The organism is Streptomyces sp. P9-A2 (assembly GCF_036634175.1).
GTDB classification, from domain to species: Bacteria; Actinomycetota; Actinomycetes; order Streptomycetales; family Streptomycetaceae; genus Streptomyces; species Streptomyces pratens.
Map to the genome: position 1 here is coordinate 5896243 of NZ_JAZIFX010000001.1, position 230686 is coordinate 6126928.

A 230686-nucleotide genomic window follows, 5' to 3' on the forward strand; every position below is an offset into this window, starting at 1 on the left:
GGATCGAGGATCATCGTAGGCCGGGCACGCACGGGACGGGGGTGGGCCGTACGATGACGGGACGTTCGACGGAGGGGGTCCAGCGTATGTCCGACGACGCGCAGGCGCCGGAAGCGCGGGGGAACCCGGCGGGCGGAACTCCGCCCCGGGACCCGCATGTTCACGACGACGTCTGGGCGGAGCCGGCCGACAGCAGGGCCGCGCAGGCCCAGCCGCCCCAGAGCCCGCCACGCGACGTGGCGCCACCCGAGCCGACCCAGGTGGATCTCGGCAGCCGGGGCACGACCGGCCCGTCGGGCTCCGCCGAGGTCATCGATCCGTTCGCTCTCCCGGAATTCGACCCACCGGCGCCCTCCCCGAGTACGCCCGGCGCGGCCAGCACGCCCCCGGCCTCCGGCACTCCGTCCGTTCCCTCGGCGCCTTCCGCGCACGACCAGCGGACGGTCACGTCCTTCCCCGCGACGGGCGCCCCGGCCACCCACCCGGCCTCGCCGTCCGCTCCGTCCTGGGCCGACCCCTCCGCCCCGTCCGCCCCCGCGATGCCCGCCGGCTACGGCGCCGCGGTCCCCGACCCCTTCGCGCCCCCGGCCGCCGAGCCGGTCCCGCCGCCGCCCATCGCCCCCGGCCCGGCGCCATACGGCTACCCGGGCGGCCCCCAGGGCGGTTACGCCCACTCGGCCGTGCAGCCACAGCCGCCCGGTTACGCCGGTATGCCCGACCAGGGCTACTACGGCTGGACCGGCATGCCTCCGCAGCCCGCCAACGGCATGGGCGTCGCCGGACTCGTGCTCGGGATCATCTCGGCCGTCATCTTCTGCCTCTGGCCGCTGGCCATCGGGCTCGGCGTCCTCGCCGTGATCTTCAGTGTCCTGGGCCGGGGCAAGGCCGCCCGCGGCGAAGCCACGAACCCGGGCCACGCCCTGGCCGGTCTCATCTGCGGCTGGGCAGGCATCCTCCTGGGTGCCGGCTTCGGCGTCCTCGTCCTCACCACGCCCTACTGGTAGGACCTCTCGTCCGGACCGTGCGGGGCTCGCGAGCCCCGGTGCCCGATCCGGCCCGACCCCCACGGAAGCCCCAAGACTTCGGCTCGTGCCCCGGCTCTCGCCGAGGACCGGGCCCGGTTGGCACGCCCGACCCCCACGGAAGCCCCATTCGGCGCCGGGCCCGTCCCCAGGGCGCCCGCCCGGCCCCGAACGGTTATCGTCCGCCCGTCCGCCCGTCCGCCCGTCCGCCCGTCCGCCCGTCCGCCCGTCCGCCCGCCTGGTGGCCTGGTGGCCGGGGCCTCAGCGTGGCGGGCCGGGCCCGGACCGCTCACGCTTTTGCGTCGGTCCCGGCCTCGAGGAGGCGGAGGCGGGTGCGGGCCTGCATCAGGGCGAAGCCCAGAAGGTTCGCGCCGCGCCACTGGGCGGGGTTCGCCGCCCTCTCGTTCTTCGCCCCGAGCCCGATGCCCCAGACGCGGTCCCTGGGGCTCGCCTCGACCAGGACGCGGTCGCCCGTGTTCAGCAGGAAGGCACGCAGGTCCGCGTGGGCGGCGAACTTGTGCGTGCTGCCCTCGACGACGACACGGAACCGCTCGCGCCGCCAGACCGCATCGTCGAAGTGCCGCACGAGCCGGCCCTCCTTCTTCGCGTCGGCGGGGTGCTCCGCGGCCAGGATCTTCCGTTCCGCCTCCGGATCCGCGAATATCCGTGCCTTGGCCGCCATCATCCAGTGCTCGGCGGTCGTGTAGGTCACGCCGTCCACCGTGAACGGCGACGGCCACCACTGGCTCAGGCAGCCCGCCCCGATCCGGCCGTCGGGCAGGGGCTGGTGCCCCCAGAAGTGCAGGTACTTGATCCGCTCCCCGGTCGCCACTGCCTCGATCAGGGCCTCCCGGGAATCGATCGCCCCGGCTCCCACCGCAGTTGCAGTCTTCTCCATGCCCTTCTCCGCCTCCGTGTTCATCCCCATGTGCGCGAGTTTCGCAGGCAGCACTGACAATCGGCCTGTCCTTTTCGTGCCCGTACGACGCTCTGCCGACAGATTTCGTTGCTTAACCAAATGGAAACAACGGAATCACTTGTTGGCATCACATGTCTCTGCCAGGATCGGCGCTCAAGTCGAGCTGGCGTCACGCCGCCCCTCGGAAACGGAGGAGAGCGACATGCAGCACCCCGGCAACGCCACCCCGGAACGGTTTCCGGCCCAGGAACGATTCGCCGACGGGGCGCAGTTCGTCGCGGGCCGCCTGACGAAGGGCACCTCGGGCCGTACGCACACGGTCGTCGACCCGGCCACCGGCGAGGACGTGTACACCTACGAACTCGCCGGCACCGACGACGTGGACGCGGCCGTCGCCGCCGCGCGGAAGGCGTTCGGGGCGTGGGCCGGTGCCACCCCGGGCGATCGGTCCGACGCGATGCACCGGTTCGCCGCCGTGGTCGCCGAGCGTGCCGAGGACTTCGCCCGCGCCGAGTCCCTGCAGTGCGGCAAGCCCCTGAAGCTGAGCCGGGAGTTCGACGTCCCCGGAAGCATCGACAACATCGCCTTCTTCGCCGGTGCCGCCCGGCACCTGACGGGCCGGTCGGCCGGTGAGTACTCCGACGACCACACCTCCTACGTGCGCCGCGAACCCATCGGCGTCGTCGGCTCGATCGCCCCCTGGAACTACCCCCTCCAGATGGCCGCGTGGAAGATCCTCCCGGCGATCGCCGCGGGCAACACGATCGTCCTCAAGCCCGCCGAGACCACCCCGCTGACCTCACTGCTCTTCGCTCAGGCCGCCACCGACGCCGGCATCCCGGACGGCGTGATCAACATCGTCACCGGTACCGGCCGGGAGGCGGGCGAGCATCTCGTCGGCCATCCCGACGTGGCCATGACCTCCTTCACCGGTTCCACCGCCGTGGGCAGGCGGGTGGCCGCCGTCGCCACCGCCACCGTCAAGCGCGTCCACCTCGAACTCGGCGGCAAGGCACCCTTCGTCGTCTTCGACGACGCCGACCTCGACGCCGCCGTCAACGGAGCGGTCGCGGGCGCGCTCATCAACACCGGCCAGGACTGCACGGCCGCCACCCGCGCGTATGTGCAACGGCCCCTCTACGAGGCGTTCGTGGAGCGCACCGCCGCGCTCATGGAGACCGTGCGGCTCGGTGACCCCTTCGCCGCCGGGACCGACCTCGGCCCGCTGGTCTCGCACGCGCAGCGCGAGAGGGTGGCCGGCTTCGTCGAACGGGCGCGCTCCTACGCGCGCGTGGTGACCGGTGGCCGGGCTCCGGGCGGGGAACTCGCCGCCGGCGCGTACTACCTGCCCACCCTGATCGCCGGTGCCCCGCAGGACAGCGAGGCCGTGCAGACCGAGATCTTCGGACCGGTGCTGGTCGTTCTGCCCTTCGACACCGACGACGAGGGCATCGCGCTCGCCAACGACACGCCGTACGGACTCGCCGCCTCCGCCTGGAGCCGGGACGTGTACCGGGCCGGCCGCGCCACGCGCGAGATCAGGGCCGGGTGCGTGTGGATCAACGACCACATCCCGATCGTCAGCGAGATGCCGCACGGCGGCTACAAGGCGTCCGGCTCCGGCAAGGACATGTCCGCGTACTCGTTCGAGGAGTACACCCAGCTCAAGCACGTCATGTTCGACAATACGGCGGCGGTTCGCAAGGACTGGCACCGCACGATCTTCGGGGACCGATAGAAACCGGGCCGACCGACCGACGGCCTCACTCCGAAAGGCACCACGCGTATGGAGCAGTACGATTCCGACCGCCTTTCCCCGGCCCAGGTGGCCGCCGTGCGGCGCAGCTTCCGCAACGGCAGGGCGGCCCTGTCGCGCCGGTCCCTGCTGCGCGCCTCCGCGGGCGGTGCGCTCGCGTTCGGCGGCATCGGGGCGCTGAGCGCCTGCGGCATCCCCCCGGCGGGCAGCACCCAGGGCGGCGTATCGGCCGAGGACCACTCGGAGAAGGAGAAGAGCGTCGCCTTCTCCAACTGGACCGAGTACATGGACGTCGACGACAGCGGGCGCGAACACCCCACGCTGGACGCGTTCACCGAGCGGACCGGCATCAAGGTCACGTACACCGAGGACATCAACGACAACACCGAGTTCTTCGGCAAGATCAAGCCGCAGCTCGCCGCCGGCCAGGACACCGGCCGCGACCTCGTCGTCCTCACCGACTGGCTGGCCGCCCGCCTGATCCGGCTCGGCTGGGTGCAGAAGCTGGATCCGTCCCACCTGCCGCACGCCTACGCCAACCTGTCGTCGCAGTTCCGCAGCCCCGACTGGGACCCGGGCCGTGCCTACTCCTACCCCTGGCAGGGCATCGCCGCCGTCATCGCCTACAACCGGAAGGCGCTCGACGGCGTCGAGGTGAAGACCCTCTCCGACCTCCTGGACAACCCGAAGCTCAAGGGGCGCGTCGGCCTCCTCACCGAGATGCGCGACACCATGGGTCTGGCCCTGCTCGACATGGACAAGGACCCGGAGAAGTTCACCGCCGACGACTACGACGCGGGGATAGCCCGCCTCCAGAAGGCCGTCGACCAGGGGCAGGTCCGCCGCTTCACCGGCAACGACTACACCTTGGACCTCAGCAAGGGCGACTTCGCCGCGTGCGTCGCCTGGGCCGGCGACATTGTCCAGCTGAAGGCGGACAACCCGGACATCGACTTCCTGATCCCGGACAGCGGCTACATGACGTCCAGCGACAACCTGATGATCCCGAACAAGGCCCGGCACAAGACCAACGCCGAGCGGCTCATCGACTACTACTTCGAGCCGCGGCCGGCCGCCGAGCTCGCCGCCCACATCAACTTCGTCTGTCCGGTCGACGGAGTGAAGGACGAGCTCGCGAAGATCGACGAGGACGCGGCGAACAACCCGCTGATCCTTCCCGACCAGGCCATGCAGGCCAAGTCCCGTTCCTTCCGCTCCCTGAGCTCCGAGGAAGAGACGGCATTCGAAGCGAAGTTCGCGAAGCTCACGGGGGCGTGACGAGATGAAGACGACGCACGACACGGCCGCCCACGGCGGGGACGTCCGCCTCACCGGCCTCGGCAAGACCTACGGCTCGTTCACCGCCGTCCACCCCCTCGATCTGACCGTGCCCGAGGGTTCCTTCTTCGCCCTGCTCGGCGCGTCCGGCTGCGGCAAGACCACCACCCTCAGGATGATCGCCGGCCTGGAGGAACCCACCGTCGGCACCGTCCATCTCGGCGACCAGGACGTCACCGCGCTCCCGCCGTACAAGCGGCCGGTGAACACCGTCTTCCAGTCCTACGCCCTCTTCCCGCACCTCGACATCTTCGAGAACGTCGCCTTCGGTCTGCGCCGACGCGGCATCAGGAGCGTGAAGAAGCAGGTGGGCGAGATGCTGGAACTCGTCCAGCTCGGCGAGCAGGCCCGCAAGAAGCCGCACCAGCTCTCCGGCGGCCAGCAGCAACGGGTCGCCGTGGCCCGCGCCCTGATCAACCACCCGAAGGTGCTGCTGCTCGACGAGCCGCTCGGCGCCCTCGACCTGAAACTGCGCCGTCAGATGCAGCTGGAGCTCAAACGCATCCAGACCGAGGTCGGCATCACCTTCGTGCACGTCACGCACGACCAGGAGGAGGCCATGACCATGGCCGACACGGTCGCCGTGATGAACGCCGGCCGCGTCGAGCAGCTCGGCCCGCCCAGCGAGCTGTACGAGAATCCGCGCACCACGTTCGTCGCCAACTTCCTCGGCACGTCCAACTTCATCGAGGCCGACGTCGACACCAGGTCGGGCGACGACATCGTGCTGAAGGCGGGCGGCGGCAAGCTCGTCCTGCCCTCGGCACGCAACAGCGGCCCCACGGTGGCCGGCGGCAAGGTGCTGCTCGGGGTGCGCCCGGAGAAGGTCTCCCTCGTCCCCGCCGACGACGCCGGACGCATACCAGAGGGCCGCAACCGGATCACCGGCCGCATCCGCGACTCCGGCTACCTCGGTGTCTCCACCCAGTTCGTCGTCGACAGCCCGGTCTGCACCGCGTTCGAGGTCTACGTCCAGAACATCGACCGCGACGACCGGCTGGCGCCCGGCGCCGAGGTCGTCCTGCACTGGAACCCGGCGCACACCTTCGGCCTCGACGCCGCCCAGGATGCGGACGCCGGTGTGGAGACCGTCGGGGAGGAGGCCGCCTGATGGCCACCGTCACCCAGTCGCCGCCACCCCAGCCGCCGCCCCTGATGCTGGCCCGGCGGGCGAAGCCGCCGCGGAGACTGGGCCGCTGGACGCCGTACCTGCTCCTGCTGCCCGGTCTGCTGTGGCTGTTCGTCTTCTTCGCGCTGCCGGTGATCTACCAGGCCTCCACCTCCGTCCAGACGGGCTCCCTGGAGGACGGCTACGAGGTCACCTGGCACTTCGCCACCTACTGGGACGCGCTGTCCGCGTACTGGCCGCAGTTCGTCCGCTCGGTGCTCTACGCGGCCTCCGCGACCGTGCTGTGCCTCGCGCTCGGCTACCCGCTGGCGTATCTGATCGCCTTCCGCGCGGGACGTTGGCGGAACCTGATCATGATTCTGGTGATCGCGCCGTTCTTCGCCAGTTTTCTGATCCGTACCCTCGCCTGGAAGACGATCCTGGCCGACAGCGGCCCCGTGGTCGAGATCCTCAACACGCTGCACGTACTGGACGTCACCTCCTGGCTCGGCTGGACCGCCGGCGACCGGGTGCTGGCCACACCGCTCGCCGTCGTCTGCGGTCTGACGTACAACTTCCTGCCGTTCATGATCCTTCCGCTCTACACCTCCCTGGAGCGCATCGACCCCCGGCTGCACGAGGCGGCGAACGACCTGTACGCCAGGCCCTCGACCACCTTCCGCAGGGTCACCCTCCCGCTGTCGATGCCGGGCGTCGTCTCCGGCACGCTGCTGACCTTCATCCCGGCCACCGGCGACTACATCAACGCGGACCTGCTCGGCTCCACCGACACCCGCATGATCGGCAACGTGATCCAGACGCAGTTCCTGCGCGTCCTGGACTATCCGACGGCCGCGGCACTCTCGTTCATCCTGATGGCCGCGATCCTGTTCGCGGTCACGTTCTACATCCGCAAGTCCGGCACGGAGGATCTGCTGTGACGACCTTCGTCAACCGGCTCAAGCGCCGTCTCGTCGTCATCGCGGGACTGCTGACGCTCGCGTATCTGCTGCTGCCGGTCGTGGTGGTGGCCGTGTTCTCGTTCAACAAGCCCAAGGGGCGCTTCAACTACGAGTGGCAGGAGTTCTCCACGGACGCCTGGAAGGACCCGTGCGGGGTCTCCGGCCTGTGCGGCTCGCTGTCGCTCAGCCTTCAGATCGCGCTGTGGGCGACCCTCGGCGCAACGGTGCTCGGCACCATGATCGCCTTCGCGCTGGTCCGCTACCGCTTCCGCGCCCGCGGCGTCGTGAACTCGCTGGTCTTCCTGCCGATGGCGATGCCCGAGGTGGTCATGGCGGCATCGCTGCTGACCCTGTTCCTCAACATGGGCGTCCGGCTCGGCTTCTGGACGATCCTCATCGCGCACGTCATGTTCTGCCTCAGCTTCGTCGTGGTCGCCGTCAAGGCGCGCGTGATGTCGATGGACCCGCGCCTGGAGCAGGCCGCCCAGGACCTGTACGCCGGTCCGGTCCAGACGTTTCTGAGGGTCACCCTGCCGATCGCCGCCCCCGGCATCGCGGCGGGCGCGCTCCTCGCCTTCGCCCTGTCCTTCGACGACTTCATCATCACCAACTTCACCTCGGGGTCCACCGTCACCTTCCCGATGTTCGTCTGGGGCTCCGCGCAACGCGGAACCCCGGTGCAGATCAACGTCGTCGGTACGGCCATGTTCGTCGTCGCCGTCCTGCTGGTGCTGGTCTCCATGGCCGTCGGCAACCGCCGCAAGCGGCAGAAGGGGTAGCAGACCATGAGCCGTTGGACGGCATCCCTCGCCGACGCCCGGCCGGCCGCGTACTGGCTGGACGATCCCGGCCGGCCGGACCCCGAGCCCGCTCTCACCGGCGCCGAGACCTGCGACCTGCTGGTGGTGGGCGGCGGATACAGCGGGCTGTGGACGGCACTGATCGCCAAGGAACGCGACCCGGACCGGGACGTCGTCCTGGTGGAGGGGCGCGAGGTGGGCTGGGCCGCCTCGGGCCGCAACGGCGGATTCTGCGCCGCCTCCCTCACCCACGGCCTGGCCAACGGCCTGGCCCGCTGGCCGGACGAGATCCACGAGCTGGAGCGACTGGGCGCCCGCAACCTCGACGCCATCGAGGAAGCGGTCGCCCGCCACGCCATCGACTGCGCATTCGAACGCACCGGCGAGCTGGACGTCGCCACCGAGCCCTACCAGGCACGCGAACTGCGCGCCTGGTACCAGGAGATCGACCGCAGAGGCCTCGCCGACGGCGTCGACCTCCTCGACACCGACGAGGTCCGCGCCCAGGTCGACTCGCCCACCTTCCTGGCCGGTCTCTGGGACCGCCGGGGCGTGGCCATGCTCCACCCGGCGAAACTCGCCTGGGGACTCAAGCGGGCCTGCCTCGGCCTCGGCGTCCGCGTGTACGAGCACACCCCCGCCCTCACCCTGCGCCCGTACGGCGCCGGGATGTCCGTCCGCACCCCCTACGGGCAGATCCGCGCCCGCACGGCAGCCCTCGGCACCAACGTCTTCCCCAGCCTGGTCAGACGGGCCCGCGCCTACACCGTCCCGGTCTACGACTACGCCCTGATGACCGAGCCGCTCACCGACGGACAACTGGCGTCCGTCGGCTGGAGGAACCGGCAGGGGCTCGGCGACAGTGCCAACCGGTTCCACTACTTCCGGCTGACCGCCGACCACCGCATTCTGTGGGGCGGCTACGACGCGGTCTACCCGTACGGCGGGCGGGTGCGGGCCGAGTACGACGACCGGCCCCGGACGTACGCGAAGCTCGCCGACCACTTCTTCACCTGCTTCCCCCAGCTGGAGGGGGTCCGCTTCACCCACGCCTGGGGCGGCGCGATCGACACCTGCTCCCGCTTCTCGGCGTTCTACGGCACCGCCCACCGGGGCAGGGTCGCCTACGCGGCCGGCTTCACCGGACTCGGCGTCGGCGCCACCCGTTTCGGTGCCGAGGTGATGCTGGACCTGCTGGCGGGGGAGCGCACCGAGCGCACGGAGCTGGAGATGGTGCGCAGGAAGCCGCTGCCGTTCCCGCCCGAGCCCTTCGCCTGGACCGGCATCGCGCTCACCAAGTGGTCGCTGGCGCACGCCGACACCCACGACGGCCACCGGAACCTGTGGCTGCGGATGATGGACAAGCTGGGACTGGGCTTCGGCAGCTGAGAGTGCTTCTCGGCGGCGTGGCCGGTTTTCCGCGGTAGTGACCGGATCTCGACGGTGGTGATCCGGTTCACTCCAATGGGACGCCAGAACCCGCGTAATGCCCGGCGGAAAGCTTCCTCTCCTCCTCGTGACGCGACATTCCCGCGTCCACGGCAGAGAGGCAGGCGTTTGTGATGACAGGGACGAAGCCGGCGGTCGAGTGGCTCTCCTCGGTCGCACCCGACCCCGAAGCGTGCCGCTGGGAGTGGGAGCACAATCCGCACGGGGTGGCGCTGCTGCCGGCGGGCAAGGCCTGGGACGTGCTGATCCTGCCGGGAGAACTCGGCTACCCCACGCTCGACGTGCTCACCCGTGTCCTCGACCGGCCCGGTCCGGTGCTGGTCGACTTCGGTGACGCGCGGATGGGCTTCCTCGTGCCACCGGGCACCGCGGCCCGCTGGATCGGCACCGGCATCCGCACGGCGGGCGACGGCACCTGGATCGTGGTGCCGTACCCGGGCCGCTCGTCGGCCGGCGGGACGCGCTGGCTGTTCCCGCCGGACGGCTCGGGCACGCTCACCGATCCGGTCCTGCTCGAACTGGCCATGCACGAGGCGGTGGCGGGGCTCGCCGGGCGGGAGGAGGCGTAGGAATTGCCAGACAGGTCCTGGCCGGCAGAGCGACGGATCAGTGGCTGAGGCGTTGACGGGCCGATGGGTCCGGATCGACTCGAAGGCGCTCCGCCCCCCCACCTTCCTCCTCCCATTCCCCCCTGCCCGGAGGCAGGTGCGGATCGCCGCAGACCGTTTCGGCCGTTCGGTCCTTCCGCCGTGTCCGTCACCGCGGCTCCCGCCGCGTCCGGTATCTCGTCGGCCGCCCGTGCGGCCGACGCGGACCTCATATACAGGAACGGCGGCTTCGCGTCCGGTCCCGTCAGCCGGCCCCTCACGGCCGGCGCCCATGTGAACCCACCGGCCCGCAGCGGTGGTTCGGCGCGCGGGGCGACCCCGGCAGGTGCCGGCGACGCCCGGTGCGCGCAGACCGTGACCGTGCGGCCGGACTCCCCGCCCGCGCTCCCCGCCCGCGCCCGCGGCTACTTCGCCCGAGAGGCCGGCTGCCGATCCGCGGTCGGCGGACGGCTGCTCCGGCCGGCCGACAGCCACAGACAGATCAGCACCACCGCTCCCAGGCACCAGCCGGCCGCCACGTCCAGCGGCCAGTGGTAGCCCCGGCGCACCAGGCCGTAGGAGGCGCCGGCGACCAGGGCGGCGCAGAGCAGCAGGAGCGCGCGGCGGACCGCCGGTGAGCGCAGCAGCGGGACGAGGAGCAGGACCGCCGCACCGTAGGCGACGACGGCGGTGGCGGTGTGGCCGGACGGGTAGTAGCCGACCGCCGGGGGCACGGCAGGGGTGCCGGGGCGGTCGGTCCAGGCCTTCAGGGGCAGGACGAGCACCGGCACCAGGACCATCGCCACGGCTCCGGCCGCGGGCGGCAGCCACCAGCGGTCCCGGCCCACGGCACGCCCCCGCCACGCGGCACACGCCAGGGCGGCCACCAGGACGGGCACGGCCACCTCGATGTTGCCGAGGTCGGCGAGCAGCTCGGAGGCCCGGTCCGGTCGGACGAGTGCCCTGCTCAGCCGTTCGTCCAGACGCACCAGGGGGCCGTCGGTGACGACCTGCCAGGTGATCAGCGCGAAGACGAGAACGGGAGGTCCGAGCAGCAGCATGGTGCACAGCTTCGCATTCGCTCACGCGCGGCCGTTCGCCGTGGCAGGTCCCGGGGAACGCCGAAGGGCCAGTGCAAGGGGGGGTGAGCACTGGCCCTTCGGGGAACGGCCTGCCGCGCATGACGCGTGGGCTGCCGTCCGGATCGGAACGCCGCGCGCCCCGGGGGGTTTGGGGCGGGCGGCCGTCCGATCGTGAGGAGACCCGAAACCCGGGGGCTCCGGTTGTGTGCGCGAAGGCACGACCAGGGCGAAGCTGGGGAGGCCTCGGCCCGTACCGCTCACAGTTCCCCGTGAGCGGGTGTATCTCTTGTCCCGGTAGAACCTACGGCAGGGGGTGGGCCCGCGACAGGCCCAACAGGCTCCCGCCATCCACCCCGCACACGTTCTTCACACGCTTCGCCACTCGCGTCCCGGCGCTGCCGTCGGGACGGCCCACCCGCCCCGACGGCGGCTCGGATGTGCGCGAACGCCTGTTCAGAGGCGTGTGAACGCCTGCTCGAGGATGTCCAGTCCCTCGTTCAGCAGGTCCTCGCCGATGACCAGCGGTGGCAGGAAGCGCAGGACGTTGCCGTAGGTGCCACAGGTCAGGACCAGCAGACCCTCCCGCTGGCAGGCCTTGGCCAGCGCGGCCGTCGCCTCCGCGTCCGGCTCCTTGGTGGTGCGGTCCTTGACCAGCTCGATGGCGATCATGGCGCCCCGGCCGCGGATGTCGCCGATGAGGTCGAACTTCTCGGCCATCGCGGTCAGGCGGGTCTTCATGACCGTCTCGATCGCCTTCGCCCTGGCGTTGAGGTCCAGCTCCTTCATCGTCTCGATGGAGCCGAGCGCGCCCGCGCAGGCCACCGGGTTGCCGCCGTAGGTGCCGCCGAGGCCGCCGGAGTGGGCCGCGTCCATGATCTCGGCGCGTCCGGTCACGGCGGAGAGCGGAAGCCCGCCGGCGATTCCCTTCGCGGTCGTGATCAGGTCCGGGACGATGCCCTCGTCCTCGCAGGCGAACCACTGACCGGTGCGGCAGAAGCCGGACTGGATCTCGTCGGCGACGAACACGATGCCGTTGTCCGCGGCGAACTCGCTGATCGCGGGCAGGAAGCCCTTGGCCGGCTCGATGAAGCCGCCCTCGCCGAGGACCGGCTCGATGACGATCGCGGCCACGTTCTGAGCGCCGACCTGCTTGGAGATCTGGTCGATGGCCTGGGCGGCGGCCTCCGGGCCCGCCTGCTCGGCGCCGGTCGGCCAGCGGTAGCCGTAGGCGACCGGAACGCGGTACACCTCGGGCGCGAACGGGCCGAAGCCCTGCTTGTAGGGCATGTTCTTCGAGGTCAGCGCCATGGTGAGGTTGGTGCGGCCGTGGTAGCCGTGGTCGAACACCACGACCGCCTGCCGCTTGGTGTAGGCCCGCGCGATCTTGACGGCGTTCTCGACGGCCTCGGCGCCGCTGTTGAACAGGGCCGACTTCTTGGCGTGGTCGCCCGGGGTCAGCTCGGCGAGCGCCTCGGCCACGGCCACGTACCCCTCGTACGGCGTGACCATGAAACAGGTGTGCGTGAAGTCGGCGAGCTGGGCGGTGGCACGGCGCACGACGGCCTCGGCGGAGGCGCCGACCGAGGTCACCGCGATGCCCGAGCCGAAGTCGATCAGCCGGTTGCCGTCGACGTCCTCGATGATCCCGCCGCCCGCGCGCGCGGCGAACACGGGCAGTACGGAGCCCACGCCCTGGGCGACCGCGGCGGTACGGCGGGCCTGCAGTTCCTGCGACTTCGGGCCCGGGATGGCGGTGACGACGCGGCGCTCCTGCGGAAGTGCGGTCATGGGGGGCTCCTGGGGGGTGTAACGGACACGTGCCTTCTTTTCTCGCAGGCTAGGACGGGGAAGGGAGACTGGGCATGCTCCATGTGGGCGTTGTCCGGGGGACCGGGTTGTCCGGTGTGGACATAGCGGGGGGCCGGGGCGGGGGAGGGGCGGCGGATGCGAGGGGTGGCCCGGGGCGAGGCGGGTAGGCGGCGGTCGTGTCCCTTTTCGTGGTGCAGCCGATCAGGCACTGCCTCCTCCGCCCCGAGAGCGACGGGCACGACCCCGCTGCCGGCGGCGCGACGGTCTTCGCCGGTCGTGACTCCAGAGCCCCTGACCAGGGCGCTGACAACGGCGATCAGCTCCGCGACCCGGGCGTTCCGCTTACGACCTCACCGCGATGGGGAGCCCGCTCACTGTCGCGGGTGAGGTCGTTAGGGTCTGCCGGAGAACAACATGCGGGTGGGCGGCGCGCTGACCTGCGACATCAAGTCCAGAAACCCACAAGTTGTTTCTCTGCACGCCCTTACTCGATCGGCTGCACCACGTGGCGGGACGCCATCCAGGCGGCGCGCGGTGACGGCCGGAAACCGCGCGGGATCCGGCGCGGGATTCGACCCGGGCCCGGCACCGTGTGAAGTGCCGTCATGGCCCGACCCGGCCGGGTGAACGGTGAACTCGCCCTGCCGGGGCGTTAGATTGGCTCGCTGACGGTGAACGGCGCGGCTGCTCAGGGGGCAAGGGCGATGGACGGCGACGGGACGCAGGACGCGCGGGGTACGCATGCGAACCCGGTGCCGCGCCCTGCCGGGCCACCAAAGGTGCCCTCGGCGCCCCCGAGGCCGGCCGGGGCACCGGGCATGCCACCCCTGCCGGACGGGTCGGCGTTCCTGACCTGGCTGCGCACACCCCGCCCGGAGGCACTGCCCGGCGTATGGCGCTTCGGCCACCGGCCGCGCCCGGAGGAGGAACCGGAGCGCATTCCGGGGCGGCAGCTGTTCAGCGGGGCCCTGATCGCCTTCCTGGTGGGCTGGCTGATCTGGTCGCTGCTGTGGAACGGCTACCTGGGCACCTGGTGGCTGCTGCCTCTGTACGCGATGATCCCCGACTCGTGGGTCGAACCCCACAGCTTCGCCGCCGTCGTGGTGGTCTACGCCTACTACGTGCTGATCGCGGGCCTCATCATGGTCGGTGTGGGCCGGCTCGGCCGCTGGGGCGAGATCTGGCGGCGCTACGGGCCACCCGCCTGGCGTCGCACCCCCCGGGCCGCCGAGCGCCCGCCGGCCCCCGAGGACGACCCCGCCACCTGGCCCGCGCTGCGTGCCGTCGGTGCCGCCGACGCGGCGGACCGGCTCGCGGCCGACGCGCGCGCCGGGCTGATGCGGGACGTCGACCACGCCCGCATCACCCGCGCCTGGCAGGGCGTGCAAAGCGGCCGGCACCCTCTCGAGACCTTCACCGGCACGGTGCTCGGCCATGGCGCCGCCGCCTGCCCGCATCCGTCCGGCGCTCGCGACCTGCCCGCCCGGCAGGCCCGGCACGACCTGGTCACCGGGCAGGTGCGGCTCGGCACCGCCGCCGACGATGTCCGCAACCCGTACGCCTACCGGGGCGCCGGTCTCGCCCTGAGCCCCGAACTGCTGGGCACCTCCCTGGTCGCGGTCGGACCGGCCGGCTCCGGCAAGACCGGCGCCGTCGTCCGGCCGCTCGCCGAGTCGCTGTGCCTGCACGCGCTCGCCGGACGCGCCGCCGTGGTCGTCGTCGGCGCCGCCGGCGTGGGAGCGGGCCTGGCCGACGCGTACGACGTCGTGGTACGGATCGGCAACCCCGACTCCCTGTACGACCTCGACCTGTACGGCGGGACCACCGACCCCGACGAGGCCGCCGCCGTCCTCGCCGAGGCGCTGGTCGGCGACCTGGCCGACCCGCATCCCGGCAACGACAGCCGGCGCGCCACCACCGTCCTCGCCCAGTTGCTCGGCCCCTTCCGCGCGGTGCACGGCCGTTTCCCCTCCGTCCCCGAGCTGCGCGGTCTGCTCGACGGCTCACCCGGCCCGCTCGCCGAGCTGCGCCGGGGCCTGACGGAGACGGGACAGGAGTCACTGCTGCGCGAACTCGACGTCCGGGAACGGCAGATGGCGCATCCCGGTGACGTCGGCGGGGTCCTCGCCGACCGGGTGGCGCTGCTCGACCGGCCGGCTTTCGCGACGTTCTTCAAGGGCGGGGGCCTCGACGCCTCCGGGCAGTCCCGGCCCTTCACCCTCAAGGCACTGGACCACCCCGTACGGGTCCGGATCGACCTGCCCGCGCGGGGCCACGCCGACGCGTCGCGGGTGCTGGCGCGGCTCGTCCTCGCCCAGTTCACGGCGAGTGTGACGGAGCGCGAGGACCGGTCCCTGTTCGCCTGCCTGGTACTGGACGACGCGACCGGCGTCATCACCCCCGAGGCCGTACGCGGCATCCAGCGGCTGCGGTCGGCCAACGCCGGGGCCGTGCTCACCCTGCGCACCCTGGACGACGTGGCGAGGCCACTGCGCGGACCCCTGCTCGGGACCGTCGGGTGCAGGATGGCGCTGGCCGGGCTCACCCCGTGGGACGGGCAGGACTTCGCCGAGGTCTGGGGCAAGGAGTGGACCGAGGCACGGGACGTCACCGACCGGCAGATCATCGCGGAGAGCCCGGCGGGCAAGGCCTGGCACGCGGTGCGGCGGGCCATCACCGGCAAGGCGCCGACCGCGCGGGCGGTCACCGTACGGCAGGTCGAGCGGGAGCGGTGGTCCGCGTCCGAACTCGCGCACGCGATGCCGGCCGGGCACGCGGTGTTGTCCCTGACCGATGTCCGGGGCGAGCACGCGCCGCCGCTGCTGGTCGACCTGCGGGGCTGAGGGGCGTGCCGTCCGTACCGGGCGGCACGGCTCGGGGCGGTCGGTTCGCGGCGGGTGGGCGAACGCCGGGAGCGGAGCACACGCGGCGGCGCGGTGTGCATACGGTGAGGCAGAATCGATAGGGGTCGTTCATACGTGACGGCCAAAACGTCATATCACTCACCGACTCACTCACCGCCCCGGCCGCCGACTCGGCCACCCGACCGGCCGTTCCCGCCGTCGACCTGAAGGCGCCATGCCCCTGACGCTCGCTTCGCTCGCACACCACTCCGCGCTCAAGCTGACCGTGCGCGCGGGTGAGGACGGCCTCGACGTGCCGGTCCGCTGGGCGCATGCCAGCGAGCTGGCCGACCCGGTGCCCTACATGGAGGGCGGCGAGCTGCTGCTCATCACCGCGCTCAAGCTGGACGCGGAGGACGCGGCGGCGATGCGCCGCTATGTGAAGCGGCTGGTGGAGGCGGGGGTGGTCGGCCTCGGCTTCGCCGTCGGTGTCCACTACGAGGACATCCCCGGGGCACTGGTCGAGGCCGCGCGCGAGGAGGGGCTGCCGCTCCTGGAGGTGCCGCGCCGCACGCCCTTCCTGGCGATCAGCAAGGCCGTCTCCGCAGCCGTCGCGGCCGACCAGTACCGCGCGGTGACCGCGGGCTTCGCGGCCCAGCGGGAGCTGACCCGGCAGGCGCTGGCCGGCGGGCCCGAGGGTCTGCTGGCCGCGCTCGCCGCCCAGGTCGACGGATGGGCCGCGCTGTACGACGCCTCGGGCGCCGTCGTCGCCACGGCACCGGAGTGGGCCGTGCGGCGCGCCGCACGGCTCACGGCCGACGTGCGGCGGCTGCGGGAACGGGCCGCGCCCGCCTCGTCGGTCGTCGCCGGGCCACAGGACGACGACCGGGTCGAACTGCACTCCCTCGGCACCGGCCGGCGCCCCCGGGCCGCGCTCGCCGTCGGCACCGCGGCGGCGCTCGGCACCGCCGCGCGGTACGCCGTCCACTCCGCCGTCGCACTGCTCACCCTGACCACGGAACGCTCCCGTTCTCTGCACGCCGCCGAACAGCGGATCGGGGCCGCCGTCCTGCGCATGCTGCTCGCCGGTGAGCCGGACCACGCCCGCGCGGTGGCCGGACACCTGTACGGAGGCCTCCTGGACGCGCCCTTCCGGATCGTCGTGGCCGAGACGGGCACGGCGCCCGCCGCACGCGCCCAGGGCGAACCGAACGGCGACGCCCTCGGTGCGCTCGAGGAGGCCGTGGAGTCCGCCGCCGCCCGCTCCGGCGAGGCGGTCCTGGTGGTGCCGGACGGCGAGCGGCTGGTGGTGCTGGCCGCCGACGGCGGCGCGGCCGTGGCCGCGTGCCGCGACCACGCGGCGGCCCTGGAGGCCGTACGGGGCGCCGGGGGAGTCCACGAACCCCTGGTGGGCGCCGACGAGGACGAACTGGTCGTGGGACTCTCCGCACCGGTCGGCCCCATAGCCGCCTCCGCCGCATACAAGCAGGCCGGACAGGCGCTGTCGGTGGCCAGGAGACGGGGGCGGGTACTGGTGGAACACGAGCAGATGGCCGCCGGGTCCGTGGTGCCGCTGCTCGCGGACGACGCCGTCCGCGCCTTCGCCGACGGACTGCTGCGGCCGTTGAACGAACACGACGCGACCGGGCGCGGCGACCTCGTCGCCTCGCTGCGCGCGTGGCTCTCCCGGCACGGGCAGTGGGACGCCGCGGCGGCCGACCTCGGCGTGCACCGCCACACCCTGCGCTACCGCATGCGCCGGGTCGAGGAGATCCTCGGCCGCTCCCTGGACGACCCGGACGTCCGCATGGAGCTGTGGCTGGCGCTGAAGGCGACGTCGTCCGACTGACGGGGTGTCCGACCGGCGGCCGCCGATCCGCCAAAGCGGCGCGCTCGGGGAACCGACTGCTACGGCTCGGACAAACGCCCCGTCGTCGGCACGCCCCTACGGTGGACGTGACAGGCCAAGCACCCACCCCCAACGCGGAAGGGCCGGGATTCCCATGCCCCAGAAAGACACGGCGGCCACCCACGCCTTCTGGCTCGCCGGCCGCCAGGCCACCGGCGAGGCCTCCTTCGACGTCACCTCCCCGTGGGACGGCCGGGTCGTCGGCACGGTGAGCGTGCCCACCGACGCCCAGGTCGAAGAGGCCGTGGCCGCCGCGTACGCCGCACGGGACGCGTTCGCGGCCACTCCCGCCCATGTCCGCGCCGCCGCCCTCGACCACGTCGGCCGGCAGCTCGTCGAGCGCACCGAGGACATCGCCCGGCTGATCTCCGCCGAGAACGGCAAGCCGATCAAGTGGGCACGCGGCGAGGTCGGCCGGGCCGTGTCGGTGTTCCGGTTCGCCGCGGAGGAGGCCCGCCGGTTCAACGGCGGAGAGAGCCAGCGGCTCGACACCGACGCCGGCGGCCAGGGGCGGCTCGCCCTCACCCGGCGGTTCCCCAAGGGCGTCGTCCTGGGTATCGCGCCGTTCAACTTCCCGCTGAACCTGTGCGCCCACAAGATCGCCCCGGCCATCGCCGCCGGTGTCCCCATCGTCCTCAAGCCCGCCCCGGCGACCCCGCTGTCCGGGCTGCTCATCGGCGAGCTGCTCGCCGGGACCGAACTGCCGGCCGGTTCCTGGAGCATCCTCCCGGTTCCGAACGACCGCATGCCCGCCCTGGTGCGGGACGAGCGGCTGCCGGTGATCTCCTTCACCGGTTCCGAGAAGGTCGGCTACGCGATCATGGACTCGGTGCCGCGCAAGCACTGCACCCTGGAGCTCGGCGGCAACGGCGCGGCCGTCGTCCTCGCCGACTGGGCGAGCGACGAGGACCTGGACCGGGCCGCGCAGCGCATCGCCGCCTTCTCCAACTACCAGGGCGGCCAGTCCTGCATCTCCGTGCAGCGGGTCATCGCCGACACCACCGTGTACGACAGGCTGCTGCCGCGCATCGTCGCCGCCGTGGAGGCCCAGGTCACCGGTGACCCGGCCGATGACGCGACCGACGTCGGCCCGCTGGTCAGCCAGGACGCCGCCGAACGCGTCGAGGCATGGGTGCAGGAGGCCGTCGAGGCCGGTGCCACCGTCCTCACCGGCGGCAAGCGCGACGGCGCCTCCTACGCGCCGACCGTGCTCGCCGACGTACCGGCCGGGGTGACGATCGCCCGCGAGGAGGTCTTCGGCCCTGTCCTGACGGTGACGAAGACGGACGGCGAGGCAGCCGCCTTCGCCGCGGTCAACGACTCCAAGTACGGCCTCCAGGCGGGAGTGTTCACCCACGATCTCCAGGCTGCCTTCCGGGCCCACCGCGCCCTGGAGGTCGGTGGCGTCGTCATCGGCGACGTACCCTCCTACCGCGCCGACCAGATGCCGTACGGCGGTGTTAAGCAGTCCGGTGTGGGCCGTGAGGGCGTGAAGTTCGCGATGGACGACTACACCTATGAGCGGGTGATGGTCCTGACCGGCCTCGCTCTCTGAGGCAGGCGGCCTGCTCCCGGCTCTCGGGAACCGTTCCGGGGTGACCTGGCGGGTGACGCGGGAGCGTCGCCCGCGAGAGGCCCGGCACCGATGCCTTCCGGTGCCGGGCCTTTCCGGTTTCCGTGTCCGTGTTTACCTCTTCGTGTTTCTCAGCCGGAGAACCCGACCCGCGCGAGCCGCAGTGCGCCGCGCAGCCGCAGGCGCACCTCGTGCACCCCGGCGGTGGCCACCGGGTCCGGGGTCCCGGTGGAAGCGAGGGACGCGCCGAGCGTGACGTAGTCGTACGGGCCCGGCGTAGGGGCCGAAGGGGACAGTGTGGCGAGCACCGGGCCGTCGTCGAGGGAGAGTTCGACGGTGCCCATACCGGACACCTCGACGGTCGCCTCCTTCGCCCCGCTTCCGAAGTCGCAGTGCCGGAAGAACAGTTCGCCTTCCTGCCCGGCCACCGGCGTCACCGCGTCGCCCGACTCCTTGGTCCGGTCGACGATCTCGGTGCCGTTCTGCTCGTCGAAGCCGGCCGCGTCCAGGCCGTGTGCGAGTACCGCGCGGGGGACGGCGGGCTCACCGTCGAGCGTGAGGGTGGTCCGCTGCCGGACGTCCGCGCTGGACGCGCCGGCCAGCAGCTCGTACCGGCCCGGCTCCACCCGCCACCGGTCCACCGCCACGTCCCAGAACGCGAAGGCGGACAGGGGGAGTCCGAAGGCGACCGCGGCCGTCTCGCCGGGTGCGAGGGTCAGCCGCCGGTGGGCCACCAGCTCGCGCAGCGGACGCGGCACCGACGGGTCCACGGCCCGCGTGTAGAGCTGGACGACCTCGTCGGCCGTGACGGCACCGGTGTTGGTGACCGTGAACGAGACGTGTACCCCTTCCTCCTCGGCCCGCGCCGTCAGGTCGCCGTAGGCGAAGGCCGCGTACGACAGACCGTGGCCGAAGGGGAACAGCGGGGTGCCCCCGAAGTACAGGTAGGTCTGGCGGGAGCCGATCACGTCGTAGTCGAGCAGGCCGGGCAGATCGGCGTCGTCGGCGTACCAGGTCTGCGGAAGCCGGCCGGCGGGGGAGACGTCACCGGCGAGCACCCGGGCCAGCGCGGTGCCCGCGGCCTGTCCGCCGTGCGCGGTCCAGAGCATCGCCGGCAGGTCCGTCGGATCGACCGCGTACGGGTAGGCGGAGACCAGGGCCAGCACGGTGCTGGGGTTGGCGGCGCGGGCCGCGCGCAGCAGCAGCTCCTGCTGGGCGGGCAGCCGGAGCGTCGTCCGGTCCTCGGTCTCCCGGCCGTTGATGTGCGGATCGTTGCCGGCGACCACCACGACCACGTCGGCCCGTGCCGCGGCCCGCGCCACCGTCTCCTCACCGTGCTCGGTGACGATCAGCTCGAACACCTCGGGGGCCGCCCCGGCAGCCGCGTCCACCCCGGCGGCCGCGCTCTCCCCGGCAGGGGGGTTCTCCGGGGCAACCTTCACGCCGTCGGCGGCGACCTGCACGGGGAGTCCTGTTCCCACGTGCAGGAGGAGGTGACCGCCGCCGTGCGGTTCCAGCCGGAACGTCTCCCGCACGACCCAGCCGCCCGGCTGGTCGGCGGAGGCGCGGAGGTAGCCGTCCTCGGCGACCGACAGATATCGGCCGTCCGGGGCACGCAGGGTCAGCACGCCCTCGCCCCAGTCGACCAGGGCGAGTTCGGTGCCCTCCGGCCCGGCGGTGAGCGGATCCAGGTCGGTACGGCCGGCGAGCAGCGCCGGATCCAGCGCGCCCTCCGCGCCGCGCGCCGCGTCGGGGGCGTCGGGCGCCGGCGGGACGTGCAGGAAGGCGCCGGCGGAGGTCTTCAGCAGGACGCGGTCCACGCCCTCCGTGAACTCCACCCGCTCGGCGCCGAACCGCTCGTAGAGCCCTTCCAGGGGAGTGGAGCGGTGGATCAGGGTGCCGCTGTACCAGTCGAGCTTGCATTCGTCGGCCAGCAGGCCGACCACGGCGACACGGGTGTGCGCCGGGGCCAGGGGCAGCAGACCGTCGTTCTTCAGCAGGACGACGGCCTGCTCGGCGGCCTCCTGCGCCAGCGCCCGGTGCTCCGGGGTGTCGAAGGCGTGCTCGTCGGCGCCCCCCTCCGCCTGCGGGGCACCGGAACCCCCGCCGTTCCCGCCGCCCCCGTACGGGTCCGCGCCCGGGTCGAACTCACCGAGCCTGAAGCGCACCGAGAGCTGCCGGCGGACCGCGTCGTCGATCTCGGCCTCCGTCAGCAGTCCCTGCCGCAGCGCCGCTTCGAGGCGTCCCACGATGACCGAGCTGTCCGTGCCGTGGTCCGTGAAGCTGTCGACCCCGGCCCGCAGCGAGGCCGCGACGGCCTCCTCGTGGGTGTCGAAGTAGTGCTCGGAATCGACCAGGTTGGACGGTGCGCCGGCGTCCGAGCAGACCAGCAGCTCCTCCTCGGTCCAGGTGCGCAAGTGCTCGCGCAGATATGGCGAGACATGGTTCGGGCGGCCGTTGACCAGGTTGTACGCGGGCATCACACCGGCCACCGCACCCGCCTCGACGGTGTCCCGGAAGGCGCGCAGATCGTACTCGTGCAGCACCCGCGGGCGGACCGAGCTGGAAACGGTGTCCCGGGCCGTCTCGTTGTTGTGCGCGAGCCAGTGCTTGAGCACCGGCGCCGTCCGCCAGTACACCGGATGGTCACCGCGCAGGCCGCGGGTGTAGGCGGTGGCGATCGCCGAGGTGAGCCGGGGGTCCTCCGAGTAGCCCTCCTCGTTGCGGCCCCACAGGGGGTGGCGCAGCAGATTGACGGTCGGCGCCCAGACGTTGAGGCCGACCCGCTCGTCCCGGGCACGCATCGCGCGGGCCTCCCTGGACACCGCCTCGCCGACCCGGCGCACCAGCTCCGGGTTCCAGGTCGTCCCCAGCCCGACGGCCTGCGGGAACACCGTCGCCGGCCCCATCCAGGCCACGCCGTGCAGTGCCTCCTGACCGGTGCGGAAGGCGGCGATGCCCAGCCGCTCGACGGCGGGCGCGAACTGGTGCAGGGCTCCGATCCTCTCCTTGAGGGTCAGCCGCGACAGAAGGTCGTCGATGCGCTTCGCGAACGGCAGGCGCGGATCGCGGAAAGGCGGCGTGGTCGGCGTTGGTGCGGTCACGTGGACATCCCCTTGCGGTGGAACGACGAGGCGCTTTCGAAGCGCTTCGATGCTGATTCCGAGAAGGGGTGAGTGTCAAGGACAGGGGTGCGAGCGATCGGACGACCGACGGGATCTCGCGGACATTTCCGTGGAGAGTACGCGTGCATTGCGCGTGCATGGTGATCGCGCGGTTCCCCGGTACGCCTCCGAGGAATCTTGTAAGCAACTCTTGTGCGGCCCTGGGTGTTCACTTAACCTCGCAGCAACATCGAAGCGCTTCGACTATGGGGCCGCCTCCCCGGCACGTTCCCTCCGAACGACCGCTTCGGCTCAGCCAGTTCCAGTGAAGACACCGCAGCCGACGGCCGCCGCCGGGTGTCCTGGTGTGCCATGAAGGGTTGACGCAATGACGCCGAACGCCTCCACCTCCTCCGGGCCCAGCCGGAGAAGCTTCCTCGCCTCCACGGCGGTCGCCACCGCGGCGGTGGCGGGGGGAGTGCCGTTGCTCGCCGCGTGCGGAGGGTCCGACGGAGGTTCGCGGGACGGCACCACATCGGGCAAGGACGCCAAGAAGCTGCTGCCGGCGTACGTGGCGGGCAACGTGGTCACTCCCGACATCCCCAGCAAGAACGGTTCGGCGGTCGGATTCACCGGCAAGCTCGATCTCGCGGGCCTGAAGACGTCGGTGCCCAAGAAGCTCGGCAAGGGCAACGAGGTCAGCGTCATGTCGCCGTTCTGGGGCTCTCCGCCCAAGGGCGGCAACGCCTACTACAAGGCGATGAACGACCTCATCGGCGTCGACGTCGTCTGGCAGAACCAGGACGGCAACACCTACGACCAGAAGCTCGGCGCCGTCCTCGCGTCCAGCGACGTGCCCGACGTGGTCGTCGTGCCCGGCTGGAACATGACGGGCAAGATCCCCAGCGCCATCATCGGCAAGTTCGCCGACCTCGGCCCGTACCTCTCCGGCGACGCGGTGAAGGACTACCCGAACCTCGCGGCGATCCCCACCGACGCCTGGCGGCGGTCCATCTTCGGCGGCAAGCTGCGCGGCCTGCCCATGCCCTCCTCGTACGTCACCGGCATCGTGCCCCTCTACCGCCAGGACATCTTCGAGAAGGAGGGCTACGAGGTCCCCCGTTCCTGCGACGAGTTCATGGCGCTGGCCAAGGACGCCACCAACGCCAAGGCCAAGCGCTGGGCCTGCCTGGACATGAAGTGGACCGCCTTCAACGCCTTCGGTGTGCTCTCCGGCGAGGAGAAGTCGCTCGGCTGGAACCAGGCCGACGGCAAGCTGCTCTACCGCATCGAGACCGACGAATACCTCGAGGCCCTGGAGTGGACGCGCAAGCTGTTCGCCGCCGGAGTCGTGCACCCCGACGCCGAGCTGGGCAAGAGCAACGCCACCGATCCCGGGCCCAAGTTCGCCGCCGGCGAATTCCTGATCTACAACCAGGACTCCTCGCAGTGGTGGAGCCGCACCGCCGAACAGGCGACCCAGAACCCGGAGTTCAAGATCTGGGGCATGGACGTCTTCGGCCACGACGGCGGCGACCCCACCCTGTGGGCCAAGAACCCGGCCGGCATCTTCGCCTTCGTCAACAAGAAGGCCTCGGAGGCCGTGATCCGCGACGTGCTGGCCGTCGCCAACGTCACCGCCGCGCCGTACGGCACCAAGGAGTACATGCTCACCAACTACGGCGTGGAGGGCACCCACTACACCGTCAAGGACGGTGTGCCCACCAAGAACGACCAGGGCAACATCGATGTGATGAACGCCTACGTGATGGTCGCCAGCCCCGCCGCGACCATCGCCCACCCCGACTTCCCCGAGGTCGCCAAGGGCCAGGTCGAGTGGCAGCAGCGGATGGGCGCGTTCACCAGGAAGTCGGCCTTCTACGGCATGCAGATCACCGAGCCCACCCGCTACACCAACCTCTCCAACGACTTCGAGCAGCTGGAGGACGACGTCATCCGGGGCCGCAAGAAGATCGGTGACGTGCAGCAGGCCGTCTCCGACTGGAAGAGCAAGGGCGGGGACGAACTGCGCGACTGGTACCGGAAGATCCTCGACGAGAACGGTCCGGCGGCCGGCTGACCCGGGAACGAGGCAAGGAGAACCGCCGTGTCGCACAGCACGGTGCCTCGGAGCGAGACCGAGGCCGCGAAGCCGGCCGAGAAGCCGGCGGCGTCTCCCGACGCCGCCGGCCCCCCGGACACACCACGCCGGGGAAAGCGCGGCACACTGAGCCTGCGGCTCAGATACCGGCGCGACCGCGTCCTGCTGCTGATGACCCTGCCCGCCGTGGCACTGGTCCTGGTCTTCAACTACCTGCCGATCCTCGGCAACGTCGTCGCCTTCCAGGACTACGACCCCTACATCAGCGACAACGGCGTCGTCTCGATGCTGAACAGTCCGATGGTGGGTCTGGAGAACTTCCGGCGGATCCTCGAGGACTCGGCGTTCTGGAACGCCCTGAAGAACACCCTGGTGCTCTTCTTCCTCCAGCTCGTGCTGTTCTTCCCGATCCCGATCCTGCTCGCGCTGCTCATCAACAGCGTGATCAGGCCCCGGGTGCGGGCGGTCGCGCAGGCCATCCTGTACCTGCCGCACTTCTTCTCCTGGGTGCTGGTCATCGCCGTCTTCCAGCAGATGTTCGGCGGCGCGGGAATCTTCTCGCAGCTCCTGCGTGAGAACGGTCATGACGGCCTGGAGGTCATGACCAACCCCGACACCTTCGTGTTCCTGCTCACCGCGCAGAGCGTGTGGAAGGACGCCGGGTGGGGGATCATCGTCTTCCTCGCCGCGCTGGCCTCGGTCAGCCCCGATCTGTACGAGGCCGCCGCCATGGACGGCGCCGGCCGCTGGCGCCGGATGTGGCACGTCACCCTGCCCGCGCTGCGGCCCGTGATCGCGCTGCTGCTCGTCCTGCGGGTGGGCGACGCGCTCACCGTCGGCTTCGAACAGATCCTGCTGCAACGCGACGCCGTCGGACCGGGGGCGTCGGAGGTCCTCGACACCTTCGTCTGGTGGAACGGCGTGCGCAACCAGGACTTCGGCTACGCGGCCGCCGCCGGCCTCATCAAGGGCGTGGTCAGCCTCGGGCTGGTCCTCGCCGCGAACAAGGTGGCCCATCTCATGGGCGAGCAGGGGGTGTACAAGAAGTGACCGCCGTGATCGACGAACCCACGACGCGCAAGGCCCGGGGCTGGTCCGCCCCGCCCCGCCCGGTGTGGGAGGAAGCGCCCACCGGGGCCGGGCTCGCGGGCAAGGGCATCATCCTGGTCCTCGCCTGCCTGGCGGTCGTCTTCCCGCTGTGGATCGTGGTCGTCACCAGCCTGTCCACGCGCAGGACCATCGACGAGGCCGGCGGCCTGGTGATGGTGCCCCAGGACATCACCTTCATCGCCTACCAGGAACTGCTCAGCGGCGGCCAGGTCACCCGGGCCACCCTGGTCAGCATCGGCGTCACCCTGGTCGGCACCGCGTTCTCGATGACCGTGTCCGTGCTCTGCGCCTACGGACTGTCGCGCACCGACTCCCTCGGGCACCGCTGGATCCTGATGACCCTGCTGGCGACCATGTTCTTCAGCGCCGGCCTCATCCCGACGTACCTGCTGGTGCAGACCCTCGGCCTGACCGACAGCTATCTGGCGCTGATCCTGCCCAGTGCCATCAGCGTCTTCAACATCCTGGTCCTGCGCGGCTTCTTCATGAACATCTCGCAGGAACTCGTCGACAGCGCCCGCATCGACGGCGCGGGCGAATTCCGCATCCTGTGGCAGATCGTCATGCCGCTGTCCCGCGCGGTGATCGCCGTCATCACGCTCTTCTACGCCGTCGGCTACTGGAGCGCGTGGTTCAACGCCTCCCTGTACCTCAACGACCAGAACATGCTGCCCCTGCAGAACGTCATGATCCAGCTCGTCCAGAAGCAGGAGGCTCCCGTCGGCCTCGGCCAGGCCATCAAGACAGGTGAACTGTCGGGGCTGGCCGTCCAGATGGCCGTCATGGTCATGGCTCTGCTCCCGGTCGCCGTATTGTCCCCCTTCGTCCAGAAGCACTTCAAGAAGGGCATGCTCACCGGCGCCGTGAAGGGCTGACGGGCGGGGAGCCCCGGCCGCCGCGGCTCCCCGTCCGTCAGCCCCACTTCCCGACACCCGCAGAACGAGGTAGGCCATGCACGCGTCCCGCACATCCCGCACATCCCGTACGTTCCCCGCCCGCCGGGAGCGTGTCTGATGCCCGGACTGAGCGACGCCACCCGCGGGCGCATCCTCTACGGCGGCGACTACAACCCCGAGCAGTGGCCCGAGGAGACCTGGCGCGAGGACGTCCGCCTGATGCGGCAGGCCGGCGTCAACACCGTGACGCTGGGCGTGTTCTCCTGGGCGAAGATCGAACCACGCCCGGGGGAGCGGGACTTCGGCTGGCTGGACCGCGTCATGGACCTCATGCACGAGGCCGGTATCGGCGTCGTCCTCGCCACCCCGACGGCCTCGCCACCGCCCTGGATGGGGCACCTCCACCCGGACACCCTGCCCCGTGACGAGGAAGGCCGTACCGAGTGGTGGGGCGGCAGACAGCACTTCTCGCACTCCAGCGCCACCTACCGCCGCCACGCCGCCGCCATCACCGAGGACCTGGCCGCCCGCTACGCCGGCCACCCGGCCCTCACCATGTGGCACATCAACAACGAGTACTGCACCTACGACTGGGGCGACGAGGCCGCCGCCCGCTTCCGCGACTGGCTCCGCGACCGCCACGGCACCCTCGACGCCCTCAACACCGCCTGGGGCACCGCCTTCTGGAGCCAGGGCTACGGCGACTGGGCCGAGGTTCTGCCGCCCCGCCACCCGCACTACCTGAAGAACCCCACCCAGGTGCTGGACTTCAAGCGGTTCACGTCCGACATGCTCCTGGAGTGTTACGCCGCCGAACGCGACATCGTCCGCCGGCACAGCCCGCACCTCCCGGTCACCACCAACTTCATGCCGCTGTGGGCGGGGCAGGACGCCTGGCGCTGGGCCGAGGAGGAGGACGTCGTCTCCGTCGACCTCTACCCCGACCCGCGCGACCCCTTCGGCGCCCAGGAGGGCGCCCTGGTCCAGGACATGACGCGTTCCCAGGCCCGGGGCCCCTGGATACTCATGGAACAGGCGGCCGGAGCGGTCAACTGGCGCGGGGTGAACCACCCCAAGCCCCGCGGCCTCAACCGCCTGTGGTCCCTGCAGGCCGTGGCACGCGGCGCGGACGCCGTCTGCTACTTCCAGTGGCGCCAGTCCCGGCAGGGCGCCGAGAAGTTCCACTCCGGGATGGTGAGCCACGCGGGCGAGCAGGGCCGTACGTACCAGGAGGTCGCACGGCTCGGCGCCGACCTGGCACGGATCGCCCCGCACGTCACCGGCACGCACGGCACCGCCGGCGTCGCCGTACTGCACGACTGGCACTCCTGGTGGGCCGGCGACCAGGAGGCCCGGCCGTCCCACGAGGTCGACCACCCCGGCATGCTGCGCGCCTGGCACCGAGCCCTGTGGCAGGCCCACCTCACCACCGACTTCGCCCACCCCGAACACGACCTGTCCGCCTACCCGCTGGTCGTCGTCCCGCAGCTCTACCTGCTCACGGACACCGCCGTCGACAACCTCCTCGCCTACGTGCACGGCGGCGGCACCCTCGTCTGCGGCTTCCTGACCGGTGTCGCCGACGAGGACGACCGGGTACGGCCCGGCGGCATGGACGCCCGGCTGCGGGACCTCTTCGGCATCCGCACCCTGCACGAGTGGTGGCCGCTGGACGCGGGGGAGACCGTCGCCTGCGAGGGTTTCCGCGGCACCCTGTGGTCCGAGGAACTGGAGGCCGACGGCACCGCGGACGCCACGACGCCCTACAAGGGCGGCGAACTCGACGGACTGCCCGCCGTCCTGCGCAAGGGCCGCGCCTGGTACGTCTCGACGCTCCCGGAGCCCGAGGCGCTGCGCGACCTGCTCACCCGGATCGCCGCCGGCGCGGGCGTGCGGCCGGTGCTCGACGGGCTCCCCGACCAGGTCGAGGCGGTACGCCGGGGCGACCTGCTGTTCCTGCTCAACCACGGCCGCGAACCGGTCGCCGTCGACCTGCCCGGCACCCACCACGATCTGCTCACCGGCACCGACGTCACCGGCCGGGTCACCCTCGACCGCCACGGCGCGGCGGTGCTGCGCCCATGAACGCACCCATGAACACGTCCTTGAGCGCATCCCTGAGCGCATCCTCGAACGCGCCCGTGGACGGGACCGCACCCGTCCACGGGACCTGGGAGCCGCGGCCCGCCGCCCGCTGGGAGGACGCCTTCCTGAGCGGGAACGGCCACCACGGCGCCCTTGTGTCCGGTGACCCGGACGACGAACGGGTTGTCGTCACCCACCACACCCTGGTCCGTCCGGTCGGCGCCGACGAGGACCGGCTGCCGCCCCGGCTGGCCGATGAACTCCCCGCCCTCCAGGACCGCTTGCTCGCCGGGGACACGAGTGCCGCCGAGACCTTCACCGACGGCCGCCCGCTCCAGCGGGTACGGCCCTTCCACCCGGCCTTCCAGGTACACCTGCGCCGGCCCGACGGCACCCAGGACGGCACCGGGGCCCCGTCGTTCCACCGCCGCTCCGTGGACTTCCGCACCGGAGTGGCGGAGGCCACCCGCGCCGGCCGGACCGGCCGCGTCTTCGTCTCCCGCGCCGACGACGTGATCGTCCAGTACGTCACCGGGCCGGACCTCACCCTCGACATCCGCCTGGACCCCCGCCTCGCCGGTGCCCCCGGCGCGCTCGGCATCGGACACGGCGCCGTCCTCACCGCCGAGGGCGCCCTGCTGAGCCTGCGCGCCCGTTACCCGGACAGCGACCTCGCGTACACCGGCGTCACCCTGGTCGCCGTCACCGGCGGCACGACGACCCTCGCCCCGCCGGGCGTGCGGGTCGAGGGCGCGCGCTCCGTACTCCTGCTCACCCGGGTACGCCGGCACACCGGGGAGACGGACGTGGCCGCCGAGGGACGCGCCCTGCGGGACCTGCTCACCGAAGCCGAAGCCGAAGCCGAAGGAGGTCACGGGACCGAAGAGGGGCCGGCGGCGCCCCGGTCCTCCGCCGAGGCGTACGACGCCCTCCTCACCCGCCACCTGTCCCTCCACCGCACCGCCTACGAGCGCGTCACCCTCGACCTGGCCGGAGACCCGGCCGAACGCGCCCGGCCGGGATCGGAGCTGCTGGCCCGGCCGCGCAGCGCCGCCCTGCTCGAACGCCTCTTCGCGGCCGGCCGCTACCACCTGCTGTCCTCCGGCGGCCTGTTCCCGCCCCGGCTCACCGGTCTGTGGACCGGCGACTGGGACACCGCCTGGTCCGGCGCCTTCACCAACGACGCCAACCTCAACCTCCAGACCTCCTCCGCCGCCGCGGCCGCCCTCCCCGAGGTCACCGAGGCACTGGCGACACTCGTCCAACGCCAGCTGCCCCACTGGCGGGACAACGCCCGTGAGGTCTTCGGCGCCCGGGGCGTGGTCGCACCCGCGCACTCCGACGGCGAGTCGGGGCACTCCTACCACTTCAACCGCGAGTACCCGCTGCACCTGTGGACAGCGGGCGCCGACTGGCTCCTCGGGCCGCTCGTCGACCACGACGACATCCGCGGCGAACACGATCCCCGCACCACCGCCGTTCTCGCCGAAGTCGCCCTGTTCTACGAGGACTTCCTCACCCGCACCGACGACGAGGGGCACCTGGTCGTCGTCCCCTCCTACTCGCCCGAGAACCGTCCCGCGAACGCCGGCTGGGGCACGGTCAACGCGGCCATGGACCTCTCCGCCGCCCGGCACGCGCTGCGTACCGCCGCCGACCGCCACCCCGGGCACGCCGACCGCTGGCGGGCCCTCGCCGACCGGCTGCCGCCGCACCGGATCAACGCGGACGGGGCACTGGCCGAATGGGCCCGGCCGGACCTCACCGACACCTACGACCACCGCCACCTCAGCCACCTCTACGCCGTCTGGCCGCTGCACGAGATCACTCCCTACGACACCCCGGACCTGGCCGCCGCCGCCCACCGCGCCCTCGAACTGCGCGGCCCCGAGAACGACTCCGCGCACGGCCACCTGCACCACGCCCTGATCGCCGCCCGTCTCCGCGACGCCGCACGGGTCGCGAGCGCCCTCGGCAGGGTCCTCGACGGCGACTTCTTCCACGCCTCCCTGATGAGCGCGCACTACCCCCACCGCGACGTCTACAACGCCGACGCCGCCCACACCCTCCCGGCCGTGCTGATCGAGGCGCTCGTGCAGTCCACCCCGGGCCGGCTGGTCCTGCTGCCCGCTCCGCCCGCCCCGTACCCGCGCGGAGCGCTGCACGGCGTACGGACCCGCTTCGGCGCCGTCCTCGACCTCACCTGGACCGAGGGCGACGTCACCGCCGTCCTGCGCCCCACCCGCACCGTCCGCATCGAACTGAGGACTTCCGACGGCGCCGAGCCGCTCGACCTCGTCGCCCACGAAGACCGCGTCCTCACCCTGAAGGCGCGGTGACATCGGCGCTCTCCCCCCACCCATGGAAGGAACCCCATGGCACCAAGCATCACGAGCAGGATCGGCAAGGTCCTGGCCGTGCCCGCCCTCGCCCTCGGCATCACCGTGGGCATGGCCTCCGCCCCCGCCCAGGCCGCGGTCTGGAGCTCCTGCGACCAGTGGGGCAACACCACGCTGAACGGCTACATCCTCTACAACAACATCTGGGGCTCCGGCGCCGGCAGCCAGTGCGTCTGGGCCAACTCCGGCACCAACTGGGGCGCCTGGGCGAACCACCCCAATACCGGGGGCATCAAGTCGTACCCGAACGCCAAGAAGGTGGTCAACAAGCCCATCGACTCGCTCCGTTCGCTGACCAGCAGCTACAACGTCGCCGTGCCGTCCGCGGGCGCGTACAACACGTCGTACGACATCTGGGACACGGACTACGACTACGAGATCATGCTCTGGGTCAACAAGTACGGCCCCGTCGGCCCGCTCGGCAGCCCGCAGGGCACGGTCGCCCTCGGCGGCCACACCTGGAACGTCTACAAGGGCGACAACGGCGCCAACGAGGTCTTCTCGTTCCTGCGTACGTCCAACTCCACGTCCGGGACCGTCAACATCCTGCCGATCCTCGACTGGATCAAGGACACCAAGGGCTGGATGGGCAACGAGACCATCGGCGACGTGCAGTTCGGCTACGAGATCACCTCGTCGTCCGGCGGCCTGGACTTCCGGACCGACAACCTGACCGTCAGCAGCAGCTGACCACGGCCTCGGCACGGCGGGCGACCGGCCGCCCCCGTGCCGGGGAGCGGCGGCGAGGCAGGGCGGGACCGGGCGAGGCAGGGCGGGTCACGCGCGGGCGGGGGCCGGGCCCGAACTCGCCCGGACCGTCAGCTCGGGCGCGATCAGTACGACCTCGTCCCCGTCCCGCCCGTCGAGCTTGGCGACCAGGTGCTCCACGGCGTAGCGGCCCATCTCCTGTGCGGGAATGGCGACCGACGTCAGCCGCACCGAGGCCTGGACGGCGACCTGTTCGGGGCAGACGGCGACCACCGAGACGTCCTCCGGCACGGCCCGCCCCTGCTGCCGCAGCAGGGCCAGCAGCGGCTCGAGCGCCGACTCGTTCTGTACGACGAACCCGGTGGTGCCCGGACGCTCGTCGAGGATCCGGGCGAGTGTCAGGGCCATCGCGTCGTACCCGCCCTCGCACGGCCGGTGCAGCAGCCGCACCCCCGACTCCCGTGCCCCGGAGCGCAGTCCGTCCAGCGTGCGCTCGGCGAAGCCGGTGTGCCGTTCGTACACCGCGGGGGCCTCGCCGATGACGGCGATGTCACGGTGTCCCAGCTTCGCCAGATGCTCCACGCAGAGCGCGCCGGTGGCCCGGAAGTCGAGGTCGACGCAGGTCAGACCGGAGGTGTCGGCGGGCAGTCCGATCAGCACCGCCGGCTGGTCGGCCCGTACGCCCGGCCGCGCTTCACCGGGGGCGTCCCCGCCGCGCAGCAACGGCAGCCGCTGGTCCTCGAGTTCGACGTCCATCAGGATCATCCCGTCGGCGAGTCCGCTGCCCGCGACGCGGCGCACCGCGTCCGGGCCCTCCTCGCCGGTGAGCAGCAGGACGTCGTACCCGTGGGCGCGGGCGGTGGTGGCCACGGCGATGGCGATCTCCATCATCACGGGCACATACATGTCCGTCCGCAGCGGGACCATCAGAGCGATGATGTTCGACCTGCTGCTGGCCAGGGCGCGGGCCCCGGCGTTCGGGTGGTACCCGAGCCTGCGGATGCTCTCCTCGACCCGCTGCCGGGTGTTCGCGGAGATGGACCTCTTGCCGCTGAGGACGTAACTCACCGTGCTGGCCGAGACTCCGGCGTGCTGGGCGACCTCGGCGAGGGTGACCATCCAGCTCTCCAATTGTTGTGAAGCGCTTCGACAGTGCGCCGTGACGATGGGACGGTGAGGGGGGCTCAATCGGTGAATCGACCCTAATACCAGCATGGGCGCATGTCCATACAGCTGTCGAAGCGCTTCGACGAGAGGGGGTGTCGATGGTTCCGTCGATGGGTCCGTCGCTTCGCGGACGGGGCGCGAGCCGGACCCCGTGGCACCCAGGTTGCCACGAACGCGCCGCCGTCACTCCCGCGGGGCCCGGCCGGGCCGGGGGACGCGGAGGGTAGGCCGAACGGGTGCACGAAGGGTGGCGAGGTCGCCACGAATCGGGTACATACGTACGGGTAGCACCAGTCGGTAACGTAAACCCCCAAGATCGCCTGAAACGATCCCCGGGGCCGGTGCCGAGTCGAAACCCGTACATTCCGCATACCCCCGATACGCGGCGAGGTGAGCCTCATGTCCGCAACACCCGAGTCTCCGTCCCGACCCACCGTCACCGAACGTGAAGCCCGCCAGGTCGCGGAGGCCGCCCGGGAGCAGGACTGGCGCAAGCCCAGCTTCGCCAAGGAACTGTTCCTCGGCCGCTTCCGGCTCGACCTCATCCACCCCCACCCCCTCCCGGCCGGCGAGGACGCCGAACGCGGCGAGGCGTTCCTGACCAAACTCCGCGACTTCTGCGAGACGCGGATCGACGGAGCCCTGATCGACCGTGAGGCGCGCATCCCCGACGAGGTGGTCACCGGCCTCAAGGAACTCGGCGCCTTCGGCATGAAGATCGACACCAAGTACGGCGGCCTCGGCCTGACGCAGGTCTACTACAACAAGGCCCTCGCCCTGGTCGGCTCCGCCAGCCCCGCGATCGGCGCACTGCTCTCCGCCCACCAGTCGATCGGTGTCCCACAGCCGCTGAAGATGTTCGGCACCCAGGAGCAGAAGGACACCTTCCTGCCGCGCTGCGCCCGCACCGACATCTCGGCCTTCCTGCTCACCGAGCCCGACGTCGGCTCCGACCCGGCACGGCTCGCCACCACCGCCGTCCCGGAAGGCGACTCCTACGTCCTCGACGGCGTGAAGCTGTGGACGACCAACGGCGTGGTCGCCGACCTCCTCGTCGTCATGGCCCGGGTGCCGAAGTCCGAGGGCCACCGGGGCGGCATCACCGCGTTCGTCGTGGAAGCGGACTCCGAGGGCATCACCGTCGAGAACCGCAACGCCTTCATGGGCCTGCGCGGTCTGGAGAACGGCGTCACCCGCTTCCACCGCGTCCGGGTCCCCGCCGCCCACCGCGTCGGCGAGGAGGGGCAGGGCCTGAAGATCGCGCTCACCACGCTGAACACCGGACGGCTGTCCCTGCCCGCGATGTGCGTCGGCGCCGGAAAATGGTGCCTGAAGATCGCCCGCGAATGGTCGGCGGCCCGCGAACAGTGGGGTAAACCGGTGGCGCTGCACGAAGCGGTCGGCTCGAAGATCGCGTTCATCGCGGCGACCACCTTCGCCCTGGAGGCCGTACTCGACCTCTCCTCGCAGATGGCCGACGAGAACCGCAACGACATCCGCATCGAGGCCGCGCTCGCCAAGCTGTACGGCTCGGAGATGGCCTGGCTGATGGCCGACGAACTGGTCCAGATCCGCGGCGGACGCGGCTTCGAGACCGCCGACTCCCTCCGGGAACGCGGCGAGCGGGCGGTCCCCGCCGAGCAGATCCTGCGCGACCTGCGCATCAACCGCATCTTCGAGGGCTCCACCGAGATCATGCACCTGCTGATCGCGCGGGAGGCCGTCGACGCCCACCTGTCGGTCGCCGGCGACCTCATCGACCCCGAGAAGACCCTGGGCGACAAGGCGAGGGCAGGAGCGAACGCAGGCCTCTTCTACGCGAAGTGGCTGCCCAAGCTCGTCGCGGGTCCCGGACAACTCCCCCGCACCTACGGTGAGTTCAAGCACGGCATCGACCTGTCGCCGCATCTGCGGTACGTCGAGCGCGCGGCCCGCAGGCTCGCCCGGTCCACTTTCTACGCCATGTCCCGCTGGCAGGGGAGGATGGAGACCAAGCAGGGCTTCCTGGGCCGGATCGTCGACATCGGCGCCGAACTGTTCGCGATGAGCGCCGCCTGCGTCCGCGCCGAGCTCCTGCGCACCCGCGACGAGAACGGCCGCGAGGCCTACCAGCTCGCCGACGCCTTCTGCCGCCAGTCCCGGGTCCGCGTCGAGGAGCTCTTCGGCCGGCTGTGGACCAACACCGACGACGTCGACGGCAGGGTCGTCAAGGGTGTGCTCTCCGGCACGTACACCTGGCTGGAACAGGGTGTCGTCGATCCCTCGGGCGACGGCCCCTGGATCGCGGACGCCGCGCCCGGCCCGAGCGGCCGGAAGAACCGGCACCGGCCGATCCGCTGAGCCGGCCGGCGCCGGTGGCCCGCGGCCGGCCGGCGCCGGTGACGCCAGGAGAGACAGAAGGGAGCAGGGAGGGGGGAAAGAGGAGGAACAGGGCCGGAGCGGGGAGGAGGGGAAGGGAAGGGAAGGAACAGGGCCGGAGCGGGCGGACCCGGTGACGGAACCCCGGCGCGGACCACGACGCACGAGCTGCCGGGGCGGGGCCCCGGCAGTGCCCGCGACCGGACACAATGGGGTCCATGACCGACGCTCCAGCTCCGCTCGCCGACCCGCACCTGGTGTACGACCCCGTGGCGGGGGACGGCCCCAAGGACGTGGTGATCCTCGGCTCCACCGGGTCGATCGGCACCCAGGCCATCGATCTCGTACTGCGCAACCCCGACCGCTTCCGCGTCACCGGCCTGTCCGCCAACGGCGGCCGCGTCGCGCTCCTCGCCGAACAGGCCCACCGGCTGCGGGTGCGCACGGTCGCCGTCGCCCGCGAGGACGTCGTCGGCGCGCTGCGCGACGAGCTGGCCGCGCGGTACGGCGCGGGGGAGCCGCTGCCCGGGATACTGGCCGGAGCGGACGCGGCCACGCGGCTCGCCGCCTCCGACTGCCACACCGTCCTCAACGGCATCACCGGCTCCATCGGACTGGCCCCGACCCTCGCCGCCCTGGAGGCCGGCCGCACCCTCGCGCTCGCCAACAAGGAGTCGCTGATCGTCGGCGGCCCACTGGTCAAGGCGCTGGCGAAGCCGGGACAGATCATCCCCGTCGACTCCGAGCACGCCGCGCTGTTCCAGGCGCTGGCCGCCGGAACCCGCGCGGATGTCCGAAAGCTCGTCGTCACCGCGTCCGGCGGCCCCTTCCGCGGCCGTACCAGGGACGAACTGGCGAACGTCACCGTCGAGGAAGCCCTGGCCCACCCCACCTGGGCCATGGGCCCGGTGATCACGATCAACTCCGCGACCCTCGTCAACAAGGGCCTCGAAGTCATCGAGGCACACCTCCTGTACGACATTCCCTTCGATCGCATTGAGGTCGTCGTACATCCCCAGTCGTATGTCCACTCGATGGTTGAGTTCACGGACGGATCGACACTGGCCCAGGCGACGCCCCCCGACATGCGCGGGCCCATCGCCATCGGCCTCGGCTGGCCCGAAAGGGTCCCCGACGCCGCCCCGGTCTTCGACTGGAGCAAGGCGTCCACCTGGGAGTTCCATCCCCTCGACAACGAGGCCTTCCCCTCGGTGAACCTGGCCCGGCACGTGGGCGGGCTCGCGGGAACCGCCCCGGCGGTGTTCAATGCGGCGAACGAGGAGTGCGTGGAGGCGTTCCGCTCCGGCGCACTGCCGTTCAACGGGATCATCGATACGGTCATCCGGGTGGTCGAGGAGCACGGCACCCCCCGGCCGGGAACCTCTCTGACGGTCCCGGACGTCCTCGAAGCGGAGACCTGGGCGCGAGCGAGGACCCGGGAACTGACAGCCCGTACGGCGAGCGCGGAGGCGCGTGCATGACGACCCTGATGTTCATCCTCGGCATAGTCGTCTTCGCGGTCGGCCTGCTGGTCTCGATCGCCTGGCACGAGCTGGGCCACCTGTCCACCGCCAAGATGTTCGGCATCCGTGTGCCCCAGTACATGGTCGGCTTCGGCCCGACCATCTGGTCCCGGCACAAGGGCGAGACCGAGTACGGCATCAAGGCGATCCCGTTCGGCGGCTACATCCGGATGATCGGCATGTTCCCGCCCGGCGCGGACGGACGCCTGGAGGCCCGCTCCACCTCACCGTGGCGCGGCATGATCGAGGACGCCCGCTCCGCCGCCTTCGAGGAACTGCAGCCCGGCGACGAGAAGCGCCTGTTCTACACACGGAAACCCTGGAAACGGGTGATCGTGATGTTCGCGGGCCCGTTCATGAACCTGATCCTCGCGGTCGCGCTGTTCCTCACCGTGCTGATGGGCTTCGGCATCCAGCAGCAGACCACCACCGTCAGCTCGGTCTCCCCCTGCGTCATCTCACAGAGCGAGAACCGCGACGAGTGCAAGCAGTCCGACCCCCGGTCTCCGGCCGAGGCGGCCGGGATGAAGGCGGGCGACGAGATCGTCGCGTTCAACGGTGTCCGGACCGACGACTGGGGCACGCTCTCCGACCTCATCCGCGACAGCGCCGGCAAAGCCGTCCCGATCGTCGTCGACCGCGACGGCCGGGAAGTCACCCTCCAGGCGGAGATCGCCACCAACCTGGTCGCCAAGAAGGACTCCAACGGGCTCTACGTCGAGGGCGAGTACGTCAAGGCGGGCTTCCTCGGCTTCAGCGCGGCCACCGGCGTCGTGAAGCAGGACTTCGGCGACTCCGTGGTCTGGATGACCGACCGGGTCGGCGACGCGGTCGACTCCCTCGCCGCCCTGCCGTCCAAGGTGCCCGCCCTGTGGGACGCCGCCTTCGGTGACGGCCCGCGCGAACAGGACTCCCCGATGGGCGTCGTCGGAGCGGCCCGGGTCGGCGGCGAGATCGCCACGCTCGACATCCCGGCCTCGCAGCAGATGGCCATGTTCGTGATGCTGCTCGCGGGCTTCAACCTCTCCCTGTTCCTGTTCAACATGCTCCCGCTGCTGCCCCTCGACGGCGGGCACATCGCGGGCGCCCTGTGGGAGTCGCTGCGACGCAACCTCGCCAAGGTGCTCCGCCGCCCCGACCCGGGCCCGTTCGACGTGGCGAAACTGATGCCGGTGGCCTATGTGGTGGCCGGTGTCTTCGTCTGCTTCACCCTCCTCGTCCTCGTCGCGGACGTGGTGAACCCGATACGGATCTCGTAGGGCTGTCCGGCACGCATCCGCCGGACATCTGCCGTTCACGATGGCCTGGAACCCTTTCGTTCCGGGCCATCGCCCTTTGGGTGGGTTTACCGCCGGGATGTGCCGGGGCCGATGGCCGTGCCGTAATCTCGGAGCGCGGAGCCCGCTGCTCACCGGGAGCCGGACCTTGATCCACGACTTGGGGTTGCACAGCAGATGACTGCGATTTCTCTCGGCATGCCGTCCGTTCCGACCACACTCGCCCCGCGCCGCAAGAGCCGGCAGATCCAGGTCGGGTCGGTGGCGGTGGGCGGGAGTGCGCCGGTGTCGGTGCAGTCGATGACGACGACGCGTACGTCGGACATCGGGGCGACGTTGCAGCAGATCGCGGAGCTGACGGCGTCGGGGTGTCAGATCGTGCGGGTGGCGTGTCCCACGCAGGACGACGCGGACGCGCTGGCGACGATCGCGCGCAAGTCGCAGATCCCGGTGATCGCCGATATTCACTTCCAGCCGAAGTACGTGTTCGCGGCGATCGAGGCGGGCTGTGCGGCGGTGCGGGTCAACCCGGGCAACATCAAGCAGTTCGACGACAAGGTCAAGGAGATCGCGAAGGCGGCCGGGGAGCACGGCACGCCGATCCGGATCGGGGTGAACGCGGGCTCGCTGGACCGGCGGCTGCTGCAGAAGTACGGGAAGGCGACGCCGGAGGCGCTGGCGGAGTCGGCGCTGTGGGAGGCCTCGCTGTTCGAGGAGCACGGTTTCCGGGACATCAAGATCTCGGTCAAGCACAACGACCCGGTGGTGATGGTGGAGGCCTACCGGCAGCTGGCGGCGCAGTGCGACTATCCGCTGCACCTGGGGGTGACGGAGGCGGGTCCGGCGTTCCAGGGCACGATCAAGTCGGCGGTGGCCTTCGGTGCGCTGCTCTCGCAGGGGATCGGTGACACGATCCGGGTCTCGCTGTCGGCGCCGCCGGTGGAGGAGGTCAAGGTCGGTCTGCAGATCCTGGAGTCGCTGAATCTGAAGCAGCGGGGTCTGGAGATCGTGTCCTGTCCGTCCTGTGGGCGTGCGCAGGTGGATGTGTACAAGCTGGCGGACGAGGTGACGGCGGGTCTGGAGGGCATGGACGTTCCGTTGCGGGTGGCGGTGATGGGCTGTGTGGTGAACGGTCCGGGTGAGGCCCGTGAGGCCGATCTGGGGGTGGCCTCGGGCAACGGCAAGGGGCAGATCTTCGTGAAGGGCGAGGTCATCAAGACCGTCCCGGAGTCGAAGATCGTGGAGACCCTGATCGAGGAGGCCATGAAGATCGCCGAACAGATGGAGCGGGACGGCGTGGCTTCCGGCGAACCCCAGATCTCGGTCGCCGGCTGACGAAGCCCGTCAGGCCGGTCCGTCCGCTCAGGCCGGTCTGCCCACTCAGACCGGTCGCTCTGCCCTTCCTGCCCGGAAAACCTCCGGGCAGGACCGTTTCCCTCCCGTGGAGCGGCAGCACACAAATTCGACGGGTACAGTGCGGAAACCAGCAGACCCAAGTGTGTGAGGCCCCCCGCACGTGTTGACGCAGACCACCTCCCGGGTCCTCGAACCGAGCGACCTGGACGCCGCCCTCGCCATCCTCGACCGCGAGCCGGTGGCGAACGCCTTCGTGACATCCCGGGTGCAGGTCGCGGGCCTGGACCCGTGGCGGCTCGGCGGCGAGATGTGGGGCTGGTACGAGGGCGGCATGCTCACATCCCTGTGCTACGCGGGCGCCAACCTGGTCCCCATATGCGCCACCCCCCGGGCGGTCCGCGCCTTCGCCGACCGCGCCCGCCGGGCCGGCCGCCGCTGCTCCTCCGTCGTCGGTCCCGCGGCCCCCACCGCCGAACTGTGGCGGCTGCTCGAACCCCAGTGGGGCCCCGCCCGAGAGGTCCGCGCCCGCCAGCCCCTGATGGTCGCCGACCGCCTGCCCGGGAACATCGCCCCGGACCCCTACGTCCGCCGCGTCCGCAAGGACGAGATGGACAGGATCATGCCGGCCTGCGTGGCGATGTTCACCGAGGAGGTCGGGATCTCCCCACTGGCCGGCGACGGCGGCCTGCTCTACCAGGCCCGGGTCGCCGAACTCGTCGGCGCCGGACGAGCCTTCGCCCGCTTCGACGCCGAGGGCAAGGTCGTCTTCAAGGCCGAGATCGGCGCCGCCACCGACCGCACCTGCCAGATCCAGGGCGTATGGGTGGCCCCCGAACACCGGGGCAAGGGCGTCGCCGCCCCCGGCATGACGGCAGTGCTCCGCCACGCCCTCGCGGACATCGCCCCCGTGACGAGCCTCTACGTCAACGACTTCAACACCCCCGCACGCCGGACCTACCGGCGAGTGGGGTTCCGTGAGGTCGGCGAGTTCATGAGCATTCTGTTCTGACCCCGGCCCCTCCCGCCCCGGCCCCTCCCGCCCCGGCCCCTCCCGCCCCGGCCCCTCCCGCCCCGCCCGGTGCCGCTGCGCGGCCGCGCGGAGCCGTCCCGGCCCGTGCGGACGCCCTGTAGTCTCCCCGGCATGCTGCGCTTTCCCGGTCACGGGCACCCCCGTCCCGACGACATCGTGATCGGCCCCCTCGACCTCGCCGCCCACGTCGACGAGGCGCTGGCGGTCCAGGCGAAGGCGTTCGGCCTCGGCCCCGACGAGGTGGCCGTACGCCGGCAGATCGTGCTGCGCCACATGAGCCTGCCGGGAGCCAGAGCCTTCGGCGCCACCGTCACCGGCCGTCTCGTCGGCTTCGTCTACGGCATGCCCAACCACCGCGCCCACTGGTGGTCCACGGTCGTCGAACCCCCTCTGCGTGCCCGGGGCCACGACGACTGGCTCGACGGCTCCTTCGTCATCACCGAACTGCACGTCCACCCGCGCCACCAGAAGCACGGCATCGGCCGCTCCCTGATCACCACGATCACCGACGGCGCCGACGAACCCCGCTCGATCCTCTCCGCCATCGACATCGAGAGCCCCGCCCGCCACCTGTACCGCTCCCTCGGCTACGAGGACCTCGCCCGCCGTGTCCACTTCCCCAGCGCCCTCAAGCCGTACGCCGTGATGGGCGCACCCTTGCCACTGCGTCGCGTGGGGCCGGAAGGGCCGGAGGGGCCGTAACCGATTTCCACCGGCCCGTCCCGCCCGGCTAACCTCCAGTCATCACCCAGACGCAGCAGGAGTACGAGAACCATGGCGAACGCACCGGTCCAGCGCATGTCCCAGTTGATGGCGAAAACGCTGCGCGACGACCCGGCGGACGCCGAGGTCCTCAGCCACAAGCTGCTCGTCCGCGCCGGTTATGTGCGCCGCACCGCCGCCGGCATCTGGAGCTGGCTGCCCCTCGGCAAGAAGGTCCTCGCCAACGTCGAACGCGTCGTGCGCGAGGAGATGGACGCCATCGGCGCCCAGGAGGTACTGCTCCCCGCCATCCTGCCGCGTGAGCCCTACGAGGCGACCGGCCGCTGGGAGGAGTACGGCCCCGAGCTGTTCCGTCTCCAGGACCGCAAGGGCGGCGACTACCTCCTCGGTCCCACCCACGAGGAGATCTTCACCCTCCTGGTGAAGGACCAGGCGTCCTCCTACAAGGACCTGCCGGTGATCCTCTACCAGATCCAGAGCAAGTACCGCGACGAGGCCCGCCCCCGCGCGGGCATTCTGCGCGGCCGCGAGTTCCTGATGAAGGACTCGTACTCCTTCGACCTCGACGACGAGGGCCTGACCCGGTCCTACGGTCTGCACCGCCAGGCGTACCAGCGGATCTTCGAGCGCCTCGGCCTCGACCACCGCATCTGCGCCGCCACCGCCGGCGCGATGGGCGGCTCCAGGTCCGAGGAGTTCCTCGCCCCCGCCGAGGCCGGGGAGGACACCTTCGCGGACTGCCCGAACTGCGACTTCGCCGCGAACACCGAGGCGATCTCCTACGAGCTGAAGCCCGTCGACGGCTCCGCCGTCCCGGCCGCCGAGGACATCCCGACACCCGACACCCCCACCATCGAGACCCTCGCCGCCTCGCTCGGCGTCCCCGCCTCGGCCACGCTGAAGAACCTGCTGGTCAAGGTCGACGGCGAGATCGTCGCCGTGGGCGTCCCCGGCGACCGGGAGGTCGACCTGGGCAAGGTCGAGGCGCACTTCGCCCCGGCCGTCGTCGAGATGGTCACCGCCGAGGACTTCGTCGGCCGCCCCGACCTGGTCCGCGGCTACGTCGGCCCGCGGGGCCTGGAGAAGGTCCGCTACATCGCCGACCCGCGCGTGGCACCGGGCACCGCCTGGATCACCGGCGCCAACAAGGCCGACACCCACGCCAAGAACGTGGTCGCCGGGCGCGACTTCGAGGTCGACGCGTACGTGGACGTCGTGGTGGTCGACGAGGGCGACCCCTGCCCGAAGTGCGGCACCGGACTCCGGCTCGACCGCGCCATCGAGATCGGCCACATCTTCCAGCTGGGCCGCAAGTACGCCGACGCCCTCAAGCTCGACGTCCTCGGCCAGCAGGGCAAGCCCGTCCGCGTCACCATGGGCTCCTACGGCATCGGCGTCTCCCGCGCGGTGGCGGCCCTGGCCGAGCAGACCGCCGACGACAAGGGCCTGTGCTGGCCCAAGGAGATCGCCCCGGCCGACGTCCACGTGGTCGCCGCGGGCAAGGCCCTGCAGACCGAGCTCGCCCTCGACGTCTCCGCCAAGCTCGCCGCCGCCGGCGTCCGCGTCCTGGTCGACGACCGCGCGGGCGTCTCGCCGGGCGTGAAGTTCACCGACTCCGAACTGATCGGCGTCCCGCAGATCCTGGTCGCCGGCCGCCGCTCCGCGGAGGGCATCGTCGAACTGAAGGACCGCCGTACCGGCGAACGCGAGGAACTCACCGTGGCCGAGGCGATCACCCGCCTCACGGCCTGAGCACACTGTCACCGAGAGCCCGCGCGGGCCTTTCCCCGCGTGGGCTCCGGTGATTCCGGCCGAAGTCCACGGCCCGGTACATGTGTCCCCGGCGTCCCGGGCCGCCGGCGGTGCGGGCCCGTAGGCCGGATTCCGCAGCGCGGCCGCCGTACCGGCGAACGCGAGGAACTCACCGTGGCCGAGGCGATCACCCGCCTCACGGCCTGCTCCACGGCATGGACACGCCGTCACCGTGCCGGGACCGGGCCCCACGTCGTGATCGCCGCCGGAGGGCCGGACCGTACACCGCGGCTCAACGCGGCTCAACGCGTGGCCGCGTCACCGGCGGACGGGAGGACACGGCGGACGAGACGCGATCGCCCGGCTCACGCCATCACGACGGCGAGGCCGGAAGCCCGCGCGGAGTCGTTCCCCGTACGGGCCCCCGGCCTCGTCGCGCGGTGTCAGAGCCAGCCGGCGAACTCCAGGAGGAGCTCCGCGTCCCGGTCGCGGCCGACACGGAGGGCGCGCACGCCGGACTCCACCGCGCGGAACAGCGTCCAGCCGCGCAGCCGCTCCTGGTCGATCTCCAGGGACTCCGCCAGGCGCTTCACCCGGCGGCGGGTCGTCGTCGCGCCGGTCGGCTGGGCCACCAGGTCCTCCACCCGGTCGCGGACCAGCCGGGCCAGGTCGAAGGCACACTCCCCGACCACCGGGTCGGGCCCCACCGCCAACCACGGCATCCGCCCGGCGGAGAGCACCTTGCTCTGCCGGAACGTGCCGTGCAGCAGCCGGTGCTCGGGCGGCCCGGCCAGCAGCTCCTCACGCGCCGCCAGCGCCGCCGACACCAGCGGTGCGACCTCGGGGGAGTCCGCGGCACCCGCCCGCATCGCCTCGGCCTGCCGGCCGGTCCGCTCGGCCACCGTCTCGAAGGCGTGAGCGGTGTCCCCGGTGGGCGGCTCGACCCACAGCCGCCGCAGTGTCCCGGCAGCCTCCAGCAGCGCCTTCGCCTCCGGCAGCGATCGCACCGAGACGTCCGGATGCAGCCGCTCCAGCAGCAGCGCCCCGTCCGGGGAGGAGGGCTCCAGCAACCGGACCGTGCCCAGCCCGTTCCAGTGGGCCAGCGCGGCCCGCTCGCTCTCCGGCCGGGCCCGCGCGGGAGCCAGCTTCAGCACGGCGGCGGTGTCGTCGGCCGTCCGCACCAGCGTCACCAGGCTGCTGCGCCCCCCGGGCACCTGGACCCGTTCCACGGTCAGCCCGCGCAGTGCGACGGCCGCGCGCGCCGCCTCGGGCAGCTTCTCCAACCAGTCCACGCCGCCGTCGGGAGCCGTCTCGCCCAGCGCCCTCACCAGGCGCTGCGGCGGTTCGAAGACCATGCGCGAGCCGTTCCCTTCGTGCCCTTCGTGCTGTATGCGGCACCTGCCGCCGTTCCCTTGCGCCGCTCCGGCACGCCCTCGCGTGCGGTCTTTTCACACCGCCGGCACCGACGGTGCCTCCGAGGACGGCCCGGCCCGCTCGGCGAGCCCAGGGAAGGCTACGCTCCCCCCGCTCCAGCGCACCGACCGCACCGCGGCCTCCCGCAGTGCCTCGGCCGCCGCGCGGCGCCGCTCGCCCCCGCTCGCGCGCACCAGGTCCGAGTACACCCCGGCCACCCGGTTCTCCAGCTCCGCCGCGAGCCGCACGGCCGCGGCCTGGTCCGGCACCTGGAACGGCAGCGCGTACCCCGCGGCCGCGGCCACGGGATCGGCGCCCGTGTCCTTCACCTCGCGCACCAGCGCGTCCCGGCGCGCGCGGTGCGCGTCGTAGGCCGAGCGAGCGTCCGCGCGCCGGTCGTCGGAGATCCGCCCGCCGACGACCCCGTATCCGTACACCGCGGCGTGCTCCGCCGCCAGGGCCGCCTGGAGCGCCCGCAGCTCCCGGTCCTTCGCCTCGCTCATCCGTCAGCCCTTCGTCAGCAGAAACACATGGGCCGCGCCGGCCGCCGCCACCGACGCCAGCAGCCTGGCCAGCTCGGCCGGCGCGTCGAGCAGTGCCTCCAGGCGCCGATCGGCGATCTCCCGCTCGGCGGCGGCGAGCCCGGAGAGGGCGTCCTTCTCCTTCGCGGGCACCGGCACCGGCACCGGTGACGAGGCGGACGGCCCCGCCCCGGCGGGCGCCGCCGACTCCGGCGACGCCGACGCCGAACCCACCGCGGTTTCGAAACTCTCGAAGGCCTTCGCATGCCGCACGGCGTCCTCGCGCAACGGACCCAGCCGCTGCGCGAGCCCGGCGTGCGCCGCGATCACGGCGTCGTACCGCTCGGCCAGCTCCCTGCTGTCGCGCGCCGCACGCGCGCGTGCCCGTTCGGAGGCCGGGGGAGGAGAACTGCCGGCGGGGCCGGCGTCCCGGGACCCGGCGGAACAGCCCGCCGCGAGCAGGGCCGTCGGGGCGACGGCGAGCAGGCTCCTTCTGCGCGGCCCCGTACGGGCACGCGGAGCATGGGGGAACGGCACGGCAGACGTCCTCGGGGCTCGTACGGAACGTGGCGACGGAAGCAAGGGTCCCAGGCGCTCCCGTCGAACTCCCGTCCGCCGGGCGACGACAGGACCTGGACCCGTGATCACGGTACCCGTGGATCTCCCGGACGGCGCTCAGCGGCACCCTCCGTGACCGGGTGGACGGCATCACCCCTCACGACCGGATACCCTTTGACCCAGACACGCGCCCCATCCCACAACAGCACACGCGGCCGAGGAGTCACCCGGATGAGCAGCACCCAGAGCGAGAGGCTTCGAGAGCTTCTGGAACCGCTCGTCAGCTCGCAGGGTCTCGATCTCGAGGAGATCGCCGTGGACACGGTCGGCCGCAAGCGGGTGCTGCGCGTCGTGGTCGACTCGGACACCGGCGCGGATCTGGACCGCATCGCCGATGTGAGCCGCGCGCTCTCGGCGAAGCTCGACGAGACCGACGCGATGGGCAGCGGCGAGTACACCCTCGAGGTCGGAACCCCGGGCGCCGAGCGTCTCCTCACCGAGCACCGGCACTATGTGCGCGCCACGGGCCGCCTGGTGGGCTTCCGGCTGACGACGGGCGACGAACTGGTCGCCCGGATCCTGCGGACCGACGACGACGGCCTCGACCTCGAGGTGCCCGGTGTCAAGGGCCGCAAGCCCACCGCGCGCCGGCTCGCCCTCGACGAGATCGACAGGGCGCGCGTCCAGGTCGAGTTCAACCGCAAGGACGACAAGTCCGCCGCACAGGACGCGACCGGGACGAACGACACGAACGACACCAACGACGAGACGGAAGAGGAGGCGTAGCCGTGGACATCGACATGAGCGCCCTGCGGGGTTTGGTACGGGAGAAGGAGATCTCCTTCGACCTGCTGGTCGAGGCCATCGAGTCGGCCCTCCTCATCGCCTACCACCGCACCGAGGGAAGCCGCCGCCACGCGCGCGTGAAGCTCGACCGGGAGACCGGGCATGTGACGGTGTGGGCGAAGGAGGATCCCGAGGACCTCGACGAGGGCCAGGAGGCCCGTGAGTTCGACGACACCCCCTCCGACTTCGGCCGTATCGCCGCCAGCACGGCCAAGCAGGTCATCCTGCAGCGCCTGCGCGACGCCGAGGACGACGCGACGCTCGGCGAGTACGCCGGCCGTGAGGGCGACATCGTCACCGGCGTGGTCCAGCAGGGCCGCGACCCGAAGAACGTCCTGGTCGACATCGGCAAGCTGGAGGCCATCCTGCCGGTGCAGGAGCAGGTGCCCGGCGAGACCTACACGCACGGGCTGCGGCTGCGCAGTTACGTCGTCCGGGTGGCGAAGGGCGTGCGCGGCCCGTCCGTCACCCTGTCGCGCACACATCCCAATCTGGTGAAGAAACTCTTCGCCCTGGAGGTGCCGGAGATCGCCGACGGCTCGGTGGAGATCTCCGCCATCGCCCGCGAGGCCGGCCACCGTACGAAGATCGCCGTGCGCTCCACCCGGTCCGGGCTGAACGCCAAGGGCGCCTGCATCGGCCCCATGGGCGGCCGCGTACGCAACGTGATGGGCGAGCTGAGCGGCGAGAAGATCGACATCGTCGACTGGTCGGACGACCCGGCCGAGATGGTGGCCAACGCGCTGTCCCCGGCCCGCGTCACCAAGGTGGAGGTCGTGGACCTGGCGGCCCGGTCCGCCCGGGTGACCGTGCCGGACTACCAGCTCTCCCTGGCGATCGGCAAGGAGGGGCAGAACGCCCGCCTGGCCGCCCGTCTGACCGGCTGGCGGATCGACATCCGGCCGGACACGGAACAGTCCGGGGAATAGATCCGAGCCGCCGCTTGCTGAGACCACGACAGTCTCGCGCGCGGCATGCGTTCGATACTTGCCCCAAAGGGGTGAGGTCGGTCCGGGGAGGTAGACTTAGCTGTGTCTGGCCGGACACCTACCCGCGCACGTCCCGAGCGCACCTGCGTGGGCTGCCGGGAGCGAGCGGTCAAGAACGAGCTGCTGCGGATCGTGGTGATCGAGGATGCGTGCGTCCCCGATCGACGCGGTACGCTGCCCGGCCGGGGTGCGTATGTGCACCCCGCCCCGGTCTGTCTTGACCAGGCGGTGCGCCGAAGGGCGTTTCCGCGGGCGCTCCGCGTCCCGGGACCGCTCGACGTAAAGGCGTTGCGCCACTACGTCGAGCAGGCACAGGGTTGCGACAGCAATCCGTAAGAAGACATGCCGTGCGGATCCCCCCGTGCGGTCTGGTACCTCGCGAGTCGAAAGCAGGTCGAGATTGCGATGAGCACTCGATGAGTACGCGATGAGTACGCCCATGAACTAGCGACGGTCCGGACGCAACCCGGACCTCAGAGGAGCGAAGTGGCTAAGGTCCGGGTCTACGAACTCGCCAAGGAGTTCGGTGTCGAGAGCAAGGTCGTCATGGCCAAGCTCCAAGAGCTCGGTGAATTCGTCCGTTCGGCGTCTTCGACGATCGAAGCGCCCGTAGTACGCAAGCTGACCGACGCGTTCCAGCAGGGTGGAGGCAACGGCAAGTCCGGTGCCAAGCCCGGCGCACCCAAGAAGGCCGCGCCCAGGCCCGCGCCGTCCCCGGCGCAGGCACGTCCGGCAGCACCGCGGCCGCCGGCCGCACCCAAGCCCCCCGCGGCGCAGCAGCCCGCGGCCCCGTCGGAGCCCGCTCCGGCGACCTCCGGTCCGCGTCCGACGCCGGGGCCGCGCCCCGCGCCGCGTCCGGCACCGGCGGCCCCGGAGTTCCAGGCCCCGCCGGCCGCCGCTCAGGCTCCGCCGGCCGCCGCTCAGGCTCCGCCGGCCGCCGCTCAGGCTCCGTCCCCGGCTCCGGCCGGCCCGAAGCCCGGCGGCGCGCGTCCCGGCGCCCCCAAGCCCGGCGGTCGTCCCGCCGGCCAGGGTGGTCAGGGCGGCCAAGGCGGTCAGGGCGGCCAGGGTGGTCGTCCGGCCGGTCAGGGCCAGCGTCCCGGTGGCGGCGGTCAGCGTCCGGGTGGACGCCCGGCCGGTCCGCGTCCGGGTAACAACCCCTTCACCTCCGGTGGCTCCACCGGTATGGCCCGCCCGCAGGCACCCCGCCCGCAGGGCGCGCGTCCCGGCGGCCCCGGTGCCCCCGGCGCCGGTCCCCGTCCCCAGGCCCCCGGTGGCCAGGGCGGTGGCGGCCCCCGTCCGCAGACTCCGGGCGGGCAGCGTCCCTCCCCGGGCTCGATGCCGCGTCCGCAGGGCGGTCCCCGTCCCGGCGGCGCAGGCCCTGGTGGTCCGCGTCCCAACCCCGGCATGATGCCGCAGCGTCCGGCTGCCGGTCCCCGCCCCGGTGGCGGTCCCGGCGGTGGCCGTGGTCCGGCCGGTGCAGGTGCCGGCCGTCCCGGCGGCGCTCGTCCCGGCGGCGGCGGCGGCTTCGCCGGTCGCCCGGGTGGCGGCGGCGGTGGCGCTCGTCCCGGTGGCGGCGGCGGTTTCGCCGGTCGTCCCGGTGGTGGCGGCGGCTTCGCCGGCGGCGGTGGCCGTCCCGGCTTCGGTGGCCGTCCCGGCGGTCCCGGTGGTCGTGGTGGCACGCAGGGCGCCTTCGGCCGTCCCGGCGGTCCGGCCCGTCGTGGCCGCAAGTCGAAGCGGCAGAGGCGCCAGGAGTACGAGGCCATGCAGGCCCCGTCGGTCGGCGGCGTGATGCTGCCTCGCGGCAACGGCGAGAGCATTCGCCTGTCGCGCGGTGCCTCGCTCACCGACTTCGCGGAGAAGATCAACGCCAACCCGGCGTCGCTCGTCGCGGTCATGATGAACCTCGGCGAGATGGTCACCGCGACCCAGTCCGTCTCCGACGAGACGCTCCACATGCTCGCCGGCGAGATGAACTACACGGTTCAGATCGTCAGCCCGGAGGAGGAGGACCGCGAGCTGCTCGAGTCCTTCGACCTGGAGTTCGGCGAGGACGAGGGCTCCGACGAGGACCTGGTGGTCCGTCCGCCGGTGGTCACCGTCATGGGTCACGTCGACCACGGAAAGACCCGTCTGCTCGACGCGATCCGCAAGACGAACGTCGCCTCGGGCGAGGCCGGCGGCATCACCCAGCACATCGGTGCCTACCAGGTCGCGACCGAGGTCAACGACCAAGAGCGCAGGATCACCTTCATCGACACCCCGGGTCACGAGGCGTTCACCGCCATGCGTGCCCGTGGTGCGCGGTCGACGGACATCGCGATCCTGGTCGTCGCGGCCAACGACGGCGTCATGCCGCAGACGGTCGAGGCGCTCAACCACGCCAAGGCGGCCGAGGTCCCGATCGTCGTCGCGGTCAACAAGATCGACGTCGAGGGTGCCGACCCGACCAAGGTGCGCGGTCAGCTGACCGAGTACGGCCTCGTGGCCGAGGAGTACGGCGGCGACACCATGTTCGTCGACATCTCCGCCAAGCAGGGTCTGCACATCGACAGCCTCCTGGAGGCCGTCGTCCTCACCGCCGACGCCTCGCTCGACCTGCGGGCCAACCCGACGCAGGACGCGCAGGGCATCTCGATCGAGTCCCGGCTCGACCGCGGCCGCGGTGCCGTGGCGACCGTCCTCGTCCAGCGAGGCACCCTGCGGGTCGGCGACACGATGGTGGTGGGCGATGCCTACGGCCGCGTGCGCGCCATGCTCGACGACAACGGCAACAACGTCGCCGAGGCCGGCCCGTCGACGCCGGTCCAGGTCCTGGGCCTGACCAACGTCCCGGGTGCGGGCGACAACTTCATCGTCGTCGACGAGGACCGTACGGCCCGTCAGATCGCCGAGAAGCGCGCCGCCCGTGAGCGCAACGCCGCGTTCGCCAAGCGCACGCGCCGCGTGTCGCTGGAGGACCTGGACCAGGTGCTCAAGGCCGGCGAGATCCAGCAGCTGAACCTGATCATCAAGGGTGACGCGTCCGGATCGGTCGAGGCCCTCGAGTCCTCGCTGCTCCAGCTGGACGTCGGCGAAGAGGTCGACATCCGCGTCCTGCACCGTGGCGTCGGTGCGGTCACGGAGTCCGACATCGACCTGGCGATGGGCTCGGACGCCATCGTGATCGGCTTCAACGTGCGCGCCGCCGGGCGGGCACAGCAGATGGCCGAGCGCGAAGGGGTGGATGTCCGGTACTACTCGGTCATCTACCAGGCGATCGAGGAGATCGAGGCGGCCCTCAAGGGCATGCTCAAGCCGGAGTACGAAGAGGTCGAGCTCGGCACGGCGGAGATCCGCGAGGTCTTCCGCTCGTCCAAGCTGGGCAACATCGCGGGTGTTCTCATCCGCTCCGGCGAGGTCAAGCGCAACACCAAGGCGCGCCTCCTCCGCGACGGCAAGGTCATCGCGGAGAGCCTCAACATCGTCGGTCTGCGTCGCTTCAAGGACGACGTCACCGAGATCCGCGAAGGCTTCGAGGGCGGTATCAACCTCGGAAACTTCAACGACATCAAGGTCGACGACGTCATCGCGACCTACGAGATGCGCGAGAAGCCGCGGGGATAACACCCCACGGTGTGTGCCGGCCGGCGGGACAGCTGTCCCGCCGGCCGGCACACGTGTCCGGGGACGGGCACAGGTACGGGGCACGGAACCGGGGGCCGGGCCGGGTACGCTCACCGGCCGGGTCCACGGAGCGTAATATCCGTCGATCGGCCCGCCCCTTCGATGTACGGTTCTGATGTCCCTGCCCACCACGGACGGCGGGGACGCCGATCCCGTACCGGCGGGTGAACCGGTTGTACATGTATGTGGGGACGCTGTCCTTCGACCTCCTCCTCGGCGACGTCAGGTCGCTGAAGGAGAAGCGCTCCGTCGTCCGCCCGATCGTCGCCGAGCTCCAGCGGAAGTACGCGGTGAACGCGGCCGAGGTGGAGCACATGGATCTTCATCGCAGGGCCGTCATCGGCCTGGCGGTGGTGTCCGGCGACACGGCGCACCTGACCGACGTACTGGACCGGTGCGAGCGGCTGGTCGCCGGGCGCCCCGAGGTGGAGCTGCTGTCCGTCAGGCGGCGCTTCCACGGCGAGGACGACTGACGAATCCAGACTCCGGGAACCCGGAGTTCCGACCACTCAGATCAGGAAAGAACGGGAGACGGACCAGTGGCCGACAACGCGCGGGCGAAAAGGCTGGCGGACCTCATCCGAGAGGTGGTGGCCCAGAAGCTGCAGCGCGGGATCAAGGACCCGCGGCTCGGCACGCACGTCACCATCACGGACACCCGGGTCACGGGTGACCTGCGGGAGGCGACCGTCTTCTACACGGTGTACGGGGACGACGAGGAGCGGAAGGCCGCCGCGGCGGGCCTGGAGAGCGCCAAGGGCATCCTGCGCTCCGAAGTGGGCCGGGCGGCGGGCGTGAAGTTCACGCCGACCCTGGCGTTCGTCATGGACGCGCTCCCGGACACCGCGCGCAACATCGAGGACCTCCTCGACAGGGCGCGCCAGTCCGACGCCAAGGTGCGGGACGCGTCCGCGGGCGCCACGTACGCGGGCGGGGCCGACCCGTACCGCAAGCCCGAGGACGCAGAGGACCTCGAAGCCCTCGAAGACGCCGGGACGGACGACACCGCCGAATGACCCAGAAGCACACCACGCCCGACGGCCTTGTCATCGTCGACAAGCCGTCGGGCTTCACTTCGCACGACGTGGTCGCCAAGATGCGCGGCATCGCCCGGACCCGCCGCGTCGGCCACGCGGGCACTCTCGACCCGATGGCGACGGGCGTCCTCGTCCTCGGCATCGAGCGGGCCACCAAACTCCTCGGCCACCTCGCGCTGACCGAGAAGGAGTACCTGGGCACCATCCGGCTCGGGCAGGACACTCTCACGGACGACGCCGAGGGCGAGATCACCTCGTCGACGGACGCCTCCGGGGTCACCCGCGAGGCCGTCGACGCCGGGGTGGCCAAGCTGACCGGTGCCATCATGCAGGTGCCGTCCAAGGTCAGCGCCATCAAGATCGACGGAGTGCGCTCCTACAAGCGGGCCCGCGAGGGCGAGGAGTTCGAGATTCCGGCCCGGCCGGTCACCGTCTCCTCGTTCACCGTGTACGACGTCCGCCCGGCCGTCGCCGAGAACGGCACCCCGGTGCTCGACCTGGTCGTCTCCGTCGTCTGCTCCTCCGGTACGTACATCCGTGCCCTCGCCCGCGACCTGGGCGCCGACCTGGGCGTCGGCGGTCACCTCACGGTGCTGCGCAGGACCCGCGTCGGCCCGTACAAGCTGGACGCGGCCCGCACCCTCGACCGGCTCCAGCAGGAACTGACCGTGCTGCCGATCGCGGAGGCCGCCGCGGCGGCCTTCCCCCGCTGGGACGTCGACGCCCGGCGCGCCCGGCTGCTCACCAACGGCGTGCGCCTGGAGATGCCCGAGGAGTACGAGGGCACCGGTCCGGTGGCCGTCTTCGACCCCGAGGGCACCTGCCTCGCCCTCGTCGAGGCGCACCGGGGCAAGGCCAAGAGCCTGGCGGTCTTCGGCTGACGGCCGGGCGGGCCGACGGGCCGATCATCGGCAGACCCAGGGAGCGCGGCCGGTCCGGCGGGCCGGTGGACCTCACCGGCCCGCCACCCGGGCCGGCACACCGCTCAGTGGTACGCCCCGGTGAACGGCCTGATCGGTCCGCCGCGCGGTGAGCCGTGCCTGCTCACCGCGTGACCGGCGTTGTCGCCGGGTTTTGCCGACGTGACCGGCCGACCGGGTTCGTCGGCATGGCCGGTCCGGCCGTGCGATCGGCCGTATCGGTTTCGCCGGTTTCATCGGCCGGCCGGCTTGTCCGGCCGACCTGCGGTGCGACCGTCCCGTGGTTCCACCGGCGTGCTCCTTTGAAGGCCCGGCGGGCCCGAGGGGTCCGACCGAGCCGTGCGGGCCGTGCGGCCCACCGTTCCCACCAGCCGTCCGGCGCCGCAGGGTCCGCCGTGGAGCGGCGTCACGGGGACTGCATGCCACCGCTCCACGGTCCCCCTCGGTTCCCCCGCCTCCAAGGTGTATCCACTGGTGACCGTCCTTTCACCCGTAAGTGCAGGCGCTCGGAGTGAACGGGGGGAGCGGAAGGGGGCGCGTTTGCCGAGGGTGCCGTGCCGCCGATCACCCGGCCCTACTGTCGGGCCGAGGCAGTCGAAGGCACAGCACGAAGACACGGCATGAAGGTTCGACGATGACGTCGCGCGACCCGTCCCGTCATGAGCGGGACACGCTCCACGCCCCGGCCGGCCGGAGCCCGGGGGAGGCCCCTCGGGCCCGGCGGGAGCCGTTGCCCACCGATGTCCTCGTCCGTGTCCAGGACCTCGACGGCCGCCCGCGCGGTCTCGCCTTCCCCGCCGACCACCACGGCACGCTGATCACCAGCCACGAGGCCGTCGACGCTCTCCCCGGCCTGGTCCTGCACGCCCCCGGCGACCGCCACCGCGTCGTGGGAGCCGACGCCGTCACCCCGCTGCCCGAGCTGGGCCTCGCCCTCGTGCACGCCGAAGGGCTCGGCGCCGAGCCGCTGCCCGTCACCGCGCGGGACCGCTTCGACAGCGGCGCCTACGTGCGGATCGCCGCCGGGTGCTGGCGCGAGGCGCGCGTACTCGGCGCGACCACCGTGACGTACACCACCACCGAGCGCTGCCACACCCTCGACGACGCGCTGGAGCTCGCCATCGGCACCACCGGCCGTGACGCGCTGCGCACCGGCGGCGGAGCGGCCGGCGGCCCGGTGCTCGACGCCGCCACCGGCGCCGTCCTCGGCGTCCTCGGCACCGCGCTCCGCGCCGATGGCCGCGACGGTGGCTTCGCCGTGCCGCTCCGCTCCGCCCCGGGCCCCCTCGCCGCCCTCCTCGCCGAGAACGCGGCGACGGTCCCGGCGTACGGCACCGACCTCAATCTCGCCGGAGTGCTGGAACTCACCGCCACCTCGGTCGGGCAGGACGGCCCGTCGGGCGCCCTCGCCCCCGGCGACGTCGTTCCGGTGGAACGGGCCGCCGTCACCGCGGAGTTCACCGCGTTCGAGCGCGGCCCGGCCGCGGTCCTCGGCCTCGTCGGACCGCCCGGCAGCGGCCGTACGACGGAACTCGCGGCGCTCGCCGCCCGCCGCCACCGCGCCGGCAACCCCACGTTGTGGCTGCGCGGCGCCGATCTGCGGGAGGACGACCTCTCCGTCGCCGACGCGGCCCGGCGGGCGCTCGACCGGGCCGCCCGCATCATCGCCGCCTCCCGCACCCGGGCCCCGGCCGGACCCGAAGGCCTCGGCGACACCGGCCCGGCCCGCCTCGCCGACCTGGCCCGCAGCGCCGGCCGCCCGCTGCTGCTCCTCCTCGACGGTCCCGAGGAGATGCCGCCCGTCCTGGCCGGCCACCTCGCCCGGTGGAGCGACGGGACGGCACGGTGGCTGCGGCGGACCGGGGCGCGCCTGGTGGTGGGATGCCGCGCGGAGCACTGGGAGAGCGCGGGCGCGCTCCTCCCGGCGGAGCTGCTGCACCGGCACCGGGGCGGGCATCGAGGCGGGCCCCCGGGGGGATCCCCGGCCGAGGGCCTTCCCGCATGCGTGCGTCTCGGCGACCTGACCGCCGACGAGGCCATCGAGGCACGGGCCCGCTACGGCATCCCGGAGGGCTCCCCGGCCGACACCCGGCACCCGCTGACACTCCGGCTGCTCGCGGAGGTCAGGGCCGCTCTCGCCGATGCCCCCGACGCGCCGGACGCCCGCACGGACCGCCACGATGTCCTCTCCGCCCACCTGGACCTGATGTGCCTGCGCGTGGCCGTACGCCTCGCCGCCGAGAGCGGGCTGAGGGGTACCGCCGTACGCCGGCTGGCCGCCAGGGTCTCCGGGCAGGTGCACGAGGCCGCCCGGCGCAGCCTCGGCCCCGGGCAGGGGGAGCTGGACCGGGAGGCGTTCGAGGCGGTGTTCCCGTGGGGGCCCGCACCGGCCGGGCTCGGCGGCGGCACCGGCTGGGCCCACGCCGTACTCGCCGAGGGCCTCCTCGTCCCCGCCGGGACCGGCTACCGCTTCGCCCACGAGGAACTCGCCGACTGGCTCCAGGGCACCCATCTGGACCTGGACGGGGCCCTGCGTGCCCTGGTCCACGGCAACCCCGGCGCCCACCACGACCCCGACACCACCCCCGTGCCGCACCACCGCGTCGGGTCCGTCGTCCAGGCCATGCTCCTGCTCGCCCGGCAGCACGGCACAGGCCCGCTCGCCTCCCGGCTCGCCGACCTGGTGCACGCCCTCGACGCCGGGACCGGCTCCTGGTGGGCCGCCCGGCTGCTCACCGAGACCCTCGCGCGCGTGCCCGACGCGAGGCCCTACACCGGGGTGCTGCGGCTGCTGGCCGACCGGATCGTGGCCTGGCGGCAGCAGCGGCGGCCGGTGCCCGGTGAGCTGGGCCCCGCCTTCTGGACCGCTCTCCCCCTACCTCTGGAGACCGGCTTCGAGCTGCTGCGCGGACTCGTCCACGCCGACGGCCCTCCGTGCGAGGCCGGCCCCCGGTTCCTGGACGCCGCCTCCCGCCTGTTCAGTGCCGACCCCGTCGCCGTGCTTCCGCACCTCGTCCGGTGGTTCGAGGACGAACGACCGCTGCCCGCCACCCCGCACGCGACGGTCGCGACGGCGGCACAGGCACTGCTGCACACCCACCGGCACCGCGCCCCGGACACCCTGACCGAGGCACTCGCCGACAGCCCGCACCGGCGGGCCGGACAGCTGCTCGGCGTGCTGGCCGAGGAAGACCCTTCGGTGGTGTGCCGGGCCGTCGGCCGCTGGGCGCGCGACGAGCGCCCCGCCCGCCGCGCGGCAGCGGTGGCCTACGGGCTGCTGGCCGCACCGCACGCCCGTGACGAGACCGACCGCACCCTGCTGCGGTACGCGGCCCTCGCCCTGCTCGTACGTACCGGCGACCGCGCCCTGCACGGCGGCGCGCTCGCCCTGCTCGTCCAGGACCCGAGCAGCGGGGGCCGCCACCTCGCGCGGGCTCTGGAACACTTCGCGGCCGGCGGCCCGTACGTCCCGCCGAGCGGGCCGGCCTGCGCCCTCGCCCCCCGCCCGGAGGCAGTCCTCGACGCCTTCCGGGCGAGGCTCGCCCGGCCGGGCGCCGGCGGGACACCGGACGCCCCCGCCGAGGTGCCCGTTCCCACCAAGGCGGATGCCGACACCGACATGCCCAGCCTGCCCCCCCGCATCGCCGCGCTGGTGAGGGCGGCGGTGGAGTGGCGACCGGACCTCGCGGGACAGCCGGCCGCGTACGCGGACCGGAGCCCGGGCCAGGAACCGGCCGACCGCGACGTCCTCCTGCCCCTGCTCACCGGCCTGCTGGACGCCGGACCGCAGCCGCTGCGGGCCGCCCTCGCCGCTGCCCTCGCCGAGCCCGGCACCCCCGCCTCGCGCCCCCCGCGCCGCGAACCGCTGGATCCGCTCCTCCCCCGCGACCACGGCCCCGGCCTGCCGGCCGCGGTGCTCGGCGCCGCCGCCCGCCACGCCGGTGACCCCCGCCACACCGGCGACTCCGCGGGGACCGGCGACCCCGCGCGCGAACTCGTCCACCACACCGGGCTGCTCCTCGTCCACACCCCCGGGGGCGCCGCCCGCTTCGACCACGTCCTGACCGACCTGGGGCGGCACGTCCCGGGCTTCGCCGCCGCCCTGGCCCACTGGCTGGCGGACGCGCCCCAGGAGTGGGCGGACGTGGTCGGACCCGGCGCCCGGCGGATGATCGAGACCCGGGCGGGAGCGGGCGTCCCCGTCTGAGCCGCGACCGGGAGTGCACAGCGTCACAGCGCCGGAGCGCCGATGCCGATGCGAGCCGACGGCGGTCGGCATGGCACCCTTAGACCTGCGCAGGAGAAGTCCACGGACTCGGCCCGACAAGGTTTCGACAAGGAGCAGGCAGTGCAGCGCTGGCGTGGCATGGAGGACATCCCCCAGGACTGGGGGCGCAGCGTCGTCACCATCGGTTCCTACGACGGAGTCCACCGAGGGCACCAGCTGATCATCAGGCACACCGTGGACCGGGCCCGGGAACTGGGCGTCCCCGCGGTCGTCGTCACCTTCGACCCGCACCCCAGCGAGGTCGTCCGCCCCGGCAGCCACCCGCCGCTGATCTCCCCGCATCACCGCCGCGCGGAACTCATGACCGAGCTCGGTGTGGACGCGGTCCTGATCCTCCCCTTCACCACGGAGTTCTCGAAGCTGTCGCCGGCCGAGTTCGTGGGCAAGGTCCTGGTCGACAAACTGCACGCCAAGGCGGTCGTCGAGGGCCCCAACTTCCGCTTCGGCCACCGGGCCGCGGGCACCGTGGACTTCCTCGCGGAACAGGGCAAGATCTACGACTTCGAGGTCGAGGTCGTCGATCTGTACGTGAGCGGTGAGGCCGGCGGCGGCGAACCGTTCTCCTCCACACTCACCCGCCGCCTGATCGCCGAGGGCGAGGTCGAGGGCGCCGCCGAGATCCTGGGCCGCCCGCACCGGGTGGAGGGCGTGGTCGTCGGCGGCGCCCGGCGCGGGCGCGAACTGGGCTTCCCCACCGCCAACGTCGAGACGCTCCCGCACACCGCCATCCCCGCCGACGGCGTCTACGCGGGCTGGCTGCACGCCCAGGACGAGGCCATGCCGGCCGCGATCTCCATCGGTACCAACCCCCAGTTCGGCGGCACCGAACGCACGGTCGAGGCATACGCCATCGACCGCGTCGACCTGGACCTCTACGGCCTGCACGTCGCCGTCGACTTCCTCAGCTTCGTCCGCGGCCAGGCGAAGTTCGACTCGCTCGAGGCGCTGATGGAGCAGATGGCCGCGGACGTCAGACGCTGCAAGGAACTGGTGGCAGCGGCCGAACGGCCGTAGGCACGTACACCGGCCCTTCATGCGCGGGTCACGTACACCGGCCCTTCATGCGCGGGTCTCCATGCTCGGTCCTCACGCGCGCAGCGGCGGGGCGGAGGGCCCGGACGGGTCCCGGGCCTCACGCGCGTGGGCCCAGTGGCAGGCCACCCGGCCGGCCGCGCCCTCGCCTCCGCTCCCACCTCCGCCGTCGAGGATCTCCAGGTCCCGGGTCCGGCACGCGTCCGCGACGCCCGCCTGGTCCGCCTCCCCGTCGAGCAGGATCCGGCAGCGTGCGTGGAAGCGGCAGCCTCCTGGAACACGGGTCGGATCCGGGGGCTCACCGCTCAGGACCACCGGGTCGCCCGGCGCTTCCGGAAGCACCGACAACAGGGCCTGCGTGTACGGGTGCCGGGGTGTGGTCAGCACCTGTTCCACCGTCCCGGTCTCCACGATCCGGCCGAGGTACATCACCGCGACCCGGTCGGCGATGTTCCAGGCCAGCCCGAGGTCGTGCGTGACCACCAGCGCGGACAGGCCCAGCTCGGCACGGAGCCGGAGCAGCAGGGCCAGGATCTCGCCGCGTGCGGAGGCGTCCAGGGAGGCCACCGGCTCGTCCGCGACGAGGAGCTCGGGCTCCAGGACCAGCGCGCCCGCGATCACCACCCGCTGGCGCTGACCGCCGGACAGCTCGTGCGGACAGCGCAGGAAGAAGCGCTCCGGCGGCCGCAGCCCGGCCCGTGACAGGGCCTCCGCGACCGTCGCACGCTCGTCACCGCCGTACCCGTGGATGCGCAGCCCCTCGGCCACCGCGTCGTACACCGTGTGCCGGGGGTTGAGCGAGCCGCTCGGATCCTGGAGGACCAGCTGGACCCGTTTGCGGTACGCCTTGAGGGAACGGCCGGAGTAGTCGAGCGGCCGCCCGTCGAAGGAGATGTGCCCCGCGGTCGGCTCGACCAGGCCCAACAGGGCGCGGGCCAGGGTCGTCTTGCCGCAGCCCGACTCGCCCACCAGGGCGACGATCTCACCGGGCCGGATGCCGAGGTCGACACCGTCCACCGCGCGGGCGGGACCGGCACCGTGCCGGCCAGGGAAAATGACCCGTACTCCCCGGGCGCTCAGCAGCGGGGAGCCGGTGGGGGAGCGGGAGGGTTCCGAGGGGCCGGGGGCGGCAGCGGGGGAGACCGTCATGGGGTGATGCGCCTCACTTCCTCCAGGGGAGCCAGGCCTCCTGGCTCCTCGGCCGCGTCCTGCGCGACCCGTACGCACGCCGCCCGTCGTCTCGGCCCCGCCGCCCGCAGCGGCTGGTCGTCCACCGCGCAGGACTCCAGGGCCACCGGACAGCGCGGATGGAACGCGCACCCGGCCGGCAGCGCCGACGGGTCCGGCGGGTCGCCCGCCAGGCCGCGCGGCGCGAAGCGCGACGCCGGGTCGCCGATGCGGGGGAACGCCGCCGACAGAGCACGGGCGTACGGGTGCCGGGCGTCCCCGTACACCTGCCGGGCCGGGCCCTCCTCCACCACCCGGCCCGCGTACATCACCGCGAGCCGGTCACAGGTGTCGGCGAGGACCGCCAGATCGTGGCTGATCATGATCAGGCCCACGTCCCGGCCGGCCACCGACTGCTGGATGAGCCGCAGGATCTGCGCCTGGATCATCACATCGAGCGCGGTGGTCGGCTCGTCCGCGACGATCAGCATCGGATCGCAGGCCAGCGCCATCGCGATCATGACGCGCTGACGCTGACCGCCGGACAGCTCGTGCGGGTGGTCGGCCGCCCGAGCGGCCGGCAGGCCGACCTGCTCCAGCAGCTCGCCGGCCTTCTTCCGGGCCCCCGACGGGGTCGCCTTCCGGTGCAGCAGCAGCGGCTCGGCGATCTGGTCGCCGATGCGGTGCACGGGGTTGAGCGAGTGCATCGCACCCTGGAACACGATCGAGGCCCCGGCCCAGCGGACGGCCCGCAGCCGGCCCCACTTCATGGCCAGCACATCCTCGCCGTCCAGCAGGACCTCCCCGCCGGTCCGCGTTCCGGACGGCAGCAGCCGCAGCAGGGCCAGCGCGAGCGTCGACTTGCCGCAGCCCGACTCCCCGGCGATGCCCAGTTTCTGCCCGGCCTCCAGACTCAGGTCCACCCCGCGCACCGCGGCGGCCCCGCCCGCGTACGTCACCGTCAGGTCCCTGACGTCGAGCAGGCTCAACGGGACACCCCCAGCCTGGGGTTGAGGACGGACTCCACGGCACGCCCGCAGAGCGTGAACGCCAGTGCCACCACGGCGATCGCGATGCCCGGCGGTACCAGGTACCACCAGTGCCCGGCGCTGATCGCACCCGCTTCCCGCGCGTCCTGCAGCAGCCCGCCCCACGACACCACCGTCGGATCACCCAGCCCGAGGAACGCCAGGGTCGCCTCCGCCAGGATCGCCGCGGAGATGATCAGGGTCGTCTGCGCCAGCACCAGCGGCATCACATGGGGCAGCACATGGCGCGACATCACATGCCGGTGGCCGCCGCCCAGCGCCCGCGCGCGTTCGATGTACGGCCGGGTCTCCACCGCCAGGGTCTGCGCGCGCACCAGCCGGGCCGTCGTCGGCCAGGTCGTGACCCCGATCGCCACCACGATCGTGACGAGCGAACGGGACATCACGGTGGTCAGCGCGATCGCCAGGACCAGCGTGGGCATCACCAGGAACCAGTCGGTGACCCGCATCACCACCGTCGCGTACCAGCCCCGGAAATGTCCCGCCGTCACTCCGATCAGGGCACCGATCGCCACCGACAGCACGGCGGCGAGCAGCCCCACGAGCAGCGACACCCGCGTACCCCAGATCACCAGACCGAGCAGATCCCGTCCGAACCGGTCGGTGCCGAAGGGGAATTCGGTGCTCGGGTGCTCCAGCGGACTGCCCGGCGCATCCGTCACGTTGTCCACGTCGGAGCCGACCAGCAGCGGAGCGGTCACGGCCGCCAGCGCGAACAGCAGGAGCACGGCCAGGCCCACGACGCCGGACCGATGGGTGCGGTACTGCCGCCAGAACCGTGCCGTCGAGGCCCTGCGCCGCCGCCACGCGAGCGTGCGCGGACCTCCCGCGCCTCCCGCGCCTCCCGGGGCGGTCGGTGCGGTCGCCGGCGGAGCCGCCGGGGTCCCGGTCGTCGTGCCCTCGTCCGTCGTCATCGGCCCACCCGGGGATCGAGCAGCGGATAGATCAGATCGGCCAGCGTGTTCATCACGATCACCGCGGCGGCGAACACGAAGAAAAGCCCCTGGACCAGCGGCAGATCGGGCACGCTCAGCGCCTGGTAGAACAGCCCGCCGAGCCCCGGCCAGGAGAAGACCGTCTCCACCAGGATCACCCCCGCCACCGTCCGCCCGAGGTTGATGAAGATCAGCGTCACCGTCGGCAGCAGCGCGTTGGGCACCGCGTGCCGGCGCCGGACCAGGTCGTCACGGAGCCCCTTGGCGCGCGCGGTGGTCAGATAGTCGCTGCCCATCTCGTCCAGCAGCGCCGACCGCGTCACCAGCAGCGTCTGCCCGTACTCCACCGCCACCAGTGTCACCACCGGCAGGACCAAGTGGTGCGCCACGTCCAGGACCTGGGCGAAGCCCTCCTCGCCGCCCGACTCCATGCCGCCGGTGGGGAACAGCCCAGGAACGGGCCCGATGCCCACCGACAGCGTGGTGATCAGCAGCAGCCCGAGCCAGAAGGACGGGATGGAGTAAAGGATCAGCGCCAGCCCTGTGTTGACCCGGTCCCCGAGCCTCCCGTGCCGCCACGCCGACCGGGTGCCGAGCACGATGCCGAGCGCCGTGTAGAGGACGAAGGCCGTACCGGTGAGCAGCAGGGTGTTCGGCAGCGCCTCGGTGATCTTGTCGACCACCGGCGCGTTGAACTGGTACGACGTTCCCAGATCACCCGTCAGCGCCTTGCCGCAGTAGTCCGTGAACTGCTGCCACAACGGCAGGTCCAGCCCGAACTCCCGGCGATAGGAGGCGAGCTGTTCGGCCGACACCTGACGGCCGCCGGTCATGAACTTCACCGGGTCGCCCGGGATCAGCCGGAAGAGGAAGAAGCTGGTCACGAGGACGGCCAGGAGGGAAACGGCCGCGCCGGCCACCTTGCCCGCCATGTACCGCAGATACACGGTGGCGGCGCGGGCCCTCGGCCCGCGGGAGGCCGCCGGTCCGTCCTTCACCGGACCGGCGGCCTCCCGAGCGCCCTCGACGGAAGCGGATGTCGCGTCGGCGGTCATGAGTGTCCGTTCGCCCGTCTACTCGCGGTCCCCGGCCGTGGCCCGCCGCCGCATCGCCACGAACACCCCGAGGCCCGCGAGGACGACGACACCTGCGACGATCCCGACGACCACACCCGTCGACGACGAACCGCCGGAACCCTCACCGGAGTCCGCGGGTACCGCCGACCACCAGCTCCAGTAGCCGTCCTGGCCGTAGATGTTGCCCGCCTTCGAGGGCATCGTGGTGATCGACTCGATCTGGTCGGTGCGGTACGCCTCGACCGCGTTCGGATACGCCATGACGTTCATGTACCCGAGGTCGTACAGCCGTGACTCCATCTGCTGGACGATGTTCGCCCGTTCGGCGGGGTCGTACTCGGCCAACTGCCGTGCGTACAGCTCGTCGTACTTCTTGTCGCAGATGAAGTTGTCGGTCGCGCCGGTGTCCTCGGGTGTCGCCGGGAGCGCCCCACAGGTGTGGATCGACAGGACGAAGTCGGGGTCGGGGTTGACCGACCAGCCGTCGAAGGCGAGATCGTACTCACCGGCGAGCCAGGGATCGGTCACGTTGTCCAGGCAGTCGAGCGTGACCCCGATGCCGAGATCGCCCCACCACTCCTCGAGGTACTTGCCGATGGCCTTGTCGTTCGGGTCGGTGGCGTGACACAGGATGCGGTAGTTCAGCGGCTTGCCGTCCTCGCCGACACGCCTGCCGTCCCCGTTCCTCTCGAAGCCCGCCTCATCGAGCAGCCGGGCCGCCTTCTCGGGGTCGTGGGCAAGCTCCTGGCCGGCCGACGGCTCCCAGAAGTACTGCGCGTAACGCGGCGGGATGTAGCCCGCGCCGTTCACCGCGTGGCCCTGGAACACCTTGTCGACGACGGTCTTCCGGTCGACCGCCATGAACAGTGCGTTGCGCACCCGCTGGTCCAGCAGCGAGGGATGCCCGTCGCCCATCTTCTCGCCGTTCCTCGCCCGCGCCCCCGGGTTGGTGGCGAGGGCGTAGAAGCGGCGGCCGGGCGCGTCGTTGACCTTGATGTTCTTCTCGTTCCCGAGCGAGGCCGCCTGCGCCGGAGTCAGGGACGGCGACCCGGCGACGAACGACACCTCACCCTTGCGCAGCGCCGACACCGCCGCGTCCTGGTCCTTGTAGTACCGGAAGAGCAGCTCGTCGAACTTCGGTGCCCCGCGCCAGAAGTCCTTGTTGGCCTCCAGCCGGACATAGCTGTCGGCCTTGTAGTCGGTGAGGACGAACGGTCCGTTGCCGACGACGGGGAAGTCCTTGTCGTTGTTGAACTTCGAGAAGTCGTCGACCTTCTCCCACACATGCCTGGGCACGATCGGCACGTCCAGTGCCGTCATGGTGGCCTGCGGTTCCTTCAGCCGGATGACCAGCTCGGTCGGGCTCGGCGCCGTGACCTCCTCGAAGTTGGCGACGAAGCTGCCGTTCGCCGTGGCCGCGCCCTCGTCGGTCATCATCGTGTTGAACGTCCACGCCGCGTCCTCGGCGGTGGCCTGTTCCCCGTCCGACCACTTCGAGTCGGAGCGGATGGTGTACGTCCAGGTCAGCTTGTCCGGGGACGACTTCCACCGGGTGGCCAGGCCCGGGACGACATGGTTGTCCTCGGGGTCGTAGTTGGTCAGATACTCGTACGTGAGCCGGTGAATGCTCGTGCTGAGCAGCCGCACCGCGAGGAACGGGCTGAGCGAGTCGACGCTCTGCGCCACCGCGACGGTCAGCGTCCGCTTGCCGTCGTCGGCCGCCCGGGCCTGCCGCGGCGCCGGATCGAGCGGGGTCGCGAGCCCGGCGGTGAGGGCGAGCGCGGCCGCGCCGGCCGCCCTGGCGAGCCGTACGCGGCGAGGGGCCGCACCCCGCGTACGGCTCCGGTGCCGGGTGCGGGTGCGCCTGGTGTCGTGGTGACCGCCGTACTGATCGTTCGTGTCCATAGGGTCGCTGACCTCGCGTCATCACTCGCACGGGAAGGACGGGCTGATCAGGTGAGTGCTGAGTGTCTACCAGCGGTATCTGCGGCCGTCAACGGCGCACACACCCCACGTGGCCTGCGAAAAAAGCGAATTGACGAGCCCTTTGCACCCATTGGTCGAGACCACTGAAACGCTCCTGGCCAGCGCCTGACGCCGTGGTACGACCCGGAAACGGGAGCGGCCCGCACCGCGTACGAACGGTGCGGGCCGAAAACGGGACCGGCCCCTCGAAAGGGGCCGACCGGGTGATGCGCGCGGCAGCTACTGCTGCGGAGGCGGCCCTTGCGGAGGAGGCGTCTGTCCGCCGCCGGGCTGACCGTGCTGATCCGGTCCACCCGACTGCGGATAGCCGTAGCCGGGCGTCTGGGGGTACGGCCGGCCCGGGGCCGGTTGCGGGTAGGGCTGACCGGGCTGCGCCGGGGGCTGACCGTGACCCGGCTGCGGGTAGGGCTGACCGGGCTGCGCGGGGGGCGGAGCGTACGGCTGCCGGCCGGGCTGCGGCTGCGGCGGAGGCTGCTGGGGAGGCGGGGCCTGCTGAGGGTGCGGTGCCTGCCGGCCCGGGTAGGGCGAGCCCGGGGCGTACTGGCCCGGGGTGTGCTGACCGGGAGCGTACTGGCCCGGCAGCGGCGGGGCGGCGACCGGCGGCGGGTTGCCGTCGGAGGTCCACAGGCCGTGCGACTGCTGGTGCCGGACGAAGTCCTCGGCGACCAGTGACGCGAGGTTGAAATACGCTTCCCGCACCTTCGGCCGCATCATGTCGAGGTCGACCTCCGCCCCGGCGGCCAGATGCTCGTCGAACGGTACGACGATCACGCCACGGCACCGTGTCCGGAAGTGCGACACGATGTCGTCGACCTTGATCATCTTGCCGGTCTCGCGCACACCCGAGATGACCGTGAGCGACCGTGAGACGAGATCCGCGTACCCATGGGCCGACAGCCAGTCCAGCGTCGTACTGGCGCTGCTCGCACCGTCCACGGACGGCGTCGAGATGATGATGAGCTGATCGGCCAGGTCCAGCACGCCGCGCATGGCGCTGTAGAGCAGACCCGTACCGGAGTCGGTCAGGATGATCGGGTACTGCTTGCCCAGGACGTCGATCGCCCGCCGGTAGTCCTCGTCGTTGAACGTCGTCGAGACGGCGGGGTCGACGTCGTTGGCGATGATCTCCAGACCGGAGGGCGCCTGCGAGGTGAACCGCCGGATGTCCATGTACGAGTTGAGGTGCGGGATCGCCTGCACCAGGTCACGGATGGTGGCCCCGGTCTCCCGCCGCACCCGGCGGCCGAGCGTACCGGCGTCGGGGTTGGCGTCGATCGCGAGGATCTTGTCCTGCCGCTCGGTGGCGAGCGTGGAGCCGAGCGCGGTGGTCGTGGTCGTCTTGCCGACACCGCCCTTGAGGCTGATCACGGCGATCCGGTAGCAGGACAGCACCGGAGTGCGGATCAGCTCCAGCTTCCGCTGCCGCTCGGCCTCCTCCTTCTTGCCGCCCAGCTTGAAACGCGACCCCCCTGCCGTGGGACGGCTGCTCTTGGCCTTCTGCTTCCTGCTGTTGAGCAGCCGGTCCGACGACAATTCCACCGCCGCCGTGTAACCGAGCGGCGCGGCACCGGGGTTGGTCTGCTGCCGCTGGTCGTGCCGGATGGGCTGCGGCCAGGCGGCCCCGGTACGCGGATCGACGGGCGGCTGCGCCTGCGGGGGATGAGGCGCGGTGTGCTGAGGCGGTACGGCAGCCTGCGGGTTCTGCGGCGGCTGGGACTGCTGGAGCGGGAACCCCTGCTGCGGAGCCTGAGGTTGCTGCGGGTGCGGGTGTGGGGGCACTCCGGGCTGCTGTGGGTGCTCCTGCGGCGCCGGCGGCTGCTGGGGGAATCCGTAACCACTCGGCTGGGCCGGGGGAGTCGGGGTGGCCGGGGCGGGACCGGCGGGCGGGAAGCCGTAACCGGCCTGGGGGCCGGGGCCGGGGAGGGGCGCGCCCGGCTGGGGGAAGCCGTATCCGGTCTGCGGAGCCTGCGGTTGCTGCGGCTGCGGGGGCATTCCGAGCTGCTGTGGGTGCTCCTGCGGCGCCGGCGGCTGCTGCTGGGGGAATCCGTATCCGGCCTGCGGAGTGGGCGGTTGCGGCTGCTGCGTGGGCGGGGCGGGTGCCGGGTGCGGTGGCGTCGGTCCGTCCAGCGTGTTCCAGGCGGCGGGCGCGGGCTGCGGCGCCTGCGGCTGGAAGGGAGGCTGCGGCGGCTGCTGGGCAGACACGCCGGCGTCTTCCGGCCGCGCCGGTGCGGGAGCGACCGGTGCCGGGGGTGTTGCAGGAGGAGTCTGCGGCGCCTGCTGCGGCTGGGCCGGCCACTGGCTCGCAGGCGCCGGTGCGACGGGGTGCGACGGGGGCGGCACGACCGGCGGCGCCGGGGGAGTCCAGGCCACCGAGGCCGAGGTGCCGGACGAGGCAGGTACGGAGTCCTCAGGCGCGCGGGGCGCGCCGGTCGCGCTGGCCGCGGAGAGCACCGCGTCGGCCACAGGTTCGTCGCTCACCGGCTTCGCGTCCCCGGGCTCGGGCGCTTCCGCCTCGGCCCCGGGTTCCGTCCCCGGCTTGCCGAAGTCGTCGTTCGTGGCGTGCTCGTCGCCTTCGTCGGCCTTCGCAGACGATTCGGAGGCGTCGGCGATGTCGGTGTCCCCGTCCTCGGCGCCGTCAGCAGCGAAGGGGGCGGAGGCAACGGCGGGCTCGTCGTCCTGGACGTCGTCCCTGAGTTCGTCCGTGTCTCCGGCGGGCTCGTCGTCGCCGGTCAGGCCATGTTCACCGGCGGGCTCCGACCGCGTTTCCGGCCCCGCGTCCGCCTCGGGCGCGGCTTCGGCCTCGGCCTCACGGCTCTGGATCTCCTGCTTCAGCGCGGCGGCGGAGAGGCGGATGGTGGCACCGCTCTCGAGGTCACCGCTGCCGGAGTCCCGGCCGAACCCGCTGACCGGAAGATCCGGCACAGCCGCAGGAGGAACAACAGAGCCCGGCTCGGGCGTGGGAGCCGACTGCGGCTCCGGCTCGAACCCGCTGCCCATCGGGAGCCGTGGCACGGCTCCCGGCCCCCCGGACGGAGGAGCCGGCGGCGTGAACGGCGCGCCCGGCGCGGGCGCGGGCGGTGCAAAGGGCGCGCCCGGCGCGGGCGCGGGCGGAGCGAAAGGCGCCCCTGATGACGGCGCCGGAGGGGACGAAGGCCCCGGAGCACCGACCGCGTGCGGCGGCGGAGTCAACCCGGGCAACGGCGGAACAGGCCCTGGGGAAGCGGGAGGAGAGTACGAGGTGCCGGCCCTCGAATCCGCCCCCGCCTCCGTCCTCGCCCCTGACTCCGGCTTCGGCTCATAACTCCCCGAAGCGTTCTGCGTGTACCAGGCCGGCGGCGCGTAGTCGATGGTGAACTCGCCCGTCGTCTCGACGGCGGACTCCGCATCGGGCTGGCCATCGCCGGGTGTCGCCCAGCCCCCGTGCGTCCCGTCCCGATCGCTGCTCACAGTTCCTCCTGGTGTGGTCGAACATCCTCACGCCGTGCTGAGGCGACCTTTTCTTGTCGTCCAGACTTGTCCGAGGCCGTTTGAGGGCGCTGCGAGTTCGTCCGATTCACGGCCGTCCGACCCACCGGCTCCCCTGGGGACACCGACGCCCGGTCCCAGCCTAATCGTCGATGTCGGCACACCGGCAGGCCCGTCCGCCGCTCAGTACACGTCCGTTCCGTCACGGCCTGGCCGGCGGCATCACCATGTCCGCGGGCGCGCCGGACAACGCTTCGCATGCCAAGGCGAGTTCCGCGCCGAAGAAGGGACGCACCGAAACACTCCGCTCATGTGCCGTCGAGCGGCCGCGCCTTCAGTCCATTCGTCGCGGCGTACCCAGCAACCCGAGCTCGGTGTCCGTCGGCTGGGTCATCACGTACTGCCGATCGCGGTCGGCACACCAGAGAGTGACGCCGTCCGCGAGGGTCGGCAACGCGTCCACGTCACCCCTGGGCAAGGCCATCGAGCGGCCCAACTCCCCCGCCTCGTCCGGCGATATCCGCTGCACGCCCACAAGGCGCGCCTGCCGGATCAGCCGGGGCGCGACGGGGCTGAGATAGGGCAGAAGCGTCAGCACCGACTTCCAGGGCCCGGAGACCACGCGTCCCCGCGGCGGCCGCATGCCGCAGTCGCGCACCACCAGCACCGGCATGCCGGCCGAGGCACCCAGGGGCGGTACCCGCCCCACGTCGTAGACCGCGAGCCCGTTCTGACCGCCGCCCATGGCGTGGACCAGCTGCGCCCACGCCTGCGCCCGCCCGGTCTCCACGGCCACCCGCGCGCCGATCGCCGCGGCCCGCAGCGCGAACACCTGGGCCGTCCACAGACCGCCGATGAGCACGACCTCGTACGGCGTGGGCCGGTTCAGCCCCAACACCGCCGCCTGTCCCTCGGCGTCCACCCCGATGACGACCCCGTCGTCCCCGATGGGCAGTGACAGTGTGTCCACGCCCGCCGCGGACAGGATGTGGCGGCCGTGGCGTGGGCCGAGCAGACCGAAACCGGCGCGCAGCAGGCCGCGCGCCCGCCGGGCCACCGGCGGCTGCGCACCGGCCGATGAGTCCGCGGCCCCCGGCACGCCGTACCCGTCCGGCCCGTCAACGGTCCGTGTCGTCATGGCGGTCATCGAACACCTCCGAGGGGCAGAGTGGCGAGCACGCCCGGCAGTTGTTCCCGGTCGAGCCGCGTCAGCGCGGCGCCGGCCTCCCGCGCGGCACTCTCCAACGCATGCCGTGCTTCGGTCAGTTCCTCGGAGCTGCGCCCGGTGACCCGCAGATGGCCCCGCAGCGACATCTCCTGCCGGTCCGCCCGGTCCGCGCGCGCGAGGGTGAGGCTGACCGTGGTGGCGAGCGCGGGAACCGCCGTGACCCGCGCGACGAACTGGGCCAGGGAGATCCCGCGGTCGCCGCCCAGGTGAGGCCATCTGCGGATCCAGTACGTGGTGTGCCTGCGGTTGTCGCAGCGCCAGCTCCGGCCGGACTCCTCGGTGCGTCTCTCCTGCCGGTTCACCCGCCCCGCCTCGGCCGTCACCAGCGGGTTGGCACAGGCCGACGTGGCGATGGCCGACGTCAGCTCTTCCTCGTCGAGCACCGTGGCGCGGAACCCGGCGCCGGCCAGCCTGCTGACGAGGTGGTCGGCGACCCGCACGACGCACTTCTGCGCGCCGACCAAGCCGCCGCCCCGGGCCGCCACGGCCTCCGGACACAGCTCCGGGGCGACCTTCAGCGCGATCCAGGTGATCCGTACCGCGGGAGCGCCGGTCTGCTCCTGCAACGGCGCGTAGTTGCTGACGGCCACGGACTGACGCGGCAAGTGCAGCGCGGGCGCGGGCTGCGTGTGCAGCACGATCTGCGCCGACTCCAGGAGGATTCCGTCCACCTCGAGCGCGTCCCGCACCAGGGCCAGCGGCAGCGGCCGCCGGCTCCGCTCGGCGCGCAGGGCGGTGGCGTCCCCCTCCACCTGCACCACCGCGGTGACGAAGGTGCCGTCCCCGACGATGCCGACGGGCCGCCGCTCCCGGCCGCCGTACGCGTACGTGCGCAGGCTCGGATCGCACTCCAGGGCCGGGGCGAGTCCCGGCTCGGTGCCGGGCGCTGCCACCAGCTCCGGTGCGCGCTTCTGCCGGACGCGCAGGGCCCGTGCCGTGGCGACCCATTCGGGCAGGGAGCGGCCCCGGCGACGTACGAAGGCCGGCAGGACCAACGCGACGGCGACAACGGCGGCGGGCACCAGTGCCACGGTGCCGAGGGCCCACCCGGTGAGGAGGACGGCGGCCGCGAGCTCCAGCAGGACGATCCGTTGCAGCTGGAACGAACCCGGCCGCCCCGCACGCAGCCTGAGATGGAGACCGCCTTGCGCGGACGGCTGCCGCGTCGCCCGCGGCCCCGGCCCTCGCCCGGCGGAGCCGCGGGCCCCCGTTCGGTCACGGCTCGATGCCCGCGTTCCGGAAACCATCACTCCATCCCCCCCCGATTCGCCCACAACTCGCTGAAACTCCGGAATCGCACCAGGCCCCGAAGGGCCCAGGCACCCTACCCGGCCCTCAACTCCCCCCTCACACCAGGCATAGTAGGGGCCGCGTCCGACACCCGCGGGCAGGGGACGGTGATCCCCGGCGTTGCCCAGATGCACACGGGCGCACGCGGACGCACACGGGCGGGACGCGGACGCACACGGGCGGGACACGGGGAGAGACACTCACCAATGGCATCTCGGCGGGATCAACTCAACGCCTACACCTTCGCGAAGCGCCGCTTGCTCGCGGCCTTCGTCCAGTCGTTCCCGCACGGCTCCGAGGAAGGTGCGCCGCGCCCCCTGCGGGGCGTGGTGCCCGGACTCGTCATCGGCGTGATCGTCATGGCCGTGTTCGGCGCCTGGGGCATGTTCAAGCCCACCGCGCCCAAGGGCTGGGACACTCCGAACGAGAAGGTGATCATCGCCGGCAAGTCGACCACCCGGTACGTCGTCCTGAAGACCGGCGACGAGACCCAGCTGCACCCCGTGCTCAACATGGCGTCCGCCAAGCTCCTCCTCGCCCCCGGAAAGGGCGACGTCGTCACCGTGAGCGAGTCGCTCCTGGACAGCGGCAGGATCCCGCACGGCCTCACCATCGGCATCCCGTACGCCCCCGACCGCCTGCCCTCCGAGGAGGAGGCGGGCGCCGCCAAGCGGTGGGTGGTCTGTGAGCGTCCGAGCGCGGGCGGCCGGTCCATCCAGAAGGCCGCGCTGGTCCTCGCCGACCGCGAGAGGAAACTGACCGAGGGCAAGCAGAAGCTGACCGGCGGCGAACTGCTCTACGTGGTGGCACCCGACGGCAAGCGTTTCATCGTGGACTCGGGCGGTACGGCGTATCAGGTCGACGGGGTGGACACCGGTGCCGACCTGGAGTTGCTGCTGCGCACGGTCGTCGGCTCCGGGCGCGAGCCCCAGCGGGTGTCCCGGGAATGGCTGGCGGCCCTCCACCAGGGAGACCCGATCACCTTCCCGGACATCGGGAGCACGCCCGGCGCACCCGCGAACGCCCCCGGCCGGCTCGGCGAGTCGGCCGACAAGGTCGGCACGGTGCTCAAGGCGTTCGACAACAACAAGGAGCAGCACTACGTCGTGCTGCCCGGCCGGGTCGCCCCGGTGTCCGCCTTCGTCGCCCAGCTCCTGCTGTTCAGCAAGGACCTGGCTCAGGTCGGACAGGCCGGTCAGGCACTGGACATGAGCCCCGGGGCGATCGTCCCGGGCGAGCCCTTCGGCACCGAGCACGACTGGCCGACCGGCACCCCCGAGGCGGTCAACTCGGCGTCGGACACCAAGGGCAGCCGCAACACGGTCTGCACCGTCCTGCGCGGTGTCGACGGCAAGGGCGCCACCACCCTCAGCACCTGGGCGGGCACCGACTTCCCGGCCGACCTCCCCGCCGGTTCCTCCAGCGCCTACGTCACGCCCGGCTCCGGTCAGCTCTACCGCCAGTTCAAGGGCGCGGAGACGAAGGCGGGCCCCGTCTTCCTGGTCACCGACACCGGCCTGCGCTACGTCCTGCAGTCCAACGCGGACAGCGCCACCGACGACGTCGGGATCGGCATGTCGGCCGAGGAGAGGAAGCAGTTGGAGCAGGAGGCCCAGCAGGCCCAGACACGCCTGGGCTACGCCGACGTGGCCCCCGCGCCCATTCCCGCCGCCTGGTCCGCGTTCCTCCCCACGGGCCCCCGCCTATCCACGGCCGCGGCACGCCAGCCGCAGGGCTCGTAACGGAGGACACCACCCACCATGCGACGCAAGCGCCCCCGCCCCCTGCCTCTCCCTCTTCCGACGGCAGCCGCCGCGACCCTGATGACGGCGGCCTGCCTGGCCATCGCACCCCCGGCCGCCGCGGAGGACTCCTTCTCCGGCCAGTGCGAATACCCCAACGCCACCTACCCGGGCCGCCCTTGGTCCCTCCAACGCGTCCAACTCGACGAGTTGTGGAGCGAGTCCAGGGGCAAGGGCGTAAGGGTCGCCGTCATCGACACCGGCGTCGACGTGAAGAACCCGCAGCTGAAGAACGCGGTGGACGTGAAGAGCGGCCACAACTTCCTGCCCAAGGGCCTCAAGGACGAGAACGGCGACCCCATCGACCGGGGCAACGAGAACGGCACCACCGACACCGTCGGCCACGGCACCAAGGTCGCCGGCATCATCGCCGCCCGGCCCGCCGCCGGGACCGGCTTCGTGGGCCTGGCCCCCGAGGCGACCATCATCCCGATCCAGCAGAACGACGCGGAGGGCCACGGCGACACCGACACCCTCGCCGCCTCGATCAGCTACGCCGTCCAGGCCGGTGCGCACGTCATCAACATCTCCCAGGACACCGCGGGCGCAGTCGAACCGGACCCGAAGCTGGAAGCGGCGGTCAAGGAGGCCCTGGGCCAGGGGATCGTCATCGTCGCATCGGCGGGCAACGGCGGACTCGGCGGCAACACCAAGGAGACCTACCCCGCCTCCTACGAGGGCGTCCTCGCCGTCGCCGCCTCCGACCGCAACAACGAACGCGCGTCCTTCTCACAGTCCGGCGACTTCGTCGACGTGGCGGCCCCGGGCGTCGACATCATCTCCACCGTTCCCCGCGGCGGCCACTGCTCCGACAACGGCACCAGCTTCTCCGCGCCGTACGTCGCGGGCATCGCTGCGCTCATCAAGGCCGAGCACCCCACCTGGACCCCACGCCAGATCGTCGCCCAGATCGAACAGACCGCGGAACGCACCATCGCCGGCCACGACCGCCTGGTCGGCTGGGGAGTGGTGGACCCGGTCCGCGCGCTGACGGAGGACGACCGGCCGATCGAGTCTCCCAGTCCCGACGAAGGCTTGACCAAGGCCGAGGCGCCTGCCGCGGCGAAGCTCCCGCTCGGCGAAACCGCCGACGAACGCAACGCCCGCCTCGCGACCTACGTCGCCGTCGGCGCGGCGGTCCTGGTGGCAGGACTGGGCGGAACGGCGGTGGCGATCCGGGACGCACGCCGACGGCCCCGGCCGGCGGACGTTCGCAGGGACCACACTGCAATGTGAGAAAGACCGCTGGACCACGGTCGGGGTGCCCGTGACCGAAGTGGTAGCCGTATTGTCCGGTGAATGACGGATGAGGGTCTACTCAGTGTCAGCACCGCGACTGGATATGGCAGTTGGGACTGTCGGTGCGGATCACTAGAGTGGTTCCGTTGTGAATCCGTTGTGGTTGCGGTCGTGATCACCGCAAGCGCGTCAGCTGTCAGGTGACGTGCGCGGATCAGGCCACAGCACGGGGAGAACGGGGAGGAAAGCGGAGTGCTTCCTGCATACGGGGGCGGAGGCGCGGCGGATCTGCGCCGCGGTGTGATGGCGTTGTCGACGTTCAAGAAGCGGGTGGACGACCTGCTTTCCACCTTCGAGGAATCGCCGGGCGGCCCGTCGAAGATCCGGGCCCACAGCCTGCCGGAGACGGCCTTCGGCAGCGGCGCCTTCCCGGAGGGCAAGATGCTCCACCTGGAGTACGAGCGCGTCCACGAGCGCATCACCGCCCTCTCCAAGTCGCTGGGACTCCAACTGGAGGCCATGCAGATCGCCGTACACGGCGTGGACGTCACCTTCGACAACCTCGAAGAGGAACAACGTCAGCGGTTCCACGACATCCGGCTCGAGGTCAACCAGACGCGAGAAGAGATGCTCAACCAGCACAACAAGCGGGACAACCGCGCTGGCCAGACCGACACGGGGTACTCATGAGCGGCGAAGAGAACAAGCCGGACCTGCACCAGGAGGAGCGGCGGGAGGCGCTGGCACAGAACAAAATGCTCGACGCCGTCACGAACATGACCAGCCTCGTCGTCAGCCCATTGGGTTCGGTCCGGGGCATCCACTTCGGTTCCACGAGCTTCGAGAACTACGACCTCAACCAGATGATCGACATCGTCGAGTCCGCCAATCCGGAACTCCTGGAGTCCGCCGGCACCGCCCTCGTCGACGCCCGTGACGCCATCCAGAAGGCCGCCGACGAACTCAAGGACAATCTCCTTGGCGACATCGACTGGAAGGGCGAGTCCCAGACCGCCTTCACCAAATGGGCCACCAGCCTCGTCAGGACCGCCGAAGGCATCGCCGACTACGCCGAGGTCGTCGGCACCCAGGTCATGGCCGCCGGCTCCGGCCTCGCCTCCGTCCGCAAGTCCATGCCTCCGCGCGACAACCGCACCGACCCCAAACTGGTCAAGGAGATCCCCGAGGCCAAGCAGGTCGAGAGCAACGACGAGTACACGGCAGCGGTGAAGGCGGAGGACCACCGCCAGGAAGCCATCAACCAGATGTACCGGCTGGCGTCGTTCTACACGGTGTCAGCGGGAACGATGGCGAAGGAGGAGGAACCGGTCTTCCCGAAGATGCCGGATGCGGGGGTGCCGCCGCCGTCGGGCGGTGACCGAGTGGATCCTCCTCGGGAGCGGGAGGTCCCGGGACTCCCAGGGATCGGTGACTCGGCAACCGTGGACCGAGAGTCGGTTAATTCCCCTGCCGGGCGGTCCCAGTCAACAGGGGGTCTAGCACCCGCCGCCAAGGAGACCGTCGATCCCGTTGTACGTCCAGACCGGCGAGTCGGTACGGAGATCAACAGCGTTGGTGTATTGCCGCCGCAGGAAGCCTTGAAACCGGCCACGGCCACACCGCCGGCAACAGCTGGTCCCGTTGGTCAGCAGGGACCGATTCCTCCCATCGCCACCAGAGTGGTCCCACCAGCCTTTCGCGGGACCGCCGGACGAACCACGGGACCCAGCGGCGTGCCCGCGGTCAAGAGTCCCCCTCCGGCGCAGGGCCGAGCCGGAGGCGCGGCAGGCAATGGCCCGGCAGCTCGTACGGGACCTGGTCCCGTGGGCCAGAACCCACGTGCCGCCATGCCGGGGCCGGTGGGAAGCCGTGGGAATGGCCCGCTGGGGCAAGTGGGACGTACCGCCGTGCCGGGGCAGTCAGGGAGCCACGGAACTGGTCCCGTGGGACGTGGCGTCGTCGGTGGGGTACCGAAGCCCACTGGACCGGTGCCCGGACAGGTCGGCGGTTTCCCCCGCGGCCCTGTGAGCGCCATGGGAGCCTCACCGGCCAGCCGCAGTGGCCCCGGGCGCAGTAGCGACGGCATTGTCGGCGGACGGCCTGTCATGGGTGCTGCGCCTGGCGGAAACGGCTCCAAGCTGCCGCGCGGCACGGTCATCGGTGGTGAAGGCGCATCCGGCCCGCGCGTGACCGGACAAAGGACCGGTCAACACGGGGTGATCGGAACGCCTCCTACGACATCGAACACAGGGCGGGCGTCCCGTCGTTCCGTCGGCAGCTCTGACGGTGTCGTCGGAATGCCCAATGGAAGGGTTTCCGGCACAAGGAACAGCGGACGCCCCTCTGAGGGCTCCGGGGCTCAACGTGGTGCCACGGGCAACCGCAGCTCCGGTGCGGATCGTTCACGTCGCGATGAGCGACGTAGCGACACCTCGGCGACCGACTGACCGGACTGAAGAAGGACGACAGGGGAATGGTGTCAAGGTTCAGCCGACGCGTTAAACAGAGCGCGCCCGCCTGGAGGCGTCACAGAAGATGGGGTGCTGGCGCCTGCTCAGTACTTGGGGCTGTGGTCATCCTCTCGGCAGGTCTGACGTCCGGTGCAGCATCTGCAGACGCCCAGTCGCAGCAGTGGTACCTGTCGGCGATGAAAGTCGATGAGATGTGGAAGGTGAGCACCGGAAAGGGAGTCAAGGTTGCGGTCATCGACTCTGGTGTCAACCCTGAAACTCCGTCCCTGAAAGGGCAGGTGCTCGCGGACGAAGTGCCACAAGCTGTCGCTTATGGGGCCACTGATGATTACGATGGTCATGGCACAACCATGGCGGAACTGATCGCTGGTACCGGCGCGGACGGAGGCATAAAGGGGCTTGCTCCCGGAGCCAGAATCGTACCTTACCGGATTGTTTTCACCGATGTCCTGAAGGACAAGGCGGAGATAAGCAAGACTCCCAACCCGGCCGAGGCGATCAGAGCCGCTGCTGACAGCGATGCCGAAATCATCAGTATGTCGTTTGGTGGCGGTGGCGACTCTGAAACGGAGGCTGCCGTAAAGTATGCCCAATCCAAGGGTAAGCTGATGTTCGCCTCCGTGGGAAATGACGCGGAAAAGAAGAGCCTCATTGGTTACCCGGCCGCCTATCCCTATGTAGTCGGTGTTGCCGCATCGGATGAGTCCGGGAAAGTCGCGAAGTTCTCGGAGTACGGAAACTACGTCGACTTGGCAGCTCCTGGACTGGACATGCCTGGCTGGTGCGACGCGACCTTCCGCTCGTATTGCGATCAGGGAGGAACAAGTGCCGCCACCGCCCTCACCTCCGCCGCTGCTGCCTTGATCTGGTCCGCCCATCCCGACTGGACCGCCAACCAGGTCCTCGCCAGCCTCATCGAGACCGCCGGCCGCAGTTGGGCCAAGGACGATCCGAGTGTTTACCTCGGCTACGGCCTGATCCGTCCGCGCAGGGTCCTGATGGACGAGGACTTCAAGCCCGGCCCGCCCGACACCGACCCGCTCGCCAGGGAGAACGCCATAGGCCTCCTGGACGATTCGGGTAACCCCGTGGTCGCCTCCCCCTCACCGTCGCCCGAGCCCTCGAAGGAACCGGAAACGTCGGATGGCGGTGACCAGACATCAACAGCCGCCTCCGACAAGGGGACTTCCGACAACACCACCCTCTGGGTAACCCTCGGAGCCGCAGCGGCGGTCCTGGTGATCGGGGGCGGCGCCTTCGCCGTGATCCGCTCACGACGACGCGCATAGAAAAGGCGCACACAACAGTCGGCCCCCGGCGCAGCCGACCACCCACCACCACGCGGTGCCACACCGCACCGCACCACCGCTCTCACGAAAGGGACTGCCGACATGGCTGAAGGCCGCAAGCTTTACGAGGCCCAGGTAGAGAAGCTCCAGACGAACGTCGTCGACCGGTACGACTCGATCAGGCAGTCTCTCGCCCGCCTCCAGGGAACGATCGACATGATCGAGAAGAACTGGACGGGCCAGGGCGCCATCGCCTTCGACAAGAAGCAGACGGAGATCAACAGCCACATGGCCTCGATCGGCCGCATGCTCGACGACTTCCTCGAGGGCATCCAGCTGAACAAGGCCGACAAGCGCAAGCTCGAGGACCAGATCGAGGCCGACGTCGCCAAGATCTCGATGGACGACCTCGGCGGAAAGAGCTCGGCACTCAGCAGCTACTGACGCGAGACCCCGAGAACGACCCGCCGGCTCTCAAGGAAACGAGGAAGACATGTCCGGAGCCCATTACGACGAACTCGCCGTCACCTACGGCACCATGGACGCGCTCGCCACCGAACTCGGCAACCAGGCCAAGAAGCTCGAGGAGGACCTCGAGGCCCTCAAGAAGGCCGTGCTGGACGCGGCCGCGGGCTGGGGCGGCGAGGCGTACGAGGAGTTCACCAAGAAGACCAAGGAGTGGGACCGTCACGCTTCCGGCATCCACCAGGCACTGGTCAGCATCGGCCAGCGCGTAGGCACTGCCGGCGGTGACTACCGCGGCGGCGACCTGAAGGGCGCCAGCTACTTCATGTAGGGCAACCGCGCACAGCGCACGCAGAAAGCGAACAGGGTGGACACGCGCGGGAGGTGTCCACCCTGTCCTCTGTCCACAATCCCGTCTTCTCAGCTTTCCGTAAGCGTGACGTCAGGGCAGGAGTACAGGTCGGCCGCAGAGGTGACGAAGGTGTTGAACGTGTTTCTTTTGACCTTCGGGACCCCATCGTGCTTGTCCGAAAGGGCGCCGGTGTACTCGCTGTTCCAATGAGCAGCGAAGTACACGTCGCCTTCGGCGCAGTGCAGAACGGCTTGGTCGAAGGAGGCGACACCGTGCCCGTTGGGCAGCTCGTGGAAACCGTAAGTGTCCTGAAGGGCCGCGTCGACCATGTCCCGGTCCGAGGTCGCGGCGAAGGAGACGGCGGCCCCGGCACTGCCGGCCAGGGTCAGATCGCACGCCCACACGTCCTTCGCGTCCTTGCTGATCTGCTCCTGATCGGGTTCGGCGACACCGGTGAGCACGGCGTCGTCGGGCAAGGAGAAGCCCGGCAGTCCGCACACCTTCCCGACGTCCGTTGTGCGCACGGCGTCAGGTGCGGCGAGTTCCGGTGAATCCTTCAGCGCCGGGGTGGTGCATCCGGCGTCCGCGGTGACTTTCCGCGCTACGCGGGTCAGAAGTTGGGCCAGCCCTTCCGGGTCGGCCTGGCCCTTCGTCACGGTGGCTTCGACGACGGACACACTGTCGCCGTCGGGCGGGACGATGAGGGCTCCCCGTATGTTGCCCACCTTGCCCCAGCACGACTTCGGCAGGACGACGTAACCCCCGGTAGGGGCCACGGCTCCGCTCGTTTCGCCCTTGAAGTAGGAACGTGCGCCGGGGTTCTTCCACACATGAGTGGTGTACGGGAAGGGTCCGTCCTCGTTCGCGGTCGTCAAGGTGACTTGCTGGTCCGTGTCCCCGAGGAAGCGACTGGTGCGCTCGATCACGCACGTGAATTCTGGCTTGCCGGGGGAGCTTTGCACACGTCCTTCCGAGACCCGGCCCGAGGAATTCAGGGCACCCTGTGCGTCCGCAGACTCCACCCGCTGGTCGCAGAATGATGCCGACCCCAGCACATTCGTGTTCTGCCACATGTGCGCCGAGACAAGAGTACTGATGGCAACCAGCGTTCCCGCAGCGATGAGCAGTGACTTCTTCCTGTGTGGACTGGGAGACATGTGTGTATCGATTCCTTGTCTCGGGCTTGGGCTCAGCGGGACCGCAGAGCCTCGTACGCGGTCTGCCGTCCGGAAATATAACTCTGCTGGGCCTCGCCGGCGGCGTCCTCGGCGACCTCTGGGGCCAGGCTTCGTTCCTTGCCCCACCTGTCGAAGTAGCGGTCGATGTTGTCTTGCGCTACGTCGTTGCTCCGGTTCAATTCCTCCTTTGCCAAGGAACCCTCTTCTGCTTGTACTCCCGCCAGCCAGTTATTGAGAGAGATGTCCACCAGGCGTTGGGACATGTCTCCTACTATCGGAATATTGGTGATCATGCCGCCACCGATGTGGTAGCCGTAGAACCGTGTATCGGTTGCATCGGAAATCTTGTCGTCGTGTACGTCCATCTTTACGTCACCGCCGACGGCGTTAAGAGCACCGGTGACTTCGCCATACTTGCGGGCTTCGTTCAGGGCAGCGGTAGCGTTCGGGAAATCTTTGTCCATCAGTTGCTCGGACATGTAACCCTGTTGCGCGTGATAAATGCGCTCGAAGTTCTGGATGTCGTCTGCTTCCGATACGCCACGCATCATGCGTATCAAGCTGCTGCGGCTGTTCTGAATCTGGGAATCCTCGCCATTCTCGTAGATTTCCGCCTCGCCGGCGCGGCCGCCCGGAGCGTCGCCGTTGATGGTCTCCACAACATCCGGTGAGTAGTCGGCAAGTGCCTGAGAGAGAGGCCCGCGCAAGGCGGCGTAGTCATCACCGGCCAGCAGTTCGTCGGCCTTCCCGGTGCGCGGCTCCTTCTTGTCCTCACCGAACGTGCCGTCAGCATGTCCGTAGTCCAAGAGGTTGACCGTGGCGTGCATGACACGGGCTTGCGCGGCCGTGTGGCGACTGAATTCGGTTCCATCGGCTCCCGCCACATTGCCCGTGGCGCCTGCGGCCAGCGCGAGTCCCAGTCCTGCTCGTACATCCTGGTCGAAAGTGTCCTCACCCGTCACCTCGACCTTGCCCTGCCAACGAGTGGTGTCGACATGGTTCCAATCCCGCTCCGCGAGCAGGTACGTGAGGTTGCCGTTCTTTCCGTCGGGGCCTGGGTCGAGATAGCTGATGGTCGTGCTCGGGTCCTTGGCCATGATGCCCAGCACGCCGTCGAGCGGATCATTGGCGAACCAGCCGTCGTCCTTTCCACTGAAGCGGCCACTGAGGTCCCATACGTCCGGGTCCCCGCCCTGTTTCTTGTCTTCGACGGCTCGAATGTCGGTGGCCAGGTCCTTGAGGAACTGCCCGGAGTATCCGTCGCCCGTTTGCATCAGAGTGACCAGGCTCTGGTAGCCACGCACTTGCTGACCGTGTCCGAAACCGACTGAAATTTTCTGGTTGGCGACGTCGAGATCGAACTTCTGGACACCGACCTTCTGCATGTCGGTGCGGAATTTCTTGTAGAAAGTGGAGTCGGGGTTCTTCGTCGCTGTCGCCAGGGAGCTGGCCAAGCCCTCCTGAAGACCCGCAAACGTTCCCCTGTCCTTGCCGCCGTGGCTGAGCGTGCTGAGCCGGTTGGTGAGCTTCATGGTCCCCGAAGCACCCAGACCGCTGAGGAGGGTTTGTGTGAACTCTTTGCTCTTGGCGTTGTCTCGGAACGCGCGGTCCAATTCGGCGAGTTGCGCGGCGGGGACCTTCTCGCCTCCCGCGATCCTCGTGGCGATGTTCTCGGCGTTCTCGGCCTCGTACTTCTCGATGTCGCCCTTCGCCCGGCCGTTGAAGCCGTTGAACGTGCCGTCCTGGAGGTCGGTATCGACGACGACGGCGTTGAAGGCGATCTCGACGCCCTTGTCGGCGTCGGTGACGGCCTTGACGAGCTGGTCGATGCGGTCCTGCCAGGAGCGGACGCTCTTGCGGACGCTCTCCTGAAAATCGAGGTCGTGGCGGTAGGCGGTGCGTGTGCTCTCGCTGAGCCGTTGGGTGTCATAGGAGACGACGCCTTGCTCGGACACCTTCATGTCGTTGCCGATGGCATCTTGGCGGACCGCCCTGAGCTTGCCGCGGAGGTCGACGAACTGGGTGTGGGCGTCGCGCAGGAGGGAGGCGATGGCCTTCGCCTCGGTCTGGGCGTTTTGATACTCCGTCAGCGTGGTGTCGAAGCGCCAGTTGGCAGCGTCTGCGCTCAGCCCCAGCCAGGTCTGGCCCATGGATATGCCGTGCACGTCCCGCTTGTAGGCCTTCTCCTGCTTGCTGAACTCCTTGGCCATGTCGTCCCAGCCGTCGGCTGCGCTGGTGAGCGTGGCCAGGTCGGTCGTCATGATCTCGTGGTACGTCGGCATGGGTCCCCGTGGTGCGCGTCGGCGTGAACGGTCGGTGGCGGGAGTGGGCAGCTCAGTAGGCGTCCAGGTTGGACGACTGGCGCACGCCCTGTCCGACGCCGAAGTCGGTGTTCTGGAAAAGGATGTTGGTGCTGCGCAGGGCTTCCTTTTCAGAACTCAGACGGGACATCAGGTTCTGCACCTGCTCACCCCAGGTCTTGTGCGCCTTCTTCAGCGCCGTGGAGGTGACCCACCCGTGGCCGTCCTTCGCGGCGAAGGCCTTGACCGCGGCGTTGGTCTCCTCGTCCGCCCAGTCGCCGGCCTTGCGGGTGTCGGGCTCGATGTTCTCCTCGATGGCCTTGGCCGCGGCCTTCTTCTGAGCGGGGCTGGACGCCAGGTCCTTCCGGCCACCGCCCACAGGCCCCGGCGAGCTTCCTGGATCCGCCGGGTACTGATTCAGCCGCATACCGACCGGTTGCCCGGCCCCACCGACGTTCCCGTACTGCTCCGCCATGCCTTCATGTCCCCGTCCACTCGATTGGCGTGCGCCCGACAGGCTAACAACCAGGCCGACTTGTGGATCACAAGGGCGTTCGTCCGCCGCGACCGTTGCCTGCCATCACCGACCAGGGCAGCACCCGAGCACCCCGTCCGTCACGCACTTCGTACGTGACGGACCCACGAGTGACCGCCCGCACAGGGGCGGCATCAGCCCGCGTTGACCTCCTCACGGAACTCCTCCAGGGGCATGACCTGGCCGGCCTTCGGAAGGACGATGCTGGTCTCCTTGCCGAAGTCGGTGTACGTCGTGCGGCTTTTGCGCCCGTCGCGCGTCGACTCCATCTTCAGCAGACGAGCAGGGTCCTCCTCACTGATGTAGTAGACGTCCGAAGTGGACCCCGATGCCGCCGCAACGGCCTGCGCTGGCACTCCCTCGATCTCGGTGTCCTTGTCGGGGGCGAACGTGCCGGGCGGTACGGCGAAGTAGGCATCGCATCCCTGCCCGCTCTCAGTGGTCACATAGGTGTCGTCGAGCCGGTCGGGAACGGTGATCTGTACGCCCTTGGACTGCAGGTTCTTCGCCAGCAGATCCGCACTCATATAGGTCACGCCATCCTTGCAGTACATGTCACCCCCAGTTCCGACGAGCTTGATGTGCAGGCCCTGGGAGGGGTTCCACCGGATCTCCTGCTGCCCTTCGTCGAAGGCAGTGGTCGTGCCGATGGCGCTGAACGGCGTCTTCCGCATGGTCTCGTTCACCTGCTCGATGCGAGCGTCGGCGGAGGTCTCCCCGAGCGCCGTACTGCTGGTCGTTGCGGGGGAGGGGGACGTGCTGTGTCCAGCCTCGTCCTTGTCGGAAGCAGGGCTGCAGGCGAGCGCGGTTGTGGCGAGCAGCGCGGTGAGGGCAAGCGAACGCCGCACTGCACGGGCACGAGTCGACTCCGTGCCCATGTGTGACAGAGGGGTATTGCTCATCAGTTGAGACACTTCCTTGAATCATTGAGCTCGTTCACTGTTGCCTCTCCCATTACTCGATCGGCGACGACACCCTGTGGGGCGTCAACCGTCGCCGCAAAGGGGCGGCCAACACCCTGGCGGCACTGAAGTCGATCCGGGCTGCCCGCCCGGACGGCGCCCCGATCTACGTGATCCTGGATCATCTCTCCGCCCACAAGGGAGTGAAGATCCGCGCCTGGGCGAAGAAGAACAAGGTCGAGCTGTGCTTCACTCCGACCAACGCCTCCTGGGCGAACCCGATCGAGGCACACTTCGGGCCGCTGCGGCAGTTCACCATGGCCAACTCCCACCATGCGAACCACACCGTCCAGACCCGAGCCCTGCACGCCTATTTGCGCTGGCGCAACGTCAATGCCCGCCACCCCGACGTCCTGGCCGCTCAACGCCGCGAACGCGCCCGCATCCGCAGTGAGAAAGGCCTCCGCTGGGGCGGACGCCCACTCGCTGCCGCGGCGTGACCACCGTGCCGGACAGCCGGTCACAGCTCAGCGTTATGCCGTGAACCTTCCCATCAAGCGGGTGGAACCCGGCGGGCAGGAACCTCGAAGACGAGTTCGCGACCGTCCTCCTCATCCCACTGCTCTCCGACCTCAACGAAGCCAAAGCCCGAGATCGTGGCCAGGGATGCCACGTTGTCGGGGCTGATCGCCGCCCGCACAGTCGTCACTGCGGTTTCGGCCGTTGCCCGGCGGAGCAACTCGATCAGCGCGGATCGGGCATATCCCTGACGACGGAAGTCGGGAGCAACGGAGTAGCCGATCTCGACCATGCCGACCTCATCAGGCGGTCCGTGGAACCCGGCATGTCCGACGACAAGACCCTTGTCGCCGACGACCGCTTGTCGCACCATCCACCGCGCCTGGCCGGGATCGGCGGCCATCTGGGCGAGCCGGAACTGCCATAGCCACCGTGCTCTGTCGGTCACGAAGTACTCGGTCAGCGAAACCCCGGCCACCCTGCTGGCTGCGGACAGGTCACCATCGAGCAAAGCGGACATCGCCCCGCCGGACAGCTCGACAAAACGTACACACTTCGGGCTCCGCGTGAACGGTCCCCAGTAATCGGCTTCATCTGTCACCTGCGGATGCTCGCCGACTAACCCAAAGGGCGTCCAACGATTTCGAAGCAACCCAACAGCCACTCCGCGACGTCATCTACCACCACGACCCCACCCCGGTGAACCTTCCCGGCCACAGCACTAGGAAACGTGGTGCTCAACGGTCCGCGCGGTGGACGAAGTAGCTCACGACGATGAGTACGCCGAGCACCCCCACGCCGAAGACACCGAGGGTCTTCCAGATCCCTTCTCCGCCCACCGCGGAGCGCACCCCGCCAGCGAGCCCGCCAACGGCCATGCAGATGCCCAGTACGAGTGTCCGTGAACTCTGGAACACGATCAGCCCTTCGCTTTGCTTTTTAGCCAGTGCTGCTGCTCAAGGCTGGCATCCGAGCTTTTTCTTGTAGGCGTCGAAGTATGAAGGGACGAGCTTCTCCAACAGGGCTTGCGACTCGTCGTTCCACTTCATGTCCTTGACTTCCAAAGACAGAACGTCGCCCTCCTCACTGACTCCAGGGCATGGGATCACTGTCGCTACCCCGCGATGCCAGGAGGCGAACTTACCTGCCTCGAAGTAGCGCAGACCTTTTACTTCATAGTCCTGGAAGAGGTCGCGCAGCTCATATCCACTCTCGTGCCAGTTGCCATCGCTGACAACAGCCTCGTTCCCGTCCACATACATGTGGCAGAACTGTCCTTCTTCCCGCGTGAAGTGCCCGGTGTCCTGCTTTAGTTCATTGCCATCGTGGAGCAGCGATTCTAGAACGCTCTTGCCTGCGGGAATGCCACAGATATTGTCTGGCACGGGGTATGAGAACCCGTCGTCCGACGGGTTGCAGGCGGCGAGGGCGATGGTGAGGAGAGCGACAGTAAGTAGCCTTTTCGGTGGCAAGGATGGCCCCCCGTTTCTGTTTTCCGCTCTAGGTACAGGAAGTGGTCTATTGAAGGATGTGGCGAGTGCGGAAGGCGTCTCAACCGCCACTTCCAGAGGAGTTCCACTGAGCGCTGTCAGAATGGCTGACGCCCGCCTGGGTGCGAACTGCTCGTTCGATGGCTTCTCTGGTTTCTATGTCGCTGTCTTCAAGATGCGAGAAGTAAGTGGTGACAGCTACGGCAGCCGCCTCCGTAGCCGCCTTCCTGCCCTCTGAGTACTCCTTCCCTGCACTCAGTTCAGCCTCGTCTGTCGTGTCCTTGTCGACGCTCTTCAAGACGCTTTCGGTTACGTCCTCCGCCAGCCAGTTGACCGGTTCCGTCACGATGGAGAAGGGGGCGGGGATGGCTTCCGTGCTGAGGCCCAGGATGCGGTTGACCCACTTGGCGTTGTCTGCTGCCGCCTCGTTGTATTCCGCGTTCGAGGCCGTGTGGTAGTCGTAGATGGCGTCAGCCCGCGCGTTGCTCATGATTCCCGCGATGGCAGCCCCCGGCGCGACCAGGTCCCCGACGCGCCCGCCGTCCTCCGAGGTGAGGCTCTTGCCCTCCGCTTTCAGGAACTCCTGCACCACGTTCGCGGTGTATGCCTGCTGGGCGGAGGTGATGGCGCTGTACGCGTCGGGTTCCTGGCCCACCAGGCCCAGGAACCTTTGCGCGTTGCCGAAATCAAGGTTGGCGGGGGAGCCGTTGACCGGGAAGGTCTTGCTGTCGGAGCCCTCCAGGTACATCGTCCGCTGGAAGTCGCCGATGTAGTCCGCCGCGATGTTGCCCAGGCTGTCGCGCAGGGCGTGGAGGGGGCCGGTCTCCGCGTCCTCCAGGTCGCCGTTCATGTTGTGCGTCAGCAGGCCCGGGTTCGTGGCGAACTTCTCCACGATGTCGTGGACCAGCTTCGCCTGTGCCGTGCTGTGCCTGACCGACGGGTCGATCGTGTCGCTGTTGTACGGGTGCCCTGTCGCGGCGGCCTCGAGGGCGTGGCCCAGAGCGTCCGGGCCGAAGGCGAGGGCCTTGCTCGTCGCCTCCTCATCCGCCAGGACGTTGGCGGTGTTCCTGTCGATCGGCCACTCGAAGTTCTTGTCCGTGAAGAGAGCGAGGTAGGACTTGAAGTCCGTCTTGCCCCCGGACTTGACCGTGCCGTCCTCGTTGTACGCCGTGGGCTTCTCCGTGAAGAACCGCTCGGCTGCCTCGGGGCTGTGCCCAAGTGCCTCCAGAACGCTGTTCAGCGGATCGTTGCCGCTGCCGAGTTTCCCGGAGGGGTTGAACCCGTAGCGGTCGTCGCTGCCGGCGGGCTTGTTGGACAGGAAGCGGTGAGGGTCGTCCTGGTGGAGTTGGGTGACGTGCTCCGCGATGGGTGCCAGGAACGCCGGATCGTAGTTCCCGTAGCGGAGCAGGCCGCCCAGGACCTGGTATCCGTAGGGCTTTTTCCACATACCGCGTTCCCACTCGATCTGCTGAGTGCCCAGCTTGCGGAACTCCGCGCCCCACGACGAGGGCAGGTGCTGCCGGTCCCCTCGAACGCTCTGCGGGGTGTAGGGGTCGGTCGCGTTGGCCAGGGCGTGGCCCATGTACTTCTGCAGGTCCTGTACGCCGGCCAGGCGGGTCTTCGAGGCGTCCTCACCGGTGCCGTCGATCGACAGGGCGGCGTAGAACTCGAGCGTCTGCCTCGGTCCGCCCAGGCCCTCGAAGAACTCGGTCGAGAACTCTCCGTCCTTCTCGCGTCCGTTGTGGCGCAGCAGTCGGTTCAGCTCCGCCAGTTCCCGGTCGGTCATGTCCTCGCGCCTCTTGGCGAGTTCCAGAGCGCGTTCGACCTGTGCGTCGTTGAGGGACCCGTACTTCGCGTGGCCTGCGTTGTACGGGGCGTTCCCGTGCGCCCGTTTGAGGGCCAGCCTGGTGGAGAGGTCGATGTCGCCGGCACGGGCGATCTTCCGTGTGATGGAGTCGGCGTAGCGCTGCCGCTCCTCCTCGGTGGAGTCCTTGCCGTGCTTGCCGCCGTTGCCGCCCTTCGCGTCGGCGCCCGACTCGGGCCGGACTCCCACACTCACCGTTCCGTCACCGTTGTCCTGAACGGTGTAACCCTTTTCCCCGGCCTCGTCGGTGAGCGTCCGGACACTCTTCTGTAGCGTTTCGAGTTCGTGGTGAGCGTCGTCGAGGACCTGGAAGATGCTGTCGGCCTCCGTGCGGAGGTCAGCGAACTCCTTGGCGGTCTTGTTCACGAACTCCCGTGTGACACCGGCGTTCACGCCTTCCCAGCGTGCGCGGTCGGACTTCTTCTTGAGGCCGTCACGTGCATCGGTCTCGAGCTGTTTCAGGTGGGCGACCGCCTTCTTCCAGTCCGACACCGAGGTGCCTAACTTGCCGAGCTCCACCTGCATGAGGTCGTCGTAGGTGATGGGCATGCCTGAGCTTCCCCCGCGCTACTCGAAGTATTTGCCGAGCTCCGAAACGGGCATCCCGGAGCCGTCTCTCCGCATGATGACGGCGGCGATCCCGGCGTCGTCGTCGGCGTGCAGCTTCTTGCTGAAGTCCAGGTGGTTGGAGATGTGGGCACAGGCCTGACGGACCGCCTTCACCTGGCTCCCCCAGACGGTCAGCGTCGTCATGAGTTCGTCACCCATGGCGAAGCCGGCCCGGGACAGTGCGGACGCCGCCTGGTGGGTGGAGCCGGCGTTGTCGGAGTTCAGGCCGGCACCGGCGATGTCCACCTTCTTCACGAGGTCACCGTGCAGGACGAAGGCGTCGTGCCCCACGGCACCGAGGTCGTCCTGCCGTACGACCAGGTCCGGCTTGCCGCCGGGGCCCGGTCCTTGAGCGGGCACCTGGTTCAACCGCATCGGCGTCGACTGCCGGTCGGCGGCCTGAGCCTTCAACTGTTCCCACTCGTCCCATGGCATGGGTTCCGCTCCCTTGTCGCAGTCAGTCAGACGCGGCCGTACTGGCCGTACGGGCCGTACTGGCCGTGCCGGTCTTGCGGGTCGCGCCGGTCGTACAGGCCGTGCCGGTTGTACTGGCGCTGCCGGCCGTGCCGGTTCTCTGCCGCGCGGCGCCTCGGAGAAGAGCCGCGACGGACCCCGCGCCGTCCGTCCCTGACCCCACCGGTCCGGAAGAACTGATGCCGGTGAACCGTCAGAGCGCCTCCTCCGCAACGAGTCCCGTCTGTACCAACGGTCGCCCCCGCCGCCGGGACACGAACACGCCCCGCCCCGCGGGCATCGGCCGCGGCCGGACCCCGCCCAGGACGTCGCCCTCGGCCGGGTCGCCCGCCAGGACGACGCCCTGGGCGCCCAGCTCCTTGACGCGCTGCATGAAGGCCTCGTACGAGGCGCGGCTCGCGCCCGCCGTCGAGCGCGCGATGATGAAGCGAACGCCCACGTCCCGGGCGAACGGCAACAGTTCCGTCAGGCCGCTGAGCGGGTTGCCGCTCGACGTGGCGACGAGGTCGAAGTCGTCGATGACCACGTAGACCATCGGCCCCTGCCACCAGCTGCGCTCCCGGAGCTGCCGTGCGGTCACGTCGGCGGTGGGATTACGGCGCTTCATCAGATCGGCCAGGGCCGCCATGTGGTGTTCCATGGCGTTGGACATCGGAATGTACTCGGCGAGGTGGGAGGCCGGTGTGACGCCCAGCAGGGAGCGTCGGTTGTCCACGACGAACAGCTTGCACTCGTCACCGGGGTAACGCGTCGTCAGCTGCTTGATCAGCAGGCGGAGCAGGTTCGACTTGCCGGACTCGCTCTCGCCGAAGACGAGGAAGAACGGGTCCTGGTCGAAGTCGACGAAGACGGGTTCCAGGTTGTTCTCGTCGAGCGCGAAGGCGACGCCGCGCTCCGGAAAACGGTTGCCCGGGGGCAGCTGCTCCGCCGGGAACTCGCGCGGCAGGAGGCGGACCGCGGGCGCGCCCGGCGCCTGCCAGTGCCGGGAGACCTCGGCCGTCAGCGCGGCGGTGGCGTCCGCCAGGTCCGTGTCGGAGGTCAGGCCGTCGATGCGCGGCACCGCCGCCATGAAGTGCAGCTTCTGCGGTGCCTGACCGCGGCCGGGCACCCCGGTGGGGACGTTCGCGGCCACCTTGCGGTCCAGTTCGGAGTCCATCGTGTCGCCGAGCCGCAGCTCCAGCCGGTTCAGCAGGCTGTCCTTGAGCGCGGACCGCACCTCCATCGAGCGGGAGGCCGACAGGACCAGGTGGACACCGTGGCCGAGGCCCCGGGCGGCGATGTCGAGGATCACCTGGTCGAGTGCCTCGTAGTCGGCACGGAAGTTCCCCCAGCCGTCGATGACCAGGAAGACGTCGCCCCACGGCTGGTCGGTGACCGAGATGTCGCCACGGGCACGCCGGGTCCGGAACTCGGCGATGGACGAGATGCCCGAGGTGCGGAAATACTCCTCACGACGGGTCAGGATGCCGTAGACCTCCGCGACCGTACGCCGTACCTTCTCCGGGTCCAGTCGCGAGGCGATGCCGCCGACGTGCGGGAGTCCGGCCACCGCGGCCATGCCGCCACCGCCGAAGTCCAGTCCGTAGAACTGCACCTCGTGGGGCGTGTGGGTGAGTGCGAAGGAGCAGATCAGCGAGCGCAGCAGCGTCGACTTGCCGGACTGCGGACCGCCCAGGATCTGCATGTGGCCCGCGGCGCCCGAGAAGTCCACCCACAGCGGGTCGCGGCGCTGCTCGTACGGCTTGTCGACGATGCCGACGGGGACCACCAGCCGTCCGGCACCCTCGTAGCCGGGTTGGGTGAGACCCCGGCCCTCCACGGCGGTGAGGCCGGGCAGCAGCGCGTCCAGCGACGGCGGGCTGTCCAGCGGCGGCAGCCACACCTGGTGGGCCGCCGGACCCTGGGCCTCCAGCCGGCGGACGACGACGTCCAGCACGGTGTCCGCCAGCGCGTCGTCCACCTCGCCGGCGCCGTCCGCCGAGTCCGCGCCCTGCCGCGGCACCGGCGCGTACCGCACCGGGACCTCGGCCGCCGTGAACAGCACCGGCCGCCGGTCCACCGGCAGCGGGCCGTCCGCGGACCCGGTCCCCTGCGAGCCGGAACGGTGGACGCCGGAGACGTACGCCGCCTTGAAGCGGACCATCTCGTCGGTGCCGAACTTCAGGAAGCCGGAGCCGGGCACGTTCGGCAGTCCGTACGCGTCCGGCACGCCCAGTGCCGCGCGCGACTCGGCGGCGGAGAAGGTGCGCAGACCGATGCGGTACGAGAGGTACGTCTCCAGGCCGCGCAGCCGTCCCTCCTCCAGCCGCTGCGAGGCCAGCAGCAGGTGCACGCCCAGCGACCGGCCGATGCGGCCGATCTGCACGAACATGTCGATGAAGTCCGGCTTCGCCGTCAGCAGTTCGCTGAACTCGTCGATGACCAGCAGCAGCGAGGGGATGGGCTGGAGCGGTGCGCCCGCCGCGCGCGCCTTCTCGTAGTCGTGGATGTTGGCGTAGTTGCCCGCGTCGCGCAGCATCTCCTGGCGGCGGTTGAGTTCGCCGCGGATGGAGTCGCCCATGCGGTCGACGAGGGTGAGGTCGTCCGCCAGGTTGGTGATCACGGCCGCCACGTGCGGCATCTGCGCCATACCCGCGAAGGTCGCGCCGCCCTTGAAGTCCGCGAGGACGAAGTTCAGGTTCTCGGAGGAGTGGGTGACCGCGAGCCCCAGCACCAGCGTGCGCAGCAGTTCCGACTTGCCGGAACCCGTGGCGCCCACGCACAGACCGTGCGGGCCCATGCCCTCCTGGGCCGCCTCCTTGATGTCGAGCATCACCGGACGGCCGTCCTCGCCGACGCCGATCGGCACCCGCAGCCGTTCCGCCTGGGACCGCGGCCGCCAGGTGCGCCGGGTGTCGACGGAGGCGGCGTCGCCCAGGTTCAGCAGATCCGTGAACTCCAGGTTCGCCAGCAGCGGTTCGTCGTCGTCCCCGCCCGAGACCATGCGCAGCGGCGCCAACTGCCGGGCCAGCGCCTCCGCGGACTCGTACGACAGGTCGTCGGGCGTTCCCTCGTAGACGACACCGTGCGCCGACTCCAGGCGCAGCGAACGAGGCCGTACGAGGACGGAGAGGTCACCGTGGGCGACGGCCTGCTCGCCCCCGGCCAGCTCGACGACCGTCACGCCCTGCAGGCCCTCGGGGTTCGCCAGCATGGAGTCCGGCGGGAGGGACACGCCGTCGAGGACGACGACGATGTGCGGGGTGTCCGGCAGGGGCGCGGCGTTCGCGTGGAAGCGGGGCCGGCCGCTCAGCCGTGAAGCCAGGAGATCCTCGATCTCGTGGGGATCGCCGCTGATCAGACGGCGGGAGCCGGCGCCGTCCGCGACACCGGACAACTGCACGTGCGGCAGCCACTTGGCCCATTCCCAGTGCCGCGCCGCCTCCCGGCCCGTCGCGACCGCGACGATCAGATCCTCGGGGGAGTGCAACGAGGCCAGCGAACCGGTCAGAGCACGGGCCGAGGACCGTACGGAATCCGGTTCGCCACCGAGTACGACGTGGTGGAAGGCACGCAGGGAGACTGCCATCGGGAGGTCTTCCAAGGTGCTGTGGACCGCGACGAACCGCTGCATCGCGCCCGCCGTCAGCGGCTCCAGCTGATCGACCGGGCCCGTCTCGGGGGCGACCAGCGGGGTGGCCAGGGACTGCGGGCCGAGACCGATGCGGACCTGCGCGAAGTCCTCGTCACCCGGCCGCCGTTCCCACACCCGGCTGCCCTCGGCGACCAGCGCCCACAACTGCTCCGGGAAGGGGTGGAGGTAGTACTGGGCGTCACGCTGCGCCTGCGCCGTCTCCAGGGTGGTCCGGCGGGTCCGCGACAGGTAACTCAGGTAGTCGCGGCGCAGATCGGCGAGCTGGCCCTGGGAACCGCGACGGAAGCGGACCACCATCGCGATCGACATGGCGATCGTCGACGCGATCATCACCATGCCCATGATGCGCATGAACGGCTGCCCGCTGGTGAAGAAGAAGACGACCGAGCCACCCATGCCGAGCGTCGGCAGCAACTGCATCAGCACGCTTTCCTGATGCCCCCGAGGCAGTTCGGGCGGCGGCTGCACGACGACCTCGCCCGCGGGAACTTCCGGCGGCAGCGCCCTCGGCGGACGCTTGACGACGATCTGGCTCACTGCTCACCAATCCCCTTGCCGGCCCGCCGGATTGCCGTCCGCCACCCCGTGTCTGGCGGACGAGGGCCGCCGCGCGATCCTACTGATCCCCCTCGCCCACCGGCGAACGATAGGGTGCCGGATGTTTCCGTGAACACATGCGAACCCGCCGGATGCACGGGGCATCCCGTGAACTGTGCGCGGCACGGCGACTCCGGGCCCCGCTCGGCGGTTTCCCGCCCGTCCCGCACAGCCCGTCCTGCGGCGGACACCGGGAAAGAGACGCAGGATCATCACACCGCAGACACAGCAGCACTGAGGGGGAGCAGCACGTGAGCATGACGGCCTCCACGGCGGCCACCCGCACGGGCGGACCCGGCCGGACAGCCCCGTCCGGGGCGTTGCCGGGGCTCGGCTTCTGCCGGGTCACCATCGTCGCGCCCGACAGCCGGATCGACGTCGCACTGCCCGACGACGTACCGGTGGCCGACGTCTACCCCGAGATCCTCAGGCTCTCCCGGCAGACGGCCGCCGAGGGCGCCCCGGTCGGCTACCACCTGGTCCGGCGGGACGGCACCGTCCTCGACAGTTCCCGCTCCTTCGCGGCGCAACGCATCCTCGACGGCGAACTCCTCACCCTCCGTCCCTTCTCCGAGTCGCTCCCGCCGGCCGTCATCGACGACGTCTCCGAAGCGGTCGCCTCCGCGGTCACCCGGGACCGGTCCCTGTGGCACGGCGACCTCACCCGGGCCGCGGGCCTCGTCGGCGGTGGCGTGCTGCCCGCCCTGCTCGCGTTCGTCGTCTGGAACGCCGACCCGCGGCACGACATGCACGGCCTGCCCGGCATCCTCGCGGGCATCGCCGGCGTCCTCCTCGTCGTTCTCGGCTGTGTCCGCGCCCGCGTCTACGACGACCGGGCCGCCGCCATCGCGCTGGGTCTCGGCGCACTCCCCGCCATGGGGGTGGCCGGCTCGGGCCTGCTGTCGCTCTCCGAGGGGCAGGGCGTCGGAAAGCTCCAGTTCCTGCTCGCCTGCGCGGCCGTGCTGGTGGCCTCGGTGATACTCGCCCTGTGCTCCCCGCGTGGCGACGGCCCGTTCGTGGCCTTCGTGGCCGCCTCGGGCCTCGCCCTGGTCACCACCTTCGTGGCACTCCTGCGGGACTGGACGCCGGCCGAGATCGCCGCTCTGTGCGCTCCTGTCGCCATCGGCGCCCTGGCCTTCCTGCCGGGCATGTCCATGCGCTTCGCCCGTCTGCCCATCGGCTTCGAGGCACCGCACACCACCTCGCGCGCCTACGGCACCGACCCCGAGCCCCATGAGCCGGTGGACGCCGAACGCATCGAGACCCAGGCCCGCCGCGGCCACGAACTCCTTGTCGGCCTGGTCGGCGGCTGCTCGCTGCTCGCGGTCGGATCCGCCCTCGTGCTCGGCTTCTCCGACGACCTCTGGGCGCTACTGCTGGCCCTGGCCACCGGAATCGCGCTGCTCATGCGGGCGCAGTTGTTCCGCTATACCGCGCAGGTCGCCACTCTGCTGGCCGCGGGGCTCGGCTCCCTGGTCGCGCTCGGTATCGGCCTGGCGCTCAACCCGCCGGCCGCCCTGATCCGCGAGGCCCTGACGGGGGACCGGACCGACCTCGACATCCGTACGATCTGGCTGGTCGCGGCCATCGCGGCGACGTCGGCGCTGATCACCGCGATCGGGCTGGTGGCCTCACGCAGCGGGCTCACACCCTTCTGGGGCCGCTTCCTGGAGATCGCCGAGGGCTTCGTCCTGCTGACGCTGGTGCCGCTGACGCTCGCCGTCTTCGATGTGTACGTGACAGTGCGGTCGATGACCGGCTGACGCGCCACGTCCGGCTGACGCACGAGGTCCGGGAGGGCGTACGGCGTCCGGGAGGGCGCACAGGCGCGTGCACGCTCCCGGACGCGTACGGCGGTCATTCCGTCCCGGGACCCGCCGGCTCCAGGTCGAACTCGCCGTCCCGTGCGCCGAGCACGAACGCACGCCACTCCGCCTCCGTGTACCGCAGCACCGTGTCCGGGTCGAGGGAGGACCGCATGGCCACCGCACCGTCGGGCAGGTAGGCGATCTCGACCCGTTCCTCGTGCTCCTCGGTGCCCGGCGCGCTGTGCCACTCGACGCCGGAGATGTCGAGGGCGTAGAGCTCGTCCTTCTCCCGCTCCTTGCGTGCCTTGATCTCCTCAGCCGTCTCCGCCATGTCGCAGCGACCCCTTCCCGACTTATGACCCGACCTGTTGACTGGTCCGATGGACTGGTACGAGCGCTCACATTAGTGGCCCCCGCGTCCCACCTGGGCGGTTCCGCGGACCGTGGCAAGGGGGCCTGCCGTCGGCTGGTACTCTGAGTGACGGACGTATGTGTACGCACCCTCGGAGCACCGCTCCGGAGGCCGCGCCCTGCGGATCCCGCCTTCCGAGTCATGGAAGATCCCCCGAGGTGAAGACCGGGGGCGCTCGGTGGCCAGTCACAGACCATGAGGAGTACGCGTGTCGCTCGACGCCGCTACGAAGAACCAGATCATCGCCGACTTCCGCACCAAGGAAGGTGACACCGGCTCCCCCGAGGTCCAGGTCGCTCTTCTGTCCCGTCGGATCTCCGACCTGACGGAGCACCTCAAGGCCCACAAGCACGACCACCACTCCCGTCGTGGTCTGCTCATCCTGGTCGGTCAGCGCCGCCGACTGCTGCAGTACCTCGCCAAGAAGGACATCCAGCGCTTCCGTGCGCTGGTCGACCGCCTCGGCATCCGCCGCGGTGCGGCGGGCGCCAAGTAAGACGCCGTGACGGGAGCGGTTCCCCTGGGAAAAGGGGACCGCTCCCTTTGCTGTACGTGCGGAGTGTCACCACGTCTTTGTAGTGTGGTAGCACAACGCAAGAGCACCGACTCGTGTGACGACCGGTACCGCACCAGGTCGCGGCCGTCACCGGCACCATCCCGACGTCCCCCCGGACGTCCCGACGTACGAGGGGAAGCGCACCTCGCCGCCGCCGGTCCTCGGTAGTGGCCCCCGGGCGAATGAACCCGGGAGCTTCGATCGAAGACCGGCCCGCACCAGACGGCGCGCTTCTCCACCCCGTCCCCCCGCCACACGGGCGAGGCGGGACGAAAGACGACAAGTAACGGAGAACCCACTGGTGGAGAACGAGACCCACTACGCCGAGGCCGTCATCGACAACGGCTCCTTCGGTACCCGCACCATCCGCTTCGAGACGGGCCGCCTCGCCCGTCAGGCCGCCGGCTCCGCCGTGGCCTACCTGGACGACGACACCATGGTGCTGTCGGCCACCACGGCCTCGAAGAACCCCAAGGACCAGCTCGACTTCTTCCCCCTCACGGTGGACGTCGAGGAGCGGATGTACGCGGCCGGCAAGATCCCCGGCTCCTTCTTCCGCCGGGAGGGCCGCCCCTCCGAGGACGCGATCCTCACCTGCCGCCTCATCGACCGCCCGCTGCGCCCGTCCTTCAAGAAGGGCCTGCGCAACGAGATCCAGGTCGTCGCCACGATCATGGCGCTCAACCCCGACCACCTGTACGACGTCGTGGCGATCAACGCCGCCTCCGCGTCCACGCAGCTGGCCGGTCTGCCCTTCTCCGGCCCGATCGGCGGCGTCCGCGTCGCGCTGATCCGCGGCCAGTGGGTCGCCTTCCCGACGCACACCGAGCTCGAGGACGCCGTCTTCGACATGGTCGTCGCGGGCCGCGTCCTGGAGGACGGCGACGTCGCGATCATGATGGTCGAGGCCGAGGCCACCGACCAGACCGTCAAGCTGGTCGAGGGTGGTGCCGACGCCCCCACCGAGGAGGTCGTCGCCGCCGGCCTCGACGCCGCGAAGCCCTTCATCAAGGTGCTCTGCAAGGCCCAGGCCGACCTCGCCGCGAAGGCCGCCAAGCCGACCGGCGAGTTCCCGGTCTTCCTGGACCACCAGGACGACGTCCTGGAGGCGCTGGCCGCCGCCGTCCGCCCCGAGCTCGCCCAGGCGCTCACCATCGCCGGCAAGCAGGAGCGCGAGGCCGAGCTGGACCGCGTCAAGCAGCTCGCCGCCGAGAAGCTCCTGCCGGAGTTCGAGGGCCGCGAGAAGGAGATCTCCGCCGCGTATCGCGCGCTGACCAAGTCCCTGGTCCGCGAGCGCGTCATCAAGGAGAAGAAGCGCATCGACGGCCGCGGAGTCACCGACATCCGCACCCTGGCCGCCGAGGTCGAGGCCATCCCGCGGGTGCACGGTTCCGCGCTGTTCGAGCGTGGCGAGACCCAGATCCTGGGCGTCACCACCCTCAACATGCTCCGTATGGAGCAGCAGCTGGACACCCTTTCCCCGGTGACCCGCAAGCGCTACATGCACAACTACAACTTCCCGCCGTACTCCGTCGGCGAGACCGGCCGCGTGGGCTCCCCCAAGCGCCGCGAGATCGGCCACGGCGCCCTCGCCGAGCGCGCCATCCTGCCGGTGCTGCCCACCCGCGAGGAGTTCCCGTACGCGATCCGGCAGGTGTCCGAGGCCCTCGGCTCCAACGGCTCGACGTCCATGGGATCGGTCTGCGCCTCCACCATGTCGCTGCTGAACGCCGGTGTGCCGCTCAAGGCCCCCGTCGCCGGTATCGCCATGGGCCTGATCTCCCAGGAGATCAACGGCGAGACGCACTACGTCGCCCTCACCGACATCCTCGGTGCGGAGGACGCCTTCGGTGACATGGACTTCAAGGTCGCCGGCACCAAGGAGTTCGTGACCGCCCTCCAGCTCGACACCAAGCTGGACGGCATCCCCGCCTCCGTCCTGGCCGCCGCCCTCAAGCAGGCCCGTGACGCCCGCCTCCACATCCTCGACGTGATGATGGAAGCGATCGACACGCCGGACGAGATGTCCCCGAACGCCCCGCGGATCATCACCGTCAAGATCCCCGTGGACAAGATCGGTGAGGTCATCGGCCCCAAGGGCAAGATGATCAACCAGATCCAGGAGGACACCGGCGCCGACATCACGATCGAGGACGACGGCACCATCTACATCGGTGCCGCCCAGGGCTCGCAGGCCGAGGCCGCCCGCGCCACGATCAACAGCATCGCCAACCCGACGATGCCGGAGGTCGGCGAGCGCTACCTGGGTACCGTCGTGAAGACGACCACCTTCGGTGCGTTCGTCTCCCTGATGCCCGGCAAGGACGGACTGCTGCACATCTCGCAGATCCGCAAGCTCGCCGGTGGCAAGCGCGTGGAGAACGTCGAGGACGTGCTCGGCGTGGGCGCCAAGGTCCAGGTCGAGATCGCCGAGATCGACTCCCGCGGCAAGCTCTCCCTCATCCCCGTGATCGAGGGCGAGGACGACGACAAGAAGGCCGACACCGACCAGTGACGTCCCACGGCTCCAAGGCGACGGCCCGCACCTCCCCGGAGGCGCGGGCCGTCGCCCGTACCCAAACCCTCATCCAGGGCGAGAACGGCATCGGCACCGTCCGCAGAACCACCCTCCCCGGCGGGCTGCGCATCGTCACCGAGACCCTCCCCTCGGTCCGCTCCGCGACCTTCGGCATCTGGGCGCACGTCGGCTCCCGCGACGAGACCCCCGCGCTGAACGGCGCCACCCACTACCTGGAACACCTGCTCTTCAAGGGCACGCACCGCAGGTCCGCCCTGGACATCTCCGCCGCCATCGACGCCGTCGGCGGCGAGATGAACGCGTTCACGGCCAAGGAGTACACGTGCTACTACGCGCGTGTACTCGACACCGACCTGCCGCTCGCCATCGACGTGATCTGCGACATGCTGACCGGCTCCCGCATCCTCGAGGAGGACGTCGACATCGAACGCGGCGCGATCCTCGAAGAGATCGCGATGACCGAGGACGACCCCGGCGACGGCGTGCACGACCTGTTCGCGCACACCATGTTCGGCGACAACCCACTGGGCCGTCCCGTCCTCGGCACCGTCGACACGGTCAACGACCTCACCGCCGACCGCATCCGCCGCTTCTACAAGAAGCACTACGACCCGACCCACCTCGTGGTCGCCTGCGCGGGCAACATCGACCACGACCAGGTCGTACGCCAGGTCCGGGACGCCTTCGAGGCGGCCGGCGCGCTCAAGGACCCGGACGCCCGGCCGATCGCCCCGCGCGGTGGCCGGCGCACGCTGCGCACCGCCGGCCGCGTCGACGTGATCGACCGGAGGACCGAACAGGCGCACATCCTCCTCGGCATGCCGGGCCTGTCCCGCACCGACGAGCGCCGGTGGGCCCTCGGCGTGCTCAACACGGCCCTTGGCGGCGGCATGTCCTCCCGCCTGTTCCAGGAGGTCCGGGAGAAGCGGGGCCTGGCCTACAGCGTGTACTCGTACACCTCCGGCTTCGCCGACTGCGGCCTGTTCGGCGTGTACGCCGGGTGCAGGCCGTCCCAGGTGCACGACGTGCTGAAGATCTGCCGCGACGAACTCGACCAGGTCGCCGAGCACGGTCTGCCCGACGACGAGATACGACGTGCCATCGGCCAGCTCCAGGGCTCCACCGTCCTCGGACTGGAGGACACCGGCGCGCTGATGAACCGTATCGGCAAGAGCGAACTGTGCTGGGGCGACCAGATGTCGGTCGACGACATGCTGACCCGGATAGCCTCGGTCACCATGGACGATGTCCGAGCGGTCGCCCGCGACGTCCTGGGACAGCGGCCCTCGCTGTCGGTCATCGGCCCGCTCAAGGACAAGCAGGTGGCCAGGCTGCACGACACCGTCGCCTAGGGCCTGCCCGGCCCGACCTCACGGTTTCGACCTCTCCGGTAAGGAAACAAGGAAGATGAGCAAGCTGCGTGTGGCGGTCCTCGGAGCCAACGGCCGCATCGGGTCCGAGGCGGTACGGGCCGTCGAGGCCGCCGACGACATGGAACTGGTGGCCGCGCTCGGCCGGGGCGACCGGCTGGAGACCCTTGCCGAGAACGGTGCCCAGGTCGCCGTCGAACTGACCACCCCCGCCTCGGTCATGGGCAACCTCGACTTCTGCGTACGCCACGGCATCCACGCGGTCGTCGGCACCACCGGCTGGACCGAGGACCGTCTCGCGCATCTGACGGACCTGCTCGAGCAGTCCCCGGAGACGGGCGTGCTCATCGCACCGAACTTCTCCATCGGCGCCGTGCTGACCATGAAGTTCGCGCAGATCGCGGCCCCGTACTTCGAGTCCGTCGAGGTCGTCGAGCTGCACCACCCGAACAAGGTGGACGCCCCCAGCGGCACCGCCACCCGCACCGCCCAGCTCATCGCCGAGGCCCGCCGCAAGGCCGGCAGCGCCCCCGCCCCGGACGCCACGGTCACGGCCCTGGACGGCGCCCGCGGCGCCGACGTGGACGGCGTCCCGGTGCACGCCGTCCGGCTGCGCGGCCTGCTGGCCCACCAGGAGGTCCTGCTCGGCGGCGAGGGCGAGACCCTCACCGTCCGTCACGACTCCCTGCACCACAGCAGCTTCATGCCGGGCATCCTGCTCGGCACCCGCCGCGTGGTGACCACTCCCGGCCTGACCTTCGGCCTGGAACACTTCCTCGACCTGAACTGAGCCCGAGCCCACCCCATGCGCGCGAAGATCTCCTACGCCATCACGGCTGCCGTCCTGGTCGTCTACTTCGTCCTGGTCGGCAGCCGCGGTGTGCTCCTCATCCGGGCCGGGACGCCCCTCACCGTCACCTTCGGCGTGGCGGTGCTCATCCTGCCGGTCATCGGCGTGTGGTTCCTGTGGAAGAACACCGAGTTCGTCCGCAACGCCAACCGGCTCGCCGCCGAGCTAGACGCCCAGGGCGGACTGCCCGTGGACGAGCTCAAGCGCCTGCCCAGCGGCCGCGTCGACCGCGACTCGGCCGACGAGGTCTTCGCCCTGCGCAAGGCCGAGACGGAGGACGCCCCCGACGACTGGCGCAGCTGGTTCCGGCTCGCCGTCGCCTACCACGACGCCCGGGACACCCCGCGCGCCCGCAAGGCGATGCAACGCGCGATCGCCCTGCGCAAGACGGCCCCCTGACGTCCCGCCGAGCCGGTGTCCCCTTCCCGCACCCGAGCACAACAGGGCTGCCGCGGTAGGGCCACTGGGGCAGGGCCACCGCGACAGGACGACCGAAGCAGGGCGGAAAACGCCCCGGGGCCCGGTCCGCGTGTGCGGACCGGGCCCCGGGGCGTGCGGGGTGCGCGGCGATTCGGTCCGGCTCAGTCCCGCCGGTACTCGTCGGCCCAGACCTCCACGGAGTCGGCCGCCCGGTCGAAGGCCACGCTCCGCCCCAGGAAGTCCGTGTTGTGCGAGGTCAGCAGTGGCTGTCCGGGGGCCGTCGACCGTCCTCGCCGGACGAGGAGCAGCGCCTGCCCCTGCACCGTCCGCGGCATCCCCAGCCAGCGCACCGGCTGCTGCACCGTGCGTACCGCGACGATCTGGTCCCACGGCGTCGTACGGGTGGTGAACAGACTCACCTGCCGCAGTCCATGGGCGCTCACCCACGTGCCCATGCGCAGCAGTCGCAGGGCACCGACGAGGGCGACCAGGGCGACTCCGAAGACCACACCGGCCGACGACGGAGACGCCGTGGCCGCGATGATCACTGCCGAGAACAGCACGAACGAGGCGAGCAGCAGCAGTATCGCCGCCGCTCCCACCCGCCACGGGCCCGGCCGGTACGGGCGCCGCCAGCGGTCACGGTCGTGGTACGGCAGCGCGACATCATCAGCCGTCTCGAAGGCGCGGTCGGCCGTCAGGAAGGGCAGGGGCACGGCTGGGTCCTCACTTGATCCATGCGTGGGTAGTGCCCGGTGAGGCTACCGATCCGTGGTACCCCTCACCACTCTCGGGGTCCGGTTGGAGCCGGACCCCGCCCCTGAGTGCGGTTCGTGTGCGGCCGGATCCTCGGCCGATGTGCGGCCGCGGATCCGGTCCGGTGTCCGTCCGGCGTGCGTTCAGCGTTTGTCGGACGCCTCTGAGTGCTCGGTCCCCGTGGCCGACTGGTCCGTGGACAGCGCGGGCATCCCGATCACCAGGGATCCCACCAGCCCGGCCACGACGCAGACCCCCAGCAGCCAGCGCCCGGCCAGCTCGCCGGCGGAAGCCCGCTCGCGCGGCGGGGGCGTGACATTGCTGTGGAACCCATCGGAAAGGAAGGCGAACGGCACGGATTCCCGTCGACCGAACATCAGTGGTACTTCTCCCCTCGAAACATGAGAACCTCGAACGAATCGCTCTCACCGACACAAACGAACGACACCGGCAGAAGGTGCCCAGACGGTGAAAATCCCTCCCGGCACGGCCCATCTCCCGCCGTGACGGCCGCCCCGTAGAGTGGTCGCCGACCTGCAGCCGTGATGTGACGGGAAGGACCCTCTTGACCTCCGCCAACGATCCCCAGCCGTCAACACCCGACGACGTCACCTTGCGGAGTGACGTCACCGTCGAACTGGTGAAGTCCAGTGCCTCGGACTCGGATGTCCTGTTCGCCGCCCGCGTATCGACCCTCGGCGAGCAGTCGATCGGGGAACTGGACAAGGACCCGGAGCGTTCCAAGGGCCTGATCAACTACCTGATGCGGGACCGGCACGGCAGCCCGTTCGAGCACAACTCCCTGACGTTCCTCATCAGCGCACCCATCTTCGTGTTCCGCGAGTTCATGCGCCACCGGGTCGGCTGGTCCTACAACGAGGAATCCGGGCGCTACCGCGAGCTGCAGCCCGTCTTCTACGTGCCCGACGCGTCGCGCAAGCTCGTCCAGGAGGGACGTCCGGGCAAGTACGTCTTCGTCGAGGGCACCGAGGTCCAGCACGCGGCCGTCCAGGACGTGCTCGGCGGCACCTACCGCCAGGCCTACGACGCCTACCAGAAGCTGCTGGCCGAGGGCGTCGCCCGCGAGGTGGCCCGCGCGGTGCTCCCGGTGGGCCTGTACTCCTCGATGTACGCCACGTGCAACGCCCGCTCGTTGATGCACTTCCTAGGCCTGCGCACCCAGCACGAGCTGGCGAAGGTGCCGTCCTTCCCGCAGCGGGAGATCGAGATGGTCGGCGAGAAGATGGAGGCCGAATGGGCCCGGCTCATGCCGCTCACCCACGCCGCCTTCAACGCCAACGGACGCGTGGCCCCGTAGCCCGGGGACAGGCTCCGAGCCCTGGTCGGGCACACACGTACGATCAGCCTCCCGAGGTGTCCGGATTGCGGTATTTCCAGTAGTTCATCTAGCCTGATCAAACGGGCCCGGCACTGACTGAACCCCCGAGCAGGCAGTGCCGGGCTCTCCCTTCGCTCCCACTTGTCGCCTCCCCCGAGGGCAGACCCTGCCCCGAGCAACGAGTAGCGTGTAGCCCATGGCTCCGACCTCCACTCCGCAGACCCCCTTCGGGAGGGTCCTCACCGCCATGGTCACGCCTTTCACGGCGGACGGCGCACTCGATCTCGACGGCGCCCAGCGGCTCGCCACCCACCTGGTGGACGCAGGCAACGACGGCCTGATCATCAACGGCACCACCGGCGAGTCCCCCACCACCAGCAACGCGGAGAAAGCGGACCTCGTACGGGCGGTCCTGGAGGCGGTCGGAGACCGCGCTCACGTGGTGGCAGGGGTCGGCACCAACGACACCCGTCACAGCATCGAACTGGCCCGCACCGCGGCGCGCACCGGCGCGCACGGCCTGCTGGTCGTCACCCCGTACTACAACAAGCCCCCGCAGGAAGGCCTGTACCAGCACTTCACGGCCATCGCCGACACCACCGAGCTGCCGGTCATGCTCTATGACATCCCCGGCCGCAGCGGTGTCCCGATCAACACCGAGACGCTCGTTCGCCTGGCCGAGCACCCGCGGATCGTCGCCAACAAGGACGCCAAGGGCGACCTCGGCCGTGCCGGCTGGGCCATCGCCCGCTCGCGCCTCGCCTGGTACTCCGGCGACGACATGCTGAACCTGCCGTTGCTCTCCGTGGGCGCCGTCGGCTTCGTCTCGGTCGTCGGCCACCTCGTCACGCCCGAGCTGCGCGCCCTGATCGAGGCGTACACCTCGGGGGACGTTCAGAAGGCCACCGAGATCCACCAGAAGCTGCTCCCCGTCTACACGGGCATGTTCCGCACCCAGGGCGTCATGACCACCAAGGCGGCGCTCACCCTGCAGGGCCTGCCCGCCGGACCCCTGCGCGCCCCCATGACCGCGTGCACGCCGGAGGAGATCGAGCAGCTCAAGATCGATCTTGCCGCCGGCGGGGTACAGCTCTGACAACAGACTTCGCGCGACCGCTCGCGCAACCTGACTTCACAACTGAATAAGCGGCGGGACACCGGTACCCGCGCACCACAACGACAACTGCTTCTGCACGAACGTCATACGCGCCACGTGCCCCACCGGGACGTGGCGCGTGTGGTGAGGAGAGTCTTTTGAGTCATCCGCATCCTGAACTCGGCCGGCCATCGCCGCTCCCCGCGAACGGCCTACGCGTCACCCCACTCGGCGGTCTCGGCGAGATCGGCCGCAACATGACGGTCTTCGAGTACGGCGGCCGCCTGCTCATCGTCGACTGCGGCGTGCTCTTCCCCGAGGAGGAGCAGCCGGGAATCGACCTGATCCTGCCGGACTTCACGTCCATCCGGGACCGCCTCGACGACATCGAGGGCATCGTCCTCACGCATGGTCACGAGGACCATATCGGTGGTGTTCCCTTCCTGCTCCGCGAGAAGCCGGACATCCCACTGATCGGCTCCAAGCTGACCCTCGCCTTCATCGAGGCGAAGCTCCAGGAACACCGCATCCGTCCGTACACCCTGGAAGTGACGGAGGGGCACCGCGAGCGCATCGGCCCGTTCGACTGCGAGTTCATCGCGGTCAACCACTCGATCCCCGACGCGCTCGCCGTGGCCATCCGCACGCCCGCGGGCATGGTGGTCCACACCGGCGACTTCAAGATGGACCAGCTCCCGCTGGACAACCGCCTCACGGACCTCCACGCGTTCGCCCGGCTCAGCGAGGAAGGCATCGACCTCCTCCTGTCCGACTCGACGAACGCCGAGGTACCGGGCTTCGTCCCGCCCGAACGCGACATCTCCAACGTTCTGCGCCAGGTTTTCGCCGGCGCGCGCAAACGGATCATCGTGGCGAGCTTCGCCAGCCACATCCATCGCATCCAGCAGATCCTGGACGCGGCGCACGAGTACGGCCGCCGGGTCGCCTTCGTCGGCCGCTCCATGGTCCGCAACATGGGCATCGCCCGCGACCTCGGTTATCTCAGGGTTCCGCCGGGCCTGGTCGTCGACGTGAAGACGCTGGACGACCTGCCGGACAGCGAAGTGGTCCTGGTCTGTACAGGCTCGCAGGGCGAACCCATGGCCGCCCTGTCCCGGATGGCCAACCGCGATCACCAGATCCGCATCGTCCAGGGCGACACGGTGATCCTCGCGTCGTCCCTCATCCCCGGCAACGAGAACGCGGTCTACCGCGTCATCAACGGCCTGACCCGCTGGGGCGCCAACGTCGTCCACAAGGGCAACGCCAAGGTGCACGTCTCGGGCCACGCCTCCGCCGGTGAACTGCTGTACTTCTACAACATCTGCCGTCCGAAGAACCTGATGCCGGTACACGGCGAATGGCGTCACCTGCGAGCCAACGCCGAGCTGGGCGCCCTGACCGGTGTCCCGCACGACCGCATCGTCATCGCCGAGGACGGAGTCGTCGTCGACCTGATCGACGGCAGAGCGAAGATCTCCGGCAAGGTCCAGGCCGGATACGTCTACGTCGACGGCCTGTCCGTGGGCGATGTCGGCGAGCCGGCCCTGAAGGATCGCAAGATCCTCGGCGACGAGGGCATCATCTCGGTCTTCATGGTGCTCGACTCGTCCACCGGGAAGATCACCGGCGGCCCGCACATCCAGGCACGTGGCTCCGGTATCGAGGACGCCGCCTTCGCCGCCGTACTACCGAAGATCGTCGATGTCCTGGAACGGTCCGCCCAGGACGGCGTCGTCGAAGCGCACCAGATGCAGCAGCTGGTACGCAGGACGCTGGGCAAGTGGGTCTCCGACACCTACCGGCGCCGGCCGATGATCCTGCCTGTCGTCGTGGAGGTCTGACGGCCCGTAGGGCAGTCCGTACACGAGAACAGGCAGCGGGGCACCTCGATTTGCATCGGGGCGCCCCGCTCCAGTACGTTTACACCTCCCACCGACCGGGAACCCCGACTGCTTCACGCATCGGATCCAGTCCCCGGAAGGTCGGGAAATTCGACTCAGAACTTCTGATAAAGTCGGAGCCGCCGGAAAGGGAAACGCGAAAAGCGGAAACCCGGAAGGCGAAACCCCGAGGAAACCGGATCACAAAGATCTGATAGAGTCGGAAACGCAAGACCGAAGGGAAGCGCCCGGAGGAAAGCCCGAGAGGGTGAGTACAAAGGAAGCGTCCGTTCCTTGAGAACTCAACAGCGTGCCAAAAATCAACGCCAGATTATGTTGATACCCCGTTCCCGGCCCACGGCCGGGGCGAGGTTCCTTTGAAAAAAACACAGCGAGGACGCTGTGAACGGCCGGGCCTATTCCGCCCGACCGTTCCGCTCTCGTGCGTGTCCTTCCCGATCACGGGAAAGCATTCACGGAGAGTTTGATCCTGGCTCAGGACGAACGCTGGCGGCGTGCTTAACACATGCAAGTCGAACGATGAACCACTTCGGTGGGGATTAGTGGCGAACGGGTGAGTAACACGTGGGCAATCTGCCCCTCACTTCGGGACAAGCCCTGGAAACGGGGTCTAATACCGGATAATATCCGCGTCCGCATGGACGGGGGTTGAAAGCTCCGGCGGTGAGGGATGAGCCCGCGGCCTATCAGCTTGTTGGTGAGGTAACGGCTCACCAAGGCGACGACGGGTAGCCGGCCTGAGAGGGCGACCGGCCACACTGGGACTGAGACACGGCCCAGACTCCTACGGGAGGCAGCAGTGGGGAATATTGCACAATGGGCGAAAGCCTGATGCAGCGACGCCGCGTGAGGGATGACGGCCTTCGGGTTGTAAACCTCTTTCAGCAGGGAAGAAGCGAAAGTGACGGTACCTGCAGAAGAAGCGCCGGCTAACTACGTGCCAGCAGCCGCGGTAATACGTAGGGCGCGAGCGTTGTCCGGAATTATTGGGCGTAAAGAGCTCGTAGGCGGCTTGTCGCGTCGGTTGTGAAAGCCCGGGGCTTAACCCCGGGTCTGCAGTCGATACGGGCAGGCTAGAGTTCGGTAGGGGAGATCGGAATTCCTGGTGTAGCGGTGAAATGCGCAGATATCAGGAGGAACACCGGTGGCGAAGGCGGATCTCTGGGCCGATACTGACGCTGAGGAGCGAAAGCGTGGGGAGCGAACAGGATTAGATACCCTGGTAGTCCACGCCGTAAACGGTGGGAACTAGGTGTTGGCGACATTCCACGTCGTCGGTGCCGCAGCTAACGCATTAAGTTCCCCGCCTGGGGAGTACGGCCGCAAGGCTAAAACTCAAAGGAATTGACGGGGGCCCGCACAAGCAGCGGAGCATGTGGCTTAATTCGACGCAACGCGAAGAACCTTACCAAGGCTTGACATACACCGGAAACGTCTGGAGACAGGCGCCCCCTTGTGGTCGGTGTACAGGTGGTGCATGGCTGTCGTCAGCTCGTGTCGTGAGATGTTGGGTTAAGTCCCGCAACGAGCGCAACCCTTGTTCTGTGTTGCCAGCATGCCCCTTCGGGGGTGATGGGGACTCACAGAAGACCGCCGGGGTCAACTCGGAGGAAGGTGGGGACGACGTCAAGTCATCATGCCCCTTATGTCTTGGGCTGCACACGTGCTACAATGGCCGGTACAATGAGCTGCGATACCGCAAGGTGGAGCGAATCTCAAAAAGCCGGTCTCAGTTCGGATTGGGGTCTGCAACTCGACCCCATGAAGTCGGAGTTGCTAGTAATCGCAGATCAGCATTGCTGCGGTGAATACGTTCCCGGGCCTTGTACACACCGCCCGTCACGTCACGAAAGTCGGTAACACCCGAAGCCGGTGGCCCAACCCCCTTGCGGGGAGGGAGCCGTCGAAGGTGGGACTGGCGATTGGGACGAAGTCGTAACAAGGTAGCCGTACCGGAAGGTGCGGCTGGATCACCTCCTTTCTAAGGAGCACTTCTTACCGGGCCTGCCCGGTCAGAGGCCAGTACACCGGCGTACGTCCGGTGCTGGTTGCTCATGGGTGGAACGTTGATTATTCGGCCGGTTGCCCCGGGCCGAAGGCCTGCCAGTACTGCCCCCTCACCGGGGCGTGGAAAGCAGGATCTTCGGACGGGAACCGGCCGGGCACGCTGTTGGGTGTCTGAGGGCACGGCCGCAAGGCCCGCTCCTCGATGCCGACCCCGGTACAGCACCGCGCAAGCGGTGTGTGACGGGTGGTCGGTCGTTGTTTGAGAACTGCACAGTGGACGCGAGCATCTGTGGCCAAGTTTTTAAGGGCGCACGGTGGATGCCTTGGCACCAGGAACCGATGAAGGACGTGGGAGGCCACGATAGTCCCCGGGGAGTCGTCAACCAGACTTTGATCCGGGGGTGTCCGAATGGGGAAACCCGGCAGTCGTCATGGGCTGTCACCCATACCTGAACACATAGGGTATGCGGAGGGAACGCGGGGAAGTGAAACATCTCAGTACCCGCAGGAAGAGAAAACAACCGTGATTCCGGGAGTAGTGGCGAGCGAAACCGGATGAGGCCAAACCGTAGGCGTGCAAGACCCGGCAGGGGTTGCGCCTACGGGGTTGTGGGATCTCTCTTTCATGGTCTGCCGGCCATGAGACGAGTCAGAAACCGTTGATGTAGGCGAAGGACATGCGAAAGGTCCGGCGCAGAGGGTAAGACCCCCGTAGCCGAAACGTCAACGGCTCGTTTGAGAGACACCCAAGTAGCACGGGGCCCGAGAAATCCCGTGTGAATCCGGCGGGACCACCCGCCAAGCCTAAATATTCCCTGGTGACCGATAGCGGATAGTACCGTGAGGGAATGGTGAAAAGTACCGCGGGAGCGGAGTGAAATAGTACCTGAAACCGTGTGCCTACAAGCCGTGGGAGCGTCGGAATGAGGCTTGCCTCATTCTCGTGACTGCGTGCCTTTTGAAGAATGAGCCTGCGAGTTTGCGGTGTGTTGCGAGGTTAACCCGGGTGGGGAAGCCGTAGCGAAAGCGAGTCCGAACAGGGCGTCTCAGTAGCATGCTCAAGACCCGAAGCGGAGTGATCTAGCCATGGGCAGGTTGAAGCGGAGGTAAGACTTCGTGGAGGACCGAACCCACCAGGGTTGAAAACCTGGGGGATGACCTGTGGTTAGGGGTGAAAGGCCAATCAAACTCCGTGATAGCTGGTTCTCCCCGAAATGCATTTAGGTGCAGCGTCGCGTGTTTCTTGCCGGAGGTAGAGCACTGGATAGGCGATGGGCCCTACCGGGTTACTGACCTTAGCCAAACTCCGAATGCCGGTAAGTGAGAGCGCGGCAGTGAGACTGTGGGGGATAAGCTCCATGGTCGAGAGGGAAACAGCCCAGAGCATCGACTAAGGCCCCCAAGCGTACGCTAAGTGGAAAAGGATGTGGAGTCGCACAGACAACCAGGAGGTTGGCTTAGAAGCAGCCACCCTTGAAAGAGTGCGTAATAGCTCACTGGTCTAGTGATTCCGCGCCGACAATGTAGCGGGGCTCAAGCGTACCGCCGAAGTCGTGTCATTGCAGCTATAGGGCCAACGCCCGCTGTGATGGGTAGGGGAGCGTCGTCTGCCGGGTGAAGCCGCGCCGGAAGGCAGTGGTGGACGGTTGACGAGTGAGAATGCAGGCATGAGTAGCGATACACACGTGAGAAACGTGTGCGCCGATTGACTAAGGGTTCCTGGGTCAAGCTGATCTGCCCAGGGTAAGTCGGGACCTAAGGCGAGGCCGACAGGCGTAGTCGATGGATAACCGGTTGATATTCCGGTACCCGCTGTGAAGCGTCAAACATTGAATCAGGCGATGCTAAGCCCGTGAAGCCGTTCCGGACCCTTCGGGGAAAGGAAAGTGGTGGAGCCGGCGGACCAGACTTGTAGTAGGTGAGTGATGGGGTGACGCAGGAAGGTAGTCCAGCCCGGGCGGTGGTAGTCCCGGGGTAAGGGTGTAGCCCGTCATCCAGGTAAATCCGGATGACATGGGGGTGAGACCCGATGCCGAGCCGATTGTGGCGAAGTGGATGATCCTATGCTGTCGAGAAAAGCCTCTAGCGAGTTTCATGGCGGCCCGTACCCTAAACCGACTCAGGTAGTCAGGTAGAGAATACCGAGGCGTTCGGGTGAACTATGGTTAAGGAACTCGGCAAAATGCCCCCGTAACTTCGGGAGAAGGGGGGCCATGTCCGGTGATCCGATTTACTCGGTGAGCTGGGTGTGGCCGCAGAGACCAGCGAGAAGCGACTGTTTACTAAAAACACAGGTCCGTGCGAAGCCGTAAGGCGATGTATACGGACTGACGCCTGCCCGGTGCTGGAACGTTAAGGGGACCGGTTAGTCACTCTTCGGGGTGGCGAGGCTGAGAACTTAAGCGCCAGTAAACGGCGGTGGTAACTATAACCATCCTAAGGTAGCGAAATTCCTTGTCGGGTAAGTTCCGACCTGCACGAATGGCGTAACGACTTCTCGACTGTCTCAACCATAGGCCCGGTGAAATTGCACTACGAGTAAAGATGCTCGTTTCGCGCAGCAGGACGGAAAGACCCCGGGACCTTTACTACAGTTTGATATTGGTGTTCGGTTCGGCTTGTGTAGGATAGCTGGGAGACTGTGAACCCATCACGCCAGTGGTGGGGGAGTCGTCGTTGAAATACCAGTCTGGTCGTGCTGGATGTCTAACCTGGGTCCGTGATCCGGATCAGGGACAGTGTCTGATGGGTAGTTTAACTGGGGCGGTTGCCTCCTAAAGAGTAACGGAGGCGCCCAAAGGTTCCCTCAGCCTGGTTGGTAATCAGGTGTTGAGTGTAAGTGCACAAGGGAGCTTGACTGTGAGACCGACGGGTCGAGCAGGGACGAAAGTCGGGACTAGTGATCCGGCGGTGGCTTGTGGAAGCGCCGTCGCTCAACGGATAAAAGGTACCCCGGGGATAACAGGCTGATCTTCCCCAAGAGTCCATATCGACGGGATGGTTTGGCACCTCGATGTCGGCTCGTCGCATCCTGGGGCTGGAGTCGGTCCCAAGGGTTGGGCTGTTCGCCCATTAAAGCGGTACGCGAGCTGGGTTTAGAACGTCGTGAGACAGTTCGGTCCCTATCCGCTGCGCGCGCAGGAGTCTTGAGAAGGGCTGTCCCTAGTACGAGAGGACCGGGACGGACGAACCTCTGGTGTGCCAGTTGTCCTGCCAAGGGCATGGCTGGTTGGCTACGTTCGGGAGGGATAACCGCTGAAAGCATCTAAGCGGGAAGCCTGCTTCGAGATGAGGACTCCCACCCACTTGATGGGGTAAGGCTCCCAGTAGACGACTGGGTTGATAGGCCGGATATGGAAGCACGGTAACGTGTGGAGTTGACCGGTACTAATAGGCCGAGGGCTTGTCCTCAGTTGCTCGCGTCCACTGTGTTGGTTCTGAAACCACGAACGACCCCACGTACTTGGCGTGGTGCGGTTGTTGTCTGTTTCATAGTGTTTCGGTGGTCATAGCGTAGGGGAAACGCCCGGTTACATTCCGAACCCGGAAGCTAAGCCTTATTGCGCCGATGGTACTGCAGGGGGGACCCTGTGGGAGAGTAGGACGCCGCCGAACAATTCTTGAAAAGGGTTGGACCCCGAACTTCGGTTCGGGGTCCAACCCTTTTTTGTTCTGCTTCACTTGAAGTTCACATTGCACGACGAGCATCGTTCCCATGGGTACTGCTGCACTGCTCAGGGCCGCCGGTGTCGGAGTCGGTGACGAGGTGGTCGTGTCCGCCTTCGGAAACATGGAAGTTGCCGAAGCCGTCACTCTCGCAGGTGCGTTGCCGGTGTTCGCCGAGATAGACCCGGCGACCTACTGCCTCGCGCCGGCCGCTGTGGAAGCGGCCATCACCTCACGGACCGCGGCCGTCGTCGCCGTGCATCGCTTCGGCAGGAACGCCGACATCGCGCGGTTGCACGCTCTCGGACAGCGACACGGTCTGCTCGTGCTGGAGCGCGGGGAGTCCGAAGCCCCGTACGACGAGGTCGCCCGGCGCAGGGAGCGTGCCGCCTACCTCGATGCGAAGCTACGGGGTGTGCGGACACCCGACGGAGGCGACGGCCACACCTACCAGCAGTACGTCGTGCGAATCCCCGGAAACGGGCGACCCGACCGGGACGCCTTCGCACGAGCCGTGCGGGCCAAGGGAGTCGAGTGCAGGGTGCCGGTGAGGACGCCTGTGCACCGGCTGCCGGAGTTCCGGCGGTGCGTGTCCCTGCCCGAGACCGAACGGGCCGCCGACGAGACGCTCGCCCTGCCCGTGGACGCCTCGTTGACCAAGCGGGACATGCAGCGCGTCGCATCGGCGTGCAACGCGCTGGGCGGACTGCTGCAGCCGGCTGTGTGAACCGGGGGCGAGGGCCCGGGGCGAGAACCGGTCGAGGACCAGTGGTTGGGAGAACAGGGCTGCTCAGGGTATGATCTACTCCGTTGCCAGGCGGGAAACCGCAGACAGTGACAGGCCCCTATAGCTCAGTCGGTAGAGCGTCTCCATGGTAAGGAGAAGGTCAACGGTTCGATTCCGTTTGGGGGCTCCGGACAGAAAGGCCCCGCCCTCCTGGGCGGGGCCTTTCTCATGCCCGGATCTGCCCCGGCAGATCCGGCCCGGCTCAATCCTGGTGAAGTTCCGGGACGCGCATGGCGAGGATCGCCATGTCGTCCGAGGGGGCGTCGGAGGCGAAGCGTTCCACTGCGCGCATGATGCGGGCGGCGACCGCGCCGGCGGTCAGGCCCGTACAGGTCGTCAGGACGTCGGCGAGGCCGTCGTCGCCAAGCATGCGAGGGCCCTCACGGCGCTCGGTGACACCGTCGGTGACACACAGCAGGACGTCGCCCGGATCGAGCGTGACCGTCTGCTCGTACAGTTCCAGGTCCTCCAGGACGCCGAGGAGGGGCTGGGGATCGGCTGCCGGTTCGACGGTGCCGTCCTGGCGCAGACGCAGCGGCAGCGGGTGGCCGGCACACACCACCTTCAGGTCCGCGCTGCCGTCCTCCCGCGGGCGCAGCTCGCCGTAGAGCAGGGTGAGGAAGCGGCTGCGGGCGCCCTCGTCGAGGATGGCGGAGTTCAGGCGCTCGAGGACCGCAGGGCCGCTGAGGCCCTCGCGGGCCAGCAGTCTCAGTGCGTGCCGGGCCAGGCCGGTGACGGCCGCGGCGTTCGGGCCCGTACCGCAGACGTCGCCGATGGCGAAGCCGTAAGCGCCGTCGCTGATCGGGAACAGGTCGTAGAAGTCGCCGCCGACCTCGTTGCCCTCACCGGCCGCGCGGTAGATGACCTCGACCTCGACGCCGTCGATGTCGGGGAGCTCCGGCGGCAGGAGACTGCGCTGGAGGGCCTGGCTGATGGCCGTGCGCTCGGAGTAGAGGCGGGCGTTGTCCAGGGCCAGGGCGGCTCTGCGGGAGAGGTCCTCGGCGAGTTCCAGGATCTCCTGGCGGAAGTGTTCGTCGGTCGGCTTGCCGAGCGTCAGCATGCCGATGACGCGGTTACGGGCGACCAGCGGGAGGACCACCGTCTCGCCGCCGACCGCGGAGGCCGTGGTGAGGGTGGGACCGATGCCGGAGGTGACCTGGCCGCTCGGGCCGCTGGACAGGCCCAGGCTGCGCATGGACGAGCGCAGGGCCGCCTGATGGGCCACCTCGCCGGGCGCCGGCCAGACGCGGGCGCCGGGGGCGGGGACCGGGTCGGGCGGGGCGATCTTCGACAGCAGGGACTTGATGCCGTCGATGAGATCCTCGTCCTCGTGCAGCACGTAGGAGAGGTACGGCTCGGATGCCTGGTCGGCGATCGTGTAGACGGCGCACCAGGTAGCCAGGGTGGGGACGGTCATCTGGGCCATGAGAGCCAGGGTCTGGTCGCGGTCCAGGGTGCCGGCCAGCAGGTCGGACGCCTCGACGAGGAAACTCAGCGAGCCCCGGCGCAGTCGCTCCAGCTCGCCCAGTCGGGCCGACTCGACGGCCAGGGCGATGCGGTCGGCGGCGAACTGGAGGCGTAGCGCCTCCTCGTTGGAGTACCGGCCGGCTCCCTCCGCGGCGACGCCGAGGGAGCCGGTGAGGCGGCCCTCGACCTTGAGCGGGACCGTGACGACCGAGCGCATACCGGTGCCGTTGAGGAGCGGGACAGCGCCGGGCAGGGCGGAGAGGTCGTCGTGGACGGCCGGCATGCGGGCGGAGCCGTAGCGGCCGGAACCGGCCTCCACGGGGACGCGGGCGAAGCGCTGACGGGCGGAGGGCAGTCCGGTGGAGGCACGTACCTCGAGTTCCGTCTCGTCGTCGGTGGCGAGGAGCAGGAAGGCGGAGTCACCGTCGAGCATGTCGCGGGCGCGTTCCACCGTGCGCTGGAGGAGGCCGTCGAGGTCGTCCGGGGCGGGCGAGCCGATGAACACCTCGAAGGGGTCGGTGCTCTGGCTCTCGGAGGAGCCGGCCGAGTCGGCGGAGGGGCCTCGCAACGGGGTCTGCAGGACCGCCCGTTCGTGATCCCTGACGAGGAGGCACACGGTTGACGGATCGCCGTCCGTGTCGCGGACGCGGAGGTGTGAGGCATACACGGGGACCACCCGGCCGCTGGTGTCCCTTATGCCGTAGCTGCCTTCCCAGCGGGAGAGCCGGAGCGCCTCCGCGATGCCGGTACCGGTGCCGGGGGTGTGCGGCCAGGCGGCGAGATCGGTGAGCGGCTTGCCGATGACCTGGTCGTTCGTGTAGCCGAAGAGTTCCTCCGCGTCCTCGTTCCAGGAGGAGATCGCGCCGATCCGGTCGATCTGCACGACGGCGACGCGGACCCGGGCGTCGGCGATCGGGAGGAGTTCGGACGGCAGCGCCGGCCCGGCCGAGCGGGCCCCCACCGGGCGGTCGGGGACGTCGAGTTGGAACCAGACGGTTTTGTGGGCCGGGGTGTACTCGACGCCCCAGCGGCCGGCCAGGGCCGCGCAGAGCTGGAGGCCGCGCCCGCCTTCGCGGTCGGGGCTGCCCATGCCGGCGGCCGGTCCCTGGAGCGGGACCTCACGCTCCGGATACCGGTCGGTCACCTCGATCCGTACGCCCTCGTCGCAGCGCAGGCACAGCAGGTCGGCCCAGGTGCCGGCGTGGATCACGGCATTGGTCACGAGCTCACTGGTGAGGACCACGGCGTCGTCGATGATGTCGGCGAACCCCCATCCCTGGAGGGTGTCACGGACGAAGGAGCGGGCACTCGCGACCGAGCGCCCGACGGGCTCGAAGCTGGCGGCCGCGCGCGCGGTGATCACAGAACTCCTCGACCGGTTCTCGACGGGCATGCTCCCAGGGCCGACCGGCCCGTGCCGCTGGTGCGGCAGGCCGCTCGCCGGCCGAGGGTCCGGGGGTTGTTCCCCCGGGATCAGTCCGCTGGTCATGTGTGCGGCCGCCCTCCGATGCCCGCTCGTCTCCGTGCCACAGCCCGGACCGGACGGACCGGTGTGGCTGGACAGCCGGATGCAAGGTTACTTACCTTCGCGGTCGGAGCGGAGGCCGGTCCGCTGTGTTTCCGTCGGGAGGTGTCCGACGTCCGGAGGACGTGCGGACGGTGTGCGAAGCTGCCGAACTGTTATGGCCTGGTTCGGTGGGGGTGAAACACTGGGCAGGCCGGTTGTTGCGAAGGCCGGACAGGACGGGTGTCCTCACGGCCGGACGAGCGACGGTCCGGGCGGGCGGTGGCCCGGGGTAGAGCCCTGGCAGGCAGGGCAGGTATCGCAGTAGTAGACGCACCTGCACGAGTAAGCAGAGCGGGCAGAAGCAGACGGCAGTCACAGGTACACCGTGCGGTGGTACCCGAGTACAGCAGTAACGGTCGACCCCTGCGGGAGGGACACAGTGGAGTCTGGCGCAGCGACGCGGGGCACGAACACGCGCGCGAAAGGCGGACAGTCCCCTGGCAAGCAGGACAGGTCCCGGGGCGGGTCCACCATGGTGGACACCGCGGCCCTGAACCGGCTGATGGTCGCCCTGGTGGCGATGCGGGACGGGAATTTCCGCAAGCGGCTCACGGTGTCCGGCGACGGCGTGATGGCGGAGATCGCGGCGGTTTTCAACGAGGTGGCCGACCGCAATCTCCATCTGACGGGTGAGCTGGCGCGGGTGCGGCGCACGGTGGGGCGGGAGGGGAAACTCACCGAGCGCCTGGAGACGGGGGCCTGTGAGGGCTCCTGGTCCACCGCGATCGACAACTCGAACGCGCTGGTGGACGACCTGGTGCGGCCCGTCTCCGAGGTCAGCCGGGTGCTGTCGGCGGTGGCCGAGGGCGATCTGTCACCGCGGATGGAGCTGCGGGCGCAACTGGGCGACGGGCAGGGGCAGCCGCTGCGCGGCGAGTTCCTGAAGGTCGGGCGTACCGTCAACAATCTGGTCGACCAGTTGTCGACCTTCACCGACGAGGTCACACGGGTGGCCAGCGAGGTCGGTACCGAGGGCAAGCTGGGTGGTCAGGCCCGGGTGCGGGGCATGTCCGGTTCGTGGAAGGACCTCACGGACTCGGTCAACACCATGGCGGAGCGGCTGACGGCGCAGGTGCGCGATATCGCGCTGGTGACGACGGCGGTCGCCCGGGGAGATCTGTCGCGCAAGGTCACCGTGCATGTCGAAGGCGAGATGCTGGAGCTGAAGAACACCGTCAACACGATGGTGGACCAGCTCTTGGCGTTCTCCTCCGAGGTGACCCGTGTCGCGCGCGAGGTGGGCACCGAGGGCGCGCTGGGCGGGCAGGCGCAGGTGTCCGGAGTGGACGGCGTGTGGAAGGAGCTCACCGACTCCGTCAACACCATGGCCGGGAACCTGACGGCGCAGGTGCGCGGGATCGCGGAGGTGACGACCGCGGTCGCCAACGGTGATCTGTCGCGGAAGGTGACCGTTCCGGCGCGTGGCGAGGTCGCGCAGCTGGCCGAGACGATCAACCAGATGACCGAGACGCTGAAGATCTTCGCGGACGAGGTCACCCGGGTCGCCAACGAGGTCGGGGCCGAGGGCCAGTTGGGCGGCCAGGCGAACGTGCCCGGTGCCGCCGGTACCTGGAAGGACCTGACGGACTCCGTCAACACGGTGTTCCGGAACCTGACCACGCAGGTGCGGGACATCGCCGCGGTGACGACGGCGGTGGCCAACGGCGACCTGTCGCAGAAGGTCACCGTGGACGTGGCCGGCGAGATGCTGGAGCTGAAGAACACCGTCAACACGATGGTCGACCAGCTGTCCGCCTTCGGCGCCGAGGTCACCCGCGTGGCGCGCGAGATCGGTGTCGAGGGCGAACTGGGCGGCCAGGCGCAGGTGCCGGGGGCGGCGGGAACCTGGAAGGACCTCACCGACTCCGTCAACACCGCGTTCCGCAACCTCACCGGTCAGGTGAGGAACATCGCCCAGGTGACGACGGCGGTGGCCAACGGCGACCTGTCGCAGAAGGTCACCGTGGACGTGTCCGGCGAGATGCTCCAGCTGAAGAACACCGTGAACACGATGGTGGACCAGCTGTCGAGCTTCGCCGATCAGGTCACGCGTATGGCCCGGGACGTGGGTACGGAGGGCCGGCTGGGCGGTCAGGCCAGGGTGGACGGCGTATCGGGCACCTGGAAGGAACTCACCGACTCCGTCAACTCGATGGCGTCCAATCTGACCGGTCAGGTGCGCAACATCGCCCAGGTCACGACGGCGGTGGCCCGGGGCGACCTGTCGCAGAAGATCGACGTCGACGCGCGCGGGGAGATCCTCGAGCTCAAGAACACCATCAACACGATGGTGGACCAGCTGTCGTCGTTCGCCGACCAGGTCACGCGGGTGGCCCGCGAGGTGGGTACGGAGGGCCGGCTCGGCGGCCAGGCCCAGGTGCCCGGCGTCGCCGGCGTGTGGCGCGACCTCACCGACTCGGTGAACGGCATGGCCGGCAATCTCACCGCGCAGGTGCGCAACATCGCCCAGGTGGCGACCGCGGTGGCCCGGGGCGACCTGTCGCAGAAGATCACGGTGGACGCGCGCGGGGAGATCCTCGAGCTCAAGAACACGCTGAACACGATGGTGGACCAGCTGTCGTCGTTCGCCGAGGAGGTCACGCGGGTGGCCCGCGAGGTGGGTACGGAGGGGATTCTCGGCGGTCAGGCCGAGGTGCAGGGCGTCTCCGGCACCTGGAAGGACCTCACCCAGTCGGTGAACGGCATGGCGAACAATCTGACCCTCCAGGTCCGCAACATCGCCGAGGTCACCACCGCGGTCGCCAAGGGCGATCTGTCGAAGAAGATCACCGTCGACGCCAAGGGCGAGATCCTCGAACTCGTCACCACCGTCAACACGATGGTGGACCAGCTGTCGTCGTTCGCCGAGCAGGTGACCCGGGTGGCCCGCGAGGTGGGCACCGAGGGCATCCTGGGCGGGCAGGCGCACGTGCCCGGGGTCACGGGCATCTGGAAGGACCTGAGCGACAACGTCAACCTGATGGCCAAGAACCTGACCACGCAGGTGCGGAACATCTCCGAGGTCTCGGCCGCGGTCGCCAGCGGTGACCTGACGCGGCAGGTCACCATCGAGGCGCGCGGCGAGCTGGCGCAGCTCGCCGACACCATCAACATCATGGTGAGGACGCTGAGTTCGTTCGCCGAACAGGTCACCAAGGTGGCCCGCGAGGTGGGTACGGACGGCATCCTCGGCGGTCAGGCGCACGTACCGGGTGTGGCCGGTACGTGGAAGGACCTCACCGAGTCGGTGAACGGGATGGCGTCCAACCTGACCGGCCAGGTGCGCAACATCGCCATGGTGACCACGGCCATCGCCAAGGGTGACCTGACGAAGAAGATCGACATCGACGCGCGCGGGGAGATCCTCGAGCTGAAGACCACCATCAACACGATGGTGGACCAGCTGTCGTCGTTCGCCGAGGAGGTCACGCGCGTGGCCCGTGAGGTGGGCACGGAGGGGCAGCTCGGCGGGCAGGCCCGCGTGCGTGACGTCGACGGCACCTGGCGGGACCTGACCGAGTCCGTGAACGAGATGGCGGGGAACCTGACCCGCCAGGTGCGTGCCATCGCACGCGTGACGACCGCGGTGACCCGGGGAGACCTGAACCTGAAGATCGACGTGGACGCCTCCGGAGAGATCAAGGAACTCCAGGACTCCACCAACAAGATGATCACCAACCTGCGCGACACCACGATCGCCAACAAGGAGCAGGACTGGCTGAAGGGCAACCTGGCCCGTATCTCCGCGCTGATGCAGGGCCGCCGGGACCTGGAGGACGTGGCCTCGCTGATCATGAGCGAGCTGACACCGGTGGTCTCCGCACAGCACGGGGCGTTCTTCCTCTCGATGCCCCTGGTCGACGGGGAGGACGTGAGCGCCACCGACGACGACCAGTACGAGCTGCGCATGCTCGGGTCGTACGGCTACTCACTGGGCTCGATGCCGACGTCGTTCCGTCCCGGTGAAGGGCTCATCGGGACGGCCGCCCTGGAGAAGCGCACCATCCTGGTGGCGAACGCGCCCAGCGGCTACCTGAAGATCTCCTCGGGGCTGGGGGAGGCGCCGCCCGCCCAGGTGATCGTGCTTCCGGTGCTGTTCGAGGGGACCGTGCTGGGCGTCATCGAGCTGGCCTCGTTCACCCCGTTCACGCACATCCAGAAGGATTTCCTCAACCAGATCGCCGAGATGATCGCGACCAGCGTCAACACCATCTCGGTGAACACCAAGACGGAGTCGCTGCTGACGCAGTCGCAGGAGCTGACCGAGCAACTCCGGGAGCGCTCAGCCGAGTTGGAGCAGCGGCAGAAGGCACTTCAGGCATCCAATGCCGAACTGGAGGAGAAGGCGGAGCTGTTGGCCCGCCAGAACCGCGACATCGAGGTCAAGAACACCGAGATCGAGGAGGCGCGGCAGGTTCTGGAGGAGCGTGCCGAGCAACTCGCGGTCTCCATGCGCTACAAGAGCGAGTTCCTGGCCAACATGTCGCACGAGCTGCGCACCCCGCTCAACTCGCTGCTGATCCTGGCCAAGCTGCTCGCCGACAACCCCGAGGGGAATCTCTCCCCGAAGCAGGTCGAGTTCGCCGAGACCATCCACGGCGCCGGCTCCGACCTGCTGCAGCTGATCAACGACATCCTCGACCTGTCGAAGGTCGAGGCGGGCAAGATGGACGTCTCCCCGACGCGCATCGCGCTCGTCCAGCTCGTGGACTACGTGGAGGCCACCTTCCGTCCGCTGACCGCGGAGAAGGGCCTGGACCTGTCGGTGCGGGTCTCCCCGGAACTGCAGGCCACGCTGCACACCGACGAGCAGCGGCTGCTGCAGGTGCTGCGCAACCTGCTGTCCAACGCGGTGAAGTTCACCGACTCCGGGTCCGTCGAGCTGGTGATCCGGCCGGCCCGCGACGATGTTCCGCAGGCCATCAGGGAACAGCTGCTGGAGGCCGGTTCGCTGACCGACCTGGACGCCGGCCTGATCGCGTTCTCGGTGTCCGACACGGGCATCGGGATCGCCGCCAGCAAGATGCGGGTGATCTTCGAGGCGTTCAAGCAGGCGGACGGCACGACCAGTCGCAAGTACGGCGGCACGGGGCTCGGGCTGTCCATCTCCAGGGAGATCGCCCAACTGCTCGGCGGTGAGATCCACGCGCAGAGCGAGCCGGGCCGCGGTTCGACGTTCACGCTGTATCTCCCGTTGCATCCGAGTGAGTTGCCGCCGCACGGCTACCCGCAGTCCATGCCGGCCCTGGAGAGCGGCGGCACTGCCACGTCGGCCGATTCCTCCGGTGCGACGGTGGGGGCGCCGGCCGAGGTGACGTCGTACGGGGAGGACCGGAACGGCCCGGCCTCCCTGTTCCGGCGGCGCCGCAGGTCCCTGCCCGAGCTGGAGCAGCGGCCCGCGCCGCAGCAGCCGGAGCGGTGGCTGGGCACGCCGGCCGCGGAGCAGGATCCGGCGCCCCGGTCGCAGCGCGGTATCCGGTTCGGCGGGCAGAAGGTGCTGATCGTCGACGACGACATCCGCAATGTGTTCGCGCTGACCAGCGTCCTCGAACAGCACGGTCTGTCCGTGCTGTACGCGGAGAACGGCCGCGAGGGCATCGAGGTGCTGGAGCAGCACGACGATGTGGCGGTCGTCCTGATGGACATCATGATGCCCGAGATGGACGGATACGCGACGACGACGGCGATCCGTCGGATGCCGCAGTTCGCGGGGCTCCCGATCATCGCGCTCACCGCGAAGGCGATGAAGGGCGACCGGGAGAAGGCGATCGAGTCGGGAGCCTCCGACTACGTGACGAAGCCGGTCGACCCCGATCACCTGCTGTCGGTGATGCAGCAGTGGATGCGGGGGGTGTGACCGGGGCGCCCCGGGAGAGGGGGCGTGAGGGTGGTGACCCGGGGCGTGCGATGGTGGATGAGGGCTTCACCGTTCGCGTGGAGCTGCTGACGCGGTGTGCGTGAAGCCGTGTAGAGGTACGGGATTCGGGGAACCTTCTGGTCCCGCTCCGCGTTTCTGCTATGTGCACGGTGACATCACGGTGACAGGGTGTGGCGGTGAGCGGGGTGCGGCTACGATGACCGGCACAAGGACGGGCGGCGCAAGGGTGCCGTCCCCTGGGACGGCACCCGCCGGTGTCCACCCAGGACCTGCGGACAGGGGAGGCCCCAAGCCGGGGCGAGGAGGGCGGGCCATGGTCCAGAAGGCCAAGATCCTCCTGGTCGACGACCGGCCGGAGAATCTGCTGGCGCTGGAGGCGATCCTCTCGGCGCTCGATCAGACGCTGGTACGGGCATCGTCCGGGGAAGAAGCACTCAAGGCGCTGCTCACGGATGACTTCGCGGTCATCCTGCTGGACGTCCAGATGCCGGGCATGGACGGCTTCGAGACCGCGGCGCACATCAAGCGGCGGGAGCGGACGCGGGACATCCCGATCATCTTTCTCACCGCCATCAACCACGGCCCGCACCACACGTTCCGTGGGTACGCCGCGGGTGCGGTCGACTACATCTCCAAGCCGTTCGACCCGTGGGTGCTGCGCGCGAAGGTCTCGGTGTTCGTCGATCTGTACATGAAGAACTGCCAGCTGAGGGAGCAGGCGGCGCTGCTTCGGCTCCAGTTGGAGGGCGACGAGAAGGACGCCGGGGAGCAGAAGGAATCCGCCGGACTGCTCGCCGAACTCTCCGCGCGGCTCGCGGCCGTCGAGGAACAGGCCGAGGCCCTGTCCAAGCAGCTCAACGACGAATCGACCGACGCGGCCGCGGTGGCCACGGCGGCCCATCTGGAGCGCAAGCTCACGGGGTTGCGGCGGGCGCTGGACGCACTGGAACCGGGCACGGGCGGCCCGTCACCGGTGCCGTCGCAGAACTGACCGACGACGTACGGGCCTTGCGGCTCGTCCGGCACGGGTGCGGGCCGAACCCGCGTCAGTTCGACGCCTCCGCGGCAGCGACACGAACGGGTGAAGCGGCTGGCACGCGTGTCCATTGGCGTCTCCACCGGTAACCTCACCCCCATGGCCTCACGTCCCTCCGCAGCCAAGAAGCCACCCGCGAAGAAGGCGGCTGCTTCCGCGAAGGCTCCGGCGAAGAAGGCCGTTGCCAGGAAGCCGCCCGCGAAGAAGGCTCCGGCCAGGAAGGCCGCGGCGAAGAAGCCCGCGCCCCCACCGGCTCCCAGCCCGACCAGCGGCGTCTACCGGCTCGTACGCGCCCTGTGGCTGGGGCTGGCGCACGCCGTCGGAGCGGTCTTCCGGGGCATAGGGCAGGGCGCCAGGAACCTCGACCCCGCCCACCGCAAGGACGGCCTCGCGCTGCTCCTGCTCGGTATCGGACTCATCGTCGCCGCGGGTACCTGGGCCGACCTCAAGGGGCCCGTCGGTGACCTCGTGGAGATCCTGGTCGCCGGCGCGTTCGGCCGGCTCGACCTGCTGGTGCCGATCCTGGTCGCGGTCGTCGCGGTGCGCTTCATCCGGCACCCGGAGAAGCCGGAGGCCAACGGCCGCATCGTGATCGGCCTGTCCGCGCTCCTCATCGGTGTGCTCGGCCAGATCCACATCGCCTGCGGTTCGCCCGCCCGCAGCGACGGCATGCACGCGATAAGGGACGCCGGAGGCCTCATCGGCTGGGGCGCGGCCACGCCGCTGTCGTACACCATGACCGATGTGCTCGCCGTGCCCCTGCTGGTACTGCTCACCGTCTTCGGACTGCTGGTCGTGACGGCCACCCCGGTCAACGCCGTTCCGCAGCGGCTGCGGCTGCTCGGCATCAAGCTGGGACTCGTCCACGACCGTGAGCCGGAGGAGTTCGGCGAGGACGACGAGCGTTACGACGAGCAGTGGCGCGAGGCGTTGCCCGCGAGCCGCCGGGGACGTGGACGGGCGCCCCAGGAGCACGACCCCGACCTCGCGGAGCAGCAGGCGCTCTCCCGGCGCCGTGGCCGGCCGCGCAGGTCCGCGGTGCCCCAGCCCGACGCGAACCGGCCGATGGACGCCGTGGACGTGGCCGCCGCGGCGGCCGCCGCCCTCGACGGCGCCGTCCTGCACGGAATGCCTCCCTCACCGATCGTCGCCGACCTGACCCAGGGCGTACGCGCGGGCGACCGCGAGCCGACCACCCCGACACCGGTGCCGGCCGCCCGCCCCCAGCAGGACAAGCCGAGGCCGGGCGTCAGGCAGCACGCGCCGAAGCGGGGCGGGCAGGACCGGGAGCGGGCGGACTCCGGCGTCCTGGACCTCACCAAGACCCCGTCCGAGCCCCGCGACCTCCCCCCACGCGCGGAACAGCTCCAGTTGTCCGGCGACATCACCTACTCCCTGCCGGCCCTCGACCTCCTCACGCGCGGCGGCCCCGGCAAGTCGCGCAGCGCCGCCAACGACGCCGTCGTCGACTCGCTCACCACCGTCTTCACCGAGTTCAAGGTCGACGCCCGCGTCACCGGCTTCACACGCGGGCCCACGGTCACCCGCTACGAGGTGGAACTCGGCCCGGCCGTGAAGGTCGAGCGGATCACCGCGCTGACGAAGAACATCGCGTACGCCGTCGCCAGCGCCGACGTACGCATCATCAGCCCCATCCCCGGCAAGTCCGCGGTCGGCATCGAGATCCCCAACACCGACCGGGAGATGGTCAACCTCGGTGACGTACTGCGGCTCGCGGAGTCCGCCGAGGACGACGATCCGATGCTGGTCGCCTTCGGAAAGGACGTCGAGGGCGGCTACGTCATGCACTCGCTGGCGAAGATGCCGCACATGCTGGTCGCCGGCGCCACCGGCTCCGGCAAGTCGTCCTGCATCAACTGCCTGATCACGTCGATCATGATGCGGGCGACTCCGGAGGACGTCCGGATGATCCTGGTCGACCCCAAGCGTGTGGAGCTCACCGCCTACGAGGGCATCCCGCACCTGATCACGCCGATCATCACCAACCCCAAGCGGGCCGCGGAGGCCCTCCAGTGGGTCGTCCGGGAGATGGACCTCCGCTACGACGACCTGGCCGCCTACGGGTACCGGCACATCGACGACTTCAACCGCGCGGTGCGCGAGGGCAAGGCCAAGACGCCCGAGGGCAGCGAGCGGGAACTCCAGCCGTACCCGTACCTGCTGGTGATCGTCGACGAGCTGGCCGACCTGATGATGGTCGCCCCGCGGGACGTCGAGGACTCCATCGTGCGGATCACGCAGCTCGCGCGGGCGGCCGGCATCCACCTGGTGCTCGCCACGCAGCGGCCCTCGGTCGACGTCGTCACCGGTCTGATCAAGGCGAACGTGCCCTCCCGGCTCGCGTTCGCCACCTCCTCCCTCGCGGACTCGCGGGTCATCCTCGACCAGCCCGGTGCCGAGAAGCTGATCGGCAAGGGAGACGGCCTCTTCCTGCCGATGGGGGCGAACAAACCGACCCGTATGCAGGGCGCGTTCGTGACCGAGGAGGAGGTCGCCGTCGTCGTCCAGCACTGCAAGGACCAGATGACGCCCGTCTTCCGGGACGACGTCGTCGTCGGGACCAGGCAGAAGAAGGAGATCGACGAGGACATCGGCGACGACCTCGACCTGCTGTGCCAGGCGGCCGAACTGGTCGTCTCCACCCAGTTCGGTTCGACGTCCATGCTCCAGCGCAAGCTGCGCGTGGGCTTCGCGAAGGCGGGCCGGCTCATGGATCTCATGGAGTCCCGGAACATCGTCGGACCGAGCGAGGGGTCGAAGGCTCGTGACGTTCTGGTGAAGGCCGACGAACTGGATGGCGTGCTCGCCGTGATCCGGGGGGAGTCTGAAGGGTAGGCAGTGGAGACACGGTCGTCGCTCCGGCGCACCCAGGTGGCCGATCGTGACCCACCCGTAAGGGATCAGCGCGCAACCGTTTCCCCCGGTCGCACGTCAAGGTGAGGGAAACGGCAAGCAGCAGTGTCATCATCGGCATGTAGGGCCATTCCGATGGCGTACAAAGTCCGACCGCCCGGTTGCCCCACCCTTTTGTCACCCCCCTAGACTGAACCTCCAGCACAGGTGGCTAAACGCTCGAAAGGCGCCCCCGTGTCCATCGGCAACTCTCCTGAAGACGAGCGTCCGTTCGACGACGTATCCGACGTACCCGACGTGTCCGACGACGTCTCCGAGGGAGACCGCCCCTCCGTCGGGCATGCGCTGAAGCAGGCGCGCATCGCCGCCGGCCTCACCGTCGACGACGTCACCACCGCCACCCGGGTCCGTATCGCCATCGTGCACGCCATCGAGGCGGACAACTTCGAGCCCTGCGGCGGCGACGTCTACGCGCGCGGGCACATCCGAACCCTGGCCCGGGCCGTGCACCTCGACCCCGCCCCGCTGATCACCCGGTACGACACCGAGCACGGAGGCCGTCCGGCCCCCACCCCGGCCGCCCCCCTGTTCGAGGCGGAGCGCATCCGTCCCGAGCGGCGCGGGCCCAACTGGACCGCCGCCATGGTGGCCGCGATCGTCGCCGTCATCGGCTTCGTCGGGTTCACGATGGTCAACGGCGGCGACGGCGACAAGGCGAACGTCGCCGACGGCGACGCCACTGCGAGCGCGTCCGAATCGCCCACACCCAAGTCGCAGAAGACCACCGCCCCCGAGCCGGGGGCCTCCGACAGCGCCATCGCGGCCGCGCCGCAGGACAAGGTGATCGTCAAGGTGAGCGCCCCCGACGGGCGCAGCTGGATCTCCGCCAAGGACCACAGCGGCCGGCTGCTCTTCGACGGGCTGCTCGCGCAGGGCGACTCCAAGACCTTCGAGGACAGCTCGAAGATCAACCTCGTGCTCGGTGACGCCGGCGCGATCGACCTCTTCGTCAACGGCAAGAAGATCGAGGACGACTGGCAGCCGGGCGCCGTGGAGCGCCTGACCTACACCAAGGGCGATCCGCAGGCCGGATAGCGGGACGGCTTCCGGAAGAACACCGCGTCGACGGGGCCGGCCGGCCTCGGCCAACCCCGTCGACGGGGGGTGTCGGCGGGACGAAGTAGTCTTGAGCCCATGCCTGATCGCCGCACCGTCGCACTCGTCACCCTTGGCTGCGCCCGTAACGAGGTGGACTCGGAGGAGCTCGCAGGCCGTTTGGAGGCGGACGGCTGGCAGCTCGTGGAGGACGCCGAGGACGCGGACGTCGCCGTCGTGAACACCTGCGGTTTCGTCGAAGCCGCCAAGAAGGACTCCGTCGACGCCCTCCTGGAAGCCAACGACCTCAAGGGCCACGGAAGAACGCAGGCCGTGGTGGCGGTGGGCTGCATGGCCGAGCGGTACGGCAAGGAACTCGCCGAAGCGCTCCCCGAGGCCGACGGCGTGCTCGGCTTCGACGACTACACCGACATCTCGGACCGCCTCCAGACCATCCTGAACGGCGGCATCCACGCCTCCCACACTCCGCGTGACCGGCGCAAGCTGCTGCCGATCAGCCCCGCCGAGCGGCAGGAGTCCGCCGCGTCCGTCGCACTCCCGGGGCACGCTCCGGTGGACCTGCCCGAGGGCCTCGCCCCGGCCTCCGGCCCCCGCGCGCCCCTGCGGCGCCGGCTGGAGGGCACCCCGGTCGCCTCCGTGAAGCTCGCCTCCGGCTGCGACCGGCGCTGCTCCTTCTGCGCCATCCCGTCCTTCCGCGGCTCCTTCATCTCGCGCCGCCCGAGCGACGTGCTGGGCGAGACGCGATGGCTGGCCGAGCAGGGCGTGAAGGAGGTCATGCTGGTCTCCGAGAACAACACCTCCTACGGCAAGGACCTCGGCGACATCCGCCTCCTGGAGTCCCTGCTGCCCGAGCTCGCCGAGGTCGACGGCATCGAGCGGGTCCGCGTCAGCTACCTCCAGCCCGCCGAGATGCGCCCCGGCCTGATCGACGTGCTGACCTCCACACCCGGGGTCGTCCCGTACTTCGACCTGTCCTTCCAGCACTCCGCGCCCGACGTGCTGCGCGCGATGCGCCGCTTCGGCGACACGGACCGCTTCCTGGAGCTCCTCGACACCATCCGGAGCAAGGCGCCCGAGGCCGGTGTGCGCTCCAACTTCATCGTCGGCTTCCCCGGCGAGTCCGAGTCCGACCTCGCCGAGCTCGAGCGGTTCCTGACCCACGCGCGGCTGGACGCCATCGGTGTCTTCGGCTACTCCGACGAGGAGGGCACCGAAGCGGCGACGTACGAGCACAAGCTGGACGAGGACGTCGTGGCGGAGCGGCTGGCGCGGGTCTCCCGGATGGCCGAGGAACTCGTCTCGCAGCGCGCCGAGGAGCGGGTCGGCGAGACCGTGCACGTGCTGGTGGAATCCGTCGACGAGGAGGAGGGCGTGTACGGCCGTGCGGCGCACCAGGCTCCCGAGACCGACGGTCAGGTGCTGCTCACGAGCGGCACGGGTCTGCGTCCGGGCCGTATGGTCGAGGCGAAGGTCGTCGGCACGGAAGGTGTCGACCTGGTGGCCGAGCCGCTGTTCCAGGGTTCGCCCGCGCTGAGCGAGGAGGCGGGCAGATGACGGGTGTCCCGGCATCCGCGGCGGGAGGCCCCTCCGGCGCGAGGAGGGCGGCGGCGAGTCCGGCCGGCCGTTCACGGCCCGGCGGGACTCCGGACGGTGAAACACCCCGGACCCGGACCCCGGCTTCCGCAGGCGCGACCGGCGGGGCCGTGAGCGGCGTTCCGAGTGCTGTTCCCGGCAGCACGCCGCACAGTGTGTCCCACGACGTTTCGAACGGCGGCGGCCGTGACGGCGACGGGCATCCGGCACGGGGCAAGAAGATCGCGGCGGCGGCTGTCAACCAGGCCAGCGTATGGAACATCGCCAACCTGCTCACCATGCTCCGGCTGCTCCTCGTTCCGGCCTTCGTCGCCCTGATGCTGGCCGACGGGGGATACGACCCGGTCTGGCGCTCGTTCGCCTGGGCCGCTTTCGCCGTCGCCATGATCACCGACCTGTTCGACGGTCATCTGGCGCGCACCTACGACCTGGTCACCGATTTCGGAAAGATCGCCGATCCCATCGCCGACAAGGCGATCATGGGAGCGGCGCTGATCTGTCTGTCCGTGCTGGAAGATCTCCCCTGGTGGGTCACCGGAGTCATCCTCGGCAGGGAACTCGGCATCACGCTCCTGCGTTTTCTGGTCATTCGCTACGGCGTGATTCCGGCGAGCCGCGGGGGCAAGCTCAAGACCCTCACCCAGGGCATCGCCGTCGGCATGTACGTGCTGGCACTGACGGGGTGGCTGGCGACTCTGCGGTTCTGGGTGATGGCGGCGGCCGTGGTATTCACGGTCGTGACCGGACTCGACTATGTGAGACAGGCCATCGTGCTGCGCCGACAGGGAATCGCGGAGCGGAAGGCCGCGTTGGAAGAGACGCAAGCGTGAGCTCTCCGGCTGCCGAAGCGGTGCGACTACTCACCGTGAAGGGTGTGACGCTGGCCGTCGCGGAATCGCTGACCGGTGGTCTGGTGGCCGCGGAGATCACCTCCGTTCCCGGGTCGTCCAAGGTGTTCCGGGGTTCGGTCACGGCGTACGCCACCGAACTCAAGCATGAACTGCTGGGCGTCGACGCCACTCTGCTGGCGCGGAGCGGAGCGGTGGATCCGCAGGTGGCGGCGGAAATGGCGGCTGGTGTCCGCAAGGCACTGGGCGCGGACTGGGGGATCGCGACCACGGGCGTCGCCGGTCCGGATCCCCAGGACGGACAACCCGTCGGGACCGTTTACGTGGCCGTGCACGGGCCGGCGGCGGCGGTTTCGGGTTCTGCCGGTGGCGGAAAAGTGGAGCACCTGCGGTTGAACGGCGACCGGGCGGAAATTCGTATGGAGAGTGTACGCAGCGTACTCGCACTGCTTCTCGGGGAGCTTGCGGGCGAACAGACCGGGAATGAGCGGGCACAGAATACGGAACGGAACGGGGGGTTTTGATGCTTACAGCCCAGAGTGAACACGACATCGCTCCCCGCACGGCCGCAGCGCGAGGCGGTACGGTGGGGCGAGAAGGATCCCGATACACGGCCCGAGGAGGGAGCCACCGATGATTCTGCTCCGTCGCCTGCTGGGTGACGTGCTGCGTCGGCAGCGCCAGCGCCAGGGCCGTACTCTGCGCGAAGTCTCCTCGTCCGCCCGAGTCTCACTCGGCTATCTCTCCGAGGTGGAGCGGGGGCAGAAGGAGGCTTCCTCCGAGCTGCTCTCCGCGATCTGCGACGCGCTGGACGTACGGATGTCCGAGCTCATGCGGGAAGTGAGCGACGAGCTCGCCCTCGCCGAGCTGGCCCGGTCGGCTGCAGCAACCCCCAGCGAACCCGTACCCGCGCCGGTTCGCCCGATGCTGGGTTCCGTCTCGGTGACCGGTGTGCCACCGGAACGGGTGACCATCAAGGCGCCCGCCGAAGCGGTGGACGTCGTCGCCGCCTGACGCGGTGTGACAGGCCCCGGCCGGGGTTCTTCCGGGAGATCCGGAGGGGCGTCGCCGGGGTTTTCGCTTGCCCGCGTTCCGAGGGCGCGCCTTCCCGGCCCCGCGTGTGTGCGTTTGCCGGTCCGAAGCATGACCGCCATGGTTGAGGGAACGAGGGACGATGCGGGGGATCAGCCACGGAGGTGCGGATGTACGTCGTGAAGAGCCCATTGTCCGACGAGAACCTGAAGACTGTGTCCGAGGCGCTCCAGGGAGCCCTTGTCGACCTGGTGGACCTCAGCCTGGTGGCGAAGCAGATCCACTGGAACGTGGTCGGGCAGCGCTTCCGTTCCGTTCACCTGCAGCTCGACGAGGTGGTGGCCCTCGCGCGAACGCACACCGACACCGTGGCGGAGCGCGCCGCGGCGCTGGGTGTTTCCCCCGACGGGCGCGCCGCGACGGTGGCCGTCGGCAGCGGCATCGGGGTGACCCCTGAGGGCTGGGTCGACGACACGGCCGCGGTGAGTGCCATGGTGGACGCACTGGGCGCGGTGATCGCGCGGATGCGCGAGAGGGTCGACACGACAGGTGAGGCGGATCCGGTGAGCCAGGACCTCCTCATCGCGGTGACGGGGGATCTCGAGAAGCAGCATTGGATGTTCCAGGCCGAGAACGGGTGACGTGGACCCGGGCGCTGCCCTGAGCGGCAGCGAGCCGGGCCGGACCCGGGTGCGCGTGCGCTACGCGGGCGCCGTGGGAGCACAGGCGCGGCGAGCGGCGCGGGGCATGGTGCGCCCGTGTGCCGTCGGTGCGCCCTGGTCGCCCGGATGAGTGGCCTCATGGCGTCCGGCCGGAGGGGGAGGCCATGAGTGCGCGGGCGGTTCGCCGGGGTGCTCGGGGCGCTGTGCTGGGACTCGGGATCCTGTGGTGGTGGGCCGTGGCGAGGCTGCTGCTCGTCCCCGACGCCGGAGTGCTGGAGGCAGCGGTCGCGGCCGGCGGCTGGGGGCTGAGCCTGCTGCCGGTGCACTGCATGCCGAAGGGCCGCGCGGAGGGTGCCCTTGCGGACGGACGGTGGCGGTGGGCCCGGGAAGCGGGCGCCGGCACCTCGGAGGCGGTCACTTCTCGGGGGGCCGTCACCACGGCATCGCCAGGTCCCCGTTCGGGCGGAGAATCCGGCCCGTGATGAAGGCCTCCGCGTCCACGTCCCGGTGCAGGACGGTCCGTGCGATGTTCTCCGGCCCGCCGATCAGCCCGGGGGAGGACAGCCGGGACGCCGGGTCGGCACGGCCTCGGTGCGGGGCTGCCCCTCGCCGCCGTGGGCCCCCGGGCCATGGGTGTGCGGGCCCGGGCCGGAGCCGCCGGTCTCCACGGTGCCCGGGGCCATGGTGACAGATACTGCCGCCGGAGATCATCAGGCGGGCCGTCGGCCGGCAGACGCAGCACTCCCTCGAAGTTCACGTCCGGCACGCGGCCGAGGCCCTCGTCAGGGTCTCGAGGACGAGGATGCCGCGCATGAACCGTTCCTCCGGGCTGAGCAGGGGTGGGTCTGCTCGGCCGCACGCCCCGAACGGTCCTGGACTTCCCCGCTGCCTCAAGGGCGTGGGAGGTGCTCCCAGGTCTCCGGCGTGCTCGGTCCCGGGGCGGTGACACGCATCCGGTGCGTGGTCCGGGCCCGGGAGGCCTCCGCGGCCGGAGGTCGCTGAATGACACTGCCCCGCGCGATCCGGCCACATGGGTACGGCCAAGGCGACGGGGAGGCCCCGAACCATCACTCCGGTGGAGCAGGGGCCCCGTTCACCGGCGCCGTACCCGGCGTCCGGATCGCACGATCACGCTGACCCGGACGGCCCACGACACCGCAAGCCCGGAAGCCGACCCTCACACGAACGAGTCACACCGCCCTTGTACAGGTTCGACGGCAAGCGGCTGACAACCCCTGAACCCTTGAACCTTTGATTCCCGCGATCGCGGTCGGCACGTCCGTGCGATCGCAGACGGCGACCGCACGGACCACCCGGACACGGCCGGTGCCGTTCGCCGCCGAGATACGGGCCGCCGTCTCGTGCGGGTTCTCGTGTCGTGGTCCGCGCAGCGCACTGTGGGCTCCGCCCCTCCCCGCTTGGGTCGGCAGCAGCGCGCAGGCACGGCCGGTGGCCACTGGTGGCACCGGTGGCGAAGGGGGTGCGGCCGGTGAGACCGGACGGCGCGAGGGGATGGTGGACGTAGGAGGAGACCTGACGGGCCACCACTTGACGGGTCGCCGGTTCAGGAGCCGGGGACCGGGGCCGGGCCATGCTGGCAGGCGGGGCACCAGTAGGTGGGGCGGTCGCGGGAGCCGTCGCCCTGGTCGGCCCGGCGGACCGCGGTGCGGCAGCGCAGGCAGGGGCGGGCCGCGCGGCCGTAGACGAACAGGTTCTGGTCACGGCGTCCCGTGGTGCTGCGGATGGGGCGGTCGCGGTTGTGCTCCAGCAGTTTCTTCGCGAATCCGGGCAGCCGAGCGGCGTGTTCGGCGGGCAGTTCGCCGATGGGGAGCCAGGGCGTGACACCGAGCAGGAAGCAGAGCTCGCTCTTGTACACGTTGCCGATGCCGGCGAGATTGCGCTGGTCGAGGAGCGCCTCGCCGAGCGGGAGGGCCGGGTCGCTGAGCAGGTTGGCCATCGCCAGAGAGGGATCCCAGTCCGGGCCGAGGAGGTCGGGGCCGAGGTGGCCGACCACACGGTCCTCGTCGGTGGTGCGCAGGAGCTCGAGGACGGGCAGGCGGTAGCCGACGGCGGTGCGGTCGGCGTTGCCCAGGATCGCGCGGATCTGGTGGGCGGGGCCGCCGTTCCAGCGCTGCCCGTTCGCGTACACACGCCAGGAGCCGTCCATGCGCAGGTGCGAGTGCAGGGTCAGGCCGCCCTCGACACGGGTGAGGAGATGCTTGCCGCGCGGGGTGACGTCCAGGACGGTGCGGCCGGTGAGGTCGGCCGTGGCGAACCGGGGCACCCGCAGGTCGCTACGGGTCAGCACCGTGCTCGCGAGGGCGCTGTGCAGCCGCTTCGCGGCCTGCCGGACGGTGTCTCCTTCGGGCATGGGTCAAGGGTTGCATGCCCTTGTTCGGGGCCGGGGGAATGCGGTCGGACACTGTGGCCGGGACCGGCACCGGGACCGGGCCGGGGCGGGAAGGCCGTGCGTCAGGCGCGGAGACGCAGGCCTCTGGGGGTGGCGACGAAGCCCGCGGCCTCCAGGAGCGACCCGAGCGCGGAGGTCAGGGCCGAGGCACCGTTGACCCGCTCCACGGTGACCGTCCCGAGGGAACCCGCGCGGGCAGCGGCGGCGAGGGCCTCCGCCGCGGCGGGAAGGCAGGGGTCGTCGGCGGGCTCGCCGTCCGGGTCCGCGGGCCAGGCCAGCACCGTCTTGCCACCGCGCTCCACGTAGAGCGTCAGCTCACCGTCGACGAGAACCACCAGCGAGCCCGCTTTGCGCCCCGGTTTGTGCCCGGCACCCGAGGGGGGCTCGGACCAGCCCAGAGCCGCACCGTACGCGTTCGCGGGGTCGGCGGCGGCCAGGACGACGGCCCGCGGGGCGCGGTCCGGACCGGTGCGCCGGCCAGTGAAGGGGTCGTACGACGGGTGCGCTCCCTGCCGCCGGGGGCCGGGCGTCTGCGCGGCGAGGTCGCGCGGGGAGACGTAGTCGCCCGGCGACGGCCGCGGGTACGGTGCCCGGTCGGCGCCGTCCGGGAGGCGGGGGAATCCGTCGTGGCCGGGGGCGGGTTCGTGGGAGCCGTCGGAGGGCGGGGCGAAGCCGTGAAGGGCGAGGGGATCAGGACCGCCGGGGACGTCAGGGCCGACGCCGAAGGGCGCGCCCTCGAACGGGTCGTCCGGGCCGGCCCCGGGGAGGACGTCACCCCGTTCGCGGGCGCTGGCCGCCGCGCGGAGGCGGTCCACGGCGCCGTCCATGGCGAACTGGGCGGCCCCCAGGCCTTCCACCACATAGCCGCGACGGGCCTGTCCGGTCTCCTCGAAGGCCGACAGAACACGGTAGACCGCGGAGAATCCGCCCTCGACGCCCTCGGCGGCGACCGCGCCCCGGGTGACCACGCCGTGCCGGTCGAGCAGGGTCCGGGCCAGCGCGTGGGCGCGAACCGTGGGGTCGGTCTCCCGGTCCGGCAGCAGCGACCAGCGACCGGCGACCGTCGGAGGGCCGGTACGGGAAGTGCCGCGGGCGGCTGCCGTGAGTGAGCCGTAGCGTCCGCGCGGGGCCTGGCGCTTCGCGCGGTGGGCGGTGGAGCCCGCGGTGCGGCCCGAGCCCAGCAGCGAGCGCAGGGGAGCGAGCGTGTCGTTGGTCAGCCTGCCGGACCAGGCCAGGTCCCAGACGGCATCCGCCAGTTGAGGATCGGTGACCCCGGGGTGGGTGGTGGCGCGGACCTGGTCGGCGATCTGACGGAAGAACAGCCCGTAGCCGCCGGAGAGGGCGTCGAGGACCGACCGGTGCAGGGCGGTCGTCTCCAGGGGGTGTGGTGGCGGCAGCAGCAGCGGGGCCGTGTCCGCGAGGTGGAGGGAGACCCAGCCGTCCTTGCCCGGGAGGGAACCGGCGCCGGCCCACACCACCTCGCCGGTGGCCGTGAGCTCGTCCAGCATCGCGGGGGCGTAGTGCGTGACCCGGGAGGGCAGGACCAGCTTCTCCAGGGCGGACGCGGGCACGGACGCACCCTGCAACTGCTCGATCGCGCGCACCAGACCATCGACGCCGCGCAGCGTATGACCCTTGCCGATGTGCTGCCACTGGGGGAGGAACTGGGCGAGCGCGGCCGGCGGCACCGGTTCCAGCTCGTGCCGCAGGGCGGCCAGGGAACGGCGGCGCAGTCTGCGCAGCACGGCCGCGTCGCACCATTCCTGGCCGATCCCGGCCGGGTGGAACTCGCCCTGGACGACCCTGCCCGCCGCCGAGAGCCGCTGCAGGGCGCCCTCGGTGACCGCCACGCCCAGCCCGAAGCGGGCCGCGGCCGTGGCCGACGTGAACGGTCCGTGTGTGCGCGCGTACCGCGCGAGCAGATCGCCGAGCGGGTCCTTGACCGGTTCGGTGAACGCCTCCGGTACGCCGACCGGCAGCGCCGTGCCCAGCGCGTCGCGCAGCCGCCCGGCGTCCTCGATCGCCGCCCAATGCTCCGTGCCGGCGACACGGACCCGGATCGCGCGGCGTGCCGACGCCAGGTCCGCGGCCCATTGCGGCTCGGCGCCCCGCTCCGCCAGCTCGGCCCCGGTGAGCGGGCCGAGCACGCGCAGCAGGTCGGCGACGCCCTCCGCGTCCTTGACCCGCCGGTCCTCGGTGAGCCACTGCAGCTCACGCTCCAGCTCGGTCAGCACCTCGGCGTCGAGCAGCTCGCGCAGCTCCGCCTGACCGAGCAGCTCGGCCAGCATTCGTGAGTCCAGCGACAGGGCCGCCGCACGGCGCTCGGCGAGCGGGGAGTCGCCCTCGTACAGGAACTGGGCGACATATCCGAACAGCAGCGAGCGGGCGAAGGGAGACGGCTCGGGGGTGGTGACCTCGACGAGCCGCACCTTGCGTGACTCCAGGTCGCCCATCAGCTCGACGAGCCCGGGGACGTCGAAGACGTCCTGAAGACATTCGCGGACCGCCTCCAGGACGATCGGGAACGAGCCGAACTCGCCCGCCACCTGGAGCAGCTGGGACGCACGCTGACGCTGCTGCCACAACGGGGTGCGCTTACCGGGGCTGCGGCGCGGCAACAACAGCGCGCGGGCGGCGCACTCGCGGAAGCGGGACGCGAACAGCGCCGAGCCGCCCACCTGGTCGGTGACGACCTGGTCGACCTCCCCCTTGTCGAAGACGACGTCCGCGGCGCCCAGCGGTGCCTGGTCCGCGTCGTACCCGGTGCCCGCCCGCACCGGCTCCTGGTCGAGCAGGTCCAGGCCCATCAGGTCGGCGTCCGGCAGGCGCAGCACGATGCCGTCGTCGGCGTGCATCACCTGGGCGTCCATGCCGTACCGCTCCGAGAGACGGGCCCCGAGCGCCAGCGCCCACGGTGCGTGCACCTGGGCGCCGAACGGGGAGTGCACGACGACCCGCCAGTCGCCGAGTTCGTCACGGAAGCGCTCCACGACGACGGTGCGGTCGTCCGGGACATGGCCGCAGGCCCGGCGCTGCTCGTCAAGGTAGGACAGCACATTGTCCGCGGCCCAGGCGTCGAGCCCGGCGGCGAGAAGCCGCCCACGCGCCTCCTCCCGGGACAGCGAGCCGACCTCGCGCAGGAAGGCGCCCACCGCGCGGCCCAGCTCCAGCGGGCGGCCCAGCTGGTCCCCCTTCCAGAACGGGAGCCGGCCCGGTACGCCCGGGGCCGGGGAGACCAGCACCCGGTCGCGCGTGATGTCCTCGATGCGCCAGGTACTGGTGCCCAGTGTGAACACATCGCCGACGCGGGACTCGTAGACCATCTCCTCGTCGAGCTCACCGACCCGTCCGCCGCCCTTCTTGGGGTCGGAACCCGCGAGGAACACCCCGAACAGGCCCCGGTCGGGGATGGTGCCCCCGGAGGTGACGGCGAGCCGCTGCGCCCCCGGGCGTCCGGTGATCTCGCCCGTGACCCTGTCCCACACCACGCGCGGGCGCAGTTCCGCGAACGCGTCGGAGGGATAGCGCCCGGCGAGCATGTCCAGTACGGCTGTGAAAGCCGACTCGGGCAGTGAGGAGAAGGGCGCGGCCCGGCGGACCATCGCCAGCAGGTCGTCGAACCGCCAGGGGTCCATGGCCGTCATGGCGACGATCTGCTGGGCCAGGACGTCCAGCGGGTTCGCGGGAACGCGCAGCGACTCGATGGAGCCCGTCCGCATCCGCTCGGTGACCACGGCGGCCTGGACGAGGTCGCCCCGGTACTTCGGGAACACCACACCGGTGGAGACCGCCCCCACCTGGTGCCCCGCGCGGCCGACCCGCTGGAGCCCCGAGGCCACGGACGGCGGCGACTCCACCTGGACCACCAGGTCGACCGCGCCCATGTCGATACCCAGCTCAAGACTGGAGGTGGCCACCACCGCGGGCAGCCGGCCCGCCTTGAGGTCCTCCTCGACCTGGGCACGCTGCTCCTTGGACACCGAGCCGTGGTGCGCGCGGGCGATGACGGCGGGTGCGCCCTGGGCGGCTCCGGACCCGCCCATCAGTTCGGCGGGGGAGTGGTGTTCGTCCAGGGGCTCGCCGGTGGCCCGCTCGTAGGCGATCTCGTTGAGCCGGTTGCACAGTCGTTCCGCGAGGCGGCGGGAGTTCGCGAACACGATCGTCGAACGGTGGGACAGGACCAGATCGGTGATCCGCTCCTCGACGTGCGGCCAGATCGACGGGCGCTCCGCCGCCCCGGCCCCCTCGGAGGCGTCCGCCACCGGGGAGCCGCCCAGCTCGCCCAGGTCCTCGACCGGGACCACGACGGACAGGTCGAACTCCTTGCCCGCCTTGGGCTGGACGACCTCCACCTTGCCGCGCGGGGACAGGAAACGGGCGATCTCGTCGACCGGACGGACCGTCGCCGACAGGCCGATACGGCGGGCCGGCCGGGGCAGCAGTTCGTCCAGCCGCTCCAGGGACAGCCCCAGATGCGCCCCGCGCTTGGTACCGGCGACCGCGTGCACCTCGTCCAGGATCACCGTCTCGATGCCCGTCAGCGCGTCGCGCGCGGCCGACGTCAGCATCAGGAACAGGGACTCCGGGGTGGTGATCAGGATGTCGGGCGGGCGGGTGGACAGGGCCCGGCGCTCGGCGGGCGGGGTGTCGCCGGAGCGGATCCCGACCTTCACCTCGGGCTCGGGCAGCCCCAGACGCACGGACTCCTGGCGGATGCCGGTCAGCGGGCTGCGCAGATTGCGCTCGACATCGACAGCCAGGGCCTTGAGCGGGGAGACGTACAGGATGCGGCAGCGCTTGCGGTGGTCCGCGGGCGGGGGCGTGGCGGCCAGCTGGTCCAGGGCCGCGAGGAAGGCGGCCAGCGTCTTACCGGATCCGGTGGGGGCGACCACCAGCACGTCGGCGCCCTCCTGGAGGGCACGCCACGCGCCCGCCTGGGCCGCGGTGGGCTCGGAGAACGCCCCCGTGAACCAGCCGCGGGTCGCGGCGGAGAAGCCGTCCAGGGCCGGGTGCGGTGTACTGACCATGCGTCCATCGTGCACCCGGGCACTGACAACGGGGCCGAAGCGGGTGGGTGCCCGGGACCGGGTGGGTGCCCGGGACCGGGCGGGTGGCGCCCCCGGGCCCGGTAAGAGACACCGGCGGGAGCGCGTGACAATGGCCGTATGGCGGAAACGGGAGCGGAGCGCGCGCGGCACTGGCAGTACGCCGAGCTGCCCGGCGTCGACCTGCTCCGGGCCCGTTACATCCGCAAGACGTTCGTGCGGCACACCCACGAGAACTTCGTCATCGCCGCCATCGCCGACGGGGTGGAGGTCTTCCACCATGGTGGGGCCGACCAGTACGCGGGCGCCGGAGCACTCGCGCTCGTGAACCCGGACACCCCGCACACCGGACGGGCGGGGGTGCCCGAGGGATGGCGGTACGGCGCGCTCTACCCGCCGCCGGAGGCGGTCGCGGCCATCGCCGCCGAGACCACCACACTGCGCGGCACCCCGGGGTTCGTGACACCGGTCCTCGACGACCCGTACACCGTCCGTCTGGTGCACCAGGTGCTGCGGGCCACCGACGAGGGCAACGCGCTCGCCGCCGACACCCTGCTGCGGGTGACCGTGACCCGGCTGCTGCGGCTGAACGGCGGATCGCTGCCCCGGCGCCGGGTGCGCACCGCCGGTGCCCGGACCGCCGTCCGCGCGCGTGCGCTGCTGGAGGAGCGGATGGCCGCGCCCCCGACGCTGGAGCAGCTGGCCGACGAACTCGGCACCAGCCCGTTCGCACTGCTGCGGGCCTTCCGCGACACCTACGGAATGCCGCCGCACACCTGGCTCACCGACGCACGGGTGCGACGGGCGCGCCGACTGCTGGACGCGGGCACGGTGCCGTCGGAGGCCGCCGTCGTGGTGGGGTTCACCGACCAGCCGCACCTGAACCGGCACTTCGGCCGGATCGTCGGTGTGCCGCCGGGCGCATACCAACGGGAGCGCAAGAACGTACAAGACACCCGGCGAGCGCCCCACGTACGGTCCGGGGTGTGGCAACAGAACAACAGGCAGCACTCGCAGAGACACGTGACGGGGCCGCCCCGGGCGAAAAACCGGACGGCGCCGTCGTCCGGGACGCCCTGGGGGTCGGGATCGCCGTCGGACTTTCCGGATTCGCCTTCGGGGTGACCTCGGCCGGCAGCGGGCTCACGCTGCTGCAGACCTGTGCGCTCAGCCTGCTGGTGTTCACGGGGGCGTCCCAGTTCGCCCTGGTAGGGGCGCTGGCGGCCGGAGGAAGCCCGTTCACGGCCGCCGCCGGAGCGTTCTTCCTGGGCGTGCGCAACGCCTTCTACGGGCTGCGCCTGTCCCAGTTGCTGGCCCTCCCGCGCGCGGTGCGGCCGTTCGCCGCCCAGTGGGTCATCGACGAGACCGCCGCGGTCTCCCTCGCCCAGCCCACCCGGCGCAGCGCCCGGATCGGTTTCCTGGTCACCGGGCTCAGCCTGTACGTCCTGTGGAACCTCACCACACTGCTCGGCGCGCTGGGTGCCGAGGCCATCGGGGACACCGACGCCTGGGGCCTGGACGCGGCCGGCCCCGCGGTCTTCCTGGCCCTGCTCGCGCCGATGCTGCGGACCGGCACCGAACGGCTGGTCGCCGGGCTCGCCGTCCTGCTGGGGCTCGGGCTGCTGCCGGTCCTGCCCGCCGGTGTACCGGTCCTGGTGGCCGCGTTCGCGGTGCCGGCCGTCCTGTGGGCACAGGGCCGCCGCGGGGGCACTGGGCGGGGTGACGTGAAGGAGCGGAGCGACGCCCCGGCACGCGGCGGCATACCGGAGGAGGACCGTTGAACATCTGGATCGCGATCGGCGTGACCGCCCTCGGGTGCTACGCCGTCAAACTGGCCGGACTCCTGGTGCCCGCCGGCGCCCTCGAGCGGCCGATCGTCCGGCGACTCGCCGCCCTGCTGCCCGTCGCCCTGCTCGCCGCCCTGACCGCCCAGCAGACCTTCGCCGACGGCCGGGCGCTCGTGCTGGACGCGCGGGCGGTGGGGCTCGCGGCCGCCGCCGTGGCACTGGTGCTGCGCGCTCCGTTCCTGGTCGTCGTCGGGGCGGCCGTGGCCGTGACGGCGGGAGTCCGGGCCCTGGGCGGGTGAGGCGGCGCCGAGCGGCCGAGTGGCCGACCGAGTGACCGACCGGCGCATGGTCGGGCGATCGCGCGGCCGTACACAGTGAGCGTGCGCAGCGCGCCGACGGTCACCACCGGGCGGGCCTCCGGGGCGGGACCCCACTGGTGCCTCGGCCCACCCCTGCGGGCGGGATACTGAGGGCATGCGGTTGACGGTCTTCTGGGAACGGATGGCGGAGCACTTCGGTACGGGCTACGCCGACACCTTCGCGCGCGATCACGTCATGTCGGAACTCGACGGGTGCACCGTGCACGAGGCACTGGAGGCCGGCTGGGCCGCCAAGGACATCTGGCAGGTGGTCTGCGGGGTGATGGAGGTTCCCCGGGAAAAGCGCTGATCGTCACAGAGATCGCCAGGGGGCAGACGACTGCCGGTGGTGTGGGCGAGACTTGCCCCGTGGCACCCACTGAAGAGACCGGGCAGGCAGCCCAGCACCCCTCCGCACCAGGCATGCCGCCGCCGCCCGGCCCTCCGGTGGGCGGTGCGGACCCGCCGCCCGGCTCCCGCATGCCGCGCTGGCTGCCACGTGCCATGCTGCTCGCGCTCGCGCTGATCGCCCTGTTCCAGCTGGGCAGCTGGGCCTTCCACGAACTCACCGGTCTGCTGATCAACATTTTCATCGCGTTCTTCCTGGCGCTCGCCGTCGAGCCCGCGGTGAGCTGGATGGCCGTGCGCGGGGTGCGCCGGGGGCTGGGCACCTTCCTGGTCTTCGTGGGGGTGCTGATCACTGCGGCGGGCTTCGTCACACTGCTCGGATCCATGCTGGCGGGACAGATCATCAAGATCGTCGAGGACTTCCCGGAGTACCTCGACTCCGTCATCAACTGGATCAACACGCACTTCCACACCGAGCTGCGGCGGGTGGACATCCAGGAGGGCCTGCTTCGCTCCGACTGGCTGCGCAACTACGTGCAGAACAGTGCCACCGGCGTCCTGGACGTCTCCACGCAGGTCCTCGGGGGCCTTTTCCAACTGCTGACCGTCGGGCTGTTCTCGTTCTACTTCGCCGCCGACGGCCCGCGGCTGCGTCGCACCATCTGCTCCGTACTGCCGCCCGCGCGCCAGGCCGAGGTGCTGCGCGCGTGGGAGATCGCCGTGAACAAGACCGGCGGCTACCTGTACTCGCGCGGACTGATGGCGCTGATCTCCGGCGTGGCCCACTACGTGCTGCTGGAGATCCTCGAGGTGCCCTACGCGCCCGTGCTCGCCGTGTGGGTGGGCCTGGTGTCGCAGTTCATCCCCACCATCGGCACGTATCTCGCGGGCGCCCTGCCCATGCTGATCGCCTTCACGGTCGACCCCTGGTACGCGCTGTGGGTGCTGATCTTCGTGGTGATCTACCAGCAGTTCGAGAACTACGTACTGCAGCCCAAACTGACCGCGAGGACCGTCGACATCCACCCGGCGGTCGCCTTCGGCTCGGTCGTCATGGGCACGGCCCTGCTCGGTGCCGTCGGCGCGCTGATCGCCATTCCCGTGGTCGCCACCCTCCAGGCGTTCCTGGGCGCGTACGTGAAGCGCTACGACGTCACCGACGACCCCCGCGTGCACGGCCACCGCGGGACAGGCCCCGGTGAGGGCGGTCCCGGCTCCGGCGAGCGGCGTACCCTCGTCGCCCGTGTCCGGCACCTCTGGGCGCGCCGACCGGGTTCGGCGCGCCCCCGGGGCGGGGACACCGAGGACTCCTGAGCCCGGTGGACCGCTTCACCATCTGGTCGGGGCCGGCGGTGTGAGCCGCCGGCCCCGACCAGATGCCGGAGGGTGAACGACTCGCGAGAGTGGCGGAGGATGCGCTTGACACGAAAATCGAACATCTATTCTTATGGAGGTGCTGGTGAGCCCCGAAGATGGGTGTTATGGCCTGATTCGGGTGTGGGCGGGGCCTGGTTGTCCACAGGCTGGAGGTGCGTCGGGGCGCGTTGTCAGTGGCAGGCGCTAGCGTCATTGACGTGAAGCGATCGACTCAAGCAAATCGGGTGGAACCCATGGCAGGAACCGACCGCGAGAAGGCGCTCGACGCCGCACTCGCACAAATTGAACGGCAATTCGGCAAGGGCGCGGTCATGCGCATGGGTGACCGGGCGAACGAGCCCATCGAGGTCATTCCGACCGGGTCGACCGCGCTGGACGTGGCCCTCGGTGTCGGCGGCCTGCCCCGCGGCCGTGTGGTGGAGGTCTACGGGCCGGAGTCCTCCGGCAAGACGACCCTGACCCTGCACGCGGTGGCCAACGCGCAGAAGGCCGGCGGCCAGGTCGCCTTCGTGGACGCGGAGCACGCCCTGGACCCCGAGTACGCGAGGAAGCTCGGCGTCGACATCGACAACCTGATCCTGTCCCAGCCGGACAACGGCGAGCAGGCGCTGGAGATCGTGGACATGCTGATCCGCTCCGGCGCCCTCGACCTCATCGTGATCGACTCCGTCGCGGCGCTGGTCCCGCGGGCGGAGATCGAGGGTGAGATGGGCGACAGTCACGTGGGTCTGCAGGCCCGGCTGATGAGCCAGGCGCTGCGGAAGATCACCAGTGCGCTCAACCAGTCCAAGACCACCGCGATCTTCATCAACCAGCTGCGCGAGAAGATCGGCGTGATGTTCGGCTCGCCGGAGACCACGACCGGTGGCCGGGCGCTGAAGTTCTACGCCTCGGTGCGTCTGGACATCCGCCGCATCGAGACGCTGAAGGACGGCACCGACGCGGTCGGCAACCGCACCCGGGTCAAGGTCGTCAAGAACAAGGTGGCGCCGCCCTTCAAGCAGGCCGAGTTCGACATCCTCTACGGCCAGGGCATCAGCCGCGAGGGCGGCCTGATCGACATGGGCGTGGAGCACGGCTTCGTCCGCAAGGCCGGCGCCTGGTACACGTACGAGGGCGACCAGCTCGGCCAGGGCAAGGAGAACTCCCGCAACTTCCTCAAGGACAACCCCGACCTCGCCAACGAGATCGAGAAGAAGATCCTGAAGAAGCTCGGCATCGGCGTGCAGGCCGAGGAGCCGGCCGGTGAGAAGAGCGCGGATGCCGCCGGCACCGCCGCTCCGGCCGGGGCGACTCCGGCTCCGGCCTCGGCCCCGGCGGCCAAGACCACCAAGTCCAAGGCCGCCGCGGTCAAGAGCTGACCCGTGACCCGACGAACCGACTGGGCCGAGTACGAGTTCTCCGCTTCCGGCGCCCCACGGGGGGCGGGCCCCGGAAGCGGAGACGACCCGGCTGCGAACGGTGACACGGCGTACGGGGACGACGACGGAGGGGACGGCTTCTCCGGCGGCTTCTCCCGGGAGGACCCGGGCGGTGGCCGGCGCGGCTCCGGGTCCCGCCGTGCAGAGGGCGTACGGGGGAGCGGCTCGCGTGACGGCGGGCCGCGCGGTGGACGCGGACGCCGGGCTTTCGGCGAGGCGGCCACAGCGCACGGGGACGACTCCTCCTCACCGAGCGCCGAGCGGGAGGAGTCTTCGGGGGACCCGGTCGAGCGGGCACGGGCGATCTGTCTGCGCCTGCTCACCGGGACTCCGCGCACCCGGAAACAGCTCGCCGACGCCCTGCGCAAACGGGAGATCCCGGACGAGGCCGCCGAGGAGGTGCTGTCCCGGTTCGAAGAGGTCGGACTGATCAACGACGGCGCCTTCGCGGACGCCTGGGTCGAGTCCCGGCACCACGGCCGGGGCCTGGCACGACGAGCCCTCGCCCGGGAGCTGCGGACCAAGGGCGTCGACTCCACGCTGATCGACGCGGCCGTCTCCCAGCTCGACTCCGAACAGGAGGAGAACACCGCGCGCGAGCTCGTCGCCCGCAAGCTGCGCTCCACCCGCGGACTCGACCGCGACAAGCGGATCCGCCGCCTCGCCGGCATGCTCGCCCGCAGGGGCTACCCCGAGGGCCTCGCCCTGCGCGTGGTCCGGCAGGCGCTGGAGCAGGAGGGCGAGGACACGGAGTTCCTGGAGGACGGCGGGTACTGAGAGCCGGTTACGGCGGGTACGGAGACCCCGCCGGTCCGCTCTACGTCCGGACCGGCAGCCCCGCCGCTCGCCAGGCCTGGAAGCCGCCGATCAGGTCGGTGGCCCGGTGGAGTCCCAGCCGGTGCAGGGATTCCGCGGCCAGGCTGGAGGCGTAGCCCTCGTTGCAGATCACGACGACGCGCAGGTCGTGGCCGGTCGCCTCGGGGAGGCGATGACTGCCCCGAGGGTCGAGACGCCACTCCAGTTCGTTGCGCTCGACGAGGAGGGAGCCGGGGATCGTCCCGTCCCGGTCACGCAGGGCCGCGTAGCGGATGTCGACCAGCAGGGCTTCTCCGTCGCGGGCGGCCTCGTGGGCGGGGACCGCCTCGATGCGTTCGTAGCCTGCGCGGACCCGCTCCAACATCTCGTCGATCCCGGGGGCCTCGGCGCCCCTCTCCGGTGCCCCGCTCACTGCCAGTCCGCCGGCCGCTCGACCTGCTCCAGGCGCAGTGTCGGGCCGGTGCGGCTGAACCGGCGCATCAGAGGGAGCGGGGGGTGGTAGGCGTGCGCGGAGACCGCGTGCTGCTCCGGGGACTCGTTGAGCACCTCGTGCACATGGTGCCGTCCGAAGGCGCGGCCCTGGCCGGCCGTCAGCCGGCGCCCCCGGTCCACGCCGTCGTTCAGCTCCAGCGTCTTCCAGCCGTCGGTGGGCAACCGCACGGAGAGCGAGTTCTCCTTCAGCTCACCCGACGCGGTCATGAAGGCCCCGAGGGATTCCCCGTGGTCGTGCCAGCCGGTGCCCGTGCCGGGCGGCCAGCCGATCAGCCAGGCCTCGCTGCCCCCGGGACCGTCGAGCCGCACCCAGGTGCGGCCCTCCGGATCGAGCGGCAGTGAGGCGACCAGGTCGACGTCGGCGGCGACGCGTCGTACGAAGTCGAGGAGGTCCGCCTGCGAAGGGCCGGCGGTAGGAGCGGAGGCCGTACCCGGGGCGGCGCCCGGGCCGGGAGCCGCCCCGGACAAGGGGACCGCGGAAGACGTGGGGAGGGCAGAGGGGAGGGCAGGGGAAGCAGACACGTGGCACCGTCCTGAGGAAAGGTTCGCGGAGCGCACACGGCGGCAGCGGCATGAAAGCGGCGCGCGGTGCGCGAGCAGGAAAACGCGAGTTCAGAAGGACGGGCGACACACGCAGCCCGCATAGCGGAGGAGGTCCATATGGACCCTCCGCCACAGGCGTACACAGGTGTCGGTCACGGACCGGAGTAGACCACGACGCCGTACGCGGATCAACTCGCCGTCAGCATGCGGACAGCCGCGGAGAGTCGTGGACGGCCGTGGACACGGCGATGGCGATGAGTCGACAAGATGATGATGCCGCGACGAGGCGAGACGTCGGGCGCCGGCCTCAGCGCGACCCGGCGCCGGTACCGGCGTTGGCCCCGGCCCCCACCCCCGCTCCCGCTTCCGCCCCGGCATCCGTCCCGGCGGCCCCCGCCCCGGAGGACTCCGCCGAAGCCGGTCCGCCGAGCGCCGTTTCGGCCGCCGTGTACAGGGATGCCGGACGGACCCCGCTCAGTGCCGTGACCAGGTGCCCGTCGGGGCGTACCAGCAGCACGGTGTGGGCCGCCGCACCCGGATAGCTCTCCGCGACCAGAAGCTCGGCCGGCTGCGGCAGTGCCGCCACCGCCGACGCGAGCCGGGGCATGATCCCGGCGGACATCCAGTGCCTGCGTTCCCACACCCCCGTGCCCGGCGCGATCAACACCACCAGCAGTGCCCCCCGGCCGAGCCGGCCCCGCAGCCGGACGAAGGTGCCGTCCTCCGCCGTGACCCGTACGTCGGTGACCGGTGCCCCGACCGCCGTGTCCACGGGGACTTCGCCCTCGAGGGGCGGGGGTGTGAGGGGGGAGTCGGTGTGCATGCCCGGCGCGCCCAGCGTCCCCTGTCCCAGGTGCCCCTCCATCAGGAACGCGTCATGACCGCGGGCAGCGCCGGGAACGTAGGAACGCAGGCCTTTGCCGCCCCGTACCAGCGGCAACGCCTGGTCGGCGGCGCGCAGCCGGGCGGAGATGATCGCCCTGCGCTCCGTCTGGTAACTGTCGAGCAGTGCTTCGTGCGGACCGTGGTGCCAGGCCAGGGCCAGCTTCCAGGCCAGGTTGTCGGCGTCGCGGAGCCCCTCGTCCAGTCCGTGCGTGCCCAGGGCGCCGAGCAGATGCGCGGCGTCCCCGGCGAGGAAGACACGACCGGCCCGCCAGCGCCGGGCGAGCCGGTGGTGGACGGTGTGGACTCCGGTGTCGAGCAGTTCGTACGGCGGTGTCGGGCCCTCGGCCCAGCCGGCCAGGGTCTCCCGGACCCTGTCGAGGAGCAGTTCGGGGGTGACCAGTTCCTTGCCCGGCGGCATCAGCCAGTCCAGCCGCCACACGCCGTCCGGCAGCGGGCGCGCGCTGATCTCCCCGGCGAAGGGGCCCAAGGTGTGCCACGGTGGCATCCGGTGCAGCAACGCTTCCGAGGGCCAGGGCAGCTCCGTACGCAACGCGGCCACGGCGTGACGTTCCACCGCCGTGCGGCCGGGGAAGCGGATGTCCTGGAGCTTGCGCACGGTGGAGCGGGGGCCGTCGCAGCCGACCAGGTAGCTGCCGCGCCACCAGGTGCCGCCGGTGCCGCCCGTGCTACGGGTGTGCGCGGTGACGCCGGAGGGTTCCTGTTCGAGGGAGTTCAGACGGCTGTCCACGACGACCTCGACGAGCGGTTCGCCGGCGAGGGCCGCGCGCAGGGCGTCGGTCAGAACGTGCTGGGCGATGTGCACGGGGCCGGGTTCGGTGTCGTCGAAGGCGATCTCGTGTGTCACCTGCTTGCGCCGCATAGACCGCCATCCGGCCCAGGGTGAACCGACGGCGGCGAGCGGCAGCCCGGTCAGCCGTTTCACGAGTTCCGTGGTGTCCCCGCGGAGTACGACGGAGCGCGCGGGACGCGGTTCGTCCTTGCCCGGCCCCTCGTCGAGGACCACGCACGGCACCTCCTGACGCGCCAGCGCCAGGGCGAGCGTGAGCCCGACGGGCCCCGCTCCGACGATGATCACCGGGTCCACGGCGCGACGCCCCCTGCTCGAAGTGACGTCCGAAGGGACGGGGAGGAACAGGAAGATGGAGCAGGGTGCACGATCACAGAACGTATGCAACCTATTGCCGGTGCTTGCGTCAAGTGACCGAAGGTCCATGGCGATCATGATGTGGGGCAGGGGCCGTCACACCACTCGACTGCTCATCACATGAGTCCGGTTCGCACCTTTCGTTCGCCCCGGTGATGCGGGCCGGCCCCCGGCATGACTGTGGCCCGCCGGGCAACGGCGGGCCACAGTCATGCCGGGTCGTGTCGTACGACAGGCGCACAGCGGGGCGTGCGTCAGGTGTTGTCCGCGCCGGTCCCGTGGGTGCCCCCGACCTCGGCCGCGTTGAGGTCGTGGACGTCGTCGGGGCCGAGCACCGCGCCCGTGCTGCGCTTGCTGCGGCGCAGCCGTGCCTCGAGCCAGGAGGCGAAGGAGGTGATGAGGAAGTTCAGGACGATGAAGATGATCGCCACGACGATGAAGCTCGGGATGACGTTGGCGTAGTTGGCCGCGAGCGTGCCACGGGCGTTCAGCAGCTCGGTGAAGCCGAGCATCACGCCGCCCAGCGCGGTGTCCTTCACGATGACGACCAGCTGGGTCACGATCGCCGGGAGCATCACGGTGACGGCCTGCGGCAACAGGATGGTGGACATCGTCTGGCCCTTGCGCAGGCCGATCGCCTGGGCCGCCTCCGTCTGCCCCTTGGGCAGGGCCAGGATGCCGGCCCGGACGACCTCGGCGAGGACCGAGGCGTTGTAGAGCACCAGACCGGTGACGACCGCGTACATGGGCCGGTCCGCGGTGCTGACGTCCGTGGAGCGGGCGAAGAACTCGTTGGCGAACAGCATCAGCAGCAGCACCGGGATGGCCCGGAAGAACTCCACCACCGTGCCGGCCGAAGCCCGCACCCACCGGTGGTCGGACATCCGGGCGATGCCGAGGACCGCCCCCAGGGGGAGCGCGATGACCATGGCCAGCGCCGCGGCCTTGAGGGTGTCGGCGAGGCCGGGCAGCAGGTACGTCGTCCAGGCCGCGGACTCGGTGAACGGCTTCCACAGGGACCACTCCAGCTGGCCCTTGTCGTCCATCGTCTTGTAGACCCACCACAGGAAAAGGGCCATAAGGGCGACGAACACGACCGAGAGAATGACATTGCGCCGCTTGGCCCGGGGGCCGGGGGCGTCGTACAGAACGGAGGTCACCGCTTCACCGCCAGTCGCTTGCTCAGCCAGCCCAGGAACAGGCCGGTGGGCAGGGTCAGTACCACGAATCCGAAGGCGAAGACCGCGCCGATGAGCAGCGTCTGTGCCTCGTTCTCGATCATTTCCTTCATCAGCAGAGCGGCCTCCGCCACACCGATCGCGGCCGCCACCGTCGTGTTCTTGGTCAGTGCGATCAGCACGTTCGCGAGCGGTCCGATGACCGCGCGGAACGCCTGCGGCAGCACGATCAGTCCGAGTACCTGCGAGAAGTTCAGACCGATGGCGCGGGCCGCCTCAGCCTGCCCGACGGGCACGGTGTTGATGCCGGAGCGCAGCGCCTCGCAGACGAAGGCCGCGGTGTAGGCGGACAGACCGAGCACCGCGAGGCGGAAGCCCTGGAGTGCGAAGTCGTCGGGCGCGCCCATGGTCATGCCGAAGATGTCGGCGAGGCCGAGTGAGGTGAAGACGATGATGACCGTCAGGGGGATGTTCCGGACGATGTTCACATAAGTCGTGCCGAACCCTCGCAGCAGGGGGACGGGGCTGACTCGCATCGCCGCCAGCAGGGTGCCCCAGACCAGGGAGGCGATGCCTGAGAACACGGTGAGTTTCACCGTCATCCAGAAGGCACCCAACAAGGTTGGATCGTTGTAGTCAGAAATGAAGTCGAACACGATCTCCCGCGCTTCCGGGTATGTGGCGTACGTGGCGGACGCGGCGCGCCGCCGCCCTGATCGCGATGGACGGCGGCACGCCTTCAGGACCCCGCGTTACGGACGTCCCTGGGCTTACTTGACGAGGTCGCCGATCTTCGGGGCCGGCTCGTTCTTGTACTCGGCCGGGCCGAAGTTCGTCTCGACCGCCTTGTCCCAGGCCTTGTCGCCGACCATCTTCTCCAGCGCGTCATTGATCTTGTTCACGGTCTCGGTGTCGCCCTTCTTGACACCGATGCCGTAGTTCTCGTTGCTCAGCTTCAGACCGGCGAGCTTGAACTTGCCCTTGTGCTGGTCCTGCGAGGCGTAGCCGGCGAGGATCGAGTCGTCGGTGGTCAGCGCGTCCACGGCACCGCTCTGCAGGGCGGCGACGCACTCCGAGTAGGTGGGCTGCTCCTTGAGCTGGGCCTTCGGGGCGAAGTCCTTCTTGACGTTCTGCGCCGAGGTCGACCCGGCCACGGAACAGAGCTTCTTGTCGTTCAGGTCCGTGGCGTCGGAGATGTCCGAGTCCGCCTTCACCAGCAGGTCCTGGTGGGCCAGCAGGTACGGGCCGGCGAAGTCGACCTTCTCCTTGCGCTCGTCGTTGATGGAGTAGGTCGCCGCGATGAACTTCACGTCCCCGCGCGCGAGGGCGTTCTCGCGGTCGGCGCTCTTGGTCTCGATCCACTCGATCTGGTCGGCCTTGTAGCCGAGCTCCTTGGCGACGTACGTCGCCACGTCCACGTCGAAGCCGGTGAAGGAGCCGTCCGGCGTCTTCAGGCCGAGACCGGGCTGGTCGTACTTGATGCCGATCTTGATCTTGTCGCCGCCCCCGGAGCCGGAGGACGAAGAGTTGTCGCCGCTGTCGTCGCCGCCGCAGGCGGTGGCGGTCAGGGCGAGGGCGAGCACGGCGGCCGAGGCGGCGGTGACCTTGCGGAGCTTCATGGTGCACATCCTTTTGACTGGTGAGGTGATGCGGCCCGTGTGCGGGTGAGGTGATGCGGCCCCGGCCATCCGGTGACGCACGTCGTCCGAGCGTCAGACGCAGGGCGACGTCAGTGGCGACGTCAGTGACGACGTCAGTGGTGCAGGATCTTCGACAGGAAATCCTTGGCACGATCGCTGCGCGGGTTGCTGAAGAACTGGTCCGGCGTCGCCTCTTCGACAATGCGGCCGTCCGCCATGAACACCACGCGGTTGGCGGCGGAACGGGCGAATCCCATCTCGTGGGTCACCACGATCATGGTCATGCCGTCGCGGGCGAGCTGCTGCATGACCTCCAGAACCTCGTTGATCATCTCCGGGTCGAGCGCCGACGTCGGCTCGTCGAAGAGCATGACCTTGGGTTCCATCGCCAGAGCCCGCGCGATGGCGACACGCTGCTGCTGGCCGCCGGAGAGCTGTGCGGGGTACTTGTCGGCCTGCGCGCTCACGCCGACCCGGTCGAGCAGGGCGCGGGCCCGCTCCTCGGCCGCCTTCTTGTCCTTCTTGCGGACCTTGACCTGGCCCAGCGTCACGTTCTCGAGCACGGTCTTGTGCGCGAAGAGGTTGAAGGACTGGAAGACCATCCCCACGTCGGCCCGCAGCCGGGCGAGCTCCTTGCCCTCGTGCGGCAGGGGCTTGCCGTCGATCGTGATCGACCCGTCCTCGATCGTTTCCAGACGGTTGATGGCGCGGCACAGGGTGGACTTCCCGGACCCGGAGGGCCCGATGACGACGACGACTTCGCCGCGGGCGATCGTCAGGTCGATGTCCTGGAGTACGTGCAACGCGCCGAAATGCTTGTTGACGCTCTTCAGGACGACCAGATCGCCGGTCGCGGCCACATCTTCCTTGGCCACCGATACTTCGGTCATCGCTTTGAGGCTCCGTCCTCCTCGGTTGTGGGAGGACAGTAGTAACCCTTCAGGTCTGCGTCATCACATCTGAGGGGAATCTGAGCATCACGATCCGATAGCAATCGGACACGTGTCGTAGCACTTGTGAGCAGGGCTCATTTCGTCCGGGTAACGGTACCGAAGAGCAACCGGAACCCTCTTGACGCCGTCCTCGTTCATCGGCGTCACTGCAAGGTGCGCACGCGTGTGCGCACGTTTCTCTCCACGCTTTTCTACACACTCGGATCGTACGGCCGATGAACCGAAGGGGGACCGGATGAGACTGCTTCTCGTCGAGGACGACAACCATGTCGCCGCCGCCCTGTCGGCCGTTCTGGCGCGGCACGGCTTCGACGTCACCCACGCGCGCAACGGCGAGGAGGCTCTCCGGGCGCTCGTCCCCGAGGCCGACGGCTTCGGAGTCATCCTCCTCGACCTGGGCCTGCCCGACCAGGACGGCTACGAGGTGTGCGGCAAGATCCGCAAACGCACCGGTACCCCGGTCATCATGGTCACCGCCCGCGCCGACGTGCGCTCCCGCATCCACGGCCTGAACCTCGGAGCCGACGACTACGTGGTCAAGCCGTACGACACGGGCGAACTGCTCGCCCGGATCCACGCCGTCAGCCGGCGCACCGTCCAGGACGTCCCCGGCAGCGGCGAGGCCGAGCTGTGGATCGGCTCCGTGCGCATCGAACTGCCGACCCGGCAGGTCAGCGTGAACGGTGTGGCCGTCCCGCTGACCCGCAAGGAGTTCGATCTGCTGGCCCTGCTCGCCCAGCGTCCCGGGGTCGTCTTCCGCCGCGAGCAGATCATCAGCGAGGTGTGGCGCACCAGCTGGGAGGGGACCGGACGGACCCTCGAAGTGCATGTCGCCTCCCTGCGCGCCAAGCTCCGCCTGCCGGCCCTCATCGAGACCGTGCGCGGAGTCGGCTACCGGCTCGTCGAGCCCGCGGCCTAGGGCGGGTCCGACCGGGTGCACACACGCCTGCTGCCACTGCTCATCGTCCTGATGGCGGCCGTCCTGCTCGCTCTCGGCGTCCCGCTCGCGGTCAGCCTGGCGGGCGCGCAACAACAGCGGGTCATCGTCGACCGGATCGACGACACGGCACGCTTCGCGGCCCTCGCCCAGTTCGTCACCGAACCCACCGACCCCGTCACCGGAAACGTCAACGAGCGCCGGGAGACCCTCAGCAGCGAACTCCACAGCTACTACGAGGTGTACGGCATCCGGGCCGGCGTCTTCCACCGCAACGACACCCCGATGGCGCACGCGCCGGACGACTGGTTCCTGCCGGGGACGGGCGAGGTGCGCGACGCCTTCCAGGAGGCACTGCTCAGCCGCCGCAGCCACGACCCCGAGCAGGTGTGGCCCTGGGAGCGGCGCAGCCTCGTGGTGGCCTCGCCGGTCATCCGGGACGGGGACGTCGTCGCCGTCGTCGTCACCGATTCGCCCACCGGGCAGATGCGGTCCCGCATCCTGCGGGGCTGGCTGCTCATCGGGGTGGGGGAGGCGGCCGCGATGCTGCTGGCCGTCGGTGCGGCCCTGCGGCTGACCGGCTGGGTACTCAAACCCGTACGGGTCCTGGACGCCACCACCCACGACATCGCCACCGGCCGGCTGAAGTCCAGGGTCGCGGCGGCCGGCGGACCTCCGGAGCTGCGCAGGCTCGCGCGGTCGTTCAACGAGATGGCGGACAACGTCGAGAGCGTGCTGGAGCAGCAGCGCGCCTTCGTCGCCGATGCCTCGCACCAGCTGCGCAACCCGCTCTCGGCCCTGCTCCTGCGCATCGAACTGCTCGCCCTGGAACTGCCCGAGGGCAACGAGGAGATCGCCTCCGTCCAGGCCGAGGGCAGGCGCCTGGCGCAGGTCCTGGACGACCTGCTCGACCTGGCGCTGGCCGAGCACAGCGAGGCCCAGCTCCAGATCACCGACATCGGCGCCCTGGCCGCCGAACGCGTGGCGGCCTGGTCGCCCACCGCCGAGGCCAAGGGCGTCCTGCTGGTCGGGGAGTGCCCGCCGACCACGGCATGGGCCGACCCGGTCGCCTTGTCCAGCGCGCTGGACGCGGTCATCGACAACGCGGTGAAGTTCACGCCCGAGGACCGGACCGTCGAGGTGACCGTCGCCTCCAACGGTGACACTTCCACCGTCGTCGTCACCGACGACGGCCCCGGTCTGACCGACGAGGAGCTGGCCCGCGTCGGCGACCGCTTCTGGCGCAGTTCGCTGCACCAGAACATCAGGGGCTCCGGCCTGGGCCTGTCCATCTCCCGCGCCCTGCTCACGGCGGGCGGCGGCTCGATCGCGTACGAGCGGCACGAGCCGCACGGGCTGAGAGTGACGGTGACGGTGCCGAGGAGCGACCCCACGGGTGGGACCACCGTTCAGGGCTTGACGGACCGGTAGTGCCGGCGCGCGCCGTCGTGCAGCCGGAGCGGATCGGTGTAGATCGCGGTGCGTACGTCGACGAGCTGGGCGGAGTGGACGTGCGCACCGATGCCGTCCCGGCTCTTGAGCACGATCCGGGTCAGCCACTCGGTGATCCGCGGGTCCGTGTCCGCCCGGGTGATCAGCAGATTGGACACGGCCATCGTCGGGACGGTCGAACCCTGCTGGCTGCCGGGGTAGGCCGACTCCGGCATGTTGGTGGCACGGTAGTAGCGCGTGGCCCCGCCCTGATCGTGCAGCCGGGCGACCAGGCCGGCCGGGATCGGCACGAACCGGAGGCCGGCGTCCTCGGACAGGGCGCGCAGGCCGTCGGTGGGCAGCCCGCCCGACCAGAAGAACGCGTCCAGTCCCTGCCCGAGCCGCCCGGGGCCGGTGTCGATGCCGTCCGCGAAGGGCCTGATGTCCTTCTCCGGGTCGATGCCCGCCGCCCTGAGCACCCGGTTGGCGATGAGCCGGACACCCGACTTGGGCGGCCCTATGGCGACCCTCTTGCCCCGCAGATCGGTGACGGAACGGATACCGGAGCCGGGAGGGACCACGAGCTGCACGTAGTCGTCGTAGAGACGGGCGACCCCGCGCAGCCCGTCGGCGTTCTGTGCGCCGCTCAGCTTGTACGTCTGCACCGCGTCGGCCGCGGTGATCGCGAAGTCCGCCTGCCCGGTCGCCACGCGCCGCACGTTCTCCTGCGAACCGTCGCTCGTCAGCAGCCGCACTTCGAGGCCGGGCATGTCTTTGCTCAACGACGTGCGCAGAAGCTCTCCGTACTTCTGGTAGACACCCGCGCGTGTGCCCGTGCTCAGCGTGATCGTCCCGCGCGGTGGATCCTCGCTCCAGGGTGCCAGCCACCACAGCAGCAGCCCGAGCGCCACGAGGCCGGCGACCGCGCCCCGCAGGACCCGGCGCCTGCCGATACGGGACGGCGCGATGGACATGTGCGCGATCCTGCCAGCCCATGCGCCCCCCTGACCAGGCCGGGAGAGTCCCGGGAGGCGGCCGTTACCGTTACGGCATGAGCGCTTCGCCCGCCGACCAGGTCCGTGAGTTCCACCGCGCCTTCGGGCTGGACGTGCGCGAGACACCGACCGAGGTCCCACCGGAACTCGCCGCCCAGCGCGGCGACCTGCTCACCGAGGAGGCAGCGGAGGTCGCGGAGGTGGCGGTGCACGGCCCCCTCGACCGGCTCGCGCACGAACTCGCCGACGTCGTCTACGTCGCCTACGGCACGGCGCTCGTCCACGGCATCGACCTCGACGCGGTGATCTCCGAGATCCACCGCGCCAACATGAGCAAGCGCGGCCCCGACGGCACGATCGCCCGCCGGTCCGACGGCAAGGTCCTCAAGGGGGACCACTACGAGGCGCCCGACGTGTCCGGGGTGCTGCGCCGGCAGGGGTGGGCGCAGGGCGCGGAGCCCCGCACCGAGGCCTGAGCGGAGCCGTGGCGGGGGCCGGAGCCCGATCCCGGGCGGAGTCCCGGGGGCGGCGTGGCGACCGCCTACCCTGTAGGGCATGAGCAGCATCGACCGGAGCCAGTCAGTGGGCGGCACGCGCACCTATGAAGTACGCACCTACGGGTGCCAGATGAACGTCCACGACTCCGAGCGATTGTCCGGGCTGCTGGAGGACGCGGGCTACGTCCGCGCTCCCGAGGGCGCCGACGGCGACGCCGACGTCGTCGTCTTCAACACCTGCGCCGTGCGGGAGAACGCCGACAACAAGCTCTACGGAAACCTCGGCCACCTCGCCCCCAGCAAGGCGCGGCGCCCCGGCATGCAGATCGCGGTCGGCGGCTGCCTCGCGCAGAAGGACCGCGACACCATCGTGAAGCGGGCCCCCTGGGTGGACGTCGTCTTCGGCACGCACAACATCGGCAAGCTGCCGGTCCTCCTGGAGCGCGCCCGCGTCCAGGAGGAGGCCCAGGTCGAGATCGCCGAGTCGCTGGAGGCCTTCCCGTCCACGCTGCCGACCCGCCGCGAGAGCGCCTACGCGGCCTGGGTGTCCATCTCCGTCGGCTGCAACAACACCTGCACCTTCTGCATCGTCCCCGCGCTGCGCGGCAAGGAGAAGGACCGGCGTCCCGGGGACGTCCTCGCCGAGATCGAGGCCCTGGTCGCCGAGGGTGTCTCGGAGATCACCCTGCTCGGCCAGAACGTCAACGCGTACGGTTCCGACATCGGTGACCGGGAGGCGTTCAGCAAGCTGCTGCGGGCCTGCGGGAGGATCGAGGGCCTGGAGCGCGTCCGCTTCACCTCCCCGCACCCGCGCGACTTCACCGACGACGTCATCGCCGCCATGGCCGAGACGCCCAACGTGATGCCGCAGCTCCACATGCCGCTCCAGTCCGGCTCGGACACGGTCCTCAAGGCGATGCGCCGCTCGTACCGGCAGGAGCGCTACCTCGGCATCATCGAGAAGGTCCGCGCCGCCATCCCGCACGCGGCGATCAGCACCGACATCATCGTGGGCTTCCCGGGCGAGACCGAGGAGGACTTCGAGCAGACCCTGCACGTGGTGCGCGAAGCCCGCTTCGCCCAGGCCTTCACCTTCCAGTACTCCAAGCGGCCGGGAACCCCGGCCGCCGAGATGGACGGCCAGATTCCCAAGAAGGTCGTCCAGGAGCGCTACGAACGGCTCGCCGCCCTCCAGGAGGAGATCTCCTGGGAGGAGAACAAGAAGCAGGTCGGCCGCACCCTGGAGCTGATGGTGGCCGAGGGCGAGGGCCGCAAGGACGGCGCCACCCACCGTCTCTCCGGCCGCGCCCCGGACAGCCGCCTGGTGCACTTCACCAAGCCGGAGCAGGAGGTCCGTCCCGGCGACGTCGTCACCGTCGAGATCACCTACGCGGCTCCCCACCACCTCCTTGCCGAGGGCCCCACCCTGGAGGTGCGCCGCACCCGCGCGGGCGACGCCTGGGAGAAGCGCAACACCGCCGGGGCCGCCGAGCCGGCGGGTGTCATGCTCGGTCTGCCCAAGGTGGGAGTGCCCGAGCCGCTGCCGGCGATCGCCGGGGGCTGCGCCATCGACTGACCGGGCCGCGGCGGGGGAGGTCGGACGCATGGCTCATTGGGTCGTCGTGGAGGAGCTGGAGGACAGGTTCCGGCCGGTCGCGCGCTTCGAGGGGACGCGCGAGGAAGCGCGCCGCAGGCTGTACGAGACGGCGTGCACGCGTCGGTTCACCGGAGGAGTGCTGAAGCAGCGTGGCGAGGTGTACCGCGTGGACGACGACACGTACTTCGTGGAGGTCAAGAGCGGACTGGTCACCTATCGCCTGCGGTACTACCTCGCGGAGCGCGTCTGGAGCACGGACGACCCGTGAGACGCGGATGCCGTTCCGGGCCGCGGCAGTAGGCTGCTGATCATGCTTGTCGCCGCCGCAGTCTGCCCGTGCCCGCCCCTCCTCGTGCCCGAAGTGGCCGCGGGCGCCGCGCCCGAGCTGGACACCGCGCGGGCCGCGTGCACGGACGCGGTCGGTGTGCTCACCGCCGCCCGGCCCGACCTGCTGGTGGTCGTCGGCCCGGCGCGCGGCGACGTAGGGGCCGCGCGCTACCCGGAGGGCAGCACGGGGTCCTTCCAGAGCTTCGGTGTCGGTCTCGGCGTACGGCTCGGAGCGGACCGGGACACGGCGGCCGGCCGGACACTGCCCGGTGCGCTCGCGGTGGGCGCCTGGCTGCTGGAGCGGACCGGATGGGCGAACGCACCCGTCGAGGGACTCGGCGTGGGGGAGTCCCTCGCGGCCGAGCGGTGCGCCGAACAGGGACGGGAGATCGCCACCAGGGCGGAGCGGGTCGCGCTGCTGGTGATGGGCGACGGCAGTGCCTGCCGCACGCTCAAGGCGCCGGGCTACCTCGACGAGCGGGCGGCGCCCTTCGACGCGGAGGCCGCGCGGGCGCTGGGAGCGGCCGACACGGCGTCACTGCGGGCGCTGGACGGCGGCCTGGCGCGCGAACTCAAGGCGTCCGGCCGGGCACCCTGGCAAGTCCTGGCGGGGGCGGCCGAAGCCGGGGGGACCGCCCTGGAGGGCACGCTGCTGTACGAGGACGCTCCGTACGGGGTGGGCTACATGGTGGCCACCTGGTCGTAGGGGCCGCGGCTTCGCGCGAGGCCCGCCCTGCACGCCGGACGGCGTGAAGCGGCCGAAGGCCGGGAACGGCCGCAACCCGGAACGGCCGAAGGCCGGGAACGACCTGCGAGATGCGCGTTCCCGGCCTTGTGCCGATCCAATGCCTCAGTGCTCAGTGCTCAGTGCTCAGTGCTCAGTGAGCGGGCGGCGGCCCCGCCGGGGGAGTGGTACCCCCCGTGTCCGGACCGGGGTCGTCCTTGTGGGCGAGGCGGTCCATGGCGTGCTTGGCCTTGCCGGTGCCCTTCTGGATCCTGTCGCTGTACTTGCCCTTGGTCCGCTCGTCGGCGGTCTTCGCCGCCTTGTCCAGCCCGTGCTGGATTTTGCCCCCGTGCTGCTGCGCGAGGTCCGAGACCTTGTCCTTGGCAGGCCCCAGCCTGGCCTTCATGTTGTCCAGGAGACCCATGGTCCACCTTCCCTCGCGGCGCGGTTCGTGTGCACTCATGTACGAAAACGCCCATATCCACTCCCTACGGTACTCGCGTGGGCGCGGTCCCGCCCCGCCGTACGGCCTTCCTGTGGCCGAAACCCGACCCGGGTGCGGCCCCGCGCCCGTCGCGTAATGCCACTCGATGGAGGGCCCGCTGTGGGGTTTGCGAGACTGGGCCGGTGAGCAGCGCACTCCCCACCCCCCGGGTCATCGCCGTCGTCGGTCCCACCGCAGCCGGAAAGTCCGATCTGGGCGTTTTCCTGGCTCGAGAGCTTGGCGGTGAAGTCGTCAATGCCGACTCCATGCAGCTCTACCGGGGGATGGACATCGGCACCGCCAAGCTGACGCCCGGGGAACGTGGGGGAGTCCCGCACCACCTCCTGGACATCTGGGACGTGACCGTCACCGCGTCCGTCGCCGAGTACCAGCGCCTCGCCCGGGAGCGGATCGACGCACTGCTCGCCGCCGGGCGCTGGCCCGTCCTGGTCGGGGGCTCCGGCCTCTACGTCCGCGGGGCCGTCGACCATCTCGAGTTCCCGGGCACCGACCCCGAGGTGCGGTCGCGCCTGGAGGACGAGCTCACCCTGCGCGGATCCGGCGCACTGCACGCCCGCCTCGCCGCCGCCGATCCCGAGGCCGCGCGGGCCATCCTGCCGAGCAACGGCCGTCGCATCGTCCGGGCGCTCGAAGTGATCGAGATCACCGGCCGGCCCTTCACCGCCAACCTCCCCGGCCACGACTCGGTCTACGACACCCTCCAGATCGGTGTCGACGTCGCCCGCCCCGAGCTGGACGCGCGGATCGCCGACCGGGTCGACCGGATGTGGGACGCGGGTCTCGTGGACGAAGTGCGCGCACTGGAGGCGCAAGGGTTGCGCGAGGGGCGTACGGCCTCGCGTGCGCTCGGCTACCAGCAGGTGCTCGCCGCGCTCGCCGGAGAGTGCACCCCGGAGGACGCGCGGTCCGAGACCGTCCGTGCCACCAAGCGCTTCGCGCGCCGTCAGGATTCATGGTTCAGGCGCGACCCGCGGGTGCATTGGTTGAGTGGGGCCGCGGCGGACCTGACGGAACTTCCGCGGCTCGCGCTGTCGTTGGTCGAACGACCGGTCACAGCCTGATCACGTCATGGCATCGGGACGCCCAGGCCGTCATCCAAGCCTCTGACGCCGTGCCATCATCGAGCTTCGATCGACCAAGTGGAGTCCAAGTTGGGAGGGCGCGTGGCGATGGAGGCCGGCCCTCGCGACACCGCACACGGCACCGAACACCTCACCACCGAGCGGGGTGTACCGGAGCAGGACCCTGACCGTCTCAGCCCCGACGGGCCGGACGAGACACAGGGCCAAGTGACCGACGACGGCCCCGAGCCGGACGAGATGTTCGCGGGCGGCGACGAGGTCGAGGTCGAGCTGCGCCCCCAGGGCCGGCTGCGCCTCTGGCAGCTCGCGCCCATCGTCGGCCTGGCCGCGGTCGGCTCCCTGATGTTCGCGTTCCCGCTCGCCTTCGACTTCGGCGACAGCGGCGCCGTGATCGCCATGCTGGGCCTGCTGATCTGCTCCTGCGCGGCCGGCTGGGGCATGATGGCCGCCCGCAGGGTGGGCTACACCTGGCCCGGTCTGCCGGCCCGGAGCTCCGGTCGCAGACCCGACTGGCGGGTCGTGATCGCCTACGCCGTGCTGGTCGCGGTGGTGGTGGCCCTGGCCGTCCTGCGGGTCGCCCGCCTCCGCTGACGCCCGCCTCCCCCTCGCCGGCCCCTGCGCCGCGAAGGCCGGGACGCGGGGCCGTGGACGCCCCGTACGATCGAGGGATGAGCACGCGGATCGCCTTCCTCAAGGGGCACGGCACCGAGAACGACTTCGTGATCGTTCCGGACCCCGAGAACGCCATCGACCTGCCCCCCGCCTCCGTCGCGGCCCTCTGCGACCGCCGCGCGGGCATCGGCGGCGACGGACTGCTGCACGTGGTGCGGTCCGCCGCGCACCCCGAGGCCCGGCACCTGGCGGCCGAGGCCGAGTGGTTCATGGACTACCGCAACGGCGACGGTTCCGTCGCCGAGATGTGCGGCAACGGAGTGCGCGTGTTCGCGCGCTACCTCCAGCGTGCGGGACATGTGTCCGAGGGAGACATCGCGATCGCCACGCGCGGCGGCGTGAAGACGGTGTACATCGCCAAGACCGTTTCCGACAGTGGCTCCGCCGCGGGTGACATCACCGTCGGCATGGGCAGGGCGCTGCTGCCCGGCGACGGCGTCACCGTGAGCGTCGGCGGGCGCAGCTGGCCCGCGCGGAACGTGAACATGGGCAACCCGCACGCCGTGGCCTTCGTGGACGACCTCGACCACGCCGGCGACCTGCTCACCGCACCCCCGTTCAGCCCCGCCTCGGTCTATCCGGACGGCGTCAACGTGGAGTTCGTGGCCGACCGCGGCCCGCGGCACGTGGCACTGCGCGTCCACGAGCGGGGAGCCGGCGAGACCCGCTCGTGCGGCACGGGCGCCTGCGCGGTCGCCGTGGCCACGGCCCGCCGGGACGGCGTCGACCCGCGGGTCACCGGAACCCCGGTGACGTACACGGTGGATGTGCCCGGCGGCACTCTGGTGATCACCGAACGACCCGACGGGGAGATCGAGATGACCGGGCCCGCGGTGATCGTCGCCGAGGGCGTGATCGAGGGCGAGTGGCTGGAGAACCTGCCCCGCTGACCCCGGTACCGTCTTGGTATCCAAGAGCAGCACGTGCCGGCCGGCCGCATCCGTGGGGTGCGGGGCCCGGATCGGCTTCGAGAGCATGACACGCCTCTGATTCCATGGCGTGAAATCGCCCCTGTGGCGGTCTTCGCTCGAAGGAGTGATCCGTTTCACGCTCGGAGGGAGGCGGTCGGTCGCACGTGCTGGGCTCGGTAGCATCAAGCACCGGCCCGGACGGGGACGAGCACCGTCTCCTGAGCCCGAGTCCGCCCTGGGCATGCGTCCGCCGGTCAACGCCGCCGGAGGTGCCCATGAACGCGGAGGCCGCGAAACCTGCGACCCCAGGTCCTGTGACAACGGGATCTGCGACATCAGGTCATGTCACGCCCACGGGGGCGCGGAGGAAGACACGCTCCCGGCTCGACCTGCGCCGGCTGGGCCGCGCCGCGCTCCTCGGCCCCGCCTCCCGCGACCGGCTCCCCGACGCCATCGGCCATGTGGTCGACGCCCACCGCGCCCACCACCCCGACGCCGATCTCGACCCCCTGCGCCGCGCCTATCTCCTGGCCGAGTCCTCGCACCGGGGACAGATGCGCAAGAGCGGCGAGCCGTACATCACCCATCCGCTCGCCGTGACCCTCATCCTCGCCGAACTCGGCGCCGAGACCACGACCTTGACGGCCTCCTTGCTCCACGACACCGTCGAGGACACGGAGGTGACGCTCGATCAGGTCCGTGAGCAGTTCGGCGAGGAGGTGTGCTATCTCGTCGACGGCGTCACCAAGCTGGAGAAGGTCGACTACGGCGCCGCGGCCGAGCCCGAGACCTTCCGCAAGATGCTGGTGGCCACCGGCAACGACGTCCGCGTGATGTCGATCAAACTCGCCGACCGGCTGCACAACATGCGCACCCTCGGGGTGATGCGCCCCGAGAAGCAGGAACGCATCGCCAAGGTGACCCGGGACGTCCTCATTCCGCTCGCCGAACGGCTCGGCGTCCAGGCGCTCAAGACGGAACTCGAGGACCTGGTCTTCGCGATCCTGCATCCCGAGGAGAACAAGCACACGCGCGAGCTGATCCTTCGCAACGCCTCCCGCGCGGACGACCCTCTCGCCGAGGTCGCCGACGAGGTGCGCAAAGTGCTGCGCGAGGCGGACCTCGCCGCCGAGGTCCTCATCCGCCCCCGTCACTTCGTCTCCGTGCACCGCGTGTCCCGCAAACGCGGCCGGCTGCGCGGCGCCGACTTCGGCCGGCTGCTGGTGCTGGTGAACGAGGACGCCGACTGCTACGGCGTCCTGGGCGAGCTGCACACCTGCATGACACCCGTCGTCTCGGAGTTCAAGGACTTCATCGCGGTACCCAAGTTCAACCTGTACCAGTCGCTGCACACCGCCGTCGCGCGCGAGGACGGCCAGGTCGTCGAAGTCCTCATCCGGACGCACCTGATGCACAAGGTCGCCGAGGCGGGTGTCGTCGCCCTCGGCAACCCCTATGCCGCACCGGGGGAGGAGCAGCCGACGGGCGACGGCGAACGTGTCGATCCGACCCGGCCCGGCTGGCTCTCCCGGCTCCTGGAGTGGCAGCGGGGCGCGACCGACCCCGACACCTTCTGGTCCACGCTGCGCGAGGACCTCGCCCAGGACCGCGAGATCACCGTGTTCCGTCCGGACGGCGGCACGATCGGCCTGCCCGCCGGGGCGACCTGTGTGGACGCCGCCTACGCGCAGTACGGCGAGGACGCGCACGCGTGCATCGGCGCCCGCGTCAACGGCCGCCTGGCGACGCTGCGCACCGTGCTGAAGGACGGGGACACCGTCCAGCCCCTGATGGGCCAGGACCCCGCCTCCGAGCCCTCCCGGGAGTGGCTGGAGCACGCCCGTACCCCGACCGCCCGGATCGCCATTCAGCGGTGGCTGACCGCCCACCCCGCGCACCCCGCCGATCCCGCCGATCCGCCCGCGGGCGAGCGGGCCGGGGCCGAGGAAGCCCGGGCGGACCCGCGTCCCGCGGTGGGCGAGCCCGCCGCCGCACCGGCTTCCGGAGCGGTGTCCGCGGCGGCGTCCGGCTCCTTCGGAGGTGCCCAGGTCCTGGCCGACAGGCCCGGCGCGACGGTACGGCTCGCCGGCTGCTGTACGCCCGTACCACCCGACGAGGTGACCGGATTCGCCGTGCGCGGGGGAGCGGTCGCCGTGCACCGGGTCGAGTGCTCTGCCGTGGCGCGCATGAAGAGCGCGGGGCGTGCGGAGGTCGGCGTGCGCTGGGGGGAGGGTGCCGAGTGCCGGGTCACCCTGGTCGCCGAATCGTTCGTCCGCCCCCATCTGCTCGCCGACCTCACCGAGGCCATGGCGGTCGAAGGCGCCGAGATCGTCTCCGCGACCGTCGAACCTCCGACCCATCAGCAGGTGCGGCACACGTACACCGTGCAGCTGCCGGACGCCGCCCACCTGCCCGTCCTCATGCGCGCGATGCGCAAGGTGGCGGGTGTGTACGACGTGAGCCGGGCCAAGCCGCAGAGCCAGGGCACCTGACAGCGGCGCGCGCGGGGACATCACCCCTCCGGAGGCCTCGTCGGGCACCCGTTCGGCCATCGGCCCACCCGATCGGGTGGGCCGGGAGCGCGCCGCCGTAACCGCGCACGCGTGCGCTGATAGCCGTGGGCCCATGCTGCGCACTCCCCACGACCCGGCCGCTTCCGAACCGGCCCCCGAGGCCTCCGCACGTCCGGCCACGCACGGCCCGGCCTCCGTCCGTCAGTCCGCTCCTGTACCGGCCATTCCCGTACAGACCGCCCGCACGCCGATCTCCGGGGGCCGCCGTCGGCGGACGTCCGCCGCGCTGCTCGCGTCGGCCGTCTCCGTGTGCCTCCTCGCCGCGAGCGCCCCCGCCACGCCGCTGGGCATCGGTGACCGTCTCTTCCCGCACCTGGGCAACCCCGGGTACGACGTGGCGTCGTACCACCTCGCCCTCAGCTACCCCGGCACGAACGACACACCGCTCCAGGCCACCACGAGGATCGACGCCCGGACGACCACGGACCTGGACCGGATCAACCTCGACTTCGCCCACGGCACGGTCCACTCGGTCGAGGTCGACGGCGCCCCCGCCACCTTCACCACCGCGGGTGAGGACCTCGTGATCACGCCGGTGAGCGGTCTGGAGGCCGGTGAACGGACCCGTATCACCGTGCGCCACACCAGTGATCCGGTGGCCGCGGAGGGCCGTGACGGTGGCTGGGTGCGCACCGCGGACGGTCTCGCCATGGCCAACCAGGCCGACGCCGCGCACCTGGTCTTCCCGTGCAACGACCACCCGTCCGACAAGGCCTTCTTCACGTTCCGCATCACCGCCCCCGACGGGCACACGGCCGTCGCCAACGGCCTGCCGATCCATGTCGACCGCACCCGCGCGGCGACGACGACCTGGACGTACCGCACCCGGCACCCCATGGCCACCGAACTCGCCCAGGTGTCCATCGGCCGCTCCACGGTCCTGCACCGCACCGGCCCGCAGGGGCTGCCGCTGCGCGATGTCGTCCCCACGGCCCACCGCGAACAGCTCGAACCGTGGCTGGCGAAGACCCCGGACCAGATCGCCTGGATGGAGAACAAGGCCGGCCGCTACCCGTTCGAGACGTACGGCCTGCTCATGGCCGACGTCTCCACCGGTTTCGAACTCGAGACCCAGACGCTGTCCCTCTTCGAGCGGGAACTCTTCACCGACTCGGCCCATCCCGCGTGGTACATCGAGTCGATCATGGTGCACGAGCTCGCCCACCAGTGGTTCGGCAACAGCGTCAGCCCTCGCACCTGGTCCGATCTGTGGCTCAACGAGGGCCACGCCACCTGGTACGAGGCGCTGTACGCGCAGGAGAAGGCCGGCCGGCCCCTCGAGGCCCGGATGAAGGCCGCCTACGAGTCCTCCGACCGCTGGCGCGCGGAGGGAGGACCACCCGCCGCTCCCCGGGCCCCGCAGCCCGGCCAGAAGATCAGCATCTTCCGGCCGATCGTGTACGACGGCTCCGCGCTCGTGCTGTACGCCCTGCGCGAGGAGATCGGCCACACCGCGTTCGACCGTCTGGAACGGCGCTGGGTGACCGAGCACCGGGACGGCACGGCCTCCACCGCCGACTTCGTCCGGCTCGCCTCCGACACCGCGGGGCGCGACCTGACCGGATTCCTGAACGCCTGGCTCCACGACGCGAAGACCCCGCCGATGCCCGGCCACCCGGACTGGAAGTCCACGGCGCAGGGCCCGGACGAGTCCACGGCCTACAGGTTCACGGCCCACAGGCCCGCGGCCCCCGCATCCGCGTCACGGCCCACGGGACGTTCCGGCCCGACTTCCGGCCCGGCCACGCATCGACCGGCCGTGAGCCGGGAACAAACACGGTGACGAGACGTGCCGTGTCGTGCCACCATCGTCAGGACGCCGCCGCACGGGTCACGGGAATCTCCCGGGAGGCCCGTGCGTTGTGAAGGGTGACGGGGTACCCCGTCACCCCTGCGATCTCCCATCGACGTATCGACGTAAGGACCCAATGACCTCCTCTTCTTCCCCTTCCCAGGACACCAAGCGCTTCGCGCGGACCCACCCCGAGGGCCTCCGGGCCGATGCCCTGATGGAAGCGGACGTCGCCTGGAGCCTCGAGATCGACGGAGAGCGGGACGGCGACCAGCTCGACCGCTCCGAGCGCGCGGCCCTGCGCCGCGTCGCCGGCCTCTCCACCGAGCTCGAGGACGTCACCGAGGTCGAGTACCGGCAGCTCCGCCTGGAGCGCGTCGTACTCGTCGGCGTGTGGACATCGGGAACCGTGCAGGACGCGGAGAACTCCCTCGCGGAGCTCGCCGCCCTGGCGGAGACGGCGGGCGCCCTCGTGCTCGACGGCGTGACCCAGCGCCGCGACAAGCCCGACGCGGCGACCTTCATCGGCTCCGGAAAGGCCCAGGAGCTGCGCGACATCGTGCTCGAAACGGGCGCGGACACGGTCGTCTGCGACGGTGAGCTGAGCCCCGGCCAGCTGATCCACCTCGAGGACGTCGTCAAGGTCAAGGTCATCGACCGGACGGCCCTGATCCTGGACATCTTCGCCCAGCACGCCAAGTCCCGGGAGGGCAAGGCACAGGTCGCGCTCGCGCAGATGCAGTACATGCTGCCGAGGCTGCGCGGCTGGGGTCAGTCGCTGTCCCGGCAGATGGGCGGCGGCTCGGGCGGCGGACTCGCCACCCGCGGCCCCGGTGAGACCAAGATCGAGACCGACCGGCGCCGGATCCGCGAGAAGATGGCGAAGATGCGCCGGGAGATCGCGGAGATGAAGACCGGCCGCGACATCAAGCGCCAGGAGCGCAAGCGCCACAAGGTGCCGTCCGTCGCCATCGCGGGCTACACCAACGCCGGCAAGTCCTCGCTGCTCAACCGCCTCACGGGCGCGGGCGTGCTGGTCGAGAACGCCCTGTTCGCGACCCTCGACCCGACCGTGCGCCGCGCCGAGACGCCGGGCGGACGGCTGTACACGCTGACCGACACCGTCGGTTTCGTCCGGCACCTGCCGCACCACCTCGTCGAGGCGTTCCGCTCCACGATGGAGGAGGTCGGCGACGCCGACCTGATCCTGCACGTGGTGGACGGTTCGCATCCCGTCCCGGAAGAGCAGCTGGCCGCCGTGCGCGAGGTGATCAGGGACATCGGCGCCACCGGCGTACCCGAGATCGTCGTGATCAACAAGGCCGACGCGGCGGACCCGCTGACGCTCCAACGGCTGCTGCGGGAGGAGAAGCGCTCCATCGCGGTCTCGGCCCGAACCGGCCAGGGCATCGATGAACTGCTCGCCCTCCTCGACAGCGATCTGCCCCGCCCGGCCGTCGAGATCGAGGCGCTCGTGCCGTACACCCACGGCAAGCTGGTCGCCCGCGCCCACGACGAGGGTGAGGTGATCTCCGAGGAGCACACCGCGGAGGGCACCCTGCTCAAGGTGCGGGTGCACGAGGAACTGGCGGCGGAGCTCACGCCGTTCGTGCCCACGCCGACCGCCGGCTGAGTCCACGGCCCGCGGCTTCGCGCGCAACGCCGACGGCCCGCCCCCCGCCCACGAGCGGGGGGGCGGGCCGTCGGCGTTGCGCGGATCAGTGAACACGGTGATCACACGCCGCCTTGATCACCGGCCGCCGTAGGTCCTGCTCATGTTCTGGTACAGCGCCTCGGCGTCCCGGCCCAGTTGCGGGCCCGCGAGCCAGGTGTTGTCGGTCGGGCCGATCGAGGTGTTCGACACCAGCACGGTCTCGCCGTTCACCACCCGGAACCAGCCGCCACCGGACGAACCACCGGTCATGGTGCAGCCGATGCGGTGCATCGTGGGCAGATCGGAGGCGAGCGAGAACCGGCCCGGAGTGTCCAGGCACTTGAACATCCGCAGTCCGTTGTAGGGCGGCGCCGCCGGATATCCCCAGGCCCCCATCCGGCCCGCCCCGTCCGCGGACGGGGTCGAGAAGTCCACGTCCAGGGCGGTGCCGACCGTCTCCTCCAGGGACTTGTCCCCCTGCTCCGGCTTCACATGCAGGACGGCGTAGTCGTACGGCGCTCCGGCGCCGCCGGTCTGCGCGCCGCCCTCGATCCAGCCGGTGGAGGTCGAGGCCCAGTCCGCCCACCAGTTGCCGTACGGGGCGATCTCCGAGGCGTCGTTCGTGCTGTTCAGCTCCGCCTCGGACCTGCCCAGGTCGTTGTACGCGGGGACGAAGACGATGTTGCGGTACCAGCCGCCGTCGCCGCCCGCGTGCACGCAGTGACCGGCGGTCCAGACGAGGTTGGACCTGCCCGGGCGGTTCACGTCCTTGACGACCGTGCCGGAGCAGACGCTCGTGCCCTCGGGGGAGTCGAAGAAGACCTTGCCGACCGGGGCCGCGTTGGCGTGGTAGGGCGTCTGCTCGGCCTGTGCCTGGACCGGTCCCGGCTCCGGGTCGCTGACGCCCCGGGCGGCGGTCGCGTCCTTGGTCGAGAGGGTCTTGTCGGCCTCCTCGGCGGAACGCATCCGCTCCGGCTTCCACAGGCCCTCGATCACCGGGTTGACGTAGTCCTTGGCCTCACTGAGCCACTTGTCCTCGTCCCAGTCCCGCCAGCCGCCGGCCTTCCACCTGTCGACGTCGATCCCGTGCTCCTCGAGCCTGTCCGCGATGTCGGCCGGGACCCGGGTCTCGCCGGCCTCGCCCTCCGAGGCCCGCGAAGTGCCGGAACCGGGCTTCTTCGGGTCGGCCTTGTCGTCGGTGGAACCGGCGCACGCGGTCACGGTGAGCGCCAGGGCGGCGATGAGCCCGGTCACGGCGAGGGCTCTGCGACGGCCCCGCCGGCGCGGAGCGGACGTACGGATGGAGCGCATGGTGCGATGACCCCCGGTGCTACGAATGAATGTCCTGCTGGTGGGTGCGGACGCCGCACGGGCGGGCCGGCGGACGCGTGCCGCCGGTGCCACCCGTGCGTGTGCCGTTACCGCGACGCCGTTCCCGCCCGGGCGGGGCCCGTGTGAACGGAACCGCCACCGCCGGAGCGGCCGACGGTCACTGGCCGGCGAACTTGTCGCTGACCGCCTTGTACACGCCCTCGGCCTCGTCCCCCAGCCGCGGGCCGGCGAGCCAGCCCGACGTCACCGGGCCGATGGAGGTGTTGGACACCAGCGCCGGCTTGCCGTCGGAGCCCTCCGCGACCCAGCCGCCACCGGACGAACCGGCGGTCATGCTGCACCCGATGCGGTACATCGTCGGGTCGGAGGAGCTGAGCGAGAGCCGGCCCGGCCGGTCCTCACAGCTGAACAGCTTCTGGCCGTCGTACGGTGTGCCGGCCGGGTAGCCGGTCGCGGTCACGCTCTCCACGTCCGGCACGGCGGGAGCCTTGAAGTCCACCGGCAGCGCCGAACCGACCGTCTCCTCCAGCGACTTGCCGTCGCCGCCCTTCTCCGGCGTCACATGGATGACGGCGTAGTCGTACGAGGCGCCGTCACCGCCGGTCGCACCGCCCTGCTCGATCCACTGGTCGGAGGTCTGGGCCCAGTCGCCCCACCAGACGCCGTACGGAGCGACCTCGTCCGGGGCGGCGCCCTCGAGTTCGCCGGCCGGCCTGCCCGCGTCGTTGTACGACGGGACGAAGACGATGTTGCGGTACCAGCCGCCCTTCTTGCCGGCGTGCACGCAGTGCCCGGCCGTCCACACCATGTTGGACTTGCCCGGGTTGGCGGGGTCCTGCACCACGGTCGCGGAGCACACCATCGTGCCCTCGGGGGAGTCGAAGAGCACCTTGCCCGCCGTGGGAGCGTTGTCGTGGTACGACGCCGGCACGGCCTGCGCCTGCACCGGTTCCGGCGTCGGGTCCGTCACGCCCTGGTCACCGGAGATGTCGCTCTCGTCGACCTCCGGGTCCGGCTGCTCGGCGTCCCGCATGCGGTCCGGGTCCCACAGGCCCTCGATGATCGGGTTGATGTAGTCGTTGGCCTCGCGCAGCCAGTCGTCCCTGTCCCAGTTCTTCCAGTCGCCGTTCCGCCACTTGTCGATGTCGACCCCGTGCTCCTTGAGCCGGTCCGCGATGTCGCTCGGGATCTGGATCTTGCCGTCCCCGGCCGCGGCGGTCGCGGAGGCTTCGCCGCCCGCCGTGTCGTCCTTCGCACCGCAGGCGGTGACGGTCAGCGCGAGTACCGAGGCGAGCGCGACGGCGGTCAGTACGGGGGAGGTTCCGCGGCGCGTCCTTCCGCCTCGGCGAGTGGTGGACGACGGCCGTATGGATCGCATGATCTGACTCCCCCTGATGTGGACGAACTTGGTGCTTCGGCCGTGCTCGCGCCCTGGACTCGAACGGAGTCCGGACCTCTCGCACGACCACCGGGAACGGCACCACACACTATGCGCTCGCCGTGGGGGACAACCGACGGAACGGCAACGGTTTCGCTACGAGCTTTCTGACCTGGACATTCTCAAGAAGCGCAAGGATGTGACGCCTTCGCGCGGTGGGCCCGTCGAGGAATCCTTCACGCGGGAGCGGCCGCTCGTCGCCTTGGCGCTCTTTGCGGAGGGGCACGCCGATCGGCCGTGTCCGGCCGGGAATCGGCCCCCCGGCCGTAAACCCATTGACCCCTGGCGGGACGGAGCGCTTTCATCACCCGAGTCCTCACCGGGATCCACGCGGGCGTCTGCCGGCCGTGGACGGGCGCGAGGCGTACGGGACGGCCACTGCAGTGCACAGCCGATGGGGAGCCGCTTGATGAGATCTTCTTCTCGACTTTCTTCGAGACCTTTCGCACACATCGCCATGACCACCGTCCTGGCGGCCGTGGTCGCCGGGGCCGCCGGGCCCGCGGGGGCGGCGAGCGGCGACCCGGCCCCGCCGCGCACCGAGCGGATCAGTGTGGCCCCCGACGGCACCGGAGGCAACGGTCACTCGGTGGAACCGGTGGTCAGCGCCGACGGACGGGTCGTGGCCTTCGCGTCGGGAGCGACCAACCTGCTCGCCGGCGGTACGGACAGGACGTACAGCGTCTTCTACCGCACGGCTCCCGGCGCACCACTGCAGCGTGTGGTGGTGCCGGGCGCGACGACGTCCACGCCCCAGGTGTCCGGGTCGGGAAGCCACCTGACCTTCAACTCGTACTCGGCCACCACCGGGAAGTCCTCCGTGCATGTCATGGACCTGCGCACCGGATCCGTCGAGCGGCTGGCTCCCGCGCTGGACGAGGACTACGAAGTGTCGTACGGCATCGCCCCGGTCAGTGCGCATGGACGCCATGTCGCCTTCGTCGCCCGGCCCACCACCGGCGAGAACGGCGCGTTCGACTGCCGGGTCATGCTCCTGGACCGCTGGACGGAGCAGGTGCGGCAGGTCAGCCGGCCCTCGGACGGCTCGAAGAACTTCCACCGGTGCACGCAGATCTCGATGAGCGCCGACGGCCGCAAGGTCGCCTATCTGGAGGGGTACTCCGGACCGGCCGACGACGACCAGGGCGACATCCTGGTGTACGACCGGGTGACCGGGCGGACCGTGCAGGCCGATGCCTCGCACGACGGTGCCCCCGCCGACCGGTCGGCGATCGCTCCGGTCCTCAGCGCCGACGGCACCCGGGTCGGCTTCAACTCGCAGGCGACCGACCTGGTTCCGGAAGCCGATACGAACGACGGCTGGAACGCCTTCGTCCGCGATCTGCGCACGGGCACGCTCCGGCGCCACGACGGCCGCACCCCCACGGATCTCACCCTGGTCTCGGACCTGTCGGTGAACGGCTCGAAACTGCTTCTGAACACGGCGGACGCGAACCGCAGGACGACAGGGCTGATCCTGCGCGATCTGCGCACCGGCCACGAGGAACTGCTGGCACCGGGACAGGACGGCGAGCCCGTCACCGTGGGCGGGGCGGCACTGAGCGCGGACGAGTCGACCGTCGTCTTCGACTCCTACTACCCGGGCCTGGTGCCCGACGACACGAATCTGATCGGAGATGTGTTCGTGCGCACCTTGCGCTGAGGCACAGGGAACCTCGCGTCGAGCCACGGCACCCTGCGCCCGGCCGCAGGGTGTCGTGGGCGGAACCCACCGGGCCGACCGATCCTCGGGGCGTGATCAGCAGGCCCCGAGGCCCTCCGTCGCGTTCTCGGCTCTCGAGGCCGGCGCACGATTGTCGGTGCCGGGCCGTAGGGTGGTCGCGCTATGACGAAGCCCTCACTCCCTGAACTCCTGCACGCTGCCGTCACCGCCGTCGGCGGCACGGAGCGCCCCGGCCAGGTGACCATGGCCGAAGCCGTCGCCGAAGCGATCGACGACGCCTCCCATCTGCTGGTCCAAGCCGGCACCGGCACCGGAAAGTCGCTCGGCTATCTGGTGCCCGCGCTCGCTCAGGGGGAGAGAGTCGTCGTGGCGACGGCCACGCTGGCCCTGCAGCGCCAGCTCGTCGAGCGCGACCTTCCGCGCACGGTGGAGGCGCTGCATCCGCTGCTGCGCCGCCGCCCGGAGTACGCCATGCTCAAGGGCCGGTCGAACTACGTCTGTCTGCACCGGCTCCACGAAGGCGTACCGCAGGACGAGGAGGAGGGCCTCTTCGACCAGTTCGAGGCGGCCGCGCCCACCAGCAAACTGGGGCAGGACCTGCTGCGCCTGCGCGACTGGGCGGACGAGACGGAGACCGGCGACCGGGACAACCTCACCCCGGGTGTCTCCGACCGGGCCTGGTCCCAGGTGTCGGTGTCGTCGCGGGAGTGCCTGGGCGCCACGAAGTGTGCCTACGGCGCGGAGTGCTTCGCCGAGATGGCCCGCGAGCGCGCCAAGCTCGCCGAGGTCGTCGTCACCAACCACGCGCTCCTGGCGATCGACGCGATCGAGGGCGCCCCGGTGCTGCCGCAGCACGAGGTGCTGATCGTCGACGAAGCCCACGAACTGGTCTCCCGGGTCACCGGAGTCGCCACGGGGGAGCTCACTCCCGGCCAGGTCAACCGCGCGGTGCGCCGGGCCGCGAAGCTCGCCGACGAGAAGGCGGCCGACCAGCTGCAGACCGCGGCCGAAGGCTTCGAACGCCTGATGGAGCTGGCTCTTCCGGGCCGTCTCGAGGAGATCCCGGAGGACCTCGGGTACGCGCTGATGGCGCTGCGCGACGCCTGCCGGACCGTCATCTCCGCCATCGGGAGCACCCGCGATAAATCCGTCCAGGACGAGGACGCGGTCCGCAAACAGGCGCTGGCCTCGGTGGAGAGCGTGCACGACGTGGCGGAGCGCATCACCAACGGCTCCGAATGGGATGTCGTCTGGTACGAGCGTCACGAGCCCCGCGCCGGATCCGCATACCGGCACAGCGGCGCCTCGCTGCGCGTCGCCCCCATGTCGGTCTCGGGCCTGCTGCGGGAAAAGCTCTTCTCCGACCGCTCGGTGGTCCTGACCTCCGCGACCCTGAAGCTGGGCGGTGACTTCAACGGCGTGGGCGCTTCCCTGGGCCTAGGCCCCGAGGGCATCGAGGGGGACGATCTTCCGCGGTGGAAGGGCGTCGACGTGGGCTCTCCGTTCGACTACCCCAGGCAGGGGATCCTCTACGTCGCCAAGCATCTGGCGCGTCCGGCCCGCGACGGCGACCGCGCGGACATGCTCGACGAACTCACCGAGCTGATCCAGGCCGCGGGCGGCCGCACCCTCGGCCTGTTCTCCTCGATGCGGGCCGCTCAGCTCGCTGCCGAGGAACTGCGTTCCCGTATCCCGGAGTTCCCGATCCTCCTCCAGGGGGAGGAGACCCTCGGCGAGCTGATCAAGAACTTCGCCGCCGATCCGAAGACCTGCCTCTTCGGCACCCTGTCGCTCTGGCAGGGCGTCGACGTCCCCGGCCCCAGCTGCCAGCTGGTCGTCATGGACAAGATCCCGTTCCCACGCCCGGACGACCCGTTGATGAGCGCCCGCCAGAAGGCGGTGGAGGACGCGGGAGGGAACGGCTTCATGGCGGTCGCAGCCACCCACGCCGCGCTGCTCATGGCGCAGGGCGCCGGCCGGCTCGTCCGGGCCACGGGTGACCGCGGCGTGGTCGCCGTCCTGGACCAGCGACTGGCGACGGCGCGCTACGGCAGCTATCTGAAGGCCTCGCTGCCCGACTTCTGGCTCACCACGGACCGGAACCAGGTGAGGAAGTCCCTGGCCACGATCGACGCGGCAGCCAGGCAGGCCGAGGGCGAAGCGGACTGAGGGCACAGCGGACCGAGGGCGAGGAGCAGGCCCCGGCCGCGGACGGAGCGCACGCCGGGGCCCGGCACGGGCCATGAACGAAGGGGCGTGCCGGGCCGTGAAGGGTTGTGCCGGGCCGTGACCCGACAGCACAGGACGGGTACAGCACGGGACGGGTACAGCACGGGACGGGGACAGCACAGGGCCCCGGAACCGGCGCAGGGGTTCCGGGGCCCGGACCAGGGGCGGGGCCGGACCGGCCGGTCCCCGCGGTGGGCTCAGACGCGGCGCAGAACGGCCACCACCTTGCCCAGAATGGTCGCGTCGTCACCGGGGATCGGCTCGTAGGCCGCGTTGTGCGGGAGGAGCCAGATATGGCCGTCCTCGCGCTTGAAGCGCTTGACGGTGGCTTCGCCGTCGAGCATCGCGGCGACGATGTCGCCGTTCTCGGCGACGGGCTGGCGTCGGACCGTGACCCAGTCACCGTCACAGATCGCGGCCTCGATCATGGAGTCGCCGACGACCTTCAGAACGAACAGCTCACCGTCGCCGACGAGCTGACGGGGGAGGGGGAAGACATCCTCGACCGACTCCTCGGCGAGGATGGGACCGCCGGCGGCGATCCGGCCGACCAGCGGCACGTACGACGCGGCCGGCTTGCCCGCGGTGTCCGTGGGCTGTGCGGAGGCTGCCTGGTCGGAGCCGCGCACCTCGTACGCGCGGGGGCGGTGCGGGTCGCGACGCAGGAAGCCCTTGCGCTCCAGTGCCATCAGCTGGTGCGCCACCGAGGAGGTGCTGGAGAGGCCGACCGCCTGGCCGATCTCGCGCATCGATGGCGGGTACCCGCGTCGCTGCACCGAATCCCTGATGACTTCGATCACCCGACGCTGGCGGTCGGTGAGTCCCGAGCTGTCCGCCCGGATGCCGGGAGGTCGGCCCGGCAAGGAACGCTTTTGGCCCTCGGGATGCGTGGCTTCGCTCATCGCATGCGCCGGCTCGAGCCGGTCCTGGGAGCGGTCCTGGGCAGTGATGCTGGCGCTGTCTGCGGTGGTGGTCACGTCGGCCCCTCTCGATGGTCTCCCTGCAAGACAACGGTAGTAGCTTTCGAAAGGTTGCGCCAAACACACGTTCGAGTGAAAAAACGCGAATTGCCTTCTTCGATTGCCCGGAGAGGTGTATTGGCTGCAATTCTCCCCATCGGGCAAAGGTGCCCATTTCCGTATTCTTCGCCGCCGGGGCGGCGGCCTTCCGGCCGTGGGTCAGTCTGCCATTCGCCGCCCCGTGACGCGGGGGGCGGCCCGGCTCTCCTCGGGTCTCTCCGGGAGCCGCACGCCGCCTCCTTCCGGCGTGCACGACATCTCCCCATATGTGGCCGGCGCGCCTCCTCCGCGCGGCGGACCCGGTCTGTCCGGACCCGGTCTGTCCCGGGTCTGCCGGACCGGTGACCGTCGGCCCCGCGCAAGATCCCCCGCACCGTCTCGTGAGAGGTTTCGCGCGAGCTCTTCGGGGCGCGCGCCGGCCCTCTGTGGGTGCGTACTGTCGCGTCACTGTCGCGTCGCGTGAGCGCATGGCGAAGAGGGGTGGACGGGAGCCCTCGGTCCCAATCCGAGCGACACGCGTGCTGGAGTGTATGAATGGGCCAATCACCACATCTAGTGGTTGGATTGCACCAGCTGCCCAGAAGTTGTGGTCCCGCGGTCCTGAGGCCTTCGGGGATCGCTTATGCTGGAGCAGCTTCACGGGGCCGAACGGGCCCCTTAAGGTCATGGTGTCCGCTGCGAGGAAGGGTTGGGATTTCATGCACTGCCCCTTCTGCAGGCACCCCGACAGCCGTGTCGTCGACAGTCGTACGACCGACGACGGCACGTCGATCCGCAGGCGCCGCCAGTGCCCCGACTGCTCCCGTCGTTTCACGACCGTGGAGACGTGCTCGCTCATGGTGGTCAAGCGATCCGGTGTCACCGAGCCGTTCAGCCGCACCAAGGTCATCAACGGTGTGCGCAAGGCGTGCCAGGGGCGGCCGGTCACCGAGGACGCGCTCGCGCAGCTCGGCCAGCGCGTCGAGGAAGCGGTGCGGGCCACCGGGAGCGCCGAACTGACCACCCACGATGTGGGGCTGGCCATCCTCGGCCCACTGCAGGAACTCGACCTCGTCGCCTATCTGCGGTTCGCGTCCGTCTACCGGGCGTTCGAGTCGCTCGAGGACTTCGAGGCCGCGGTCACGGAACTCAGGCAGGTGGAGCACCCCGCCGCGGACGACGGAGACCGCGAGGGAGCTGTCGCGGAGGGCCGGGAAGACAACAGCGGGCCCGGCGGGACCGTCCAGGTCCCGGAGCCCACCCGGCCCACCGGCTGACCGGCGGGCCCTGCCCGGTCCTGCGGCCGGGGGCGGCCGGACTGCGGCGATGAGAAGACCTGTTGCGGGCGATACGAGTGGGCGCCCGCAGCATCAGACAAACACCGTGCCACGGGAACACCGGGGCACTTCAGGGCGTTTTGCCCGTACCAGGGAGGCGGCATGACAGAGACGGCGAGCGGTCCGACACGGAGTTCCCGGGCCAAGGGCGGCGGCAAGGCCGGCAAGGGGCTGCGAGTCGAGCGCATCCACACCTCTCCCGGAGTCCATCCCTACGACGAGGTGGTCTGGGAGCGTCGTGACGTCGTCATGACCAACTGGCGCGACGGCTCGGTCAACTTCGAGCAGCGTGGCGTCGAGTTCCCCGACTTCTGGTCGGTGAACGCGGTCAACATCGTCACCAGCAAGTACTTCCGCGGTGCCGTGGACACCCCGCAGCGCGAGACCAGCCTCAAGCAGCTGATCGACCGCATCGTGAAGACGTACCGGAAGGCCGGCGAGGACCACAAGTACTTCGCCTCCCCCGCCGACGCCGAGATCTTCGAGCATGAGCTGGCCCACGCCCTCCTGCACCAGATCTTCAGTTTCAACAGCCCCGTCTGGTTCAACGTCGGCACGCCCCAGCCGCAGCAGGTCTCCGCCTGCTTCATCCTGTCCGTCGACGACTCCATGGAGTCGATCCTCGACTGGTACAAGGAAGAGGGCATGATCTTCAAGGGCGGCTCCGGCGCCGGCCTGAACCTCTCCCGCATCCGCTCTTCCAAGGAACTGCTGTCCTCCGGCGGCAACGCCTCCGGCCCGGTCTCCTTCATGCGCGGCGCCGACGCCTCCGCCGGCACGATCAAGTCGGGTGGCGCCACCCGACGCGCCGCCAAGATGGTCATCCTCGACGTCGACCACCCCGACATCGAGGACTTCATCCAGACCAAGGTCAAGGAGGAGGAGAAGATCCGCGCCCTGCGCGACGCGGGCTTCGACATGGACCTGGGCGGCGACGACATCACGTCCGTCCAGTACCAGAACGCCAACAACTCGGTCCGTGTGAACGACACGTTCATGAAGGCGGTCCAGGACGGCGGCAAGTTCGGCCTGACGTCCCGCATGACCGGCGAGGTCATCGAGGAGGTCGAGGCCAAGGCGCTCTTCCGCAAGATGGCCGAGGCCGCCTGGGCCTGCGCCGACCCGGGCATCCAGTACGACGACACCATCAACAACTGGCACACCTGCCCGGAGTCCGGCCGCATCAACGGCTCGAACCCCTGCAGCGAGTACATGCACCTGGACAACACGTCCTGCAACCTCGCGTCGCTGAACCTGATGAAGTTCCTCGAGGACGACAGCAAGGGCCACCAGTCCTTCGACGTCGAGCGCTTCTCGAAGGTCGTCGAACTGGTCATCACCGCGATGGACATCTCCATCTGCTTCGCGGACTTCCCGACCCAGAAGATCGGCGAGAACACCCGCGCCTTCCGCCAGCTCGGCATCGGCTACGCCAACCTCGGCGCCCTGCTGATGGCGACCGGCCACGCCTACGACTCCGACGGCGGCCGCGCCCTGGCCGGTGCCATCACCTCCCTGATGACCGGCACGTCGTACAAGCGCTCCGCCGAACTGGCCGCGATCGTCGGCCCGTACGACGGCTACGCCCGCAACGCGAAGCCGCACCTGCGGGTCATGAAGCAGCACTCCGACGAGAACGTCAAGGCCGTCCGCGTGGACGACCTGGACACGCCGATCTGGACGGCCGCCACCGAGGCCTGGCAGGACGTGCTGAGCCTCGGCGAGAAGAACGGCTTCCGTAACTCCCAGGCGTCCGTCATCGCCCCGACCGGCACCATCGGTCTCGCGATGTCCTGCGACACCACCGGCCTCGAGCCCGACCTCGCCCTGGTCAAGTTCAAGAAGCTGGTCGGCGGCGGCTCGATGCAGATCGTCAACGGCACCGTCCCGCAGGCCCTGCGCCGCCTGGGCTACCAGGAGGAGCAGATCGAGGCGGTCGTCGCCCACATCGCCGAGCACGGCAATGTGATCGACGCCCCCGGCCTCAAGCACGAGCACTACGAGGTCTTCGACTGCGCCATGGGCGAGCGCTCCATCTCCGCGATGGGCCACGTCCGCATGATGGCCGCGATCCAGCCGTGGATCTCCGGCGCCCTCTCCAAGACGGTCAACCTGCCGGAGTCGGCGACCGTCGAGGACGTCGAGGAGGTCTACTTCGAGGCCTGGAGGATGGGCGTCAAGGCGCTCGCCATCTACCGCGACAACTGCAAGGTCGGCCAGCCCCTCTCCGCCAAGACCAAGGAGAAGGAGAAGGCCGAGATCACCGAGAAGACCGAGGACACGATCCGTGCCGCGGTCGAGAAGGTGGTCGAGTACCGCCCGGTCCGCAAGCGCCTGCCGAAGGGACGTCCCGGCATCACCACGTCCTTCACCGTCGGCGGCGCCGAAGGCTACATGACCGCCAATTCCTACCCGGACGACGGTCTCGGCGAGGTCTTCCTGAAGATGTCCAAGCAGGGCTCGACCCTCGCGGGCATGATGGACGCCTTCTCCATCGCGGTCTCCGTCGGCCTCCAGTACGGCGTCCCGCTGGAGACGTACGTCTCGAAGTTCACCAACATGCGCTTCGAGCCGGCCGGTATGACGGACGATCCGGACGTGCGGATGGCGCAGTCCATCGTCGACTACATCTTCCGTCGTCTGGCGCTGGACTTCCTGCCCTTCGAGACGCGTTCCGCGCTCGGCATCCACTCCGCCGACGAGCGTCAGCGCCACCTCGAGACCGGCTCCTACGAGCCGACCGACGACGAACTCGACGTCGAGGGTCTCGCCCAGTCCGCGCCGCGGACCCAGGAGCTGAAGGCGGTCGCCACACCGAAGGCCGAGGTGGCCGAGCCCGCCCCGCAGCAGGTCCACACCAGCGCCGAGCTGGTCGAAATGCAGCTGGGCATCCAGGCCGACGCCCCGCTCTGCTTCTCCTGCGGGACGAAGATGCAGCGGGCCGGCTCCTGCTACATCTGCGAGGGCTGCGGCTCGACCAGCGGCTGCAGCTGAGGCAGCGCGTGACACCGTCCGTACGGGCCTGTCCGCCCGGTGCGATCGGCTGAGGGAATGAGAAGAGAGGGGCACCGGCTTCGGCCGGTGCCCCTCTCTTCTCTCGTTCTTCCCGTCCCGCTGCCGTTTCCCGCTGAGCTGCCGGGGCCGACGCCGGGGCCGGCTCACGGGCGGCGGGCGGCCCCCATGGTGCGGGTGAAGGCCGACGGGTCCCCCTGGAAGCCCTGGACGCCGGGACGGAAGTCCCAGGCCCCGGTGCCGTCCCGGGTGAACTCGGCGACCGTGGCCGCCGTGGATCCCCGGACGCCCCCGAAGTCGTCCTCGGCCAGGACGGTGTATCCCTCGCGGATGCGCAGACCGGGATGGTCCACGTCGGCGAAGGTGCGCGGCTCCTGGTGCTGCTGTATGACGACCCCCACCACCACGCGCGTGTACCGCGCGTCGAGCCGGTTCAGCTCCAGCGTCATGACCTCGTCGAAGCCGAAACCCTTGCCGTCCTTGCTGTCCCGGTTGAGGATGATCGTGCCGTCGGGAGAGCGGCTGTCGAAGTGCACCACGTAGGAGGGATCGCCGTGTGGATCACTTGCCGGGTAGGGCGCGGCGACGAGATCCAGGTCGGTGGCCGGCTGGCCCGCGGGACTCGGGTCCCACCTCAGCGCGATCTCGACCTTGCCGATGCCCTTGTTGACGCCGTTCACCAGTCTTCCCCTTCCCCGTGCGACCGTCCTGCCCCTTCAGTCCAACTGCCGGGCGAACCTGGCAGGTTGTCCATCCTGTCATGCCGGGCCGGATGAGTGCGGCGAAGCAGTCCCGCCGAGGGGGACCGGGCCGTGTTCCGCGGCCTTACGATGGCGCGGTGCTGGTCAAGTGGATTCGCTGCACCGTGGTGGACCGTCGCGGGTTCGAACGGGGACAGCGAAAGTGGGCGGGGCTTCTGGGAGAGCCGGGATTTCGTGGACAGGGCGGGGGCTGGAGCCGGGGGCGGCAGGATGTGGCGCACATCTTCTCCTTCTGGGAGAGCCGCGCCTTCTACGATTCCTTCATGGCGCGATCCCATGACCGGCTCGCCTCCGCGCAGTCGGGCACCTTCAAGGACGCGCAGGTCAGGCTGTTCGACCACCGCTTCGATGTGAAGACCGGCTTCGAACCGCGCTTCACGGACGTCGACCTGTTGAGAGCGGCACTGTTCCGTGTCCATGAGGAGCGTGCGGAGCATTTCGTGCTGATGCACGAGAAGGTCTGGAACCCGGCGATGGCGGGCTCGCCCGGCATGGTCCGGGGGCTGTTCGGTGAAGCACCCGGCAATGAGTTCCTGGTGCTGTCGATGTGGTGGTCGGCGGCCGAGCACGGCAAGTACCGCACCGAACGCGTGGAACGTCTCGCCCTGCGGGCGCAGACGGAGGCCGACATCGCGGCGCTCACGGGGGACATCGTGGACATGGAGCCGGTCTGGACGGTCTGACGTACCGGCGCACGGAACCGTCTCGCACCGCGGGAAGTGTGTGACCTGTGCCGTACGGAGCGCGTGCGGGTGCTCGGTCGGCCGTCACCCGTTCTAGGGTTTGAGCATGGCACGACCACGGCGCATCGTCCTTGTCCGGCACGGTGAATCAACGGGCAATGTTGATGACTCCCTTTATGAGCGCGAACCCGATCACGCGTTGGCCCTGACCGAGCGGGGCCGGCGGCAGGCGGAAGAGACGGGCAAGCGGTTGCGCGACCTGTTCGGCCGGGAGCGCGTCAGCGTGTACGTGTCCCCCTATCGCCGTACACACCAGACGCTGAGTGCCTTCGGCCTCGACCCGGAGCTCATACGCGTGCGGGAGGAGCCGAGACTGCGTGAGCAGGACTGGGGCAACTGGCAGGACCTGAAGGACGTCCGTCTGCAGAAGGCGTACCGGGACGCGTACGGCCATTTCTTCTACCGTTTCGCCCAGGGCGAGTCCGGCGCGGATGTCTATGACCGGGTCGACGGCTTCCTGGAGAGTCTGTTCCGGAGCTTCGACGCCCCCGACCACCCGCCGAACGTCCTCATCGTGACGCACGGTCTCGCCATGAGGCTGTTCTGCATGCGGTGGTTCCACTGGACCGTCGCGGAGTTCGAATCCCTGTCCAACCCGGGCAACGCCGAGATGCGGGTGCTCGTTCTGGGGGAGGACGGCAAGTACACGCTCGACCGGCCTTTCGAGCAGTGGCGGCAGCCGGAGCCGTACGGGATCACCGGATAGGGTGGGCAGGGCGATGACGACCGTTGACTCCACCTCCGCAGGGCGCCTGGACCGCGCCCTGGCCAGCCTGCGCGGACTGTCGGTGGGGGACGCGCTGGGCTCGCAGTTCTTCGTCCCGGCGAACTATCCGCTGCTCATGCGCCGTGAGCTGCCCCCGGGCCCCTGGCAGTGGACGGACGACACGGAGATGGCCTGCTCGGTCGTCGCCGTCCTCGCCGCCCATCGGCGGATCGACCAGGACGCCCTCGCGTGGTCCTTCGCCCGGCGTCAGGACGTCGACCGGGGCTACGGGCCCGCGGTCGACCGGCTGCTGCGACTGGTCCGCGAAGGCGGTGACTGGCGCGAGCTCGCCGCAGACCTCTTCGACGGCCGGGGTTCCTGGGGCAACGGCGCCGCGATGCGCATCGCGCCCCTGGGTGCCTGGTACGCGGACGATCCGGAGCAGGCGATCCACCAGGCGGAGATCTCGGCCTACCCCACCCACCAGCACCGCGAGGCCGTGGTAGGCGCGATGGCCGTCGCCGCGGCAGCCGCACTCGTCGCTGCTCCCGGGGGGCCGCCCGGCCCCGAAGCCCTGCTCGACGGGGTTGTCGCGCTGGTGCCCAGGAAGAGTGCCGTCGGTGCGGGGCTGCGGCGGGCCCGGGACATGCTCGACTACGGCGACACGGCCACCGTCGCCGCCGTCCTGGGATGCGGACGGCGGACGACGGCCCACGACACCGTTCCCTTCGCGCTGTGGTCGGCCGCCCGGGCCCTGGGCGACTACGAACGGGCCTTCTGGACCACGGCTCAGGCGGGCGGGGACATCGACACGACCTGCGCCATCGTGGGCGGGGTGATCGCGGCGGGAAAGGCCGGGATGCCGCCTGCCGGGTGGGCAGAGCGGGTCGAGGCGCTGCCGAGCTGGATGCCGGTGTAGTTCCGGCCGGTCCGGCGGTGCCAGGGTCGGTCCGGCGGTGCCGGCATGGCGGCGGCCGGGATGAAGGCCGTCGAAATGCCCTGTGCTGTGTCTGGGAGCGCGTGACGCGATGTTCTCCCCGCCGGGCCTCGACCTGCGCTCGTTCATTCACGCATGCGATTCCATGTAGGCGGGGCGGTTCCATGCCGTGATTTTCGAAGGGGTCGTGGAGTCGACCGTCAAGATGCCCCGATAAGTGATCGAGCGAGGTGTCAAGCTTGGCATTGAGCGAGGCGTCGGGCATGGGGAGGTGCGTGCCGAAGCGGTGAACGGCTACGTCTTCGATGCCGTTCCGGTGATGATGATGCACCGGTCCAAGATGTGCGGAAGCGAATGAGCGGACGTCGACGTGGAGGAGGTGATCGACCTGTCGATGGTTCCGCTGCCGCGGCCGGAGGGCTCCCGGCCCGAGGCTGCCGAGACCCCGGCATCGCTCGGGGGACCAGGGTGTCGCGGGCCGTTCCGGGCGGCGTAGGCTAAGGGTCGCCATGCCGTACGAACCACCAACTCACACTGTCGAGCGCTCCCTCCGCGCCACGACCGGGGCGAAGACCGTCGCAGGTGTCGACGAGGTGGGGCGCGGCGCCTGGGCCGGCCCCGTCACCGTCTGTGCGGCGGTCACCGGACTGCGCCGGCCCCCCGAGGGTCTCACCGACTCCAAGCTCCTCACCGTCAAGCGGCGGGACGCACTCGACCGGACGCTGAGGGACTGGGTGACGTCGTACGCCCTGGGCCACGCATCCCACGAGGAGATCGACCGACTGGGGATGACGGCCGCGCTGCGGCTGGCTGCGGTGCGCGCACTCGAAGGGCTGCCGGCCCGGCCCGACGCGGTGATACTCGACGGTAAACACGACTATCTCGGGGCGCCCTGGCGGGTCCGGACCGTGATCAAGGGTGACCAGTCGTGCGTGGCGGTCGCGGCGGCCTCGGTGATCGCCAAGGTGTACCGCGACAAAATGATGGCCGAACTGGGTGCCGAGCATGCAGACTTCGGTTTTGCGGACAATGCCGGGTACCCGTCGCCCGTGCACAGGGCCGCGCTGGAGGTTCGGGGGCCCACCCCCTACCACCGGCTGTCGTGGGCGTATCTTGATGCGCTGCCCCAGTGGCGGCATCTCAAGAAGGTCCGCAGCGGGGCGGACGGAAGTGTTCCGGTGATCGAGGGTCAGCTCGGCTTCGATTTCTGACTGTTCCGTTCGCACTCATGTGCCACCCGGTGGTACGAGTCGTATCAATGTTTGATAAAAATCAGCCCATTCCTCTCATTCCCGAGGAGCCTCAGATTCACGAGAGTGCCCAGGGTCCCCGCGCCACTCCGGCCAACAGCCGTACCGCGCCGACCCCCCGCCCCGTACCCGGTCCCCGCCCCGCGGCTCCGCCGCGCCCCGGTCGGCCAGGCCCGGTCCGGCCCGCGCCTCCGGCGCAACGTACGCCGCGTGATGCCACTGCGGCGGCCCCCGAACCCGTCCCTTCGAAGCCGACCGCTCCCGCTGCGGCCGGCGCCCAGGTCCAGTTGGTCCCGGCGACCGTCCAGGGGGCGCTCGACGCCGCCGAGGAAGCCGTGGACCTGCTGCTGGACTCGGGCCGTGCCCCGGGCGACGTGCTGGTGATCACCACCGGCGAGCCGCACCCGTGGGCCACCCACGAACTCTCCTTCGGTGAGGCCTCCTACTGGGCCCTGCACGCCGCCGCCGACGACGTCTTCTACGCGGACGCCGCTGTCGCGGCCCGTGCCGGAGCGCGCCCCGTCGTCGTGGTCGCCGTCAACGGAGGGTCCGAGTCGGTGTCCGCGTCGGCCCTGGCCGTGGCGCGCAGCAAGGCCACCGCCCTGCTGATCGTCTGCGGTGACCCGAAGTGGCTCAACTCGATGATGAGTACGGTCGTCTGATCCGGCGTCATGGCGCCCGTCCGTACGGGCGCCATGACGCCGCGTTCCACCGCGCGGGCAGTGATGCCGGCGCGGCGGCAGGGCGCGCGGCCCGCAGGAGCGTACGAGGCCGCCGACAGCCCTCTGGTTCCCAGGAGCCCCGTCGGCCCTCAGCGCGCCGCCGCGCGGCGCAGGACATCGGACGCGACACCGCCGGTGCGCGGTATTCGCGGCGGCGCCTCGGCCGTGGCGAAGGGCTCCGGTGCGGAGCCGCTGCTGGGCCGACGCCCACCGCGCCCCTCGCCGAGCACCTGCCAGCCGTCACGGGTCAGCGTGATGTACGCCCCGCAGCGCAGCCCGTGCAGCGTGCAGGCGTCCCGCAGCCCCCACATCCACGCACCGTCCTCCTCCGTCCAGCGCGCGTCGCCGTCGCGGCAGTAGAGCAGGACGGCGGTACGGACCGGCGTGCGGCGCCGCAGGTCGTGCGGGACGACCCGGCGCAGCTGGGACAGCAGCGCGTTGCGGAACATCCAGCCGTCCGCCGGGGCCGGGCGGCGGGTGAACGAGGCACTCGCCCGCACTCGCTCGTCCTGGTCGAGCACGGCGACGACCGCGGTCGTCGGCCCCGGACGGTGCCGGGAGTGCAGCCCGCTGACCACCTCACGCGGGTTGCGCAGCAGCGGGATTCCCGCGGCGGCCCACTCCGCGGGTTCGAGCAGACGAGTGGCGGAAGCGGCGGGCGTCGACAGCGATGCCGCCGAGGACGGAGCGAATCCGAAGGTCACGGTCCTCCCTTCGGCTACGCCCGGACTACGGGCGGGAACGGATTCAGGGGAGCGCGCACGCAACGGAGCCCAACCTGAGCGGCGGACGAGCCGTGCGGGTGCGGACCTCAATTCTTCCTGTCGAACCTGGATGCGGCAACGAGCAATCGTGCGAGCCGACCGGTATCAGATGATTGAGAGTTATATCCCTGCCCGGTGTGCCCTGCGGGCACACATGAAGCGCCCGGTGACGGCAGTTCGTACCGGAGGGGCACCGGTGCCCCGTGTCCGGAAGGGCGGGCGTCGGGAACTCGGGCGGCGGTGTCCGGCTGAGCGCCGGCCCGGGACGTGGCAGGGAGGAGAGGCGGCACCTCCTGGGCTCGGCCCGCCGGAACAGGCGGGCCGTGGCGGCCGGGGGCCCGGCCCGTGTCCGTGCGGTCGGCACCGCGTGTACCGGCCCCTGAGCCTGGACCGGGGCAGCGGAGAGCGAGGACGGCACGGCTCTCGCCACGTGGCCGGGTGCCGGCCGTGTCCGGCAGCCGCCCCCGCCAGGCCCCGTGCCGTCCGCTTCCCGGTCGGGAGGCGCCTCTCGAGGTCCACGCCGATCGCCGGAAGGCCGGTGGGTCGCACGTGCCGTGGGCCACACGGGCTGTGGGTCGCACGTGCCGTGGGTCCCATGCGCCGTGCTTCGTCCCGGCCACGGGACCGAGGACCTCGGCATCCGAGGCTTTCCGGCGTCCCGCCCGCGTAAACGTCTCGAGCGGGAGCCGGCCGGAGGGCTCACGACGTCGCCTCTTGGGGCCGCGCGGCCGAGGGGCCCGTGACCTCGTCATGGAGCGGGATTGGCCGACTGCCCGAGCCGTGCGGTTGCATGGGGGCATGAATGATCTGGAGCTGCGTGCCGAAGCCGACGCCATCCTCGCCGAGCTGGTCGGTGATCCCGGGGGCACGGCACGGCTCCGGGAGGACCAGTGGCAGGCGGTGGCGGCTCTGGTGGTGGACCATCGCCGTGCCCTGGTGGTGCAGCGCACCGGATGGGGCAAGTCGGCGGTGTACTTCGTCGCCACCGCGCTGCTCCGCCGGCGCGGTTCCGGCCCTACGGTGATCGTCTCGCCGCTGCTGGCGTTGATGCGCAACCAGGTCGAGTCGGCAGCGCGGGCCGGCATCCAGGCACGCACGATCAACTCGGCGAACCCCGAGGAATGGGATGCCATCCACGAGGAGGTCGAGCAGGGAAAGGTCGACGTTCTCCTCGTCAGCCCGGAACGCCTCAACTCCGTCGACTTCCGTGAACGGATGCTGCCCGGGCTCGCGGCCACGACCGGCCTCCTGGTCGTCGACGAGGCCCACTGCATCTCCGACTGGGGACACGACTTCCGTCCCGACTACCGCAGACTGCGCACGATGCTGCAGGAGCTCTCCCCGGGGGTTCCGGTACTGGCCACCACGGCCACGGCCAACGCCCGCGTCACGGCGGACGTGGCTGACCAGCTGGGCACCGGAGCCGGCGAGGCCCTCGTGCTGCGCGGCACGCTGGAACGGGAAAGCCTGCGGCTCGGCGTGGTCCGGCTGCCGGACGCCGCCCACCGTCTGGCCTGGCTCGGCGAGCACCTGAACGACCTGCCGGGCTCCGGGATCATCTATACGCTGACCGTCTCGGCCGCCGAGGAGGTCACCGCCTACCTGCGCGCGCGTGGCTTCGCCGTGGCCTCGTACACCGGCCGGACGGAGAACGCCGACCGCCAGCAGGCCGAAGCCGACCTGCTGGCGAACCGGGTGAAGGCCCTGGTGGCGACCTCCGCCCTCGGGATGGGCTTCGACAAGCCGGACCTGGGCTTCGTGGTCCATCTCGGCTCGCCGTCCTCACCCATCTCGTACTACCAGCAGGTGGGCCGTGCGGGCCGCGGTGTGGAGCACGCCGATGTGCTGCTGCTGCCCGGTAAGGAGGACGAGGCGATCTGGCGTTACTTCGCCGAGGTCGCCTTCCCGCCCGAGACGCAGGTCCGTCAGACCCTCGCCGCCCTCGCCGACGCGGGGCGGCCGCTGTCCGTGCCCGCCCTGGAGGCGTTGGTGGACCTCCGGCGGACTCGCCTCGAGATGATGCTGAAGGTCCTGGACGTGGACGGCGCCGTGCGGCGTGTGAAGGGCGGCTGGACGGCCACCGGTGCCGACTGGGTCTACGACGCAGAGCGTTATGCCTGGGTCGCCCGCCAGCGTGCCGCCGAGCAGCAGGCCATGCGCGACTACGTCGGTACCTCCCAGTGCCGGATGGAGTTCCTGCGCCGCCAGCTGGACGACGAGAAGGCCGCCCCGTGCGGCCGCTGCGACAACTGCGCGGGAGCCTGGACGGATCCTGGCGTTTCACCCCAGGCACTGGCCGGCGCCGCTGGTGAACTGGAGCGTCCGGGGGTGGAGGTCGAACCGCGCCGCATGTGGCCCACGGGGATGCCCGCCCTGGGCGTCGACCTCAAGGGACGCATTCCGGCGAAAGAACAATGCTCCCCCGGGCGGGCCCTGGGCCGCCTCTCGGACATCGGCTGGGGCAACCGCCTGCGCCCGCTGCTGGCGGAGCAGGCGCCGGACGGTCCGGTCCCCGACGACGTTCTCCAAGCGGCGGTGGCAGTCCTCGCCGACTGGGCCCGCTCCTCGGGCGGGTGGGCGGACAAGGGCCCGGACGCGTCGGTCCGGCCGGTGGGAGTCGTCGCCATGCCCTCTCTGAGCCGGCCCCGGCTCGTGGGTTCCCTTGCCGAACGAGTGGCCACCGTCGGGCGTCTCCCCTTCCTCGGCGCCCTCGAGTACACCGGGGACAGTGAGGCGCACCGGACCCGTAGGAGCAACTCGGCTCAACGGCTGCACACGCTGTCCGCCGTTTTCACCGTTCCCGAGGAACTCGCCGGTGCTCTGGCGGCTGCTCCACACGGCCCGGTCCTGCTCGTGGACGACTACTCTGATTCCGGCTGGACCCTCGCAGTGGCCGCGCGTCTGCTGCGCCGGGCGGGCGCGGAGCAGGTCCTTCCGCTGGTCCTCGCGGTGACAGCCTGAAGACCCGCGTGGAGCCGGCTCCCGGCCACGTCTCGACCTGGTTGCGCATCAGCGCCGGGCGGGGTGGTGGACGGGGCGAGCATGGTGGTGCCGCTGCCTCCGGCCCGCAGCGGTGACGCGGTCCTGAAGGGGACCGCGGACTCGTCCCAGCCTGTGCGCCGGACGACGAGGGCCTGGTGGTGGTCGGCGACCGGCACCGGCAATGCCCGCCGCTGATCCTCGCGCGGCCGGGCTTCTCCCGAGGCGTCCCCGATGAGCCGGACGAGGACGGTCGTCCGGAGATCCGCGTCGTCGTGTGCCCCTGCGTTCCGCGCAACAGGACGGCGGGCGGCCGGGTGCCGACACAGGCCGACGAGAGTGCAGGATTTATGTGACGATCGCATCGCCGTGGAAGCGGAAGTGCAGGTCAGGCAAGGTATGTGACGCGTCCCTGACGAGAGTTGTCCACAGGGTGAGCGGAATTTCCTGATCCGCGAGATCGTCCTGCCATGACGAACAGCAGCGAAACGAACGGATCCTCCGAAAACGGTGACATCGTTGGTCGGGAGCGGGACGAGCACGCCGGCCTTCCGGGACGCGACGACACCACCCGCGGCACCGAGGTCCCGGGGCCCAGGGCGCACAAGGCCGCGGGCACGCACGCGGGGCGCGCGAAGGACATCGCCTGCACCGCCTACGGCAGCCACGGCGGCGAACAGCAGGTCACACTGCGCACCCCCGCCGAACTCGCCGACGCCTTGCCCTATCTGCTCGGCTACCACCCCGAGGACAGCATCGTCCTGGTCGCCCTGTACGACAAGGACGGGCGGGGCAGGTTCGGCGGCCGGGCCAGGCTCGGCATCCCCACGAACCGGGACGACTGGCCCGCCGCCGCCCGGCAGCTGGCCCAGGGGCTGGTCACGGGAAGCGAGCGCCGAGGCGTCAAACCCGAACAGATGGTCGTCTTCCTCTGCCAGGAACCGGGGGAGGGCGAGCCCGACGGGCAGGTCAAGGAGCGGCTGGGCCCGCTCGCTCACGCGCTGCGCCTGGAATGCGGCGCTCTCGACGTCCCTGTGGTGGAGGCGCTGTGCCTCTCGGGCGGCCGCTTCTGGTCGTACTGCTGCGACGACGGGGGATGCTGCCCGGCGGTCGGCACGCCGATGGGGCTGCCGGGCACCTCGGTGCTGGCCGCCGCCGCGACCTACGCCGGACTTCAGGTCCGGGGCACGCTGCGCGAACTGCGGGCGAGGTTCCTCCCGTGGGAGAACGCCGCCGCCCTCGAACAGGAAGCAGCCCTGGACGCCGCCCACCGGACGCTGGTCCCCAAGATCCTCGACGCGGCGGGACGCAACGAGGTCGCCCGGCAGACACGGGAACTGGCCTTGTGCGTCATGGACCGGCTGGCCGGGGCCCCCTCCGTGTCCGGCATGCTCCCTGCGGACCTGCGGGACGACGAACTGCTCCGGCACGACGAGGCCGCCGCGCTGATCCTCGGCCTGCAGGACCGCACGACCCGGGACCGGGCGGCGGAGTGGATGGAGGGCGAGGAAGCAGGTCCCGCACTCCGCCTGTGGCGGGCGCTGGCCCGTCGCTGCGTCGGATCGTACGGCGAACACGCTGCGGCCCCCCTGACGCTCGCCGGCTGGGTCGCCTGGTCCACCGGCGACGAGCTGGAGGCGAGGGAGGCGCTCGCCATGGCCCTGGGTGCCGATCCCGACTATCTCTTCGCCCGCCTGCTGCACCAGGCCTGCAACGAGGGCCTCGACCCGGAATCGATCCGCCGTTGTCTGCGCGCGGAACGCGACGGTCAGGGGAAGGCGGACGGTGAGGGCCCGGCCACCGGCGCGGTCGGCAGGGCGGGCGACGAGGATCCGGGCAGTGAAGATCCGGGAGACACGGAGCCCGGTGACACGGAGCCCGGTGCGGCGGGGGAACCCACGGTCTTCGGGCCCGGGGCTGCGGTGGGGCGGGAGACGCCCTCACGCCGCCGGCGCCGAGAGCGTGTCCCCGGCGCCGGCACCGGTGGCGGTCCCCCGCGTCGGGGGCGGGCGGACGGCAGTCGCCCGACCGTACGGATTCCGCATCCCCGTACGGCGGTGGGCGGCACGCGTCCGGGCGGTGTGCGTCCCGGCGTCGAGGGACCGGATACCGCGCGCCATCGTCGAGCTGCCTTGCGTCGGGGACGTACGCAGCTCCGGAGCCGGGGCAGCGCCGGGGAGGAGTGACCGGCGGGCAGGCGGGTGAAGGGAGCGGGAGCGGCGACGGCCGGGAGTCGCCCTCTCCGAGGCCCGCCTCGCAGGTGAGCCGACCGTCGTCGGCCGAGGGCAAGGAAGCGGAAGGGGCAAAGGGCCAAGGAGTAAGAAACCAAGGAGGAGAGAACCGGGGAGGAGGAGCACTGCAACGGTCCCGTGGCACGGGATGCGCAGGATGCCGGGATCCGGTACCGGGAGCGGTACCGGACCGAAGCGGATCGGCCGTCGGTGCCGTCGGCGAAGGGAGTGTTTATCGTCAGGCAGACGACTATGATCGCCGCATGCCCTACGACCCGTCAGCCTTTCCGCCTTTTGCCGTCACCGTGGACCTGGTCGTGCTGACCGTGCGCCGCCATGCCCTGTGCGCGCTGGCGGTACGCAGGGGCGAACCGCCGTTTCAGGGACGCTGGGCGCTTCCTGGCGGATTCGTCCGGGCCGACGAGGACCTGGCGCAGGCGGCGGCACGCGAACTGGCGGAGGAGACCGGCCTGCGCGTGCACGACCCCGTGGCCCCCGCCCAGACCGGTGGCGCGCACCTGGAACAACTCGCCACCTACGGCGATCCCGAGCGCGACCCGCGTATGCGGGTCGTGAGCGTCGCGCACCTCGCCCTCGCCCCCGACCTGCCCGCACCCAGGGCGGGCGGCGACGCCAGCAACGCGCGCTGGGCCCAGGTCGGGGAACTGCTGCAACAGGCGGACTACGGCAGGGACGGCGAGCCGGTGGCGCCGCTCGCCTTCGACCACGCGCAGATCCTGGCGGACGGGGTGGAGCGCGCCCGCTCCAAGATCGAGTACTCGTCGCTGGCCACGGCCTTCTGCCCGGCCGAGTTCACCGTCGGCGAGCTGCGGCGTGTCTACGAGGCCGTGTGGGGTGTGGCCTTGGACCCGCGCAACTTCCACCGCAAGGTGACAGGAACCCCGGGCTTCCTGGTGCCGACGGGTGGCACGACCACCCGGCAGGGCGGCCGTCCCGCTCAGCTCTTCCGGGCAGGCGGAGCCACCCTGCTCAATCCGCCGATGCTGCGCCCCGAGGCGTGAGCACGCCGGCCTGAGAGGCGGGAGCGCGTGGTGACGCGGAGGTGGTGGCAGAGGCGTCAGGCTCCGGGCGGGTGCGGGCCGCGGAAACGGCTCCCGGGCAGCTGGATTCCCCGCGGTCGACAGGCCTCGCGGTGCCCGGAAAATCCGATATGGCACGCTATCTTGCTTTGGGTGATCCAGGCCATCGGACTGACCAGCAGCCCGCGCAAAGAGCTACCGCCCGCCGTCGACGATGTCTCCTTCGAGGCGCACGCAGGTTGCGTCACGATGCTGCTCGGAGCGCCGGGTGCGGGCAAGACGACGGCACTCAGACTCATGCTCGAACTTCAACCGGGCCGTGGCATCACCTACTTCAGGGGCCGCCCGCTGCACAGCATCGGCCACCCGTCCCGCGAAGTCGGCGTACTGCTGGGTGATGTGTCGGGCCACCCCGCACGCACCGTGCGTGGACACGTCCGCATGCTGTGTGCCGCGGCGGGAGTTCCGGCACGTCACGGGGACGAAGTCCTGGAAGCCGTCGGGCTCGTGAGCCTGCGGGAGAAACGCCTCGACACGCTTTCGCGGGGCATGGACCGATGCCTCGGGCTCGCCTGCGCACTGCTGGCGGACCCGCACACCCTCGTGCTCGACGAACCCGCACGCGGGCTCTCCGCCGACGAGAACCGCTGGCTGCACGGCATGCTCCGGGCCTACGCGGACCAGGGCGGCACCATTCTGAGCACAACGGCCGACCCCAAGGAAGCGGCACGCGCCGCGGACCGGGTGGTCACCCTCGATCAGGGCCGGCTCGTCGCCGATCAGCCGGCCGCGGACTTCTCGCGCACCCGGCTGCGCCCTCGCGTCGCCGTCCGCACACCGCATGCTGCCAGGCTCTCGGCGCTGCTCACCAAGGAAGCCCGTGCCGCCCGGCGTTCCGTGGAGGTGGCCGAGGACGGCGGCAACCGTATCTCCGTCTACGGCAGTACCTGCGCGGACGTCGGCGAGACCGCCTTCCGGCACGGCATCGTCGTCCACCAACTCGCTGACGAGATCGGGGACATGGGACCTGGCGCGGGTGCCCCCCACACCGAGGAGCCGGCCGTCTCGGACGAGGGAACGCACTCCAGCGCGCCGCCCTCCATCACGCCGTCCCTCATCACGCCGTCCCTCATCACGCCGTCCCTCATCACGCCGTCCCTCATCACGCCGTCCCTCATCACGCCGTCCCCCATCACGCCGTCCCCCATCACGCCGTCCCCCATCACGCCGTCCTCTACCACGCCGCCGGTCTCCGCCGCCACTTCCGACGCCGGGCATTCCGGCGGCCCCCCGGGCTCCGGGCCTGCCGCCTGCCCGCCCGTCGCCCGCTCGCCCGCCGGCTCCCGCGCCGGAGACGAGACCCGGGTCCTGGAGTCCGGGTCCTCGACCGGGCCGCCGCCCCCCTTCTCCGTTCGCCCCGCTCCCCGCCCACTCCACCCGCTGCGCTACGAGATCCGCAGGGCCACCGGCGTCGGGACCGGGTTTGTCGTCGGGGTGGCCGTGCTCGTGGTGTCCGCGCTCACCGCCGTACTGCTGGCCCGGATCGGACACACCCCACAGCCGCGCCTGCTGGCCGCGTGGCCCAAGGAGTTGCCCCTGCCGCCCGCGGCGATCGGGGCGGGGCTGCTCGGGGCGCTGGCCTTCGGCGAGGAGTTCCGCCACCCCACCCTGGCGGCGGACCGGGGCGGTGTGCCCCGGCGGCTGGGGCTGCTGACCGCCAAACTCCTCGTCGCCGCGGCCACCGCGCTCGTGCTGGCCGTCCTGACGATCGGGTGCGATGCGGAGCTGCTCCATCTCGTTTACGGGCGGGAGCTCGTCGAGGTTCCCCCCGACTGGTTGCCGCTCGGCGCGAGTTGGCTCGGACTCGTGATCGGGTGCGCCTGGGCGGGAGTGCTGGCCGCGGGGGTCTTCCGGTCCACCACCGCCGGTCTCGCCACGGTCGTCGCCGTTCCCCTCCTCGTCGGGCCCCTTGTGAGCAAGCTGGCGGAGGGGCCGCCGGCACGGACCGTGGCCGGGGCGCCCCTGCGGGTGCATGAGGTGTCGCCGCTCCGCTGGCCCTTCTGGGGCGAACGGTATCTGGAGGGGGCAGTACGGATGATCGCTCAACCGGTGGGTGGTGCGCTGACGTTGTCTCTCGTGGTGCTGCTCTGCGCGTATCTGCTCACATCTTTGCGGAACAGGGCCCGATGACGACCGGCGGTGCCTCGATAGGTCCGTCCGTGCCTGCAACTCCCCGGAGGGAGCCCGCTTCTTTCCGATAAGGCGTCAATTGCGACGGGGGGAGCGATCACCCTTTCGTGTGCTTTTCACCAAACTCCTCAAGGGAGTTGGGAACCGCGCCGACAAAAGATGCGTGAGTACCCTTGCGCACACCATGATGACCACCGCCCGCTCCACGGACTCCGGCCTCGCGGGTCCGGGCGAACTCGACCGCTACCCCTATGCCGACGCGCCCGTCGGCGGCCGTGTCGGGCCCCCGGCCTGGGACGCCGATCCCGAGCTGGGCCGTGGGGGCCGCCGCGGCGCGAGCAACCGCGGCCGCGGGCTGCACGGCCAACTCGTCCAGCAGCTGGGTCAGATGATCGTTTCGGGTGATCTGGGTGCCGACCGGCCCCTGGTTCCCGAGGAGATCGGCCAGCGCTTCGAGGTCTCCCGCACCGTCGTCCGCGAGTCGCTCCGTGTCCTGGAGGCCAAGGGCCTGGTCAGCGCCCGGCCGAATGTCGGCACGCGCGTGCGCCCGGTCAGCGACTGGAATCTGCTCGACCAGGACATCATCGAGTGGAGGGCCTACGGGCCGCAGCGCGACGACCAGCGACGTGAGCTCGGCGAGCTGCGCTGGACGATCGAGCCGCTGGCCGCCCGGCTCGCCGCCGGGCACGGGCGCGAGGAGGTCCAGCAGCGTCTGGTCGACATGGTGGAGATCATGGGTCACGCCATGGGGCAGGGTGACGCGCTGACCTTCGCCCGCGCCGACTCCGAGTTCCATTCACTGCTGATCCAGCTCGCCGGTAACCGCCTGCTGGAGCACCTTTCCGGGATCGTGTCCGCCGCGCTGCAGGTCTCGGGGGGGCCGCTCACAGGCTGTGAGCGGCCGAACGAAGCGTCCCTCGCGCACCACGGCCGGATCGTCGACGCGCTCGCCGGCGGCGACGGCGCGGCGGCCGAGGCGGCCATGCGTCAGCTGCTGGTGGTCCACCCCGAGGTCGAGCGAGTGGTGCCCGGCCCGCGCTAGCGCCGGCCGTATTCCGCGGACGGCCCGGCCTGCCATCCCCCTTCCGTGGCACCCTCCGGCCGGTGAGCCGCCCGCTGTAGGACCCCGCGGGATCACCTTTGATCCCGCGGGGTCCTACAGTGATGAAGGGGCCGTAAGGTCCGGCATGGTGTCGCCGCTACCCTCGAGTGACCGTCTTTGTCGCAATCTGATCGATTGTGGGCACTTACGGGGTGTGACTCGGGCCACGCGGATTGGGCGTAACGCTCCTGGAAAGAACGCGATGACCTAAGAGGTGACAGTCGCGGAGGGAATACGGACGCCGTTCACGGCGCTGTGCAACTCCCCGGCCCCCGCCCGCATCGTCGGCCCATCCCCAAGCCGGCGGTCGGCTCCTGTCCGTCGTGGACGGGGCCGGAAGCCGTTTTCTCAACGTCCCGAGAGGTTGTTCGTGTCGGCCAGCACATCCCGTACGCTCCCGCCGGAGATCGCCGAATCCGTCTCTGTCATGGCGCTCATCGAGCAGGGAAAGGCTGAGGGGCAGATCGCCGGCGATGACGTGCGTCGGGCCTTCGAAGCTGACCAGATTCCGGCCACTCAGTGGAAGAACGTACTGCGCAGCCTCAACCAGATCCTCGAGGAAGAGGGTGTGACGCTGATGGTCAGTGCCGCGGAGCCCAAGCGCACCCGAAAGAGCGTCGCAGCGAAGAGTCCCGCCAAGCGCACCGCGACCAGGACGGTCGCGGCGAAGACGACGACCACCCGGAAGACCAGCGCCACCGCCACACCGGCCGCCCCCGACGCTGCCGAGGAGGAGGCGCCCGTCAAGAAGGCGGCCGCCAAGAAGACCACCGCGAAGAAGACGGCCGCCAAGAAGACGGCAGTGAAGAAGACGGCCGCCAAGAAGACCGCGGCCAAGAAGGACGGCGCCGAGGCGACCGACGAAGAGACCGCCGAGGAGACCAAGGCGACGGAGGAGTCGGAGGGCACGGAGGCCGCCGGCTTCGTCCTCTCCGACGAGGACGAGGACGACGCGCCCGCCCAGCAGGTCGCGGCCGCCGGTGCCACCGCCGACCCGGTCAAGGACTACCTCAAGCAGATCGGCAAGGTGCCCCTGCTCAACGCCGAGCAGGAGGTCGAACTCGCCAAGCGGATCGAGGCCGGTCTGTTCGCCGAGGACAAGCTGGCCAACTCCGACAAGCTGGCGCCGAAACTCAAGCGCGAGCTGGAGATCATCGCCGAGGACGGGCGCCGCGCCAAGAACCACCTCCTGGAGGCCAACCTCCGCCTGGTGGTCTCCCTGGCCAAGCGTTACACCGGACGCGGCATGCTTTTCCTGGACCTCATCCAGGAGGGCAACCTCGGTCTGATCCGTGCGGTGGAGAAGTTCGACTACACCAAGGGCTACAAGTTCTCCACCTACGCCACCTGGTGGATCCGTCAGGCGATCACCCGCGCGATGGCCGACCAGGCCCGCACCATCCGCATCCCGGTGCACATGGTCGAGGTCATCAACAAGCTCGCGCGTGTACAGCGTCAGATGCTCCAGGACCTGGGCCGCGAGCCCACCCCGGAGGAGCTGGCCAAGGAACTCGACATGACCCCGGAGAAGGTCATCGAGGTCCAGAAGTACGGTCGCGAGCCGATCTCCCTGCACACCCCGCTGGGCGAGGACGGCGACAGCGAGTTCGGTGACCTCATCGAGGACTCCGAGGCCGTCGTTCCGGCCGACGCGGTCAGCTTCACGCTTCTGCAGGAGCAGCTGCACTCCGTCCTGGACACCCTGTCCGAGCGCGAGGCGGGCGTCGTCTCCATGCGCTTCGGTCTCACCGACGGTCAGCCGAAGACCCTCGACGAGATCGGCAAGGTGTACGGCGTCACGCGCGAGCGCATCCGCCAGATCGAGTCCAAGACCATGTCGAAGCTGCGTCACCCGTCGCGCTCCCAGGTCCTGCGCGACTACCTCGACTAGGACAGCGATCACGGCGGTCCCACAAGGCCGGACCGAGGCCCGGCCCCTTCGCGGGGCCGGGCCTCGATGCTGCTCCGCGGGTGCGGGGCGCGACGGGGTGGATCACTCTGGGTGTCTCATCAACGCCCCAGTGTGAGGAGATCGCATGCGTCGTCGCCTAGCCCGGGTCCTGGCCCGGCCACTGGCCCTCGCCGCCGCCGCGACCGCGATACCGCTGGCAGCGGCGGCTCCGGCGGTCGCGGACCGGATCGTCGTCGGCGGGTTCCCGGTCGATGTGACCCAGAGTCCGTGGACCGTGGCGCTGTCCAGCCGTGACCGGTTCGGGGGTACCCGGGCGGGACAGTTCTGCGGGGGTGTGGCCGTCGGCCGGACCACGGTGCTCACCGCCGCCCACTGCATGAACGAGGAGGTCCTGGGAGCGCCGCCGGAGCGGGTGCCCGACCTCAGAGTGATCTCGGGCCGTACGGATCTGCTGTCGGATCAGGGCGAGGAGATAGAGGTGCGCGAGACCTGGGTGAATCCGGGCTACGACCCGCTCAGCAACTCCGGCGACTTCGCCGTGCTCACCCTGGCCGCGCCCCTGCCCTCCGGCTCGGTGATCGGCATGGCCGGCGCGGGCGATCCCGGGTACCGGGCCGATACCCCCGCGACCGTCTACGGCTGGGGGGACACCACGGGTTCGGGGACCTATGCCGGCAGCCTGCACGCGGCGCGGGTGCGTGTGCTGCGCGACACCCTGTGCGAGGACGCCTATCCGGGTGGCGGCGAGGGCACGTACCGCGCCGGGACCATGCTGTGCGCCGGTGAGCAGGCCGGCGGGCCGGACGCCTGCCAGGGGGACAGCGGCGGACCGCTGGTGGCCGAGGGGCGGCTGATCGGCCTGGTCTCCTGGGGCAGCGGATGCGGCTGGGCGGACAGTCCCGGGGTCTACACGCGTGTGTCCGATGTCATGCGGACGCTCGACGGGACTTCGGCCCGACAGGCCGGAGAGGTGCCCGACGGCGCCTGAGCGCGCCCGGCGAGCCCTGAGCAGGTCTCCCGGGTCCCCTCGCGGGCAGCTTCGGGGGCCGAAAGGCTCAGTCAGGAGCGAGAGCACACGAGGAACGAGAGCGCACGGGGAGTGGGAGCGCACGAGAAAAAGGCGGCTGTCTCCGCACCGGAGGCAGCCGCCCCTCCCGCCGGCCTGTGCCGGTCTGGCTCGTCGTCGTACGCGAGATGTCAGCGCGTCTGCGTAATCAGCGCTCTTCCTCGACGGCGGGGGCCGACGGGGAGGTCAGCCGCTCGCTCTCGTCCTGTATCTCGGCGGCGATCTTCTTGAGTTCCGGCTCGAACTTGCGGCCGTGGTGGGCGCAGAAGAGCAGTTCTCCGCCGCTCAGCAGGACGACGCGCAGGTATGCCTGGGCGCCGCAGCGGTCGCAGCGATCGGCGGCCGTCAGTGGGCTCGCGGGGGTCAGAACAGTAGTCACGTCGCCTCTTCTCTAGCTCGACGAGCTGTCGTACCAGGGTCAACATCCAACCAGCCCCAAAACGTTCCCGCTCGTGGCTGCTTCTCGAAAAAATCTTTCCGAGGTGGTCGGATGCTGCCGGTTGGCGGCGAATGTGCCGTATCGCGCGTTTGTGTCGTCGTACGGATTCGCGTCGGATCGGTGGTGGTCGGCCCTCCCGGCTGGGTTGCCGGTTGTTCTTGAGGACGTGCCCGGAGCCTAAATGGTTCATGCCTGGAAGGGAACGTGATGTGTGCTTCACTCCATCGAGAGATCGAACAGGTATACGACTCTCGACTAGTCTAGGTTTCAGACGAGGGTGGCGTGACAACGGCTCTACCAGGCCTCGGTACCCTCTCACCGGTGACAAGCGACGCGCCCTTACCCATGAGGGCCCCATCTGAAATTCAGCGAGGAGCGAACCGCGTGACCGCCGAGACGTCCGTGCCGTCCACAGCGCTGCTGGCAGGAGCAGACCGGGACGGTTCCAACTACACCGCGCGGCACCTGCTCGTCCTCGAGGGACTCGAGGCCGTGCGGAAGCGCCCCGGAATGTACATCGGGTCGACCGACAGCCGTGGCCTGTTGCACTGCCTCTGGGAGATCATCGACAACTCGGTGGACGAGGCCCTCGGGGGCCACTGCGACCACATCGATGTGATCCTCCACGACGACGGCTCGGTGGAGGTCAGGGACAACGGCCGCGGCATCCCGGTCGACGTGGAGCCCAAGACCGGCCTCTCCGGCGTCGAGGTCGTCATGACCAAGCTGCACGCCGGCGGCAAGTTCGGCGGCGGTTCGTACGCCGCCTCCGGCGGACTGCACGGCGTCGGCGCGTCCGTCGTCAACGCGCTCTCCGCGCGGCTGGACGTCGAGGTGGACCGCGGTGGGCACACCCATGCGATCAGCTTCCGCCGCGGTGTCCCCGGCGCCTTCGCCGCCCTGGGACCGGACGCGAAGTTCGAGGCCGGGAACGGGCTGCGCAGGGCCAGGAAGATCCCGAAGAACCGCAGCGGCACGCGTGTGCGCTACTGGGCCGACCGCCAGATCTTCCTCAAGGACGCCAAGCTGGCCCTGGAGTCCCTGCACCAGCGCGCCCGCCAGACCGCGTTCCTGGTGCCCGGCCTGACCATCGTCGTCCGTGACGAGCTCGGGCTCGGCGACGGCGGCAGCAAGGGCGAGGAGTCCTTCCGCTTCGACGGCGGCATCAGCGAGTTCTGCGAGTTCCTGGCCACCGACAGGGCCGTCTGCGACACCCTTCGTTTCACGGGGCAGGGCACCTTCAAGGAGACGGTCCCGGTCCTGGACGAGTACGGCCAGATGACCCCCACCGAGGTGACCCGCGAGCTCGGCGTCGACGTCGCGATGCGTTGGGGGACCGGCTACGACACGACGCTCCGGTCGTTCGTCAACATCATCGCCACCCCTAAGGGGGGCACTCATGTCGCCGGCTTCGAGCAGGCCGTCGCCAAGACGGTGAACGAGGTGCTGCGCACGAAGAAGATGCTGCGTGTGGCCGAGGACGACGTCGTCAAGGACGACGCTCTGGAGGGCCTCACGGCGGTCGTCACCGTCCGTCTGGCCGAGCCTCAGTTCGAGGGCCAGACCAAGGAGGTTCTCGGCACCTCGGCGGCCCGCCGCATCGTGAACACCGTGCTCTCCCGGGAGCTCAAGGCCTTCCTGACCTCCACCAAGCGCGACGCCGCCCAGCAGGCCCGTGTCGTCCTGGAGAAGGCGGTCGCCGCGGCCCGGACCCGCATCGCCGCCCGTCAGCACAAGGACGCCCAGCGCCGTAAGACGGCCCTGGAGTCCTCCTCGCTGCCCGCCAAGCTGGCCGACTGCCGCAGCGACGACGTCGAGCGCAGCGAGCTGTTCATCGTGGAGGGAGACTCCGCCCTCGGCACGGCGAAGCTCGCGCGCAACTCCGAGTTCCAGGCGCTGCTGCCGATCCGGGGCAAGATCCTCAACGTTCAGAAGTCGTCCGTGACGGACATGCTGAAGAACGCGGAGTGCGGGGCGATCATCCAGGTCATAGGGGCCGGATCTGGGCGGACGTTCGATATTGACGCGGCTCGCTACGGCAAGATCATCATGATGACCGACGCCGATGTGGACGGCTCCCACATCCGCACCCTGCTCCTGACGCTGTTCCACCGCTACATGCGGCCCATGGTCGAGTCCGGCCGGGTGTTCGCCGCGGTGCCGCCGCTGCACCGCATCGAGCTGGTCCAGCCCAAGAAGGGGCAGGACAAGTACGTGTACACGTACTCGGACCGTGAGCTGCGCGACAAACTGATGGAGTTCCAGAGCAAGAACATCCGCTACAAGGACTCGATCCAGCGCTACAAGGGGCTCGGTGAGATGGACGCGGACCAGCTGGCCGAGACGACCATGGACCCGCGCCACCGCACCCTGCGCAGGATCAACCTCACCGATCTGGAGGCCGCCGAGCAGGTCTTCGATCTGCTCATGGGCAACGACGTCGCTCCGCGCAAGGAGTTCATCTCCAGCTCGGCGGCGACACTGGACCGGTCGCGCATCGACGCGTGATCGCCGTGCGAGTGACGCGCAGGGGTCCCGCGGTCACCTGATGGAGTGAAGCAGAACGGGAAGAGGAGCCGAGGGTCCTCCCGTTCTGCCCATCCTTGGGCATGCAGCAAAGCGATGACCGCCCCCACCCGGGCGGAGGCGGTCCCGAGAGTCCCGCCGGACATGCCGAAAGACGCTCCGCACCTCCCGGGGGACGCTCGCCCGGACTGCTCGACGGCGGCCATGCCCCGCCGCCCGGCGGGCCGTCCGGCGTCCTGAGCTACGACGACCCCTGGTACGACGCCCTCGCCTCGGGCTGGGGTGAGGGCACCGGAGGGCCCGCCGCGGTTCGGACATCGCCGGCGCGGACGGCGGCGGTCGTACCGGCCGCGTGCGGCAGGGAAGGCGCCGCGGCCGTGGCAGACGTGTACCTCCAGGTCCAGCGCAGCACCGCGTTCCAGGAAGTGCGCAGCCGCTACCGGAGGTTCGTGGTCCCGGCGGTCCTCGTCTTCTGCGCCTGGTACGTGGCGTACGTCGTGACCGCCACCACCGCGCCGGACCTGATGGCGCGGCCGGTGGCCGGCGCCGTGAACGTGGGGATGCTCGCAGGTCTCGGCCAGTTCCTGACCACGTTCCTGCTCACCTGGGCCTACGCACGGCACGCGCGGCTGCGCAGGGACCGGGCGGCACTGGAGCTGCGCTGGGACACGCAGGAGCTGGCGCGCGGCCGGGACGGTGTCTCATGACGGGCGATCACCAGGCGCTGGCTCTGCTGCTGTTCAGCGCGTTCGTCGCGGTCACCCTGGGGATCACCACCTGGGCGAGCCGCCGACGACAGGGATCGGCCGAGGAGTTCTACGCGGGCGGTCGGCTCTTCTCACCGATGGAAAATGGTTTCGCCATCGCGGGCGACTACATGTCCGCCGCCTCCTTCCTCGGCATCTCCGGACTGATCGCCCTCTTCGGCTACGACGGGATGCTGTACTCGGTGGGCTTCCTGGTGGCCTGGCTCGTGGTGCTGTTCCTGGTCGCGGAACTGGTGCGCAACTGCGGCCGGTTCACCCTCGCCGACGTGGTGGCGGCCCGGATGCGGGAACGCCCCGTCCGCATCGCCGCGGGAACGTCGTCGGTCACCGTGTCCGTGCTGTACCTGGTGGCGCAGATGGTGGGTGCGGGCAGCCTGGTCGCACTGCTGCTCGGCGGCCGGAGCGAGGCGGCGCAGGCCTGGACCGTCGTCGGCGTCGGGGCGCTCATGGTGATCTACGTGTCGATGGGAGGGATGCGGGCCACCACCTGGATCCAGATCGTCAAGGCGGTCCTGCTGCTCGGCGGCACCATCGTGCTGACCGTCCTCGTCCTGCTGCGGTTCCACGGCGACTTCAACCGGCTGCTGCTCACGGCGGCCGAACGCAGCGGTCACGGGGAGGCGTTCCTGGCCCCCGGACTCGCTTATGGCGGGGACTGGACGTCCCGGTTCGACTTCATGAGCCTGGGACTCGCGCTGGTGCTGGGCACGGCCGGGCTGCCGCACATCCTGTCCCGCTTCTACACCGTCCCGACCGCGCGGGCGGCCCGGCGCTCCGTCGTCTGGTCGATCGGGCTCATCGGGGGATTCTACCTGATGACGATCGTGCTCGGGTTCGGTGCCGCCGCCGTCGTCGGACCGGATACCGTGCGCGGGTCCAACGCGGCCGGGAACACGGCGGTTCCGCTGCTGGCGCTCGACCTCGGCGGCGGCGCCGGCTCCACCGGCGGAACGGTGCTGTTCGCGATCGTCGCCGCGGTCGCCTTCGCCACGATCCTCGCCGTCGTCGCCGGGATCACGCTCGCCTCGTCGGCGTCCGTCGCCCACGACCTGTACGCCTCCCTGCGGCGCCGCGGTGGAAAGCCGCGCAGCGAGGTGGCCGTGGCCCGGGTGGCCGCGATCGGCATCGGTGTGCTGGCGATCGCGCTCGGCCTGCTGGCCCGTGAGCTCAATGTCGCCTTCCTCGTCGGGCTGGCCTTCGCCGTGGCCGCCTCCGCCAACCTGCCCGTGCTGCTCTACTCCCTGTTCTGGCGCGGATTCACCACCAGGGGCGCCGTGTGGGCCGTCTACGGCGGGCTGATCCCGGCCATGGTGCTGGTCCTGCTGTCCCCGGTGGTCTCCGGCAGCCCGGAATCCCTGTTGCCCGGCGTCGACTTCCATTTCTTCCCGCTCCAGAACCCCGGTCTGGTCTCCATCCCGCTCGGCTTCCTCGCCGGCTGGCTCGGTACGGTCACCTCGGCCGAGATTCCCGACGAGGCCAAGCACGCGGAGGCGGAGGTGCGGTCGCTGACGGGCGCGGGGGCCGTGTGACCACGGGCCGTGCGTTCCAGAAGCCCCGGACCACGCCGGGCGGTCCGGCGGCTCACCCCGTGGGCTCGGCGATCTCGCGGACGACCGCGAGTCCCGTCCGGCCGGGCGGACGATGGTCCAGGAGCGCCGGATCCAGCCGGTGCGGCGCCTCCAGCAGGCCGAATGCCTCGGCCGTGCGGATACCTCGGCCGTGCTGTGTGCCGCCTCGCACACGCGAGGCGGAGCCGGTGTCCGCGAGGGAGCGCGCGCGGCCGGTCAGCTCGCGAGCGCCGCCATGCTCACCTCGCGGATCGCCACCACGTCCATCCGCGCGGGCGAGCCCAGTACCGACCCGCAGCTTTCCGCGCGGGGCGGCAGGGACGACCCCTGGGCCACCTCCACGCGCCAGCGGCGCCCGTCGGCGTGCGCGACGAGCACCTCCCAGTGCGGGGCCGTGCCGTCCGTCCGTACGACGGTCAGCGTCTCGGCGGCGTACTCGCCCACCGCGGTCCGCACGGCCAGCTCGGCCGCCTGGCCGGGGCGCTCCCAGGCGGAGCTCCCACGGCACCCCTCCACGACGATCCGGCCCTCCCGCGCGCCGTGCAGCGCCTCCTTGACGGTGTGCGCCTCGGCCCTGCCGTACGCGTAGCCGTGGGGCAGCACGAGCACCGTGGGCGAGAAGCGGTGTCCGCCCAGGTGGGTGACCTCCCAGACGCTTTCGACGCCGGAGGCGGCGAGCTCGGCCGCCAGGGGCCGGCCGAGGAGTGCGCAGCAACGGTCGCGCTTGCCGTTGGTGCAGACGAGGGCGAGCGGGTCGCCCTCGTGCGGCCGCCCGCCGAGCGCCGTGGCGAAGGTGCCGCTGTGTCCCCTGCCGAGGGCCGCGAAATCGAGGCCGAGCAGATGCTCCGGGTCCGTGGTGGTGGCGGCGTGCAGCCACGTACTGCCGGGCACGGTGTGGGCCACGTACACCCGGCGGGCGGCGGACGTCCGGTGGTCCGCGTGGCGTCCGGGGCGCCTGATCAGGGCGATACGCACGCCGGTACCCGACGCGGCGGCCTCCAGGGCGCGGCCCAGCGCCGGGTCGAGGTGGCTCGACGTGAGCGCCTTGGGACCCCACGGACCGGGCTGTTCCAGCAGGAGCCAGGTCCTCGCGGTGGCCGCTGTTCCCGCGACGGGCTCGTCGAGCTCGCGGGAGGCGGTTGAGCACGTACTCACAGAGGTGAGCCTAACCTGAGTTGCTCCTGAGTGCCGAGCGGCGCCACCTCGGTGCAATCTTCCACAAACCGCCCAAGTGTTCCTGGTCGTCGGTTCTCCGATCACGTGTGTTCCGGAGAGTGATGTGAATGCGCGCAAGCGTCGAGGCTGTGAGGTGTGAGGTGTGAGGCGGTCACGTCGTGGCGAGTTGGTGCCTTGGCCGACGTCTGCCTCGCACATGCTGCTGACGAGCGTTCACTTCGCCACCGTTCTCACCGCTCGTATCCTGGGGAGTCAGTCAACTCCCGGACGCACGCCGAGGCGCGAGCCGGGGTACGCGTAGGAGCGAGAGGGGTCGCGCGGTGGAGCGGAACAGCGGTCGGCAGATTCCGGTCGTGGTCCTGGCCGGATTTCTCGGAGCCGGGAAGACCACCCTGCTCAACCACCTTCTCCATCACAGCGGCGGCAGCCGTATCGGCGCCGTCGTCAACGACTTCGGTGCCATCGAGATCGACGCCATGGCCGTGGCCGGAGCGCTCGGCGACTCGACCGTCTCGCTCGGCAACGGATGCCTGTGCTGTGCCGTCGACGGCAGCGAACTCGACGTATATCTCGAGCGGCTTGCGCGGCCGTCCGCCGGGATCGACGTCATCGTCATCGAGGCCAGCGGTCTTGCCGAGCCCCAGGAACTCGTGCGGATGGTGCTCGCCAGTGAGCACCCCGGGATCGTGTACGGCGGGCTCGTCGAGGTCGTGGACGCCGCCGAGTTCGAGGAGACCCGGGCCAGGCATCCCGGGATCGACCGGCACCTCGGCCTCGCCGATCTGGTCGTGGTGAACAAGCTCGACCGGGCGGCGGACGCGGACGGTCTGCTCGATGTCGTGCGGTCGCTCGTCGAGCGCGCCGCCGTCGTTCCCGCCACGCACGGCCGTGTCGATCCGGAGCTCCTCTTCGACCGCAGGCCGGCCGAGGAGCGCTTCGGGCAGCTCTCCTTCGACGACCTGCACCGGCACGGCCCCGGCGCCGACGAGCACGCCGGCCATCTGCACGCCCGGTACGACAGCCTGTCCTTCGCCTCCGCCGTGCCGCTCGATCCGCGACGGCTGATCCGTTTCCTCGACAGCCGCCCGGAAGGGCTGTACCGGATCAAGGGATACATCGACTTCGGCCCTTACGACACCGGGAACCGGTACGCCGTGCATGCCGTCGGACGGTTCCTGCGGTTCTACCCGGAGCCCTGGCCGGCCGGTGCGGAGCGGCTCACGCAGCTGGTGCTCATCGGGACCGGCATCGACAGCGCCGCCCTCCGCGAGGAGCTGGAGGAGACCTGCGGCAGCGACGCCCCCGACGCCCCACACACCGACGAGCAGGGCATGTGGGGCGTGCTGCGGTACGTACCGGAGACCGAGGAGCCGCAGCACCAGGAGGCCCCGCAGGCCCAGTGGGCCTAGTTCTTTCGTCAGGCCGGGCCAGGCCCGAGCCCGGACCCAGCCAGGCCGGGTGCCGGGGCCCGCGAGTCCGGCATGATGCCGGGCGAGAGGCCTAGAGCGGGTTTTGAACGTCCCGCCTGCCCCGCGGCGTCCGGCACGCACTCCTCCAAGCTCTTCGAGCAGGGGGACCCCCAGCCGCGTTGTCGGGATCGCCCGTGTACGCCCGGTACGCGGGCGGCCCTCCGCCGTGCGATCGCACGCTCCCCCAAGCTCTCGGCTCCGCTCGAGCAGGGGGACCCCCATGACGCCGCGGGGCCCGCCCTCCGGGCGGCCGGCGCTACGTTCGACACACGCCCTAGACCCGCCCCGCCACCACCGCCACCGTCTTCGGCAGCGGCACTCCCGAGCCGTCGCGGCGCGGGTCGGGCTCCGGCAGGTCGACCGGCGTCCCGTTCTTCTGGGAGGCGCGGGCCGGGGTGGGGCCGGCCCAGGCCAGGGACAGGCAGTCCTCGCCCTTGAGGAACCGCTGGCAGCGCACCCCGCCGGTGGCCCGGCCCTTGCGCGGGAACTGGTCGAACGGGGTCACCTTGGCCGTCGTCTGGACGGAGTCGTCCAGCGTGCCGCGCGAGCCCGCGACCGTGAACACCACCGCGTCCGCCCCCGGATCGACCGCCGTGAAGGTGATGACCTTCGCGCCCTCGGCGAGCTTGACGCCCGCCACGCCGCCGGCGGGACGCCCCTGCGGGCGGACCTGCGAGGCCTGATAGCGCAGCAGTTGTGCGTCGTCGGTGATGAAGACCAGGTCCTCCTCACCCGTGCGCAGCTCGACGGCGCCGACGATCCGGTCGCCGTCCCTGAGGGCGATGACCTCCAGCTCCTCCTTGTTGGAGGGGTAGTCGGGAACCACCCGTTTGACGACGCCCTGTTCCGTGCCGAGCGCGAGGCCCGGCGACGACTCGTCGAACGTCGTCAGGCAGATCACCCGCTCGCCGTCCTCCAGGGAGACGAACTCCGAAATCGGCGCTCCGCCCGAGAGGTTCGGAGTCGGCATCGACTCCGGCAGTTGCGGGAGGTCGACGACGTTCACCCGCAGCAGACGTCCCGTCGAGGTGACCACGCCCACCTCGCCCCGGGCGGTGGCCGGCACCGCCGAGACGATCATGTCGTGCTTGACCCGCTTGGCGTGCGCGCCCTTGGGGAACGGTTTCGCGTCCGCCGTACGGGCGAACAGGCCCGTGTCGGACAGCAGCACCCGGCACGGGTCGTCCGCCACCTGGAGCGGCACGGCGGCGACCGGCGTGGCGGACCCGTCCAGCAGGACCGTACGGCGGTCGTCACCGAACTTCTTGGCCACCGCGGCCAGTTCGGACGAGACCAGCTTGCGCAGCTCCGCGTCCGAATCCAGGATGCGGGTCAGCTCCTCGATCTCCGTGTTCAGCCGCTCCTGCTCCGCCTCCAGTTCGATGCGGTCGAACCTGGTGAGGCGGCGCAGGGGGGTGTCCAGGATGTACTGGGTCTGGATCTCGCTCAGCGAGAACTGATCCATCAGACGCTGCTTCGCCTGCGCGGAGTTGTCGCTGGAGCGGATCAGACGGATGACCTCGTCGATGTCCAGCAGCGCCGTGAGCAGGCCCTCGACCAGGTGCAGACGGTCGCGCCGCTTGCCGCGGCGGAACTCCGAGCGGCGGCGGACCACAGTGAAGCGGTGGTCGAGATAGACCTCCAGCAGCTCCTTGAGGCCCAGGGTGAGCGGCTGGCCGTCCACCAGGGCCACGTTGTTGATACCGAAGGACTCCTCCATGGGAGTCAGCTTGTACAACTGCTCCAGGACCGCCTCCGGCACGAAGCCGTTCTTGATCTCGACGACCAGACGCAGACCGTGGGCACGGTCGGTGAGGTCTTTGACGTCGGCGATGCCCAGGAGCTTCTTCGAACCGACCAGGTCTTTGATCTTGGCGATCACCTTCTCCGGGCCCACCGAGAACGGCAGCTCGGTGATGACCAGGCCCTTGCGGCGGGCGGTCACCTCCTCCACGGCGACCGTCGCGCGGATCTTGAAGGTTCCGCGGCCCTTCTCGTACGCGTCCCTGATGCCCGGGAGGCCGACGATCCTGCCGCCGGTGGGCAGGTCGGGGCCCGGGACGTGCTTCATCAGGGCGTCGAGGTCCGCGTTGGGATACCGGATCAGGTGGCGGGCGGCCGCGATCACCTCGCGGAGGTTGTGCGGCGGCATGTTGGTGGCCATGCCGACCGCGATGCCCGACGCGCCGTTCACCAGGAGGTTCGGGAACGCGGCGGGCAGGGTCGTCGGTTCCTGCTCCTGGCCGTCGTAGTTGGGTGCGAAGTCGACCGTGTCCTCGTCGATGGACTCGGTCATCAGGCTCGTGGCCTCGGTCATCCGGCTCTCGGTGTACCGCATGGCCGCCGGTGGGTCGTCGTTGCCCAGGGAGCCGAAGTTGCCGTGGCCGTCGACCAGGGGGACCCGCATCGAGAAGGGCTGCGCCATACGCACCAGGGCGTCGTAGATCGACGTGTCGCCATGGGGATGCAGCTTGCCCATGACCTCGCCGACCACGCGCGCGCACTTCACATAGCCGCGGTCGGGGCGCAGGCCCATCTCGTTCATCTGGTAGACGATGCGGCGGTGCACCGGCTTCATGCCGTCGCGCGCGTCCGGCAGGGCGCGGGAGTAGATGACCGAGTACGCGTACTCGAGGAAGGAGCCCTGCATCTCGTCGACGACGTCGATGTCGAGAATCCGCTCCTCGTACGAGTCGTCGGGCGGCGGGGTCTTCGTGCTGCGGCGGGCCATCGCTGCCGGCTCCTTGCTGAAGCGTGGGACGGTATCTGACGCGGACCATTGTGGACCGCCGCACCGACAACCGGGACCATGACCCCCGCCGCTGCCCTCCGTCGGGAGCCGGAGCGGGGTGCCGGCAGAGTACGCGCACCTTCCGCCGGCGCCGCGAGCGGGGCGCCTCGGGAGGCCGGCGCGTGTCGGCACCGGGTGCGCACCCGGTGCGCCCCGTGATCCCGTACGTACCGAGGCCCCGTACGCCCCACGAACCCCGTGCGTACCGCGCGGTCCCACTCGTACCCGCGGTTCTCGCTCTCGGCGTACCCGGTCCCCTCCGGGAACTTCGCCGGTCCTCGGCACGCTTGCATACAGTGGCAGGACCGGCACAAACGGCGGATGCGACGACCGCCTCCGCGATCGAAGGGACGTACATGCCCATGGGTCACACGGCCACCGCCCAGGCAGGCTCCGGCGGCCTGACAGCGACCGAGCACCGGCTGTCCAACGGCCTGCGCGTGGTGCTCTCCGAGGACCACCTGACCCCCGTCGCGGCGGTGTGCCTCTGGTACGACGTCGGTTCGCGTCACGAAGTCAAGGGCCGTACCGGCCTGGCTCACCTTTTCGAGCACCTCATGTTCCAGGGGTCCGGCCAGGTGAAGGGCAACGGCCACTTCGAACTGGTCCAGGGCGCCGGCGGCTCGCTCAACGGCACCACCAGCTTCGAGCGGACCAACTACTTCGAGACCATGCCGACCCATCAGCTGGAACTCGCCCTCTGGCTCGAGGCCGACCGCATGGGCTCCCTGCTGGCCGCCCTGGACGAGGAGTCCATGGAGAACCAGCGGGACGTCGTCAAGAACGAGCGCCGCCAGCGCTACGACAACGTCCCCTACGGCACGGCCTTCGAGAAGCTGACCGCCCTCTCCTACCCGGCCGGCCACCCTTACCACCACACGCCCATCGGCTCGATGGCGGACCTGGACGCGGCCACCCTGGAGGACGCCCGCGCCTTCTTCCGCACGTACTACGCGCCGAACAACGCCGTGCTCTCCGTCGTCGGTGACATCGACCCGGAGCAGACGCTCGCCTGGATCGAGAAGTACTTCGGCTCCATCCCGTCCCACGACGGCAAGCCCGAGCCCCGCGACGGCTCGCTGCCCGAGATCATCGGCGAGGAGCTGCGTGAGCTCGTCGAGGAGGAGGTCCCCGCGCGTGCGCTGATGGCCGCCTACCGGCTGCCCGAGGACGGCACGCGCGCGAGCGACGCGGCGGACCTGGCGCTCACCGTCCTCGGCGGCGGCGAGTCCTCGCGGCTCTACAACCGGCTGGTACGACGGGACCGTACGGCCGTGGCGGCCGGATTCGGCCTGCTGCGGCTGTCCGGGGCGCCCTCCCTGGGCTGGCTGGACGTGAAGACGTCCGGTGACGTGGAGGTGCCCGTCATCGAGGCCGCGATCGACGAGGAGCTCGCCCGGTTCGCCGAGGAGGGCCCCACGGCCGAGGAGATGGAGCGCGCCCAGGCGCAGCTGGAGCGCGAGTGGCTGGACCGGCTCAGCACCGTCGCCGGCCGGGCCGACGAGCTGTGCCGGTACGCCGTCCTGTTCGGCGACCCGCAACTCGCCCTCACCGCCGTCGGGCGCGTCCTCGACGTGACCGCCGAGGACGTCCGGGAGGTCGCCAAGGCCCGCCTGCGTCCCGACAACCGCGCGGTGCTCGTCTACGAGCCCGTTGCCACCGGGGCCGGGGAGTCCGAAGAAGCCGCAGCCGCCGGCACCGAAGAAGCCGCGGCCGCCGGCACCGACGAGAACGAGGAGACGGCCAAGTGACCGAGCTCGCCACGATGGACTTCCACCCCCAGCCGCAGGCGGGCGAGGCTCGGCCCTGGGCCTTCCCGGCCCCCGAGCGCACGGCCCTCGACAACGGCCTGACGGTGCTGCGCTGCCACCGCCCCGGCCAGCAGATCGTCGCCGTCGAGGTGCTGCTGGACGCGCCCCTGGAGGCCGAGCCGGCCGGGCTCGACGGTGTCGCCACGATCACCGCGCGGGCGTTCTCCGAGGGCACCGACAATCACTCCGCCGAGGAGTTCGCCGCCGAACTGGAGCGCTGCGGCGCCACCCTGGACGCCTACGCCGACCACCCCGGCATCCGGCTGAGCCTCGAGGTGCCGGCCTCACGGCTCACCAAGGCGCTCGGGTTGCTCGCCGACGCCCTCAGGGCGCCCGCGTTCGCCGACAGCGAGATCGAGCGCCTCGTCCGCAACCGCCTCGACGAGATCCCGCACGAGCTGGCCAACCCGTCCCGCCGCGCCGCCAAGGAACTCTTCAAGGAGCTGTTCCCGGCGACGTCGCGCATGTCCCGCCCGCGCCAGGGCACCGAGGAGACGGTCGCCGGCATCGAAGCGGCGGCTGTCCGCGCCTTCTACGAGAAGCACGTCCGCCCCGCGACCGCCACCGCGGTGGTCGTCGGCGACCTCACCGGCACCGACCTGGACGAGCTGCTCGGCGACACCCTCGGCGCCTGGACCGGATCGACTGCCCGGCCCCGGCCCGTCCCGCCGGTCACCGCCGACGACGCCGGCCGGGTCGTGATCGTGGACCGCCCCGGCGCCGTGCAGACGCAGCTGTTGATCGGCCGCGTCGGAGCGGACCGGCACGACCGCGTGTGGGCCGCGCAGGTGCTCGGCACTTACTGCCTCGGCGGCACCCTCACCTCCCGTCTGGACCGTGTCCTGCGCGAGGAGAAGGGCTACACCTACGGCGTACGGTCGTTCGGCCAGGTCCTGCGGTCCGCCCCGGACGGCACCGGCGCGTCGCTGCTCGCCATCAGCGGCTCCGTCGACACCCCGAACACCGGACCCGCCCTGCAGGACCTGTGGACGGTGCTGCGCACCCTCGCCGCGGAGGGCCTCACCGACGCCGAACGGGACGTCGCCGTGCAGAACCTGGTGGGGGTGGCGCCGCTCAAGTACGAGACCGCCGCGGCCGTCGCCGGCACCCTGGCCGACCAGGTGGAGCAGCACCTGCCCGACGACTACCAGGCCGAGCTGTACCGGCGGCTCGCCGCCACAGGCACCGTGGAGGCGACCGCTGCGGTGGTGAACGCCTTCCCCGTGGCCCGCCTCGTGATCGTTCTGGTCGGTGACGCGGCGAAGATCAAGGAGCCCGTCGAGGCGCTCGGCATCGGCGAAGTCACCGTCGTGGCCGCCGAATAGATCCCCCGTCAGCGGCCGGGACGCCGCTGACAGGCAGTCCGCGGAGCCTCGTGGACGCCCGATGGAGCGTACGCGCGTGTATGTGTGGCCCTGGTGACGCGAAAGTCACCAGGGCCCGCTTATGCCCGAATTGGGGCGAGAGGTGCCTGTCTGTCCTGTGGGATGCGCTACAAAAACCGCGATCCGTTTGGGAATTGACGGACGCCCCGCTTAGCTTCATGCGGTCTGTTCGTCGGGCAGTGCGCCGCACCAGCGGCACCGGACAGTCATCGCCGAGTCCCCGTACGGCGCGAGCCAGGGGAGCCGGGGACCCACCAGTCCCTGGGGTGAATCGGACGCCCGCGCGTGTCGCGAGGGGGCCCGTAGGAGACCTTCCTGCTCCGAACCCGTCAGCTAACCCGGTAGGCGAGAAGGAAGGAAAGGACCACCCTGTACATGGCGTTCACCCGCGCCACCGGGAAGCACCGTCGTCCCAGCCGCGTGCATCGCGGCACCGCCAAGGCGGCGGGCGTCGCGGCCCTCACCACCACCGGTGTCATCGGCTCCCTCGCGGCTCCGGCGCTCGCCGCCGAACCCGCCGCGGAGCAGACCGGCCTCACCCCCGTGATCACCCTGGATGACGAGGCGGCCGCCCAGGTCGACGCCCAGGCGGCCGCCCAGCACGAGGCCGCTCGCGAGGCGGCCCAGGCCGCCGCCCGCGAAGCCGCCGAGGAAGCCGCGCGGGAGAGGGCGGCCGAAGAGGCCGAGAGGGCCCGTGAAGCCGAGGAGCGCGCCGCGCGGGAGGCCGAGCGCAAGCGTCTCAACACCTTCGTGTCCCCGATCGCGGGCTCCTACGTCTCGACCGGTTACCTGTCCGGCGGCGCCGTCTGGTCCTCCGGCACCCACACGGGTGTCGACTTCCACGCCGCGAGCGGCACCCCCGTGCTCTCGGTCGGCATGGGCACCGTGGTCGAGGCCGGCTGGGGCGGCGCCTACGGCAACCATGTCGTGATCAAGATGCACGACGGCACGTACACCCAGTACGGCCACCTGTCGTCCGTCGGTGTCTCGGTGGGCCAACAGGTCACCCCGGGGCAGCAGATCGGCGTCTCCGGCGCCACCGGCAACGTCACCGGCGCGCATCTGCACTTCGAGGCCCGCACCACCGCCGATTACGGCTCCGACGTCGACCCCGTCGCGTACCTCCGCGCGCACGGCGCGAACCTCTGACCGGGCACGTACCCCCTGGCCTCCGTGCGCGCCTCGGCGGCCGCTCGAGCCCCTGACGCCGGAGGTGTCCGCGGAAAGCGGACACCCGAGGTTTTCTATGGAACGGCCCCGGCCCGCTCTGCGAGCCGGGGTTTTCGGGCTTTCCGGCGGGCGGCCCATTGTCCAAAGAACGGGCATGATTCCCGGCTCGCCATCGGAAATTCCCGCTCGTTGCAATAGAGTCACGGGGCAGGTGTCACCGGTTGGCGTTATGCGGGGATCAATTCGGAGGTCGGTCATGCGTATTCCGGCGCACTCGGTGTGCACGGCGATCCGGGACGACATCGTCTCGGGTGTCTACGAGCGTGGCGGCCGGCTCATCGAGGAACTCCTCGCCCGCCGCTACGGCGTCTCGCGCGTCCCCGTCCGGGAGGCCCTGCGCACCCTGGAGGCCGAGGGCTTCGTGGTGACCCGGCGGCACGTGGGCGCGTGCGTCGCGGAACCCACCGAGCAGGAGGCCGCCGACCTGCTGGAGATGCGACTGCTGCTGGAGCCGCTCGGAGCCTCCCGCGCCGCACAGCGCCGCACCGAGGCCCACCTGAAGGTGCTGCGAGGCCTGGTCCGGCTGGGCCAGGAGCGGGCCCGTCAGGGTCACAGCGACGACCTGCGCTCCCTGGGCGGCTGGTTCCACGAGACGCTCGCCCAGGCGTCCGGCAGCCCGGCGCTGACGTCGACGCTGATCCGGCTCCGGCGCAGGATCGGCTGGATGTACGAGGTGCGGGGGACGAGGGATCCCGTGGCGTGCTGGTCGGAGCACGGCGCGGTCGTGGACGCCGTGGTGCGCGGGGACGGCGAGCGCGCGCGTGTGGTCATGGCGCTGCACACCGAGCGCGCCGCCGCCGCCCACCGCCTGCGCTTCACCGCGGGGGCCGGCGCGGTCGACCGCGCGGACCGGGCGGACCGGGCGGAGAGTGTGAGGAACGCGCAACATCCCGTAAACACACCGAGCCTGCGCTCTTAACAAGGGTGCCTTATACAAAAGAGAGCGCGACTGCAAGGCATTTCCTGTTGCGCGCGAAATGGGAAAGAGAAAGGCCCGCCCGGTGATTTGGGCAGGCCTTTCAGTGGTGTGATTCGGTGTCTGTGTCTGTGTCTGTGAAGCACAGATCACCGCAACCATCAATTGAGTGACCCGGACGGCGCGCAACCGGTTCCGCGAGAGCGGCGCCGGTCCAGGCGCGGAATTCAGACGGTCTCGGGGAGTTCCTCGAGGCCCTCGGAGACCAGCTTCGCCAGCCGGTCCAGGGCGGCGTCGGCCCCCTCGGCGTCGGAGGCGAGGACGATCTCCTCGCCGCCCTGGGCGCCCAGGCCCAGGACGGCCAGCATGGAGGCCGCGTTGACGGGATTGCCGCCGGCCTTGGCGATCGTCACCGGGACGCCTGTGGCCGTGGCGGATCGGACGAAGATGGATGCGGGGCGGGCGTGGAGGCCCTCGGCCCAGCCGACGTTGACGCGGCGCTCAGCCATGTGTTGCTGCCCTTCGGAGTTCAAGTTGTCTAGACCAGTTTTCCATATCGTGAGGCAAGCCGGTGAGCGGCCCGGAAGCGGTACCGGGAGCGGCGCCCGCTGACGGTCCCCGGCGGCACCGGACCGCGGCCTCGGTCCGGTGCGCGCCCCCACGGACTGCCTCGCGCCATCACCGTACGCGAGCCGTACTCTGGGGCCCATGCAGACCTCCTCGGACCGGCATGAGTATCCCGCCCACTGGGAGGCCGACGTGGTGCTGCGCGACGGCGGCACCGCGCGCGTACGCCCCATCACCGTGGACGACGCCGAGCGCCTGGTCAGCTTCTACGAGCAGGTGTCGGACGAGTCGAAGTACTACCGCTTCTTCGCGCCCTACCCCCGCCTGTCCGCCAAGGACGTGCACCGCTTCACGCACCACGACTTCGTGGACCGGGTGGGACTCGCGGCCACCGTGGGCGGTGAGTTCATCGCCACCGTACGCTACGACCGGATCGGCCCCGGGGGAACGCCGGCGTCGGCACCGGCCGACGAGGCCGAGGTCGCCTTCCTCGTGCAGGACGCCCACCAGGGCCGGGGCATCGCATCCGCCCTGCTCGAGCACATCGCCGCCGTCGCCCGGGAGCGCGGCATCCGCCGGTTCGCCGCCGAGGTGCTGCCGGCCAACAGCAAGATGATCAAGGTGTTCACGGACGCCGGGTACACCCAGAAGCGCAGCTTCGAGGACGGCGTCGTCCGCCTCGAGTTCGGCCTCGAACCCACCGACCGTTCCCTGGCCGTGCAGCAGGCGCGCGAGCAGCGCGCCGAGGCGCGCTCGGTGCAGCGGCTGCTCGCCCCGGGTTCGGTCGCCGTCATAGGCGCCGGCCGCGCGCCCGGCGGCGTGGGCCGCAATCTCCTCGACAACATCCGGGACGCCGGATTCACCGGCCGTCTGTACGCCGTGAACAAGGCCCTCGCGCCGGAGCGGAAGGAACTCGACGGAGCCGCCGGGGTGCCCGCCCACCGCTCGGTGCGGGACATCGACGGCCCGGTCGACCTCGCCGTCGTCGCGGTGCCCGCCGACGACGTCCCCGAAGCGGTGGCCGAATGCGGCGAACACGGGGTGCAGGGCGTCGTCGTCGTGTCCGCCGGGTACGCCGAAGCGGGCCCCGACGGCCGAGAGCGCCAGCGCGCCCTCGTCCGCCAGGCCCGCTCCTACGGCATGCGGCTCATCGGACCGAACGCGTTCGGCGTCATCAACACCTCCCCGGACGTACGCCTGAACGCCTCGCTCGCGCCGCGGATGCCGCGGCCCGGCCGTATCGGCCTGTTCGCCCAGTCCGGAGCCATCGGCATCGCCCTGCTGTCGCGGCTGCACCGGCGCGGTGGGGGAGTCACCGGTGTCACGGGCGTGTCCACCTTCGTGTCCTCCGGCAACCGGGCCGACGTCTCCGGCAACGACGTCATGCAGTACTGGTACGACGACCCGGACACCGATGTCGCCCTGATGTACCTGGAGTCCATCGGCAACCCCCGCAAGTTCACCCGCCTCGCCCGCCGCACCGCGGCGGTGAAGCCCCTGGTCGTGGTCCAGGGCGCCCGTCACGGCTCCGGACCCCGCGGGCACGCCGTGCGTGCGACGCGCCTGCCCCACGCCACGGTCTCCGCGCTGCTGCGGCAGGCCGGGGTGCTCCGGGTGGACACCATCACGGAACTGGTCGACGCGGGCCTGCTGCTCGCCCGCCAGCCGCTGCCGTCCGGGCCCCGGGTGGCGATCCTGGGCAACTCCGAGTCCCTGGGGCTGCTCACCTACGACGCCTGCCTCGCCGAGGGGCTGCGCCCGCACCGCCCGCTGGACCTCACCACCGGGGCGTCGGCGGCGGACTTCCACGCGGCGCTGTCCCGGGCCCTGGCCGACGACACCTGCGACGCCGTGGTGGTGACCGCGATTCCGGCACTGGGGGAGCCGCCCACCGACGACGCGGCGCTCGCCGGGGCGCTGCGCTCGGCCGCCGCCGCGACCCCCTCCAAGCCGGTCCTGGTCGTCCACGTGGAACTCGGCGGCCTGGCCGAGGCTTTGTCGGCGGCGGCCGGCACGGCCCCGCGGCCGGCCCCGGAAGCCCCGGCCCGCCCGGAAGCGCAAACCCAGCCGGAAGGACAGGCCCAGCCGGAAGTGCAGGCCCTCCGGGAATCCCTGGCCCGCCCGGAAGGACAGGCCGCGCACCCCGTCCCGCCCGACGACGAGCGCCCGGCCGTCACCACGACGCCGGTCACCGCATCGACGCGGGTCACTCCGCAGGGCCCGGTCACCCCGCCCGCCCCCGAGAGCCTCCCCGCGGACGCCCACCTCATCCCCGCCTACCCCGCCGCCGAACGCGCGGTCCGGGCCCTCGCCCACTCCGTCACCTATGCCCAGTGGCGACGGGACGCCGCCGACCCCGGCAAGGTGCCCGCGTACGAGGACATCGACGAGCGGAGCGCCGCCGCCCTCATCGACGCGCGGCTCACGCGCGGGGAGAGCCTCACCCTCGGCGCCGAGGAGACCCGCGCGCTGCTCGGCGCCTACGGTATCCACGTCCACCGCGCCCTCCCCGCTCCCACCGCCGACGCCGCCGTCGAGGCCGCCCGCACCCTCGGCCGGCCCGTGGCCCTCAAGGTGACCGCCCCGCACCTCAGGCACCGGGCCGACCTGGGCGGGGTACGGCTGGACCTGGCGGACGAGGAACAACTGCGCCGGGCCTACGCCGAGCTGACGGACCAGCTCGGCACGCCCGAGGAGTTGCGCCCCGTCGTGCAGCGGATGGCGCCGCGCGGTGTCGACACCATCGTCCGCGCGGTGATCGATCCCGCCGCCGGGGCCGCGCTCTCCTTCGGGCTCGCGGGTGCCCCGTCGCAGCTGCTCGGGGACATGGCGCACCGGCTGATCCCGGTCACCGACCGGGAGGCGGCCTCTCTGGTGAGGTCGATCCGGACCGCGCCCCTGCTGTTCGGCTGGCGCGGCTCGACCCCCGTCGACACCCCTGCTCTGGAGGAACTGCTGCTGCGGGTGTCGCGACTGGTCGACGACCATCCCGAGGTCGTCGCGGTGAGTCTGGAGCCGGTCGTCGTCGCCACTCACGGGGTGAGCGTCCTCAGCGCCTCCGTACGCCTGGCCCCGCCCCCCGTCCGTGACGATCTCGGTCCCCGGACCCTCCCGGCGTACTGAGAGCGGTGTGAGCTCCTGAGGGTTCCGCCCCGGCGGACGGTCGTGTGTTTGACGGTGCGTCGAGCGGGCTACTCGTGCCCCCGGCCGGCAGCGGCAGCGGCAGTTGCCGCAGGCCCGGGAGTCGGCTCCCGGGCCTGCCGGCCGCGACGGCTTCCCGTCCGAGACGGCTTCCGGGCCGCTGTACGGGTGTGCCTGGACCGGCACGTTCGATGAGCGGAGAGAGCGGCATGCGATTCGGGGTCCTCGGCATCGGCGGGGTCGACTCCCCCCTCGCCCGGCACACCGCCGGCCACGCGGGGGCGTGGCGGCTGTCGGCCGGTGCGGATTCCTGGCCCCGTACACGCACCGGGCGCCGACGCTGAACCGCCTGCCGGCCGCGGCTCGCCGCGCCACGGGCCGCAGTCGCACGCCGGGCCCCGCTTCCGGCGCGGCGGCGCCCCGCCGGACGGCTTCCCCTGCTACACAGAGCACTGCATATCAAAATGCTGATAAACGGGATATATCCTCCAGGGTCGAGTGGCAGGGCCCGACCGCGCGTCAGCGGTCGGCCGGCGCGAAGGAGTTGGTGCTGACGTGCTGGTCCTGCTGGCCGCCTACGCGGTGGCCGCAGTGTCGATGCCCTGGTGGGAGAAGAGGCTCGGTCGTGCGATGTGGGCCGTGGCGGCCCTGGTGCCGTTGGCGACCGTGGCCTGGGCGGGCACCCGGGCGGCGCGCGTCCTGGACGGCGGCGCCTACGAGGAGTCCCTGTACTGGGCCCCGTCGCTCGGCCTGACGGTCGACCTGCGCCTGGACGCCCTGTCGCTGCTGATGCTGTGGGTGGTGGCCGGCGTCGGAGCCCTGGTGCTCCTGTACTGCCGGTACTCCGTCGAGCGCGACGCCGGCCGGCTGGCCGCCCTGCTGCTGGCCTTCGCCGGGGCGATGACCGGACTGGTGCTGGCGGACAACCTCTTCGTGCTGTACGTCTTCTGGGAGCTGACCACGGTCGCCTCCTTCCTGCTGATCGCGGGCCGCGGGGCGCGGGTGGAGCAGCGGCGGGCCGCCCGTCAGGCCCTGCTGGTGACCGCGGCCGGCGGCCTGGCGATGCTGCTCGGTTTCATCGTGCTGGGCCAGGAGGCCGGCACGTACCGCGTCTCGGAGATCCTCGCCGACCCCCCGCGGGGCGGCGCGGTCCCCGCCGCCGTGGTACTCGTCCTGGTCGGCGCGTTCACCAAGTCCGCGCAGATGCCGGTGCACGGCTGGCTGCCCGCGGCGATGGTCGCCCCCACACCGGTCAGCGCCTTCCTGCACGCGGCGGCGATGGTCAAGGCCGGGGTCTACCTGGTGGCCCGGCTGGCGCCCGCCCTGGCCGACGTGACGCCGTGGCGGCCGATGGTGCTCGGTGTGGGACTCGCCACCATGGTGGTGGCCGCGTGGCGGGCCCTGCGCGAGACCGACCTGAAGCTGCTCCTCGCCTACGGAACCGTCAGCGAACTCGGTCTGCTGACCGCCCTGCTGGGCGCGGGGACACGGACGGCGGCGCTGGCCGGAGTGGTGCTGCTGCTGGCGCACGCGGCGTTCAAGTCGGCGCTGTTCCTGTCCGTCGGGATCGTGGACCAGCAGACGGGCACGCGCGACATCCGGGAGCTGTCGGGACTGGGACGCCGGCTGCCCGTGCTGTTCGGCGTCACGGCACTCGCCGCCGCGTCGATGGCCGGTCTGCCGCCCCTCGTCGGCTTCCTGGGCAAGGAAGCGGCCCTGGACGCGTTCCTGCACGGCACCGAACTCGCCGGCCACTACCAGCTGACGGTGGTGCTCGTGTGCGGCTCCGCGCTGACCGTGGCGTTCGCGGCACGGTTCCTGCACGGCGGCTTCGGCGGGCGGCCATCGGGGACGGAGGCGCGGACCGTGCGGAGCCCGGCACCGGGATTCGTCGCACCGGTGGCCGTGCTGTCCGCGGCGGGCCTGGTGCTGGGCGTGGCGTACCCCGGCACGGCGGCCCTCACCACGGCCTACGCCGACGCCTACCCGCCCGGGGCCGGCGGACCGTACGAACTGTCCCTGTGGCACGGGTTCACGCCGGTGCTCGGCCTGTCGGCGCTGTCGCTCGTCGTCGGTGTGCTGATCCACGCGCTCCTGCGCCGCGGTACCGGGCCCGCCCGTCTGCCGCGCCTGCCCGACGTGCAGCACGCGTACGACCGTGTGGTCGAGGGCGTGGACCGGCTGGCCGTGACGCTGACCCGCAACACCCAGGTCGGCTCGCTGCCCGTCTATCTGACCGTGCTGCTCATGACGGTCGTCGCCGTGCCCGGCACGGCACTCGTGGCGGCGGCCCCGTCCCTGGGGTCACCGCCCCTGTGGCGGTACTCGCTCGAACCGGTCCTGGCCGTGGTGATGCTGGCCGCCGCCGCGACGGTGGCGGCCGCCCGGCACCGGCTCACCGCCATCCTGCTGGCCGGGGCCGTCGGCTACGCGGCGGCAGGCTTGTTCCTGGTGCGGGGAGCCCCGGACCTGGCGCTCACCCAGTTCCTGGTCGAGACGATGACACTGGTCGTCGTGGTGCTGGTGCTGCGCCGGATGCCGGCCCGGTTCGATCCCGGCCGGGGGTCGGTGCCGGGGCGTGTGCTGCGGGGCGCGCTGGCCGTCGGGGTCGGCGCCGTCGTCACCTGCTTCGCGCTGGCGGCGGCCTCCGCGCGTACGGCTCCGGTGATCTCGACCGGGTACCTGCGCCGAGCGGCGGAGACCGGGGCCCTCAACGTCGTCGACGCGATCATCGTCGACTTCCGGGCCCTGGACACGCTGGGCGAGATCTCGGTCGTGCTCGTGGCGGCGGTCGGAGTGGGCAGCCTGGTCCGGTTCCGCGACCGCGACGCGGTACCGGTCGCCGACGAGGAGCCGCCCGCCCCGTTCCCCACGACGCACTGGGACGAGCCCCGGCAGACCTGGCTGCCGGGAGCCGGCCAACGCCCCGGCGGCGAGCGCTCGGTGCTGATGGAAGTGGCCATCCGGCTGCTCTTCCCCTCGATCCTGGTGCTCTCGCTGTTCCTGCTGTTCTCCGGCCACTACCGCCCGGGCGGAGGATTCTCCGGCGGCCTGGTGGCGGGGCTGGCGTTCGTCCTGCGCTACCTCGTCGGAGGACAGGCCGACCTCGGCGCCGCTGTACGCCTGCGCCCGGTCGCGATCGCGGGCACGGGCCTGGTGGTCGCGGCGGTCGTGGCCCTCGTACCGCTCGCCGTCGGCGGTACGCCGCTGGACAGCGACCTGGTGACGTGGCACCTGCCGCTGGTGGGCGAGGTGAAGTGGGCGACCAGTCTGTTCCTCGATGTCGGCGTCTATCTGCTCGTGGCCGGTGTCGTCCTCAAGCTCCTGTCGGCGGTGGGCGTCTCGCTGGGCCGGGACGACGCGGCGGCGGTCCGGAAGGGGGAGGGATCCGCTTGATGACCGGCGCGGTGGACAACACGGTGAACACCCTCGACGTGACGATGGCCGTCGTGGTCGGCGGCCTGTTCACGATCGGCTTCCACCTCATGCTGCAACGGTCCCTGATGCGGATCGTCCTCGGCTTCATCCTCCTGGGCCACGGCACCAACATGCTGCTCCTGGTCGCCGGAGGCACCCCCGGCCGGCCCCCGGTACTGGAGGGGCGGCCGGTGGACCCGGCGGAGCCCGCCGATCCGCTGCCCCAGGCCATGGCGCTGACGTCGATCGTCATCACATTCGGTCTCACGGCGTTCCTGATGGCCCTCGCCTACCGTTCCTGGCGGCTGTCCGGCAGCGACGAGGTACGCGACGACGTGGAGGACCGGCGCATCGACTTCGCCCTCCAGCGTGCCGGGACCGACGAGGCGATCGGCCCGCCCGAAAAAACCGACGGCGACGCCCTCGGGGCCGCTGCCGACCCAGGCGGCGGCAGTGACCCCGGTGGCGAGGGCGGCCCCAGTGGTGAGGGCGATCCCGGTGGTGGCAGCGTCACTGGGGGTGAGGGCGACCCTGGTGGCGGCGGCGCACCCGGTGGCGAGGGCGCACCCGGGGGTGGGAGCGCACCTGGTGGCGGCAGCGCACTCGGGGGTGGGAGCGACCCTGGTGGCGGCGGCGCACCCGGTGGCGAGGGCGCACCCGGGGGTGGGAGCGCACCTGGTGGCGGCGGCGCACCCGGCGGCGAGGGCGCACCCGGTGGCGAGGGCGCACCCGGTGGCGAGGGCGCACCCGGCGGCGAGGGCGCACCCGGTGGCGAGGGCGCACCCGGTGGCGAGGGCGCACTCGGGGGTGGGAGCGACGGCAGTGAACCGGACCACCGGGACGACGACGGCACCGCTCCGGGGGGACACCGATGACCGCACTGCTGCTCGCCCTGCCCGTGGTCCTGCCGGTCCTGTGCGCCGGGGTGACCCTGCTCGGACTGCCCGGCCGGGCGATCCGCGTGCTGAGCGCCCTCGCGCTGGCGGGCGTGCTGGCGGACGCGGCGGCCCTGTTCGTCCTCACCGACACCCGCGGCCCGCAGTCCGTGCACATCGGAGGCTGGCCGGCGCCGCTGGGCATCACGCTCGTCGCCGACCGGCTGTCGGCACTCCTGCTCACCGTGTCCGTCCTGGTGACCCTGGCCGTGCTGCTCTTCGCCATCGGCCAGGGCACCGCGGAGAAGCGCCGGAGCTCGGCGGAGGTCTTCCACCCCGCCTACCTGCTGCTCGTCACCGGGGTCAGCCTGGCCTTCCTCACCGGGGACCTGTTCAACCTCTTCGTCGCCTTCGAGATCCTGCTCGCCGCCTCCTACGTCCTGATCACCCTGGACGCCGACGGGAACCGCACCCGGGCCGGCATGACGTACACGATCATCAGCCTGACGTCCTCCCTGCTGTTCCTCACACTCGTCGGCCTGGTGTACGCGTCCACCGGCACGGTCACCCTGGCCCAGCTCGGGCCGCGGCTCGCCGAACTCCCCGACGGCCTGCGCGGCGCGCTCGCCCTGCTGCTCCTGGCCGTCCTGGGCATCAAGGCGGCGATCGTCCCCCTGCACTTCTGGCTGCCCGACAGCTACCCCACAGCTCCGGCGCCGATCACCGCCGTGTTCGCCGCCCTGCTGACCAAGGTCGCCGTCTACGCCCTGCTGCGCACCCAGACCCTGCTCTTTCCGCGCTCCAGCGTGTGGACCCTGCTGGCCTGCGTGGCGATCGCCACCATGATCGTGGGCATTCTCGGCGCCCTCGCCCAGGACGACATCAACCGGCTGCTGTCCTTCACCCTCGTCAGTCACATCGGCTTCATGCTGTTCGGGCTCGCGCTGTTCGACACGATCGGTCTCACCGGCACGGTCCTGTACATCGTCCACCACATCGTCGTCCAGGCGGCGCTCTTCCTGGCCGCCGCCCTCGCCGTGCGCCACACGGGAACAACGGGCCTGGACAGCATGGCGCAGCTTCCGCCCCCACGGCCGCTGGTGGCCGTGCTGTTCGCGGTCCCCGCTCTGAGCCTGGCCGGGATCCCGCCGTTCTCCGGGTTCGTGGCCAAGCTGACCCTGCTGCGGGCCGGCGCGTGGCAGGGCGGCGCCGCCGCGTACGCCCTCGCCGCGGCCGCCCTGCTCACCAGCCTGCTGACGCTCTACGCCATGACCCGGGTGTGGACCAGGGCCTTCATGAGGCAGGAGCCGCACCCGGACCACCGTGACGCGCCACCGCCGGGGAAGCCGGCCCCCGACACCGCCCGCCGCCCGGAGCGCCGCGCCGACCGGTACGGAGCCGGGCTGATGAACGCCGCCACCGTCGTCATGGTGATGACCAGCGTCGCGGTCGCCGTCTGCGCGGGTCCGCTCGCCCGCGTCGGCGAACGGGCCGCACACGAACTGCTCGATCCGTGGGAGTACCGTTCCGCCGTCCTGACCGAGGAGGACCGTTGACCCGCCGGGAGAACGCCCGCCGAGTCCGGCACCACTGGCCCATGGTCGGATGGCTGTGGCTGCTGTGGATCCTGCTGTGGGGGTCCGTCGGCCCGGTGGTCCTCGTCGGAGGCCTGCTCGTCGCCGTGGCCGTCGTCAGGTCCTTCTCCCTGCCGCCGATCCTTCCCGGGGCCGTGCCCCGGCCACTGGCGATCGGACGCCTGCTGATCGACCTGCTGACGGATCTCGTGGGGTCCGGGGTCACCGTCGCCTGGCAGGCCCTGAGGTACGGAGGCAAGACGTCCGCGGCGATCGTCGAGGTCCCGCTGTACGTCGACAGCGACCTCCTGATCACAGCCGTGGCCGAACTCACGACGATCGCCCCCGGCACGCTGGTGGTGGAGATCGACCGGCGCCGGCAGCGGCTGTACGTCCACACGCTCCCGGTCCGCGCCGAAACCGACATCACCCGCCGCAGAAAGGCGGTGCAGACCGTGGAGCGCAGAGTGGCGCGGGCGGTGGGCCGCGGACGGCGCACCGGAGCGAGCGGAGACGACACCTCCGGGTCCGTCGGCGATCTCGGGTATTCCGCCGATCCCGGGTACTCCACCGGCCCCGGGTCTTCCGATGACCCGGACCCTCGGGACCGTCCGGACCGCCCGGACCGTCCGGACCGCCCGGATCACCCGGACCGCCCGGACCGCCCGGATCACCCGGACCGCCCGGATCACCCGGATGAAGGGAACAGAACCCCATGACAGCCCTGTACACCGCCACCCTGGCCGTGCTGTCGGCGGCCGGCCTGCTCACCCTGCTGCGCCTCTTGCGCGGTCCGGACGCGCTCAACCGCATCGTGGCGCTGGACGTCCTCCTGACGATGATCATCGCCGGGACCGCCGTGGGCATGGTCCTGCGCGAGGACACCACGCCCCTGCCCGTGCTCGTCGTCCTCGCGCTGCTGGCCTTCACCGGATCGGTGACGGCCGCCCACCTGATCGAGAAGCGGGAAGGCCTGCGGTGACCGTGGTGTCCGACGTGATCACCGCCGTCCTGCTCCCGACCGGCGCGGTCTTCTGCCTGCTCGGCGCCCTGGGTCTGCTCCGCTTCCCGGACATCATCAGCCGCCTGCACGCGGCCGCCAAGGCCCAGACCCTCGGCCTGATGCTCATCCTGGTGGGAACCGCCGTGCAGCTGCCCCTGCGCTACGCGCCGGTGCTGTTGCTCGTCGTTCTGTTCCAGCTGCTCACCGCGCCGATCACCAGCCAGATCGTCGGCCGCACCGCCTACCGCGTCCAGGCCCTCGACCGCGGCGCGCTGTTCCGGGACGAACTCGCCGACCGCCTCGCGCGGGACGGCACTCCGGTGGACGAGCAGCCGCCGTACGAGGACGCGGACCAGTGAAGCCTCCCCGACCGAACGGTCCGGGCCGTTACCGGCCCGGACCGGCCCGGGCGCGCGGGGAGTGCGGTGACCGGTGCCTCGCAGTCAGTGGGCCACCGTAGGATGGGCGTCATGGCCAAGACCAGTACGACGACCCAGGGGCTGCGGGCGGCGATCGAGCGCAGCGGCTACTACCCGGCCCTCGTGGCCGAGGCGGTGGAGGCCGCCGTGGGCGGCGAGCCCGTCCGGTCGTACCTGGTCCACCAGGAGACGACATTCGACCAGAACGAGGTACGGCGCCATGTGACCGTGCTCGTCCTCACCGGCAACCGCTTCATCGTCAGCCACACCGACGAGCAGGCCGCCGACACCACGTCCCCGACCCCGTACGCCACCACGTCCACGGAGTCGGTCAAGCTCGGCCGGATCTCGTCGATCGTGGTCAGCCGCGTCGTCGCCAACCCGGAGTCGTACAAGCCGGGCACACTGCCCCGCGAGATCGTGCTCACCATCGGCTGGGGCGCGGTCGCCCGCCTCGACCTGGAGCCCGCCGCCTGCGGCGACCCCAACTGCGAGGCCGACCACGGCTACACGGGCAGTTCGACGGCCGACGACCTCAGTCTGCGGGTCAGCGAGGCCGGGGACGGCCCGGAGACGGTGCGTCAGGCGCTCGCCTTCGCGCAGGCCCTCTCCGAGGCGACCGCGGACTCCGCACGCTGATGCCGCACACCTCCCCGATCCCGCACACCCCGCCCCCCGTGCCGTCCCCGCACACCCCGCCGTCCCCGCACACCCCGCCGTCCCCGCACACCCTCGGTTGGGGGGACGTCCACCCGGAGCACCTCGCCCCGGACTCCGCCCCCCTGCCCGAGTACGGCACCGGCTCGCTGGCCGACCTGCTGCCCACCCTCGCCGCCGGCATGGGCGTCCCCGGCACCACCGGCACGATTCCGGAGCTCACCCCCGCCGACCGCAACTGCGTTTTCCTGATCGACGGCCTCGGCTGGGAGCAGCTGAAGGCGCACCCGGAGGAAGCCCCGTTCATGGCGTCCCTGACGGCCGCCTCGCGCGGCGGCACCGGACGGCCGATCACCACGGGCTACCCGGCCACCACCGCCACCTCCCTGGCCTCCGTCGGCACCGGCTTGCCGCCCGGCGCGCACGGCCTGCCCGGCTACACCGTGCGCAACCCGGACACCGGCGAACTGATGAACCAGCTGCGCTGGCAGCCCTGGACCCGGCCCGACACCTGGCAGCCCCACCCCACCGTCTTCCAACTGGCCCACCGGGCGGGGGTGCACACCGCCCAGGTGTCCTCACCCGCCTTCGCGAACACCCCCCTGACCAAGGTCGCGCTCAGCGGCGGCACCTTCCACGGGCGGCTGTCCGGCGAGGAGCGCATGGACCTCGCGGCCGCCCAACTGGCCGCCGCCGACCGCTCCCTGGTCTACACGTACTACGCCGAGGTCGACGGCGCGGGCCACCGCTTCGGCGTCGACTCCGACACCTGGCGCGGCCAACTCATGTACGTCGACCGCCTGGTCCAGCGGCTGGCCGAACAGCTCCCGCCGCGCAGCGCGCTCTACGTCACCGCCGACCACGGGATGATCGACGTGCCCTTCGACGACGAGCACCGCATCGACTTCGACCACGACTGGGAGCTGAGCGCCGGAGTCGCCCTGCTCGGCGGCGAGGGCCGCGCCCGCCACGTCTACGCGGTCCCGGGCGCCGCGGCGGACGTCCTGACCTGCTGGCGCGAGGTGCTCGGCGAGCAGTTCTGGGTGGCCTCGCGGGACGAGGCGATCGACGCGGGCTGGTTCGGCCCCCGGATCGAGGACCGCGTGTACCACCGGATCGGCGACGTGGTCGCCGCCGCCCGCGACGACGTGCTGGTCATCGCCTCCGAGCGGGAGCCCAAGGAATCGGCGATGGTCGGCAACCACGGCTCGCTGACCCCTGCCGAACAACTGGTCCCCCTGCTCGAAGTACGCTCCTGAGGTTCGCCCCGCGCCGTGAGCTCCCGGCCGCCGACCCCGTGCCAGTCCGTCCCCGCCGAAAGGTGCCCAACCCCCCATGCCCGAACTGGTGTTCTTCTCCGGAACGATGGACTGCGGGAAGTCGACGCTGGCCCTCCAGATCGAGCACAACCGTTCGGCGCGCGGCCTGGTGGGCATGATCTTCACCCGCAACGACCGGGCGGGCGAGGGCAAGCTGTCCTCCCGCCTCGGCCTGGTCACGGACGCGGTGGAGGTGGGGGAGCGCGCGGACCTGTACGCCCACCTCGTCGACCATCTCTCGCGGGGCCGGCGCGCGGACTACGTGATCGCGGACGAGGCGCAGTTCCTGGGGCCGGAGCAGATCGACCAGCTCGCCCGCGTGGTGGACGACCTGGACCTCGACGTCTACGCCTTCGGCATCACCACCGACTTCCGTTCCAAGCTGTTCCCCGGTTCCCAGCGGCTGGTGGAGCTCGCCGACCGGGTGGAGGTGCTCCAGGTCGAGGCCCTGTGCTGGTGCGGCGCCCGAGCCACCCACAACGCGCGCACGGTCGGCGGGGTCATGGTCGTCGAGGGCGCCCAGGTGGTCGTCGGCGACGTCACCGACTCCGCGGACGAGGTCGGCTACGAGGTCCTGTGCCGACGCCATCACCGCCGCCGTATGACAGCCTCGACCGCCCGTGCGGCCGCTCTGTCGCCGGACGTGCTCCCGGTGTCGTCCGCCTGACCGGTGGAGCGGCCCTGACCGGTGGAGCAGAGATGAGGCAGCCGGCCCCCGTACGCTGCCCGGCGGTCGAGCACCCGGGCATCCCGATGCTCCGGCTCCACCGCCGTTCGACCGTGACCGGCGACCGCCGGCCGAGCCGCTCGTCCGGAGCCGCCGCCGCGGTGCCGGAAGCCGCCACGTCGGGTACCGGACGCGGGCCGCGGCCCCGTGCTTCCGCGACGGCCCGCACCATCAGCGACGCACCGATCCCGTGGCCCCGGGCCGACGGAGCGACGAACAGCCGGCCGACGACGGCGATCGCGTCGACGCCCACACCGGCACAAGCGCTCCACAGCCCGGGTGCCACACGGCCTCGGTGCTCCCCGAGCCCACCGGCCCCGGGCGGGCTGTCCCGGGCATGTCCCCCATGGCCGGCGCCCCTCCTGCCGGACCGCGAAGAAGAGGAGGGACGCCGGGGGCTCCACGGTTCACTCGACGCCGGTGGGGGTGGACTGCGGCGTACGCCCGGCCAGGACCTCTTCGAGCCGGGGCGTGCCCTGCCCCACGGCGGCCTCGGTCGTGTCGTGGTCGGCGCCGTCGAGTCCGCCGTTGGTGACTGTGATCGCGTCCGTGCCGATCCGGACGGCGGCGACGTCCAGGGTGAGGGTCACGGGATCCCCGCTGCTGGTGCCCTTCACCGTCACGGTCAATCCCTGCCGGGCGTCGCCCTCCTCGGGCAGTGACGTCTCGACGACCTGGACGGTGCGCTTGCCGCCGTCACCGCCGGTGAGGGTGAACTGGTCGCAGGTCTCGGGCAGCGACTTCAGCCACTTCATCGCATCGTCGAGATCGTCCTTCTGGTAGGCGGCGACCTGGTAGAGCAGTCGGGAGTCGCCCTCCTCGAAACCGGTGAGCGCCGACGCCCCGGACGGGCGGCCCAGCAGGGTCTCGTCGTAGAGCGAGTCGATCAGCCGTTGGCAGTCGGCGGCTTCGCTCTTCCCGTTGAGGAACGCGGCCGCGTCGACGTCTCCGATCAGCAGGGAGTCCCGCCAGTCCTGCGGGTTGTCGACCTGGTCCCAGGAGTCCTCGATGTCCGCCTCGGTGATCAGCGCGTTGCGCGCGCCGGTCTCGGTGAGGTCAGGGGTGGGGGAGGCCGGGGGTGTGGTGGTCGGCGACGTGGTAGTGGTCTGCGTGGCGGGGGTGGAAGCGGTCTCCGACTCGGCCGCCGAGCCGCCGTCCCCGTCGGAGCAGGCCGCTGTGAGGAGCAGCGTCCCGGTGGTCAGAGCGGTGACCAGGAAACGGGCCGGAAGGGTTGCCGCGCGCGGTGCGACAGACGGCCGGGTGACCGGGTGCGGCGCACGCGCACGCGCCACGGTCGCGCGGGACGAGTGGACGGCAGGGCGAGGGGTGGTCACGAGTGCCTCCTGAGGACGGGACGGTCGCTCGGCGCGTGTGTGCTCCGGACGGCTTCCCCCGCTCCTCACCGCACCACCGGTTCGCTCGCGCCACCAGCGCATCGGAGGCATACGGGTGAAGGCCGGTCACCGGCCGGCCCCGTCGGTGACCGCCTCCGCGAGCCGTGGCTCCTCCGCGGGGTCCAGCCTGCCCTCGGCGAGACGGAGGACCTTTTCCTCGTCCAGGCCGAACGTGTCCGGTCCCACACGGTGCCGTGTGGGGTGAGAGGCGTCCGGCAGCCGACGCGACAGGTGACCGGCGGGCTTGCTGAGCGGCTTGTCGTGCACGGACCCTCCCGGCGGACCGCTGTGGTGACGTCTTCCCGGCCGTCGGACCCCCTGCCGGGCAGACGCCGGCGGGCGGCCCCGTCCCACGCGTTCGTCGACGACTGCGCCCCCACAGTGCCGCTTCAGCTGCGCGGGCGCCCGTCCGGTGACCCGGTCGGGCGACGCCCCGCGTCACGGGCGATGCCCCGCGTCACGGGCGATGCCCCGCGTCACGGGCGATGCCCCGCGTCACGGGCGATGCCCCGCGTCACGGGCGATGCCCCGCGTCACGGGCGATGCCCCGCGTCACGGGCGATGCCCCGCGTCACGGGCGATGCCCCGCGTCACGGGCGGCGCCCGCACGGTGGGCGGCGAGAAAGCGGTCGAGGGGGTGGGGAGCAGGCCGTGCTCGGTGATGTGGGCCGGCGGACCGGAACGACAGGCTGCGGGAGCGCCTCGCGGCGACGGAGGTGTGTGCGGCCCGCTGCCGGGGACTGTCCGCGATCGTGAACGGAAGGGAGCCTCCTGCCCTCCTGTGGGGCGGAGTCCGGGTGAGGGATCGCCGTACCGAGGGCTCGCACGGGCGGATAGTCTGACCTGCGTCATCAGGACTCCCGGGGAGTCCTGCGGAGTACGAGACCAAAGGGACGCACCGGTGGCGGAGATCGAGGAAGCACGCAAGCAGTTCGAGCGGATCGACGCGGACGGGGACGGGTTCATCACCGCTGCCGAGTTCAAGAGCGCCCTGGCCCAGGGCGGCGACTGGAACGTCACCGATTCGGTGGCGGAGGCCCTCATCAAGTCCCGCGACCTGGACGGCGACAAGCTCCTGTCCTTCGACGAGTTCTGGGCACACCTGAACAAGTGAGCCCCACGCCGGGGTCCGGTTCCGCGCACCTTCGCGGCGGGCCGGGCCCCCGGCCGGGGACACCGGTGCGCCATCGGCCGGTGAGGAGGGGTCCGAGACCGGCGTCCGCGAGGGCCTGCGCCCTCGCAGTGCGGTTCTGCCACCGCTTCGACGCGCAGGCCGGGCGGACAGCCGTTCCGCGGACGGGCCGGGCACTCCAAGCCCGGCCCGTTCAGTTCGTCACGGCAGGATCGCGATGCTGCTCGACCAGTTCAGGCCGAGCCGCTCCTGTGACGCCATGTGCAGGAACTGGAAGCCCTCCAGCTCGCGTGCCCGGCGCAACGGCCCCACGTCCAGGGGACGCATCCCCGCCGAGGAGACGAGCTCCGAGACGGCCTGCTTCGCGGCGTCGTCGTCCCCCGCGACGAACACGTCCAGCGGCCGGCCGGCCACCTCACCGGTGACGAGCGGCCCGGCGAAGGTGGTGTTGAAGGCCTTGACCACCCGGGCCTCCGGCGCGGCGGCGGCGATCTGCTCGGCGGCCGAGGTGCCGGGTTCCACGACGAGTGAGTCGAAGGTGGAGAAGTCCACCGGGTTGGAGATGTCGACGACGACCTTTCCCGCCAGAGCGCCGGCCCACGCGGTGGCCACGTCGCGTCCGGCCGGGTAGGGCAGAGCGAGCACCACGATGTCGGAATCGGCCACCGCGCCTTCGTCCGCCGACGCGACATCCGCCCCGGAGGCCTCCTGGCTCAGCGTCGTGGCCAGGTCGTCCGCCTTGGCCCGGGTACGGTCGTACAGCCGGAGGGAGTGTCCGCCGGCCAGCGTCCGGGTACCGATGCCCCGGGCCATGTTCCCGGCACCGGCGATGGTGACGATCATGCGTTGCTCCGTACGTTGTCGGGTGGCCCGGGGAGGACCGTGCGCGGTTCACGCCGCTCGCGTGCCTCTTCACCGTGACACCCCCGGGCCGCCTCTGCCACCGCCCGCAGTGCTTCCGGCTGACGCCGCTGCCGGGAGGGAAGCTCGCTCCGTCTCCAGCCGTGCGAACTGCTTCTCGCTCAGCCTCGGCTCGGAATCTCCCGGCAGATCCTCTACCGGCACGTCCCACCGGGACGGCGAAGCACGACCTGACGGGGCGAGGGTGCCTGCCCGCAAGTGGGGACCCATGGAGTCTGCGTCGTGGACCCGGCGGCCGTCACTTACGTGGCGTCGGTCTGGGGGTCGTCGTCCCAGCCGGCCGCCAGTGCGGCAGGCAGCGGCAGCCCGTACTTCTCGCACAGGAAGCGGGTCTGGCAGTACCGCTGGGTATCGGCGGCCACCCTCCCGAGGACCGCGGAATTCATTCCGGCACCGATGAGGACACCCACGAACGGCACGACCTTGGCGACGTTCTTGACCGGCACCCTGGCGCCGGCCGGACCGAGCTGCTTCATCAACTTCTCGAGGGCGGCGAGGAGACGGTGGTCCTGGCGGAGCTTGTTCGACCACCTCACGCGGTCCTTGACCGCGTTCGCCGCCCGTGCGGTGTCACGCAACGGCTTGGCTTTGGCCGCCTGTGCCATGAAGGACTGCTGTACCAGGCGTTGGATGAACATCTGCTCATTGGGGTCTTTGGCGTCGTAGCCGTAGGAGTACGCGATGCGCGCTGCGATCGACGTGCTCAGAACCTGGATGACGAGGATGTCCGCTGTCATCGCGACGGGGATACCGGCGACGGGGACCATGGCCAGCATGCCCATGGCGCCTCCTTCGACCGCGCCGGTGGCCCGCCACTTGAGGGTGTTACGGGTCAGTAGCCGGTCGCAGACCTTGAGGTCCTGCTGCCGTAGTTCGGTGAAACTGTCGAGTTCGATGCCTCGCTTGCGGGCGAGCTTCTCGACGTTCTTCGGGTCGTTGAGCTCCAGGACCGAGTCGTTGACCAGCTCGAGCAACGCTGCCGCGCCTGCGAGTGCCGGTCGCATGGCCTTGTCGGCGACCGCGTCGCCCGCGCGACGGACAGGTTCCGCGACCGCCTCCGGCACAGCGTCCTTGACCCGTCTCGCGGCGTTTCCTGCGGCCTCGCCGGTGCGTCCGAGCGCGGCGCTCGCCCAGTTCGGCAGACCGCGACGGTTGTCGCGACGCTGCCAGTGTTCATTGAGCGTGTCCCATACCTCCCGCTCGTACACGCTCATCGGAGGTGCACCGTCGGTCGGAGGTGCACCGTCGATCGGGGGCGCATCGTCCATCGGGGATGCACCGTCGGCGAGCGGGGCGGCGTAACTGCTCATTGGGGTTCTCCGTTTCGACTGTCATCGCTGGGTTCACGGTGCCTTCCCAGCCGATACGTGGGTGAAGTACATCTTCCAGTGGTGAGTTCCG

General features: G+C 70.6%; 169 protein-coding genes, 1 tRNA gene, 3 rRNA genes, 3 pseudogenes and 1 riboswitch. Of the genes and pseudogenes, 120 read left to right on the plus strand and 56 right to left on the minus strand.

The window, feature by feature from the left end:
- Positions 1-86 precede the first annotated feature (86 nt).
- Positions 87-1004, plus strand: coding sequence for a DUF4190 domain-containing protein (locus V4Y04_RS26895; protein WP_332430908.1), 918 nt, complete (start codon positions 87-89; stop codon positions 1002-1004).
- 307 nt (positions 1005-1311) lie between these two features.
- Here the strand turns inward: V4Y04_RS26895 and V4Y04_RS26900 are convergent, their stop codons facing one another.
- The gene (locus tag V4Y04_RS26900) at positions 1312-1944 is read right to left on the minus strand and encodes an NADAR family protein (RefSeq protein ID WP_443080208.1); all 633 of its coding nucleotides are present in this window, start codon (positions 1942-1944) and stop codon (positions 1312-1314) included.
- A 199-nt stretch (positions 1945-2143) separates the two neighbouring features.
- Here V4Y04_RS26900 and V4Y04_RS26905 point away from each other — a divergent pair, with 199 nt between their 5' ends.
- The 7 genes from V4Y04_RS26905 to V4Y04_RS26935 all read left to right on the plus strand — a co-directional run bounded on the left by V4Y04_RS26905 (position 2144) and on the right by V4Y04_RS26935 (position 9923).
- The gene (locus V4Y04_RS26905; RefSeq protein ID WP_332430909.1) at positions 2144-3679 is read left to right on the plus strand and encodes a gamma-aminobutyraldehyde dehydrogenase; all 1536 of its coding nucleotides are present in this window, start codon (positions 2144-2146) and stop codon (positions 3677-3679) included.
- Positions 3680-3727: 48 nt separating this feature from the next.
- The gene (locus V4Y04_RS26910) at positions 3728-4975 is read left to right on the plus strand and encodes an ABC transporter substrate-binding protein (RefSeq protein ID WP_332430910.1); all 1248 of its coding nucleotides are present in this window, start codon (positions 3728-3730) and stop codon (positions 4973-4975) included.
- A gap of 4 nt (positions 4976-4979) precedes the next feature.
- On the plus strand, positions 4980-6146 hold the full coding sequence (locus V4Y04_RS26915) for an ABC transporter ATP-binding protein (RefSeq protein WP_332430911.1): 1167 nt from the start codon (positions 4980-4982) through the stop codon (positions 6144-6146).
- Positions 6146-7084 (plus strand): ABC transporter permease, encoded by a 939-nt coding sequence (locus tag V4Y04_RS26920; RefSeq protein ID WP_332430912.1) that lies wholly within the window; start codon positions 6146-6148, stop codon positions 7082-7084. Before V4Y04_RS26915 ends, V4Y04_RS26920 begins: the two co-directional genes overlap by 1 nt.
- The gene (locus V4Y04_RS26925) at positions 7081-7884 is read left to right on the plus strand and encodes an ABC transporter permease (RefSeq protein WP_332430913.1); all 804 of its coding nucleotides are present in this window, start codon (positions 7081-7083) and stop codon (positions 7882-7884) included. Before V4Y04_RS26920 ends, V4Y04_RS26925 begins: the two co-directional genes overlap by 4 nt.
- Positions 7885-7890: 6 nt before the next feature.
- Positions 7891-9294 carry an NAD(P)/FAD-dependent oxidoreductase gene (locus V4Y04_RS26930; RefSeq protein ID WP_332430914.1) on the plus strand — a complete coding sequence of 468 codons (1404 nt, stop codon included), beginning with the start codon at positions 7891-7893 and terminating at the stop codon, positions 9292-9294.
- Positions 9295-9467: 173 nt separating this feature from the next.
- On the plus strand, positions 9468-9923 hold the full coding sequence (locus tag V4Y04_RS26935; protein ID WP_332430915.1) for a hypothetical protein: 456 nt from the start codon (positions 9468-9470) through the stop codon (positions 9921-9923).
- A gap of 443 nt (positions 9924-10366) precedes the next feature.
- Here V4Y04_RS26935 and V4Y04_RS26940 read toward each other — a convergent pair whose 3' ends face one another.
- Together V4Y04_RS26940 and gabT are read right to left on the minus strand one after the other, a co-directional pair.
- Positions 10367-11002 (minus strand): phosphatase PAP2 family protein, encoded by a 636-nt coding sequence (locus tag V4Y04_RS26940; protein WP_332430916.1) that lies wholly within the window; start codon positions 11000-11002, stop codon positions 10367-10369.
- 474 nt (positions 11003-11476) lie between these two features.
- Positions 11477-12811 (minus strand): 4-aminobutyrate--2-oxoglutarate transaminase, encoded by a 1335-nt coding sequence (gene gabT, locus V4Y04_RS26945; protein ID WP_332430917.1) that lies wholly within the window; start codon positions 12809-12811, stop codon positions 11477-11479.
- A gap of 725 nt (positions 12812-13536) precedes the next feature.
- On the opposite strand from gabT, the gene V4Y04_RS26950 reads away from it, so the two are divergent.
- From V4Y04_RS26950 to V4Y04_RS26960, 3 genes are all read left to right on the plus strand, one after another.
- On the plus strand, positions 13537-15675 hold the full coding sequence (locus tag V4Y04_RS26950; RefSeq protein WP_332430919.1) for an ATP-binding protein: 2139 nt from the start codon (positions 13537-13539) through the stop codon (positions 15673-15675).
- Between the two features lie 235 nt (positions 15676-15910).
- Complete coding sequence (locus tag V4Y04_RS26955) at positions 15911-17524, plus strand: PucR family transcriptional regulator (RefSeq protein WP_332430921.1); 1614 nt, start codon at positions 15911-15913, stop codon at positions 17522-17524.
- Between the two features lie 154 nt (positions 17525-17678).
- Positions 17679-19139: an aldehyde dehydrogenase family protein gene (locus V4Y04_RS26960; protein ID WP_332430922.1), complete on the plus strand. Its 1461-nt coding sequence runs from the start codon at positions 17679-17681 to the stop codon at positions 19137-19139.
- 149 nt (positions 19140-19288) lie between these two features.
- On the opposite strand, the gene V4Y04_RS26965 is transcribed toward V4Y04_RS26960, so the two are convergent.
- Entirely contained in the window at positions 19289-22261 is a 2973-nt protein-coding gene (locus V4Y04_RS26965; protein WP_332430923.1) for a glycoside hydrolase family 3 C-terminal domain-containing protein, read from the minus strand.
- A 388-nt stretch (positions 22262-22649) separates the two neighbouring features.
- On the opposite strand from V4Y04_RS26965, the gene V4Y04_RS26970 reads away from it, so the two are divergent.
- From V4Y04_RS26970 to V4Y04_RS26995, 6 genes are all read left to right on the plus strand, one after another.
- Positions 22650-24341: an extracellular solute-binding protein gene (locus V4Y04_RS26970; protein ID WP_332430924.1), complete on the plus strand. Its 1692-nt coding sequence runs from the start codon at positions 22650-22652 to the stop codon at positions 24339-24341.
- A gap of 27 nt (positions 24342-24368) precedes the next feature.
- On the plus strand, positions 24369-25412 hold the full coding sequence (locus V4Y04_RS26975; protein ID WP_332430925.1) for an ABC transporter permease: 1044 nt from the start codon (positions 24369-24371) through the stop codon (positions 25410-25412).
- Positions 25409-26347 carry a carbohydrate ABC transporter permease gene (locus V4Y04_RS26980; RefSeq protein WP_332430926.1) on the plus strand — a complete coding sequence of 313 codons (939 nt, stop codon included), beginning with the start codon at positions 25409-25411 and terminating at the stop codon, positions 26345-26347. The genes V4Y04_RS26975 and V4Y04_RS26980 overlap by 4 nt, the downstream gene beginning before the upstream one ends.
- 138 nt (positions 26348-26485) lie before the next feature.
- A complete protein-coding gene (locus V4Y04_RS26985) occupies positions 26486-28453 on the plus strand; it encodes a beta-galactosidase (protein ID WP_332430927.1) in 1968 nt (655 codons plus the stop codon).
- 20 nt (positions 28454-28473) lie between these two features.
- Positions 28474-30792, plus strand: a complete 2319-nt coding sequence (locus V4Y04_RS26990; RefSeq protein ID WP_332430928.1) for a glycosyl hydrolase family 95 catalytic domain-containing protein — start codon at positions 28474-28476, stop codon at positions 30790-30792.
- 36 nt (positions 30793-30828) lie between these two features.
- A complete protein-coding gene (locus tag V4Y04_RS26995) occupies positions 30829-31542 on the plus strand; it encodes a glycoside hydrolase family 12 protein (RefSeq protein ID WP_332430929.1) in 714 nt (237 codons plus the stop codon).
- An 87-nt stretch (positions 31543-31629) separates the two neighbouring features.
- Here the strand turns inward: V4Y04_RS26995 and V4Y04_RS27000 are convergent, their stop codons facing one another.
- Entirely contained in the window at positions 31630-32679 is a 1050-nt protein-coding gene (locus tag V4Y04_RS27000; protein ID WP_332430930.1) for a LacI family DNA-binding transcriptional regulator, read from the minus strand.
- A gap of 447 nt (positions 32680-33126) precedes the next feature.
- Between V4Y04_RS27000 and V4Y04_RS27005 the strand changes: the two genes are divergently transcribed.
- The 7 genes from V4Y04_RS27005 to V4Y04_RS27035 all read left to right on the plus strand — a co-directional run bounded on the left by V4Y04_RS27005 (position 33127) and on the right by V4Y04_RS27035 (position 42746).
- The gene (locus tag V4Y04_RS27005) at positions 33127-35067 is read left to right on the plus strand and encodes an acyl-CoA dehydrogenase family protein (protein WP_332430931.1); all 1941 of its coding nucleotides are present in this window, start codon (positions 33127-33129) and stop codon (positions 35065-35067) included.
- 236 nt (positions 35068-35303) lie between these two features.
- The gene (gene dxr, locus V4Y04_RS27010; protein WP_332430932.1) at positions 35304-36566 is read left to right on the plus strand and encodes a 1-deoxy-D-xylulose-5-phosphate reductoisomerase; all 1263 of its coding nucleotides are present in this window, start codon (positions 35304-35306) and stop codon (positions 36564-36566) included.
- Positions 36567-36574: 8 nt separating this feature from the next.
- Positions 36575-37867: a M50 family metallopeptidase gene (locus tag V4Y04_RS27015; RefSeq protein ID WP_332433016.1), complete on the plus strand. Its 1293-nt coding sequence runs from the start codon at positions 36575-36577 to the stop codon at positions 37865-37867.
- Positions 37868-38062: 195 nt separating this feature from the next.
- Positions 38063-39220 carry a flavodoxin-dependent (E)-4-hydroxy-3-methylbut-2-enyl-diphosphate synthase gene (gene ispG / locus V4Y04_RS27020; RefSeq protein WP_332430933.1) on the plus strand — a complete coding sequence of 386 codons (1158 nt, stop codon included), beginning with the start codon at positions 38063-38065 and terminating at the stop codon, positions 39218-39220.
- Between the two features lie 181 nt (positions 39221-39401).
- Positions 39402-40250: a GNAT family N-acetyltransferase gene (locus tag V4Y04_RS27025; RefSeq protein ID WP_332430934.1), complete on the plus strand. Its 849-nt coding sequence runs from the start codon at positions 39402-39404 to the stop codon at positions 40248-40250.
- 132 nt (positions 40251-40382) lie between these two features.
- Complete coding sequence (locus V4Y04_RS27030; protein ID WP_332430936.1) at positions 40383-40973, plus strand: GNAT family N-acetyltransferase; 591 nt, start codon at positions 40383-40385, stop codon at positions 40971-40973.
- 72 nt (positions 40974-41045) lie between these two features.
- Positions 41046-42746, plus strand: a complete 1701-nt coding sequence (locus V4Y04_RS27035; RefSeq protein ID WP_332430937.1) for a proline--tRNA ligase — start codon at positions 41046-41048, stop codon at positions 42744-42746.
- 443 nt (positions 42747-43189) lie between these two features.
- Here V4Y04_RS27035 and V4Y04_RS27040 read toward each other — a convergent pair whose 3' ends face one another.
- The 3 genes from V4Y04_RS27040 to V4Y04_RS27050 form a co-directional block, all read right to left on the minus strand.
- Entirely contained in the window at positions 43190-44101 is a 912-nt protein-coding gene (locus tag V4Y04_RS27040) for an aminoglycoside phosphotransferase family protein (protein ID WP_332430938.1), read from the minus strand.
- Positions 44102-44194: 93 nt separating this feature from the next.
- Positions 44195-44662: a ferritin-like domain-containing protein gene (locus V4Y04_RS27045; protein ID WP_332430939.1), complete on the minus strand. Its 468-nt coding sequence runs from the start codon at positions 44660-44662 to the stop codon at positions 44195-44197.
- Between the two features lie 3 nt (positions 44663-44665).
- Positions 44666-45217, minus strand: coding sequence for a hypothetical protein (locus tag V4Y04_RS27050; protein ID WP_332430940.1), 552 nt, complete (start codon positions 45215-45217; stop codon positions 44666-44668).
- 252 nt (positions 45218-45469) lie between these two features.
- Between V4Y04_RS27050 and rimP the strand changes: the two genes are divergently transcribed.
- The 9 genes from rimP to V4Y04_RS27095 all read left to right on the plus strand — a co-directional run bounded on the left by rimP (position 45470) and on the right by V4Y04_RS27095 (position 57995).
- On the plus strand, positions 45470-46024 hold the full coding sequence (rimP, locus tag V4Y04_RS27055; protein ID WP_332430941.1) for a ribosome maturation factor RimP: 555 nt from the start codon (positions 45470-45472) through the stop codon (positions 46022-46024).
- Positions 46025-46026: 2 nt separating this feature from the next.
- The gene (gene nusA / locus V4Y04_RS27060) at positions 46027-47013 is read left to right on the plus strand and encodes a transcription termination factor NusA (protein ID WP_332430942.1); all 987 of its coding nucleotides are present in this window, start codon (positions 46027-46029) and stop codon (positions 47011-47013) included.
- A 102-nt stretch (positions 47014-47115) separates the two neighbouring features.
- Positions 47116-47409: a YlxR family protein gene (locus V4Y04_RS27065; RefSeq protein ID WP_332430943.1), complete on the plus strand. Its 294-nt coding sequence runs from the start codon at positions 47116-47118 to the stop codon at positions 47407-47409.
- A 150-nt stretch (positions 47410-47559) separates the two neighbouring features.
- Positions 47560-50676: a translation initiation factor IF-2 gene (infB, locus tag V4Y04_RS27070; protein ID WP_332430944.1), complete on the plus strand. Its 3117-nt coding sequence runs from the start codon at positions 47560-47562 to the stop codon at positions 50674-50676.
- A 239-nt stretch (positions 50677-50915) separates the two neighbouring features.
- A complete protein-coding gene (locus tag V4Y04_RS27075) occupies positions 50916-51209 on the plus strand; it encodes a DUF503 domain-containing protein (RefSeq protein WP_332433017.1) in 294 nt (97 codons plus the stop codon).
- A 66-nt stretch (positions 51210-51275) separates the two neighbouring features.
- Positions 51276-51752, plus strand: a complete 477-nt coding sequence (gene rbfA / locus V4Y04_RS27080) for a 30S ribosome-binding factor RbfA (RefSeq protein WP_332430946.1) — start codon at positions 51276-51278, stop codon at positions 51750-51752.
- A complete protein-coding gene (truB, locus tag V4Y04_RS27085) occupies positions 51749-52654 on the plus strand; it encodes a tRNA pseudouridine(55) synthase TruB (RefSeq protein WP_332430947.1) in 906 nt (301 codons plus the stop codon). The genes rbfA and truB overlap by 4 nt, the downstream gene beginning before the upstream one ends.
- Positions 52655-53327: 673 nt before the next feature.
- Positions 53328-56900 carry a serine protease gene (locus tag V4Y04_RS27090; protein WP_332430948.1) on the plus strand — a complete coding sequence of 1191 codons (3573 nt, stop codon included), beginning with the start codon at positions 53328-53330 and terminating at the stop codon, positions 56898-56900.
- Between the two features lie 141 nt (positions 56901-57041).
- Positions 57042-57995, plus strand: coding sequence for a bifunctional riboflavin kinase/FAD synthetase (locus V4Y04_RS27095; protein ID WP_332430949.1), 954 nt, complete (start codon positions 57042-57044; stop codon positions 57993-57995).
- A 72-nt stretch (positions 57996-58067) separates the two neighbouring features.
- Here the strand turns inward: V4Y04_RS27095 and V4Y04_RS27100 are convergent, their stop codons facing one another.
- From V4Y04_RS27100 to eccE, 8 genes are all read right to left on the minus strand, one after another.
- A complete protein-coding gene (locus V4Y04_RS27100) occupies positions 58068-59162 on the minus strand; it encodes an ABC transporter ATP-binding protein (RefSeq protein ID WP_332430951.1) in 1095 nt (364 codons plus the stop codon).
- The gene (locus tag V4Y04_RS27105; protein WP_332430952.1) at positions 59159-60169 is read right to left on the minus strand and encodes an ABC transporter ATP-binding protein; all 1011 of its coding nucleotides are present in this window, start codon (positions 60167-60169) and stop codon (positions 59159-59161) included. Before V4Y04_RS27105 ends, V4Y04_RS27100 begins: the two co-directional genes overlap by 4 nt.
- The gene (locus V4Y04_RS27110; RefSeq protein ID WP_332430953.1) at positions 60166-61143 is read right to left on the minus strand and encodes an ABC transporter permease; all 978 of its coding nucleotides are present in this window, start codon (positions 61141-61143) and stop codon (positions 60166-60168) included. Before V4Y04_RS27110 ends, V4Y04_RS27105 begins: the two co-directional genes overlap by 4 nt.
- On the minus strand, positions 61140-62219 hold the full coding sequence (locus V4Y04_RS27115) for an ABC transporter permease (protein ID WP_332430954.1): 1080 nt from the start codon (positions 62217-62219) through the stop codon (positions 61140-61142). The genes V4Y04_RS27110 and V4Y04_RS27115 overlap by 4 nt, the downstream gene beginning before the upstream one ends.
- A gap of 18 nt (positions 62220-62237) precedes the next feature.
- Positions 62238-64145, minus strand: coding sequence for an ABC transporter substrate-binding protein (locus tag V4Y04_RS27120; protein WP_332430955.1), 1908 nt, complete (start codon positions 64143-64145; stop codon positions 62238-62240).
- Between the two features lie 300 nt (positions 64146-64445).
- On the minus strand, positions 64446-67673 hold the full coding sequence (locus V4Y04_RS27125; protein WP_332430956.1) for an SCO5717 family growth-regulating ATPase: 3228 nt from the start codon (positions 67671-67673) through the stop codon (positions 64446-64448).
- Positions 67674-68025: 352 nt separating this feature from the next.
- A complete protein-coding gene (locus V4Y04_RS27130) occupies positions 68026-68838 on the minus strand; it encodes a hypothetical protein (protein ID WP_332430957.1) in 813 nt (270 codons plus the stop codon).
- Positions 68835-70166: a type VII secretion protein EccE gene (gene eccE / locus V4Y04_RS27135; RefSeq protein ID WP_332430958.1), complete on the minus strand. Its 1332-nt coding sequence runs from the start codon at positions 70164-70166 to the stop codon at positions 68835-68837. The genes V4Y04_RS27130 and eccE overlap by 4 nt, the downstream gene beginning before the upstream one ends.
- A 249-nt stretch (positions 70167-70415) precedes the next feature.
- Between eccE and eccB the strand changes: the two genes are divergently transcribed.
- From eccB to V4Y04_RS27170, 7 genes are all read left to right on the plus strand, one after another.
- Positions 70416-71951, plus strand: coding sequence for a type VII secretion protein EccB (eccB, locus tag V4Y04_RS27140; RefSeq protein ID WP_332430959.1), 1536 nt, complete (start codon positions 70416-70418; stop codon positions 71949-71951).
- 18 nt (positions 71952-71969) lie between these two features.
- Positions 71970-73247, plus strand: a complete 1278-nt coding sequence (mycP, locus tag V4Y04_RS27145; protein WP_332430960.1) for a type VII secretion-associated serine protease mycosin — start codon at positions 71970-71972, stop codon at positions 73245-73247.
- A gap of 255 nt (positions 73248-73502) precedes the next feature.
- The gene (locus V4Y04_RS27150) at positions 73503-73940 is read left to right on the plus strand and encodes a hypothetical protein (RefSeq protein ID WP_332430961.1); all 438 of its coding nucleotides are present in this window, start codon (positions 73503-73505) and stop codon (positions 73938-73940) included.
- Positions 73937-75697 (plus strand): WXG100 family type VII secretion target, encoded by a 1761-nt coding sequence (locus tag V4Y04_RS27155; protein WP_332430962.1) that lies wholly within the window; start codon positions 73937-73939, stop codon positions 75695-75697. The genes V4Y04_RS27150 and V4Y04_RS27155 overlap by 4 nt, the downstream gene beginning before the upstream one ends.
- Positions 75698-75819: 122 nt before the next feature.
- Entirely contained in the window at positions 75820-77010 is a 1191-nt protein-coding gene (locus tag V4Y04_RS27160) for a S8 family serine peptidase (RefSeq protein WP_443080095.1), read from the plus strand.
- A 102-nt stretch (positions 77011-77112) separates the two neighbouring features.
- Positions 77113-77454, plus strand: a complete 342-nt coding sequence (locus V4Y04_RS27165; protein ID WP_332430963.1) for a WXG100 family type VII secretion target — start codon at positions 77113-77115, stop codon at positions 77452-77454.
- 49 nt (positions 77455-77503) lie between these two features.
- A complete protein-coding gene (locus V4Y04_RS27170; protein ID WP_332430964.1) occupies positions 77504-77806 on the plus strand; it encodes a WXG100 family type VII secretion target in 303 nt (100 codons plus the stop codon).
- Between the two features lie 89 nt (positions 77807-77895).
- Here the strand turns inward: V4Y04_RS27170 and V4Y04_RS27175 are convergent, their stop codons facing one another.
- The 4 genes from V4Y04_RS27175 to V4Y04_RS27190 all read right to left on the minus strand — a co-directional run bounded on the left by V4Y04_RS27175 (position 77896) and on the right by V4Y04_RS27190 (position 82742).
- Positions 77896-78753 carry a hypothetical protein gene (locus tag V4Y04_RS27175; RefSeq protein WP_332430965.1) on the minus strand — a complete coding sequence of 286 codons (858 nt, stop codon included), beginning with the start codon at positions 78751-78753 and terminating at the stop codon, positions 77896-77898.
- A gap of 263 nt (positions 78754-79016) precedes the next feature.
- A complete protein-coding gene (locus V4Y04_RS27180) occupies positions 79017-81266 on the minus strand; it encodes a DUF6571 family protein (RefSeq protein WP_332430966.1) in 2250 nt (749 codons plus the stop codon).
- A 73-nt stretch (positions 81267-81339) separates the two neighbouring features.
- The gene (locus V4Y04_RS27185) at positions 81340-81684 is read right to left on the minus strand and encodes a hypothetical protein (RefSeq protein WP_443080096.1); all 345 of its coding nucleotides are present in this window, start codon (positions 81682-81684) and stop codon (positions 81340-81342) included.
- 290 nt (positions 81685-81974) lie between these two features.
- Positions 81975-82742, minus strand: coding sequence for a hypothetical protein (locus tag V4Y04_RS27190; protein WP_332430967.1), 768 nt, complete (start codon positions 82740-82742; stop codon positions 81975-81977).
- 53 nt (positions 82743-82795) lie between these two features.
- On the opposite strand from V4Y04_RS27190, the pseudogene V4Y04_RS27195 reads away from it, so the two are divergent.
- Positions 82796-83242, plus strand: a pseudogene (locus V4Y04_RS27195) (transposase); the annotation flags it as partial.
- A 53-nt stretch (positions 83243-83295) separates the two neighbouring features.
- Here V4Y04_RS27195 and V4Y04_RS27200 read toward each other — a convergent pair.
- From V4Y04_RS27200 to eccCa, 6 genes are all read right to left on the minus strand, one after another.
- Positions 83296-83781: a GNAT family N-acetyltransferase gene (locus tag V4Y04_RS27200; protein WP_332433020.1), complete on the minus strand. Its 486-nt coding sequence runs from the start codon at positions 83779-83781 to the stop codon at positions 83296-83298.
- 217 nt (positions 83782-83998) lie between these two features.
- Positions 83999-84178, minus strand: a complete 180-nt coding sequence (locus V4Y04_RS27205) for a hypothetical protein (protein WP_332430968.1) — start codon at positions 84176-84178, stop codon at positions 83999-84001.
- 39 nt (positions 84179-84217) lie between these two features.
- Positions 84218-84646: a hypothetical protein gene (locus tag V4Y04_RS27210; RefSeq protein WP_332430969.1), complete on the minus strand. Its 429-nt coding sequence runs from the start codon at positions 84644-84646 to the stop codon at positions 84218-84220.
- Positions 84647-84812: 166 nt separating this feature from the next.
- Positions 84813-87164: a DUF6571 family protein gene (locus V4Y04_RS27215; RefSeq protein WP_332430970.1), complete on the minus strand. Its 2352-nt coding sequence runs from the start codon at positions 87162-87164 to the stop codon at positions 84813-84815.
- A gap of 18 nt (positions 87165-87182) precedes the next feature.
- Positions 87183-87659 (minus strand): hypothetical protein, encoded by a 477-nt coding sequence (locus V4Y04_RS27220; protein WP_332430971.1) that lies wholly within the window; start codon positions 87657-87659, stop codon positions 87183-87185.
- A gap of 232 nt (positions 87660-87891) precedes the next feature.
- Positions 87892-91869, minus strand: a complete 3978-nt coding sequence (gene eccCa, locus V4Y04_RS27225) for a type VII secretion protein EccCa (RefSeq protein ID WP_332430972.1) — start codon at positions 91867-91869, stop codon at positions 87892-87894.
- Between the two features lie 317 nt (positions 91870-92186).
- On the opposite strand from eccCa, the gene eccD reads away from it, so the two are divergent.
- The gene (gene eccD / locus V4Y04_RS27230; protein WP_443080209.1) at positions 92187-93692 is read left to right on the plus strand and encodes a type VII secretion integral membrane protein EccD; all 1506 of its coding nucleotides are present in this window, start codon (positions 92187-92189) and stop codon (positions 93690-93692) included.
- A 94-nt stretch (positions 93693-93786) separates the two neighbouring features.
- Here the strand turns inward: eccD and V4Y04_RS27235 are convergent, their stop codons facing one another.
- Complete coding sequence (locus tag V4Y04_RS27235) at positions 93787-94068, minus strand: DUF397 domain-containing protein (RefSeq protein WP_332430974.1); 282 nt, start codon at positions 94066-94068, stop codon at positions 93787-93789.
- Positions 94069-94357: 289 nt separating this feature from the next.
- Between V4Y04_RS27235 and rpsO the strand changes: the two genes are divergently transcribed.
- The 5 genes from rpsO to V4Y04_RS27260 all read left to right on the plus strand — a co-directional run bounded on the left by rpsO (position 94358) and on the right by V4Y04_RS27260 (position 99863).
- The gene (gene rpsO, locus V4Y04_RS27240; protein WP_332430975.1) at positions 94358-94645 is read left to right on the plus strand and encodes a 30S ribosomal protein S15; all 288 of its coding nucleotides are present in this window, start codon (positions 94358-94360) and stop codon (positions 94643-94645) included.
- Positions 94646-95006: 361 nt separating this feature from the next.
- The gene (locus V4Y04_RS27245; protein ID WP_332430976.1) at positions 95007-97220 is read left to right on the plus strand and encodes a polyribonucleotide nucleotidyltransferase; all 2214 of its coding nucleotides are present in this window, start codon (positions 95007-95009) and stop codon (positions 97218-97220) included.
- Positions 97217-98596: a M16 family metallopeptidase gene (locus V4Y04_RS27250; RefSeq protein ID WP_332430977.1), complete on the plus strand. Its 1380-nt coding sequence runs from the start codon at positions 97217-97219 to the stop codon at positions 98594-98596. Before V4Y04_RS27245 ends, V4Y04_RS27250 begins: the two co-directional genes overlap by 4 nt.
- A 55-nt stretch (positions 98597-98651) precedes the next feature.
- Entirely contained in the window at positions 98652-99404 is a 753-nt protein-coding gene (gene dapB, locus V4Y04_RS27255; RefSeq protein WP_332430978.1) for a 4-hydroxy-tetrahydrodipicolinate reductase, read from the plus strand.
- Between the two features lie 15 nt (positions 99405-99419).
- Entirely contained in the window at positions 99420-99863 is a 444-nt protein-coding gene (locus tag V4Y04_RS27260; protein WP_332430980.1) for a hypothetical protein, read from the plus strand.
- A 182-nt stretch (positions 99864-100045) separates the two neighbouring features.
- Here V4Y04_RS27260 and V4Y04_RS27265 read toward each other — a convergent pair whose 3' ends face one another.
- Positions 100046-100600, minus strand: a complete 555-nt coding sequence (locus V4Y04_RS27265) for a hypothetical protein (RefSeq protein ID WP_332430981.1) — start codon at positions 100598-100600, stop codon at positions 100046-100048.
- Between the two features lie 183 nt (positions 100601-100783).
- Positions 100784-101017 carry a hypothetical protein gene (locus tag V4Y04_RS27270; RefSeq protein WP_332430982.1) on the minus strand — a complete coding sequence of 78 codons (234 nt, stop codon included), beginning with the start codon at positions 101015-101017 and terminating at the stop codon, positions 100784-100786.
- Positions 101018-101205: 188 nt separating this feature from the next.
- Here V4Y04_RS27270 and thyX point away from each other — a divergent pair, with 188 nt between their 5' ends.
- From thyX to V4Y04_RS27310, 8 genes are all read left to right on the plus strand, one after another.
- Positions 101206-101958 carry an FAD-dependent thymidylate synthase gene (thyX, locus tag V4Y04_RS27275; RefSeq protein ID WP_332430984.1) on the plus strand — a complete coding sequence of 251 codons (753 nt, stop codon included), beginning with the start codon at positions 101206-101208 and terminating at the stop codon, positions 101956-101958.
- Between the two features lie 217 nt (positions 101959-102175).
- A complete protein-coding gene (dapA, locus tag V4Y04_RS27280) occupies positions 102176-103075 on the plus strand; it encodes a 4-hydroxy-tetrahydrodipicolinate synthase (RefSeq protein ID WP_332430985.1) in 900 nt (299 codons plus the stop codon).
- A gap of 158 nt (positions 103076-103233) precedes the next feature.
- Positions 103234-104919 (plus strand): ribonuclease J, encoded by a 1686-nt coding sequence (locus tag V4Y04_RS27285; RefSeq protein WP_332430987.1) that lies wholly within the window; start codon positions 103234-103236, stop codon positions 104917-104919.
- A gap of 511 nt (positions 104920-105430) precedes the next feature.
- A 16S ribosomal RNA gene (locus tag V4Y04_RS27290) occupies positions 105431-106960 on the plus strand.
- A 317-nt stretch (positions 106961-107277) separates the two neighbouring features.
- Positions 107278-110397 (plus strand): 23S ribosomal RNA (locus V4Y04_RS27295).
- Between the two features lie 87 nt (positions 110398-110484).
- A 5S ribosomal RNA gene (gene rrf, locus V4Y04_RS27300) occupies positions 110485-110601 on the plus strand.
- The 16S, 23S and 5S rRNA genes sit together here, the layout of an rRNA operon.
- Positions 110602-110716: 115 nt before the next feature.
- Positions 110717-111379 (plus strand): DegT/DnrJ/EryC1/StrS family aminotransferase, encoded by a 663-nt coding sequence (locus V4Y04_RS27305; protein WP_332433021.1) that lies wholly within the window; start codon positions 110717-110719, stop codon positions 111377-111379.
- A gap of 114 nt (positions 111380-111493) precedes the next feature.
- Positions 111494-111566 (plus strand) — tRNA-Thr (locus tag V4Y04_RS27310).
- 75 nt (positions 111567-111641) lie between these two features.
- Here the strand turns inward: V4Y04_RS27310 and V4Y04_RS27315 are convergent.
- The gene (locus tag V4Y04_RS27315) at positions 111642-114395 is read right to left on the minus strand and encodes a SpoIIE family protein phosphatase (protein ID WP_332430988.1); all 2754 of its coding nucleotides are present in this window, start codon (positions 114393-114395) and stop codon (positions 111642-111644) included.
- Positions 114396-114852: 457 nt separating this feature from the next.
- On the opposite strand from V4Y04_RS27315, the gene V4Y04_RS27320 reads away from it, so the two are divergent.
- The 10 genes from V4Y04_RS27320 to V4Y04_RS27365 all read left to right on the plus strand — a co-directional run bounded on the left by V4Y04_RS27320 (position 114853) and on the right by V4Y04_RS27365 (position 129994).
- Positions 114853-120330: a HAMP domain-containing protein gene (locus V4Y04_RS27320; protein ID WP_332430989.1), complete on the plus strand. Its 5478-nt coding sequence runs from the start codon at positions 114853-114855 to the stop codon at positions 120328-120330.
- A 334-nt stretch (positions 120331-120664) separates the two neighbouring features.
- Positions 120665-121342: a response regulator gene (locus V4Y04_RS27325; protein ID WP_332430990.1), complete on the plus strand. Its 678-nt coding sequence runs from the start codon at positions 120665-120667 to the stop codon at positions 121340-121342.
- 144 nt (positions 121343-121486) lie between these two features.
- Positions 121487-124243 carry a DNA translocase FtsK gene (locus V4Y04_RS27330; protein ID WP_332430991.1) on the plus strand — a complete coding sequence of 919 codons (2757 nt, stop codon included), beginning with the start codon at positions 121487-121489 and terminating at the stop codon, positions 124241-124243.
- A 252-nt stretch (positions 124244-124495) separates the two neighbouring features.
- Complete coding sequence (locus V4Y04_RS27335; RefSeq protein ID WP_332430992.1) at positions 124496-125356, plus strand: helix-turn-helix domain-containing protein; 861 nt, start codon at positions 124496-124498, stop codon at positions 125354-125356.
- Positions 125357-125455: 99 nt separating this feature from the next.
- The gene (rimO, locus tag V4Y04_RS27340) at positions 125456-126931 is read left to right on the plus strand and encodes a 30S ribosomal protein S12 methylthiotransferase RimO (RefSeq protein WP_332430993.1); all 1476 of its coding nucleotides are present in this window, start codon (positions 125456-125458) and stop codon (positions 126929-126931) included.
- Positions 126928-127800 (plus strand): CDP-diacylglycerol--glycerol-3-phosphate 3-phosphatidyltransferase, encoded by an 873-nt coding sequence (gene pgsA, locus V4Y04_RS27345; protein ID WP_332430994.1) that lies wholly within the window; start codon positions 126928-126930, stop codon positions 127798-127800. Before rimO ends, pgsA begins: the two co-directional genes overlap by 4 nt.
- Positions 127797-128342 carry a CinA family protein gene (locus tag V4Y04_RS27350; protein WP_332430995.1) on the plus strand — a complete coding sequence of 182 codons (546 nt, stop codon included), beginning with the start codon at positions 127797-127799 and terminating at the stop codon, positions 128340-128342. The genes pgsA and V4Y04_RS27350 overlap by 4 nt, the downstream gene beginning before the upstream one ends.
- 109 nt (positions 128343-128451) lie before the next feature.
- Positions 128452-128832: a helix-turn-helix domain-containing protein gene (locus V4Y04_RS27355; RefSeq protein WP_055570607.1), complete on the plus strand. Its 381-nt coding sequence runs from the start codon at positions 128452-128454 to the stop codon at positions 128830-128832.
- 188 nt (positions 128833-129020) lie between these two features.
- Positions 129021-129491 carry a Dps family protein gene (locus V4Y04_RS27360; protein WP_332430997.1) on the plus strand — a complete coding sequence of 157 codons (471 nt, stop codon included), beginning with the start codon at positions 129021-129023 and terminating at the stop codon, positions 129489-129491.
- 185 nt (positions 129492-129676) lie between these two features.
- On the plus strand, positions 129677-129994 hold the full coding sequence (locus V4Y04_RS27365) for a hypothetical protein (RefSeq protein WP_332430998.1): 318 nt from the start codon (positions 129677-129679) through the stop codon (positions 129992-129994).
- Positions 129995-131076: 1082 nt separating this feature from the next.
- On the opposite strand, the gene V4Y04_RS27370 is transcribed toward V4Y04_RS27365, so the two are convergent.
- Positions 131077-131883, minus strand: coding sequence for an Fpg/Nei family DNA glycosylase (locus V4Y04_RS27370; protein WP_332430999.1), 807 nt, complete (start codon positions 131881-131883; stop codon positions 131077-131079).
- A gap of 101 nt (positions 131884-131984) precedes the next feature.
- The gene (locus tag V4Y04_RS27375; RefSeq protein WP_332431000.1) at positions 131985-136949 is read right to left on the minus strand and encodes an ATP-dependent helicase; all 4965 of its coding nucleotides are present in this window, start codon (positions 136947-136949) and stop codon (positions 131985-131987) included.
- A 138-nt stretch (positions 136950-137087) separates the two neighbouring features.
- Between V4Y04_RS27375 and V4Y04_RS27380 the strand changes: the two are divergent.
- The 7 genes and pseudogenes from V4Y04_RS27380 to recX form a co-directional block, all read left to right on the plus strand.
- Positions 137088-137840 (plus strand): annotated as a pseudogene (locus tag V4Y04_RS27380) (AraC family ligand binding domain-containing protein); the annotation flags it as partial.
- A 113-nt stretch (positions 137841-137953) separates the two neighbouring features.
- Positions 137954-138748 (plus strand): AzlC family ABC transporter permease, encoded by a 795-nt coding sequence (locus V4Y04_RS27385; protein ID WP_332431001.1) that lies wholly within the window; start codon positions 137954-137956, stop codon positions 138746-138748.
- On the plus strand, positions 138745-139053 hold the full coding sequence (locus V4Y04_RS27390; RefSeq protein WP_332431002.1) for an AzlD domain-containing protein: 309 nt from the start codon (positions 138745-138747) through the stop codon (positions 139051-139053). Before V4Y04_RS27385 ends, V4Y04_RS27390 begins: the two co-directional genes overlap by 4 nt.
- A 175-nt stretch (positions 139054-139228) precedes the next feature.
- Entirely contained in the window at positions 139229-139423 is a 195-nt protein-coding gene (locus V4Y04_RS27395) for a DUF3046 domain-containing protein (protein ID WP_332431004.1), read from the plus strand.
- Between the two features lie 59 nt (positions 139424-139482).
- Positions 139483-140775, plus strand: coding sequence for an AI-2E family transporter (locus V4Y04_RS27400; RefSeq protein WP_332431005.1), 1293 nt, complete (start codon positions 139483-139485; stop codon positions 140773-140775).
- Positions 140776-141071: 296 nt separating this feature from the next.
- Entirely contained in the window at positions 141072-142199 is a 1128-nt protein-coding gene (recA, locus tag V4Y04_RS27405; RefSeq protein WP_332431006.1) for a recombinase RecA, read from the plus strand.
- A gap of 3 nt (positions 142200-142202) precedes the next feature.
- A complete protein-coding gene (recX, locus tag V4Y04_RS27410; RefSeq protein ID WP_332431007.1) occupies positions 142203-143036 on the plus strand; it encodes a recombination regulator RecX in 834 nt (277 codons plus the stop codon).
- Positions 143037-143076: 40 nt separating this feature from the next.
- Here the strand turns inward: recX and V4Y04_RS27415 are convergent, their stop codons facing one another.
- From V4Y04_RS27415 to V4Y04_RS27445, 8 genes are all read right to left on the minus strand, one after another.
- A complete protein-coding gene (locus tag V4Y04_RS27415) occupies positions 143077-143439 on the minus strand; it encodes a rhodanese-like domain-containing protein (RefSeq protein WP_332433022.1) in 363 nt (120 codons plus the stop codon).
- A gap of 44 nt (positions 143440-143483) precedes the next feature.
- Positions 143484-144035, minus strand: coding sequence for a cysteine dioxygenase (locus V4Y04_RS27420; RefSeq protein ID WP_332431009.1), 552 nt, complete (start codon positions 144033-144035; stop codon positions 143484-143486).
- A 144-nt stretch (positions 144036-144179) separates the two neighbouring features.
- The gene (locus V4Y04_RS37825) at positions 144180-144488 is read right to left on the minus strand and encodes a putative leader peptide (protein WP_443080097.1); all 309 of its coding nucleotides are present in this window, start codon (positions 144486-144488) and stop codon (positions 144180-144182) included.
- Entirely contained in the window at positions 144418-146100 is a 1683-nt protein-coding gene (locus tag V4Y04_RS27425) for an FAD-dependent monooxygenase (protein ID WP_332431010.1), read from the minus strand. The genes V4Y04_RS37825 and V4Y04_RS27425 overlap by 71 nt, the downstream gene beginning before the upstream one ends.
- A 314-nt stretch (positions 146101-146414) precedes the next feature.
- Positions 146415-147320 carry an amino acid ABC transporter permease gene (locus tag V4Y04_RS27430; protein WP_332431011.1) on the minus strand — a complete coding sequence of 302 codons (906 nt, stop codon included), beginning with the start codon at positions 147318-147320 and terminating at the stop codon, positions 146415-146417.
- Positions 147317-147994, minus strand: coding sequence for an amino acid ABC transporter permease (locus V4Y04_RS27435; protein ID WP_332431012.1), 678 nt, complete (start codon positions 147992-147994; stop codon positions 147317-147319). The genes V4Y04_RS27430 and V4Y04_RS27435 overlap by 4 nt, the downstream gene beginning before the upstream one ends.
- Positions 147995-148108: 114 nt before the next feature.
- A complete protein-coding gene (locus V4Y04_RS27440) occupies positions 148109-148957 on the minus strand; it encodes a glutamate ABC transporter substrate-binding protein (protein ID WP_332431013.1) in 849 nt (282 codons plus the stop codon).
- Between the two features lie 134 nt (positions 148958-149091).
- Positions 149092-149868, minus strand: coding sequence for an amino acid ABC transporter ATP-binding protein (locus tag V4Y04_RS27445; protein WP_332431014.1), 777 nt, complete (start codon positions 149866-149868; stop codon positions 149092-149094).
- Between the two features lie 298 nt (positions 149869-150166).
- Here V4Y04_RS27445 and V4Y04_RS27450 point away from each other — a divergent pair, with 298 nt between their 5' ends.
- A complete protein-coding gene (locus V4Y04_RS27450; RefSeq protein WP_332431015.1) occupies positions 150167-150850 on the plus strand; it encodes a response regulator transcription factor in 684 nt (227 codons plus the stop codon).
- A gap of 15 nt (positions 150851-150865) precedes the next feature.
- Positions 150866-152299 (plus strand): sensor histidine kinase, encoded by a 1434-nt coding sequence (locus tag V4Y04_RS27455; RefSeq protein WP_332431016.1) that lies wholly within the window; start codon positions 150866-150868, stop codon positions 152297-152299.
- On the opposite strand, the gene V4Y04_RS27460 is transcribed toward V4Y04_RS27455, so the two are convergent.
- Entirely contained in the window at positions 152278-153273 is a 996-nt protein-coding gene (locus V4Y04_RS27460; protein WP_332431017.1) for a TAXI family TRAP transporter solute-binding subunit, read from the minus strand. The genes V4Y04_RS27455 and V4Y04_RS27460 overlap by 22 nt on opposite strands.
- A 77-nt stretch (positions 153274-153350) precedes the next feature.
- Here V4Y04_RS27460 and V4Y04_RS27465 point away from each other — a divergent pair, with 77 nt between their 5' ends.
- The 4 genes from V4Y04_RS27465 (at position 153351) to V4Y04_RS27480 (ending at position 156421) form a co-directional block, all read left to right on the plus strand.
- On the plus strand, positions 153351-153770 hold the full coding sequence (locus tag V4Y04_RS27465; RefSeq protein ID WP_332431018.1) for a MazG nucleotide pyrophosphohydrolase domain-containing protein: 420 nt from the start codon (positions 153351-153353) through the stop codon (positions 153768-153770).
- Between the two features lie 79 nt (positions 153771-153849).
- A complete protein-coding gene (gene miaB, locus V4Y04_RS27470) occupies positions 153850-155367 on the plus strand; it encodes a tRNA (N6-isopentenyl adenosine(37)-C2)-methylthiotransferase MiaB (RefSeq protein WP_332431020.1) in 1518 nt (505 codons plus the stop codon).
- 28 nt (positions 155368-155395) lie between these two features.
- Positions 155396-155656 (plus strand): hypothetical protein, encoded by a 261-nt coding sequence (locus tag V4Y04_RS27475; protein ID WP_332431021.1) that lies wholly within the window; start codon positions 155396-155398, stop codon positions 155654-155656.
- A 42-nt stretch (positions 155657-155698) separates the two neighbouring features.
- Complete coding sequence (locus V4Y04_RS27480; RefSeq protein WP_332431022.1) at positions 155699-156421, plus strand: class III extradiol dioxygenase subunit B-like domain-containing protein; 723 nt, start codon at positions 155699-155701, stop codon at positions 156419-156421.
- A 172-nt stretch (positions 156422-156593) separates the two neighbouring features.
- On the opposite strand, the gene V4Y04_RS27485 is transcribed toward V4Y04_RS27480, so the two are convergent.
- A complete protein-coding gene (locus V4Y04_RS27485) occupies positions 156594-156863 on the minus strand; it encodes an antitoxin (RefSeq protein ID WP_332431023.1) in 270 nt (89 codons plus the stop codon).
- 203 nt (positions 156864-157066) lie between these two features.
- Between V4Y04_RS27485 and miaA the strand changes: the two genes are divergently transcribed.
- The 6 genes from miaA to hflX all read left to right on the plus strand — a co-directional run bounded on the left by miaA (position 157067) and on the right by hflX (position 165607).
- Positions 157067-158005 (plus strand): tRNA (adenosine(37)-N6)-dimethylallyltransferase MiaA, encoded by a 939-nt coding sequence (miaA, locus tag V4Y04_RS27490; RefSeq protein WP_332431024.1) that lies wholly within the window; start codon positions 157067-157069, stop codon positions 158003-158005.
- Between the two features lie 108 nt (positions 158006-158113).
- Positions 158114-158617 (plus strand): hypothetical protein, encoded by a 504-nt coding sequence (locus V4Y04_RS27495; protein ID WP_332433023.1) that lies wholly within the window; start codon positions 158114-158116, stop codon positions 158615-158617.
- A 77-nt stretch (positions 158618-158694) separates the two neighbouring features.
- Positions 158695-159588 (plus strand): diaminopimelate epimerase, encoded by an 894-nt coding sequence (dapF, locus tag V4Y04_RS27500; RefSeq protein ID WP_332431025.1) that lies wholly within the window; start codon positions 158695-158697, stop codon positions 159586-159588.
- Between the two features lie 296 nt (positions 159589-159884).
- Positions 159885-162101 (plus strand): RelA/SpoT family protein, encoded by a 2217-nt coding sequence (locus V4Y04_RS27505; protein WP_332431026.1) that lies wholly within the window; start codon positions 159885-159887, stop codon positions 162099-162101.
- A 133-nt stretch (positions 162102-162234) separates the two neighbouring features.
- The gene (locus V4Y04_RS27510) at positions 162235-163965 is read left to right on the plus strand and encodes a M1 family aminopeptidase (RefSeq protein WP_332431027.1); all 1731 of its coding nucleotides are present in this window, start codon (positions 162235-162237) and stop codon (positions 163963-163965) included.
- 145 nt (positions 163966-164110) lie between these two features.
- Positions 164111-165607 (plus strand): GTPase HflX, encoded by a 1497-nt coding sequence (hflX, locus tag V4Y04_RS27515; protein WP_332431028.1) that lies wholly within the window; start codon positions 164111-164113, stop codon positions 165605-165607.
- Positions 165608-165724: 117 nt separating this feature from the next.
- Here hflX and V4Y04_RS27520 read toward each other — a convergent pair whose 3' ends face one another.
- On the minus strand, positions 165725-166939 hold the full coding sequence (locus V4Y04_RS27520) for a trypsin-like serine peptidase (protein WP_332431029.1): 1215 nt from the start codon (positions 166937-166939) through the stop codon (positions 165725-165727).
- A 178-nt stretch (positions 166940-167117) separates the two neighbouring features.
- Positions 167118-168338 carry a trypsin-like serine peptidase gene (locus V4Y04_RS27525; RefSeq protein ID WP_332431030.1) on the minus strand — a complete coding sequence of 407 codons (1221 nt, stop codon included), beginning with the start codon at positions 168336-168338 and terminating at the stop codon, positions 167118-167120.
- 517 nt (positions 168339-168855) lie between these two features.
- Between V4Y04_RS27525 and V4Y04_RS27530 the strand changes: the two genes are divergently transcribed.
- Complete coding sequence (locus tag V4Y04_RS27530; RefSeq protein ID WP_332431031.1) at positions 168856-170061, plus strand: TolB family protein; 1206 nt, start codon at positions 168856-168858, stop codon at positions 170059-170061.
- 183 nt (positions 170062-170244) lie between these two features.
- Positions 170245-172251 (plus strand): ATP-dependent DNA helicase, encoded by a 2007-nt coding sequence (locus V4Y04_RS27535; RefSeq protein ID WP_332431032.1) that lies wholly within the window; start codon positions 170245-170247, stop codon positions 172249-172251.
- A gap of 257 nt (positions 172252-172508) precedes the next feature.
- Here the strand turns inward: V4Y04_RS27535 and lexA are convergent, their stop codons facing one another.
- Positions 172509-173288, minus strand: a complete 780-nt coding sequence (gene lexA / locus V4Y04_RS27540) for a transcriptional repressor LexA (protein WP_332431033.1) — start codon at positions 173286-173288, stop codon at positions 172509-172511.
- 740 nt (positions 173289-174028) lie between these two features.
- On the opposite strand from lexA, the gene nrdR reads away from it, so the two are divergent.
- Together nrdR and V4Y04_RS27550 are read left to right on the plus strand one after the other, a co-directional pair.
- Positions 174029-174586, plus strand: coding sequence for a transcriptional regulator NrdR (gene nrdR, locus V4Y04_RS27545; RefSeq protein WP_332431034.1), 558 nt, complete (start codon positions 174029-174031; stop codon positions 174584-174586).
- Positions 174587-174748: 162 nt separating this feature from the next.
- The gene (locus tag V4Y04_RS27550) at positions 174749-177640 is read left to right on the plus strand and encodes a vitamin B12-dependent ribonucleotide reductase (protein WP_332431035.1); all 2892 of its coding nucleotides are present in this window, start codon (positions 174749-174751) and stop codon (positions 177638-177640) included.
- A gap of 164 nt (positions 177641-177804) precedes the next feature.
- Here the strand turns inward: V4Y04_RS27550 and V4Y04_RS27555 are convergent, their stop codons facing one another.
- The gene (locus tag V4Y04_RS27555) at positions 177805-178338 is read right to left on the minus strand and encodes a TerD family protein (RefSeq protein ID WP_332431036.1); all 534 of its coding nucleotides are present in this window, start codon (positions 178336-178338) and stop codon (positions 177805-177807) included.
- Between the two features lie 158 nt (positions 178339-178496).
- Here V4Y04_RS27555 and V4Y04_RS27560 point away from each other — a divergent pair, with 158 nt between their 5' ends.
- The 6 genes and pseudogenes from V4Y04_RS27560 (at position 178497) to V4Y04_RS27585 (ending at position 182717) form a co-directional block, all read left to right on the plus strand.
- Positions 178497-179102, plus strand: a complete 606-nt coding sequence (locus V4Y04_RS27560) for a YdbC family protein (RefSeq protein ID WP_332431037.1) — start codon at positions 178497-178499, stop codon at positions 179100-179102.
- A 106-nt stretch (positions 179103-179208) separates the two neighbouring features.
- The gene (locus tag V4Y04_RS27565; protein ID WP_332431038.1) at positions 179209-179868 is read left to right on the plus strand and encodes a histidine phosphatase family protein; all 660 of its coding nucleotides are present in this window, start codon (positions 179209-179211) and stop codon (positions 179866-179868) included.
- A gap of 13 nt (positions 179869-179881) precedes the next feature.
- Positions 179882-180787, plus strand: a complete 906-nt coding sequence (locus tag V4Y04_RS27570; RefSeq protein ID WP_332431039.1) for an ADP-ribosylglycohydrolase family protein — start codon at positions 179882-179884, stop codon at positions 180785-180787.
- A gap of 85 nt (positions 180788-180872) precedes the next feature.
- Positions 180873-181229: pseudogene (locus V4Y04_RS27575) on the plus strand (TetR family transcriptional regulator); the annotation flags it as partial.
- Between the two features lie 85 nt (positions 181230-181314).
- The gene (locus V4Y04_RS27580) at positions 181315-182016 is read left to right on the plus strand and encodes a ribonuclease HII (RefSeq protein WP_332431040.1); all 702 of its coding nucleotides are present in this window, start codon (positions 181315-181317) and stop codon (positions 182014-182016) included.
- 68 nt (positions 182017-182084) lie between these two features.
- Positions 182085-182717, plus strand: coding sequence for a hypothetical protein (locus V4Y04_RS27585; protein WP_332433024.1), 633 nt, complete (start codon positions 182085-182087; stop codon positions 182715-182717).
- 149 nt (positions 182718-182866) lie between these two features.
- Here V4Y04_RS27585 and V4Y04_RS27590 read toward each other — a convergent pair whose 3' ends face one another.
- Entirely contained in the window at positions 182867-183481 is a 615-nt protein-coding gene (locus tag V4Y04_RS27590; protein WP_332431041.1) for a hypothetical protein, read from the minus strand.
- An 858-nt stretch (positions 183482-184339) separates the two neighbouring features.
- On the opposite strand from V4Y04_RS27590, the gene V4Y04_RS27595 reads away from it, so the two are divergent.
- The 7 genes from V4Y04_RS27595 (at position 184340) to V4Y04_RS27630 (ending at position 195983) form a co-directional block, all read left to right on the plus strand.
- Positions 184340-186502: a RecQ family ATP-dependent DNA helicase gene (locus V4Y04_RS27595; RefSeq protein WP_332431042.1), complete on the plus strand. Its 2163-nt coding sequence runs from the start codon at positions 184340-184342 to the stop codon at positions 186500-186502.
- A 488-nt stretch (positions 186503-186990) separates the two neighbouring features.
- Positions 186991-188706, plus strand: a complete 1716-nt coding sequence (locus tag V4Y04_RS27605; protein ID WP_332431043.1) for a DUF4192 domain-containing protein — start codon at positions 186991-186993, stop codon at positions 188704-188706.
- A 308-nt stretch (positions 188707-189014) separates the two neighbouring features.
- Entirely contained in the window at positions 189015-189773 is a 759-nt protein-coding gene (locus V4Y04_RS27610) for an NUDIX hydrolase (RefSeq protein WP_332431044.1), read from the plus strand.
- Positions 189774-189944: 171 nt separating this feature from the next.
- Positions 189945-191981 carry an ATP-binding cassette domain-containing protein gene (locus V4Y04_RS27615; protein WP_332431045.1) on the plus strand — a complete coding sequence of 679 codons (2037 nt, stop codon included), beginning with the start codon at positions 189945-189947 and terminating at the stop codon, positions 191979-191981.
- A gap of 163 nt (positions 191982-192144) precedes the next feature.
- Positions 192145-193023 (plus strand): FadR/GntR family transcriptional regulator, encoded by an 879-nt coding sequence (locus V4Y04_RS27620; protein WP_332431046.1) that lies wholly within the window; start codon positions 192145-192147, stop codon positions 193021-193023.
- Positions 193024-193453: 430 nt separating this feature from the next.
- A complete protein-coding gene (locus tag V4Y04_RS27625) occupies positions 193454-194974 on the plus strand; it encodes an RNA polymerase sigma factor (protein WP_332431047.1) in 1521 nt (506 codons plus the stop codon).
- Positions 194975-195119: 145 nt separating this feature from the next.
- Positions 195120-195983 carry a S1 family peptidase gene (locus V4Y04_RS27630; RefSeq protein WP_332431048.1) on the plus strand — a complete coding sequence of 288 codons (864 nt, stop codon included), beginning with the start codon at positions 195120-195122 and terminating at the stop codon, positions 195981-195983.
- 226 nt (positions 195984-196209) lie between these two features.
- Here the strand turns inward: V4Y04_RS27630 and V4Y04_RS27635 are convergent, their stop codons facing one another.
- Entirely contained in the window at positions 196210-196440 is a 231-nt protein-coding gene (locus V4Y04_RS27635; RefSeq protein ID WP_055571934.1) for a DUF7455 domain-containing protein, read from the minus strand.
- A 444-nt stretch (positions 196441-196884) separates the two neighbouring features.
- Between V4Y04_RS27635 and V4Y04_RS27640 the strand changes: the two genes are divergently transcribed.
- The 3 genes from V4Y04_RS27640 to V4Y04_RS27650 all read left to right on the plus strand — a co-directional run bounded on the left by V4Y04_RS27640 (position 196885) and on the right by V4Y04_RS27650 (position 201322).
- Positions 196885-199008 carry a DNA gyrase/topoisomerase IV subunit B gene (locus V4Y04_RS27640; RefSeq protein ID WP_332431050.1) on the plus strand — a complete coding sequence of 708 codons (2124 nt, stop codon included), beginning with the start codon at positions 196885-196887 and terminating at the stop codon, positions 199006-199008.
- A gap of 101 nt (positions 199009-199109) precedes the next feature.
- Positions 199110-199733: a DUF485 domain-containing protein gene (locus V4Y04_RS27645; protein ID WP_332431051.1), complete on the plus strand. Its 624-nt coding sequence runs from the start codon at positions 199110-199112 to the stop codon at positions 199731-199733.
- Entirely contained in the window at positions 199730-201322 is a 1593-nt protein-coding gene (locus V4Y04_RS27650) for a solute symporter family protein (protein WP_332431052.1), read from the plus strand. Before V4Y04_RS27645 ends, V4Y04_RS27650 begins: the two co-directional genes overlap by 4 nt.
- A 52-nt stretch (positions 201323-201374) precedes the next feature.
- Here the strand turns inward: V4Y04_RS27650 and V4Y04_RS27655 are convergent, their stop codons facing one another.
- Both V4Y04_RS27655 and V4Y04_RS27660 read right to left on the minus strand, forming a co-directional pair.
- A complete protein-coding gene (locus V4Y04_RS27655) occupies positions 201375-201533 on the minus strand; it encodes a hypothetical protein (RefSeq protein WP_332431053.1) in 159 nt (52 codons plus the stop codon).
- Between the two features lie 44 nt (positions 201534-201577).
- The gene (locus tag V4Y04_RS27660) at positions 201578-202516 is read right to left on the minus strand and encodes a sucrase ferredoxin (protein ID WP_332431054.1); all 939 of its coding nucleotides are present in this window, start codon (positions 202514-202516) and stop codon (positions 201578-201580) included.
- A 341-nt stretch (positions 202517-202857) separates the two neighbouring features.
- On the opposite strand from V4Y04_RS27660, the gene V4Y04_RS27665 reads away from it, so the two are divergent.
- Positions 202858-203946 (plus strand): CobW family GTP-binding protein, encoded by a 1089-nt coding sequence (locus V4Y04_RS27665; protein WP_332431055.1) that lies wholly within the window; start codon positions 202858-202860, stop codon positions 203944-203946.
- Positions 203947-204280: 334 nt separating this feature from the next.
- Here V4Y04_RS27665 and V4Y04_RS27670 read toward each other — a convergent pair whose 3' ends face one another.
- The gene (locus V4Y04_RS27670; protein WP_332431056.1) at positions 204281-206737 is read right to left on the minus strand and encodes a DNA gyrase/topoisomerase IV subunit A; all 2457 of its coding nucleotides are present in this window, start codon (positions 206735-206737) and stop codon (positions 204281-204283) included.
- 416 nt (positions 206738-207153) lie between these two features.
- Between V4Y04_RS27670 and V4Y04_RS27675 the strand changes: the two genes are divergently transcribed.
- The 4 genes from V4Y04_RS27675 (at position 207154) to V4Y04_RS27690 (ending at position 212142) form a co-directional block, all read left to right on the plus strand.
- On the plus strand, positions 207154-208548 hold the full coding sequence (locus V4Y04_RS27675; RefSeq protein ID WP_332431057.1) for a M16 family metallopeptidase: 1395 nt from the start codon (positions 207154-207156) through the stop codon (positions 208546-208548).
- A complete protein-coding gene (locus V4Y04_RS27680) occupies positions 208545-209933 on the plus strand; it encodes a M16 family metallopeptidase (RefSeq protein ID WP_332431058.1) in 1389 nt (462 codons plus the stop codon). Before V4Y04_RS27675 ends, V4Y04_RS27680 begins: the two co-directional genes overlap by 4 nt.
- Before the next feature lie 260 nt (positions 209934-210193).
- A riboswitch (cyclic di-AMP (ydaO/yuaA leader) is annotated at positions 210194-210355 on the plus strand.
- A 13-nt stretch (positions 210356-210368) separates the two neighbouring features.
- Complete coding sequence (locus V4Y04_RS27685) at positions 210369-211142, plus strand: M23 family metallopeptidase (protein ID WP_332431059.1); 774 nt, start codon at positions 210369-210371, stop codon at positions 211140-211142.
- A gap of 277 nt (positions 211143-211419) precedes the next feature.
- A complete protein-coding gene (locus V4Y04_RS27690) occupies positions 211420-212142 on the plus strand; it encodes a GntR family transcriptional regulator (protein WP_332431060.1) in 723 nt (240 codons plus the stop codon).
- Between the two features lie 224 nt (positions 212143-212366).
- On the opposite strand, the gene V4Y04_RS27695 is transcribed toward V4Y04_RS27690, so the two are convergent.
- Positions 212367-212648, minus strand: coding sequence for an HPr family phosphocarrier protein (locus V4Y04_RS27695; RefSeq protein WP_042172977.1), 282 nt, complete (start codon positions 212646-212648; stop codon positions 212367-212369).
- Between the two features lie 199 nt (positions 212649-212847).
- On the opposite strand from V4Y04_RS27695, the gene V4Y04_RS27700 reads away from it, so the two are divergent.
- The 10 genes from V4Y04_RS27700 to V4Y04_RS27745 all read left to right on the plus strand — a co-directional run bounded on the left by V4Y04_RS27700 (position 212848) and on the right by V4Y04_RS27745 (position 225778).
- Positions 212848-215829, plus strand: coding sequence for a bifunctional acetate--CoA ligase family protein/GNAT family N-acetyltransferase (locus V4Y04_RS27700; RefSeq protein WP_332431061.1), 2982 nt, complete (start codon positions 212848-212850; stop codon positions 215827-215829).
- A gap of 573 nt (positions 215830-216402) precedes the next feature.
- The gene (locus V4Y04_RS27705) at positions 216403-219243 is read left to right on the plus strand and encodes a Na+/H+ antiporter subunit A (RefSeq protein ID WP_332431062.1); all 2841 of its coding nucleotides are present in this window, start codon (positions 216403-216405) and stop codon (positions 219241-219243) included.
- A complete protein-coding gene (locus tag V4Y04_RS27710; RefSeq protein WP_332431063.1) occupies positions 219243-220139 on the plus strand; it encodes a Na(+)/H(+) antiporter subunit C in 897 nt (298 codons plus the stop codon). Before V4Y04_RS27705 ends, V4Y04_RS27710 begins: the two co-directional genes overlap by 1 nt.
- Positions 220136-221695 (plus strand): Na+/H+ antiporter subunit D, encoded by a 1560-nt coding sequence (locus V4Y04_RS27715; protein ID WP_332431064.1) that lies wholly within the window; start codon positions 220136-220138, stop codon positions 221693-221695. Before V4Y04_RS27710 ends, V4Y04_RS27715 begins: the two co-directional genes overlap by 4 nt.
- On the plus strand, positions 221692-222432 hold the full coding sequence (locus V4Y04_RS27720) for a Na+/H+ antiporter subunit E (protein WP_332431065.1): 741 nt from the start codon (positions 221692-221694) through the stop codon (positions 222430-222432). Before V4Y04_RS27715 ends, V4Y04_RS27720 begins: the two co-directional genes overlap by 4 nt.
- Positions 222429-222695, plus strand: coding sequence for a monovalent cation/H+ antiporter complex subunit F (locus V4Y04_RS27725; RefSeq protein ID WP_332431067.1), 267 nt, complete (start codon positions 222429-222431; stop codon positions 222693-222695). The genes V4Y04_RS27720 and V4Y04_RS27725 overlap by 4 nt, the downstream gene beginning before the upstream one ends.
- Positions 222692-223075, plus strand: a complete 384-nt coding sequence (mnhG, locus tag V4Y04_RS27730) for a monovalent cation/H(+) antiporter subunit G (RefSeq protein ID WP_332431068.1) — start codon at positions 222692-222694, stop codon at positions 223073-223075. The genes V4Y04_RS27725 and mnhG overlap by 4 nt, the downstream gene beginning before the upstream one ends.
- A 111-nt stretch (positions 223076-223186) precedes the next feature.
- Positions 223187-223774: a DUF5998 family protein gene (locus tag V4Y04_RS27735; protein ID WP_042173127.1), complete on the plus strand. Its 588-nt coding sequence runs from the start codon at positions 223187-223189 to the stop codon at positions 223772-223774.
- Positions 223774-225051, plus strand: coding sequence for an alkaline phosphatase family protein (locus tag V4Y04_RS27740; protein WP_332431069.1), 1278 nt, complete (start codon positions 223774-223776; stop codon positions 225049-225051). The genes V4Y04_RS27735 and V4Y04_RS27740 overlap by 1 nt, the downstream gene beginning before the upstream one ends.
- A gap of 76 nt (positions 225052-225127) precedes the next feature.
- Positions 225128-225778: a thymidine kinase gene (locus V4Y04_RS27745; RefSeq protein ID WP_332431070.1), complete on the plus strand. Its 651-nt coding sequence runs from the start codon at positions 225128-225130 to the stop codon at positions 225776-225778.
- A 467-nt stretch (positions 225779-226245) separates the two neighbouring features.
- Here V4Y04_RS27745 and V4Y04_RS27755 read toward each other — a convergent pair whose 3' ends face one another.
- Both V4Y04_RS27755 and V4Y04_RS27760 read right to left on the minus strand, forming a co-directional pair.
- The gene (locus V4Y04_RS27755; protein ID WP_332433025.1) at positions 226246-227052 is read right to left on the minus strand and encodes a hypothetical protein; all 807 of its coding nucleotides are present in this window, start codon (positions 227050-227052) and stop codon (positions 226246-226248) included.
- A gap of 246 nt (positions 227053-227298) precedes the next feature.
- On the minus strand, positions 227299-227499 hold the full coding sequence (locus tag V4Y04_RS27760; protein ID WP_332431071.1) for a hypothetical protein: 201 nt from the start codon (positions 227497-227499) through the stop codon (positions 227299-227301).
- A 634-nt stretch (positions 227500-228133) separates the two neighbouring features.
- On the opposite strand from V4Y04_RS27760, the gene V4Y04_RS27765 reads away from it, so the two are divergent.
- On the plus strand, positions 228134-228346 hold the full coding sequence (locus V4Y04_RS27765; protein ID WP_332431072.1) for an EF-hand domain-containing protein: 213 nt from the start codon (positions 228134-228136) through the stop codon (positions 228344-228346).
- A 219-nt stretch (positions 228347-228565) separates the two neighbouring features.
- Here the strand turns inward: V4Y04_RS27765 and V4Y04_RS27770 are convergent, their stop codons facing one another.
- Both V4Y04_RS27770 and V4Y04_RS27775 read right to left on the minus strand, forming a co-directional pair.
- Positions 228566-229207: an NADPH-dependent F420 reductase gene (locus V4Y04_RS27770; protein WP_332431073.1), complete on the minus strand. Its 642-nt coding sequence runs from the start codon at positions 229205-229207 to the stop codon at positions 228566-228568.
- Between the two features lie 320 nt (positions 229208-229527).
- Positions 229528-230499 carry an EcsC family protein gene (locus V4Y04_RS27775; protein ID WP_332431074.1) on the minus strand — a complete coding sequence of 324 codons (972 nt, stop codon included), beginning with the start codon at positions 230497-230499 and terminating at the stop codon, positions 229528-229530.
- Positions 230500-230686: the final 187 nt, after the last annotated feature.

Excerpts from the sequence above, each read along its gene's own strand:
- V4Y04_RS27030 (WP_332430936.1), top strand. The coding sequence starts at position 40,383 with ATGCTGCGCTTTCCCGGTCACGGGCACCCCCGTCCCGACGACATCGTG.
- V4Y04_RS27630 (WP_332431048.1), top strand. The coding sequence starts at position 195,120 with ATGCGTCGTCGCCTAGCCCGGGTCCTGGCCCGGCCACTGGCCCTCGCC.
- V4Y04_RS27475 (WP_332431021.1), top strand. The coding sequence starts at position 155,396 with ATGGCTCATTGGGTCGTCGTGGAGGAGCTGGAGGACAGGTTCCGGCCG.
- V4Y04_RS26950 (WP_332430919.1), top strand. The coding sequence starts at position 13,537 with ATGGACGGCGACGGGACGCAGGACGCGCGGGGTACGCATGCGAACCCG.
- V4Y04_RS27260 (WP_332430980.1), top strand. The coding sequence starts at position 99,420 with ATGCGCGCGAAGATCTCCTACGCCATCACGGCTGCCGTCCTGGTCGTC.
- V4Y04_RS27045 (WP_332430939.1), bottom strand. The coding sequence starts at position 44,662 with ATGAGCGAGGCGAAGGACCGGGAGCTGCGGGCGCTCCAGGCGGCCCTG.
- V4Y04_RS26935 (WP_332430915.1), top strand. The coding sequence starts at position 9,468 with ATGACAGGGACGAAGCCGGCGGTCGAGTGGCTCTCCTCGGTCGCACCC.
- V4Y04_RS27525 (WP_332431030.1), bottom strand. The coding sequence starts at position 168,338 with ATGCGATCCATACGGCCGTCGTCCACCACTCGCCGAGGCGGAAGGACG.
- gabT (WP_332430917.1), bottom strand. The coding sequence starts at position 12,811 with ATGACCGCACTTCCGCAGGAGCGCCGCGTCGTCACCGCCATCCCGGGC.
- V4Y04_RS26970 (WP_332430924.1), top strand. The coding sequence starts at position 22,650 with ATGACGCCGAACGCCTCCACCTCCTCCGGGCCCAGCCGGAGAAGCTTC.
- eccE (WP_332430958.1), bottom strand. The coding sequence starts at position 70,166 with ATGGTTTCCGGAACGCGGGCATCGAGCCGTGACCGAACGGGGGCCCGC.
- V4Y04_RS27365 (WP_332430998.1), top strand. The coding sequence starts at position 129,677 with ATGAGTGCGCGGGCGGTTCGCCGGGGTGCTCGGGGCGCTGTGCTGGGA.
- V4Y04_RS26905 (WP_332430909.1), top strand. The coding sequence starts at position 2,144 with ATGCAGCACCCCGGCAACGCCACCCCGGAACGGTTTCCGGCCCAGGAA.
- V4Y04_RS26920 (WP_332430912.1), top strand. The coding sequence starts at position 6,146 with ATGGCCACCGTCACCCAGTCGCCGCCACCCCAGCCGCCGCCCCTGATG.
- V4Y04_RS27480 (WP_332431022.1), top strand. The coding sequence starts at position 155,699 with ATGCTTGTCGCCGCCGCAGTCTGCCCGTGCCCGCCCCTCCTCGTGCCC.
- V4Y04_RS27740 (WP_332431069.1), top strand. The coding sequence starts at position 223,774 with ATGCCGCACACCTCCCCGATCCCGCACACCCCGCCCCCCGTGCCGTCC.
- V4Y04_RS27190 (WP_332430967.1), bottom strand. The coding sequence starts at position 82,742 with ATGAGCAATACCCCTCTGTCACACATGGGCACGGAGTCGACTCGTGCC.
- V4Y04_RS27505 (WP_332431026.1), top strand. The coding sequence starts at position 159,885 with ATGAACGCGGAGGCCGCGAAACCTGCGACCCCAGGTCCTGTGACAACG.
- V4Y04_RS27355 (WP_055570607.1), top strand. The coding sequence starts at position 128,452 with ATGATTCTGCTCCGTCGCCTGCTGGGTGACGTGCTGCGTCGGCAGCGC.
- V4Y04_RS27510 (WP_332431027.1), top strand. The coding sequence starts at position 162,235 with ATGCTGCGCACTCCCCACGACCCGGCCGCTTCCGAACCGGCCCCCGAG.
- V4Y04_RS26985 (WP_332430927.1), top strand. The coding sequence starts at position 26,486 with ATGCCCGGACTGAGCGACGCCACCCGCGGGCGCATCCTCTACGGCGGC.
- V4Y04_RS27775 (WP_332431074.1), bottom strand. The coding sequence starts at position 230,499 with ATGAGCGTGTACGAGCGGGAGGTATGGGACACGCTCAATGAACACTGG.
- V4Y04_RS27710 (WP_332431063.1), top strand. The coding sequence starts at position 219,243 with ATGACCGGCGCGGTGGACAACACGGTGAACACCCTCGACGTGACGATG.
- V4Y04_RS27605 (WP_332431043.1), top strand. The coding sequence starts at position 186,991 with ATGACGAACAGCAGCGAAACGAACGGATCCTCCGAAAACGGTGACATC.
- pgsA (WP_332430994.1), top strand. The coding sequence starts at position 126,928 with ATGACGGGTGTCCCGGCATCCGCGGCGGGAGGCCCCTCCGGCGCGAGG.
- V4Y04_RS26955 (WP_332430921.1), top strand. The coding sequence starts at position 15,911 with ATGCCCCTGACGCTCGCTTCGCTCGCACACCACTCCGCGCTCAAGCTG.
- V4Y04_RS27155 (WP_332430962.1), top strand. The coding sequence starts at position 73,937 with ATGAGCGGCGAAGAGAACAAGCCGGACCTGCACCAGGAGGAGCGGCGG.
- hflX (WP_332431028.1), top strand. The coding sequence starts at position 164,111 with ATGACCTCCTCTTCTTCCCCTTCCCAGGACACCAAGCGCTTCGCGCGG.
- V4Y04_RS27700 (WP_332431061.1), top strand. The coding sequence starts at position 212,848 with ATGCAGACCTCCTCGGACCGGCATGAGTATCCCGCCCACTGGGAGGCC.
- V4Y04_RS27565 (WP_332431038.1), top strand. The coding sequence starts at position 179,209 with ATGGCACGACCACGGCGCATCGTCCTTGTCCGGCACGGTGAATCAACG.
- V4Y04_RS27675 (WP_332431057.1), top strand. The coding sequence starts at position 207,154 with ATGCCCATGGGTCACACGGCCACCGCCCAGGCAGGCTCCGGCGGCCTG.
- V4Y04_RS27330 (WP_332430991.1), top strand. The coding sequence starts at position 121,487 with ATGGCCTCACGTCCCTCCGCAGCCAAGAAGCCACCCGCGAAGAAGGCG.
- V4Y04_RS27415 (WP_332433022.1), bottom strand. The coding sequence starts at position 143,439 with ATGTTGGAGCGGGTCCGCGCAGGCTACGAACGCATCGAGGCGGTCCCC.
- V4Y04_RS27005 (WP_332430931.1), top strand. The coding sequence starts at position 33,127 with ATGTCCGCAACACCCGAGTCTCCGTCCCGACCCACCGTCACCGAACGT.
- dapF (WP_332431025.1), top strand. The coding sequence starts at position 158,695 with ATGAGCACGCGGATCGCCTTCCTCAAGGGGCACGGCACCGAGAACGAC.
- V4Y04_RS27445 (WP_332431014.1), bottom strand. The coding sequence starts at position 149,868 with ATGACCGAAGTATCGGTGGCCAAGGAAGATGTGGCCGCGACCGGCGAT.
- V4Y04_RS27440 (WP_332431013.1), bottom strand. The coding sequence starts at position 148,957 with ATGAAGCTCCGCAAGGTCACCGCCGCCTCGGCCGCCGTGCTCGCCCTC.
- V4Y04_RS27375 (WP_332431000.1), bottom strand. The coding sequence starts at position 136,949 with ATGGTCAGTACACCGCACCCGGCCCTGGACGGCTTCTCCGCCGCGACC.
- miaB (WP_332431020.1), top strand. The coding sequence starts at position 153,850 with ATGAGCAGCATCGACCGGAGCCAGTCAGTGGGCGGCACGCGCACCTAT.
- V4Y04_RS27520 (WP_332431029.1), bottom strand. The coding sequence starts at position 166,939 with ATGCGCTCCATCCGTACGTCCGCTCCGCGCCGGCGGGGCCGTCGCAGA.
- V4Y04_RS27645 (WP_332431051.1), top strand. The coding sequence starts at position 199,110 with ATGCAGCAAAGCGATGACCGCCCCCACCCGGGCGGAGGCGGTCCCGAG.
- V4Y04_RS27450 (WP_332431015.1), top strand. The coding sequence starts at position 150,167 with ATGAGACTGCTTCTCGTCGAGGACGACAACCATGTCGCCGCCGCCCTG.
- ispG (WP_332430933.1), top strand. The coding sequence starts at position 38,063 with ATGACTGCGATTTCTCTCGGCATGCCGTCCGTTCCGACCACACTCGCC.
- nrdR (WP_332431034.1), top strand. The coding sequence starts at position 174,029 with ATGCACTGCCCCTTCTGCAGGCACCCCGACAGCCGTGTCGTCGACAGT.
- V4Y04_RS27670 (WP_332431056.1), bottom strand. The coding sequence starts at position 206,737 with ATGGCCCGCCGCAGCACGAAGACCCCGCCGCCCGACGACTCGTACGAG.
- dapA (WP_332430985.1), top strand. The coding sequence starts at position 102,176 with ATGGCTCCGACCTCCACTCCGCAGACCCCCTTCGGGAGGGTCCTCACC.
- eccB (WP_332430959.1), top strand. The coding sequence starts at position 70,416 with ATGGCATCTCGGCGGGATCAACTCAACGCCTACACCTTCGCGAAGCGC.
- V4Y04_RS27530 (WP_332431031.1), top strand. The coding sequence starts at position 168,856 with ATGACCACCGTCCTGGCGGCCGTGGTCGCCGGGGCCGCCGGGCCCGCG.
- V4Y04_RS26900 (WP_443080208.1), bottom strand. The coding sequence starts at position 1,944 with ATGAACACGGAGGCGGAGAAGGGCATGGAGAAGACTGCAACTGCGGTG.
- V4Y04_RS26915 (WP_332430911.1), top strand. The coding sequence starts at position 4,980 with ATGAAGACGACGCACGACACGGCCGCCCACGGCGGGGACGTCCGCCTC.
- V4Y04_RS27370 (WP_332430999.1), bottom strand. The coding sequence starts at position 131,883 with ATGCCCGAAGGAGACACCGTCCGGCAGGCCGCGAAGCGGCTGCACAGC.
- V4Y04_RS26960 (WP_332430922.1), top strand. The coding sequence starts at position 17,679 with ATGCCCCAGAAAGACACGGCGGCCACCCACGCCTTCTGGCTCGCCGGC.
- V4Y04_RS27035 (WP_332430937.1), top strand. The coding sequence starts at position 41,046 with ATGGCGAACGCACCGGTCCAGCGCATGTCCCAGTTGATGGCGAAAACG.
- V4Y04_RS27695 (WP_042172977.1), bottom strand. The coding sequence starts at position 212,648 with ATGGCTGAGCGCCGCGTCAACGTCGGCTGGGCCGAGGGCCTCCACGCC.
- rimP (WP_332430941.1), top strand. The coding sequence starts at position 45,470 with ATGAGCAGCACCCAGAGCGAGAGGCTTCGAGAGCTTCTGGAACCGCTC.
- V4Y04_RS27770 (WP_332431073.1), bottom strand. The coding sequence starts at position 229,207 with ATGATCGTCACCATCGCCGGTGCCGGGAACATGGCCCGGGGCATCGGT.
- V4Y04_RS27460 (WP_332431017.1), bottom strand. The coding sequence starts at position 153,273 with ATGTCCATCGCGCCGTCCCGTATCGGCAGGCGCCGGGTCCTGCGGGGC.
- dxr (WP_332430932.1), top strand. The coding sequence starts at position 35,304 with ATGACCGACGCTCCAGCTCCGCTCGCCGACCCGCACCTGGTGTACGAC.
- V4Y04_RS26930 (WP_332430914.1), top strand. The coding sequence starts at position 7,891 with ATGAGCCGTTGGACGGCATCCCTCGCCGACGCCCGGCCGGCCGCGTAC.
- V4Y04_RS27735 (WP_042173127.1), top strand. The coding sequence starts at position 223,187 with ATGGCCAAGACCAGTACGACGACCCAGGGGCTGCGGGCGGCGATCGAG.
- recA (WP_332431006.1), top strand. The coding sequence starts at position 141,072 with ATGGCAGGAACCGACCGCGAGAAGGCGCTCGACGCCGCACTCGCACAA.
- V4Y04_RS27685 (WP_332431059.1), top strand. The coding sequence starts at position 210,369 with ATGGCGTTCACCCGCGCCACCGGGAAGCACCGTCGTCCCAGCCGCGTG.
- V4Y04_RS27180 (WP_332430966.1), bottom strand. The coding sequence starts at position 81,266 with ATGACGACCGACCTGGCCACGCTCACCAGCGCAGCCGACGGCTGGGAC.
- V4Y04_RS27170 (WP_332430964.1), top strand. The coding sequence starts at position 77,504 with ATGTCCGGAGCCCATTACGACGAACTCGCCGTCACCTACGGCACCATG.
- V4Y04_RS27220 (WP_332430971.1), bottom strand. The coding sequence starts at position 87,659 with ATGCCATGGGACGAGTGGGAACAGTTGAAGGCTCAGGCCGCCGACCGG.
- V4Y04_RS27395 (WP_332431004.1), top strand. The coding sequence starts at position 139,229 with ATGCGGTTGACGGTCTTCTGGGAACGGATGGCGGAGCACTTCGGTACG.
- mycP (WP_332430960.1), top strand. The coding sequence starts at position 71,970 with ATGCGACGCAAGCGCCCCCGCCCCCTGCCTCTCCCTCTTCCGACGGCA.
- V4Y04_RS27235 (WP_332430974.1), bottom strand. The coding sequence starts at position 94,068 with ATGGCGGAGACGGCTGAGGAGATCAAGGCACGCAAGGAGCGGGAGAAG.
- V4Y04_RS27745 (WP_332431070.1), top strand. The coding sequence starts at position 225,128 with ATGCCCGAACTGGTGTTCTTCTCCGGAACGATGGACTGCGGGAAGTCG.
- V4Y04_RS27535 (WP_332431032.1), top strand. The coding sequence starts at position 170,245 with ATGACGAAGCCCTCACTCCCTGAACTCCTGCACGCTGCCGTCACCGCC.
- V4Y04_RS26940 (WP_332430916.1), bottom strand. The coding sequence starts at position 11,002 with ATGCTGCTGCTCGGACCTCCCGTTCTCGTCTTCGCGCTGATCACCTGG.
- V4Y04_RS27485 (WP_332431023.1), bottom strand. The coding sequence starts at position 156,863 with ATGGGTCTCCTGGACAACATGAAGGCCAGGCTGGGGCCTGCCAAGGAC.
- V4Y04_RS27120 (WP_332430955.1), bottom strand. The coding sequence starts at position 64,145 with ATGGACACGAACGATCAGTACGGCGGTCACCACGACACCAGGCGCACC.
- V4Y04_RS27360 (WP_332430997.1), top strand. The coding sequence starts at position 129,021 with ATGTACGTCGTGAAGAGCCCATTGTCCGACGAGAACCTGAAGACTGTG.
- V4Y04_RS27200 (WP_332433020.1), bottom strand. The coding sequence starts at position 83,781 with ATGTCCGCTTTGCTCGATGGTGACCTGTCCGCAGCCAGCAGGGTGGCC.
- V4Y04_RS27570 (WP_332431039.1), top strand. The coding sequence starts at position 179,882 with ATGACGACCGTTGACTCCACCTCCGCAGGGCGCCTGGACCGCGCCCTG.
- V4Y04_RS27725 (WP_332431067.1), top strand. The coding sequence starts at position 222,429 with ATGACAGCCCTGTACACCGCCACCCTGGCCGTGCTGTCGGCGGCCGGC.
- V4Y04_RS26895 (WP_332430908.1), top strand. The coding sequence starts at position 87 with ATGTCCGACGACGCGCAGGCGCCGGAAGCGCGGGGGAACCCGGCGGGC.
- V4Y04_RS26995 (WP_332430929.1), top strand. The coding sequence starts at position 30,829 with ATGGCACCAAGCATCACGAGCAGGATCGGCAAGGTCCTGGCCGTGCCC.
- dapB (WP_332430978.1), top strand. The coding sequence starts at position 98,652 with ATGAGCAAGCTGCGTGTGGCGGTCCTCGGAGCCAACGGCCGCATCGGG.
- V4Y04_RS27325 (WP_332430990.1), top strand. The coding sequence starts at position 120,665 with ATGGTCCAGAAGGCCAAGATCCTCCTGGTCGACGACCGGCCGGAGAAT.
- V4Y04_RS27015 (WP_332433016.1), top strand. The coding sequence starts at position 36,575 with ATGTTCATCCTCGGCATAGTCGTCTTCGCGGTCGGCCTGCTGGTCTCG.
- V4Y04_RS27090 (WP_332430948.1), top strand. The coding sequence starts at position 53,328 with ATGACGTCGCGCGACCCGTCCCGTCATGAGCGGGACACGCTCCACGCC.
- eccD (WP_443080209.1), top strand. The coding sequence starts at position 92,187 with ATGACGGCCTCCACGGCGGCCACCCGCACGGGCGGACCCGGCCGGACA.
- V4Y04_RS27595 (WP_332431042.1), top strand. The coding sequence starts at position 184,340 with ATGAATGATCTGGAGCTGCGTGCCGAAGCCGACGCCATCCTCGCCGAG.
- V4Y04_RS27550 (WP_332431035.1), top strand. The coding sequence starts at position 174,749 with ATGACAGAGACGGCGAGCGGTCCGACACGGAGTTCCCGGGCCAAGGGC.
- V4Y04_RS27100 (WP_332430951.1), bottom strand. The coding sequence starts at position 59,162 with ATGACGGTCTCCCCCGCTGCCGCCCCCGGCCCCTCGGAACCCTCCCGC.
- V4Y04_RS27110 (WP_332430953.1), bottom strand. The coding sequence starts at position 61,143 with ATGACGACGGACGAGGGCACGACGACCGGGACCCCGGCGGCTCCGCCG.
- V4Y04_RS27465 (WP_332431018.1), top strand. The coding sequence starts at position 153,351 with ATGAGCGCTTCGCCCGCCGACCAGGTCCGTGAGTTCCACCGCGCCTTC.
- V4Y04_RS27715 (WP_332431064.1), top strand. The coding sequence starts at position 220,136 with ATGACCGCACTGCTGCTCGCCCTGCCCGTGGTCCTGCCGGTCCTGTGC.
- V4Y04_RS27580 (WP_332431040.1), top strand. The coding sequence starts at position 181,315 with ATGCCGTACGAACCACCAACTCACACTGTCGAGCGCTCCCTCCGCGCC.
- rimO (WP_332430993.1), top strand. The coding sequence starts at position 125,456 with ATGCCTGATCGCCGCACCGTCGCACTCGTCACCCTTGGCTGCGCCCGT.
- V4Y04_RS27270 (WP_332430982.1), bottom strand. The coding sequence starts at position 101,017 with ATGTTCGGTCGACGGGAATCCGTGCCGTTCGCCTTCCTTTCCGATGGG.
- V4Y04_RS27495 (WP_332433023.1), top strand. The coding sequence starts at position 158,114 with ATGGAGGCCGGCCCTCGCGACACCGCACACGGCACCGAACACCTCACC.
- V4Y04_RS37825 (WP_443080097.1), bottom strand. The coding sequence starts at position 144,488 with ATGCCGGGGCGGAAGCGGGAGCGGGGGTGGGGGCCGGGGCCAACGCCG.
- V4Y04_RS27075 (WP_332433017.1), top strand. The coding sequence starts at position 50,916 with ATGTATGTGGGGACGCTGTCCTTCGACCTCCTCCTCGGCGACGTCAGG.
- V4Y04_RS26910 (WP_332430910.1), top strand. The coding sequence starts at position 3,728 with ATGGAGCAGTACGATTCCGACCGCCTTTCCCCGGCCCAGGTGGCCGCC.
- V4Y04_RS27650 (WP_332431052.1), top strand. The coding sequence starts at position 199,730 with ATGACGGGCGATCACCAGGCGCTGGCTCTGCTGCTGTTCAGCGCGTTC.
- V4Y04_RS27040 (WP_332430938.1), bottom strand. The coding sequence starts at position 44,101 with ATGGTCTTCGAACCGCCGCAGCGCCTGGTGAGGGCGCTGGGCGAGACG.
- V4Y04_RS27130 (WP_332430957.1), bottom strand. The coding sequence starts at position 68,838 with ATGACCGCCATGACGACACGGACCGTTGACGGGCCGGACGGGTACGGC.
- V4Y04_RS27115 (WP_332430954.1), bottom strand. The coding sequence starts at position 62,219 with ATGACCGCCGACGCGACATCCGCTTCCGTCGAGGGCGCTCGGGAGGCC.
- V4Y04_RS27000 (WP_332430930.1), bottom strand. The coding sequence starts at position 32,679 with ATGGTCACCCTCGCCGAGGTCGCCCAGCACGCCGGAGTCTCGGCCAGC.
- truB (WP_332430947.1), top strand. The coding sequence starts at position 51,749 with ATGACCCAGAAGCACACCACGCCCGACGGCCTTGTCATCGTCGACAAG.
- V4Y04_RS27315 (WP_332430988.1), bottom strand. The coding sequence starts at position 114,395 with ATGACCAGCGGACTGATCCCGGGGGAACAACCCCCGGACCCTCGGCCG.
- V4Y04_RS27610 (WP_332431044.1), top strand. The coding sequence starts at position 189,015 with ATGCCCTACGACCCGTCAGCCTTTCCGCCTTTTGCCGTCACCGTGGAC.
- V4Y04_RS27215 (WP_332430970.1), bottom strand. The coding sequence starts at position 87,164 with ATGCCCATCACCTACGACGACCTCATGCAGGTGGAGCTCGGCAAGTTA.
- V4Y04_RS27165 (WP_332430963.1), top strand. The coding sequence starts at position 77,113 with ATGGCTGAAGGCCGCAAGCTTTACGAGGCCCAGGTAGAGAAGCTCCAG.
- V4Y04_RS27690 (WP_332431060.1), top strand. The coding sequence starts at position 211,420 with ATGCGTATTCCGGCGCACTCGGTGTGCACGGCGATCCGGGACGACATC.